175 protein-coding genes, 2 tRNA genes and 1 pseudogene (1 of these 178 cut by a window edge) are annotated in these 210,156 nt (G+C 50.6%); 101 read left to right on the top strand and 77 right to left on the bottom strand.

What is annotated here, in order from left to right:
* Positions 1–238: 238 nt before the first annotated feature.
* On the top strand, positions 239–1,474 hold the full coding sequence (locus ACYU8Y_RS01865) for a PQQ-dependent sugar dehydrogenase (protein ID WP_460933597.1): 1,236 nt from the start codon (positions 239–241) through the stop codon (positions 1,472–1,474).
* A gap of 55 nt (positions 1,475–1,529) precedes the next feature.
* Here ACYU8Y_RS01865 and ACYU8Y_RS01860 read toward each other — a convergent pair.
* A tRNA-Glu gene (locus ACYU8Y_RS01860) sits at positions 1,530–1,601 on the bottom strand.
* 183 nt (positions 1,602–1,784) lie between these two features.
* Between ACYU8Y_RS01860 and ACYU8Y_RS01855 the strand changes: the two genes are divergently transcribed.
* The 3 genes from ACYU8Y_RS01855 to ACYU8Y_RS01845 all read left to right on the top strand — a co-directional run bounded on the left by ACYU8Y_RS01855 (position 1,785) and on the right by ACYU8Y_RS01845 (position 7,023).
* Positions 1,785–4,361: a M14 family metallopeptidase gene (locus tag ACYU8Y_RS01855; RefSeq protein WP_460933595.1), complete on the top strand. Its 2,577-nt coding sequence runs from the start codon at positions 1,785–1,787 to the stop codon at positions 4,359–4,361.
* Between the two features lie 128 nt (positions 4,362–4,489).
* On the top strand, positions 4,490–6,730 hold the full coding sequence (locus ACYU8Y_RS01850) for a carbohydrate binding family 9 domain-containing protein (RefSeq protein ID WP_460933593.1): 2,241 nt from the start codon (positions 4,490–4,492) through the stop codon (positions 6,728–6,730).
* Positions 6,731–6,828: 98 nt separating this feature from the next.
* On the top strand, positions 6,829–7,023 hold the full coding sequence (locus ACYU8Y_RS01845) for a hypothetical protein (RefSeq protein ID WP_460933591.1): 195 nt from the start codon (positions 6,829–6,831) through the stop codon (positions 7,021–7,023).
* Positions 7,024–7,120: 97 nt separating this feature from the next.
* On the opposite strand, the gene dapA is transcribed toward ACYU8Y_RS01845, so the two are convergent.
* From dapA to ligA, 3 genes are all read right to left on the bottom strand, one after another.
* Complete coding sequence (gene dapA / locus ACYU8Y_RS01840) at positions 7,121–8,032, bottom strand: 4-hydroxy-tetrahydrodipicolinate synthase (RefSeq protein WP_460933589.1); 912 nt, start codon at positions 8,030–8,032, stop codon at positions 7,121–7,123.
* A 64-nt stretch (positions 8,033–8,096) separates the two neighbouring features.
* The gene (locus ACYU8Y_RS01835) at positions 8,097–8,645 is read right to left on the bottom strand and encodes a hypothetical protein (RefSeq protein WP_460933587.1); all 549 of its coding nucleotides are present in this window, start codon (positions 8,643–8,645) and stop codon (positions 8,097–8,099) included.
* A 53-nt stretch (positions 8,646–8,698) separates the two neighbouring features.
* The gene (gene ligA / locus ACYU8Y_RS01830; RefSeq protein WP_460933585.1) at positions 8,699–10,744 is read right to left on the bottom strand and encodes an NAD-dependent DNA ligase LigA; all 2,046 of its coding nucleotides are present in this window, start codon (positions 10,742–10,744) and stop codon (positions 8,699–8,701) included.
* 295 nt (positions 10,745–11,039) lie between these two features.
* Between ligA and rpe the strand changes: the two genes are divergently transcribed.
* From rpe to ACYU8Y_RS01785, 9 genes are all read left to right on the top strand, one after another.
* Positions 11,040–11,711: a ribulose-phosphate 3-epimerase gene (rpe, locus tag ACYU8Y_RS01825; RefSeq protein WP_460933583.1), complete on the top strand. Its 672-nt coding sequence runs from the start codon at positions 11,040–11,042 to the stop codon at positions 11,709–11,711.
* Between the two features lie 43 nt (positions 11,712–11,754).
* Positions 11,755–13,158: an alpha-amylase family glycosyl hydrolase gene (locus tag ACYU8Y_RS01820; RefSeq protein WP_460933581.1), complete on the top strand. Its 1,404-nt coding sequence runs from the start codon at positions 11,755–11,757 to the stop codon at positions 13,156–13,158.
* A gap of 198 nt (positions 13,159–13,356) precedes the next feature.
* Positions 13,357–15,423: an OmpA family protein gene (locus tag ACYU8Y_RS01815; RefSeq protein ID WP_460933579.1), complete on the top strand. Its 2,067-nt coding sequence runs from the start codon at positions 13,357–13,359 to the stop codon at positions 15,421–15,423.
* 33 nt (positions 15,424–15,456) lie between these two features.
* Complete coding sequence (locus ACYU8Y_RS01810) at positions 15,457–17,280, top strand: glycosyltransferase family 39 protein (RefSeq protein ID WP_460933577.1); 1,824 nt, start codon at positions 15,457–15,459, stop codon at positions 17,278–17,280.
* A gap of 2 nt (positions 17,281–17,282) precedes the next feature.
* Positions 17,283–19,082, top strand: a complete 1,800-nt coding sequence (locus ACYU8Y_RS01805; protein ID WP_460933575.1) for a hypothetical protein — start codon at positions 17,283–17,285, stop codon at positions 19,080–19,082.
* 89 nt (positions 19,083–19,171) lie between these two features.
* Positions 19,172–20,314, top strand: a complete 1,143-nt coding sequence (locus tag ACYU8Y_RS01800; protein ID WP_460933616.1) for an acyltransferase family protein — start codon at positions 19,172–19,174, stop codon at positions 20,312–20,314.
* Positions 20,315–20,549: 235 nt separating this feature from the next.
* Positions 20,550–21,311, top strand: a complete 762-nt coding sequence (locus ACYU8Y_RS01795; protein WP_460933573.1) for a glycosyltransferase family 2 protein — start codon at positions 20,550–20,552, stop codon at positions 21,309–21,311.
* 107 nt (positions 21,312–21,418) lie between these two features.
* A complete protein-coding gene (locus ACYU8Y_RS01790; protein ID WP_460933571.1) occupies positions 21,419–24,136 on the top strand; it encodes a hypothetical protein in 2,718 nt (905 codons plus the stop codon).
* A 47-nt stretch (positions 24,137–24,183) separates the two neighbouring features.
* Positions 24,184–25,185 carry a hypothetical protein gene (locus ACYU8Y_RS01785; RefSeq protein WP_460933570.1) on the top strand — a complete coding sequence of 334 codons (1,002 nt, stop codon included), beginning with the start codon at positions 24,184–24,186 and terminating at the stop codon, positions 25,183–25,185.
* On the opposite strand, the gene ACYU8Y_RS01780 is transcribed toward ACYU8Y_RS01785, so the two are convergent.
* On the bottom strand, positions 25,182–25,415 hold the full coding sequence (locus tag ACYU8Y_RS01780; protein ID WP_460933568.1) for a hypothetical protein: 234 nt from the start codon (positions 25,413–25,415) through the stop codon (positions 25,182–25,184). The genes ACYU8Y_RS01785 and ACYU8Y_RS01780 overlap by 4 nt on opposite strands.
* A gap of 181 nt (positions 25,416–25,596) precedes the next feature.
* The gene (locus tag ACYU8Y_RS01775; RefSeq protein WP_460933566.1) at positions 25,597–26,697 is read right to left on the bottom strand and encodes a Gfo/Idh/MocA family protein; all 1,101 of its coding nucleotides are present in this window, start codon (positions 26,695–26,697) and stop codon (positions 25,597–25,599) included.
* A gap of 192 nt (positions 26,698–26,889) precedes the next feature.
* Here ACYU8Y_RS01775 and ACYU8Y_RS01770 point away from each other — a divergent pair, with 192 nt between their 5' ends.
* The 4 genes from ACYU8Y_RS01770 (at position 26,890) to ACYU8Y_RS01755 (ending at position 31,167) form a co-directional block, all read left to right on the top strand.
* Positions 26,890–27,765, top strand: coding sequence for a carbon-nitrogen hydrolase (locus ACYU8Y_RS01770; RefSeq protein ID WP_460933564.1), 876 nt, complete (start codon positions 26,890–26,892; stop codon positions 27,763–27,765).
* Between the two features lie 118 nt (positions 27,766–27,883).
* Positions 27,884–29,512: a hypothetical protein gene (locus ACYU8Y_RS01765; protein ID WP_460933562.1), complete on the top strand. Its 1,629-nt coding sequence runs from the start codon at positions 27,884–27,886 to the stop codon at positions 29,510–29,512.
* 67 nt (positions 29,513–29,579) lie between these two features.
* Positions 29,580–30,536, top strand: a complete 957-nt coding sequence (locus tag ACYU8Y_RS01760; RefSeq protein ID WP_460933560.1) for an ROK family protein — start codon at positions 29,580–29,582, stop codon at positions 30,534–30,536.
* Between the two features lie 73 nt (positions 30,537–30,609).
* A complete protein-coding gene (locus ACYU8Y_RS01755) occupies positions 30,610–31,167 on the top strand; it encodes a D-sedoheptulose-7-phosphate isomerase (RefSeq protein WP_460933558.1) in 558 nt (185 codons plus the stop codon).
* A gap of 83 nt (positions 31,168–31,250) precedes the next feature.
* Here ACYU8Y_RS01755 and ACYU8Y_RS01750 read toward each other — a convergent pair whose 3' ends face one another.
* The 3 genes from ACYU8Y_RS01750 to ACYU8Y_RS01740 form a co-directional block, all read right to left on the bottom strand.
* Positions 31,251–31,976, bottom strand: coding sequence for a sulfite oxidase-like oxidoreductase (locus ACYU8Y_RS01750; protein WP_460933556.1), 726 nt, complete (start codon positions 31,974–31,976; stop codon positions 31,251–31,253).
* 42 nt (positions 31,977–32,018) lie between these two features.
* Positions 32,019–33,092 carry a prephenate dehydratase gene (pheA, locus tag ACYU8Y_RS01745; protein ID WP_460933554.1) on the bottom strand — a complete coding sequence of 358 codons (1,074 nt, stop codon included), beginning with the start codon at positions 33,090–33,092 and terminating at the stop codon, positions 32,019–32,021.
* A gap of 109 nt (positions 33,093–33,201) precedes the next feature.
* Positions 33,202–35,100 (bottom strand): DNA topoisomerase IV subunit B, encoded by a 1,899-nt coding sequence (locus tag ACYU8Y_RS01740; RefSeq protein ID WP_460933552.1) that lies wholly within the window; start codon positions 35,098–35,100, stop codon positions 33,202–33,204.
* A gap of 246 nt (positions 35,101–35,346) precedes the next feature.
* Between ACYU8Y_RS01740 and ACYU8Y_RS01735 the strand changes: the two genes are divergently transcribed.
* The 18 genes from ACYU8Y_RS01735 (at position 35,347) to ACYU8Y_RS01650 (ending at position 57,172) form a co-directional block, all read left to right on the top strand.
* Positions 35,347–37,965: a polysaccharide biosynthesis/export family protein gene (locus tag ACYU8Y_RS01735; protein ID WP_460933551.1), complete on the top strand. Its 2,619-nt coding sequence runs from the start codon at positions 35,347–35,349 to the stop codon at positions 37,963–37,965.
* 18 nt (positions 37,966–37,983) lie between these two features.
* Positions 37,984–39,102, top strand: coding sequence for a hypothetical protein (locus ACYU8Y_RS01730; RefSeq protein ID WP_460933549.1), 1,119 nt, complete (start codon positions 37,984–37,986; stop codon positions 39,100–39,102).
* Between the two features lie 42 nt (positions 39,103–39,144).
* On the top strand, positions 39,145–39,984 hold the full coding sequence (locus ACYU8Y_RS01725) for an ABC transporter permease (RefSeq protein WP_460933547.1): 840 nt from the start codon (positions 39,145–39,147) through the stop codon (positions 39,982–39,984).
* Between the two features lie 56 nt (positions 39,985–40,040).
* Positions 40,041–41,300: an ABC transporter ATP-binding protein gene (locus ACYU8Y_RS01720; protein ID WP_460933545.1), complete on the top strand. Its 1,260-nt coding sequence runs from the start codon at positions 40,041–40,043 to the stop codon at positions 41,298–41,300.
* 77 nt (positions 41,301–41,377) lie between these two features.
* Complete coding sequence (locus tag ACYU8Y_RS01715; protein WP_460933543.1) at positions 41,378–42,487, top strand: DegT/DnrJ/EryC1/StrS family aminotransferase; 1,110 nt, start codon at positions 41,378–41,380, stop codon at positions 42,485–42,487.
* 101 nt (positions 42,488–42,588) lie between these two features.
* Positions 42,589–44,655 carry an ArnT family glycosyltransferase gene (locus tag ACYU8Y_RS01710; protein ID WP_460933541.1) on the top strand — a complete coding sequence of 689 codons (2,067 nt, stop codon included), beginning with the start codon at positions 42,589–42,591 and terminating at the stop codon, positions 44,653–44,655.
* Positions 44,656–44,666: 11 nt separating this feature from the next.
* Positions 44,667–45,368, top strand: coding sequence for a WbqC family protein (locus ACYU8Y_RS01705; RefSeq protein ID WP_460933539.1), 702 nt, complete (start codon positions 44,667–44,669; stop codon positions 45,366–45,368).
* 73 nt (positions 45,369–45,441) lie between these two features.
* A complete protein-coding gene (locus tag ACYU8Y_RS01700; RefSeq protein ID WP_460933537.1) occupies positions 45,442–46,095 on the top strand; it encodes an acetyltransferase in 654 nt (217 codons plus the stop codon).
* 114 nt (positions 46,096–46,209) lie between these two features.
* The gene (locus tag ACYU8Y_RS01695) at positions 46,210–47,337 is read left to right on the top strand and encodes a glycosyltransferase family 4 protein (protein WP_460933535.1); all 1,128 of its coding nucleotides are present in this window, start codon (positions 46,210–46,212) and stop codon (positions 47,335–47,337) included.
* Positions 47,338–47,380: 43 nt separating this feature from the next.
* Complete coding sequence (locus tag ACYU8Y_RS01690) at positions 47,381–48,445, top strand: glycosyltransferase family protein (protein WP_460933533.1); 1,065 nt, start codon at positions 47,381–47,383, stop codon at positions 48,443–48,445.
* 2 nt (positions 48,446–48,447) lie between these two features.
* Entirely contained in the window at positions 48,448–49,482 is a 1,035-nt protein-coding gene (locus tag ACYU8Y_RS01685) for a glycosyltransferase family 9 protein (protein WP_460933531.1), read from the top strand.
* A complete protein-coding gene (locus ACYU8Y_RS01680) occupies positions 49,479–50,306 on the top strand; it encodes a DUF5672 family protein (RefSeq protein WP_460933529.1) in 828 nt (275 codons plus the stop codon). Before ACYU8Y_RS01685 ends, ACYU8Y_RS01680 begins: the two co-directional genes overlap by 4 nt.
* Positions 50,307–50,314: 8 nt before the next feature.
* Positions 50,315–51,340, top strand: coding sequence for a glycosyltransferase (locus ACYU8Y_RS01675; RefSeq protein ID WP_460933527.1), 1,026 nt, complete (start codon positions 50,315–50,317; stop codon positions 51,338–51,340).
* 18 nt (positions 51,341–51,358) lie between these two features.
* On the top strand, positions 51,359–52,372 hold the full coding sequence (locus ACYU8Y_RS01670) for a hypothetical protein (protein ID WP_460933525.1): 1,014 nt from the start codon (positions 51,359–51,361) through the stop codon (positions 52,370–52,372).
* A gap of 113 nt (positions 52,373–52,485) precedes the next feature.
* Positions 52,486–53,595 carry a glycosyltransferase family 4 protein gene (locus ACYU8Y_RS01665; protein WP_460933523.1) on the top strand — a complete coding sequence of 370 codons (1,110 nt, stop codon included), beginning with the start codon at positions 52,486–52,488 and terminating at the stop codon, positions 53,593–53,595.
* An 8-nt stretch (positions 53,596–53,603) separates the two neighbouring features.
* Positions 53,604–54,500, top strand: coding sequence for a glycosyltransferase family 2 protein (locus ACYU8Y_RS01660; RefSeq protein WP_460933521.1), 897 nt, complete (start codon positions 53,604–53,606; stop codon positions 54,498–54,500).
* Positions 54,501–54,572: 72 nt separating this feature from the next.
* The gene (locus tag ACYU8Y_RS01655) at positions 54,573–55,955 is read left to right on the top strand and encodes a hypothetical protein (RefSeq protein ID WP_460933519.1); all 1,383 of its coding nucleotides are present in this window, start codon (positions 54,573–54,575) and stop codon (positions 55,953–55,955) included.
* Between the two features lie 62 nt (positions 55,956–56,017).
* Entirely contained in the window at positions 56,018–57,172 is a 1,155-nt protein-coding gene (locus tag ACYU8Y_RS01650; protein ID WP_460933517.1) for a glycosyltransferase, read from the top strand.
* 1 nt (position 57,173) lies between these two features.
* On the opposite strand, the gene ACYU8Y_RS01645 is transcribed toward ACYU8Y_RS01650, so the two are convergent.
* The 3 genes from ACYU8Y_RS01645 to ACYU8Y_RS01635 form a co-directional block, all read right to left on the bottom strand.
* A complete protein-coding gene (locus ACYU8Y_RS01645; RefSeq protein WP_460933515.1) occupies positions 57,174–58,028 on the bottom strand; it encodes a polysaccharide deacetylase family protein in 855 nt (284 codons plus the stop codon).
* Positions 58,029–58,262: 234 nt separating this feature from the next.
* Positions 58,263–59,027 carry a methionyl-tRNA formyltransferase gene (locus tag ACYU8Y_RS01640; RefSeq protein ID WP_460933513.1) on the bottom strand — a complete coding sequence of 255 codons (765 nt, stop codon included), beginning with the start codon at positions 59,025–59,027 and terminating at the stop codon, positions 58,263–58,265.
* A gap of 65 nt (positions 59,028–59,092) precedes the next feature.
* The gene (locus tag ACYU8Y_RS01635; protein ID WP_460933511.1) at positions 59,093–61,078 is read right to left on the bottom strand and encodes a sialate O-acetylesterase; all 1,986 of its coding nucleotides are present in this window, start codon (positions 61,076–61,078) and stop codon (positions 59,093–59,095) included.
* A gap of 134 nt (positions 61,079–61,212) precedes the next feature.
* Here ACYU8Y_RS01635 and ACYU8Y_RS01630 point away from each other — a divergent pair, with 134 nt between their 5' ends.
* From ACYU8Y_RS01630 to ACYU8Y_RS01615, 4 genes are all read left to right on the top strand, one after another.
* Complete coding sequence (locus tag ACYU8Y_RS01630) at positions 61,213–62,145, top strand: glycosyltransferase family 2 protein (protein WP_460933509.1); 933 nt, start codon at positions 61,213–61,215, stop codon at positions 62,143–62,145.
* Positions 62,096–62,710: a WcaF family extracellular polysaccharide biosynthesis acetyltransferase gene (locus ACYU8Y_RS01625; RefSeq protein WP_460933507.1), complete on the top strand. Its 615-nt coding sequence runs from the start codon at positions 62,096–62,098 to the stop codon at positions 62,708–62,710. Before ACYU8Y_RS01630 ends, ACYU8Y_RS01625 begins: the two co-directional genes overlap by 50 nt.
* Complete coding sequence (locus ACYU8Y_RS01620; RefSeq protein ID WP_460933505.1) at positions 62,707–63,477, top strand: glycosyltransferase family 2 protein; 771 nt, start codon at positions 62,707–62,709, stop codon at positions 63,475–63,477. Before ACYU8Y_RS01625 ends, ACYU8Y_RS01620 begins: the two co-directional genes overlap by 4 nt.
* A 161-nt stretch (positions 63,478–63,638) precedes the next feature.
* Entirely contained in the window at positions 63,639–64,847 is a 1,209-nt protein-coding gene (locus tag ACYU8Y_RS01615; RefSeq protein WP_460933503.1) for a glycosyltransferase family 4 protein, read from the top strand.
* A 66-nt stretch (positions 64,848–64,913) separates the two neighbouring features.
* On the opposite strand, the gene tkt is transcribed toward ACYU8Y_RS01615, so the two are convergent.
* The 7 genes from tkt to ACYU8Y_RS01580 all read right to left on the bottom strand — a co-directional run bounded on the left by tkt (position 64,914) and on the right by ACYU8Y_RS01580 (position 72,528).
* Positions 64,914–66,959, bottom strand: coding sequence for a transketolase (gene tkt, locus ACYU8Y_RS01610; protein WP_460933502.1), 2,046 nt, complete (start codon positions 66,957–66,959; stop codon positions 64,914–64,916).
* Between the two features lie 241 nt (positions 66,960–67,200).
* Positions 67,201–68,253 (bottom strand): S1C family serine protease, encoded by a 1,053-nt coding sequence (locus ACYU8Y_RS01605; RefSeq protein ID WP_460933500.1) that lies wholly within the window; start codon positions 68,251–68,253, stop codon positions 67,201–67,203.
* 219 nt (positions 68,254–68,472) lie between these two features.
* Positions 68,473–69,210: an SDR family oxidoreductase gene (locus tag ACYU8Y_RS01600; RefSeq protein ID WP_460933498.1), complete on the bottom strand. Its 738-nt coding sequence runs from the start codon at positions 69,208–69,210 to the stop codon at positions 68,473–68,475.
* 66 nt (positions 69,211–69,276) lie between these two features.
* Positions 69,277–70,170: a helix-turn-helix transcriptional regulator gene (locus tag ACYU8Y_RS01595; RefSeq protein ID WP_460933497.1), complete on the bottom strand. Its 894-nt coding sequence runs from the start codon at positions 70,168–70,170 to the stop codon at positions 69,277–69,279.
* A 165-nt stretch (positions 70,171–70,335) separates the two neighbouring features.
* On the bottom strand, positions 70,336–71,163 hold the full coding sequence (locus ACYU8Y_RS01590; RefSeq protein ID WP_460933495.1) for a lysophospholipase: 828 nt from the start codon (positions 71,161–71,163) through the stop codon (positions 70,336–70,338).
* A 174-nt stretch (positions 71,164–71,337) separates the two neighbouring features.
* Positions 71,338–71,820, bottom strand: coding sequence for a hypothetical protein (locus ACYU8Y_RS01585; RefSeq protein ID WP_460933493.1), 483 nt, complete (start codon positions 71,818–71,820; stop codon positions 71,338–71,340).
* 141 nt (positions 71,821–71,961) lie between these two features.
* A complete protein-coding gene (locus ACYU8Y_RS01580; protein WP_460933491.1) occupies positions 71,962–72,528 on the bottom strand; it encodes a GIY-YIG nuclease family protein in 567 nt (188 codons plus the stop codon).
* 67 nt (positions 72,529–72,595) lie between these two features.
* Between ACYU8Y_RS01580 and ACYU8Y_RS01575 the strand changes: the two genes are divergently transcribed.
* Positions 72,596–72,844, top strand: a complete 249-nt coding sequence (locus ACYU8Y_RS01575; RefSeq protein WP_460933489.1) for a helix-turn-helix domain-containing protein — start codon at positions 72,596–72,598, stop codon at positions 72,842–72,844.
* Positions 72,845–73,005: 161 nt separating this feature from the next.
* Here the strand turns inward: ACYU8Y_RS01575 and amaB are convergent, their stop codons facing one another.
* The gene (gene amaB, locus ACYU8Y_RS01570; protein ID WP_460933487.1) at positions 73,006–74,550 is read right to left on the bottom strand and encodes an L-piperidine-6-carboxylate dehydrogenase; all 1,545 of its coding nucleotides are present in this window, start codon (positions 74,548–74,550) and stop codon (positions 73,006–73,008) included.
* A gap of 140 nt (positions 74,551–74,690) precedes the next feature.
* Here amaB and ACYU8Y_RS01565 point away from each other — a divergent pair, with 140 nt between their 5' ends.
* The 6 genes from ACYU8Y_RS01565 (at position 74,691) to ACYU8Y_RS01540 (ending at position 82,027) form a co-directional block, all read left to right on the top strand.
* Positions 74,691–75,716 (top strand): fasciclin domain-containing protein, encoded by a 1,026-nt coding sequence (locus ACYU8Y_RS01565; protein WP_460933485.1) that lies wholly within the window; start codon positions 74,691–74,693, stop codon positions 75,714–75,716.
* 189 nt (positions 75,717–75,905) lie between these two features.
* Entirely contained in the window at positions 75,906–76,460 is a 555-nt protein-coding gene (locus ACYU8Y_RS01560) for an RNA polymerase sigma factor (protein ID WP_460933483.1), read from the top strand.
* The gene (locus ACYU8Y_RS01555; RefSeq protein ID WP_460933481.1) at positions 76,457–77,278 is read left to right on the top strand and encodes an anti-sigma factor; all 822 of its coding nucleotides are present in this window, start codon (positions 76,457–76,459) and stop codon (positions 77,276–77,278) included. Before ACYU8Y_RS01560 ends, ACYU8Y_RS01555 begins: the two co-directional genes overlap by 4 nt.
* Positions 77,279–77,468: 190 nt before the next feature.
* Positions 77,469–77,936 (top strand): peptide-methionine (R)-S-oxide reductase MsrB, encoded by a 468-nt coding sequence (msrB, locus tag ACYU8Y_RS01550; protein WP_460933479.1) that lies wholly within the window; start codon positions 77,469–77,471, stop codon positions 77,934–77,936.
* A gap of 284 nt (positions 77,937–78,220) precedes the next feature.
* Complete coding sequence (locus tag ACYU8Y_RS01545) at positions 78,221–80,782, top strand: penicillin-binding protein 1A (protein WP_460933477.1); 2,562 nt, start codon at positions 78,221–78,223, stop codon at positions 80,780–80,782.
* Positions 80,783–81,058: 276 nt separating this feature from the next.
* Positions 81,059–82,027 carry an alpha/beta fold hydrolase gene (locus ACYU8Y_RS01540; RefSeq protein WP_460933475.1) on the top strand — a complete coding sequence of 323 codons (969 nt, stop codon included), beginning with the start codon at positions 81,059–81,061 and terminating at the stop codon, positions 82,025–82,027.
* On the opposite strand, the gene ACYU8Y_RS01535 is transcribed toward ACYU8Y_RS01540, so the two are convergent.
* Entirely contained in the window at positions 82,024–82,416 is a 393-nt protein-coding gene (locus ACYU8Y_RS01535; RefSeq protein WP_460933473.1) for a VOC family protein, read from the bottom strand. The genes ACYU8Y_RS01540 and ACYU8Y_RS01535 overlap by 4 nt on opposite strands.
* Before the next feature lie 217 nt (positions 82,417–82,633).
* On the opposite strand from ACYU8Y_RS01535, the gene ACYU8Y_RS01530 reads away from it, so the two are divergent.
* From ACYU8Y_RS01530 to ACYU8Y_RS01510, 5 genes are read left to right on the top strand one after another with little or no spacing between them, the layout of a single operon-like run.
* Positions 82,634–83,644, top strand: coding sequence for a Gfo/Idh/MocA family protein (locus ACYU8Y_RS01530; protein ID WP_460933471.1), 1,011 nt, complete (start codon positions 82,634–82,636; stop codon positions 83,642–83,644).
* 48 nt (positions 83,645–83,692) lie between these two features.
* On the top strand, positions 83,693–85,060 hold the full coding sequence (locus ACYU8Y_RS01525; RefSeq protein WP_460933469.1) for a Gfo/Idh/MocA family protein: 1,368 nt from the start codon (positions 83,693–83,695) through the stop codon (positions 85,058–85,060).
* 36 nt (positions 85,061–85,096) lie between these two features.
* Positions 85,097–86,413: a sugar MFS transporter gene (locus ACYU8Y_RS01520; RefSeq protein WP_460933467.1), complete on the top strand. Its 1,317-nt coding sequence runs from the start codon at positions 85,097–85,099 to the stop codon at positions 86,411–86,413.
* Positions 86,401–87,597, top strand: coding sequence for an N-acetylglucosamine-6-phosphate deacetylase (gene nagA / locus ACYU8Y_RS01515; RefSeq protein WP_460933465.1), 1,197 nt, complete (start codon positions 86,401–86,403; stop codon positions 87,595–87,597). Before ACYU8Y_RS01520 ends, nagA begins: the two co-directional genes overlap by 13 nt.
* The gene (locus ACYU8Y_RS01510; RefSeq protein ID WP_460933463.1) at positions 87,594–88,400 is read left to right on the top strand and encodes a glucosamine-6-phosphate deaminase; all 807 of its coding nucleotides are present in this window, start codon (positions 87,594–87,596) and stop codon (positions 88,398–88,400) included. Before nagA ends, ACYU8Y_RS01510 begins: the two co-directional genes overlap by 4 nt.
* 25 nt (positions 88,401–88,425) lie before the next feature.
* On the opposite strand, the gene ACYU8Y_RS01505 is transcribed toward ACYU8Y_RS01510, so the two are convergent.
* From ACYU8Y_RS01505 to tsaD, 3 genes are all read right to left on the bottom strand, one after another.
* Entirely contained in the window at positions 88,426–89,196 is a 771-nt protein-coding gene (locus ACYU8Y_RS01505; RefSeq protein WP_460933461.1) for a hypothetical protein, read from the bottom strand.
* A gap of 192 nt (positions 89,197–89,388) precedes the next feature.
* Positions 89,389–90,252, bottom strand: a complete 864-nt coding sequence (locus tag ACYU8Y_RS01500; protein ID WP_460933459.1) for an MOSC domain-containing protein — start codon at positions 90,250–90,252, stop codon at positions 89,389–89,391.
* Positions 90,253–90,279: 27 nt separating this feature from the next.
* Positions 90,280–91,278 carry a tRNA (adenosine(37)-N6)-threonylcarbamoyltransferase complex transferase subunit TsaD gene (tsaD, locus tag ACYU8Y_RS01495; RefSeq protein WP_460933457.1) on the bottom strand — a complete coding sequence of 333 codons (999 nt, stop codon included), beginning with the start codon at positions 91,276–91,278 and terminating at the stop codon, positions 90,280–90,282.
* A 132-nt stretch (positions 91,279–91,410) separates the two neighbouring features.
* On the opposite strand from tsaD, the gene ACYU8Y_RS01490 reads away from it, so the two are divergent.
* From ACYU8Y_RS01490 to ACYU8Y_RS01475, 4 genes are all read left to right on the top strand, one after another.
* Positions 91,411–96,096, top strand: a complete 4,686-nt coding sequence (locus ACYU8Y_RS01490; RefSeq protein ID WP_460933455.1) for a translocation/assembly module TamB domain-containing protein — start codon at positions 91,411–91,413, stop codon at positions 96,094–96,096.
* Positions 96,097–96,201: 105 nt separating this feature from the next.
* Entirely contained in the window at positions 96,202–97,263 is a 1,062-nt protein-coding gene (locus ACYU8Y_RS01485; protein WP_460933453.1) for a glycoside hydrolase family 43 protein, read from the top strand.
* Between the two features lie 58 nt (positions 97,264–97,321).
* A complete protein-coding gene (locus ACYU8Y_RS01480) occupies positions 97,322–98,470 on the top strand; it encodes a glycoside hydrolase 5 family protein (RefSeq protein WP_460933451.1) in 1,149 nt (382 codons plus the stop codon).
* A 186-nt stretch (positions 98,471–98,656) separates the two neighbouring features.
* Positions 98,657–98,733, top strand: a tRNA-Asp gene (locus ACYU8Y_RS01475).
* 112 nt (positions 98,734–98,845) lie between these two features.
* On the opposite strand, the gene ACYU8Y_RS01470 is transcribed toward ACYU8Y_RS01475, so the two are convergent.
* The 4 genes from ACYU8Y_RS01470 to ACYU8Y_RS01455 form a co-directional block, all read right to left on the bottom strand.
* Positions 98,846–99,562, bottom strand: coding sequence for a helix-turn-helix domain-containing protein (locus ACYU8Y_RS01470; protein ID WP_460933449.1), 717 nt, complete (start codon positions 99,560–99,562; stop codon positions 98,846–98,848).
* A gap of 107 nt (positions 99,563–99,669) precedes the next feature.
* Entirely contained in the window at positions 99,670–100,632 is a 963-nt protein-coding gene (locus ACYU8Y_RS01465; protein WP_460933447.1) for an SDR family oxidoreductase, read from the bottom strand.
* Between the two features lie 251 nt (positions 100,633–100,883).
* A complete protein-coding gene (gene adhP, locus ACYU8Y_RS01460; protein WP_460933445.1) occupies positions 100,884–101,903 on the bottom strand; it encodes an alcohol dehydrogenase AdhP in 1,020 nt (339 codons plus the stop codon).
* 55 nt (positions 101,904–101,958) lie between these two features.
* Entirely contained in the window at positions 101,959–102,777 is an 819-nt protein-coding gene (locus ACYU8Y_RS01455; protein ID WP_460933443.1) for a universal stress protein, read from the bottom strand.
* A 233-nt stretch (positions 102,778–103,010) separates the two neighbouring features.
* On the opposite strand from ACYU8Y_RS01455, the gene ACYU8Y_RS01450 reads away from it, so the two are divergent.
* From ACYU8Y_RS01450 to ACYU8Y_RS01435, 4 genes are all read left to right on the top strand, one after another.
* Entirely contained in the window at positions 103,011–103,430 is a 420-nt protein-coding gene (locus ACYU8Y_RS01450) for a pyridoxamine 5'-phosphate oxidase family protein (protein WP_460933441.1), read from the top strand.
* 251 nt (positions 103,431–103,681) lie between these two features.
* Positions 103,682–103,789 carry a phosphoketolase family protein gene (locus ACYU8Y_RS01445; protein ID WP_460933439.1) on the top strand — a complete coding sequence of 36 codons (108 nt, stop codon included), beginning with the start codon at positions 103,682–103,684 and terminating at the stop codon, positions 103,787–103,789.
* An 86-nt stretch (positions 103,790–103,875) separates the two neighbouring features.
* Positions 103,876–105,972 (top strand): phosphate acetyltransferase, encoded by a 2,097-nt coding sequence (gene pta, locus ACYU8Y_RS01440; protein ID WP_460933437.1) that lies wholly within the window; start codon positions 103,876–103,878, stop codon positions 105,970–105,972.
* 20 nt (positions 105,973–105,992) lie between these two features.
* Positions 105,993–107,231, top strand: a complete 1,239-nt coding sequence (locus ACYU8Y_RS01435) for an acetate/propionate family kinase (RefSeq protein WP_460933435.1) — start codon at positions 105,993–105,995, stop codon at positions 107,229–107,231.
* A 146-nt stretch (positions 107,232–107,377) separates the two neighbouring features.
* Here ACYU8Y_RS01435 and ACYU8Y_RS01430 read toward each other — a convergent pair whose 3' ends face one another.
* The 7 genes from ACYU8Y_RS01430 to ACYU8Y_RS01400 form a co-directional block, all read right to left on the bottom strand.
* Positions 107,378–108,286, bottom strand: coding sequence for a manganese catalase family protein (locus ACYU8Y_RS01430; protein ID WP_460933433.1), 909 nt, complete (start codon positions 108,284–108,286; stop codon positions 107,378–107,380).
* Positions 108,287–108,465: 179 nt separating this feature from the next.
* Complete coding sequence (locus ACYU8Y_RS01425; protein ID WP_460933614.1) at positions 108,466–109,359, bottom strand: YihY/virulence factor BrkB family protein; 894 nt, start codon at positions 109,357–109,359, stop codon at positions 108,466–108,468.
* 302 nt (positions 109,360–109,661) lie between these two features.
* The gene (locus tag ACYU8Y_RS01420) at positions 109,662–110,384 is read right to left on the bottom strand and encodes a response regulator (protein WP_460933431.1); all 723 of its coding nucleotides are present in this window, start codon (positions 110,382–110,384) and stop codon (positions 109,662–109,664) included.
* Between the two features lie 313 nt (positions 110,385–110,697).
* Complete coding sequence (locus ACYU8Y_RS01415) at positions 110,698–112,803, bottom strand: outer membrane protein assembly factor BamB family protein (RefSeq protein WP_460933429.1); 2,106 nt, start codon at positions 112,801–112,803, stop codon at positions 110,698–110,700.
* A gap of 435 nt (positions 112,804–113,238) precedes the next feature.
* Positions 113,239–113,604, bottom strand: coding sequence for a hypothetical protein (locus ACYU8Y_RS01410; RefSeq protein ID WP_460933427.1), 366 nt, complete (start codon positions 113,602–113,604; stop codon positions 113,239–113,241).
* A 586-nt stretch (positions 113,605–114,190) separates the two neighbouring features.
* Positions 114,191–114,592: a LytR/AlgR family response regulator transcription factor gene (locus ACYU8Y_RS01405; RefSeq protein ID WP_460933426.1), complete on the bottom strand. Its 402-nt coding sequence runs from the start codon at positions 114,590–114,592 to the stop codon at positions 114,191–114,193.
* Between the two features lie 152 nt (positions 114,593–114,744).
* On the bottom strand, positions 114,745–115,146 hold the full coding sequence (locus ACYU8Y_RS01400) for a hypothetical protein (RefSeq protein WP_460933424.1): 402 nt from the start codon (positions 115,144–115,146) through the stop codon (positions 114,745–114,747).
* 626 nt (positions 115,147–115,772) lie between these two features.
* Here ACYU8Y_RS01400 and ACYU8Y_RS01395 point away from each other — a divergent pair.
* From ACYU8Y_RS01395 to ACYU8Y_RS01360, 8 genes are all read left to right on the top strand, one after another.
* Positions 115,773–118,202 carry a TonB-dependent siderophore receptor gene (locus ACYU8Y_RS01395; protein ID WP_460933422.1) on the top strand — a complete coding sequence of 810 codons (2,430 nt, stop codon included), beginning with the start codon at positions 115,773–115,775 and terminating at the stop codon, positions 118,200–118,202.
* Positions 118,203–118,301: 99 nt separating this feature from the next.
* Entirely contained in the window at positions 118,302–119,402 is a 1,101-nt protein-coding gene (locus ACYU8Y_RS01390; protein ID WP_460933420.1) for a Nif3-like dinuclear metal center hexameric protein, read from the top strand.
* Positions 119,403–119,419: 17 nt separating this feature from the next.
* Entirely contained in the window at positions 119,420–120,175 is a 756-nt protein-coding gene (locus ACYU8Y_RS01385) for a zinc ribbon domain-containing protein (RefSeq protein WP_460933418.1), read from the top strand.
* Positions 120,176–120,206: 31 nt separating this feature from the next.
* A complete protein-coding gene (locus tag ACYU8Y_RS01380) occupies positions 120,207–121,697 on the top strand; it encodes a tetratricopeptide repeat protein (protein ID WP_460933416.1) in 1,491 nt (496 codons plus the stop codon).
* 96 nt (positions 121,698–121,793) lie between these two features.
* Positions 121,794–122,270 (top strand): MarR family winged helix-turn-helix transcriptional regulator, encoded by a 477-nt coding sequence (locus ACYU8Y_RS01375; protein ID WP_460933415.1) that lies wholly within the window; start codon positions 121,794–121,796, stop codon positions 122,268–122,270.
* Between the two features lie 54 nt (positions 122,271–122,324).
* The gene (locus ACYU8Y_RS01370; protein WP_460933413.1) at positions 122,325–123,680 is read left to right on the top strand and encodes a TolC family protein; all 1,356 of its coding nucleotides are present in this window, start codon (positions 122,325–122,327) and stop codon (positions 123,678–123,680) included.
* Between the two features lie 23 nt (positions 123,681–123,703).
* Entirely contained in the window at positions 123,704–124,759 is a 1,056-nt protein-coding gene (locus tag ACYU8Y_RS01365) for an efflux RND transporter periplasmic adaptor subunit (RefSeq protein WP_460933411.1), read from the top strand.
* Between the two features lie 12 nt (positions 124,760–124,771).
* The gene (locus tag ACYU8Y_RS01360) at positions 124,772–127,903 is read left to right on the top strand and encodes an efflux RND transporter permease subunit (protein WP_460933409.1); all 3,132 of its coding nucleotides are present in this window, start codon (positions 124,772–124,774) and stop codon (positions 127,901–127,903) included.
* A 116-nt stretch (positions 127,904–128,019) separates the two neighbouring features.
* On the opposite strand, the gene ACYU8Y_RS01355 is transcribed toward ACYU8Y_RS01360, so the two are convergent.
* From ACYU8Y_RS01355 to ACYU8Y_RS01335, 5 genes are all read right to left on the bottom strand, one after another.
* Positions 128,020–129,210, bottom strand: a complete 1,191-nt coding sequence (locus ACYU8Y_RS01355) for a phosphoglycerate kinase (RefSeq protein ID WP_460933407.1) — start codon at positions 129,208–129,210, stop codon at positions 128,020–128,022.
* Positions 129,211–129,294: 84 nt separating this feature from the next.
* Positions 129,295–129,666, bottom strand: a complete 372-nt coding sequence (gene vapC / locus ACYU8Y_RS01350; RefSeq protein ID WP_460933405.1) for a type II toxin-antitoxin system VapC family toxin — start codon at positions 129,664–129,666, stop codon at positions 129,295–129,297.
* 60 nt (positions 129,667–129,726) lie between these two features.
* Entirely contained in the window at positions 129,727–129,897 is a 171-nt protein-coding gene (locus ACYU8Y_RS01345; RefSeq protein WP_460933403.1) for a type II toxin-antitoxin system VapB family antitoxin, read from the bottom strand.
* A 43-nt stretch (positions 129,898–129,940) separates the two neighbouring features.
* Entirely contained in the window at positions 129,941–131,131 is a 1,191-nt protein-coding gene (locus ACYU8Y_RS01340; protein ID WP_460933402.1) for a hypothetical protein, read from the bottom strand.
* Positions 131,118–132,125 carry a DUF2157 domain-containing protein gene (locus tag ACYU8Y_RS01335; protein ID WP_460933400.1) on the bottom strand — a complete coding sequence of 336 codons (1,008 nt, stop codon included), beginning with the start codon at positions 132,123–132,125 and terminating at the stop codon, positions 131,118–131,120. Before ACYU8Y_RS01335 ends, ACYU8Y_RS01340 begins: the two co-directional genes overlap by 14 nt.
* Before the next feature lie 105 nt (positions 132,126–132,230).
* Between ACYU8Y_RS01335 and ACYU8Y_RS01330 the strand changes: the two genes are divergently transcribed.
* Positions 132,231–133,919: a VRR-NUC domain-containing protein gene (locus ACYU8Y_RS01330; RefSeq protein WP_460933398.1), complete on the top strand. Its 1,689-nt coding sequence runs from the start codon at positions 132,231–132,233 to the stop codon at positions 133,917–133,919.
* On the opposite strand, the gene ACYU8Y_RS01325 is transcribed toward ACYU8Y_RS01330, so the two are convergent.
* The gene (locus ACYU8Y_RS01325) at positions 133,914–134,654 is read right to left on the bottom strand and encodes a class I SAM-dependent methyltransferase (protein ID WP_460933396.1); all 741 of its coding nucleotides are present in this window, start codon (positions 134,652–134,654) and stop codon (positions 133,914–133,916) included. The genes ACYU8Y_RS01330 and ACYU8Y_RS01325 overlap by 6 nt on opposite strands.
* A gap of 174 nt (positions 134,655–134,828) precedes the next feature.
* Between ACYU8Y_RS01325 and ACYU8Y_RS01320 the strand changes: the two genes are divergently transcribed.
* Positions 134,829–135,218, top strand: coding sequence for a c-type cytochrome (locus ACYU8Y_RS01320; protein WP_460933394.1), 390 nt, complete (start codon positions 134,829–134,831; stop codon positions 135,216–135,218).
* A gap of 57 nt (positions 135,219–135,275) precedes the next feature.
* Here ACYU8Y_RS01320 and rlmB read toward each other — a convergent pair whose 3' ends face one another.
* A complete protein-coding gene (gene rlmB / locus ACYU8Y_RS01315; protein WP_460933392.1) occupies positions 135,276–136,124 on the bottom strand; it encodes a 23S rRNA (guanosine(2251)-2'-O)-methyltransferase RlmB in 849 nt (282 codons plus the stop codon).
* A complete protein-coding gene (locus ACYU8Y_RS01310; protein WP_460933391.1) occupies positions 136,097–137,599 on the bottom strand; it encodes a GWxTD domain-containing protein in 1,503 nt (500 codons plus the stop codon). Before ACYU8Y_RS01310 ends, rlmB begins: the two co-directional genes overlap by 28 nt.
* A 189-nt stretch (positions 137,600–137,788) precedes the next feature.
* Here ACYU8Y_RS01310 and ACYU8Y_RS01305 point away from each other — a divergent pair, with 189 nt between their 5' ends.
* Positions 137,789–138,556, top strand: a complete 768-nt coding sequence (locus ACYU8Y_RS01305) for a class I SAM-dependent methyltransferase (RefSeq protein WP_460933389.1) — start codon at positions 137,789–137,791, stop codon at positions 138,554–138,556.
* A 24-nt stretch (positions 138,557–138,580) separates the two neighbouring features.
* Here the strand turns inward: ACYU8Y_RS01305 and ACYU8Y_RS01300 are convergent, their stop codons facing one another.
* The 6 genes and pseudogenes from ACYU8Y_RS01300 to treZ form a co-directional block, all read right to left on the bottom strand.
* Positions 138,581–138,817, bottom strand: coding sequence for an ATP-binding protein (locus ACYU8Y_RS01300; protein WP_460933387.1), 237 nt, complete (start codon positions 138,815–138,817; stop codon positions 138,581–138,583).
* 31 nt (positions 138,818–138,848) lie between these two features.
* Positions 138,849–139,064, bottom strand: coding sequence for a hypothetical protein (locus tag ACYU8Y_RS01295; RefSeq protein WP_460933386.1), 216 nt, complete (start codon positions 139,062–139,064; stop codon positions 138,849–138,851).
* Positions 139,065–139,174: 110 nt separating this feature from the next.
* Positions 139,175–139,546: a hypothetical protein gene (locus tag ACYU8Y_RS01290; RefSeq protein ID WP_460933384.1), complete on the bottom strand. Its 372-nt coding sequence runs from the start codon at positions 139,544–139,546 to the stop codon at positions 139,175–139,177.
* 98 nt (positions 139,547–139,644) lie between these two features.
* A pseudogene (locus ACYU8Y_RS01285) lies at positions 139,645–140,628 on the bottom strand (TIGR03885 family FMN-dependent LLM class oxidoreductase).
* Positions 140,629–140,644: 16 nt separating this feature from the next.
* A complete protein-coding gene (treY, locus tag ACYU8Y_RS01280; protein ID WP_460933382.1) occupies positions 140,645–144,901 on the bottom strand; it encodes a malto-oligosyltrehalose synthase in 4,257 nt (1,418 codons plus the stop codon).
* The gene (treZ, locus tag ACYU8Y_RS01275) at positions 144,831–146,756 is read right to left on the bottom strand and encodes a malto-oligosyltrehalose trehalohydrolase (protein ID WP_460933380.1); all 1,926 of its coding nucleotides are present in this window, start codon (positions 146,754–146,756) and stop codon (positions 144,831–144,833) included. Before treZ ends, treY begins: the two co-directional genes overlap by 71 nt.
* 418 nt (positions 146,757–147,174) lie before the next feature.
* On the opposite strand from treZ, the gene glf reads away from it, so the two are divergent.
* From glf to ACYU8Y_RS01235, 8 genes are all read left to right on the top strand, one after another.
* Positions 147,175–148,296: a UDP-galactopyranose mutase gene (glf, locus tag ACYU8Y_RS01270; protein ID WP_460933378.1), complete on the top strand. Its 1,122-nt coding sequence runs from the start codon at positions 147,175–147,177 to the stop codon at positions 148,294–148,296.
* A 182-nt stretch (positions 148,297–148,478) separates the two neighbouring features.
* Positions 148,479–149,138 (top strand): DUF6766 family protein, encoded by a 660-nt coding sequence (locus ACYU8Y_RS01265; RefSeq protein ID WP_460933376.1) that lies wholly within the window; start codon positions 148,479–148,481, stop codon positions 149,136–149,138.
* A gap of 50 nt (positions 149,139–149,188) precedes the next feature.
* Positions 149,189–149,905: a hypothetical protein gene (locus ACYU8Y_RS01260; protein WP_460933374.1), complete on the top strand. Its 717-nt coding sequence runs from the start codon at positions 149,189–149,191 to the stop codon at positions 149,903–149,905.
* A gap of 122 nt (positions 149,906–150,027) precedes the next feature.
* The gene (locus ACYU8Y_RS01255; RefSeq protein WP_460933372.1) at positions 150,028–150,414 is read left to right on the top strand and encodes a hypothetical protein; all 387 of its coding nucleotides are present in this window, start codon (positions 150,028–150,030) and stop codon (positions 150,412–150,414) included.
* A gap of 33 nt (positions 150,415–150,447) precedes the next feature.
* Positions 150,448–151,602 carry a zinc-dependent alcohol dehydrogenase gene (locus ACYU8Y_RS01250; protein WP_460933370.1) on the top strand — a complete coding sequence of 385 codons (1,155 nt, stop codon included), beginning with the start codon at positions 150,448–150,450 and terminating at the stop codon, positions 151,600–151,602.
* 16 nt (positions 151,603–151,618) lie between these two features.
* On the top strand, positions 151,619–152,149 hold the full coding sequence (locus tag ACYU8Y_RS01245; protein WP_460933368.1) for a hypothetical protein: 531 nt from the start codon (positions 151,619–151,621) through the stop codon (positions 152,147–152,149).
* A 39-nt stretch (positions 152,150–152,188) separates the two neighbouring features.
* A complete protein-coding gene (locus ACYU8Y_RS01240) occupies positions 152,189–152,431 on the top strand; it encodes a hypothetical protein (protein ID WP_460933367.1) in 243 nt (80 codons plus the stop codon).
* Positions 152,428–153,168 (top strand): succinate dehydrogenase/fumarate reductase iron-sulfur subunit, encoded by a 741-nt coding sequence (locus tag ACYU8Y_RS01235; RefSeq protein ID WP_460933365.1) that lies wholly within the window; start codon positions 152,428–152,430, stop codon positions 153,166–153,168. Before ACYU8Y_RS01240 ends, ACYU8Y_RS01235 begins: the two co-directional genes overlap by 4 nt.
* Positions 153,169–153,255: 87 nt before the next feature.
* Here the strand turns inward: ACYU8Y_RS01235 and ACYU8Y_RS01230 are convergent, their stop codons facing one another.
* The 3 genes from ACYU8Y_RS01230 to ACYU8Y_RS01220 all read right to left on the bottom strand — a co-directional run bounded on the left by ACYU8Y_RS01230 (position 153,256) and on the right by ACYU8Y_RS01220 (position 155,658).
* Positions 153,256–153,645, bottom strand: a complete 390-nt coding sequence (locus tag ACYU8Y_RS01230) for a DoxX family protein (RefSeq protein ID WP_460933363.1) — start codon at positions 153,643–153,645, stop codon at positions 153,256–153,258.
* 276 nt (positions 153,646–153,921) lie between these two features.
* Positions 153,922–154,203 carry a hypothetical protein gene (locus tag ACYU8Y_RS01225; protein ID WP_460933361.1) on the bottom strand — a complete coding sequence of 94 codons (282 nt, stop codon included), beginning with the start codon at positions 154,201–154,203 and terminating at the stop codon, positions 153,922–153,924.
* Positions 154,204–154,584: 381 nt separating this feature from the next.
* Complete coding sequence (locus ACYU8Y_RS01220; RefSeq protein ID WP_460933359.1) at positions 154,585–155,658, bottom strand: App1 family protein; 1,074 nt, start codon at positions 155,656–155,658, stop codon at positions 154,585–154,587.
* A gap of 49 nt (positions 155,659–155,707) precedes the next feature.
* Between ACYU8Y_RS01220 and ACYU8Y_RS01215 the strand changes: the two genes are divergently transcribed.
* Positions 155,708–156,589 (top strand): diacylglycerol/lipid kinase family protein, encoded by an 882-nt coding sequence (locus tag ACYU8Y_RS01215; RefSeq protein WP_460933357.1) that lies wholly within the window; start codon positions 155,708–155,710, stop codon positions 156,587–156,589.
* Between the two features lie 164 nt (positions 156,590–156,753).
* On the opposite strand, the gene ACYU8Y_RS01210 is transcribed toward ACYU8Y_RS01215, so the two are convergent.
* From ACYU8Y_RS01210 to ACYU8Y_RS01200, 3 genes are all read right to left on the bottom strand, one after another.
* Positions 156,754–157,194, bottom strand: a complete 441-nt coding sequence (locus tag ACYU8Y_RS01210; protein WP_460933356.1) for a hypothetical protein — start codon at positions 157,192–157,194, stop codon at positions 156,754–156,756.
* Between the two features lie 240 nt (positions 157,195–157,434).
* Positions 157,435–157,995 (bottom strand): aminoacyl-tRNA hydrolase, encoded by a 561-nt coding sequence (gene pth / locus ACYU8Y_RS01205; protein WP_460933354.1) that lies wholly within the window; start codon positions 157,993–157,995, stop codon positions 157,435–157,437.
* Positions 157,886–158,386 carry a T9SS type B sorting domain-containing protein gene (locus ACYU8Y_RS01200; RefSeq protein ID WP_460933352.1) on the bottom strand — a complete coding sequence of 167 codons (501 nt, stop codon included), beginning with the start codon at positions 158,384–158,386 and terminating at the stop codon, positions 157,886–157,888. Before ACYU8Y_RS01200 ends, pth begins: the two co-directional genes overlap by 110 nt.
* Between ACYU8Y_RS01200 and pyrR the strand changes: the two genes are divergently transcribed.
* The 8 genes from pyrR (at position 158,353) to ACYU8Y_RS01160 (ending at position 168,712) form a co-directional block, all read left to right on the top strand.
* On the top strand, positions 158,353–158,892 hold the full coding sequence (gene pyrR / locus ACYU8Y_RS01195) for a bifunctional pyr operon transcriptional regulator/uracil phosphoribosyltransferase PyrR (protein ID WP_460933350.1): 540 nt from the start codon (positions 158,353–158,355) through the stop codon (positions 158,890–158,892). The genes ACYU8Y_RS01200 and pyrR overlap by 34 nt on opposite strands.
* 209 nt (positions 158,893–159,101) lie before the next feature.
* Complete coding sequence (locus ACYU8Y_RS01190) at positions 159,102–161,672, top strand: DUF5686 and carboxypeptidase-like regulatory domain-containing protein (protein WP_460933348.1); 2,571 nt, start codon at positions 159,102–159,104, stop codon at positions 161,670–161,672.
* Positions 161,673–161,746: 74 nt separating this feature from the next.
* Complete coding sequence (fdhD, locus tag ACYU8Y_RS01185; RefSeq protein WP_460933346.1) at positions 161,747–162,592, top strand: formate dehydrogenase accessory sulfurtransferase FdhD; 846 nt, start codon at positions 161,747–161,749, stop codon at positions 162,590–162,592.
* A gap of 141 nt (positions 162,593–162,733) precedes the next feature.
* Positions 162,734–163,315, top strand: a complete 582-nt coding sequence (locus ACYU8Y_RS01180; RefSeq protein ID WP_460933344.1) for a DUF3859 domain-containing protein — start codon at positions 162,734–162,736, stop codon at positions 163,313–163,315.
* Between the two features lie 576 nt (positions 163,316–163,891).
* Positions 163,892–164,500, top strand: coding sequence for an outer membrane beta-barrel protein (locus ACYU8Y_RS01175; RefSeq protein ID WP_460933342.1), 609 nt, complete (start codon positions 163,892–163,894; stop codon positions 164,498–164,500).
* 272 nt (positions 164,501–164,772) lie between these two features.
* Complete coding sequence (locus ACYU8Y_RS01170; protein ID WP_460933340.1) at positions 164,773–165,942, top strand: glycoside hydrolase family 43 protein; 1,170 nt, start codon at positions 164,773–164,775, stop codon at positions 165,940–165,942.
* Between the two features lie 161 nt (positions 165,943–166,103).
* On the top strand, positions 166,104–168,320 hold the full coding sequence (locus ACYU8Y_RS01165; protein ID WP_460933338.1) for a bifunctional alpha,alpha-trehalose-phosphate synthase (UDP-forming)/trehalose-phosphatase: 2,217 nt from the start codon (positions 166,104–166,106) through the stop codon (positions 168,318–168,320).
* A 38-nt stretch (positions 168,321–168,358) separates the two neighbouring features.
* Positions 168,359–168,712 carry a response regulator gene (locus ACYU8Y_RS01160; protein ID WP_460933336.1) on the top strand — a complete coding sequence of 118 codons (354 nt, stop codon included), beginning with the start codon at positions 168,359–168,361 and terminating at the stop codon, positions 168,710–168,712.
* Here ACYU8Y_RS01160 and ACYU8Y_RS01155 read toward each other — a convergent pair.
* Positions 168,664–169,146, bottom strand: coding sequence for a response regulator (locus ACYU8Y_RS01155; protein WP_460933334.1), 483 nt, complete (start codon positions 169,144–169,146; stop codon positions 168,664–168,666). The genes ACYU8Y_RS01160 and ACYU8Y_RS01155 overlap by 49 nt on opposite strands.
* 409 nt (positions 169,147–169,555) lie before the next feature.
* Positions 169,556–169,798, bottom strand: a complete 243-nt coding sequence (locus ACYU8Y_RS01150; protein ID WP_460933332.1) for a hypothetical protein — start codon at positions 169,796–169,798, stop codon at positions 169,556–169,558.
* Positions 169,799–170,234: 436 nt separating this feature from the next.
* Between ACYU8Y_RS01150 and ACYU8Y_RS01145 the strand changes: the two genes are divergently transcribed.
* A complete protein-coding gene (locus ACYU8Y_RS01145) occupies positions 170,235–170,864 on the top strand; it encodes a DUF4142 domain-containing protein (RefSeq protein WP_460933330.1) in 630 nt (209 codons plus the stop codon).
* Positions 170,865–170,984: 120 nt separating this feature from the next.
* On the opposite strand, the gene ACYU8Y_RS01140 is transcribed toward ACYU8Y_RS01145, so the two are convergent.
* Positions 170,985–172,343 (bottom strand): family 1 glycosylhydrolase, encoded by a 1,359-nt coding sequence (locus ACYU8Y_RS01140; RefSeq protein ID WP_460933328.1) that lies wholly within the window; start codon positions 172,341–172,343, stop codon positions 170,985–170,987.
* 285 nt (positions 172,344–172,628) lie between these two features.
* On the opposite strand from ACYU8Y_RS01140, the gene ACYU8Y_RS01135 reads away from it, so the two are divergent.
* Together ACYU8Y_RS01135 and ACYU8Y_RS01130 are read left to right on the top strand one after the other, a co-directional pair.
* Positions 172,629–172,991 (top strand): SPW repeat domain-containing protein, encoded by a 363-nt coding sequence (locus ACYU8Y_RS01135; protein ID WP_460933326.1) that lies wholly within the window; start codon positions 172,629–172,631, stop codon positions 172,989–172,991.
* A gap of 145 nt (positions 172,992–173,136) precedes the next feature.
* A complete protein-coding gene (locus tag ACYU8Y_RS01130; protein ID WP_460933324.1) occupies positions 173,137–174,000 on the top strand; it encodes a manganese catalase family protein in 864 nt (287 codons plus the stop codon).
* A gap of 97 nt (positions 174,001–174,097) precedes the next feature.
* Here ACYU8Y_RS01130 and ACYU8Y_RS01125 read toward each other — a convergent pair whose 3' ends face one another.
* Together ACYU8Y_RS01125 and ACYU8Y_RS01120 are read right to left on the bottom strand one after the other, a co-directional pair.
* On the bottom strand, positions 174,098–174,238 hold the full coding sequence (locus tag ACYU8Y_RS01125; RefSeq protein WP_460933322.1) for a hypothetical protein: 141 nt from the start codon (positions 174,236–174,238) through the stop codon (positions 174,098–174,100).
* A 387-nt stretch (positions 174,239–174,625) separates the two neighbouring features.
* Complete coding sequence (locus ACYU8Y_RS01120) at positions 174,626–175,762, bottom strand: PAS domain-containing protein (protein WP_460933320.1); 1,137 nt, start codon at positions 175,760–175,762, stop codon at positions 174,626–174,628.
* 334 nt (positions 175,763–176,096) lie between these two features.
* Here ACYU8Y_RS01120 and ACYU8Y_RS01115 point away from each other — a divergent pair, with 334 nt between their 5' ends.
* The 5 genes from ACYU8Y_RS01115 (at position 176,097) to ACYU8Y_RS01095 (ending at position 185,575) form a co-directional block, all read left to right on the top strand.
* Positions 176,097–176,822, top strand: coding sequence for a hypothetical protein (locus tag ACYU8Y_RS01115; protein WP_460933318.1), 726 nt, complete (start codon positions 176,097–176,099; stop codon positions 176,820–176,822).
* Positions 176,823–176,824: 2 nt separating this feature from the next.
* Positions 176,825–179,587 carry a TonB-dependent receptor gene (locus ACYU8Y_RS01110; protein ID WP_460933316.1) on the top strand — a complete coding sequence of 921 codons (2,763 nt, stop codon included), beginning with the start codon at positions 176,825–176,827 and terminating at the stop codon, positions 179,585–179,587.
* 33 nt (positions 179,588–179,620) lie between these two features.
* Positions 179,621–180,736, top strand: coding sequence for a DUF4249 domain-containing protein (locus ACYU8Y_RS01105; RefSeq protein ID WP_460933314.1), 1,116 nt, complete (start codon positions 179,621–179,623; stop codon positions 180,734–180,736).
* 26 nt (positions 180,737–180,762) lie between these two features.
* Positions 180,763–183,174: a hypothetical protein gene (locus ACYU8Y_RS01100; RefSeq protein ID WP_460933312.1), complete on the top strand. Its 2,412-nt coding sequence runs from the start codon at positions 180,763–180,765 to the stop codon at positions 183,172–183,174.
* A 133-nt stretch (positions 183,175–183,307) separates the two neighbouring features.
* On the top strand, positions 183,308–185,575 hold the full coding sequence (locus tag ACYU8Y_RS01095; protein ID WP_460933612.1) for a TonB-dependent receptor: 2,268 nt from the start codon (positions 183,308–183,310) through the stop codon (positions 185,573–185,575).
* Here the strand turns inward: ACYU8Y_RS01095 and ACYU8Y_RS01090 are convergent, their stop codons facing one another.
* From ACYU8Y_RS01090 to ACYU8Y_RS01070, 5 genes are all read right to left on the bottom strand, one after another.
* The gene (locus tag ACYU8Y_RS01090) at positions 185,576–187,672 is read right to left on the bottom strand and encodes a BatA domain-containing protein (protein WP_460933310.1); all 2,097 of its coding nucleotides are present in this window, start codon (positions 187,670–187,672) and stop codon (positions 185,576–185,578) included.
* 75 nt (positions 187,673–187,747) lie between these two features.
* Positions 187,748–188,452, bottom strand: a complete 705-nt coding sequence (locus ACYU8Y_RS01085) for a metallophosphoesterase family protein (protein WP_460933308.1) — start codon at positions 188,450–188,452, stop codon at positions 187,748–187,750.
* 87 nt (positions 188,453–188,539) lie between these two features.
* Complete coding sequence (gene infB / locus ACYU8Y_RS01080) at positions 188,540–191,947, bottom strand: translation initiation factor IF-2 (RefSeq protein WP_460933306.1); 3,408 nt, start codon at positions 191,945–191,947, stop codon at positions 188,540–188,542.
* A gap of 165 nt (positions 191,948–192,112) precedes the next feature.
* On the bottom strand, positions 192,113–193,357 hold the full coding sequence (gene nusA / locus ACYU8Y_RS01075) for a transcription termination factor NusA (protein ID WP_460933304.1): 1,245 nt from the start codon (positions 193,355–193,357) through the stop codon (positions 192,113–192,115).
* A gap of 112 nt (positions 193,358–193,469) precedes the next feature.
* Positions 193,470–193,982, bottom strand: coding sequence for a ribosome maturation factor RimP (locus tag ACYU8Y_RS01070; protein ID WP_460933302.1), 513 nt, complete (start codon positions 193,980–193,982; stop codon positions 193,470–193,472).
* A 189-nt stretch (positions 193,983–194,171) separates the two neighbouring features.
* Between ACYU8Y_RS01070 and ACYU8Y_RS01065 the strand changes: the two genes are divergently transcribed.
* On the top strand, positions 194,172–195,290 hold the full coding sequence (locus ACYU8Y_RS01065; RefSeq protein WP_460933610.1) for an endonuclease/exonuclease/phosphatase family protein: 1,119 nt from the start codon (positions 194,172–194,174) through the stop codon (positions 195,288–195,290).
* Between the two features lie 42 nt (positions 195,291–195,332).
* Here the strand turns inward: ACYU8Y_RS01065 and ACYU8Y_RS01060 are convergent, their stop codons facing one another.
* From ACYU8Y_RS01060 to ACYU8Y_RS01020, 9 genes are all read right to left on the bottom strand, one after another.
* Positions 195,333–195,743, bottom strand: coding sequence for a molybdenum cofactor biosynthesis protein MoaE (locus ACYU8Y_RS01060; RefSeq protein ID WP_460933300.1), 411 nt, complete (start codon positions 195,741–195,743; stop codon positions 195,333–195,335).
* A gap of 18 nt (positions 195,744–195,761) precedes the next feature.
* Positions 195,762–196,010: a MoaD/ThiS family protein gene (locus ACYU8Y_RS01055; RefSeq protein ID WP_460933298.1), complete on the bottom strand. Its 249-nt coding sequence runs from the start codon at positions 196,008–196,010 to the stop codon at positions 195,762–195,764.
* Positions 196,011–196,149: 139 nt separating this feature from the next.
* Positions 196,150–196,431: a hypothetical protein gene (locus ACYU8Y_RS01050; RefSeq protein ID WP_460933296.1), complete on the bottom strand. Its 282-nt coding sequence runs from the start codon at positions 196,429–196,431 to the stop codon at positions 196,150–196,152.
* A gap of 106 nt (positions 196,432–196,537) precedes the next feature.
* Entirely contained in the window at positions 196,538–197,545 is a 1,008-nt protein-coding gene (locus ACYU8Y_RS01045; protein ID WP_460933294.1) for a S1C family serine protease, read from the bottom strand.
* A gap of 86 nt (positions 197,546–197,631) precedes the next feature.
* Positions 197,632–198,219, bottom strand: a complete 588-nt coding sequence (locus ACYU8Y_RS01040; RefSeq protein ID WP_460933292.1) for an RNA polymerase sigma factor — start codon at positions 198,217–198,219, stop codon at positions 197,632–197,634.
* 108 nt (positions 198,220–198,327) lie between these two features.
* The gene (locus ACYU8Y_RS01035) at positions 198,328–198,582 is read right to left on the bottom strand and encodes a hypothetical protein (RefSeq protein WP_460933290.1); all 255 of its coding nucleotides are present in this window, start codon (positions 198,580–198,582) and stop codon (positions 198,328–198,330) included.
* Positions 198,583–198,651: 69 nt separating this feature from the next.
* The gene (locus tag ACYU8Y_RS01030; protein ID WP_460933288.1) at positions 198,652–199,656 is read right to left on the bottom strand and encodes an NAD(P)H-dependent glycerol-3-phosphate dehydrogenase; all 1,005 of its coding nucleotides are present in this window, start codon (positions 199,654–199,656) and stop codon (positions 198,652–198,654) included.
* 150 nt (positions 199,657–199,806) lie between these two features.
* Positions 199,807–201,222 carry an efflux RND transporter periplasmic adaptor subunit gene (locus ACYU8Y_RS01025; protein ID WP_460933286.1) on the bottom strand — a complete coding sequence of 472 codons (1,416 nt, stop codon included), beginning with the start codon at positions 201,220–201,222 and terminating at the stop codon, positions 199,807–199,809.
* A 72-nt stretch (positions 201,223–201,294) separates the two neighbouring features.
* Positions 201,295–202,797 carry a TolC family protein gene (locus ACYU8Y_RS01020; RefSeq protein ID WP_460933284.1) on the bottom strand — a complete coding sequence of 501 codons (1,503 nt, stop codon included), beginning with the start codon at positions 202,795–202,797 and terminating at the stop codon, positions 201,295–201,297.
* Positions 202,798–202,872: 75 nt separating this feature from the next.
* On the opposite strand from ACYU8Y_RS01020, the gene ACYU8Y_RS01015 reads away from it, so the two are divergent.
* On the top strand, positions 202,873–203,706 hold the full coding sequence (locus tag ACYU8Y_RS01015; RefSeq protein WP_460933282.1) for an aminotransferase class IV: 834 nt from the start codon (positions 202,873–202,875) through the stop codon (positions 203,704–203,706).
* Here ACYU8Y_RS01015 and ACYU8Y_RS01010 read toward each other — a convergent pair.
* Positions 203,683–204,369: an ABC transporter ATP-binding protein gene (locus ACYU8Y_RS01010; RefSeq protein ID WP_460933280.1), complete on the bottom strand. Its 687-nt coding sequence runs from the start codon at positions 204,367–204,369 to the stop codon at positions 203,683–203,685. The genes ACYU8Y_RS01015 and ACYU8Y_RS01010 overlap by 24 nt on opposite strands.
* 361 nt (positions 204,370–204,730) lie before the next feature.
* Between ACYU8Y_RS01010 and ACYU8Y_RS01005 the strand changes: the two genes are divergently transcribed.
* Together ACYU8Y_RS01005 and ACYU8Y_RS01000 are read left to right on the top strand one after the other, a co-directional pair.
* Entirely contained in the window at positions 204,731–205,429 is a 699-nt protein-coding gene (locus tag ACYU8Y_RS01005) for a head GIN domain-containing protein (RefSeq protein ID WP_460933278.1), read from the top strand.
* Positions 205,430–205,537: 108 nt separating this feature from the next.
* A complete protein-coding gene (locus ACYU8Y_RS01000; protein WP_460933276.1) occupies positions 205,538–206,677 on the top strand; it encodes a 5-(carboxyamino)imidazole ribonucleotide synthase in 1,140 nt (379 codons plus the stop codon).
* 102 nt (positions 206,678–206,779) lie between these two features.
* Here the strand turns inward: ACYU8Y_RS01000 and ACYU8Y_RS00995 are convergent, their stop codons facing one another.
* The gene (locus tag ACYU8Y_RS00995) at positions 206,780–207,616 is read right to left on the bottom strand and encodes a fumarylacetoacetate hydrolase family protein (protein ID WP_460933274.1); all 837 of its coding nucleotides are present in this window, start codon (positions 207,614–207,616) and stop codon (positions 206,780–206,782) included.
* Between the two features lie 88 nt (positions 207,617–207,704).
* On the opposite strand from ACYU8Y_RS00995, the gene recO reads away from it, so the two are divergent.
* Complete coding sequence (gene recO / locus ACYU8Y_RS00990; RefSeq protein ID WP_460933272.1) at positions 207,705–208,397, top strand: DNA repair protein RecO; 693 nt, start codon at positions 207,705–207,707, stop codon at positions 208,395–208,397.
* Between the two features lie 33 nt (positions 208,398–208,430).
* Here the strand turns inward: recO and lptB are convergent, their stop codons facing one another.
* Complete coding sequence (gene lptB, locus ACYU8Y_RS00985; RefSeq protein ID WP_046376351.1) at positions 208,431–209,162, bottom strand: LPS export ABC transporter ATP-binding protein; 732 nt, start codon at positions 209,160–209,162, stop codon at positions 208,431–208,433.
* A gap of 125 nt (positions 209,163–209,287) precedes the next feature.
* On the opposite strand from lptB, the gene ACYU8Y_RS00980 reads away from it, so the two are divergent.
* Positions 209,288–210,156, top strand: the 5' portion of a protein-coding gene (locus ACYU8Y_RS00980; RefSeq protein WP_460933270.1) for a DUF2252 domain-containing protein. It continues 346 nt past the right edge of the window; 869 of the gene's 1,215 nt are visible here — the first part of the coding sequence; its start codon is at positions 209,288–209,290; its stop codon lies beyond the right edge, outside the window.

The following is a 210,156-nucleotide window of genomic DNA, read 5'->3' as shown; positions in this document are numbered from 1 at the left end:
CGCTGAGCAATTGCACGGACTACGGTAAGTAAGATGGATTCGACACCCAATCAACTTCTGTGGTCCGTTTTGCATTCGATCAGCCCATAACTTTAGACAACTTCTTTTACATGAAAGCTTGAACATGACTGGGTTTTCCATGTTCTGAGAATATTAATTGCTTTTTAATGAATGGTGACTTTCCATCAATCATCAACAAACAACGCAAATCTCAATGTTATAGATAACCAAAGAACAGATGAAAAACGTAGTCAAACCAATGATGCTGTGGAGTATAGTTGCCACGTCGTTACTAATCTCCTGCAGTAAAGATGAGGTGTTCAACACTCAGATTCCGGAAACGAACCAACAGCCCACCACGGCCCAGGTACAGGGGAATGTTTTCGAGCCCGCCCTGGTGCAGGCCACCGATGCCCGCATAGCGCAACTTAAGCTACCAACCGGTTTTAGCATCGCCAAATTCGCCGATCAGCTTGGCAAACCACGGATGTTGACCGTTAGTGAAACCGGAAATGTGTATGTAACGAGCCGTGAAGCGGGGACCGTTACCTTACTTCGCGACACCAATAACGACGGGCAGGCCGATCAGAAACAAGTAGTCGCAACGATCAAAGATGTGCATGGCCTGACGATTTACTCGGGTAAAATGTATCTGGTCGCGATTCATGAGGTATTCTCGGCCACCATTAATGCCGACGGTACGCTGGGCACCCCTCAACAATTGATTGGCAATTTGCCCGACGCCGGACAACACCCCAACCGAACGATCGCCTTCGGACCGGATGGCTTTATGTACATTACGGTAGGAAGCACCTGCAATGCCTGTGCCGATTCAAACCCGGAAAATGCGACCATCTTACGGGCTAATCCAGATGGAACAGGCCGTCGAATTTTTGCTAAAGGGTTGCGCAATACCATCGGCTTCGGCTGGCATCCAGAAACGAAAGAGCTTTACGGTTTCGACCACGGTATTGACTGGCTGGGCGATGAGCAACAGAAAGAAGAATTGAATGTCATTAAAGACGGGGCTTTTTATGGCTGGCCTTACATCTACGGCGATGGCAACTATAATCCGCATCCCAGACCGATGGGTGATACGACCTATGCGCAGATCTTAGCGAAAACTACGCTACCCGTTCTACAATACGATGCCCACGCGGCTCCACTGGGGATGGTCTTCTATACAGCAAGTGCCAGTGCCACGAGTGGTTTTCCGGCTGAATACCAGAATGATGCCATCGCTACGATGCGCGGCTCCTGGAATCGGAGCCAGCCTTCGGGTTACAATGTTGTGCGGGTGCATTTCGAGGGTGGTAAACCTGTCCGGATCGATAATCTGGTGACTGGTTTTGTGGTCGATAACAACCAGGCTCAGTTTGGCCGTCCGGTAGGCATAGCCACGATGCCCGACGGCTCCCTCCTGTTTTCGGACGATAACAATGGCGTTATCTACCGAGTGAGTTATAAAAAGTAAGGTTTGACCATAAAAAAAGCCCACCTTTCAGGTGGGCTTTTTAGTCATTGGACAGTGACCGATACGGGAATCGAACCCGTGTTACCGCCGTGAAAGGGCGATGTCCTAACCGCTAGACGAATCGGCCGTCTTGTTTAAAAGACCCAACCTTTTGGCTTGCTGCCGCTGTGTTGGCGAATCGTGGTGCAAAGGTAAGGTGATGTTTTTAAAATGCAATAGCTGCTACTAAAATTTTTTCAAAAAAAGGGTTCCTGAGTGTTTTAGTGCTATTTTTGAGGTGGTTAGCATTTAATTTTTTTTCATCACCTACATGAAACACGTTTTGCTGCTTGCGGTGCTGACAGTCGCATCATTGATTAGTCAGTCCGAGTCGGCTTCTGCCCAGTCAACTTCCTCTACTCCGGTCGATTCACCCGCTAAATTCCTTGGCTATCAGATTGGTGAACGGTTTACTCCTCACTACCGCGTTCTGGCTTATGCCGAACAGGTAGCCCGCCAACTTCCAAAACGCATCAAACTTATTCCGTATGGCACCACTTACGAAGGTCGCCAGTTAATGGTTGTTGCGATTGGGTCGGAAGAAAATATGAACCGGCTGGAAGAAATCCGGACCAACAACCTGAAGCGCATTGGCCTGATGGATGGGAATCCGACAGCCGCGGCCCAACCGCCTATTGCCTGGCTGAGTTATAATGTTCACGGCAACGAAGCCGTCAGCTCCGAAACGTTCTTGGACGTACTGTATCGACTGCTTAGCTCGTCAGACGCGGTATCGCAGAAAATCATGAACACAACCGTGGTTATTCTCGATCCAGGTTTAAATCCCGACGGGCATGATCGGTACGTAAACTGGTACAACCAGATGGTGGGTCGCACACCCGACCCAACGCCCTCCGCCCGCGAACACAACGAACCCTGGCCAGGTGGTCGGTATACCCATTACCTGTTTGACCCTAACCGCGACTGGGCCTGGCAAACGCAGGAAATCACGCAGCAGCGCATGGCCCTGTACCAGCAGTGGATGCCCCATTTGCACGGTGACTTCCACGAAATGGGCGTGGAAAGTCCTTATTATTTTGCGCCATCGGCCAAGCCGTACCACGAAGATATTACGCCTTTCCAGCGGAAGTTTCAGCAAACCATTGGTGATTATTGCAGCCGCTACTTCGATAAAAATGGCTGGCTCTATTACACCCGCGAACGTTTTGATCTATTTTACCCCAGCTATGGCGACACTTACCCAACCTACAACGGGGCCATTGGTATGACCTTTGAGCAAGGCGGCAGTGGCCGGGCAGGTTTGGCTATCGAAAAAGCCGATGGGGATACCCTGACCCTGCGCCAGCGCATCGACCACCACGTAGCATCCAGCATAGCCACGTTGGAATCGGTGGCCGACCGGCCCGCCGAGATCGTGAAGGAGTTTGGGCAGTTTTTTGATAAATCGCGCAATACACCCATTGGGGCATACAAAAGCTACGTTATTAAATCCAATGGCGATGCCGGCCGCCTGAAAGCATTACAGCAACTCCTGGAGCGGAACAAAATTAGTTACGGCTACTCGGGAAAAGCCCAGACGGTGGCAAGTGGATTTAACTACACCACTCAGAAAAACGACAAGAACGTATCGGTTGCGGCCGATGACATCGTGATCAGTGCCTATCAGCCTAAATCGACGCTGCTAAAAATTCTGTTTGAACAAAACTCGGCCCTGGAAGACTCGGCGACCTACGACATCACGGCCTGGTCGTTGCCTTATGCGTTCGGACTGCAAACCTACGGTCTGACGACACGGATTAACCCAGGAAATGCGCAGTCATCTACCGGTAGTAGTTCAGCCACAACGACCACTACATCCCGGCCTTATGCGTATCTCGTACGTTGGCAGTCATTACCAGCGGTGCAAATGCTGGCGGGATTGCTGAAGCAAAAAATCAGGGTTCGGGCAGCCGAAAAGCCTTTTGATGTTGAAAACAAGACTTATCCATCAGGCACCCTTATTGTCACCAGAGCTGGCAATGAACGCTTTGGCGAACGCTTCGACGCACTCGTTCGGGCTGAAGCAACAAAAACAGGCGCTGACCTGACGCCGGTTCAAACGGGCTTCGTGAGCAAAGGATCGGATTTTGGTTCAGACTTCGTGACCGGTTTGAAGGCCCCCCGGGTTGGTGTCGTTCTTGGCGAAGGCACCCCTCCGCCATCAGCGGGCGAAGTGTGGCATTTCTTCGATCAGGAATTGAATTACCCCGTTGCCCTGATCGATATCAACACACTTGGAAACGTGCAGTGGAACAAACTGGACGTGCTGATTCTGCCGACAAACTACAACTACGGGCGCTACCTGACCGAGAAAAATTTAGCCTCCATCAAGGAATGGGTACGGGCAGGAGGCAAACTGATTGCTATGGAGCGGGCCGCAGCCTTCCTGGCCGGGAAAGATGGGTTTGACTTGAAAGAGAAGGACGGTAAGGATAAAGACAAAGGCAAAGATAAAGGCAGTATGCTGGACTCCCTGAAGCTGTACATTGACCGCGAACGGACAGCCATAGCCGACGACATTCCGGGAAGTATTTACCGGGTCGATGTCGACACGTCGCACCCGCTCGGCTTTGGTCTGTCGGGTGGCTACTACTCGCTGGTGCAGAATGCCTATAATTTTGACTTCCTGAAAGATGGCTGGAATGTGGGCTACTTCAAAACGAACAATTACGTGGCCGGTTTTTCCGGTAAAAACGCCAAAGAGAAGTTGAAAAACACGTTGGTGATGGGCGTTCAGGAGCTGGGTCGGGGTAGTGTCGTTTACCTAGCCGACGACCCCTTGTTCCGGGGCTTCTGGTACAATGGCAAGCTCCTGTTTGGCAACGCCGTGTTTATGGTTGGCAATTAAAGTTGGTTTCTTTCCTAAAACGTAGAGACGCAACGATGAACGTATCGTTGCGTCTTTATTTTGACCTCATGTGGGGTAAAATCAATACGTATGTCCCTTTTGTCATCGACCTATAACGCAATTGCTTGGTGAGACGTTTACTGCTTCTTTCAACTTTACTATCGTTTCTTGGGGTTGCCCCGCTGCTGGCCCAGAAGAAAAATGAACAATATCAGTTACACATCAGCCGGGCAACATCGCCCATTGTTATCGATGGAACCGTTGATGAACCCGCCTGGCAGGCTGCCGAAGTAGCGTCTGATTTTTGGATGGTATTGCCTATGGATACGAGTCGTGCTAAGGTTCGAACCGATGTTCGGATGGCCTACGACGACCACCATATTTATCTAAGCGCCGTTTGTTATCATGGCAACGTGGCAGGTCCCTACATTGTGGAATCGCTGCGTCGTGACTGGGCCTTTGGCAAGAATGATAACTTCATCTTCTTCATGGACACCTTTGATGACCAGACAAATGGGTTTACGTTTGGCACCAATGCGGCTGGAGCGCAGTGGGATGGTTTACTCTACGAAGGGGGCAAAGCAAACCTAAGCTGGGATAACAAATGGACCTCTTCCGTCAAGAACTACGCCGATCGGTATGTACTCGAACTGGCCATTCCCTTCAAGACAATCCGCTACAAACGAGGCATCTCTCGCTGGGGAATTAACTTTAGTCGGCAGGATTTAAAAACAACCGAAAAGTCGTCCTGGACGCCTATCCAGCGCCAGTTTCCAACGGCTTCGCTGGCCCTGACGGGTGTTCTGGTCTGGGATCAGCCACCACCACAGCCCGGCCCTAACATTTCTCTCATTCCGTATGCCCTAAGCGCTATAAACCGCGACTATCAGAATGGCGTACCGACCCAGAACCGCTTCGATGCGGGGCTGGATGCCAAAGTCGCCGTTACGTCTTCCCTGAATCTAGACCTAACCGTTAACCCGGATTTTTCGCAGGTGGATGTCGATCAGCAGGTGACGAACCTGGATCGATATGAGCTATTTTTTCCCGAAAAGCGGCAGTTCTTCCTTGAAAATGGCGACCAGTTCACCAACTTCGGGTATTCGACCATTCGTCCTTTTTTCAGCCGCCGGATTGGCCTCGGTGGAGTCCCTATCCGTTTCGGAGCCCGGTTGAGCGGTAAACTCAATAAAGACTGGCGCATTGGCATCATGGACATGCAAACGGGAAGCGTCGATTATTCGGGTACTGGTGTAGAGTCGCTGCCAGCCCAGAACTTCGCCGTTGTGGCCCTGCAACGACGCATATTCGCCCGGTCGAACATAGGCATGATGTTCGTCAATAAAGAATCTCTCGCATACAACCCAACGACCGACAAGCCAGCGTATACCCGCTACAACCGGAATATCGGGCTGGAATACAACCTAGCCTCGGCGAATAATTTTTGGTCGGGTAAGGCTCTGTATGTTAAGTCGTTCAGCCCGGAGGTGAGCGGTACAGACCAATCCGGCAGCGACGCCGTTTATGCCGCTAACTTGCAGTATAATACCCGACGGTGGCTCATTGGCGGACAGGTAGAGTCGGTTGGAAAGAACTACACCGCCGAAGCGGGTTACGTGCCTCGCCGGGGGTACGAGCGGGTAACAGGCACTCTTGGCTATACATTTCTTCCAACGGCCAGCGGTGTGCTAAGCCACGGCCCGACCGCCGTATCGACCTATTTCTTCGACCCGGCCGGCCGGCAAAGCGACAACGAAACGATGCTTAGTTACGTCGTTACGTTTCGGAGCAAAAGTGTCTTTACGGGTTGGGTCGCAACCGACTATGTGCGCTTACTACAACCCTTCGACCCTACCAATACCGGACGGCAAACGCTGGCGACCGGCACGCAACACAACTGGACAGCCTGGGGAACGGATTTTGACTCGAAGCCACAGAGCGTATTCACGTACGGCTTTTCATCCCGTTACGGAGGCTATTACGACAATGGTACCCGGCTGAACCTGACGGCCGACCTGGGCTATCGGTTCCAGCCCTACGTGAGTCTGGCGGCCAGTGCCAGTTACAACGACATTCGGTTGCCCCAGCCCTGGGGCCAAACGACGTTCTGGCTGGTTGGCCCCCGATTTGACGTAACGCTGACCAATACGCTTTACCTGACCACCTTTGTGCAGTACAATGAACAACAAAAGAATATGAACGTCAATGCCCGCGTGCAGTGGCGTTATAAGCCTGCCTCCGACTTTTTCCTGGTTTATACGGATAACTATTTGCCCAACTCAGCCCAGATCGGTCAGGATGTACCGGGGTTCTTTTCGGTAAAGAACCGGGCGCTGGTGCTGAAGTGGACATATTGGTGGAATCTCTAACGCATTGGGTTTTAAACAAACTGTGTTTGTGCCTGTTTAATTGACAATTCGCCGATTGGCGAGTGGCTGTTAACTACACTATAACTAGTCAACGTTTTATGAAAACTCTTCTGCGTTTTTTTCCATCAGCTCTCGTAGCCGTCTTGCTGACCTTGTTTCTAACCAGCTGTGAAGCTATTGGCGATATATTTAAAGCCGGTGCCTACACGGGTATTATTGGCGTCATTGTGGTTCTTGGCATTGTCATTTGGCTTATATCGAAGCTCTTTGGCGGTGGCGGCCGAAATTCGTAACAGCTTATTTACGTATAAAGCAACATGACGATTCCAGGCCTGGAATCGTCATGTTGCTTTATACGGGGTAAGTTTAACCGAAATTTAATAAAACGCCTTAAGCTACCAGTTCCAGCAAGTTATCGCGCTGAAGTACGGCACGCTGGCGCTCACTCAAGTCGTCCGATGCTTTCATCAGCGGCAGGCGGACCTCCGCCGATATGAGACCCATTAGCTCAAGAATATTTTTTACGCCCACTGGATTGCCTTCTTCGTACAGCAGTGGATCGATGCGCAGGAAATGGCCAAGCTCCTTCCGGGCGAAGGTAAAATCGCCCTGCAACGCGGCTTCGATCAAGCCCGTAAATTTGGCGGGGAACGCGTTGGCGATAACAGACATCACGCCTATGCCACCAATACTGATAATGGGCACGGCCTGCACATCATCGCCCGATATAAGCAGAAAATCATCGGGTTTGTCGCGGGCAATCTCCATGCACTGCTCGATCACGCAGGAGGCTTCTTTGACCCCGATAATATTCGGGTGCTGAGCCAACTCGCAAATGGTTTCGGCACTCATATTGATGCCCGTTCGAAACGGAATGTTATACAGAATAACCGGTACAGGACTGGCGTCGGCGACACGGGTAAAATGCTCGATGACACCGCGTTTTCCAGGTTTATTGTAATACGGGCAAACAGACAGTATTGCGTCGACTCCATTGAAGTCAATATCCTTCATGCCCGCCACAACATCGGCCGTAACATTACCGCCTACCCCGAAAACGATGGGCAGGTTCTTGGGGTTGTTTTCCTTCAGGTATTGCAATAGCTGTTTCTTCTCCTGCTTAGTCACCGTTGGCGATTCGCCGGTTGTGCCCTGCAGGACGATATAACGAACGCCCCCATCGGAGATGTGCCGGACGATGCGGCCAAAGCCGTCGAAATCAATTGAATAATCGGCATTGAAGGGCGTCACAATGGCGACGCCTACGCCGTGAAATTTACCGTATTGGCTACGAGTATCCATTAGTTAACTGGAAACAGGAATTTATTATCGCAAAGTTACGTGAATTTAGGCGGGAGTCACGCGTTTAAGCCGTCATTGTCAGCGAGAAATCTCTGGGCACGAAGTAAGCGGGTGTTTTTAACTCGAATACCTCGTCGTGGATAGACGCTACGTATAAACCGGAAGCCATTGCCTTATCCCTGACCTCTTTGGACCCTTGCACACAAGCCAGAATACCGAACAGTTTTTTATGAGCATACTCCGGGTGAAACCGCCTGAAACGGTCGAGGCTTTTCAATAGCTGGTCAATATCCCGGTCTTTAAGATGACTTTTCACTTCCACCAGCACAACCGCATTTACGTCACCATTTGCCATACCCAATACATCAACTTCCAGCGTATCCGAACCATATTCGGTTTTGTAATTGGTAGTAATGGTCGTCATCCCGAACTGCTTCCGCAATACTTTTTCCATCGAAGGAAACGCCATGCCTTCAGTAAAGCTGCCGAACTTGTTACCAATGTCACCTACAATCTTGGTAACCCGGCTTATTTCTCGTTCATTGTTTCGTTGTTGTTCTGCGATTTCTTTAAGAATAACGCGGATGTCGTCAAAGTTGGTTGTGGCTTCCATAGTTCGGTGGGTTTGTCGGTCTACAAAGATAACGCATTCAGTACCAATCCCGTTTACACGGTCAGCATGGCCATAAACTCATCTTCACCAATCATCGGTACGTTTAATTTTCGGGCTTTCTCGACTTTGGATGGTCCTGCATTTTCACCCACAATCAGGTAATTCAGCTTCTTGGAAATCCCGCTGAGCAGTCGGCCACCGTTGGCTTCAATGCGGGATTCGAGTTCTTCACGGCTGAAATTTTCGAAGGTCCCCGTATACAGAAACGTTTTCCCGGCCAGCGAGTCTCCCTCCTGCTCCACCACTTTCTTCTCGCCAACGAATTGCAATCCGGCCGCCCGAAGATTCTCCACATACGCCCGGTTATCCGAATCGGCAAACCACGCCACCACGCTCTCCGCAATACGTGGGCCAGTGTCGGGGACGGCCAGCAGCGCTTCCGAACTGGCGTTCATGATGACATCCATCGACCCAAAATAATCCGTTAGTTTCTCTGCGGTCGTGTTGCCCACGTACCGTATACCCAGTGCAAACAGAACATTGGGCAGGGGCTGCGCTTTCGAGCGTTCGATGGCCGTCAGGATATTGTCGACCGTTTTCTCCCGGAAACTGACAATTCGCTTTTTACCCGTTTCTTCATCGAGAAATGTTTTCTCAATACCCAATAAATCACCAGCGGTCAGTTTATAAAGATCGGCCGGTGTTTGCACCAGGCCCCGGTCTATGAGCAGCTCGATTTTCCCTTCGCCCAGGCTCTCGATATTCATGGCTCTGCGCTGGATAAAGTGCTCGAACCGGGCCTGCCGCTGGGGTGGGCAGCCGCGTTCGTTAGGACAATAAAAATGCGCTTCGCCTTCTTTCCGGATCAGAGCCGTTCCGCAAGCTGGGCAGGTTGTTGGGTAGACGATGGGCTCACTTTTTTCGGTACGCCGGTTCAAATCGACGCCCGTAATTTTCGGAATGATCTCTCCCCCTTTTTCCACAAAAACAGTATCGTGAAGCCTGACCCCCAGCCGCTCAATTTCGTTTGAATTGTGGAGCGAAGCCCGCTTAACAACGGTTCCAGCCAGCAACACGGGCGTTAGCAAGGCAACGGGCGTCACGGCCCCGGTTCGCCCGACCTGGTACTGAATTCCGTTCAGGGTCGTGCTGGCAGCCAGGGCTTTGTATTTGAAGGCAATGGCCCAGCGCGGACTTTTGGCGGTGTAGCCCAGATCCCGCTGCTGATCGTAGCGATTCACTTTAATAACGATACCGTCCGTATTGAGCGGAAGCTCAAATCGCTTCGTATCCCATTCGTTGATGTACAGCATCACTTCCCGGATATCCGCGCATTTACGCCAGGTTTGGGACACGTTGAAGCCCCACTCTTTCAGCGCAACCAAGCTTTCTTCGTGCGTGTGAAAAACATCAACGTCCGACAGAAACGAGTATAAGAAACAGTCCAGCCGCCGTTTGGCAACCGCCGTTGAGTCCTGCTGTTTAAAGGTACCCGACGCAGCATTGCGCGGATTGGCCAGTAAGGCTTCGCCAATATCTTCCCGCTCTTTATTGATCCGATCAAACTCAGCCAACGGCATGAACCCCTCGCCCCGAACCTCAAACAAGGCTGGCACATCCGTTTTGTGAATCCGTAGCGGCACCGTGCGAATTGTCCGGATATTGTTGGTGATATCATCGCCCCGGACACCATCGCCCCGCGTGGCTCCCTGCACGAGCACCCCGTTTTCATAGGTCATGCTCAGCGCCACACCGTCGAATTTTAATTCACAGATGTATTCGTAGGCTTGTCCATTCAGTCCTTTCTGAACCCGTTTGTCGAATTCGACAAGGTCTTCTTCGGAATAGGTATTGCCCAGGGAAAGCATCGGAAACCGGTGGTACACGGTCTTGAACTCCTTGCTTATGGTACCGCCTACACGGGCTGTGGGCGAATCAGGCTGACGAAGCTCGGGATACTGCTTCTCAAGAGACGCCAATTCGGCTAATAGTTTATCGAACGTAAAGTCATCTACTTCCGAAACACTATTCTGGTAGTATTGGTGGTTGTAATAGTTTAGTCGATCAGTCAGTTGGGCAATGCGTTCCTGGGGATTCATAGGCTTAATAAATGGTAAATGAGTCCATCGTGAGGTATAAGTGGGCGCTCCGAAAGCAACATCCATGTCGGTCCGTCACGCATGACTTATCCTACTTATCACTTATCACCTATCGACTACTCATAATTCTAAACGGGCAACATTGGTTTTGTTTCTTCGTTCATCCAAAAAAAGGTACTTTTACGGGATAAAAAAAGTGGCGTATCCTTGGTAATCCTTTTGTCGTGAATCGTTTTCGCGATCAATCGGACGCACAACGTTTACCCAACCCCTGACGACGATTTCCTTATAGTCTATGACACAGCCTCTCATTGCTCCTTCGCTGCTTGCGGCCGACTTTGCCAATCTTCAACGCGATTTGGAACTGGTTAACGGAAGTGAGGCTGATTATCTTCATTTTGATGTCATGGACGGTGTATTTGTGCCCAACATCTCCTTTGGCTTTCCACTGCTCGATGCCGTTCGCAAGCACTGCACAAAACCGGTTGACGTGCATTTGATGATTACGGACCCGGACCGTTACTTGGATGCGTTCGCGGATGGCGGGGCCTCGGTGATTCACGTTCACTATGAAGCCTGTCCGCACCTGCATCGCACCCTGACCCGCATTCGGGAACTGGGCTGCAAGGCTGGCGTGGCTCTCAATCCGCACACGCCCATCAGTGGTCTGGTCGATGTGCTCGAGCAAATCGACGTCATTTTGATTATGTCTGTCAATCCAGGCTTTGGCGGACAATCGTTCATACCCCACACGCTTCGAAAAGTTGCGGACCTGAAACAGGTGTTAATAGCGAACCAATGTCCCGCCCTTATTGAGGTAGACGGCGGTGTGAGTCTGGCCAATGCAGACGCGTTGCTTCGTGCCGGTACGGATATGCTGGTCGCCGGTAATTCTATTTTTGGTGCCAAAGATCCCGTAAGTGCCATTCGCCAATTGAAGCATAGCCGCCAGCCACTGGTAGCCTGATCATTTTCCGTAACGCCTAATCTAATTGACGGGAATCAATTCCATGAAGAAATCATACCTGACTGTCTTGCTAAGTGCGTTGTTGCTGACAACTGCCTGCCGCAATACTCAATCAAGCCAAGAAGAGAATCCAGATACCGATACGACCACCCTGGGGGCACCGCCCGCCCCCGACTGGGCCAAAAATGCGACCATTTACGAAGTCAACACGCGCCAGTTCTCCCGTGAAGGAAACTTCAAAGCCATCGAAGCACAATTGCCCCGCCTGAAAGAACTGGGTGTGGATATTCTCTGGCTAATGCCTATTTACCCCATCAGTCAGAAAAATAAGAAAGGCACCCTGGGTAGCCCTTATGCCGTTGCCGATTACAAAAGCGTAAACCCCGACTACGGTACCCTGGACGATTTCAAATCGCTGGTGAACCGGGCACACACGCTGGGACTACGGATCGTGCTGGACTGGGTACCCAATCATACCGGATGGGACCATGTCTGGATAACCGAGCACCCGGACTGGTACACGAAGATACGCGGCAAAATGACAACGCCAGTGGACCCCAAAACCGGTAAGCCAACCGACTGGACCGATGTTGCGGATTTAAATTATGATAATCCGGACATGCGGAAAGGCATGATCGACGCCATGCAATACTGGGTCAAAGAATGCAGTATCGATGGGTATCGCTGCGACGTAGCCGGTTTTGTTCCGAATGACTTCTGGGCTGAAGTACGCCCGCAGCTAGACAAGATCAAGACGGTGTTTATGCTGGCGGAATGGGAAGATGAGCCCGACCAGTTCAAGAGCTGCTTTAACATGAACTACGGCTGGAGTATGCACACCATGATGAAAGCCGTTGCCAAAGGGGCTCGCACGGCGGATAAGATCGACTCCCTGCGCGAAGCCAATCAGAAACGTTTTCCAAAATGGTACTACCAGATGCTGTTTACGCAAAACCATGACGAAAACACACAAAACGGCACCCTGGACGAATCCTTCGGTCCATCAGCCGATGCTTTTTTTGTCTTGAGCAGCACCCTGGAAGGAATGCCCCTGGTTTACAACGGGATGGAAGCGAACCTTAACAAGCGACTGGCCTTTTTTGAGAAAGACACGATCGTGTGGGGAAGCTATGCGAAAAGTGATTTTTTCAAAACCTTACTGACCCTAAAGCACCGCAACCGCGCGCTCTGGAATGGACTTGCGGGGGGGAAACTGATAAAAATACCGACTGATCACGACGATAAGGTTTATGCATTTTACCGGCAACGTGATAATGACCGCGTCACGGTTGTTCTGAATCTGGGCGATAAACCGCAGACGATACGACTGGGCGGGGATGGTTATACGGGCACTTACACCGACGTTTTTAGCCATCAGCCCGTTGAACTGAAGCCGGAAATGACGGTAACGATGAAGCCCTGGGAATACCGGGTGATGACAAATTAGTCAGTTGTCATAACCCGAGATGCTGCGCATCGCCTGCCCTCATTCGGTTATGGCCACTTATCAAGTATGTTTTTTTTCAATAGGATTTGCTGCTTATATTGGAGCTTATAGCGCGCTTTTTTTATGCATCCGCAACGTAACCTTTTCTTTTGCAGCCTTTTACTAATCTCCTTTGCAGGGCTCGCGCAACAAAGCGGGATGCGCCCGACTGAACGCAGCCTGGACGAACGCAGCCCGACGGAGCCAAAATCATCGGAGGTTAAGGGAGAGTCCCAACGGCAAACGCTTAGTTCAATACAATGGGCAAGCAGGGTTATTGGCGTCTCATCGGAGAAAAAAGGAGAAAATTACGGCGAACAGTATAAAGCCATTCAGGCGCTGGGGCGCCCCAACAAACTACCCGATATGGGCGAAAGTCCATGCGCCTGGGCACCTTTTTATGCCGATGGTACTGCCGACGAATGGATTCAGGTAGGCTTTGCGAAACCCATGCGGGCCCGGCAGATTGCTGTCGCTGAAAATGTAAACGCTGGCTCCATTGTAAAAGTAATTGCTATCGACGAAAAAGGAGCCGAGCATATCGTCTACGCAGCCACCAGCATTCAGCCCCGCACAGACCCGATCCTGCGTATCTTCCCTAAAGATTCAGCCCTAGTGTGCCAGCAGGTAAAGGTGATAATCAATGGGGCAGCCCTGAAAGGCCCGAATCAGATTGATGGAATCGGTATTTCCGACGAACTGAAACCCATTACGGTCAACATCATTGTCGCCAAAGACATACCGAAAGAGATCAAGAAAGAGAACCTGGGTAAAACGGTCAATTCCGTGGGGCAGGAAGTAGCACCGGTCATCTCGCCCGATGGCCGAACGCTTTATTTCACCCGAAACTTCAATAAGGCTAACATTGGCGCGTCTGACCGGCAGGATGTCTGGTTCTCAACGCTTGAGTCAGGCGTTGGCGGAAACCCGGCGGGCTGGAGCGAGGCCGTGAACATTGGCTCGCCGATCAACAACGCAGGCGACAATGCCATCAGCGGTATGTCTGCCGATGGGCGAACCGCTTACCTCATTAATGTATACCGCCCGGATGGGAGCATGATCTTCGGCATATCGAAATCGACGCGTACCAAGGCAGGCTGGTCAAGACCCGTTGAGTGCCAAATTGCCAAAAACTACAACCTGCACGAAAAGAATCAACTTGAGTTTTGCGTCTCGCCCGATGGCCGGGCCATTATTCTGGCCGTTCAGCGAAAAGATACCCGTGGCGACCGCGATCTTTACGTTTCGTTGAAAAAGACGGATACGACCTGGTCGGAGCCGGTATCGTTGGGCAACGTCATCAATTCGGCCGACTTTGAAAGCTCGCCGTTTCTGGCGGCCGACGGCCGGACGCTTTACTTTACATCGGCCGGGCATCCGGGTTTGGGCAATGGCGACATCTTTGTCTCTCGTCGACTCGATGACTCCTGGGGGAACTGGAGTGAACCGGAAAACCTCGGTCCAGGCATAAACACGAATGAATGGGACGGGTATTTTACCATTCCGGCCTCGGGCGACTATGCCTACCTGAGTTCCCGAAGCGGGTCGCTGGGCGAAGACGATATTTTTCGGCTTAAGCTGTATCCCGCCATCAAACCTGAGCCGGTCGCCATTATCACCGGAACGGTGCTTGATTCGAAAAGCAAAAAACCCGTTCCGTCACAAATCGTGTCGAATGTAGTCGGCGATCAGAAAGGACTGGACAAAGTTGATTACAACCCAGAGTCCGGTGAGTTTAAACTTATCCTGCCTACGCAGAAAGCCTATACGCTTACCGCTAGCCGGGAAGGCTACTTCCCGACGACCGAAACCATCGACCTGAGCAGAGACAAACGCTTCCGCGATATTAGAAAGAGTATTTTGCTGGTTAAGATCGAAGCCGGTCAGAAGATAACGATGCGCGAAGTCCTGTTCCAGCAGAGCCAGTTTGCGTTGCTACCCGGCGCCGATACGGAGCTGGATCGCGTGGTGGATATGTTGGAAAAGTACCCCGACATGGAGTTGCTCGTTGAAGGGCATACCGACAATCAGGGCGATTGGGAGCCAAATATGAAGCTTGCCGAAGACCGGGTACGGGTCGTGAAGGAGTATCTGCTAACCAAGGGAATTCCTCCTGCTCGTATCCAGACGAAGGCCTGGGGACCCAGCAAACCCATAGCCAGTAACGAAACCGAAGAGAAGCGCAAACTGAACCGACGAGTAGAATTCACGATCCTGAAATTGTAAAACCAGCAGGTAGTGACTTACCTTTGCGCCCAAATGCCGCATTCACTCACTACTGACCGCATGATGAACGACAGTCGTTCCGGTTTATTTGCCCAGTTAAGTTCTCCACGCTTACTGCTTGTTCTGATACTAGTTCTTGCGCTGGGGCTTCGACTCTACAAATCCAGCGTTCATGGGCTCTATCTGGATGAGAAGTTCACCCTGATCAATATCGCCGGGGTATCGCTGGAGGGTTTTAACCAGCACGACGTATTCTTTACGCCCGGCAAGACCTACTTCACCCCCAAGGAGTTCTGGAAAGAAAAACACCTCCACGACTACATTCGGGCCATCATTCAGAATGACATCGGTAACAGTGCCTCGCACTATGCCCTGCTGTGGGCGTGGGTTCAGTTTTTCGGCATGAGCGACCTGTCTATCCGAATGCCCTCCATTATTTTCAGCACCCTCATTGTCGGTCTGACCTATTTATTAACGAAACGCTATTTTCGGTCGGAGTCGTTAGCCCTCCTCTGTGCTTTTCTGTCGGCCATCGAACCGTTTTTCATTGCATACAGCCACATGGCCCGCAATTATTGCATGACCATTTTCATCACCATGCTGGGTACGTATCTCTTTCTGCGCATCCTCGACCGGCGCGCCGAAGGGAAAAATCCCGTTGGGATGTATATCGGCTATGGGCTGTCGTTTGCACTGGCGGTACTGGGTCATTACCTGGCCGTTACAGTATTCATGTGCCACGGTATCTACCTGTTTCTGTTCAACCGCAATTTGAAAACTTATATCGGGTTGGGGTTAAGCGTTATCAGTGGTACGGTAGGGCTGATTCTTCCGTGGTTTATTTTCGGTGGGGGAAAATATACGCTCCAGACCTTGGCATATCAGGCCCAGCTTTACCGGGGACTTGCGTATACGAATCCGTACAACAACGGTTTCAATATTATTTTACCTGCTACCATTCCGAACGTCGTCAAGAAGTCGATTCCGCTCTGGTCCGATCTGATGATGTTTTCCAACGGGCTTTCGTCCGAAACGCTGGCATTCCGAAATCTGATCATTGCCTTTGCGCTCGGCTGCGTGGCCGTCTTTATCATTCACCGATTTGGCCGGGGGCGTACTGTTCCCACCTGGGTGAGCATTGCCGTTCCGGTATTGCTGGTGGCGGGTTTTGCCCTCTACACGATTCCATCGCTCCGATTACTGGCGGCAGCGGCTACCCCCGTGTTCTACTATATGCTGTATCAGGCAGCGGCTGACTACACAAATCGATCCGATCGGCGCCTGATTTTTTTTCTTGTTTTACTGAGTACGTTTCCGACCCTGTTCATCATTGCCATCGCGTTCCGCAACGACCATACGTATGGCCTGATGCAACGGTATTCGGGTTTTTCGTTTCCGTATAGTGTGATTTTGGTCGGTCTGATTATCCGCCAGGTATTTCGGCAGCCAACGTATCTGCGCCTGACACTGGTAGCCGTGCTGCTGGTTCAGAGCTATTACCTGGTCGAACTGTTATACCGGATTTATGAAGACCAGGCACCCAAATACACCTATTACGGGCGTTATCGGATAGCAAATCCGTACAATACGGCGGCTGACCGGATAAAGGAGCTGTATGCACCAGGCGATACCGTTCTGTATCCATCTGCTCGAACGGCCCCCCGCGATGAAGTCGAAAATACGTATACCACCCACTCGATTATCGACGCGCAGTACACGAACTTGTACCTGCCCAAGGATGCAACCTATTACCAGCGCATGGATACGACCCAGACCGACCGGATTATTCTGGTGAAAGGAAACTCGGGGAAGCGTATTACTATTTTTGACTTTGAAGGCACCAAATACCGGTATTGATTGTGACAACAGAACAGCCCGCAACGAACAACGCCTATCGCTCCGGCAAGCCGTCGATACTCCAACGGTGGTTGCCCGGATTGGGCTGGGCGTTGCTTGGACTGCCGATTCTGGTTTTTGGGTTAATCTGGCAACAGTATGCAGTGAATATTCCAAAGTGGGATGATCATGCCTTACGGGCTTTCCTGTTCAACTTCGACCAGGACCCAACGTTGACCGGCAAAATTTACCAGCTTTTCAAACAGCACAACGAACACCGGATTGTTTATGACCGGCTCGTTTCCCTACTCGACTATCAGTTGTCCGGCAAACTGGATTACGTTCACCTGATGCTGGTGGGCAACCTGAGTCTGGTTGGTTTACTGTGGGTTTTTACGGCAGCACTGCGTCGCTCCCGGCCCGATTTATCCGGCCAATCAGCGCTTTATGCGGTGCCCATCGCCTGGCTTCTCTTTAATCTGTCGCAGTGGGAGAATATGTTCTGGGGCATGGCCGCTCTGCAAAACTTCTCGGTTGTCTTGTGGGTGATTGCTGCGTTCTATTTCCTGAGCTACACAACCCACTGGCGACTGGCGTTTGTGGCAGGTGTGCTGGCCACCATAACGAGCGGCAACGGCCTGATGGTTTGGCCCCTGGGCTTTCTGATTCTGATACTAAGGCTACCAGCTTTTATCGGCGCTACGACTCGTAAATCGTTAGCTCCTATTGTTGGCTGGCTGGTTGGTGCAGCTGTCGTGGTGGCCCTTTACTTTGCTGGCTTCGAAAAACCGGATGGCGTGAAGTATGTCAAACCAGGCGTGATTGAGTTAAGCAAAGGCTGGTTTGCCGTTATTGGTGCGGCTGCGGAAGCATTACCAACCCATTCTCCGCTCCGGACCTGTATCCTGCTCGGTGGCCTGATGACCCTGTTGATGATAGGTAGCACAGGGTGGAGTGTATGGACGAGTCGACTGGCGCTGGTTGAGCTATTCCGCCGTTTGCTGGCGCCGAAGCTCGTTGGCAATAAACCCGCTCATTCTCTCCCGCCAATCACTGCGTTTTTCTGGACTTGTGCGGCATTTATTCTGGGCACTTCGGCCGTTGTTGCCTGGGCTCGTACCGGAGCGGGAATCGACTTGCTCATCACCAGCCGCTATAAAATGTATTCGCTTACGTGCCTGGCGCTACTGTATTTGTATGGTGCAGTCGCATTGCCTAAGCCAGCCGCACGCTGGTGGCTGTTTGGTGGCTTGGTCAGTAGTGTACTTTTCGCGGTACTCTCCTATTTTTCCTTTCTGAACGAAACTATCTGGTGGCGGCACTGGCTCACCACGAACCAATTCAACTGGACGCATTCATCCAGCAATGCGACGTTCTCGTTAGATTCTGTTTCGCAACGATATACGCCACCAACACCAGCGTTCTACGATAAGGCGCTGCCGGTCATCTACGGAGCGGGGCAACAAACGGCTTTAGTCGTTCGCCTAACCAAATTACCTGGTGGCTTTACCATAACCAATACAACTGTAGCCGCCCAGGGACTCGGTGATGCGGGTGCTTATTTAGTAGCCCGTTCGCCCAGACGAACATATTTATTTCCCGTCTGGCAAAACCAGCAGTCGATACTGAAAGCTCGTTTTATACCGGTCCATTTATTTACCAACGGTTTTGAGAGCACGGTTCAGTCAGCCGAAATGGATGCAGGCACCTATCAGTTATTTGTGCTGATTGTTTCCGGCGCAGACACCTACGAACTTCGCCCGACAAACCAAACCATCGTATCATCCGGTCCGCCTACAACAGTAGAAGCCAAAAACTGGTAAACCCTGAAAGTCAAATCGTTATTCGTTAATCAAATTTTCCGTTGATTCCCAATCAAAGTCATTCGCCCGATTCGTCCAGTCAATCACCCATGCCAACAACGACAACCGCTCGCCCAACGCTAAATCACTTCCGGCAGTTGGATGGCATCCGGTTTCTGGCCGTTGGAATGGTTTTATTCGATCACTGGATGGTGGGTCGGGTCGATGGGTTGCCATTAGGTGCCCTGGGCGTTACTATTTTCTTTGTCCTGAGCGGTTTTCTAATCACCCGTATTCTGCTGTCGAGCAAAGACAAACTAAGCAATCAGCCGCAGGGTGGCCTGGGGAAGTACCTGAAGACGTTCTACATCCGCCGAACGCTTCGTATTTTCCCGATTTACTACATTACGCTGTTCGTTCTTTACCTGATCAATGAGCCGCCCGTCCGCCGGACCATCGGCTGGCTGGCCCTGTACGGCACCAACATTTACATCGCCATCAACCAAACCTGGATGGGTACCGTCGATCACCTATGGTCACTGGCCGTTGAAGAGCAGGTCTATCTCATTTTCCCCCTATTACTCTTTTTCGTTCCCCGCCGGTTCATACCTGCACTGTCAATTCTGATGATTATTGGCAGCGTTGCCTTACGCTATGTGCTGTATAGACTTCGGCTACCCTGGTTTATCGAATATGTCTCGACGCCGACTTGTCTGGACTCATTTGGTTTGGGGGCCATCATGGCTTATGGGTGGTTATACCGGCGCGACTGGCTCGTTCGGGTTTTCACCCCGTCTATCGGCGTCTGGCTCAGTATACTCGTTTTTGCCGCTGTCGTTTATCTCAATAACTGGATATCCCTAGATTCGCCAAGAGGCTATCACAACATTGTGTCGGAGGTTTGGGAACGCCTGTTTGCATCACTAATCGGTTTCTTCCTGATCGGTCACGCCATCATTGGTTTTAAGGGACCTATGAAATGGCTGCTCGAACACCCGGTTAGTCAATACATGGGCCGCATCAGCTACGGCTTGTATTTGTTCCACAACTTTATTTTCAATGTATTTCATACGCAGCCAACGCACTTTACGCTACGTGCCTGGCGCCGGCTGTCCGACATAATGCCCTTTTTGAATAGTTCGTATTTCTTCCCGTTTTCTTTTTATCTGTCCCTTACGATTATTCTGGCAACCCTCTCCTGGTATTTGATCGAAAAACCAATTAATGATCTGAAGGATCGTTATTCGTACTGATATGATGGTGAGCCAGACTCGATTAATAACCATTTCTGGCCCGACCACTCACTAAGGTACTGCCCGGATAGGGCATTTAGCCATCAACAATTTCATATATTTGCGTTTATTTAGTAAATGTACAAGCCAGAACACGGGATACTGCGCCTGTAAGAAATGAGTTGATAGCTCCTTTCTGGTTTATCTGATGCCCGCATCTGTTGTACATTAATCTGTTTTCACTAGTCAAGCAAGTATGAGTCTCCTGCTGTCAATTGTAATGCCGGCTTACAACGAAGAAGAAGTTATCGAAGCTGTTGTCAAGCAGTGGACTGATTTGTTGATCCGCCAGTTCCCTACCGAAAATACCCGTTTAATTGTCGTCAATGACGGCTCCCGCGATAAAACAGGGGCTATCTTAGATCAAATAAAAGACCGTTACCCTAAGCTCATGGTCGTGCATCAACCAAACGGTGGACATGGTAACGCGGTCGTCAATGGATACCGGCAGGCAGTTGCGCTGGATTCGGAATATATTTTCCAGACGGATAGCGACGATCAGTTTATTACCGACGATTTCGGCAAGCTATGGGCCAGACGGAACGAGTCACCGTTTATCCTGGGCTATCGTGAAGAACGGTATGATGCCCCGGCCCGGTTAATTATCACGCGTATTCTCCGGCTGAGCATTGCGTTTATTTACGGAACGTATATCATGGACAGCAATATTCCATTCCGGCTGATTCGGGGTACATTCCTGCGTAAACTGCTGGCTCAACTTCCCGACCCAACGCCGTTCGCACCCAATATTTTCCTGGCGGTCATGGCGAAAAAAGCAGGCTACAACACGTTCGATATTCCGATTACGCACAAAGAGCGGCTAACGGGAACGGTTTCCATTTTGAAGTGGAAACTGCTCAAAGTGTGTATCCAGAGTTTTAAGGAACTCGCCCAGTTCCGGCTTGACCTGAGCAGCAAGGTAAAAGCGTTGAAAAAACCTGAGCCTGTAACGGCCTGAACACGTTACGGTGTCTATCGTTAGTTTTCGGTAAGCTGATGCGTGGGCTAGTCTATGCTGGTCAACCGAAACGTGTAAGGCGGCTTATAATTCCTCTTCAGTATTAAATGAAACGAAGTCTCTGGATTGCTGTCGGTGCCGTACTGCTGCTTGTTGGTGGCTGGCTGGGGTACCGACAGTTTTTTCCGGCAAGTCGGACCGTGGGTTCACTGGTGCCACCCGGTGCTCTACTGGTCTTGGCCAGCGACCGGCTCCAGGACACGGTTTCGGCCCGCGTCCTGCGTACCCAGCTTTCGCTCCGGCAACTGCCCGTCTTTGACGAAGCCCGTCAGAAACTAGACCGGTTTCTTTATGCGACGGCCGATACCGCCACGGTACTCAAGTTCGTTTCCGGGCGGAACATCCGGTACTCGCTGCACTCGATTTCCAAGACAACGCTCGATTTCATTTTCTACGTCCCGATAACGGCTCAGGACCAGGCATTTCTGAACCGCCTTACCAATCCGGATCCCCGGCAATATCGGGTCCTTAATCACATGTTTGCCGGTGAAAAAATCCTTGATTTGGTTGCCAGGGGCAATGAACCCGTTGGTTCTTTCATTCTGACTGATGGTTTTCTGGTGGGTAGTGAATCAGGTATTCTAATCGAGAATGTGGCCAAACGGATGCACCAGTCGCTGAAACTGACCGCTGCCGAGCCAGACTTCCGGATCGATGGTGACCACCTGGCGGGGCTATCCGTACGACCCGAAGTGCTTCAGTCGTTGTTTAGCAACGTCGGTTCGCTGGTCAGGCTCTTTCTACCGGAGGAACTAAATCTTCAATTTCGGCAATCAGCTTCACGTTCTCACCTGATTGGATACGCCGTTGACCAGATTGGTAACCGGCAGGATGTAGCGGCTTTGTTTGCGCGTCAAACGCCCCGGCGTATCCAATACGCCCATCTGATTCCACAAACAACGGCTACTTTATATCATATCGGCATCAGCGATGCGCCCCAGTTTGGAAAATCACTTAGTAACCTGTTAAGCTCAGCGTCCAGCGATTTTCTGCGGGATCGGTTCAAGCAGATAGCCCCCGAAACCAAATCACTGTATCAGTCACTGGGACCCGATATCATGCTGTGCCGCCTGGAATCGCCGACGGGTGCCTTGCGTCAAGTGTTGATTTTGACCGCTCAGGATGGCAAAAAACTGGCGAATGCCTATCAACAGGTAGCACTTCGGTCGGGGGCAAAAATAGCGACAGACCCGAAAAGCTATCTGGGCCATAAAATCCTGTTGCTCAATATCCCGGAATTGCCCGCGTCGCTCTTTAGCAGCTTATTTTCGGGCTTCACCCAAAGCTGGATCACCCAGCATGGTACCTCGCTGATCGTGGCCAATAGCGAAGATGCGTTGCAGGATTACCTGCAACAAGTACAGCGGGGCGCCGTCTGGACGGCCGACGCCCGTCAGGCCGAGTTATTGAACTCAACCCTGCGTCCAGCCAATTTCACGGCTTTTGCCCGACTAAATCGGGGTCAGCGAAGCGTACTTGCCAGTTGGCCCCTGGGCTGGCAAAACCTGCTCGATCAGGTGGATCCAGCAACGGGTACATCGGCGCTGGCCAATCTGGAAAACATGGCATATCAGGCTAGCTACGGAAATGAAAATATTCAATCGACGGTCATACTGGGCCGCACGACCCGCCCAGCCAGCCGGGCGGTCCTCAATAAGGTTCTTCTTCAGAAGAAGACCGAGTTCAACGCGCCACTCATTTCGGCCCCTATCGTAACGGGCAACCTGAGCGACAGTTCGGCTCAGTTTTATGCCCAGAACAATGCCAATCAGTTTGTACTGGTAACCCCCGATGGCGATAAGCTGGTGCAGAACAATACCGATGGCCCCATTCGCAGCAATGCTCTGGGCGTAGACTTTCTGAACAACGGCCGGTTGCAGTACCTGTTCATGACGGACCGGACCCTGTATGTGGCCGACCCCGTTCGCATCAGTAAACAGGTGGCCCTACAGGCGATCCCCCTGCCGAAGGGTATTGACCCCACTTTTCTGGCCCGGCCACGGGGCAGCCAGCAGCGGAATATGGTTGCTTTGGCCGCCCACGAAGATGGCCATATTTACGCCCTCGACCGACAGCGCCGAACTTTTGTACGGCTCATGACGGCTCCTCATAAAGGCGTCCTGCAGCTTCCATTTCAGGTGCTGGTGACGCCATCGGGCATGGATATCCTCGCGATGCAGGCGGATGGTACTCTGAACCACTGGCGGGAAAACGGAACGCAGTATCCGCACTTCCCCACCAAAATTGAGCGGACGAATGAAGAAGAGCCCGAAATCCGGTTTGTTGGCCCGGCACTCCTGCCACCCGGACAAACGCAGATTCGGTCCATTACCGACGAAGGGCAACTGTTAACGATCAATGCAAATGGCCTGATCGCAAAGCGAATTCAGTTGTATCGGCCCATTCGGCGGGGCTATTTCCGGTTATTCCCGGATGAAGACCAAACGAACTGGTTACTCCTCCGCACAACCGATACCGAAATTGCGGTGCTGGATCAGCAGGGACAGCGCCGGTTCGATGTCCGTGCCCTGCAATCCGGCCGCAACAACATCCGGTACCACCGGCTTGGGGCTGGGGTCGAGTTGGTTAGCGTTAAATCGGGCGGTTTCACGATGCTTTACGATCTGAATGGCCGAATTTTAAACGATCGACCGATTCCAAGCGATTTTCCCGTTGCGCTGCAATTCGATGAACGCACCAATGAATTATATATTCTAAGTGGTGCCCAGCAGGCAGTTCAATTATTCAGTATTCGATTAAGGTAAAATTAAGTCGGGAATAAAGGTCATACGATGGCCTCCCTCCTTCAGTCATGCGCGTTTTACGCTATACCCTTTTAGTAGTTGCCCTCGTTCTCTGGAGTGGTGGCCTGTCGAGTACCGTCTTGCACGGACTCTACAAGGTCGGCATTGTGGTGGACGATTACCGCTTTGGCGACCTGTACCGGCTTTCGGCGCTGCCTCAGTTTAAAGAGCCCAAACCCGTTTGTGCATCGGTCAACCGGTCAAGTGATACGGCTTCGACTCATCTCTATATTATTGGCGATAGCTTTTCCGAACCGGAACGACTCAGCCAGTCCGACTTTCGGGTGAGTCACTTTCAGCGCGTAGCGTGGGACTTTCAGCAACGGGTACAGCTTGACCCCACCAAGCAGAATGTGCTGCTGATGGAATCGGTAGAACGGCATATCCGCGATCACTTCCGCCGACCCATCAACGAGTTCGTTGTTCAGACCGATACCGCCAAAACGCCCACTCCGAAGCTCCCGCTGCGCCAGCGACTCAGTAACGAGTTTCACCGCAGTGATATGGAAGAACGGCTTGAATCGACCCTATTCAGTCGTGACTGGGCTTTTTGGTTCAAAGAGCTGAAAGCAAGCTTAACGCTGAACTGGTTCAATCGGGAAAGTTCGAGCGTTAGTTTATCGAAAGACCACAGAAACATATTTCTGCGGAGTGATACCGATACGTCCAAGACACTGAATTCCTCATTCGCCCATGTATCGGATCAGGACGTTACGGTTTTGGTCGACAGCATCAACTCCGTTGCGGAACGGTACAAACGGCTTGGCTTCGATGCCGTGTACTTCTCAATGATTCCAAACAAAGCCAGTATTGTAGAAGCGAATCGCGGGGCGTACAACCACCTGATCGAACGGATTCAGCAACACCCCAACCTGCGGGTGCCAACGATCAATATATACGAAGCATTCAAGGCAAGCCCACAATCGCCTTACCTAAAGAGCGATACGCACTGGACGTGTGAAGGCCGGGAACAGTGGCTTAATTTGGTACGCCAGAAAATCAGGATCTAAAGAGACAGATACGGCAGGTAAGGTTCTAACTTGCCCATATCCCGAAACGCCGTCACCTGATGCAGGTTGTTGTTATAGGCGTCGTAGCGCAGTTCAACGTAGAAATCGCGCAGATTGTAGAGCAGGAATACATTTTCGCCTTCGTAGCGATTGGCGAGAATGTCACCCGTAAAATAAAGGGTATCGAGTTGCTGGTCGGCGGAAAGGCTGGTGAAATCGGCAGGTTGCATGAGCATACGGGGTTGACAAGCGAAATAAACGAAAAGCGGGCGGCTCACCAAATGAGCCGCCCGACTTTATATACCACAACAAAAACAGCCATACAATACAACTAAAACACCATACCGGATAACACGCTACAATACAGTGTACTTGTCTAATCGGACGATTTGAGTTTAATTATAAATATTGTCAACTAATCTTCACCTGCTTGCCCGTTCGGGCAGCTTCGTAGATGGCCTCTACGATTTTTATATCACGTAGCCCTTCTTCACCCGGCACCAGCATCGGCTTTTTATTCATGATGGCTTCGGCATCGTCGTCCATTTGTTTGGTCTGCTGCCAGGGTACTTCGTAAGGGTGCTCGATTTTGCCACTATTGCCACTCCATACCCCTTTCTGACCATTGTAAGCAGAGTAGGGCTCCATACGCAGCGTACCTTTGCTACCCGTCACATCCAGAAAGTTCATATTCATCCCATAACTGGACTGAACGGCCGCGCGCGCGCCACTCGGAAACACTAGCTGGGCCATTGTCGTCTCATCGAGCCCATTTTTATAGATGTCGGGTCGGGTCGTGTATTGCTGCGCCGTTACGGCAATCGGCTCCTCCCCCGTTGCCAGCCGGGCTCCCTGCAACACATACACGCCCATGTCGTACATGACACCGCCCCCCATTTCTTTCTTCTGCTTCCAGTGATCGGTACGGTTGTCCTGATAGCCTGCAGAGCAACTGACCATCTGGATTTTGCCAATCTTACCATCCCGCAGTGCCTTCACATACTCCTGCGTATTGGGCTCGTGGTGAAGTCGGTAGCCAACGGCCAGCGATACGTTGTTCTTCTTACAGGCGTCAATCATGTTCTGACACTCCCTGGCCGTAACCGCCATTGGCTTTTCCACCCAGACGTGTTTTCCTGCTTTAGCCGCCCGGACTACGTATTCCTCGTGCATAGACGGCGGCAAAACCACGTAGATAACATCAATGTCGGGGTTGTTGGCAATCTGGCCGAAGGTCTGGTATGAATAAATGTTTTTGTCGGGGATGTTGTACTGTTTTTTCCATTTTTCGGCTTTGGCGGGCGTACCCGTTACGATGCCGGCCAGGTAGCAATTTTTCGTTTTCTGCAACGCCGGAGCCAGCAGATCGGTACTGTAGTAGCCCAGGCCAACCAGGGCCACGCCCAATTTATCCTTGGCGGGTTTGGTGCTCGCCCAAAGTGCATTGGGTGCTATGGCTGCGGCAACGCCGGTAAGTGCCGTTTGATGCAGGAAGGTTCTGCGAGAGGTCATAACTATGTTGTTTTTAGGTTCCGGATGGTCGTCTGACGCGTCGGTCGTTCGAACGAGGTTTAGTAGTGCAAACTACGAACCCCAAACCAGAAACGTTAGCGCCAGCTTTCAAAATCTTTCCCACCGAACCCGTCCGATAAGCTTTTTGTTGAAAGTTGGGGCTATCCGTGAAGAACCCCCTACTTTTGTACCATGTCCAAGAACGTTAATATCGGTTTAGTGCAGATGAGTTGCTCGGCAGATGTCGAGGCCAATATTCAGAAAGCCATCGACGGCATTCGCGAAGCCGCTCAGAAAGGCGCCCAAATCGTTTGCCTGCAGGAGTTATTTACGTCGCTGTACTTCTGCGATGTCGAAGACCATCATAATTTTGGTTTGGCCGAAGCCATCCCCGGACCCACCACCGACCGGCTGGCGCAGTTGGCCGGTGAGTTAGGTGTTGTTATTATTGCGTCGCTGTTCGAGAAACGGGCGCAGGGTTTGTACCACAACACGACTGCCGTTCTGGATGCTGACGGAACCTATCTAGGCAAATACCGGAAGATGCATATCCCGGACGATCCTGGCTATTACGAGAAATTTTACTTTACGCCCGGCGATCTGGGGTATAAAGTGTTCGATACCAAGTTTGCCCGGATTGGCGTCCTGATCTGCTGGGACCAGTGGTATCCCGAAGCAGCCCGCATCACCGCCCTGATGGGTGCTGAAATTCTTTTCTACCCCACCGCTATCGGCTGGGATACCAACGAACCGGATTCAGCTCAGAACACCGAACAATACAATGCCTGGCAGACCATTCAGCGGAGCCATGCGATTGCAAATGGTGTGCATGTTGTTGCCGTGAACCGCGTTGGTCGTGAGGCCGATCAGCAGTTTTGGGGTGGCTCGTTCGTGTCCAATCCTTTTGGGTCATTGCTTTACCTGGCTCCTCATGACCAGGAGCTTGTTCATGTTCAGTCGGTTGACCTGGCTCTTTCGGAGAAATACCGTACCACCTGGCCCTATTTCCGCGATCGCCGTATTGATTCGTATCAACCCATCACGAAGCGGTATATCGATCAGGAATAAATCAACGTACGACGGATGATCACGACGGGGCAATTTCGGTTGCCCCTCGTCTTACTGGTACGGGTACGGTGTAACGTAGTTACCGTCCATTACAACCCCAACCATCTTGAAGTCACTTATGAAATTACTTGCCCTGGGTTTAGCGATTAGTTTAGCGGGTACGGGCTACTGGTACTGGCAATCGAACGAATCGGCTCCGGTAGAGGCCGTTCGCCTGCAGGGTCCGCTGCCCGCGCAAACAGCCCTGGCGCCTACTCCCCGATCCCGCTTTACACCCACTCCCAGCACCCGTAAAGGATTTTATAGCCTGGACATTGTTAGCGACTTTACGTTACCCGCCACCAAAACAATTACTTTTTGCGGGGCTGGTCGTAACCTCCACGTACAGCAGGATCGAACAAAGATTTTCCGGCGCGGTTTCTCCGCCGTCGACCAAACCCGCATGGTGCCCGGCGTCGAATTATGGAAAGATGGTTTCCCGGCAAAAGGCTGGAAAAGCGCACTGCAGCTAAGCCAGCGCGCCTGGATCGTTTACCGGGGCTACTTCAGGGACGCCTTTGGGCTGTCTTGGGCCGAAAACAGTGAGAAAGCGGGCGAAACACTCTATCGAGCAGCCCCCGCAGCGCCCGGCGCCCGACCAGGGCCGCTGAACCGAAATACTTTGTTTCAGGCATCCACCGAACTTAGCGGAGGTTGCTTTGGCTTTGGTGACTGCCCACCCGGTGGTATGAAAAATACGTACGGATTCATTTTTCTGGATATCGAGAATGACAATACCAGTGTAGGCAATCGGCAGGAGCAGGCCAATCTGTATACCTACATGATCAAAACGATCAAGGAGAACGTCAGCCCGCAAACGCTGGTAGGCTCCATTGCACCGGTTTTACACAACAGTGTTGGCTATTCGAGAGCGGAAGACTATAAAGCTACGCCCGAATGGCTCTGGACGATGCCTGCCCGCCATACGAACAACAGCCGCCAGCGCGGAATGCCCGACGATATTGTGGGTAAATCATTTGGCGACTATGCTGATTTTCAGATGCCGGGCACCTATTATGTGTACCCTGACTTTGATTACTCGATTCGGCATACCGGCGATAATGATCGCCACTGGCTGGCCGCTCTTCTGGGCGAGCAGGAAGTCAACATGAAACTATCACCCAAGAAGCGGATTGCCTGGCAATGGCTGTTCAATACGCAAAGTGAGCTGCCCAATAGTCGTAAAGCGGAACATGCCGCTCCGCCTGCCGTAGCCGAAGGAATGGGAATTTTCTATTGGTTTACAGGGGCTTACGGGGCTTTATTCTGGGATGATCATACCGATTTAGTACCTGATCAACCTTCTCCAAGCGATCCAGAACAGAAAGGTGTTGGTAACGATCGAAATTATACCTGTTACGAACATTATGTTCATGGCCTGTGGCGCCTTTTTAAGCACCATGGTGATTTGTTCAACGGGCGGGAAACTTACCTGAATGAAGCGACCGAATGTTCCTACGACGGGGGTCAGACATGGTACAAATACAATGCAAATCAGCTCAAAACCCACGATGTTCCGTTTGTGCGGGCCATTGTGAATGGTAATCAGATCTTGATAGCCGCCAGCAAAGCCTATGCTCAGCCGAATCAAACCAATAAGGTCATGATGCGCTATGTTCAGAATGGGTATTCGTTTTACACGACCATCACGCTGAAAGGCGATGAGATTTACCTCGGTCGGGCCTCGATGGGCCGGAGCAGTAAGTAGTTAATGAGCAGCGTAATAATCTCTTCCCAAACTTCCCGTTAACCAGTAAAAAAATTACCCATCCTCTATGAATCTTGGTATTGAAATTGGCGGAACAAAATTGCAGCTAGTAACCGGTGACAGTCATGGGAAGATTGCTCAGCGGTTCCGTTACGCCATTGATCCGGAACAGGGTGCCGACGGAATCCGGAAGCAGATTGCCCTGACCATTGGCCAATTGACCGAACCACCCCTGGCAGTTGGCGTTGGTTTCGGCGGTCCGGTCGATTGGCAAACGGGGCGGATTGCGACCTCCCACCAGATTGGTGGCTGGGCGGATGTTGATCTGGCGGGCTGGCTTAGAGACCTTTTACCGAACGCTTCGATACAGGTCGAGAACGACGCCAATGTGGCGGCCCTGGGCGAAGCCCGGTACGGTGTAGCCACGGGTTTTAGTCGTGTATTTTACGTTACGCTTGGTAGTGGCGTTGGGGGCGGAATGGTGATTAACAAGACGGTATACCACGGAGCTATGCCGGGCGAAGCTGAGATCGGCCATTTATGGCTCGTGCCGCCCAGCGAAAGTGCGGATGGGAAACCATTGCCGGGTCAAACCATCGAGCAGACGGTGTCGGGCTGGGCAGTAGATCAGCAGATAAGAGACCTGCTTCCGCAACTGCCCGACGATTCGGCGTTGAAGCTGGCGGTTCAGCAGGCACATGCGTCGGGCTCTGTTGGCAAAGAAGCCCGGTTTTTACATCCGGCTTACGAAGCCAGTGATCCCGTTGCCCGGATGCTGATTGAACAGATCGGTTCGGTTCTAGCGTTGGGACTTTCCCACGTGACGCATTTGTTTCACCCGGACGCTATTGTGTTGGGTGGTGGCTTGTCGCTCATTGGCGAACCCCTCCGGGCGGCCGTTCGGCAAACGCTTCCCCGTTTTGTCATGAAATCATTTCAGCCACCTCCTGTTGTGCTATTAGCCAAGTTGGGCGAAGATGCTGTACCGGTGGGTGCGTTAATGTTGGCGAAGCGTTATGAATGATGCGTTGAGCCTATGCTAAAAAAGAACCTCTCTATTCTTTACTCTTCATTCACGACTCGTTATTCCTAAAACCATGAACCAAACCTATTTTAAACAGTATATCGACCGGCAGAAACAGGCTTACGATGCCATTCCAATCGAAAAGGTCGAGCATATCATAGAACTTATCAAAAAATGCTGGGCAGAGGATCGGCAGCTTTTCGCTTTTGGCAATGGAGGAAGCGCGTCGAATGTATCGCACTTCATCACCGACCTCGGCAAAAGCGCATCGGACAGGATGGGACGTCGTTTCCGATGCCTGTCGCTTAATGAGAATGTATCCTGGATTACGGCCCTGGGCAACGATTACGCTTACGAAGATGTGTATGTGCGGCAGCTCCACAACTACGCCCGCCCCGGCGATCTGGTCTTGACACTGAGCGTAAGCGGTAACTCGCCCAACGTAGTCAAGGCAGTTCAATGGGCAAATGACAATGAGCTGACAACCATTGCGCTCGTTGGGGGAAAAGGCGGACGCCTGGCCGACCTTGCTCACGAGTCCATCATTATTCAGGATGAACATTATGGCCGCGTAGAAGACGCCCAAATGACCATCTGCCACATGCTGTGCTACGGTTTTATTGAATCATAACCTTGTAGAAACGCGTATTCGCGTCTCTACTTAATAATGGCTGACGCATCGGAGGAGAGACGCAAGTATACGTCTCTACAGGGTTAACTGTATCGGTCGTTCCGCCAGGGATAGGCGGTGTTTGAATAGCCTCGTTCCTCCCAGAAGCCAAGCTGGTTTTTGTCGAGAAACTCAATGCGCTTGATCCATTTGGACCCCTTCCAGGCGTATAACTGGGGTGTAATCATGCGGAGTGGCCCGCCATGTTCCTGCGTCAACGGTTTTCCGTCGGCAGTATGTACGAGCAGTACGTCGGGTTTGAGGGCTTCTTCCAGCGAAACATTCGTTGAATAACCATCATAGCCGTAACACATCACATGCGTAGCCGTACCTTTTGGATCGACCAGCGCGGCCAGATCCATAAAGCGTACTCCTACCCAGGGAACGTTCAGGCGCGACCAGGTCGTCACACAATGAAAATCGCTGATATCTTCCACCTGTGGCAGCGCCATCAAATCGTCCCATTTGAGTCGGACGGGATGATTGACTTCTCCGTCGATGTTTAGCTGCCACTTATCGAGCGGAATCCCCGGCTGGTAACCCAGATCAAGCACAGGCCACTTCGTCGTAACGGTTTGCCCGATTGGCACAGTAGGCATGCCATGCCGATTGAGCGGGCCGGAACCCCGTGGTTTTTCGGGTCCATCCATCCGATCGGCCACGGAGGGCGTCTGAGCCATTTTATCCTCAAACCGACGTTTGAGTTTCATCCGGGCTTCGACAATGCGATCGAGCTTTTCAGGGTTTTCAGATGATGGGTTGGCTTCCATTGGTGTAAGGTTTTTTATAAAACGAATAACGGCTACCCCTGTTTAACTTACCCGAACGTAACTCCCCAGCAGCTTCACTTCGGCGGAGTGGTGGTTCAAGATCTCGTGCAAATCCGGATCGGTGGCGTGGCCTTCGCATTCGAGCAAAAACCAATACCGGAACGTAGCACCATCCCGCAGTGGGCGACTCTCAATTTTAGTCAGGTTGATATTTCGGGCGTTGAATTCCTGCAGGAAATCAGCCAGTACACCGGGCGACTGGGTGTTGGGCAAACGGGCAATCAACGTCGTTTTATCGTGGCCACTTGGCTGATTGACGAAGTCTTTAGCCAGAATCAGGAAACGCGTCCGGTTGAGATCACTGTCTTCAATGTTATCGAACAACACCGGCACATCGAACAATTTAGCCGCAATGTGCGAACAGATAGCCGCCGTGTTGGGCTGTTGTGTAGCCAGTTTAGCCGCTTTAGACGTCGATTCTACCGGCACAAGTTCGGCCTTCAACTCATCGAAGTAGTCATTCAGAAAACGGCTGCATTGCCGGAAGGCGATGTCTTTGGAATAAATGTGCGTAATGTCCGCTAAATTCTCTGCTTTGGTTGCAAAAGTAAAATGGACCGGAATTTGCACTTCAGCGGCAATACGCAGATCCTTCTCCAGCAGCAAATCGATGGCTTCCTCAACAACACCTTCCTGGTTGTTTTCAATGGGCACCACTCCAAACCGAACCCGACCCGTTTCGACGCTCTCAAACACGGAGCGTATGGTTGGCAGAGCCATGTACGCACTCATCGCTCCGAAACGGCTTTCGGCGGCCTGATGCGTGAAACTGCCTTCCGGACCCAGATAGGCTACCCGCTCCGGTAGTTCAAGATTACGGGATACGGCAAAGATTTCCAGAAAGATAGCCTCGATGGCTGGTCGGTTCAGGAGGCCATTATTTTGCTCATCCAACCGATCTAAAATCTGTTTTTCCCGTTCAGGCCGGTAGATAACGGTGTTCGTTGAGCGTTTGAGTTCGCCTACTTTACGGACCAGTTCCATGCGCTTGTTCAGCAGCGTCAGAAGTTGATCGTCGAGGGCGTCAATGTCATTACGGAGGGACTCTAAAGTCATAAAAAAAAGCGTAAGTCGTAGGTCTTGCCGTGATAAGTAGTTGTTCACTACCTCCAGTTGACAAACTTACGACTTACGACTTATGACTGCTAGACCTGACCGCTAAAACTTATACTAAAGCGACCTCATCGACATCTTTTTCAATGCGCAGATTGTCGATAATAAAGCGTTGACGGTCGGGCGTGTTTTTGCCCATGTAATAGCTTAGTAATTTGGGAACGGAAGTTTCCATTTCCATAATGACGGGTTCGAGACGCATGTTTTCGCCGATGAACAAGCCAAATTCGTCCGGTGAAATCTCCCCCAATCCTTTGAACCGGGTTATTTCTACTTTTTTCCCGCCTTTGGTCAGCTTGTCGATACCCGCCTGTTTTTCTTCTTCCGAATAACAGTAGGTTGTTTCCTTATGGTTTTTCGGATTTCGTACGCGGAACAACGGGGTTTCCAGAATATATAAATGGCCGTTTCGCACCAGATCCGGAAAAAACTGGAGAAAGAACGTCAACATCAGCAAGCGAATGTGCATCCCGTCTACGTCGGCATCGGTTGCGATGACAATACGATTATATCGCAATCCTTCCAAACCTTCCTCAATATCCAAAGCGTGCTGAAGCAGGTTGAATTCTTCGTTTTCATAAACCACTTTCTTGGTCAGGCCAAAGCAATTGAGTGGTTTACCCCGCAGGCTAAAGACGGCCTGAGACTGCACATTCCGTGATTTCGTGATCGATCCGCTGGCCGAGTCGCCCTCGGTAATAAACAGCGTTGACTGATAGCGATCCTCCGCTTTCAGGTCGGGCAGGTGGTTACGGCAATCGCGCAGCTTTTTGTTGTGCAGACTTGCCTTTTTGGCACGATCATTGGCCAGTTTCTTGATACCGGCGAGTTCTTTACGTTCCCGTTCCGACTGTTCGATTCGCTTCTTGAGCGCTTCCCGAACGGCAGGATTTTGGTGCAGAAAGTTGTCCAGCCGTTCTTTAACGAACTCTTTGACAAATGAACTGACCGACTGCGCGTTTTGCTCGGGAGACATATTCTGCGACCCAAGCTTTGTTTTCGTCTGTGATTCGAAGACGGGCTCCTGAACCCGAATACTGATGGCCGCGATGATGGATGAACGGATATCCGATACCTCGTAGTTTTTGTCGAAGTGACGCCGAACCGTTTCAACAACTGCTTCTTTGAGTGCGTTCAGGTGAGTTCCGCCCTGGGTTGTATACTGACCATTGACAAACGAATAATACTCTTCGCCATACTGGTTGCCGTGTGTCATGGCAATTTCCAGGTCATTGCCTTTCAGGTGGATGATCGGGTAACGCAGTGATTCTTCGTCTTTTTTGGTCTTGTCGCGCAGCAGATCGAGTAACCCGTTTTGCGATATGTACTTCTGCTTGTTGAACGATATCGTAAGGCCTGCATTCAGATAGCAATAATTCCAGATCATATTTTCCAGAAACTGGGGAATGAAATGAAAATGCTTAAACACAGAATCGTCCGGTTCGAAGCAGATGAGCGTTCCGTTACGCTCATTCGTCACGTCTTCGCCCCGCTGTTTGAGCTCACCCCGTTCAAATTCGGCCCAGACCGTGCGCCCGTCCCGAAAAGCCTGAACCCGGAAATAAGTCGACAGAGCATTGACGGCTTTGGTCCCTACACCGTTGAGGCCAACCGATTTCTGGAAAGCTCCGGAATCGTATTTACCGCCCGTATTAATCTTGGAAACGACTTCTACCACCTTACCCAGTGGAATACCGCGGCCATAGTCGCGCACTTCCACCCGATGGTCTGTTACGCGCACATCAATGATTTTACCAAAGCCCATCACATGCTCATCAATGCAATTGTCGATGGTTTCTTTTATAAGAACATAGATCCCGTCATCGGCTGCCGACCCGTCGCCGAGCTTACCAATATACATACCGGGGCGCAGGCGGATGTGTTCGCGCCAATCCAGGGATCGGATGCTATCTTCATTGTACTGAACAGACTGATTGAGCAATTCTGCCATATGAACTAGTTAACTAAAGACGAAAAGGGGCTGTAAGGCGTAGGAGCCATTTTAACCAAACATTAGAAAAATTATACCTGTCTTACGGAAGGATAAAAAATCACCGCACAATATGAAACTGTTTACAATCCAACAAAAGTTCGCTTACTTTGCCGACTGAACTGCACTGTGTACTACTCAAGCTGATTATTCGTTAGATAATGGCTTCATCTTTACTGTAGCCGAGCCGTTCGACATCTTAAAAATATGCAAAATCTAAGAATTTTCCACGTCTTATCGCCAAAATTTTTTCTTTTTGTTGTCACTTTCGCTCAACGCCGGTTCAGTGGTCGTGTAGCTATTCTATTCCTATCAGCAATTGGGATAACGGCACAGGCACAAGTTGTTGTTCCGTCAGCAGCGGGCACAACAACGTCTCCTGGTATGGCTCGTCCGGGAGCACAATCCGGTTTGCCAGCAGGAACAGCCCTGCCTCAGGGCGTTAATACCAATAACCTTCCCGCCAACGTTCAGCAACAACTAAAAGCGCGTTCCGGTCAGGGGCAAGGCCAGGGCCAGGGACAAGGTCAGACACAGACACAACAAGGCGTTAAAGGACGTGTGTCGCCATCAGCGCAGCCAAGGCAGGGGGCCGGACAGACTTCGTTAGCCGATACGACCGATCAGGGTCCGCAAACCAACGAGGAGTTAATCGAAGCCGGTGCCGAACGGGCGCAACGTCGCGAAGCGGAAGAAAAGCGTCGAAAAACGTTCGGGTATTCGCTCTTCAACGATCCCGCTATGCAGAAGACGTTCGAACCGAATATGAATATAGCAACGCCCCGAAATTATGTTGTTGGCCCTGGCGATCAGCTAAATATTCAAATGTACGGTTATTCGGAAGCCGACTTTAGCCAAACCGTTTCGCCCGATGGCAATGTTTATTTTGCGCAGGCGACAGGTATTGGCCCCGTTTCGGTATCCGGTCTGACTGTCGAGCAAATGAAAGCGCGGATTATCTCCCGGCTCTCAAAGCGGTTTGTCGGGCTGCGTACCTCGTCCTATGGCCCACAAAATACATTTCTGGAAGTCTCTCTGGGCGGAACGATCCGTAGTATACGTGTAACGGTTACCGGCGATGCCGTACGCCCCGGCACCTACACGCTCTCATCTTTGTCGACCGTTATGAATGCCATTTACCAGGCAGGCGGCCCCAACGATATAGGCTCATACCGCAAGGTTCAGCTCATTCGTAATAATAAAATAGTAGCTACGCTTGACCTGTATGATTATCTGCTGAATGGTATCCAACGCAACGACTTTCGTCTGCAGGACAACGACAACATCCGGTTTACGACCTTTCTTGAAAAAGTAGAAATTACGGGCACGGTAAAACGGGCTAATATTTTTGAGATGATTCCCGGTGAAACACTGGAACGTCTCCTTTTCTACGCGGGTGATTTTGCGGCCCAGGCTTACAAAAACCGCCTGAAGGTAACCCGGCTTACCGATCGCGAGATAAAAGTGATCGATGTGACGACGCCGGAATTTAAGACGTTCGTCATGCAGGATGGTGATATTGTTAACGTTGAGCGGTTACTTGACCGTTTCGAAAACCAGGTTACCATTGAAGGCGCTGTCTTCCGAACAGGGCAATACTCGCTTGATAACAACCGTACCCTCAAGCAACTCATCAATACGGCCGAGGGACTTAAAGGCGATGCGTTTACCGGACGCATTACGATTGTTCGGACGCGGGAAGATCTGGCCATTGAAAACTTGTCGATCAATCTGGCAAATGTATTGGCCGGTACCGATCCCGATGTTCCGTTGCAACGTGAAGATCAGGTTATTATTCCATCGCGCTTTGACCTGGCACAGCAGGCAACGGTGTCAATACTTGGCGAAGTAAATTTGCCCGATCCGGGAATGCCCTACATGGCCAACATGACCCTGAACGATATCCTGCTACGGGCTGGTGGTCTGAAAGAGTCGGCAGCGGCATCAATGGTCGAGGTTATCCGCCGGAAAAAAGACGCGGATCCCCGTTCCCCATCGGCCCAGATTGCAGAGACATTTCGCTTCAATGTGAACCGTGATCTGTCCATCAGTACCGATAGCAACCGAGATTTCATTCTGGAACCCTTCGATCAGATCATTGTGCGCCGGTCGCCAAACTACGCCGTTCAGACCTACGCGTTTGTGGCGGGTGAGGTAATCATTCCCGGATCGTACCCTATTCGATCAAAAGATCAGAAGATTTCCGATCTCGTTACTCAGGCAGGCGGTCTGACGCCACAGGCTTACGTAGAAGGGGCAACACTTATCCGCCCCATCAGGCTGAGCAATGAGGAGCTGAGGAGAAGACAAAAAGCCATTGAAGAAGTTGCCGACAATGCGACCAAAACGGTTGTTGAAACCGAAGTGATTTCACCCAGCACCTCCGAAGCCATTGGCATTAACCTGAAGAAAATTCTGGAAAAACCGGGTTCTTCTGAAGATATTCTCCTTCAGGAAGGCGATACACTGCGTATCCCGAAATTACTTGAAACGGTACGTATACAGGGCGAAGTACAACTACCCAATACCGTTAAATTCAGAAACGGGCAGACCTTCCAGGATTACATTTCACAAACAGGCGGTTTCACCTCTAAGTCGCAACGCAAACGGGCCTTCGTTATTTATGCCAATGGCTCCGTTGACCGGACGCGCAAGTTTATGTTCTTCAATGTGTATCCACGGGTTGAGCCAGGCTCTGAAATTGTCATTCCAAAGCGGACAGCAGTTCCGCTGACGGCTCAGCAAATATTAGGGTCGACCGTTGGCATAGCCGGTTCGTTGTTAACCCTCGTCACTACCCTTCTCCTGATCACCCGAGTTCAATAAACAGGCATTTTTCCGTGTATGGCTTCTATAAACGAAAACGATACAGTTAATACGAACCAACTGGCGGCCTCCCGTCCGCTGCCTCCTGACCAGATTTCGCCGAAGTCTGTGGTATTGCGTATTGCCCAACTAAAGTACGTCTTTCAGCGTAACTGGAAATTACTGCTCATACTGGTCGCCATTGGTGGGACTATTGGCTTCATCTACGATCTGGCCCATAAGACGAAAATTACCTACACAGGTACCATTATGTTTAACCTGGGTGGGGGTTCATCGGGCGGTGGCTTCGGGGGAGAACTAGGGCAGTTAGCCGGTGCTTTCGGGTTAAGTTCAGGCGCACCCGATGCCAATATTTTTGTGGGTGACAACTTTCTGATTTATGCCAAGTCTAGGCCAGTCGTTGAGAAAACACTCATGCAGACCGATACGATCAACGGGAAAGATACACTGCTGGTCAATTATTATATACGCCATAGTGGCATACGGGATAAGGAATGGGAAGACAACGATTCCCTTCGCGCTTTTTATTTTAAGCGGGCTAAACTCCCGAACGAATACACGAAACTGGAACAGCTTGCCATGTCGGATATTTATACCCGCATTGGAACGGAAATGGCCGTGAAACAACCGGAACGGAAATCGTCCTTTATGGAGCTAAGTAGCTTTATGGAGGATGAACGGCTGGCCGCTACTTTTCTGACCAATCACCTGAAAACGATTGAGGCTGATTACCAGAAAAAACAAACAAAGAAGACCCGTGAGATGTATGACCTTCTTACCTCACGAGCCGACTCCCTGGCCAAACGCATTTCGGGTACGGAGAATTCGCTGGCCGAGTACATGGATCAGAATCAGCAGCTTATCGTGGCCCAGGCTCGAATCAGAGAAAGCAAACTGACCCGCAACTCCAGCTTCCTGACAACGTTGTATTACCAGGCGCTTACACAAGCCGATAACATGCGCTTATCGCTTATTCGGGAGACACCGCTCTTCACCATTATCAAGCCTGTTTATTATCCCTTGTATCGGGAGATTATTAAAACAGCGGGTATGCAGATCGGTATTGTTTTAGGCCTTGTTCTGTCGCTTATCGTTATTTTTCTTCGGGAGACGTACCGCTCCGTAATGAAAGATTAACCCTACTCGTTTTATTTCCTGATTTTCTCATTACCACCAATTTTGAAAACCCACGAAGTTATCATTCAACCTGGTCGCTCTGAGCGGCATTACTGGCGGGATCTCTGGAGAAACCGCGAGCTGATGTTCATTCTGTCGATGCGGGATGTATCCGTACGATACAAGCAAACCGCCCTGGGCACTGCCTGGGGGCTAATTCGCCCGCTGATCACCATGATGATCATGGTGTTCGTTTTCAGCAAGATTGCGAAACTCCCCGCCGATCCGGGTATTCCTTATCCGTTGATGGTGCTCGGTGGTATCACCGTCTGGACGTTCTTCTCGACCGCTTTTACGCAGATCAGTAACAGCGTCACCATGAACTCCAACCTCGTTACCAAGGTATATTTTCCCCGGCTTATCATGCCCATCAGCTCGGTAGCCGTTAGTTTCATCGACTTTCTGGTATCATTGGGGTTGTTTATCGTACTGGCCATCTGGTACCGCTTTATACCCGACTGGCACCTGCTCCTGCTGCCCGCGTTCATTGCGCTGGCACTGCTGGCTTCGTTTGCTTTCGGTCTTTTCTTTGCCGCCGTAAACGTAAAATTCAGGGATATAGGCCAGCTTATTCCGTTTATTGTTCAGGTCGGCTTTTACATCTGTCCAATTGCCTACAGTAGCCGCCTTGTCGAAGGAAAATCGAATGAATTCTGGTATCCGTTTTACTGGATGAACCCCTTGGTTGGTATAATCGATGGCTTTCGCTGGTCTTTGCTTGGCGAAAAAGCGTACTTTAATCCACAAAGTCTGCTCATATCGGTTAGTATCGTGGGCGTCTGCTTATTTTTGTCGCTTTACTTTTTTCGTAAACGCGAAAATACTTTTGTTGATGATATTTAATGTATTACGTTTTATCTGTGCGAGCGTACAGGGTAGCGCGTAAATGAGACCAACTTATGTCTGTTATTACTGTCGAAAATATAAGCAAGCAATACATCATTGACCACCAGAAGGGCAAGGGTGCCAACACGCTGCGTGATGTGATTGCGGAAAACTTCCGGACCATGTTCGGCAGTAAGAAAGACCAGAATGCCGTTACGCATGAAGAATTCTGGGCCTTACGGGATGTCAACTTTGCCATCGAACAGGGCGACCGAGTCGGGATTGTTGGGCACAATGGGGCGGGCAAATCGACCATCCTCAAAATCCTGAGTAAAATTATCGAACCGACTACCGGCACGGTACGCATCAAGGGGCGGGTAGCCAGTTTGCTTGAAGTGGGTACGGGTTTTCACCCGGAGTTAACCGGACGGGAGAATATCTACCTGAACGGATCGCTGCTTGGCATGAGCCGCAGTGAAATTCGGAAGCAGTTCGACGAAATTGTGGCCTTCGCGGGTGTCGAAAAGTTTCTGGATACGCCCGTAAAACGGTATTCGTCCGGCATGTATGTCCGGCTGGGTTTTGCCATCTCCGCCCACCTGGACCCCGAAATTATGATTGTCGATGAGGTACTGGCCGTAGGCGATGCCGAATTCCAGAAAAAAAGCCTCGGCAAAATGCGGGACAATTCGGCCAGCGGCCGGACAATCATCTTCGTGAGCCACAACCTCACCGCCGTGCAGGCACTGTGTAACAAGACGCTCTACTTCGAAAAAGGACGGCTTATTGAACAGGGCGAAACCAACCAGGTTATTGCCTCTTACCTGAGCAAAGTATCGAAAACGCGGCTTGTCCGTGAATGGGCTACGCCCGAAGAAGCCCCCGGCAATGACCTGGTTCGTGTTCGGCGCATTGAACTTGTGCCCGATTATGTGGACGAACTCACCCATATTGATGTTCGGACATCGATGAAGTTTCGATTTGAATTCTGGAACTTGATGGACCACGCCAATCTGAACTTAAGCCTGCACCTCAACTCAATGACGGGGGAGTGTATCTTTAATATCGGAACGCTTTCGCAGCCATATGGCAAAGGGCTTATTGTCGGCGAATGCACGATTCCGGGATATTTCCTGAACGATGGCTCTTATACAATCTCGATGATGATCGTTAAGGATACCGTAACTCCTCTCTACGTTATGGAAGAAGGTATTACCTTTGATGTGGAAGATTACCGGGAAGGAATTGCCTGGTATGGCAAATGGCCGGGTTATGTGCGCCCCCAGTTTCCCTTCCACACGAAAATGCTGGAACCTGTCACGAGTGAACAGTAAATAAAGTTGTGTTGACCGTTTACAAAGAATTGTTAACGCCTTTTCTTATGTGTTGACTCTTATCCCATTATTGATTGATGATCAACGTCACTAAATCATATCTGCCAGATCTCGACGAGTATACTACGTACTTGAAAGGGATTTGGGAGCGTGTTCATTTAACCAACGACGGCCCCCTTGTCCGAAAGCTGGAGGATGAACTAAAGGAGTTTCTGGGTGTAAAATACCTGAAGTTCTGTACCAACGGAACCATTGTTCTGCAACTGGCCTTAAAGGCGCTGGATATTAAGAAAGAAGTCATCACGACGCCTTTTTCGTATGTCGCCACAACCAATGCCCTGCTGTGGGAAGGTTGTACCCCCATTTTTGCAGACATAAGTCCCGACGATTATAACATCGATCCCGATAAAATTGAGTCGCTCATCACGGAAAACACACAGGCCATCATGGCTACGCATGTGTATGGTAATGCCTGCCGTATTGACGAGATTCAGGCCATTGCGACCAAGTACAACTTAAAAGTTATTTACGACGCAGCCCACACATTTGGGGCTCGTTATAAGGGTCAGTCCATTTTAAGTTATGGTGATCTAAGCACCTGTAGTTTTCACGCCACCAAAGTTTTTCACACGGTCGAAGGCGGTTGCATTGTGACCAACGACGGTGAGATGGCCGAAAAGCTGCATCATTTCCGTTCGTTCGGCCACCAGAACGATACGTATTTCGGCGTGGGAATCAACGCCAAAAACTCGGAGTTACATGCCGCCATGGGGCTATGCGTCCTGCCGAAAGTTCCGGAATTGATTGCGGCCCGAAAAGAACGGTTTGGGTTTTACGACAGTCGACTGGATTTCAGTAAAATCACCCGGCCCTCGTTACTGCCTGGCGTGGAGTATAATTATGCCTATTACCCGGTTGTCTTTGAGTCGGAAGAAGTACTGCTGCGGGTGATGGATGCCTTGAAAGCCGATGAAGTAATGCCCCGGCGGTATTTTTACCCGTCGCTCAACACGCTGGACTTTACGTTTGCTCCCGGCTCCGATACCGCTCAGCCCTGCCCTGTGTCGGAGGATGTAGCGCTTCGGGTGCTCTGCCTGCCCATGTATCCCGATTTAGCCGAATCTGATATCGACCGAATTGCTTCTATCGTTAATCTGGTCGTTGCTACTGTACCCGAAAGTGTATAGCAACAACTGGTTGATACCTGCTTACTGACCGGCTCGCTGCCAGGTGCATTTTCAGGCGTATTTTTCTGACAGGGTTAACCCTGTCAGAAACAGCAGTCATTATGAGTATTCTCTATTTTCTTTCGCTCGTACTGTTTGTCATTTATGTCGGTCGGTTATCGTCGCGTGTGTGTCGGCGATCCCTAACCGAATGGTGGTTAACGACCTTCTTACTGGGCGCCGGGAGCGTTATTCTGACCGGCTTTATTCTGTCGGCACTTTATCAAACAGCCAGTTCAGTCGTTTGGGCTGGTTCGGTATTCATTACCGCAACAGTACTAGGAACCCTCATAACGTTCCTAATTCCCCGTCAGGAACGGTTTTCGGTCAGGCAGCTTCTTCAGGAACGCTGGCAAACCGGCCGGACCTGGTTTGGTGGATTATCGTCCTATCCCCGGTTTCTCTTCTCCATTCTGTTCGTAACACTGGCTATTATTGCCGTGACCAATTTGTTGCTGGTGCTGTTTACCGTACCGAACGAATGGGACAGCATGACGGGCCATCTGAACCGAGTCATGCAATATGTGCAACGGGGTACGATGCGGCACTTCGGGGGGACCAACTGGAACATCGATACCTACCCAAAAAGTGTGTGTACGCTTCAGATATACACATTTTTGATGACCGGTCATTTTGAAAACGGCTTCAAATTTATTCATCATCTGAGTTATTGGACAGCCATTGTGGCCGTATTCGGCATTGTCCAGCGCATCGGTCAGAATCGGTTATCGGCCAGTTTTTTCTGCGCTTTAGCCTACGCCCTGCTGCCCGATTTTCTCATGCAGGCCATTACCACCGAAACGGATATCGTGCTGACGGCTTATCTGAGCGTTCTGCTGTACATGCTGTTTACGTATCGGAGCACGGCAGCGCAGCAGACGGCCGATTATCGCTATCTGTACCTGGCCGGTATGGCGTTTGGCATTGCGTTTGGGCACAAGATCACCTTCGCCCTGCTGCTTCCCTCCGTGTTCGTCATCATGATCTATACGGTTTTCCTGTCGCGTTCGCTGGCCATCACCTTCGGCAGAACCTGGCGGCTGGCAGGGGCCATCATCGTGGGTGTGTGCTTATGGACATTGCCAACGGGTTATCTCAAAAACATCGAGGTATTCGGGCATCCCATTGGTCCGCCAACGGCACTCAAACATCAGTCGGTAGAGCGAGCCGGATCATTGGGCAATTTGCTGGAACAGGGAAGCCGGAATCTGGTTCGGTATGGTTTCGATCATATTAATCTGGATGGCATTCGAAATGTTAAAGCAGGGGCTACCCTCAACCATGCCATGCGCCAGCCCCTGGTACTGGTCGAAGATAAACTGCACATGCGGCTGGACGAAGAAACCGACTTCTCTATTCAGCCCTTTGCGTTCGACCGTAAGTTTGTCTTTTATAATGCCAATCCGTACTGGGGTATTTTTGGTTTTGGCCTGATACTTCCTCTAGTAGTGCTGGTACTGGTTGGCTTTGTTCGGTCAACGCCCCACCTGTATCTGGGGATAGCTTTGCTGCTTCATTTCGCGGCTCTCTCCTACTCGGCTCCTTATGATCCATTCAAAGGACGTTACTTCATTGAAACCGGCTTATTCGGCGTCACATTTTTAGCCTTGATTTTCCTGCATCCTCGTACATCCGTCGATGTGTCTAAGCGAACTGTCTGGAAAGCTTATGTCGGTCTTGTTACGGGGCTGGGTTGTCTGTCGGCGCTGATGTGCGTTTTCCTGAATACCCGTGCTCTGCCGTTTGCCTGGACAGCTCCCGATGGAATCACGTTCCCATCGGCCTTTCAGGCTGACCGCATTCGCCAGATGACGATTGGACGCCCGGATACCTACATTCCCTACAAACGCTTCGATGAACTGGTACCGGCCAACGCAACCGTGGCTCTGGCCACCATCAACGATGATTACGAATATCCGCTTTATGGTCCTGAGCTATCCCGCCGACTAATTGCCATTCACCCGTTCGAACAGGGGTTGAAGCCAATTCCCAAAAATGCGGATTATCTTTTCTTCGACAAAAGTGTGATAACACCGCAGCCCGGCGATATACGCTTAGGGACAGATACCACCATGCGTGCCCTGATGATTGTACCGGGCGAAGATTATTACTTACGAAAACTGCACTAATTGATACGCCGATGACGCTTGCCATCATGCAGCCTTATTTCCTGCCTTACATCGGCTACATGCAACTGATGAATGCTGTCGATACGTTCGTTCTGTACGATGACGTATCGTTCATCAACCGGGGTTGGATAAACCGTAACCGCTTGCTGATCAACGGGCAGGAGCACCTGTTTACCGTACCCCTCAAAGATGCCAGCCAGAACAAACGTATCAACGAAGTACACTTGGCCGACGATCCGAAGTGGCGCAGTAAACTGCTGAAAACCATTGAGCAGGGATACCGAAAAGCCCCCTGTTACCAGCAGGTTATGCCGATCACCGAAAAAATAATCAATTTTACCACCGATTCCATTGCCGACTTAGTCTACTTTAGTCTCGTCGAACTTAATCAATACCTGGGCATTACAACCCGGTTGGTTGCCTCTTCGTCGATTTATTCAAATGCAGACTTGAAAGCACAGGAGCGCATACTGGATATTTGTCGGCAGGAGAACGCCACCCGGTACATCAATCCAATTGGGGGCATCGAACTATACGATAAGCCAACTTTCGAAGAAAGCGGCATCAGCTTATATTTCATAAAGGCCAAACCGGTACAGTACCCACAGTTTGGCCGCAGTGATTTTGTGCCCTGGCTCTCGATTCTGGACGTCCTGATGTTTAACGACATCGACAGCGTTCGGGTGTTGTTGGGGGAATACGAGCTTGTTTAATTATGAATCATAGAGTGAGTGAATGCGCCAGCTATTCAATCATTCTATGATTCACTCATTCAATCATTCACTCATGGCAAAGGTTATTATTTTCGGGGTAATGGATACGGCTGAGCTGGCCCACTTTTACCTGACAAACGACTCGGAACACGATGTAGCGGCTTTCACCGTTAGCCGTGAATACATGACCGGAACCGAATTCCAGGGATTACCGTTGGTCGCGTTTGAAGATGTAGAAACGCTGTTTCCACCCCAGGAATACAAGTTTTTCGCGCCCATGACCGGGCGGAATATGAACCGTAACCGCGAACGGATCTACCTCGAAGCCAAAGCAAAAGGCTACGAGTTTATTTCCTACATCAGTTCGAAGGCGACGTTGTTTGGCAACCAGATCGGCGAAAACTGCTTCATTCTGGAAGACAACACCATTCAGCCCTTTACTACTATTGGCAACAACGTTGTGCTCTGGAGCGGTAACCACATTGGGCACCATGGCCAGATAAAAGACCATGTTTTCTTCACGTCACATGTAGTCATGTCCGGGCATTGCGTTATCGAACCATATTGCTTTTTTGGGGTAAACAGCACCATCCGGGATTTTCTTCATATCGGCACGGGTACGCTTGTGGGCATGGCTTCGGCTGTTTATAAAGACACCGACGAGTGGGGCCTCTATCTTGGCAACCCCGCCAAAAAGCTGCCCAAACCCAGTTACGAAGCGTACTAAGTTTACGGGTTACCGTATATCAAAAAACCGTAAACCAACCTCTATACCCTGAAAACTCTTCTCATCGGCCACGATGCCAACCGGGCTGGAGCACAGCTTGTCTTACTGAACCTGATGCGTTTACTCAAGGCAGAAGGCCTGTCGATGCATTTGCTTTTGGGCGAAGGCGGTCCGCTGCTGGACGAATACAGAGCTATTTGTCCGGTCACACTATGGCCTGCCCCTGACCGCTTCGTAGTCAATGACCTGGCGGATAAAGTCTTGGGAAAGCTGGGACTCTGGGAGCAGTTTTATGAACGGAAGCAAAAGGCCCGGCAGCGCGAAATCGGAGCGGAGCTGGCGCTGGATACGTTTGACCTGGTCCTGGTTAACACCGTAACGAGCAGCCGTTGGTTTGGCCAGTTGGATATTCCGGAAAAGACGCCGGTCGTTACCTTCGTGCACGAGCTGGACATGTCGGTGCGGATATACACCCGCCCCAATGAACTGGCTTATCTGTTGAGTCGGACTACTCAGTTGCTGTCCGTATCGAAAGCGACGGCCGCTTATTACGCGGACGAACACGGTTTCGACCCCGCCCGCATTATCCTTTATACGCTGATCGATACGCCTTCGCTGGAACGAAACGTACAGAAAGCCCTTGAACAACCCAGCCTTTATCCGTCGGTAGGCCTACCCGACGACGCACTCATTGTGGGCGGCTGCGGAAATGCCGAATGGCGAAAAGGCAATGACCTCTTCGTTACGCTGGCTCGACAGGTCATTGGCCGGGAAACCAATGCCAGCCAACCGATTCATTTTGTGTGGGTGGGTGTCCCTGAAGGTACGCTGCGTGATGATCTACTGGTCGATATTCGCAAGGCGGGTCTGGCAGACCGAGTGCATTTGATTCAGCCCACACCGGATGTGCTGCGGTATATGAGCCGATTCGACGTTTTCGTGCTTTGCTCCCGCGAAGACCCCTACCCGCTCGTCGTATTTGAGGCTGGTTTATGTCATGTGCCCGTTGTGTGTTTCGACAAGGCCGGTGGCTCGCCCGAACTGATCGAGACCGATGGTGGATTCGTTGTTCCTTATCTCGATCTCGATGCCATGAGTAGTCGGGTCCTTGAGCTACTCCACACCCCCGAATTGCGCCAGGCAATGGGCAAACGGCTGGGTCAGAAAATTCTGGAACGACATCCGGCGCAACAAAGCATCGAAACTCTTGTAACTTTGTTTACTAAACTGACCCGGCACTAAGCAACGGCTTACCCCAATCTGTCTGCTCTGCCGTGCCTGCTCTATGACCATTGCGTTTACAATCTGCTCCATAAATTATCTGGCCCAGGCCCGGACCCTGGGCGATTCGCTGCGGGAAACTAATCCCGATTACCTGTATCTGATCGGCCTGGTTGATAAGCTAAGTGACGCCAGGTTACCCGATGCACTGATACCCGATTACCCGATGGTCGAAGTGCATACCATCGGGATTCCTGCTTTCGCGGCTATGTGCGACCGGTATGATATAACGGAGCTGAACACGGCGGTGAAGCCTTTTTACATCGATTACCTTTACAAAACGTATCCCGATGCCAGCCAGGTCATTTATTTTGACCCGGACATTATCGTGTTTCAGCCGCTGCGCGAACTAAACGACGCACTGACCAAGTACAGCCTCGTACTGACCCCGCATACATTATCGCCCATTCCCGACTGGGAGCTGCCGAATGAACAGCACCACCTCAATACGGGCATTTACAATCTTGGCTTTATTGGACTGAGTAACAACGCTACCGCCCGCCAATTCGTTGATTGGTGGAAAGACCGATTGGTGTACGAATGCCGGATTGACCTCTGTGCCGGTCTTTTTGTTGATCAACATTGGGTGAACTTCGCTCCGGTTTATCACGAAAACGTTCTTATTGATCATCATTTGGGCTACAATATGGCTTACTGGAATCTGCACGAACGGTATAGCAGTCAGAACGATCAGGGCGAGTGGCTGGTAAGCAACAGCCGGGAACGTGATTCAGCAGAAACAGCAGAATTGTTGCAATTTTTCCATTTCAGCGGCTACAACCCCAATAAGCCGGACGATATTTCCAAGCACCAGACGCGCTTTGGTTTTGCAAGTCCTGGTACAACTGCGACGGCGGCTCGTTACCTCGACCGGCCAGAGCAGCAGCGGCCCGATGTTAGACCCTTGTTTGATTTATATCGGACCCGGTTACTGGCCAATCACAATGAATTGTACCGGGCCTACCCCTGCGTTTACATAAAGCCGCCTACGGTAGCGCGTTACGTACGGGTCCGGAAACTGCTGAAGATGCCGTTCACCAAAGTCATCGCGCTCTTAGAATCTCGCTAGCTATGACTGAAGGACCGCGCTTTAAAGATCTTTGGATACATCGCTACCACAAGATCACCCACATCATTGGGAAATTCTGGTCGGTTGCGATGAAATACATTCGGCTGCGTTTGCTCAAGGCACGGCTGGGCGATCGCCCGTTGGTGGCTATCATCCTGTCGGAACAAATGGGCGACATCATTGCCTGTGAACCGGTAGCCAGAGAAGTACGTCGACTTCACCCCAACGGCTACATCATCTGGGTCGTCCGTGAGCCTTTTGTTGACTTGGTTAAATATAACCCGAATCTCGACGGTTTTCTGCTGGAGAAATGCCCCGGCGAACGGGTGCAGTTATTGCGGTCGGGCATTTACGACCAGGTGTATAACATGCATATTTCGCACCGCAAGTGTAAATATTGTCCGGAAGATCCCGTTAACCCAACCGCCGACAACATCGGGTTAACATTCGACAACTACCTGGATCGGGGGGATTTGTTGTCTACGTTTTCGCAGGCGGCTGGTCTGCCCGCTCTGACCGGTGAGCCGAAAATGTATATTCCAGACGCCATACGGCAAGCCGTAAAAGCCCGGAATTTACCCGATCACGCCATTGTCATTCATTGCCAGTCGAGCCATATTTTAAAAGACTGGCCTGCCGCCAACTGGAACAAACTGGTCAGGTGGCTGCTGGACACTTACCCGTACCCGGTCATTGAAGTTGGGCAAGCAACCACGATTACCATAGATGATCCGCGTAGTATCAGCCTTTGTGGCAAACTTCGCTTACTGGAAACAGCCGAAGTAATTCGGGGAGCCGACCTGTTTATTGGTATTGACAGTGGTCCGGCCCATATGGCGAACGCCATGAATACCGAAGCCATTATTCTGTTGGGTCAGTTGTTCGACTTTGTTGATTATCTTCCCTACTCTGGCCGATACAAACGGGGTGAAGGCATCACGGTCTTGAATGATTTCGGCCATCCGTGTGCTGATCTGCCTTACACCTGGGTGCAGGAAGCTACGCAAAGACAACTGGGCCAGTCCAAACTTGTATGAAGCAGCCACCATCCGCGCGCGTAAATGTCGTTTTACCGGTCTATAAACCTCAACTCACTAACTACGAGCAGATCGCGCTGACCCAATGTGTTCGGGTATTAGGCAATTACCCGATCCTGCTGGCGGCTCCGCATTCGCTCGATGTTTCGGCTTACCGCCAGATTGCGCCTTCGCTGCAGGTTCGAACGTTCGATGCTAGTTACTTCACTAGTATCGACGGCTATAATCGGCTAATGCTTTCCGAGGAGTTTTACGAAGCGTTTTCCGACCAGGAGTATTTGCTTATTCACCAACTGGATGCCTTCGTTTTTCAGGATGATCTGACTTATTGGTGCCAGCAGCAGTATGACTACATCGGTGCGCCCTGGTTGCGCGATCGGGATTTTACGGGCTGGCTCGATCAACTCGACTTTACGCTTCGGAAGCGCGTGGCCACCTGGCTCAACCTCAAAAAAACCGACGGCATAACGCCCCGCGAAATCATTAACCTGAACGGCGTTGGCAATGGAGGCCTGACCCTCCGGCGCGTACCGGCCATGCTGAAGCAACTAAAGCGATTCGAGCGGAAAATTGCGGAGTACAACCAGATCGCCATGCACCAGTACCATGAGGATGTTTTCTGGAGCATTGAAGTAAATCGCTATTGGCCGCATCTTCGGATACCTTCTTATCGGAAAGCCCTGCATTTTTCCATTGAGTTTTATCCCGAATGGGCGATAGAACACTATAATCAGGGTAAGTTACCCTTTGGCTGCCATGCCTGGGACATTCACGGGACTGACTACTGGCGTCCTATTTTTGCCAGATATGGCTATCAAATCTGATCGTTTACATGACCCACTCCATCCGTCCGTCTATTTCTATTGCCCTCTGCACGTACAACGGTACGGCTTATTTGCCGACCCAATGGCAGAGTTTGCTGGAGCAGGACCTGTTGCCCGATGAAGTTGTCATCAGCGATGATCAGTCAACCGATGGCACGACAGACTTCATCGCCAGGTTGGCGGCAAAGGCTCCCTTTTCCGTGCGCATTCTTGATAATCCGGCGCGGCTGGGATCGAACAAAAATTTTGAACGGGCCTTATCCGCCTGCACCGGTGATCTGATTTTTATCTGTGATCAGGACGATTTCTGGCTACCCGAGAAAATAGCGACAATAACGCAGTACATGGTCGATAACCCCGACATACAGGTGGCTTTCTGTGACGCCTGGGTTACGGATGAACACCTGCAAAACAAGCAGGGCCGAATGTGGGAAGTTGTTCGATTCGACTCAACGGCTCAGGAACGCTGGCAATCGGGCGAGTCGATGGAAGTCTTACTTGACGGCAATCGAATGATGGGCTGTGCGTCGGTTGTCAGGAAATCGTTCCTTAGTTACGTGTTACCCATCCCAACCGATCTGCCCGGCGATTACATTTACGACGGCTGGATTGCCCTGGTCGCTGCGGCCAGCAACCGGATTGCGTACATCAACAAACCGCTGCAACTGTACCGAACACATGTTCAGCAGCAAATAGGCGTACGCGCCCAGGAAGCCCCGGAGACCGTACTGGTTCGGAAGCGGGTTACCCGACAACGAACCCAGAAACTGGCCCCATTGCAGTTGAAACAGGCGCAGCTAACCAAACTAAACCAACTGTTGATCAGCCGGTTACCAGCCAATGCACCTGGTTTTTCGCAACTCTACCGACGGCTGGCTCATTTTACCATGCGCGGTAACCTGCCCAACAATCGACTGAAGCGACTAGCGCCCGTTCTGGGCAGTGTCAGACTCGGAAATTATCGACGCTATGCCGATGCGTCGGCCAACTGGTATGCGCCCTACCTGGCTATTTTGGGCGATATACTCGAATGATGTAGTTTTGTACCCACTGTGCTACTAACGATCTGTACTATCCGTCAACTGCCCCAGGCGCTCGCGCTGGGCGACAGTTTCAGTCATCATTCGACACCATCAACCGATAAACCGCTGGTTTTGATTGGCCTGGTCGACGACCCGGCCCAGTTGCCCCCTGGCTTTATCTCCCCGTATCCACTGCTGGCTATACAGGAACTGCTCACACCCACAGACCTGGAAGCTCTGTCCGCCAGGTATACCCCTACTGAGTTTGCGGCTGCCTGCAAGCCCCTGTTCATCAGAGAAGCGTTCAAGCGCTTCCCTCAGGAAAATGAACTGGTATATGCCGACCCGGCTATTTTATTTTTGGGATCGCTAGTGCCTGTCTGGGAACAACTCGCCACATCGACAGCGCTGATCACGCCCTTCATCACAAAAAGCCCCGGTGATTCCTGCTGGCCAGATGAAAAGTTTTTCCAGAACGTGGGGTTATACAGCGCTGACTTTCTGGCTTTTCGCCGATCAGCGGAAACCGACCGCTTGTTGGCCTGGTGGGATGACCGGGTGCGGGAGCGGGCCTTTATTGACTTCTGTGCCGGTCAGTGTCTGGATCAGCTTTGGTTGATGCACGTACCCGTTTTTTTTCGGGATGTGCGCCTTATCCGAAATCCGGGATGGCATGTTGCTCTGTGGAATCTCCCCGAACGCACCATCCGAAAAGAAGGCAGCACCTGGCGGGTCTCTGGTCCCGGAGGAGATAATCAGCCCTTACAGTTCGTTAATTTCAAAGGCCTGGAAAATCCTGACGAAGGTTTTTTTCCTCACCAGAACCGGCTTCAGCTTCCCCAGCAACTGGCGGTCGAATCCTTGTTAGCTAGCTATCGTCAACGTTTAAAAGAACACCAGGCACTGGCCGTTGGCTCGATAAAACCCGCCTATGGACAGCAGCCGGAACCGGTCGTATTACGCGGCTGGCGATACACTGCCCGAGAATCCCTGCGACGCCTGAATCGTTTTATTGATCGCGTATACCTTCCTGTCATAAACTGAAGCCGTTCACGGAATAATAACCGACAGCTAAGGTTTTATCAATCAATAAGACTATTTTTGCCAGTAAATCATCTCAGAAAAATACAACCCGACTGGCTTGTAGATTTCCCTTCATGAAAGTACTCTACGACCATCAATCGTTTACGGGGGTATCCTACGGGGGCGTTTCCCGTTATTTTTTCGAATTGATGCGTTCTTTTGCTAAACGATCCGACATTGATTTTGAACTGTCGCTTCGGTTATCCAATAACGAATACCTCGATCAAACGTCGTTCAGTCGCCATCTTCGCTATCGGAGTCTGGCGCGGGTCCGGAACGCCCACCGAATTGCCTCCGTGCTGAACCGGCTGTATAGCCTTCAACGAATCAAGGCGGGCAAATTTGACATTTTCCACCCCACTTATTACCATAAGTACTTTTTGAATGCCCTGGGTACCAAGCCGTTTGTGCTCACGTTTCACGACGCCACCAGCGAACGCTATGGCAAGCAGTATCCAGAAGTAGGCGAAGGATTGTACGAACTCAAAAAGCAGTTAATGCGCCGGGCCGATTGCATCATTTCGGTTTCCGAATTCTCCAAGCAGGAAATTCTGCGTTTTTTTCCCGTGGAGCCAGAAAAGATAAAAGTGATTCATCTGGGCACAACCCTGGGGGAGTCGCTACCAGCCTCCGAAACGCTTGCCGCCCCGCTGGCAGCGCCCTATCTGCTTTACGTGGGCAAACGTGGACTGTACAAAAACTTCGATGGCTTCTTTCGGGCCATTCAACCTGTCTTGCATCGCCATCCCGATTTGCACCTTATTTGTGCGGGCGGAGGGGCCTTCAATCAGGCTGAACAAGCTTTGTTTTACGCATCCGGGCTTGCGAACCGGGTACACTATCGCCCCGCTAACGATACCAGCCTAATTGCGCTTTATCGACACGCCCGGGCGTTTGTGTTTCCATCGCTCAACGAAGGCTTCGGCATCCCGGTTCTGGAAGCTTACAGCAGTGGTTGCCCGGTGGTGTTGAGCGATCGAAGTTCACTACCCGAAGTGGGGGGCGATGCCGCCTTGTATTTCGATCCGGAAGACGATGATTCCATGGCCGACGCGGTTGAACGCGTACTGACGGATGATACCCTTCATGCCGAATTAAGCCAGAAAGGCAGGGAGCGGTTGCGCAATTTTTCGTGTGACAAAACGGCCCAGCAGACATTAGAGGTCTATAAATCTCTCTCTTAATCGACGGTATGAGCCAGGTATCCCAATCACTTCATTCGTTTGTAACGCAACCCTACCACCCGCAGGCTAAACCAGCAAACGCACAGGCGTACCCGAAATTAACGATCGTCACGCCTTCCTATAATCAGGCACCGTATCTGGAACGCACCATTTTAAGCGTGCTCAATCAGCACTACCCAAATCTGGAGTATTTTATCATGGATGGCGGGTCTACGGATGGTAGCCTGGACATCATAAAAAAATACGAGCCGTATCTGGCGGGCTGGGTCAGCGAGAAAGACAAAGGCCAGACGGATGCAATCAACAAAGGCTTCCGGCGGGCAACGGGTGATTATGTCGCCTTTCAGAATTCGGATGATGTGTTTGCGCCAAACGCTCTGTTTTGCGTAGCCGATGCCTGGCGTAAAGCACCGGATACCGATGTTTTTTTCGGCGACATGTACATTACGGATGAAGAAGACGTTATTCTGGAAGAGATGCGGGCACCGGACTTTTCGATCGAATGCCACATTTACGAAGGTATGCAGGTGTTCAATCAATCCCTGTTTATCCGCCGTGAGCGGCTTATTCAGTATGGTATGCTCGATGAAAGCCTTCGGTTCGTGATCGATTACGAAATTGTGGCTCGGCTGGGCGTTCAGCCGGGTATGCGCTTCCGGCACGTAAACGGCTTCTGGGGTGGATTTCGGGTGCAGCCCGACGCTAAATCGTCGACCATAGCGGCTACCGTCGGGCTACAGGAGCACCAGATAGTACGGGACAGATACCAGCCGATGCTAACCTCGGGCCTGAGCGCGTCTTTCTGGCAACGGTACAGCCGGTTACGTAAACTACTGACGTTTGTCCTAAAAGGTGAGTTTAGATACGTTCAGCATCGGCTACGCTTGAGCCGGTCCAGGCAGTAGAGTAGCCCGGCGCTTCTTTGCCGCCATTAGTTTAAAAACGACACAGTACAACTTATAAACCAGTAAGCTTACATGAACAATTTCATTCGCTTTGTGCAGAAACTCAACTATATGCGAATGGTTGTTGGTATCTGTATTATTGTGGATGGTTACCCGCTTATTTTCTTTTTTCGGGAAACCATGAAACTGGCTCCGGCGAGCACAACCTTTACGGCGGTTGCCCTGGCGGGCGGTCTGGTACTAATGGTGCCGTTTACTATATTTCGTCGGCTGTATCGACCGAATACAACCACCTTCTGGCTGGGAATTACCTTTCTGCTGCTCATTATCTTCTACATGTTCTTCTTTAACGGAGTGCCTGGCTTTGAGGATTATGACAAGGATATGATCTACTTCGCCTATATACTGATTTTTCTGTTTCTGCTGATCAATATTCCCAACGACATCATTCCGGTCTTTATCCCGATTGTTGTTCTGTTTACCCTGGTATCAAATCTGGGGCTTATTTACGCCCTGATAACCGACCCTACGTGGGCCATTGGGCAACGGGCAACCATTACCCTCAACAACGGGGACGAAGGCTCTGGTAACCCGCACGTATTTTCCCGAAATGCGTTCATCGGTATCATTGCCTGCGGTATTGGTTTGTTCCAAACGAAATCCAACGCTATTCTCAAACTGCTTTGTTTCTTTGCCGGGGCCGTCAACCTGGCCGTACTGGTGCTAACCCAAACCCGATCGGCCATCGTGGCGCTGATTCTGGCCGTCATTTTATTCATGTATTTCAACGTTCGGCCCACGCAGATTCGCTCAGCCGTCCGTAGTCTTGTCAAACCCATACCCATCCTGATTATGGTCGTTGGCTTTATGGGCATCATTTACTTTTTTCAGCGGTATTACACGATTTACCTCGTCCTGTACGATTATGTGTCAGGCTTCCTGGCGAAAAACCTGGATAACGTATATGCGCTGCTGGGTATGAAGGCGCAGGGAGCTGATTACCAGGCCGTTCTTGATGATTCGGCGGCTAACCGATCGGTGAGTGGTATATTTCTGAGCAACTCGTTGTCCGGCGATCACATCCACATGCTCATTCTCGGTTATGGCTACAAGTATACGTATCTGGATGTACCTATTATTGAAGCGTTTACCAATCACGGCATACTGGGCTTGATTTTGTTCGGCAGCATCAATGGATTGATTTTCTACGATGCTATACGGATCATGCGTACTAACCCAAATGACTTAAGCACCTTTCTGGCTTACTTCTACCTGCTTCTGTTCGTTCAGTTGTTTACCAATGGGCGCCCCAACGAAATATCGTTCTGGTTTCCGCTATCTCTTATGATCCGGTTTGTTGGCGTCGAGCATTTATTTCCGGCCTATTTATCGAACAAACCACCCGTCAATAAACACGAAGAGTTCGCTGTTGTCCCAACGGCACAATCCATCTGATACGCAGCCTTCGCTGTAGTCTTTCGTAAAATCAAGAACAAACCGGTTATTTCGCGGTATATATGCGAATTTTAAATATTTGTGCTTACACCTGGCAAGCGGGTGGTCCCCCCAAGATCATCTTCGATCATACAGAAGTCGTACTCCGGTATGGGCATCAGGTAGATATTCTTAGTCCAATTTCTCCCGGCGAAAAACCTTATCCGCTGCCCGATGGGGCCCGGCTAATTCTGTGCCAGCGAACACCGGTTGTCAGTCGTTTTTTTCGTGAATTTTCACTCGAACTATATCAATTCCTGAAGCAGCATGCGCACGAATATGATCTGATTCATTGCCATGGGTTATGGCACTTTGGTGTACTGGCACCTTTCATGATTGACAAATCCGTTGCCAAAGTGATCACCATTCATGGTGTACTGGACCGTTGGGTGTATGCGCACAACAACTGGAAGAAACAGATTATGGATACGCTGGCGCAAAAAGCCTATTTGCAGCGCGCGGATCTGGTTCAGATAAACAATATCGACGAGGAGGCCGATGTAATACGCTACCTCGGACATGCGCATCCCAACATCGTTATCATTCCCAACGGGGTAAAGATGAGCGATTTCACGGCGCTTCCACCAAAAGGTAGTTTCCGCCAGAAATTTGGCCTGCCCATGGACAAGAAATTAGTCTTGTTCATGAGCCGTCTGAACGCCAAGAAAGGGCTTGATTTGCTGTTACCTGGCTTCCGGGAGTATGTCCAGCATCATCCGGATACCGTACTGGCCCTGGCGGGCTCCGACGATGGGTATGAAGCAACAGCCCGTCAATTCATCGATCAGCATAACCTGGGCGATTTTATCCGAATGGTTGGTATGCTAACGGGCGATGACAAGAAAGCCGCCCTGGCCGATGCTGACTTATTCACGCTTCCCTCCTATTCGGAAGGTTTTTCGATGGCTGTGCTCGAAGCAATGGCAGCCGGAACCCCCACCCTGGTGTCGGACCGGGTCGGCTTTGGCGAAACGATCCGAGCCCACGAAGCGGCCGGGCTGCTAACCAGTTTAACGCCAGAAGCCGTCCGGGACGGGCTGGAAAAGCTTCTGAGCAACGATCAGCTGCGCTTGCAGGTTAGTAAGAACGCGACGGCTTTACTGAAGGCTAAATACGATATTGATATTGTTGCCAAGCAGTTGCTGGACGAATACACCAAGGTCGTAAAGAAGAAGTAAGCTACTTTTTCACATCCCGACGGATCACATTGGCCCAGTCGACCTGTTTCTCCGCTTCGGATAAATCGACGAAAGGAAACTCCAGCAATAGTTTCTTAAGCTTGGGCAGACAGTTTTCCAGCCCATAATACGACTTGAACTGCCGGGCTCGGCTCAGGCCCGGAATCATGGGTTGCCCGGCATCGAAGTCGCGGGGATGAAAGTAGGTCATCACATAATCGGAGCGTCGCATAAAGCCTTTGATGACCCGGTACGGAAAGAGTCTGAAGTACCCTCCGCCCGAAAAGATCAAGTCTTGCCCCAGTACAGCGGCCGTATTGATCGGAAATTCTTTCAATAACGTACCCTCTACGTTCAGGTAACCCGGTTCAAACATATTCAGCGATGCGTCGCCCCCGTGCGAACGCCGGGCCGAGAATACCGAGCAGTCGATCTCAATACCCTGCTCCAGCAGAATGGGAAATACCCAGCGGTTAAATTCTTTGATCGAGAAACCCGGTGCCCGATACGAACGGACTTTTTTCCCGGTTAAATCCTGCAAATGTTTGATAGAGCGCTCCAGATCGGCCTGAAATTCAGCCGGTGTTTGTTCATAAGCTAACTGGTGTGCGTAGGAGTGTGTCGCGATTTCGTAGCCAGCCGCATCGATTCTCCGGATTACATCGGGATGTTTATCGGCCACCCAACCCAGGCAAAAGAAAGTCGCCCGACTGTTGGTGTCTTCTAAAAGCTGGAAAATGCGATCCATATTCTGGTAAATCCGCGTCTCGTACCGGCTCCATTCAGCTTCCGTACGGGTCGATGCATTATCGAGAATATGAAACCACTCTTCAATATCAAACGTCAGTATATTCATGAATTGTACAATGTAGTACCTGAGTAAACTGCTCACTAATAACAGCAGCCAACTATTAGCCCGTGACCTAAAATAGGTTCTTTCTTAATATACTATAAGTTTAGTTTTTGTCATTCCGACGATAGGAGGAATCTTAAATTATCCTTACTTGAGCGTCAGTTAATCTTAAGATTCCTCCTATCGTCGGAATGACAAAAAGCTAAACTTACAATGTATTTAACTTATCGGTTTTGATCAATAAAACCGTTTTCCAGCTGCCAGAAAGGCTTTGACATCATCGCGGGTGGGGAACGTGAAATAAGTCATCTGAGACGCGTCGTTCTCGATCAACTCATACTTGCCCGTGTGCACTTTATCGATGGCTTCAAGGATAGCATCCATCCCCATCTTCTTCGTCACATCGATTAACTCGGCCTGGCTCATGTTCCCGATAGCGAGTTTAGTCTGCACCAGAATCGGACCATTATCAATGCCTTCGTCAACGAAAAATACCGAAACGCCCGTATGTGTCTCGCCGTTTTTGAGAACCCAGAAGGATGGCATCAACCCCCGATATTTGGGTAACAGTGCGGTGTGTAAGTTAATACAGCCATGCGTGGCTACATCCAGTAGTTTGCGTTTAAAAATCTGATTCCCGGCAATCGAAACGAACAGATCGGGCTTATACTCTCTGAGTTTGTCCAGGTTTTCGTCTTTATTGATATTCCCCTCTATATGAATCAGCGGGATATTCCTGTCAGACAGCACTTTGCGAACATTGTTTCGGCTATCCAGCTTGGAGGCAACGAATTTGAAGCCGTACCGCAAGAAGAAGGGTAAGCCAAAAATATCGTACGTTTTCTTTATTTTTTCGCTGAAACTTTCCCGCTTACCGAAGGGCGATACGTCGAACACGACCGTTGCTACAACTTCGGCATACGGTGGCAATTTTTTGAGTAGATAATCAATATTACGAGCGAGGTAGAACGGGTCATCCTGCGTAAGAATCACAAGGCGCATAAACGGTCAGATAGTATTGGAGACACAAAACTACATATTCCGACCAGAAAGCCAGTATTCGTTTATCAACGAACCACCACTTTCCGGCGGAGCGGTTGCCCATCGGCCGTTTGGAGCTCGACCAGATAAACACCCGCTTCTAGCTCATTTAGAGCGATTGACAGGTTTTTTCGGGCTGACCCATGCCAGCGCTTCACGGCCTGGCCAAGTACATCCCGCACAATGATATCCGTGATCGTAACCAGATCCGTCTGCACATAGAGCGTACGGTCGGTCGCTACCGGGTTCGGATACAGTTGCACCACGGGCTCCGTTGGTTCAACACCCAGCACCAGTGGCCGTGCGCTGATCACGTTGCTGTAAGTCGATTCGGAGACCGCACTGAGCGCACGCAACCGGTAATAGTATGTACCAAACATGTTGGCGATATTAGTATCGGTGAAGGTATTCGTCGTGCCGTTCAGCGTGGCAATTAGATTGAACGTTGTCGGCGTGTCATCGGCCCGCTCCAGAAACTGCGTCTGTGATCCGGCAGACGCTGTCCAGTTCAATTGAATCTGTTTTTCCGAAATAGGCCTTGCTGCCAGGGTTGTCACAGGGGCGATGGCGTCGGCAATGGAGACGGCATCGAATGAAAATGCCCGCATACCCCGCGTATTCCGGAGGGTAGGCCCGTCATAGAATGGAGAGGCCGTGTCGGAGAAAAAAGCGGGTAGATACCGAAGCTTCTTAGCCGTAGCGGGTTGCTTCAGGCTAAGGGTAACCCGGTTACCTTTGGCCGAGCCATCCGTAACCAGGCCCGACTGTCCATCCAGGTAAAAAAAATCTTTCTGTTGTCGGTAGGCGATCTGCGCCCCAGTGGCAAAATTATAAAAGGTGGTGTCCTTCTTCCAGACCATCTGCATCTGATCATCAAACACCAGCGTAATGGAATCTTTCCGGTTGTTATAAAACGTTTTCTTTATATCGGGCGAGTTGATCTGTACCGTATCCTTCGAGCCATAAATGTCTCGGGCGATAAGCCGAAACTGCTCGTAGGCCAGTCGCTGGTGAGCCACCCCGCTATAGTGAACCCCGTCGTAACCCGGCGTTCCTACGGTAGCGATGGTTTCCAGGTTCGCAAAGAGGTATTTTGTACGTCGCTGAAAATCGCGAAGAGCGGCTGCACTATCCGTAGGATTGGCTAGTATGTTGATCTGCCCAACGTAAATTCGGGCGTTCCCATAGTCTTCCCGGAACTGATTATAGAGCTTGGCAAACTTCGCGGGATAACCGGGAAGCGCACTGCCAGCATCTTCCTCGCCCTGCTTCCAGATAATGGCTTTTGTCTGTTTCGCGACACCCGCCCACCTTGCCCGGTTCAGCAGGTCGCCATAAGGCGTAATCGGATTAGCGTGATTAATCGGGTCCCGATCCGTCAACGTGACAATATCCGTACCGCCTTTCCCTCCGTTCATTATGCAGGTTGGGATGCCAAAATTTTCGAGAATCAGCCGCTGCAGGGTAAGGCCATAGCCTCCTACACTGCCGAATGGCTGCTTGGCCGGATACCAGCTCATCTGGGTTGGGGAGCCCAGATACGGATAGGTTACATTGCGCAGGTATTTATCATTGAAATTGAAGGAATATAAGGCATCAAGATCCGTAAGGGCTAGCACATTAGACTGTCCGTCCAGTATGTACACATCTCCGCAAACTACCCGACTCGCGCTGGCCACCAGAGTCGAATCGGAATTTTTATAGATAAATACGCGAAACGCGTATTCAGCCGGTTCGGCTTTGATAACAGGCGAGAACGCAAAGGCAGTAGCACTATCCGTGGGCACCAGCGCCCGACTGATTACGTTTAGCAGTGAATCTTCCCGGAATACCTGTACGCCTATTTTGCTGTAACCACGGGCATTCATCGTACCACTTATCGTCACAACAGCCTGGTTACTGGTATCGCGGGGGTAGAGTTGGAGTTCACGGGGTAGTTGCTGAAAATTAACCTGACCTGAGGCTGAGAAATAGTACAAAAACAATATGACACCTATGTAAAGTCTATTCATTAGCTTTGCGGACTATAAAAAAAGTTATAATATTGCATAATTTCTCGGTCGGTAAAAGACGAGTAAAAATAAAGCCTTTACACCAAAACTGTATCAGAAAAAGCCATTTTTTCGCTTCGATGGTAACATAGAGTATGACCGACGTATCCGTCATTATTCTGACACACAACGAGGAAAAACACATTACTCGCTGTCTACAGAGCTTGCTTCCGTTTACGAATAAAATATTTATAGTCGACTCATTTTCAACCGATAGAACGGTCGAGATCGCTCGGTCGCTGGGCGCTACGGTCGTTCAGAACGCCTGGGTTAACTACGCGACTCAATTCAATTACGGGATTGAGCATACCCCTTTTGAGACCGCCTGGCTGATGCGGATGGATGCCGATGAGTACGTGATGCCCGAATTAGCCGGGGAGATTAATCAACGACTTGCCGGATTGCCCACGAATGTAGGCGGAGTTTACGTGAAACGGCGCGTGTTTTTTCTGAATCGCTGGATGCGTCACGGTGGGTTTTATCCTATTTGGCTGCTTCGGCTGTGGCGACGGGGCGATGGGTTCTGTGAGCAGGTTTGGCACGATGAGCACATTAAACTCACTAAAGGCGAGTCGATCCAGTTTTCGCACGATATCGTCGACCATAACCTCAACAATTTGACCTGGTGGACCCAAAAGCATAATCATTACACCATTCTGGAAATGATCAATCTGCTTAATTACCGGTACCAGTTCGATCAGGCCGAGACGGTTGAGGCCAATTTATTTGGCACCCAGGATCAACGCATGCGCTTTCTAAAGGAAAAATATGCGTCGCTCCCCCTATTTACACGGCCAATTCTATACTTCATCTACCGGTATTTTATTCGAATGGGGTTCCTGGACGGGCGGCCCGGCTTTGTCTGGTGTTCCCTTCAGGCACTCTGGTATCGTTTTCTTGTCGATGCCAAACTGCTGGAAGTAAGCATTCGGGTTGGTACCGATAAAGACGCAATCATCAATTATTTCCTGACGGAATATGGCAAAGACCTTCGACCAAACCGACCCGAGCGGGTTGGCCAGTCATAAACCAGACCAGCAAAATGGGAAAACGGATCTATCCCGATTCAATATCAGTTGGTACAATCCTGGTCCACGCTGGAAAATAATTCTCTGGTTTATCACCAATTCAATTTTTATTAATACCTACCTGCCACTGCCTATTTCCCTTAAACTAGCCATTCTACGCCTATTCGGTGCCAAAATTGGCAACAAGGTCGTGGTGAAGCCCGGTGTAAATATTAAATATCCCTGGTTACTTCATGTAGGAAACGAAGTCTGGATTGGTGAGCAGGTCTGGATTGACAACCTGAGCGAGGTGCACATTGGCAACAATGTCTGTCTATCGCAGGGTGCCTTATTACTGACCGGCAACCACGATTACAGCCGGTCAACGTTCGATTTGACGACCCGGCCCATTACGTTGGCTGATGGCGTCTGGATCGGGGCCAGATCGGTCGTTTGTGCCGGTGTTCGCTGCGAATCACATGCGGTGCTGTCCGTTAACTCGGTTGCTACCCGTTCGCTGGAAGCGTATGGTATTTATCAGGGGAATCCGGCCGTTTGGGTCCGGCAACGAAACATCAAGGCGTGAAAGTATCGATCATAACTGTTGTGTACAATGGGGCTGAATTTGTTCGGGATTGTATCGAATCAATTCTGACCCAAACCTACACGGACATCGAGTATATTATAGTAGACGGAAAATCGACCGACGGTACGGTAGACATCGTAAAATCATACGGCACGAAAGTTGCCAGATTTATTTCGGAACCGGATAAGGGCCTGTATGATGCGATGAACAAAGGGATCCGGCTGGCAACGGGAGAGGTCATCGGTTTATTAAATGCCGACGACTTTTACCGACATAATCGCGTCATTGAGAACATGGTTGCCACGTTTGAGAAAACGGGCAGCGATGCCGTCTATGGGGATATGCTTTACGTAGACCGGAATGATACCCGAAAGCTGAAACGCTACTGGCGGTCAGGCTGGTACAGCGAAAATGCCTTTTTATGGGGATGGATGCCAGGACACTTATCATTTTTTGCCAAGCGCCGGTTGTATGAACAATACGGCCTGTTTCGGCTCGATATGAAGAGTGCTGCCGATTACGAATTGATGCTACGCTTCATCCACAAGAATAAAGCAAGTCTGGCTTACATGAATGAAGTGACCATTGTCATGCGGGTAGGAGGAATCAGCAACAGTAGTTTACAGAACCGACTTCGGGCCAACCGCGAAGATCAGCTAGCCTGGCAACTCAATGATCTAAAACCTTATTTTTTTACGTTTTGGCTTAAGCCCTTACGCAAGCTCAAACAATATGTGAGCAAACCGCCCGAAATGTTTGACAGTTAACGAATGCCGTTCAATCAGATTTTACTAGTTTAACTAAATAATACAATAAACTTTACGCTCCTTAGGACCCCAATTGGGTGTTCCGTTTTGTGTTGGGTAGCGTTCCTTGCCAGATCACCAGTACGATTTTGCGAGAATTAAGTTTCTAAACGTCCCGCCTTATGAATATAGACTTGTTGATTGCGTTCTTACAAAATAAATTCGGTGACGAGCATTTTACGTTCGGGCTGTATCAATGCGTGCTATCTTTCCTGGTAGCGTGCTTTGTTGCCGTTGTTGCCATACCCGTTATCATCAAGATTTCTGAATTGAAATCGCTGATGGAAAATCCCGGCGCCCGCCGGTCGCACTCAACGCCAACGCCCACATTTGGGGGCATCGCGATCTTTGCGGCCATACTGATTGCCTATTTCCTGTGGCCCAGCATCGACCAAACCGACATTTACACCACGAATTTGTCCATTGCCGGAATGACGATCCTCTTCTTCATCGGCATCAAGGATGATCTGGTAGGCATCGACCCAGCCAAGAAACTCATGTTTCAGGTCCTGGCGGCCATGATTCTCATCTTGTTCGGTGATCTCCGGGTCGATTATATGTATGGCATTATGGGATTTCACCACATTGAACCCGTAATCAGTATTTTTCTAACCTGCTTCATTTTCATCACCCTTATCAATGCCATCAACCTCATCGACGGTATCGATGGTCTGGCAGGAGGTATTTCAACCATTGCCAGTGGTACGTTCGGTGCCTGGTTTTTGTTGACGAATCATTTTACGATGGCCTGCATGGCTTTCACCTTAGCGGGTGGATTGCTGGGTTTCCTGCGGTTCAATTTTTCAAAAACCAGTAAGATTTTCATGGGCAATACCGGCTCCCTGATCATCGGTTTCATGCTGGCGTTCTTTGCCGTCCGCTTCGTTAACTTAAACGCAGCCTATCGGTACGAGCCAACCGCTTTTTTCAATGCGCCAATCATTGCTATTGTCATTTTAATTGTACCCATTTTTGATACCTTGCGGGTCTTTCTGGTCAGGATTTTGGCAGGCCGCTCGCCCTTTTCAGCCGACCGGAATCACATGCACCACATTCTGCTGGATAACGGTCTGTCGCACGTGGCAGCAACGGCTGTTCTGTGCGGAATCTCCTTGCTTAACACGGTTATGTTTCTGCTCCTGCACCGTAATATCTCAAACACCCTGTCCTTAATAATCCTGGGCTGTTTGTTTGGGTTATACATGCTGGTCAGCTTTACGCTCAAAATGCGGGTTATGGTCCTGTCGACCCATCCGCGCCGTCGTAAGGCGGTCTTGCGCAGAGAGCTGCAAAACGGCATTGTTGGCCGTCGAATTATTGACTACTTGTAAGACAAATGATATGTATAAAAAAAGCCCTCCAACGCGCTGGAGGGCTTTTTTTATGTCAGCCTTGCATCAGGATAGGATCTCTTTTTTTTCTATTCCTTCGGGGCGCCCTTCCAGAACGGCTTTCGCCACGTTTACGACATTCTCCGTCGTGAAGCCAAAGTAGGCCATCACTTCTTCGCCCGGCCCCGATAAGCCAAACCGATTCATACTAATTGTCGTGCCTTCATCCGTGACGTATTTATGCCACCCAATGGGCGAGCCCATTTCCACGGCCAGCCGCTTGCGAATTGATGGCGGCAGCACCTCATGGTGATACGCCTGGTCCTGCTGTTCAAACAATTCCCAGGATGGCATGCTCACTACTCGTGCCTCGATACCCTGTTTTTTCAATTCTGCCTGCGCATTCATAACCAGGGATACTTCAGAACCGGTCGCAATCAGAATCAGTTGGGGGGTTCCTTCCGCTTCACTTAGAATGTAAGCTCCCTTTTCAAGTCCCCGTGCCGATCCGTACTTGCCTTGATCAATGACGGGTAACTTCTGCCGGGAAAGAATCAGCACAACCGGACTTTTGGGCTGCTGCATGGCCACACGCCAGGCTTCGACGGTTTCGTTGGCGTCGGCAGGGCGAATCACGACGATATTCGGAATTGTCCGTAACGAAACGAACTGCTCTACAGGCTGGTGCGTTGGGCCATCTTCGCCCAAACCGATGCTGTCGTGCGTAAACACAAACGTAGCCGACGATTCGGCCAGGGCAGTGAGTCGAATAGCGCCCCGCATGTAATCAGAGAAGTTCAGGAAGGTGCCGCCATACGGGTGTACGCCCCCATGCTGAGCCATACCGTTGAGGGCCGCCCCCATCGCATGCTCCCGCACGCCGAACCAGATATTCGAATTTTCGTAATGTCCCGGCTGAAAACTAACATCGCCTTTCGTTGGCATATCGTTCGAAGAAGCCAGATCGGCCGAACCGCCAAACAGATAAGGAACCCGTTTCTTCAGCGCTTCCAGGGCTTTGCCTGAAGCCTGCCGGGTTGCCAGCGGACCATCGGCGGGAGCAAACAAAGGCAGATCGGCCTCCCAATCCTGAGGGAGTTTACCCGCAAAGGAAATGGTAAACGTTTCGGCTTCTTGCGGAAACTGACTTTGGTAAGCATCAAACCGCTTCTGCCAATCGGCCTGTAAATCGGCACCCCGTTTTCCGGCTTCCAGCAAATGAGGTTTTACCTCGTCTGGAATAAAAAACGTTTTGTCTGGGTCCCAGCCATAAAACTCTTTCGTTTTACGCACATTTTCTTCACCCAGTGGGCTACCGTGTACTTTACTGGTCCCCTCCTGCGGACTCCCGAAACCGATGATGGTGCGTACGGCAATAATGGACGGGCGATCGGTTTCGGCCTGAGCGGCCCGAATGGCCTGATCAATAGCTTCTACATCATTCCCATCCGCTACATGCTGAATGTGCCAGCCGTAAGCCGCAAAACGCGCCATTCGATCCTCCGTAAAGGCCAGATTAGTAGGCCCGTCCAGAGAAATCAGATTGTCGTCGTATAAATAAATCAACTTTCCCAATTTCAGGTGGCCGGCCAGCGAAGCCGCTTCGGAGGCAATCCCTTCCATCAAATCACCATCACTAACGATGGAATAGGTGTAGTGATCCATAATCGAATGGCCTTCCTGATTGTAATTTGCTGCCAGAAAGGCTTCGGCCATAGCCATGCCTACTCCGTTGGCAAACCCCTGGCCCAGCGGACCGGTAGTTACCTCAACGCCCGGCGTCAAATTCGATTCAGGATGCCCCGGTGTCCGCGAGTGAAGCTGCCGAAAATTCTTCACATCATCCAACGAAAGGTCATACCCATAGAGGTGAAGCAAACTATATAACAAGGCCGAACCATGTCCTGCCGACAAGACGAACCGGTCGCGATCGGGCCAGTGAGGATCTTGCGGGTTAAACCGCAAAAAGCGCGACCAGAGCACATACGCCATGGGGGCCGCACCAAGTGGCAGACCAGGGTGGCCTGAATTCGCTTTCTGAACAGCATCAATCGACAGGAGTCGGATGGTATCAATACTGAGTTGGTCGAGATCAACCGATTTGTTAGCCATAGTGAAAAAAGCAAACGTTGAAAATACCTTTCTTCCGCCGACTTACACGAGCGTAAGTAGCAGCGTTTATAGACTAACCATCAAACGCGAAAGAAGATTGAAAAAAATTAGTTTGGTGGCTTAACAAAGCAGATGATCAGCCGCCGATTGGCGGAGCTGTCGAAAACAAGGGCATTACAAACGAGGAAGAAATCGTGTATCTCATCCAGCAAATCAGCCTGGACAAAATACACGGCTCTCCTTAATTCAACTCACCCGGAATCACATAAAGGCTGATTTGTCGGTTTTCCCGTAATACCGATACTGGAATACGGTTACCGATCGTCTCGTCTGTAAGCAGTCGGTGCAGGTCGTCCATCGTAGCGATGGGCTGGCCATTGAACCCAACAATAATATCGCCCTGATGCAACTGGCTGTTTCCCGCAACGCCATCGGCCTCAACACTGGCCACGATAACCCCCGTTTTTGCTGTCAGCTGATTGTAGAGTTTGATGCGCTCGGTTAGGTTGATGAGTTGACCGGCAATGCCCAGATACCCCCGGCGAACCCGTCCGTGCATAATGAGCTTGCCCGCCACAAACGCAGCCAGGTTCGACGAAACGGCAAAGCAAAGCCCCTGAGCAGGCAGTATAACGGCAGTATTGACCCCAATGACATCGCCATTGGCATCCACCAGAGGCCCCCCGGAATTACCGGGATTGAGCGCAGCATCCGTCTGAATAACATCATCAATGAGCCGCCCGGATTCAGACCGCAGTGTTCGGCCAAGGGCACTTACGACACCAGCCGTCAACGAATACTGAAATCCATAGGGATTACCAATGGCAATGGCGATCTGGCCAACCTGCACCTGTTTCGAATCTGCGAAGCGAATTGCTTTCAGACCATCCGCGTAGATTTTAATAACGGCAATATCGGTGGCGGGGTCGCGCCCGATAAGCGTAGCCTCATAATCGCGGCTAGGTTCATCGGCACGAGCGGCTACGGCCACCACGATCTTATTAGCCCCGGCCACTACATGGTTATTGGTGATGATATAGCCATCGGTCGAAATAATAAATCCCGATCCTGTACCCCCATCGGTATTGTCCCGATCGGGACGGCCTCGTTTAAGGTCAATTTCGGTTCGGTTCGTAGCCCGACCACTAACTTTTATCTGAACAACGGATGGGCTAACTTTTTTGGCTACCGTAACCACAGTAGTTGAATAGGCATCCAGCAGAGCGGAATCCTGTTCTGCCCTCCCACCGGGCTGCGAGGCCTGGTCGGCAAACGTTACAAAGTTCGTTTCCATTATCTTGTTGGTTTACGTGTAAACCACAGGCTGATCATGAACTGTTCCAAGGCCCTGTTCACCCGTCGACAGCTCAGATAATCCGACAATCTGTCACCTAACCCCAACAGAATAAACTATATAATCAGCCATAAGAGGAATGGGCGGGCGCTTCTGAGTCATTAGCGGTTAAAATGGCAGAATCGCCCGGCCCTGATTGGTCTTGCTGTATCTCCCCAATTACCAGGGGCTAATCCCGGTTTCTGGTACGTTATCGTCGCTAAAGAATTGGCCTGTCGGACCATCGGGCCCTAGCATAGCGGCTTTGACTACTCTGGCAGCCGCATCGGGCACGGTTCCGGGCCCGGAGTGATTGTTAAAATCTGTAGCGGTATAGCCTGGGTCAACAGCATTTACCTTGAACGATGTGTTGCGCAGGTCGTAGGCCAGCACAAGGGTATATGCGTTGAGAGCCGCTTTCGACGTAACGTAACTAGCGGGCTTAACCGCATAATATTTCCATGCGGGATCACTATGCAGGGTAAGCGAACCCAGACCCGAGGTAACGTTAACGATCCGTGGTTCGGGTGACTGCTTCAGCAGATCAATAAACGTCTGTGTCACGTCGATGACGCCAAAAAAATTCGTTTCGAATACCTGCCTGAATACACGGGCATCCGCTTCCGGTGTCGTCTGGGCCATGGCCCCATGGATACCGGCATTGTTGATTAGTACATCCAATGTCTGCGTTTTCTGGCCAAGCACTTCGCGGGCCGCTTTTATGGACTCAACGTTATCGACATCGATTTCAATGGCTTCTACCTGGGTTAAGCCTTCTGATTGTAGCTGGCTAACCGCCTGCTGCCCTTTTTGCCCATCCCGGCTGCCCAGGTAGACAAAATAGCCCTGTTGCAGTAATTGTCTGGCCGTTTCAAAGCCAATGCTTTTGTTTGCTCCTGTTATCAGTGCTGTTTTCATGTTTCATTTGTTTATAGGGCAAAACTACGGCAGCCCCTGTCAACAGTTGAAACACATTTATCGGTATTACTGGTACATTTCACGGATGCTGGTCCGATACTCCGCCGGGGTTACGTCTGTCTCGCGCTTAAAGAAACGGGTAAAGTAAGACGCGTCCGAAAAACCGAGATCAAAGGCGATTTCCTTGAGCGAATGCTGCGTATGAAACAGTAAACGCCGGGCTTCCAATACCAGGCGCTCATGAATGTGCGTAATGGCCGGTTTGCCACTTTGGGCCTTTACCACCTCACTTAAATACCCGGCAGATACATTGAGCAAGGATGCATACTCACTTACCTGATGCAGATCGCGAAAGTGCTCGTCAATCTGAGCGTGGTATTTCTTCAGCAAAAGCTTGTCGGCCGAAAACGGATTGCCCGCAAACTGCTCTGTATAGAGTCGGCTCAAATACGTCAGCAGCACCGTCAGGTAGGCAGTCAGCATGCGTTGCTGCCATTCGCCGGGCTGCCGATACTCGCCATTGATCTTGGTCAGCATGTCCTCCACGACGTTCACATCAGCCTCCGTCAGCCGTAATTCATGGCCGTTCTGAGGATTTTGCAGAATAGGCAGCTTGCTCAGCGAAGCATTTTCCTGAAAAGACAGAAACTCCTTCGTAAACGCAATACCCGTACTCCATAGCTGATTAAATCCTTCTTTTACAATGATTTGATTGGGACCCGTAAAGTAAACGCTGTTGTCCTGAATTGTATAGGGTGCCATGTCTATCCACTGGCGGGTGGAACCCGCCCGCCGGATAAAAACGAGTAAATAATGATCCTTTCGATGCGGTATGAGAAGATCGGACTGACTGGGCAGGCTGCCGTCAAAGTTGTATACTCTAAACTGCTTATTAGCCCCTATATCGTCTGGCTCTAACGAATAAAGCGGTATGTGTTGATTGTCGTTCAGTATATGCATTACCCAAAGCTATGCTTTTTTCCAGCGACAAACGCCTATTGGGCAGACTTTGCCTGAACGTTCGCTTCCCATTGGAAAACCTGAACCGACTTCTGTTATAACCGGTCAGTTACTACTTACCTGATGCACAAAAGATGAGTTGCCATACTTGCGCGTTCGCCTTTTTTAACTTCGGGTTTTCACCCACTCGACAATGTCATTCATGACAATTTCCTTGTCTAAGTCGTTTAATAAATCGTGATAATGCCCTTCATAAAGTTTAAGGGTTTTGTCTGTCGACCCTACATTATCGTAAAAAAATTGGCTACCACCTGGCTTGGTAGCTTTGTCATCCGTTCCGTGTAAAATAAAAACCGGGAAGGTAATTTTGGAAAACTCTTGCTCTAACCTTTCATCGGCTTTTACCAATTGTTCCATTGTTTTACTCGGCTGAGATTCGTCCGCAATCAGTGGGTCATTATTCATGAAGGCTACCACGTCAGGATTTCTCGAAAAATCTTCATTTTTGAGTTTTATGGTATGCAAATGCGGTGCAATATGACTTATACCTTTCAAAACAGCCAAAGCAAAATCTGGCGCAGGTACTTTAAAGGCAAAGCTTTCACAAATCAGCCCGTTTAATTTCTCCTGGTGTTCCAACGTGTAAAGACATGCCAAAACACCACCGGCACTGTGCCCCAATATAAACACCGGTAAATTGGGCTGTTCTTTTTTAGCCAGGTCAACTATATAATCTACGTCAGCAACGGCATCGTAAATATTGTCAGTATAAAATCGTTCTCCTTCGGATTGCCCGCGACCTTGTTGGTCCAGTGAATAGACGGCATAATTCTGGGCAGTAAATTGTTCGGCTGTCCATTGGTAGTAGCCGCTATGCGAATTTAAGCCATGCGTAATTACGATTATTCCACGAGCATTTTCATCAGGTAGCCAGGTCCTTGTAAAAATCTTAACACCTGCCTGGTTTTTGAAATTTGACGTTTGTGTTTGCATACCGTTTTTTAGCTAATTAGTAATGATACATCGTTTAATGTGGCAACTAACAACCTTACAAACTGATAGCGAGCAAGTTAACAAAAAAGTAATTGAATCTTTACTGATTCATTCAGGCAGCACACTTTCTGTTGGAATGACCATTCTGTCGATGGGAAGCGACCTATTTTGTCTTTACAGGTTAATGGGATTGGTGTTGATTCGTAAGTTTTCTAAACTCCAATCAATCCCCCGCAAAATAGTGTTCTGATTAGCCTGCATAGCAAAATCGTTGTCAACTTCCCATCTTTTACTTTTCAACTCCGAGAGACTTGTACTTTTATCCACTGACCAGCCAGAAAGATCTTCCGTATACTCTTTGGTTAGTCTTACGTACTGCCTCCCCTTGAAATCAAACTTTTTTAAATGAAAAGCTGAAATGTATTGATCGGATAAATCATATATCAGAAATACCTCCTCTGGATCTTCGTTTACAAGAGACTTCCAGTAATTCAGTAAATCTTCAAAAATGTCCTTGATGGATGGTTTAAATTCAGCATTTTCATTTTTCTCAATTTCGAGAAAATCGGCTACAAAGTAGATTTCTACTTTTTGAATTGAGTTACCCGCAATAATGATAATATCGGCTGTCGGGAGATCAAGTAAAAACCTTATCATTTTTAATTAAAGTTGCTCAGTAGCTCATCCATACTATTTGCTGCCGACCAGAATCGTTGCCGATGGAGCTTCGGTAAAGGAAACGGTCAGTGAACCGGCGTCTTCCCCGTCTTGGCGACTGGTGATCACCAACAATGCATGTCACTGCTTCGTGTAAAGCTGAATTTGTTTGGTTCGGGTGCTGATCCCGACTGCCAGATAGGTAGGCTTGGCCTGTAGCACATGCCTGCCCGATAACACCAACCCCTTAAATCGCCGAACCCAGGCTTCCACATGTTCGGGTTTATAATACTTCACATTCCCAAACGAACTGGTCGCATGCAGCCCAAACGATTCCCGAAGCCGTTCGAAGGCGATGGGCGTAATGTTATACTTCAGGCAAATCAACTGCTTGCTCAGATTCCCCGATGTCGATTTGGTTTTCTGCGGTTTGTTGAGCACAGGGTTGAGCCGGGCAATAGCGCCCTGTTGCAGTCGATCCAGATCACACTCTTCGCATTCAAAGAACCGAAATCGGACGAAGTTCAGGCCCGCCACCTTGTGTTCCCGTAGCCGGGCTTCCAGGTTTATCGTCTGCCCTATGTACACAACTTCATTCCTGGCATCAATCAAATAATAGATGCATGGCTGGGGCGTAAAGGGCGTTGAGCTATCCATAAGTTGCCCTAAATCGAGGTAATTTTTGTCTGTTTTTTCGGCGTTTTTCATGTATTAAATATACTACAAACAATACTCATATACAACAAAAAATACATATATTTTTTACCTTTGTTTTATGGCGGGACGACGAGAAAAAAAGACCAACATTCAGGGAAAATGGCTCAAAGAAGCATTGGCCGCACAGGAGGTATCGGTCTACCGCCTGGCGAAGGAGATGGGGTATAGCCGGGAAAAATTCTACCGGCACATCGGCAATAAAACCTATCTCAGCAGCGAGTCACTCGCCGAAATAGCCACTAAATTCCCAACGATGAATATGCGGTACGTGCTTACTGGCGAAGGAACGCCAGTGATGGTGAAATGAGGTGTTTACTCCTTTAGGGAAAGATCGTCCTTTATGCTGTCGGTTACTTATAACCGACAGAAGAGGTTTCTCAAAACCTCGTTTACTTAATTCGGTTTTGAGAAACCTCTCTTGTCAGTTTTTAGAAACTGACACCACGTAACCTTGTGGAAGCGCCTGCTCTACAGTTCAAACGTTATTCCCTGGGCCAGCGGCATGGTGGTTCCGTAGTTGATGGTGTTGGTTTGTCGACGCATGTAGGCTTTCCAGGCGTCGGAGCCCGATTCGCGGCCGCCCCCCGTTTCCTTTTCGCCCCCGAAAGCCCCACCAATTTCGGCACCCGATGTACCGATATTCACATTGGCAATACCGCAATCCGACCCGGTAACGGCCAGAAACTGTTCGGCTTCGCGCATGTTCAGGGTAAAAATGGCGGACGATAAGCCCTGGGGTACGCTGTTTTGCTGCCTGATGGCGTCATCGAGCGTTGTGTATTTCAGCATATACAGAATGGGGGCGAAGGTTTCCCGCTGCACAACCGGCCATTGGTTTTCCGCTTCAGCTACGCACGGACGGACGTAACAGCCTGATTCAAAGCCCAATCCTTCGATAAGCCCCGGCTCGACCACAAACGTTCCGCCCGACGCAAGAATTTCCTGAACAGCCAGTTGGTAACTGTGTACGGCTGCCTGATCAATAACCGGGCCCACATGAAAGGATTCATCTAACGGACTTCCTATACGCAGTTGAGCATATGCATTCCGGAGTCGGTTTTTTACGTCGTCATAAATGCGCTCCTGCACAATGATCCGCCGGGTGCTGGTACACCGTTGTCCGGCCGTGCCAACGGCGCCAAACACAATGGCCGGAATCGCCAGATCAAGATCGGCATGCTCCGACACGATGATTGCGTTGTTGCCGCCCAATTCGAGCAGGCTTTTGCCCAACCGTCCGGCTACCGCTTCGGCAACGGCCTTTCCCATGCGGGTGCTGCCCGTTGCCGACACCAGCGCTACCCGCGGGTCACGGGCCAGCCATTCGCCAGCGTCACGTCCGCCGGTAATCAGACAGGACACGCCTTCGGGAACATCGTTGTTTCGTAACACGTCGCCAATAATCTGCTGACAGGCCAGGGCGGTGAGTGGCGTTTTTTCGGATGGTTTCCAGATGCAGACATCGCCACAAATCCAGGCCAGCATGGCATTCCAGGACCAGACGGCGACGGGAAAATTAAACGCAGAAATAATGCCGACAACCCCCAAAGGATGCCACTGTTCCAGCATTCGGTGAGCCGGCCGTTCGGAGTGCATCGATAGGCCATACAACTGCCGCGACTGTCCAACGGCAAAATCGCAGATATCGATAATTTCCTGTACCTCGCCTAATCCCTCCTGCAGGGATTTTCCCATTTCATAGCTCACCAGGGTGCCGAGTTCCCGTTTATAGCGCCGAAACTGTTCCCCCATTTGCCGAACGATCTCGCCCCGTCGGGGTGCCGGAACCAATCGCCATTCGGCAAAAGCAGCCTGGGCGGTTTCAACCACCTGGTCATAATCAATCCGGGTCGATGTGGTCACGCGGGCAATCAGTTGGCCATCGGCCGGTGAGTAGGAGTCGATTGTTTTTCTGGATTGATCCGTGGCGGCATCAGTCGTGTGCCAGAAGTATTGTCCGGTGCTGGTGCCGGGCTTAATAGGTTGGGTGGGCGCGGGAAGAATGGACTGCATAAATCAAGTTTTGTGGTTTGCTGTGATGCGGGCAAATCTACCCGCCTTTAGGCAAACAATAGATACAAATTCACAAACTTTTTGCCCCTAACTCGGTTCCAGTAGGATGAATCCTGTATTCATTTTGACTAGACAACGTTATGAAAATCAACCAACCTTTAAGCCTCCTAGCGTTAGGAACTGCGCTACTGGCAACGCCCAGTTGGGCCCAGACAACGCCCACGGGAGCGGCCACTTCGACCACGTATCCGCAGGGAGCCATCACAACCGATTCCCTGTCGGCCAAACCATCCCGTGAACAAAAACGAGCCATGAAGCGCAACCGGAAGCTGACCAATCAGGCGTCGACCAATGCAGGCACCACAAATACATCGTCACAGGACGCCGATTATCGGAAAAGTTCGGCCAGCGAAGGCACGGCGGTCAACAGCAGTAACACGACGAATTACAATAGCAATAACGTAACGAACGCCCCAACCGGTGCCGGGAGCAATCCAAACACAATGACGGCGCCTACTCCCGCCGATCAAGTGAGCAATGGACAGACTAATAGCGCGGTCCGAAGCTCATCGGGTAGCACAGGCGGTGCCTATTCTCCCAATACGGGGGCAACTGATTCGAACGCAGGTGCAGCCGAAGCGGTATCAGGCATGAAAAATAGTAAGGAGCCCGCCGTAAAGTCGGGGAGCACCGTTCGTAATACGAGCATCGGCGATTTTATTTCCTCGTCGCCAAATTACGTAACCCTGCAAAACGCCTTGCAATCGGCCGATATGTGGGAAACGTTGAAAGGCAGTGGCCCCTATACACTCTTTGCTCCAACGAATGACGCGTTTAAAAAACTTTCGTCGACCGCTCAGGGCGCTTTGTTGGACGGCAGTAACCGGGCAGCCTTGAAACAATTGCTAGCCTATCATGTGGTGAGCGGTACATTAAGCACCGATGAACTCAGCAAGCAAATCAAATCCGGTAACGGTAAAGCCCAGTTAAAAACCCTGTCAGGGGCTACTTTAACGGTCCAGGAGTCGAATGGGCGCATGACAATTACGGATGATCAGGGCAACACCGCCACCGTCGACGGGATGGATCATGGTCAGTCGAACGGTGTTGTGTACGGCATCTCTACCGTGTTGAAGCCTAAATCAGGCGTGGAGGCTTTTCGATGAGCCTAAACGAAGCCGTAGTAATCAAGTAAAATTTAGGGCATAATGCATTTTGTTCATGCGTTATGCCCTAAACTTTGTATAGTCAATAGTAGAAACAAATTCCCTTTCGCAAGCATTTTACTTTATCAGGCTTGAAACAGTTCATTTTTTGAAATTCTCTATATATTTGGCTCCTTTAACACCCACCTCGTGAAACGCCAGTCTTCTCTAGTTTCAGAAAGTGTCCTGATTGATAAGCTCACCCAGCGTGATCAGCAGGCATTTCAATGGCTCTACGATCAATATTCGCCTGCTCTGTACGGCGTTGTGCTACGCATTGTGCGCGACGACGATCAGGCAGCCGATCTCCTGCAGGACATCTTCATTAAAATCTGGAAAAACCTGGATGCGTACGACGCCAGTAAGGGCCGTCTATTCACCTGGATGCTGAATGTAGCCAGAAATACGGCTATTGATTCGCTGCGCTCCCGCAAAACACAACCCTTTGCCGCAATCCGAACCGACGAGGAGAACGTACATATTGTTGACCGGCAACACAATACGGAACAGCCCAACCCCGATCATATTGGTATCAAGGAAGTTGTCAACCAGTTAAGGCCCGACCGAAAACAGTTGATCGATCTGGTTTATTTTGGGGGATATACCCACGAAGAAGCCGCCGAAGAACTGAATCTGCCCCTGGGAACCGTCAAAACCCGGGTCAGGGCTGCGTTGCAGGAACTAAAGCAATTATTTAAATCATGAACGTCACGGAGTATATAGCATCTGGTATCTTAGAGTCTTACGTCATGGGTGCGGTGAGCGACCAGGAGCGACGCGAGGTCGAGTGCCTGTCGTCTATTTATCCTGACATACGCCAAGAGCTCGATCAGCTCTCAGAAGTTCTTGAGAGTTACGCGCTTATGCACAGCGTTGAGCCCCCCGAATCGGTTAAGGCGAAACTGATGGCCCAGCTCGATTTCGAAAAGCCTGTGCGTGAGACGATTGTTCGGCCAATGCCGGTCGATACGACGACTAACTCATCCCCTACCTTTCGGGTTACCTGGATCGTAGCCGCATCGATGGGTCTGTTATTGCTTTTGTTCTCCTTCTTCCTGCTGTCGCAATTACGGACAAACCAGAAAACACTGGCTGATTTCCGTTCCGACAATAACAAAATGCAGGCCGAAGTCCGCCAGTTACGCGATCAGAAAATGCAGGCCGATCAGGCACTGGCCGTTCTGCGCCAGCCGGGCACCCGAACGCTGGAACTGAAAGGAAACGATAAGGCTCCGCAGGGATCTATGCTTGTTTTCTGGAACAGCCAAACCCATCAGGTTGCTGTACAGGTTCAGTCACTGCCGCCTTTGCCAGCCGACAAGCAATATCAGCTCTGGTACATGGTCGGTGGCAAACCCGTTGACGCCGGCGTGTTCGATGTGTTACCGTCTTCTGATCTGATTCAGCGGCTGAATCGCTCTGTTGGTCAGGCCGAGGCCTTCGCCGTAACAGTGGAAAAACGGGGAGGTAGCCCAACACCTACCCTCTCGACGCTGCTTGCAATGGCCCCGGTAAAGGCCTGAACGGAACCCGCATCTTTCCTGTTTTACCTGCATAGGGCTTTGCTCGGTGCGTCTATTTTCTGAACAGCGTCATGGCATCAACGTTCTGAAGCGGTGGTACATTACGGGAGAGGAAATCCTCTTCAATTAAAGAGCAGTTTCAGTTCCGTATAGCAAGTCAAAAGAATAACTACAAAACAACAAAGACAATATGAAGCTTCTCCTGTCACTGGTTCTATCGGCCTGCCTGTTCTCGGCACTGGCGTTTACAACAAATGATACCCCACCCCGTCGTGTCGTGAAGACTGAAGCCGAGTGGAAGAAATTGTTAACACCCAGTCAGTTTTCGGTCCTGCGTGAGCACGGCACCGAACGGGCATTCACCAGTCCGCTCAACGACATTCACGACCACGGCACCTTCTACTGTGCCGGTTGTCACAGCCCGCTATTCTCTTCAGACACTAAGTTTGACTCCGGAACGGGCTGGCCCAGCTTTTATATGCCGATAAGCAAAACGGCGGTCAAAGAAACGACGGATAAGACCTATGGTATGGTGCGTACAGAAGTTATGTGCTCCGTGTGTGGCGGGCATCTGGGCCACGTGTTTAATGATGGACCGAAACCTACGGGTCTTCGTTATTGCATGAATGGCGTTGCCATGACTTTCGAGAAGAAATAGACCAATTGAATCGGGAAACGATCCAATCATTCTTCTCCAATATTATTTTTCTGGTTTCGGCTAAAATAACCAGGTCAAAATCAGCCGGGTCGTGCAAGCGGCCCGGCTTTCGTATATCACATCGGTCGAAAATACGTTATATTTGAGGCCCGGCCTGGATTGGCCCGGTCTGGTTGGACCCGAAATGTGTTTTCGACGGTCACCGATTCGGTGCTACCGGGACGTTGGCATCGTTATCCCAAGCCAACACTGAATTAATTAGGTTATTCTTCGACTATTAACGCATGAGTCAATACAGGGAGCGATTCCGCGCTGTTCGGCACGCTTTTGGCGAATTTAGACGACGTCAAAAATTAGCAGGCAATGTCAGGCGTAGAGTTGGCCATCACCTAGTGCGCGTCGCGGGTGAAGAGCGCGTCAATGCCTGGGTCAGTACCTACCGTGGCTACCGCAATCAGTTTCGTTCGTTTGTTCATCGGTACATCGATCCCGATTCCTGGTATTACCCTGTTCTCAAAAACGGCACGAAAGGCGCGCTCTGGATTTCATTGCTCCTGGGGCTTTATGTGTTTGTCCTCAACTACAACTTTCTGTATCTAACGGGAGCAATGCCCAGCGTTGAAGAGCTGAAGAACCCCAAGCTCAACCAATCATCCGAAATCTATTCACAGGATGGGGTAATGATCGGCAAATTCTACGCCGAAAACCGGACGCCCATTAAGTACGAAAACATTCCAAAGCAACTGATCAATGCATTGATCGCCACCGAAGATGTCAGGTTTTACGACCATAGTGGTGTCGACCCCCGCGCTATTGGCCGGGCGGTGGTTAGCTTTGGCCGCGATGGTGGTGGCTCGACCATCACCCAGCAACTGGCGAAAAACCTTTTCAAGACCCGCCGAAAAACCAGCACAGGTTTATTGACGCGCATTCCATTTATTCGAAAAGTTATTTACAAATCGAAGGAGTGGCTGATGGCGCTCAAGCTGGAGCGGAATTTTTCGAAAGATGAAATCATCACCTATTATTTTAATACGGTTGATTTTGGCAGCAATGCATTTGGCCTGAAAACAGCGGCCCGTACGTTTTTCAACAAAGCCCCCGACAGTCTGAACGTGCAGGAAGGAGCCGTACTGGTGGGGCTGCAAAAAGCGACAACGAATTACAACCCACTCAAAAATCCGCAGCGTTCCCGCGAACGTCGGAACATCGTGCTGGGGCAAATGGCAAAGTATAAATTTCTGACCAAAGCCCAGGCCGACTCCATCAGCGCCTTGCCCCTGGTAACCGAGTTTACACCCGAAAACCCCTACTCCGGCCCCGCCAGCTACCTGAAAAACGTGGTGCAGGATTACGTAAAAAAGTGGGGCGAAGAAAACGGTTATGACCTGTATACGGATGGCCTGCGCATCATAACCACCATCGACTCGCGGATGCAGACCTATGCCGAAGAAGCGACCAGCGAGAAAATGAAGCAGCTCCAGCGTTCGTTCGATAACCACTGGCGGGATCGAAAGCCCTGGACAAACGAAGATGGGGACGAAATTCCGGGCTTCATCGACTCCGTTGCCCGCCGAACCGAACGCTATAAATCCCTCAGTCGACGGTTTATGCCCCTGTATCCGGACTCCATCATGTACTATATGAAGAATGTGAAGTACAAGATGCGGGTGTTTAGCTGGAGTAACAAACGGGGCTACGACTCTGTCGAGATGACGCCCTACGATTCCATTGCTTATTACAAACGTTTTCTGCAATCGGGAATGGTGGCTATGGACCCGCGTACGGGCTACATCCGGGCCTGGGTTGGTGGTTTGGATTACGATTATTTCAAATATGACCACGTCAAGCAGGGCAAACGACAACCCGGCTCGACCTTCAAACCATTCGTTTATACCACCGCGATTGATGATACCCTCATCAACCTGAGTCCCTGCGACCGGATACAGGACAGGCCATTCCGAAAGGAATACCGCGAAAATGGCGAGGATAAGGTGTGGGAGCCCAAGAATTCGACCGGCTATTACTCGTACTCGAACATGACTTTACGCCGGGCTATGGCCCGATCGGTCAACTCCATCACGGCCCAGTTGACCGACCGAGTTACTCCCGAACGTGTCGCTCAGTATGCACACCGGATGGGCATTAAAAGCCGCCTGGAAGCCGTGCCCTCTATCGGCCTGGGCTCATCCGATGTTTCTCTTTATGAACTGGTTGCCGCCTATTGTACATTCGTAAACGATGGCGAATCGACCGAACCGATCATTGTTCAGCGAATCGAAGACCGGGATGGTAACGTTATCGAGACGTTTACGAGCCAGCATAAACGAGCAATCAGTTCCGAAACAGCTTTTCTTATGCGCTACATGCTGCAGGGAGGCCTGCAGGAATCGGGGGGTACATCGCAGAATCTGTGGTCGTTCGACCTGTTTAAAAACCATAATGAAATGGGGGGCAAAACGGGAACAACCTCCAACAACTCCGACGGCTGGTTTGTGGGGGTATCCAATAATCTGATCGTTGGTGCGTGGGTCGGTGGCGATGACCGAAGTATCCACTTCCGTTCCACAGATCTGGGCGAAGGAGCCAAAACAGCTTTGCCGCTCGTTGGCAGTTTTCTGGAAAAGGTCTACCGTGATCCTAAGTTCAAGAACCTACAGGGCCCGTTTCCGAAAGCAGAAGGCATTACAAAAGAATACCTGAACTGTGGCTATTCTGACGACGAAGAAACAACGTCAGAATCTGACTCTACCGACACATCGAGTGACGTGAGTGACTCAACGTTTGTACCCGTTGCGCCTGCTCCAGATCCGACCACTCCGCCCGATACGACAAGAAATCAGTAACCAATTCATTAAAAGACCGGCTTTTTCAGTCAATAGGTCTGCATGAGTAAGGAATTTTCCTCACTACATGCAGACCTATTGACTTTCAGCATCTTCGATCGTCTACAATAGTCTACCGGCTATTTCAAAAAGCCCCATTTGAGGCATCAATGGGTCTGGTCCTTGCCTTTTTTCCTGAAAAATGAATGTACCAGTAAATAATCTCAAACGGAATGGGCAATAATTTGCTAAACTTTTAGCCGGGTATTGAGAGTTATTCATATACACAATGAAGTTATGAAACTATTCACACGGGTTTTTCGCTGGGCAATCCTTACGATACTTATTCTGGCTGTTGGCGTACTGGTTGTCGCCTGGTTTGTCGACTCCCGGCAAACAGATCAGGAGCTGGCGGAGGAGTTTAAAGAACAGCCTATTCGTCCAGTTGTCCATTACTATCAGGTTACCGATCCCGGCTCACAGACTCCCAGAACCATTCGGTTTATGGAAACGCCTGCTCCGGCCGCCGATTCTGCTTTGCCCGTTGTGTTATTTGTGCACGGAGCCCCCAGTTCGTTGTCTTTCTTCAATGAATTTTTCAAAGATACAACGCTTCTGAGTCGTGCCCGTTTGGTAGCGGTTGACCGGCCGGGGTATGGATATTCCGATTTTGGTCGGGTCGAAACGTCGATCATCCGTCAGGCAGAATTCTTGCAGCCACTCATTAATCGCTACAAGAATGCGCCATATCTAATGATTGTTGGCTCATCGTATGGCGGCTCCGTAACGGCCCGCCTGGCGATGAACAACCCGGATCGTGTCGATCACGTTGTGTTCGTTTCGTCGGCGCTGGGGCCAGGCCTGGAGCGAACGTACCCCATCAGTTATTTTGCCGACAGTCCGCTTATTCATTGGGGAGTTCCACCCCTGCTTCGGCTGGCCAACGATGAAAAGCTGGCCCATCGGCACGCGCTGGAAGCCATCTTGCCGGACTGGCCAAAAATTCGGGCGAGGATCACGATGCTGCACGGACAGCGCGACGAGCTGGTTTATCCTACCAACGTTTCATTTGCTCAACATCATTTGGTCAATGCAGAAGTGAAGCAGTTTATTCTTCCCGAAAACCGCCACGACATTGTATTCAACAAACGGGAATATATGACCGACATCATTCTGGACATCCTGACGCAACGCGATGTAAAAGAAACGGTGAAGGCCAAGCCGATAGCTGTGAAAGCCCTGGCAGACGAAACAACCAGCCTCTAGGCAGTTATTTCGATTCGATTTTCTTCGGGGTCAAGAACAACACTCTCGTAATAGCCATCGCCCGTATGCCGGGGCTCTCCGACAATAGTATACCCATCCGTCCTGAGCCGATGGGTCAGCGCATCAACGGCATCTTTGCTGCCCACGGAAATGGCAAAATGAATGAGGCCCATGAATTGCAGAAGGGCCTCATTTTTCGTATCCGGTATACCCGGCATCTGCATGATTTCCAGCCGTGAACCGCCATCCGGAAACGTCAGAAAATACGACGAAAACCCTTTTCTGACGTTCGTGTAGATCTTATTGGCGGTAGCCCCAAAATACGTTTCGTAGAAGGTTCGCATCGGGTTAAGGTCGCGAACCCATAAGGCAATGTGGTCGATATGCATCCAGCAAAGGTCAATTTAATTCGGCAGCAAAAATAGCCATGACAGCTCCTGGACAAAAGAGGCTCTGTTGACCAAAGTCGGTTTTGTATTACCCGGTTTTAGTCGGCAGTTTTGAGGTTATTACCCTGACAAACTAATTGTTTCTGGAGATTTACGGGCGCGCACCCGTAAATCTCGTGCTGTTATGTCTTTTTAGTAAGAATTAGCCCCTGCTCGCATGAAAACCCGGCCGTACGCCCGAAGAACATTTTTGAAAAATATGGCGCTGGGAAGCGTATCGATCAGCATGCCTGCATCGATCTGGGCAAACAACCAGGCAGTTGAGAAAGGGAAACGGGTTGGTATTATTGGGCTGGACACGTCTCATAGTACAGCGTTCACGAAAGTGCTGAATGCCCCGGAAGCGAATCCAGCGTATGCAGGGTATAAAGTTGTAGCGGCTTATCCATACGGCAGTAAAGACATCGAAAGCAGCACAACACGCATTCCGGCCTACACGGACGAAGTGAAGAAACTACATGTCGAGATCGTTGATTCCATCGATGCTCTCTTACGAAAAGTCGATGTTGTTCTGCTCGAAACAAACGACGGGCGGTTGCATCGTGAGCAGGCGATCCAGGTATTGAAAGCCGGCAAACGCGTGTTTATTGACAAACCCATCGCAGCCTCGCTTGCCGATGTAGTGGCTATTTTTGCGGCTTCCAAAACCTACGGAATACCCGTCTTCTCGGCCTCATCCCTTCGCTACATCACAGGCATTGAGACTATTGACAGAAGCCAGGTACTGGGAGCCGACACATTTAGTCCGGCGGTGCTGGAGAAAACACATCCCGATTTTTTCTGGTACGGCGTTCATGGTGTCGAAACACTTTATACGGTGATGGGTACCGGTTGTCGGGAGGTAATTCGGGTGCATACCAACGATACAGACATCGTTGTGGGAACCTGGGCCGATGGACGCCTTGGAACGTTTCGAGGTACGCGAACGGGCAAGCACGACTACGGTGGCACGGTCTACACCCGAAATGGAAATGTTCGGCTGGGACCCTACGGAGGCTACGAACCGTTGCTCAAAGAAATCATTGCTTATTTCGAAACAGGGAAAGTCCCGGTTTCACCGGAGGAAACCACCGAAATTTTTGCGTTTATGGAAGCGGCTGATGAAAGTAAACGCCGGGGCGGAACGCCCGTTACGCTGGCCAGCGTGATGGCCAACCTGAAGCCGTAATCCTTTTCCTTTTTAACGAAACCCGACCTGTTTTTTACGAATACAACTATGAAAACTACGGAACCCATCACGCCTACCGATTCCCGCAGAGATTTTATCCGAAAAAGCCTACTCTCTACCGCAGCCTTGTCGGTGGGGGGTGTTTTACCTGGTTTCAGTCCCCAAAGTTACGCCCGTATTCTGGGGGCCAACGAAAAAGTGCGGGTGGGCATGATGGGTGTTAACAGCCGTGGGCTGGCACTGGCAGAAAATTTTGCGCTCCAGCCGAATTGTGAGGTCATCGCTGTATCGGATGTCGATACGCGGGCCGCCGACAAATGCATAACGGTTGTTGAAGGAGCACAAAAACGGAAACCAAAGAATCAGCCTGATTTCCGAAAGGCGCTGGACGATAAAGACATAGACGCGCTGGTCGTAGCCGCTCCCGATCACTGGCACGCGCCCGCAGCCATTCTGGCTTCTAAAGCGGGTAAACACGTCTATCTGGAAAAGCCGTGCAGTCATAATCCGCACGAGGGCGAACTGCTGCTGGCAGCCGCGAAGAAATACAAGAATGTCATTCAAATGGGTAACCAGCGCCGGTCATGGCCCAACGTGGCTCAGGCCATTGGGGCGGTACAGACCGGCGTCATTGGGCGACCTTATTTTGCCAAAGGGTGGTATACCAATAATCGGGCATCGATTGGTGTCGGCAAAGCGGTAGCTGTTCCTGCCTGGCTAGACTACGATCTGTGGCAGGGGCCAGCGCCCAGAAAAGCGTACAAAGACAACCTCATTCACTACAACTGGCACTGGCTATGGCACTGGGGCACGGGTGAAGCGTTGAATAATGGTACGCACATGGTTGACCTGATGCGCTGGGGTATGGGCGTAACATTCCCGACAAAAGTGACCTCTTCCGGTGGCCGCTATCGCTATAAAGACGACTGGGAAGCGCCGGATACGCAGGTCATTACGCTGGAATTTCCCAACAATACGGCCATAACCTGGGAGGGGCGAAGCTGCAACGGACGAACCGTCGAAGGTACTAGCGTAGGCGTTATGTTCTACGGAGATACCGGTTCGCTCCTGATCGAATCAGGCAACTCCTACAAGATTTTCGATCTGGAGAACAAGCTGGTGAAAGAAGTAAAAAATGACCTTCCCATTGATCCCCGCAACAAGATGAATCCGTCGCAGGCGCTGGATGCCATTCACCTTCAGAACTTTTTCGATAGCATACGAAAAGGAACGGCGCTGGCCTCGGATATTGTCGGTGGTCACCAGAGCACGTTGCTTTGCCAGTTAGGGAATATTGCCTTACGGTCGGGCGGGATGCTCACCACCGACCCCGCCAACGGGCATATTATCAATAACAAAGAAGCCGAAAAACTTTGGCGACGAGACTACCAGAAAGGTTGGGAGCCGACCGTCTGATGGGTACTCATCATTACTCGTTACTCTATAACCGACATGAACTCCCTGGCCATTGACGACCACAGGCTTAACAAACGCGGGACCACCATTTCCATGCTGCTCGTTGGGCTGATGTTTTTTATTTTTGGATTCGTTTCCTGGGTAAACTCCATCCTGATTCCTTATTTCAAGATTGCCTGTGAGCTAACAAGTTTCCAGGCTTATCTGGTGGCTTTTGCTTTCTACATTGCCTACTTCATTATGTCCATTCCGGCCTCCTACCTGTTGAAAGCCGTTGGTTTTAAAAAAGGCATGATGATCGGCTTCTGGGCAATGGCCCTGGGTGCATTCATTTTCATCCCCGCTGCCCAGACCCGTACGTACGAAATCTTTCTGATGGGTCTGTTTACGATTGGCATCGGTCTGGCCATTCTGCAAACGGCGGCCAATCCTTATGTGACCATGCTCGGCCCAACGGAGCGGGCAGCGCAACGAATCAGCATAATGGGCATTTGCAACAAAGCCGCGGGTATTTTATCGCCCCTCGTTTTTGCCGCGGTCATTCTGCGTCCTACGGATACGGACCTCTTCGCTCAGCTAAGCACAATGGGCGTTGCCCAACGGGGGGCGGCTCTGGATGAGCTTGTCCGGCGGGTAATTCCGCCCTATACCGTACTGGGAATTTTCCTGTTTGTGCTGGGCTATCTGGTTTACCGCTCTCCCCTCCCCGAGCTGAACACCGAACAGGAAAGCCCGGACGTAGCGACTGCCAACGCGGGGAAAACCAGCATTTTGCAATTTCCTCACCTGATTCTGGGTGCGTTGGCTATTTTCCTGCACGTAGGCACCCAGGTCATTGCCATTGATACCATTATTGGCTACGCTGGTTCAATGGGTATTAGTTTGCTGGAAGCCAAGGTATTTCCCTCGTACACCCTTTTCTGTACCATTTGCGGGTATGTGATCGGAATTATTGCCATTCCCCGATTTATCAGCCAGGTAAACGCCCTGCGAATATGCACCCTGCTGGGCACCGGCTTTACGTTACTCATCATTTTTACCAGAGGAGCCTTCTCCTTTTTAGGGCATCAAACGGATGTGTCGATCTGGTTCGTGGTCTTGCTGGGGCTGGCCAATTCGCTGATCTGGGCGGGCATCTGGCCACTGGCGCTGGATGGATTGGGGCGGTTCACGAAGTTGGGCGCGTCCATCTTGATTATGGGTCTTTGCGGAAATGCGATCATGCCTCTCTTCTACGGCTATTTTGCCGATCGGTTCGATCTGCGTACTGCCTATTGGGTACTGTTTCCCTGTTACCTTTACCTGGTTTTTTACGCCCAAAAAGGGCATCAGCCACGCAAATGGGACTTTTAAAAATTAGCAACGGCACCCTGGTTACGCCCTATCGCTATATCCGGGGCGGAACCCTCGTTCTGGAGGATGGCCTCATTCAGGGCATTCATGAGCGCGATGTAGACGTGCCCGAGGCAACTGAACTGGATGCCCGAGGCAATTATGTGGCGCCTGGTTTCATTGATATTCACGTACATGGTGGGGGCGGACACGACTTCATGGATGGTACGGAAGAAGCGTTTCTCAACATTGCGAACCTTCACGCCCGCTACGGCACTACGTCGCTGGTGCCAACTACGCTGACGGCCGAGAAAGATGACCTCCTGCAAACCCTGGATGTATATGAGCGCGCTAATCGAGCCAATCACCAGGGGGCTGGTTTTCTGGGTATTCATCTGGAAGGCCCCTACTTTGCGTTGAGTCAACGGGGGGCGCAGGACCCGCGTTACATCCGTAACCCTGATCCACGGGAATACGAAGAAATTCTGGCGTATTCCTCCTCCATTGTTCGCTGGAGTGCTGCACCCGAGCTACAGGGTGCCATTCCCTTTGGCCGTCGCCTGCGCGAAAAAGGCATTATTGCCGCGGTGGCCCATACCGATGCGATCTACGAGGACGTTCTGGCGGCCTACGAGAGTGGCTATACGCTGGCTACCCATCTCTACTCAGCCATGTCGGGCGTAACGCGCCGGAATGCCTTTCGGTATGCCGGTGTTATTGAAAGCGCTTATCTACTCGATATGGATGTTGAGATCATTGCGGATGGCGTCCATTTGCCCCCGCCTTTGCTCAAGCTGGTGTATAAGATCAAAGGAGCCGACCGAACAGCGCTGATTACCGATGCCATGCGGGCCGCCGGTATGCCCGAAGGTGAAAGTGTACTGGGTTCGCTGAAAGATGGCCTGAAGGTCATTGTCGAAGACGGCGTGGCCAAACTGCCCGACCGCAGTTCGTTTGCCGGGAGCGTTGCCACGACCAATCAGCTCGTTCGGCAGATGGTCCGGCTGGCGGATGTGCCGCTTCTGGAAGCTGTTCGAATGGCCAGCACCACGCCCGCGCGTATCATGGGCGTTGACGCACGTAAAGGATCGCTGATGGTTGGTAAAGACGCGGATCTGGTCATTTTCGACGACAATCTGACTGTCGCAGCAACGCTTGTCAACGGAAAAATTATCTATTCAACTAACTCAACACGAACCAAATGACCTTTTTATCCAAGCAGGCCAGCCGCACGTTCACCGTTGACCAGCTTCAGGTCAACTTATTCACGAACCGACAACAACTTGGCCAACAGGCTGCTCAGGCCGTTGCCACCCAAATCAGAGAGTTGCACTTATCACAGGATTTCGTCAACATCATTTTTGCCTCTGCCCCTTCACAAAATGAATTTTTGACCGCCTTGACACAGGAGGCCGACTTGGACTGGAGCCGAATCCGGGGGTTCCACATGGATGAATACATGGGTTTGCCAGCGGATGCTCCGCAACGTTTTGGGGCGTACCTGAAAGAGCAGCTTTTTGATAAAGTGCCCATAAAAGAGGTGTATTACCTGGATGGCAACGCTGTGGATTCACAACAGGAATGCCTGCGTTATAGCGCCCTGCTCGAACAATACCCGACGGATATTGTCTGCATGGGCATTGGGGAGAACTGCCACATTGCATTCAACGATCCGCACGTAGCCGACTTTAACGACCCGGACCTGGTTAAAAAAGTCCAGTTGGATTTGACCAGCCGGCAGCAACAGGTTCATGATGCCTGCTTTGTTTCCCTGGAGCAGGTCCCGGAATACGCGCTTACGTTAACCATTCCGGCGCTGGTACGCGCCCGGTATCTGTTTTGCATGGTACCAGCCAGCCACAAAGCCGAAGCCATCAACCATACGCTATCCGACCCTATTTCGGAGACATATCCGGCAACTATTTTACGGTCACACCCAAACGCCACCCTATTCATCGATCAGGATAGCGGAGCGCACTATCTGAAAGAAACGGCATTCGTTGACTAAACAGTGTCCTGTCCGATCCAACTCGTTATAGCACCAGCATGGGCATCCAGAACACGCCATCGCCTAGCCAGCGATACCGTTCATTTTTGAGAAAGTAGTCAGGATATCGCTGAATGCCGTATAAAGTTACGCTCATCAACGAGAGCATCAGTCCTGACCGCTGGGCAAATCGGTCAGCGGTCAGGAAACAGAGGGCAAAACCCGTCAGCACAATGACCAGTGCCAGCCAGCGCAGAATTAAATCGCAACGACCTAATCCCCAGGCCGTTGCCAGCGAAAAGGTTGGTTGCTCAGGTATTTCAAGTTGCTCCATAACGGCAAACAACAGTAGGTTTTGCAATGCGATACCCGCAAACATGGCCCCCTGAACAACTTCGATGGTACTCACCGAAGGCCGTTGCACCCAGACACTTCCCCACACACCAGCCGTATACAATAGAGCCACCAGAGGCTCCTTCAGTAATAGCGCCGGATGACGGGCCGGAAGCCGAAACACCATGACCACATAAGCCACACAAATTCCGCCCAGCACAAGGCCAAATTTGATGACACTCGCTGGCAGAAAAAACAGGAGTATAAACGTTCCGATAGCCGCCCCGATCACTACCCGCCAAAGCAAAGCAGCGTGCGTACGATGAAACCGATGACGGGCCGTGAGCGGTTGGCTGCCCGGATCGACACTGTGCTTTCGGACATCGAGCAGACGATCAACGGTGTAGATAATAAACACAACCAGGGCCAGCACGATGGGTGTAGCCCAATGCACCGGATCGACGTCGGACAGACGTGTAGCCATGCGATTGGATAATACAGCTCCCATAACGACGGGAAAGCTCAGGTAGTAAACGGTACGTAAATAATTGAGCAAAGGATGTAATTTGTCATGAAGCGGAGTCGACACGACAGGCCCCGCTACGTTTTGTTTGTAAATAACACAGACACAAGCCCGGACTTTTGTTGCTGTCTGCGAATCAGTAACCCGGCGGAGTTAAAACGGTTCAGGTGGAGTTAGCCAGGGCTCCTGCCGGTTAAGTACCTCAATGGCCTGCCCCACCCGTAACGTTCCCAGAGTGAGTTCGCCGGTTGGTTTGGCCAGCACATTTTGACCAAACAAAATTTTGTGTTTCCACTGGCGATACGTTGCCAGCGTCCGCAACGGCTCCCTACCCTTCTGCCCCGTTTCGGGATCAATGGTCGTTAAGACGCAACGGGCGCAGGGCTTAACCCCAAAGAAATCCACATCGCCAATTCGAAAGTGCTGCCAGGCATCTTCTTCGTTTGGCAAACTCCCGGCAACCACAATGTTCGGCCGGAAACGCAGCATCGTAATTGGTTCCTCCAGCCGCCGATTCAGGTGATCGAGCGATGCCTGGCCAATGAGCAGATAAGGATATCCATCGGCAAAGCTTACGGCATCATTCTCGCGGGCATAATAGGGGTCCACATCGCGATGGGTCGTTTCGGGCATGTAGACCAGGCGGCAGGGTTTTTCAAGAACGCGGCTGAACCACTGGTCGGCTTCAGGGCTGACCACCAGCGCAGGCACGTTGCTGCTATCCCAAATGTTAACCCCTATTGTTTCACCCTCGGCTTCTATCGGTAAGGCCAGCGGAAGCGTCAGCACATCGTCTGGGCGATGGCGGTGCCAGACACGTAACCCGACGGTACCATCCATAGCCACAGCCAGCAGGGCCATCTGGTGATGGGTACGCTGGGTCATAAAATCGCCATGGGGATCAACCAGCATAAATCGCCGGTCGTAGCGAAATCCTTTCCCCTCAACGACCGTCTCGGTTACAGAAATAGCACCCAGTGACTTGATCGGATAGATTAAGAGTTCAGAAATAATCATCACAGTTTGTGGTTTTGCGTCCATTTCTCACATACTCATTCGTGGCATGGGGCTAACGGTTTGCGCCGTGAATTCGCCCAGTTCGTATTTGAACTGGGCGGCCATAGCGATCATAGCGGCATTGTCCGTACAGTACTCAAACCGAGGAATATATATGTTCCAGCCCTGCGCCTGACCGAGCTGTGTAAGGGCCGTTCGCAATCCGCTGTTGGCCGATACGCCCCCGGCAATGGCAATGTCCCGAATGCCCGTTTCCCGAGCCGCCCGCTTCAGTTTCGTTAGCAACATCTGGACCAGCGTATACTGAATACTCGCGCAAATATCGGGTAGATTCTGGGCAATGAACTCCGTGTTGGTTTTCATATTATCCCGCAAAAAATACAGGATGGCAGTTTTAATACCACTAAACGAAAAATCAAGATTGGCCATTTCGCTCATGGGAAACCTGAACGCAAGCGGGTTACCTTCTTTGGCATACTTATCAATCAGTGGGCCACCGGGATAAGGCAGGCCGAGCAACTTGGCCGATTTATCGAACGCTTCGCCCACGGCATCATCCAGAGTCTGCCCCAAAACGGCCATGTTCAGTGGCCCATCGACGCGCACGATCTGGGTGTGCCCTCCGCTTACGGTCAAGCACAGAAATGGAAAGGCCGGCCGGGGCGCTTCAATGAAGTGCGCCAACACATGCGCCTGCATATGGTTTACTTCAATAAGCGGGATATTCAGGCCCAGGGCCATTGCTTTGGCGAAGGAAGTTCCCACCAGCAACGATCCCAGCAAACCGGGCCCACGCGTAAAAGCAATGGCCGATAGCTCATTTTTAGGTAACTTTGCGTCGGCTAATGCCCGCTCAACCACGGGCAGAATATGCTGCTGGTGAGCCCTTGAGGCCAGCTCCGGCACAACGCCACCGTATTGTTCATGAATTAACTGAGTAGCAATTACGTTCGACAAAAGATGCCCGTTGGCTAAAACTGCCGCCGACGTCTCGTCGCAGGAAGACTCAATGGCTAAAATGTTCACCGTACAAAACTAATGGATAATGATTTCTATACTACAACAATGGAAGTTGTGATTAAACCGTTCACTCGTTTATACAGTCAAAGGTGTGCTCATTTCCCGTTATTTGTTGTAGATTAGGCATTTCCACCCCGGATGCGTCAGTTTTTCGCCATATTTCTTAAAACACTGCTTTACCTGGTCCTCACGGTGATCGGTTTGGCTTTGGGCATTCTACTGAGTCTCCAGCTTCCGGCCGTACAAACCCGGCTTGCTCAAAAAGGTGCCGAATGGTTGTCGGCCAAACTTCTCTTTCCGGTTGACATTGAGGGCGTTTCCATCAAGTGGTTCGATTCATTAACGCTCGAAGGCGTTCGGATCAAAGACCGCCAGGGACGGCCAATGATTACAGTGAAGCGGCTCGATGCCGATTACAACCTCAAAAATCTGCTGGATTCATCGGCTCACAATATCCATCTGGATGAGGTGGTTTTATACAAGCCCGATGTCAGGATGATCAAAAATCCAAAAAACGGCGACACCAACCTGGATGATTTCATTGCGCGCATTGAAGAGCTAACGTCCGATCCAACCAAACCCAGCATACCCAACCAGAACGTTCCGTTTACCATTGGTCACATTCATTTGGTTGAGGGTGCCTACACCCTCGAAGACCCACGTGAACCGTTCCTGCACAACCGGGCCAGCTTCGATTACAATCACTTTACGCTTCAGCACCTTACCGCTGAGGTGAGCGATTTCTTAGTACTGGGCGACACCATTGCGTTCGATGCCAAGGGGTTATCCGGCATTGACCGCGACTCCCGAATAAAAATCCGGCAGTTGGATACGCGCTTTCTGTACTGCAATACCAAAATGGAGTTGGGGCGGCTGTACGCCCACATTGGCAACTCGATCATTCGCAACGAACTGACGTTTTTTTACGACAAGCCTTCCGCTTTTGGTGATTTTAACAGCCGGGTACTGCTGAAAGCCAACTTCCGCAACAGCAAAGTAGAGTCGAAAGATCTGGGGTTCTTTTCGGATTACCTGCGCGGACTGAACGAAACCTGGTTGCTCAGCGGCATCTTTATTGGCACCGTCAACGACTTTCAGCTTCGGCGTACCGATCTCCGGTTTGGCCCCGGTGGCCGCAGCCAGCTGACAGGCGATCTGGCCTGGAAGGGCTTGCCCGACATGGATAAGACAACAGTTGATTTCGCGTTTACGCCCTCCACCGTCAACATGGCCGATATTCGGCAGTATTACCCCGACTCATCCTTTAACCGGACCATTCAGAAGTTAGGCTTGGTTACCTTCAATGCCACGTTTGCAGGTGCTTTCGATGATTTCAAAACCAAAGGAACGGTTAAAACCAGCATTGGTAACGTAACGGGTGACCTTGTTCTGAAACTAGCCGATACGCCTGATCTGACGACCTATACAGCCAATCTGAAAGGCGAGCGTGTGGACCTTGGCCAGTTGCTGAACCAGCCCGATGAATTTGGCAAACTTGACGGCGAAGGCCGCATTACCGGACACGGAACGGATTTAAAACGAGCCCGTATTGATTTCGACGGGCAGCTTGGTCAGTTTGGCTGGCAGGGTTACGCTTACCGCAATGTGGTGACGCATGGCAATTTGCAGAACGGCCTTTTCCAGGGAAATCTTACGGTCAACGACCCGAATCTGGCCGTCAATCTGGATGGCGAGTTCAAGTTGAGTGCAGCCAAAAACCGCTACGATCTGCGGGGTATGATCGACCATGCCGATCTGCGTGAACTGGGCTACCTGCGCGATTCGCTGGTGGTTAAAACAAAGCTGGATGTTCAGCTGGAAGGTAGCAAACTGGATGATATTGTAGGCAGCGCGGTGTTTACCCAGGCGACTTTGACCCTGAATCGGCCCGAGCGCCATCTGGCGGTCGATAAGCTTACCCTTGCCTCTACCATCGAACGGCCGACCGGCACCTCACCCGATTCCAGTGGTACTCAACGTTATTTTGACCTTGACTCCGATTTCCTGACCACTCGGTTGCAGGGCACTTTTCAGCCACAGCGCACCATCGACGATTTGACCAAACTGGCGAAAGAGTACCAGCTTTACTTTGCGGGCGATGCGGCTGGTATGAAAGCGTATTATGAGCAGAAACAGCGCCAGGCCAGCCGGAAGTCAGCCGGTACCCCTCAGCGTTACGGCGTCGATTATCAGTTAATCACCAAGAATAGTGCCCCCTTGCTCGACTTTTTGAAGTCAACGGTTTACATCGCTCCGGCCACCCGGCTCGAAGGCCGTTTTACGGTCGACAATACGTCGTTTCTGACGGCGACCGTGAAAACGGATTCGGTGCGATTCGGAAAAATTGGCTTTGGCCAGAGTGATCTCGACCTGACGACGTCTAAGTTTACGTATGGACAGGAGGTGCTGGCCTCGGCCATTATTTCTTCGAAACGGCAGATGTTTAGCTCCCTCCTGCCGACGCGTAATCTTCAGGCAGAAGCTTCGTGGGCCGTCGACCATATTGATTTCACGAGTCGCATCGAGCAGGCCGACAGCGTAGGCCGATATGTGAACCGGGCTGACCTCAACGGCGAATTGAGCTTTAAAGGCGATGCGATTGACCTGACCTTTCGCCAGTCAAAACTGCGCGTACTGGATGGCGACTGGACCTTAAACCCGCAAAGTCTGATCAGGAAAGTCGGCAGTGAATACACCATTCGGGATCTCTCGCTGCTAAACGAAAATCAGTTGGTTCAGGCATCGGGTAAAATCTCGGCCGACACTGCCGAACACTTGGCCGTAGAGGCACAGAACTTCCTGCTGGCTTCGCTCAATTCCGTCCTGAATACAACACTTGGCGGTACGTTGAACGGCTCCATGGCCATCCGAAACGTGTATGACACGCCCATTCTGGAAAGCGCCTTATCGGTCAGAGAGCTCTCGTATGGCAACGCGCTCATTGGCGACATCCGTGCGCAGGGCGAGTGGGACCAGGAGGCACAGCGCCTGAATGTAGACGCCCGCGTCAATCTCAATGGGTCCGACGTGGTAACCCTGACCGGGAACTATACGCCCCAACAAAAAGCGAATCCCCTGGCCTTGAACGCCAGAGTCAACAATGCCAGTCTATCCCTGCTGGAACCGTTTACGAAGGGGTTGTTTTCTAATCTAGGAGGCATTGCCACGGGTGTTGTAGCCGTTAGCGGCAAGCCAGCCGCACCGGTGCTGAAAGGTGACGTGACGGTACAGGGCGGCCGGGGTCGATTCGATTACCTCAAGGCCGACTTTACCTTCGACGATAAGATTTATTTTGGGGAGAGTGAGATCATCACCCGCCAGCTTACCCTGCGTGATCCGCAAGGCAATACAGCGTTGTTGAGAGGTGGAGTTTACCACGATGGATTCCGGTATTTTACGCTGGGCTTTGATGCGGATCTGAAGAACTTCAAGATTATGAATACGCTGGCCGCCGACAACGATGCCTTCTATGGACAGGCTGTTGTAACGGGTCGGGCTGAACTGTATGGCCCCTTAAACAACCTGACTGTCCGGGCCAACGTGACCAGTAATAAAGGTACCCGGATTTACATTCCGCTCGACGGAGCAACATCCGTAGCGGCCGACGACCAGATCCGGTTTGTGAGCCATATTCCCAGCGGAACACCTGGAAAGCCGACCAGTCAAACCACCACCAAGGCGGATGGAGAACTCGATCTGTCGAGGATTCAGATGGATTTTAATTTCGATATCACCCCCGATGCCTATTGTGAAATTCAACTGGATCGCCAAACGGGCGATATCATCAGTGCCTACGGACAGGGCCGGGTAGCCATGAAAGTCGATACGAAAGGCGATTTCACGATGACGGGTAATTATGAAATTCAGAAGGGAGAGTACACCTTCACCTTCCAGAATATCATTAACAAACGATTCCAGATCCGACCCAATAGCCGCATTACCTGGACTGGCGATCCTTACGGGGCTTTGCTCGACGTAACAGCGGCTTACACGCAATATACTTCCCTGGCCCCGCTCCTGGCTACGAGCGGCACCACAACGAACACCCGAGCGGATCAGAGCCGCCGGTATCCGGTCGACCTGGTTATTAAATTAAACGGCGAACTCGGCGCACCCGCCATCAGCTATGACCTGGACATTAAAGAGTACCCATCCTCATCCGATTTCCGGCAGGCGGTCACTGCGTTTGAGTCGCGGCTTCAGAGCAACGATCAGGAACTGACGCGTCAGGTAAGCAGTGTTCTCCTGTTCAACCAGCTTCTTTCCGAAGGAACCAACCTGTTCGACCAGGGCCAGGTAAACTCCGGTGTGGCCAACAGTGTCAGTGAACTGCTCTCCAACCAGATCAGTCGGCTGGCGTCGAATCTGAATGAGAAACTGGACGTGGGTGTGTCGTTTGGTGGATTCACCGGTGGTACGCAGACGGACAACCTGCTCAACAACCTGCAGCTCCGTTTCTCTTACCGGCTCCTCAACGACCGACTGCGTATTAGCCGCGATGGCGGGTTTACGTATGGGCAGAGTCAGTACAATGCAGCCAGCCTGCTCGGCGAATGGACACTGGAATACTTTGTAACCCCCGACGGTCACCTGCGGGCAAAAGTGTATAACCGAAACCAGCAAAGCATTCTTAGCCAGACCAGCTTCAACAGCACAATTACCACCGGTGGCGGCATCAGCTTGCTTTACACCCGCTCGTTTAACCGGCTCTTCGGCAGCAAACGGAATACGCCCGGATTGGCCCCAGCCAAGCCAGCCGATGAGCCAGCGGCTACTCCTACTACTTCTACCCTTTCTGCAACCGGGCGGGAAATTTTCAGGTAGAGGCTCTAACAACCAGTACGACAGCGTCGCCGGAAATATCTTACGCCCTGAAGGGTTAAAAAATCGGCTTTTCCCCTTTATCTTCTTGTACTATTCTCCCACTCTATGAAGTTCTGTCAACGGTTATGCCTCGTTGTGTCTCTTGTGGCAATGAGCTACCCGCTCCTGGCTCAGCGCACCTTTACCAACCCTATTAAAAATTCCGGGCCAGACCCCTGGGTACTGCAGAAAGATGGCTGGTACTACTACATGAATACCACCGGCCGCAACTTAACCCTCTGGAAAACCAGGAATGTAGCGGACCTGGCTTCGGCTGAGCATAAAGTTATTTACACCCCACCCAAAGGCCAGCCGTACTCGCGGGATTTATGGGCGCCCGAAATTCATTCCTTTCGGGATGAACAGGGCAAAGACCGCTGGTACATTTATGTCTCGGCCGATTCAGTCAATAACGTCTCGCACCGGGTTTGGGTGCTAGAGAATCCGTCACCCGACCCGATGCAGGGCGAATGGACCATGAAAGGGAAACTGGGCGATAAAGACGACCATTGGGAAATCGATATGTCCGTTATCGAATACAAAGGAAAACTCTATGCAGCCTGGTCGGGTTGGGAAGGCCCTACGAATGGCCGACAGGATATATTCATTGCCCGACTCAAAAATCCCTGGACGATGGATGGGAAACGGGTGAAAATTTCACAACCCGATCAACCGTGGGAACGCCACGGCGATGTACCGCAGGCCTGGCAAAACAACGGCGAAGTTCCCAAAATATACGTCAATGAAGGACCGGAGTTTCTGCCTCATAATGACCGATTGTTTATTGTGTATTCGGCCAACGCCTGCTGGCTCGATTACTGCCTGGGCCTGCTCACGCACGACGGAAAAGGCGACCTGTTGGACCCCAAAAGCTGGTCAAAAAGCACAGGCCCCGTCTTCGCTCAGGCACCCGAAAACGGCGTTTGGGCACCCGGTCACGGTGGTTTTTTTCGCTCCGCCGATGGCAAACAGGATTGGATGATTTACCACGCGAATGCATCGGCAGATGATGGCTGCGGTGACAAACGGGCACCTTATATTCAGCCCTTCACCTGGAACCCCGACGGCTCGCCTAATTTTGGCAGGCCCGCTCCCAGAACACCCATGCCCGTGCCAGCCGAAAACTAACAGGCCAATCCATTCAATTCCCGCTAAGCCACTTTCCAATAACCTTAATTACTTATTTATGAACCGCTTAACCATCTTTTTTCTTTTTTTCGTTTCCACCCTTTCGCTGGCGCAGCCAAACACCGATACAGGCCGATGGTCGTCATCAAAAGCAAACGCCTGGTATGCGAAAGAACCGTTTCTGGTCGGTTCAAATTATGCCCCGGCCAACGCCATCAACGAGTTGGAAATGTTTCAGGCAGACACGTTCGACCCAGTTACGATCGACAAAGAACTCGGTATGGCCGAACAGATTGGCATGAATACCATGCGTGTCTTTCTGCACGACTTACTTTGGGAAGACCCCGCCGGGTTCACCAAACGGCTTGACCAGTTTTTAGCTATTTGTGCCAAGCACAAGATCCGCCCAATGCTTGTCTTATTCGATTCCTGCTGGGACCCCAATCCAAAGCTGGGCAAGCAACATGAGCCAACACCGGGCATCCATAATTCGGGTTGGGTACAAAGTCCGGGGGCCGATGCGCTCAGTGATGTTTCACAGTACCCTCGCCTGGAAGCGTATGTGAAGGGGGTTGTCGGTGCATTCAAAAAGGACAAGCGTATTCTGGCCTGGGATGTCTGGAATGAACCCGACAACACGAATGACAACAGTTACGGACAAAACCATACGATCAAAACGGAACTGTCGAAACCCCGAAAAATAGCCATTGTAACGCGACTGTTGCCGCATGTTTTTCAATGGGCCCGTGCCGCAGGCGCTACGCAACCGCTAACCTCGGGGGTGTGGGTTTTCAGGACTTCCGAAGAATGGAAAAATCCGGCTAAATGGACGCCCATGGAAAAAGTACAGATGGAGAACTCAGACATTATTACGTTTCATCAATACTCAAATCCCGAAGCCCTGGAAGAGACCATTAAGGCGCTGCTTACGTTTGGCCGTCCGGTTGTCTGCACAGAATACATGGCGCGGGGCGTCAACAGCAAGTTCCAGTCTCACCTGCCCATTGCCAAGCGAGCGAAAGTTGGGATGATTAACTGGGGGTTCGTGGCGGGTAAAACCCAGACCTTCATGCCCTGGGATAGCTGGCAAAAGCCTTATGTAAATGGTCGCGAGCCCTCAATCTGGTTTCATGAAGTCTTCAAACAGGATGGAACTCCTTACGATCCGGCTGAAGTAGCGGCTATCAAACAGGCTACGGGTAAGTAAAATCCTGTTTGGTGCCCGACCGAAAAAAATTTTAAAAGACGAACCGACTGATTTCCAACGTATAGGCTAAAGCTGATAAATTTTATCACATTTTTTTTTGAAGAGTCCTTGCACTGAATAGCCTAAACGCCTACTTTTGTGCCACGATAAAGGAAGACGGCAACGTTAACCGGACGTCAAAAAGTTGGTTCGGTAGTTCAGTTGGTTAGAATACCTGCCTGTCACGCAGGGGGTCGCGGGTTCGAGCCCCGTCCGGACCGCCACTGAAAATCAAGCACTTACCATTTCTGGTAAGTGCTTTTTTCGTTTGTCGCTACGCCACAGCTATCTTCCTAACTTTCACGGGGATGACCTGATTTACATTGTCCTGGTGGTTTACGACCTGCCTGTCGCCACTTCCGAAGGTGTTTTGCCAAATGCTTTCTTAAATACAAACGAAAAATGGGACAAGTCTTCAAAACCTACTTCCAGATAGACCGTGCTTGGTTTCTGGTGTTGACTGCTGAGTTGAAAATAAGCTTCGTCCAATCGTTTCTTCATGAGCCAGCTTCCAGGTGGCATGCCAAAGGTTTTTTTGAAATCACGTTTGAACGATGATACGCTTCGTCCGGTCAGGAATGCAAATCGCTCCAGACTAACATTGAAGCGAAAATTTTGCTGCATGTACGCTTCCAAATCAATTTTATCGGGAATACCAAAATTGAAAAAGATACTGGCCAACTCGGGTTGGGACCTTAACAAAATCAGCAATAGCTCTTCCCGTTTAAGATCGGCAAAGGTTTCATCCAGCGCTGAATCGCTGGAGTAATACGGCTCCAGCGATTGAATATACTGCTTAATGAATGGGTTCTCGTTGACAAACAGAAACGAATCGCCATAGATTGAGGGCGTTATCGGATAAGTATGCCGCTCGGTAAAGCGTCTTAAGAAGGGTTCATCCAAGGTGATGATGATCTTGACAAACTGGTCATTTTCTTTGAATTTGGTATAACGAATCAAATGATTTTTCCGGGCGATGAAGCAATTCCCGGACTGCATACCATAGTGTTTTCTGCCGTCATACGCCTTCATCGATCCCTTCAGCAGGAACATAAAGTAATGGTCGGAGATAAATTGTTCCGGCGAAAGTTCGGGGCCTAAATGGCAGGAATGGATCTGGTTGTTTATCAATTTTTTGAAGGCTGAAGGTGCGCACAAATTTACGCCGTAAACTCACTGTCCAGGCTGGCCAGAATCGCTTCTTCTTTGCTTCGTGGATGCCAATCCAAAATGTCGCGCGATTTTTGATTCGACATCTGAATGTAATATGTCGGATCAATAGGGTTGATTTCAGCCATCTTACCAGCTTTTTCCGGTCGTTCTTTTTTGATAAGCTGGGCTACGTCATAAAAGCTAACCACACCATCTGACGTAGCCAAAAAGCGTTGGCCTTTGGCTTCCGGATGCACCATCGCTCTGATGTGAATATCGGCCACATCCCGCACATCAACTACCCCAAACGTAAATTGGGGGCTTTCGGTAACCGTACCGTCAACGAGCGCTTTGATCACACCCTCATACGAAGCCGGATAAATCCATCCAATAACGGGGCCAAAAATGCCTACCGGATTGATAACGGCTAGTTCCAAACCCGCTCCCTGCTGCGCAATAAACTCCCAGGCCGCTTTCTCGGCAATTGTTTTGGATTTGATGTAGGGTTGAACCGGGGCATTTTCGTCGGTCCAATCGCTCTCCGTAAAAATGTGCCCGTTCGGGTCGGTACTGTAGCCAATCGCAGCGAATGAAGAGGTCAGCACAACCCGCTTTACACCCGCTTTTTGGGCCGCTTTCAAGACCCTCAACGAGCCGTCGCGAGCCGGTATAATGAGTTCGTTCTCGTCGTCAGGTTGCACCAAGGGAAACGGGGAGGCTACGTGCAAGACATACGTACATCCTTCGGCCGCATCCTCCCAACCCATATCGGAGGTTAGGTCAGCTTCAACGTAGGACAGCCTGTCAAAATCGACCATGCCGGCTTCTGTCAGGGCCTGAACGATTTGATCTTTCTTAGCTAGAGAGCGTAGGGTCGTTTTAACGGTGTACCCTTTTTGAAGCAGGCTCAAAATCGTGTAAATCCCCACAAAACCCGTTCCCCCGGTTACCAATACGGTTTGATTATTCATTGTTTCTTGGTTTGAATACAAGCCCAAAATTGGGGAATAAACCAGAGGGGAGTTTTGTTGTGAGGGTCAAGTTTTGTTTGTTGTGGAGGTCAACTGTCCGAAAGGACGAACGAAGAAAACTTTCGATTGGGGACTGGCAACTCCTGGCCGGAACCCACGCCACCCAATAACGTAAAGCAGGTAAGACTTCCTGGGAAGTCTTACCTGTTCCATACAGTTCACACGCATTTCATTCTCAACCAGCTTCAGAGCTAATCGTTGGCAACTTCCAGTACCACCCGTCCGTTGATCTGCCCGTCGGCCAAGTCGGCGAGTACCTGATTGATGTTCTCCAGCCGATCGGTATGGTAGTGTACGTTTACTTTCCCGTCGGCGGCAAACGCCAGACTTTCTGACAAATCCAGGCGGGTACCGACTATGGATCCGCGAACGGTTTTACGAGCCAGCACCACATCGAAAATATTCAGATCAAAATCGCCTGGGGGCAGGCCGACCAGCGACAATGTGCCATGCCGACGTAGCATTCCCACGCCCTGCGCAAAGGCCGGGCGTGAAACCGCCGTTACCAGCACACCATGAGCGCCGTGAATTTCTCGCTGAATTCGAGCCACCGGGTCTTCCACAGTTGCGTTGATGGTTAACTCAGCCCCCACCGATTGGGCCAGCGCCAGCTTGTCATCACTAATATCCACAGCAGCTACGTGCAGACCCATGGCTTTAGCATATTGCACGGCTAAATGACCCAGCCCTCCAATTCCGGAAATAACCACCCATTCACCCGGTTTCGTATCCGTTTCCTTCAGTCCTTTGTAGACGGTGACGCCTGCGCAGAGAATGGGAGCAGCCTCAACAAAGGACAAGTTATCAGGGAGATGGCCTACGTAATTCGGGTCAGCCAGTACATATTCGGCGTAGCTACCCTGCACCGAATAGCCCGTATTTTGCTGGTTTTCGCAGAGGGTTTCCCAGCCCGAAAAACAGTGTTCGCAGTGGCCGCAGGCCGTATATAACCAGGGGACGCCGACGCGATCACCTTCTTTCACGTTGGTTACACCAGCGCCGACAGCGACAACCGTACCGACGCCTTCGTGACCGGGAATCAGGGGCAGTGTAGCCTTAACGGGCCAGTCGCCGTTGATGGCGTGTAGATCGGTATGACATACGCCACAGGCCGCGACTTTGACCAGAATGCGGCCAGGAATAACCGCAGGAACGGGAACCTGTTCGAGTTGTAGTGGTTGGCCATAGGCATGAGCTACGGCCGCTTTCATTGTAGTAGGTAACATAAAGTGAGTACTTGATCGTGAGCGATGTTTATATTAAATGTTAAACGATGGCCAGTAACGGGATATCGGTTAAACGGGCCATTCGTTGGGTTTCGCCCTCCTCCAGCCATTTCCAGAACCAGCTTCGGATTTGGGGCATCATTATTATCAGGTCCGTTTTGTTGGCGTGCGCAAACGTCAGAATCGTATCATAAAGCTCTCCTCCGGTTTCGATGGTGAGCGTATGCGGTTGCTGAGCCAGCAGCCGACGCAGGTGTTCAGCCCGCTCATGTATGTTGACCCAGCCGGGTTTGTCGTTGATGCACAATACGTTCAGCACGCAGCCAACCGATTTGGCAAATTGCAACGCCTGATCGAAGGTCACGGCATTAGGTGGCTCAGTCAGGTCAATGCACAGCACGGCGTTTTTTAAACCTGCGTAGCTAATCCCCGGCGGAATAAGCAGCAGTGGCACGTCCGTTTCGGCAACCATACCCGTGGCAATACTCCCAAATCGTTGCGTGCTCTGCGGTGCGGTCCCTACCGTCGACATAATCAGCAGATCAGCCTGCTCGGTTTTCGTCACCAAACGGATGGCGTTCATGGTATGGCCTTCCTGCGCGTGGCACCGGATGGCGACGGTTGGCCCTAGTAGGTTGCGAAGTTCACCCGCCAGCTTATGTAATTTCGTTTCGCTGCTATCGTGCATGGCTTTTATGGATAGCGGGAAATCACCCGTTTTGGCTGGATTGTCCGGCCAGAGGTGATAGGCGTGGACTAAAACCAGGGTAGCTTTCAGGTCATAGGCTAACTGACCCGCAAATCGAGCAGCTCGGTGCGAATTGGCGGAAAAATCGGTCGCAAAAACAAGGGTTTTCATGGTGGGTGAGTCTATGATCGAATTTGCCCACAAGGTAGGCGGACAACTGGGGTTGTTCCCTGACAATCATCAACGCAACAGCTGACCCTACTCAGACCCCAGCCCACCCTCACCCTTTATCTTTGCTTAAACGGTGGCAGCCTATACGGGACATGCGTGTATAGATAGATCTGCTTTTTATAAACCGCTATCGTATCTGGTAATCTATGCTTGGCTATTTAACCGATGACCTAATGCAGCACCTGTTGACGAGTCAGTGGTTTGGCCGGTTAGCTTGTGCCGCAACCAATGAAATTTCGCTGGTTCCGGTCACCTACCTGTATGATGGTCAGTTCGTGTATATTCACACACGTGAGGGGACTAAAACACGCTTAATTCGCCAAAATCCGACTGTATGCTTCGAGGTAGATGAATTGGTATCACCCACGCTATGGCGGAGTGTCGTGATTCAGGGAGTCGCCAAAGAGCTGACTGGCGATGAACGGCTGTGGGCACTACACCAATTGGGTGTTCGTCAGCCTCCACTTTTTAATGATGAATTACCCTCAATCGAGTGGCCCCCCTCAGAAACGCCCGAGCCGTCTACCCCGCCCCCGACCGTATTATATCGGATTCACATTCTATCGAGAACCGGTCGGTCTATTCAGTTCTAAGTAACGCCTTCAAAAACAACTCTTTTTCTCTACCAACGCGATGTCAGTCAATTAACCCGAGCCATTCCCTAACCTTTCTACCGAAACGTTACAAGCTATCGAGGCCTACTGGCGGGCGGCCAACTACCCATCGGCCAGTGAGCACCCGTGTGGTCTGGACGATACGGCCTTTGACTTACTTTTTACTGAAAATAAACCCGTTTTTTTGCTTTTCACGGTTATCCGTGGTTGATTCACCGGCTGACTTACAAATGAACCAACCATCGCAACATCTATGTCGGGGCTATAAAGAGGAAGGTACCATCACCAGCCCGTTTGACATGACTGTGCTCAATGAGCTGGACCTGGGAAACAGATGAAGCTTTCGACAGGGCGGACAAGATTTGGAACTAGTGTATAGCCTGTTCATCTTGCCAATCCTGTCGAAAAAGGTTAAAAGCATATTATGACGAAATCCATATTTATCGCGTCGGTAGAGCCCTATACTGGCAAATCGCTACTGGCACTGGGGTTAGTAAACAGGCTGCTGGGAAAAATGCAGAAAGTGGGCTATTTCAAACCGATTATTACCCAGCCAATTCCGGGTCAGAAGGAGATCCACATCGAAGCCATTCTGGACTACTTTACTTTACCCATTGCCTACGAAGATACATACGCGTTTACCCGCCAGGAGGCTCTGCAACACATGGAGTCGGAAGGGCGGGGCGAGATGCTCAATACCATCATCAGCAAGTACAAGAAACTGGAAGAAACCTGTGACTTTACGGTTATTGAAGGCAGCGATTTTCTAGGCGAAGGCATCGCCTTCGAGTTTGAATCCAATGCCGCCATCGCCAAAAACCTGGGAGCACCCGTTCTCATTATTATTACTGGGGAAGGGAAATCCACGGCCCAGATCGTCAGTTCGGCACTAAGTGCTCTGCAGGGATTCGAAAGCCGGGAGGTACAGGTGCTGGGAATGGTTGCCAATCGAGTAAAGCCGGAGCAGGTTGAGGACGTTCGGGAACTGCTTCGCATGCAACTCCCCGCCGACATGATGCTCACGGTCATTCCGTGGGAAAAACAGTTGCAAAGTCCGACCATGAAGGAAATACGGGATGCACTGGGAGCCAAAGTACTCGTGGGCGAAAGCCTGTTGTCCAATCAGGTCGACAATTTTGTGACGGGAGCCATGATGTTGCCCAACTTCCTGAACTACATTAAAGAAAACGTGCTGATCGTAACGCCGGGCGACCGGGGCGACATCATCATCGGGGCGTTGCAGGCCAATCTGTCGGCCAATTATCCCAAAGTCGCAGGCATTGTGCTGACCGCCGATACGGTGCCCGACGAGCCCGTTACCCGCCTGATTGCGGGGCTTCAGACGGTTATTCCCATCCTGACGGTGCAGCAGGGCACCTTTGGCACAACGACGGCCATAGGAGCCATTCACTCCCGCATCACGGCCGACAACCGGAGGAAAATCGAACTGGCGATCACTGTATTCGAGACCTACGTAGACACCAAAGCGCTGGACGAGCGACTGGTCACGTTTCATTCGGACGCCATCACTCCGCACATGTTCCAGTATCAGCTCGTCAAAGCGGCCCGGAGTCAGAAAAAACACATTGTTTTACCGGAAGGCAACGACGACCGGATTCTGAAAGCAGCGGTTCGGCTGGTGGCCCAGAACATCGTTGACCTGACTATTCTGGGCAACGAGGGCGAAATTATGGCCTCCGCCAAACGACTGGGCTTAACGCTTGACACCAGTGTGGTCAACATCATTGACCCGGCCACCTCGGAAAACTATGATGCCTACGCGACAACGCTGTACGAACTGCGGAAAGCCAAAAACGTGAACCTCGATATGGCCAGGGATATGATGCTGGATGTGTCGTATTTCGGCACGATGATGGTTTACCTGGGCCATGCGGATGGCATGGTATCGGGTGCGGTTCACACGACCCAGCACACCATCCGGCCAGCGCTGCAATTTATCAAGACCAAACCGGGCGTGTCGCTGGTGTCGTCGGTCTTTTTCATGTGTCTATCCGACCGCGTATCGGTTTTTGGCGACTGTGCCGTTAATCCAAACCCGACGGCCGCTCAATTGGCCGAAATTGCCATCTCCTCGGCCGAAAGCAGCGTCCGTTTTGGCATCGAGCCGCGCGTTGCCATGCTGTCGTACTCGTCGGGCACGTCGGGCGAAGGCGAAGATGTAGAGAAAGTCCGGCAGGCTACGGCCATTGTTCGGCAAAAACGCCCCGATCTTAAAATAGAAGGCCCTATCCAGTACGACGCGGCTGTGGACCCCCTGGTAGGTAACCAGAAACTACCCAACTCCGACGTAGCTGGTCGGGCCAGTGTATTGATTTTCCCGGATTTGAATACGGGCAATAATACCTATAAGGCCGTTCAACGCGAAACGGGGGCGCTGGCGATTGGCCCCATGCTACAGGGGCTCAATAAACCCATTAACGACCTGAGCCGGGGCTGCACGGTAGATGACGTGTTCAATACCGTGGTCATTACGGCCATTCAGTGCCAGGATAGCCAATAACTCCACTGCTTTTCCATTCTATGTATACGTTAGTCATCAACGCGGGCAGTAGTTCTTTAAAATACCAGCTCTTCGCCATGCCCGCTGACACCCCGCTTTGTTCAGGGCTCATTGAACGAATTGGCACCGACGAGGCTTTCATCCGCCATAAAATTCTGACTACAGAGCCAGCTCAAACCATTGAGCACAAAGCCGCCATCGCTGACCATGCCGCCGGGCTTCAGCAGATGCTACAGTTGTTATCAGATGCCCGGATTGGCTTAATTCACTCGGCCGATGAGATTCAGGTGGTTGGCCACCGGGTCGTGCATGGGGGCGAACGCTTTGCCGACGCCACGTTAATTACACCTGCCGTTAAAGAAGCGATAAAGGCGCTGTTTCCGTTGGCTCCGCTTCATAACCCCGTCAACTATCAATGCATCGAAATTGCCGAGAGAACGTTTCCGAAGGCAAGTCAGATCGCTGTTTTCGACACGGCTTTCCACCAGACCATGCCAGCCTACGCGTTTCGATATGCCCTTCCCGAAGCACTGTACGTAAACGAGCGAATCCGGGTTTATGGGTTTCATGGTACCAGCCATAAATATGTAAGTGCGAAAGCCACGGCCTGGTTAGGAAAACCCGATGCTAAACTCATCAGTATCCATTTGGGGAATGGGTGTAGCATTACCGCTGTACGGGCAGGTCAGTCGATCGACACCAGCATGGGCTTTAGTCCACTGGCGGGTCTGGTTATGGGAACCCGTTCAGGCGATATCGACCCCGCCGTCATTTTCCACCTGCTTTCGCAAGGCTACAGCGCTGATGAGGTGAATACGTTGCTCAATAAGGAGTCGGGTATGCAGGGAATGACGGGTATGAGTGATATGCGTGATGTTGGTAAAGCGCTGGCAGCAGGAGATCGGGCGGCTGAACTGGCGCTGGAGATTTACGCTTACCGAATCCGAAAATACATTGGCGCGTACACCGCCGTTCTGAACGGATTGGACGCGTTGATTTTTACCGCAGGCGTCGGCGAAAACGACAGCGCCATGCGCCAGCGGATCTGTACTGGTCTGGACTTTCTGAACATTCACCTCGATTCGGAGAAAAACAGCGCGCCTTCCGGGGCAATTCGGGACATTAGTCGAGCCGACGCAGCGGTTAAAATTTTAGTGATCCCAACCAACGAAGAGTTGGAAATTGCTGGTCAGAGTTATGCCCTGTTGCGGGCAACTAATTCCGAATCGAGGAATTACCCAACAGAGACGAGCTTGTAGAATGCCCAATACCCACCGTCGCAAACGTAACGAAAGCCGCTGCCGTCAGTCAATTGACTGACGGTAGCGGCTTTCGTTGAAACCTATAAATGCTGAAGCGAATCAATCATTGGTACCAGAGCGAGACCCGTGTTTTCAGGCTCTATCTAGTACTCATATTTGAGCCCCATTTTCTTGGCAATGTCAGCGAACATTTGCGGATCGAAGTCATCGGCACCCGGTGCATTTAACTGAGGCTCTTCCTCCAGATCAGGAACCGCATAGCCCGGCATGGCTCCTTCAATAACCACGCATTCCTGACCATCATCGGGGTGGGGACCATTCCAGATCAGGCCCGCCTGCTTATAATCTTCCTGACTAAAGGTGTAAAGTTGCAAATGAAGCTTCTGCTCCATAAACTTCTTGGCTTCCGGGAAAGCATCATTGCTCAGAGGAGGAATGGGTAACAACTTGGTTACTTCCACACCAGTCAGTTTCTCCAGAGCTTTGGCATAGGCTACTACGTGTAGCCCGCCCCGCACAAGCAGGTAGCCCACCATTGTACGGGCAGTTGGATCGGAGACCATCTCGTAGGCGCGTATCTTATTGGCTCGGGCACCGCACTCGAGAAAGAAGTTATGCAGTAAATCCAGCTTCAGATTACCACTACTGAAGACGTTCTCCCCCGTCCAGAAGCGACCCATCGAGTCGAGCGGTAAGGCACCTTGTCCACTAGCGATGAAGTGACTCGTATTGCGGAAGTTGGTCGCATCGGCCAGCGGAGCAGGTACCGGATCATGCCCCCGTTTCGTCGTTCCTGTCAGCAGCAGATTGATGGCGTAGGAAACGACTTCGATGTGGCCATATTCCTCCCCGGCAATACTGGCGATAACATCGTAAAAGGGGCGTATTTTCTTACGTCCCCGGAAGTTGAACGATTGAAAGGTGTAGTTCATCAGCGTAGACATCTCGCCGAATTTACCACCTAACAGTTCTTGAATTGCGGCTGCATCGTTGGCCGAAGGGTTTTTGGGAGTGGGCAACTCAATGGGAAGCCGATCCATCTTTAAGATCATATCTATTTTGGTTAGTTAATTCGTAAGCGAAAGCCTATTGATTACCTAACCAATTCTATAGACATTGGTTGTTAATTTTTTTAATAAATGAGAATTAAGTCCTTTTACCGTTCGCCCGTGTCGTTACGCTTATCGTTCAGAGAGGGTATAGGAAGTTTGCTTGCCGTGTTGACAACGTTTTATTGCCTGCTCTGGGCTACCTTCTGTTCGGTTGGAATGGTTTTAACTTCTCGCTCCCGTTCCGTTTGTTCAATGAAGACCGCGTGTTTGGCAGGCTCAATCTTGATACCGAAATGGTTGGCGTAAGCCAACGTAAACTCAGCCCCGAAATAAAGAATAGCCGCGGTATAATAAATCCAGGTTAAGATAACGATCAACGAGCCCGCAGCCCCGTAGGCTGAACTGGTGGCGGTTGTATCGATATAAAGGCCGATAGCATACCGGCCAATCATAAATAGGCCAGCGGTAAACAGAGCCCCCCAGCGAACATCTTTCCAGGCAATTTGGGCATCAGGAAGGACTTTGAAAATGACCGCGAACAAAACCGTAATGACGGCCGTACTGATCAGAAAATTTAGCCCACTGATCAGATACACGCTTAGGCCAGGCAGGAATCGGGTTAAGTGATCACTCAAGGCCAGTACCAGCCCATTAATTATCAGGGAGACCATTAACAGAAAGCCTAAACTAACAATAAGCGAAGACGATAATAGCCGATCCTGGATCAGCTTGAGCCAGCCCTTCTCGGGCTTGGCTTTGACGCGCCAGATCAGATTGACTGAATCCTGAATTTCGCCAAAGAGGCCGGTTGCGCCGATCAGCAAGGTAACAATGCCAATGACCAGGGCCGAATTGGTTTTGCCCGACAGACTAACATTTTTGATCATGTCCTGAATCTGTTTGGCCGCTTCATTGCCGACCAGCCCGTTGATCTGGCCAAAAATCTGACCTTGAGCCGCTTCCTGACCCAGAAACACACTCACCAGGGAGATGACCAGTACGAGTAGAGGAGCCAGGGAAAAAATGGTGTAATAAGCCAGGGCGGCACTTAATTTCAAACCCCGATCATTCATAAAGCCATTGAATGAGTCGCTTAGTATAGTCTTCGTGCTAGCCAGGAAGCTCTTGTCCGCCTGCACCGCGATCGGCCCTTCAGAAGACGGTAATGGCGGGATAGATTTGGCAAATAAACGGTTGTAGAAACGGGCCAGTGAATTGCTCATGAACGTGAAATTTGAAGACGTAAAACAACTGACATCGGCTTGATGAGCAGTTATTCAGACCAACAAGTAGTTGCACTCATGAGTATAACAGAGATAGCGGTAAGTTGTTACCTTTTTATCTAAGGCGGTCTGGTACAGGCCTGCTTGATCAATCACACGAGCCTGGACCGGTTCAAGTACACATCCAGCAAGGATAATTCGGACAGCCAGTCCCGATAATTGCCGGGCTTGACCAGATAAGCATCCGCCGAACAATTGAATGCATTGGCGATATCCTCTGCGTCACTTGACCAGCTCAGCATAACGGCCGGTACACGGCAGCACACGGGATGCGACTTCACCCGTTGCAGGACGTTCAACCCTTCCCTGGCATCTGGTAAATACAAATCGACCAGGATCAGTTGCGGTAATTCTTGTTCCTGTTGCAGGCAGGACTCCAGGTAAGGCATCACCCTGGTGGCCTCAGAAAGCCAAACGATCTCCGCATTCGAAAACCGTTGAAGCAAGGCCCAGCGTGTTAGAAACAATTGATCCTCATTATCTTCAATAACCAGGATGATGGGTTTGTTTTCAGACAACTGACCATCCACATAAGACTTCATCTTCCCAAATCGGTTATTCTCCTCGATCTTGCAGGCTTCGTAAACACGAGCCCGATACTGCGCCAGGCAACGGGCAAATGTGATTAAGGGCTGCTCTCCAGGCTGACTTGACTGATTTTCAGGTACCATGGGATAGTTTGGTTGGGATAGCACAAGATTTACGTCGTTGGGCGAAGGTTTCAGTAGCAAAGGAGAGCCTGCCAGGGCACCCGAACCGGCAACCGTAGCGTGTCGAATAAACTGTCGTCGGGAAGACTTATTAAGGTTGTTCATACTTGCGGCTTTGGTTTGTGAGTACTACACGCCGAATGGATACCGTTCTAAGGTTTGCGACAATACTGCTGTAAGATTCAATCGAGCTACTTACCTTAACTTATGTAACTGCGGGACTTCTGGACGAGTGATTGGATAATGAGAATTCGGAGCCTTATCCGCCCATTCGAAGTCAGTAGCCTAATTTTCATTCATCGCTGACAATCAGTCGCATTGTCCTTGCACGGGCGATTCAATACCAGAGCTACGATGCATTAGGCGGGACATGAGCGAGCGATGTGCGTTACCCACCGTGCTCCCACTGTCCCCACAACTACGGCAACGCAAACGCCACGTATCGATCTCCCGACTTTGTTTTGAGTTTACCGCCCCCGCAGGCAATCACCACGTATTGCTTACCATTGACAGCGTACGTACTTGGCGAAGCATACCCGGCAGCGGGCAGTTTGGCGCGCCAGAGTTCACGGCCCGATTGGCGGTCGAAAGCCCGAATCAGTTCGTCGCGGGAGGACGCGATGAACAGCAACCCACCCGCCGTGACGGCCGGAGCACCATAGTTGTCGGTGCCCGTCGGGGGCAGGCCCTTCGCCACCAGTTCGGGGTACTCGCCCAGCGGCACTTGCCAACGGTGCTCGCCCGTATTCAGGTCGATCGCCGTCAGCGTACCCCAGGGTGGGCGGCTCACAGGATACCCGGCCCGGTCGTACCAGCGGGTAAACCCGGTATGGTGATAGGGCGCAGTGTTCAGCCCCGCCTTGCTGGCGACAGACGTCGTCCTGCCGAACAAATAATCCACAATGGCCTTCCGCTCGGTTTCCTTCAGGTGGGTGAAAGCAGGCATCATACCCTGCCCTTTGGCCAGAACCTGGGCTACGGACGTCTCGTTGCGTTTTTGGGAAATGCTGGTCAGGGCCGGATAGGTGCCATCGTGACTGCCTTCGCGGTTTTGGCCGTGGCAGGCAGCACAGTGGGTTTGGTAAAGTTGGCTACCGGTACGATCAACGGGCGGTGCTGACAACGAACTAGCTTGCGTCGGAACCAGCGCCATCGTGACCGGAATTTGCTTGGCCGGAACGTACATAATACCGGCTTCGTCTACCGCGGCCCCACCCCACTGTGCGCCACCATCGGTACCGGGAAAAAACACGGTCCGGTTGGGACTCAGTGGCAGGGGAATAAACTCCTTACCTGTTTGCCAGCGCCGGAGCTGGGCCACGATCGTGTCGCGGTCGGTGACAAAATCGTTAATATCGCTTTCCAAAAACGATTGCCGGGTAAACGGCGCGGGTTTCAGGGGAATCGGTTGAGTGGGCCAGGCTTTTTCTCCCGGAACGCTGGAAGCGGGCATAGGACGTTCTTCGATCGGAAACAGCGGTTTACCCGTGACCCGGTCGAAAACAAACAGGAAGCCTTGTTTTGATAGAACCGAAACGGCATCCACCTTTTTGCCGCCATGAATGACGGTGAATAAATTAGGCGGAGCCGGAATATCGCGATCCCATATGTCGTGGTGGATTGTCTGGAAATGCCAAAGCCGCTTGCCCGTGGCCGCATCGAGAGCGATAAGGCTGTTGCCGAACAGGTTCTGGCCAGGCCGAGTACTGCCGTATAAATCGAATGCCGCCGTCCCAGTAGGCACGTAAACAATGCCGCGCTGGCGGTCGATGGCCATGCCCATCCAGTTGTTGGCTCCACCGAAGTTACGGTAGCCGTCTTTAGGCCAGGTATCGGCTCCGTACTCACCGGAGTGTGGAATGGTGTGGAACGTCCAGACGAGCCGCCCCGTATGCAGATCATAGGCGCGCACGTCGCCGGGCAGGGCCGGGGCAATCTCCGACACCCGGTGGCCCATGATGAGCAGATTTTTATACACTACGCCGGGCGTATTGCTCACCACGTACTCGTCGGCTCCGGGCCGGGCGAGGCCCTCTTTTAAGTTGATTTTCCCGCCCTTGCCAAAACTGGCTACTGGTTTTCCCGTTCGGGCGTCGAGGGCGTAAAGCAGCGACCCATAGGCAAAAAAAATGCGGGCCTCCCGCCCATCAGTCCAGTAGGTAACGCCCCGGCTATTCATGGCAAAGGTATCGTCGGTGAAGGCCGTTTTCCAGAGCTCTTTGCCCGTGGCCGCGTCGAGGGCAAAGGCCTGCGACCCCGCTGAAACCCCGTATAGGACGCCGTCGATGATAAGCGGGTTGCACTGAATCTGGGTGTTGTTTTTCAGCGTATCGACTCCGCCCGACGCATATTCCCAGGCGACCTGTAAACCTGCCACGTTGCCGGAATTTAGCTGCGTAAGGGGCGAAAAATGGTTACGATCAGGACCGCCGTTGTATTCAGGCCAGTCAGTATTGACGGGTTGATGAGTGAGGCTGAGCAGGCCAACGGTCAGGAGCAAGGCGGGGTAGGTGAACTGTTTCATGAGCAAGGGTAGCGGAATAGACAGATAGACACAAAATGACTGAACGTTGCGGTAACCAGGGGGTTTCCAGGGTAAACCTCCCCTGTTGTTAGGTTCGCTATGCCCTGTATCGAGTCTATAAACAAGAAGTTCAGCGCTGACTTGGGCCGCCTGTTAAAAAGGCCAATTGGCTAATTTCTACCTTTCTGGTGTTCAACGGTCCGACCAAGGCGGAACCATAAGACTCAATTTTTACTTGCTGATTCTTGTAATCTGACGCAATGGATAGTTTAGCCCCAATCGATCAACAAAAAACGCTGGCCTCAAAGAGACCAGCGTTTGGTTATTTCCACATGATGTTCAACATTACCTATTGTCCATATAAAGATAGACCTACAAGGGAACGGCCATGTTAAGATCAGATTATAATAAATAACCTATCGTAATACACCCGGTTTATTCCGGAAGCATTGCTTTATCGAATGCCCCACCCGCTATGGGGTCGAAGAAAGGCCACAAGGCAACTGTTGTCAGATAGATGAGCCGTATGGGTATGACTTGATCTTCTTTTTCCGGATGCGGCATCTGCCGAATATAAGGTGGCATAGCTACGACATAGTAACTGGGCTCGTCGTCGATCTCACTAAAAAGTAGCTTGTGTTTCGTGCCGTAGTCATACGTATCGTCGAATATTGTTGCCCGGTCAACCCAGGTGTCATGCCCGACCTGGGTAGCACGCCGTCGATTAACATCAGTATAGAGCATATAGCGAATTATGGCCTTGGGCTCGATAGGGTCTACTTCACTTTCTATATTTGACATTTGCTATTTATATATTTCATTTAAAATATAAAGATAACTGAAAAAACAATATTTTTTTCTCAATACTCAAATTAAATAAATATAAATTAACAACGTCAGCTATTTGTCTATCAGATGTTTAGTAATTTTCTTGACAAGAACTTAAACGCCTTGTTTAAGTAGTTAATTGAACCGGAAGGTGTCATTTATAGCTTTTCGAAAAAAAGTTTGATTGGAATAAATCCGCCTTCCCCAATGCCCCGTATATATGTGCGGATAAAAAGAGGAAGGTTTTCACCGGCCTGCGCTTAGTAGGCCGGCTGATTTTTTTGCTTCTGTCGGCCCGCTTCTTCTCTGGTTCCCCACTGGCCTTTCTCTAACAACCCTTCTTACCTGTGTCCGCCACTTACACCCCTGGCGCTTTGGACAAATTCCTTTCCAGTTATTGATGCCAACGTCAAGTGATCGCCAGCTGTACGCTGTATTTATGTACTTAGTGCTAGTATGCACTTTACACACAAAAAACCCTAGCGATGCCAGGGTTTTACAACGAACGGGATATCCTATTGACTACAAACCTTGTAGAATATCCCAATCAACAAGGCACTCAATAATTCAGTCGTCTTTTTGAACAGCCTATTTGCTGGTATACCAGGGGCCATTTACGACGTGATATTGGGCATTTCATCCCAGTCGTCAAATAGACCGATATACCTTCCAAGTCATTATCTACGCGCTCTATAAACCGGCGATTGACCAGATATCGCCGGTGCAGGCGAACAAACCAGTTGGTTGGTAATTTAGCTTCAAATGATTTTAACGTGTAAGGAACCAACAGACGACGTCCATCCGCCCAATGCAGCCATGTGTAGCTTGTTTCACCCTCCAAATGCACCAAATCAGCTATAGGTATCCATTGAGTGCCCGCATTCGCGGTATATACCCGCAAAGGTGGCCAGGAAAGTAGATCAGCAGCAATCGCTGGTTCAGAATCAGCATAAAAAGCCATATAGAGTAGTAGTTATACCAGGTGTGGGAAAGCTTTTATTAATAAAACAACCTATAATTACCCATCCATCAGTGTTGCCCGACTATGCCTATATACGCTAGTCGGATCAATACCTGAACTTCAGGGCGGCAAAGACAACTTCTTTCGTATCGTTACCTTGGTAGCCGAATTTTCCTGCTCAAATAATGAGGTACCTGAACTGGCCAATACGCTGGAACTTCGCCATCCAACTGCGGTTTTACGAAGCGAAAAACCGGCTCTACAGACTCGACCCGGCCTTTGTAGTCAATGTGGGGCAAAAAGGAGTAGCTCGTTAATTCGATAGAATCGACCTTGTCCAGATGAAAAATTTCCCATCTACTGGGCGTCGTGTAGTTCGGAACAGTATCCCGGCAATAGCCATACAGGACCGGTCCCTGCGTAACCCGGTGAAGGCCCATTAGGTAGGGCTCTACGGTGCGCCATGTATTTTCTAGCCTGATCTGAACAACTTGCTGCCCCCTAATAGCCGCATCGAGGGTTTTGGAAACAATGTCGTCTTCTGGAATATCCATAATCAGAGAGGTATGAGTTGTGGGAGAAGCAGGAAAAAAGCAATCAATTCGTTGCATAATCTGTGCCAATTATAACAATTTATATCAATATGTTAATTTATCGACAAAATTTTACACGTACTCCAATGTACTAGCGCAAAATAGGCTATCCCACAGGCGTGGTAACGACCTGATTACTACAAAAAGAAATGTATAGTATACCGTTTTTCAATCCCGAAAGCATAACCATATACGCAAGAGCAAGTAGCCTAGATTGTAACCAACAGCTATCCGTTGCCAACCATCTCGCTGACCGTCCACATACTTGTACTAGACAAGTATAATCATATATACGTAGTAGGCTTCTGACGCGATTGACCGATTAATCAATAAATGATAAGATTTTGTTTTACTGAATTCAGCTAAAATGCCCCTCATAGTGGCTATTCAATGAATCGGCCTGTGCTCCTCCGAAAATTAACCGTAACGACTTATCTGCAGACTAGCTCGTCTTTCATTCTGATGAGTTTCACATTTGCCGGAAAAAATATAACTCTACTGATCTTATAAAGAATTATTCTAAATAACTCTTGGTCGTACATGACAGGAACTTTATATTTGAAGCTACTTATAATTAATCTAAATAAATGAGACTTCGTTATACTCTCTACTTTTGTTTACTAGCGTTATTGGTCATTCCGGGCACTCCTCTATTTGCTCAAAATCATGGATCCATTACAGGTGTTGTTAAAACCAGCGATGGAACAGCTGCTTCATTCGTTAACGTTGGCTTTAAAGAGATCCGTAAAGGCACGGTTACAGCCGAAGACGGATCTTTCCGTTTGACGGGTATCAATAAGGGTATTTACACGTTACGCGTAACGTTCGTGGGCCTGCAAACGCAAGAGAAAACGATTTCCGTACAAGCAGGAGAAACAACTAACGTTGATTTCACATTGGCAGAAAACACGGATCAACTCAATGAAGTCGAGGTTACGGCTACCAACAAAGCCGTAACCATGGGTAAAGCCAACCTGTCTCCACTAGACATGCCCCAGATGACGGGCGTTGTTAGCAGCGTTGTCATCGAAGATCAACAGATATCGCGCCTTGGCGATGCCCTCAAAAATGTGAGTGGCGTTTCGTTAACGCAGCAGCGGGGCGGTGTGGCTGAAACATTCTCGGCCCGTGGGTACAGCATCGGAATCGCTGGTGCAGGCGGTAACATTTTCAAAAACGGGGTCATCACCAACACAATGGGTTTCCCCGAGGCCAGTACGCTGGAGTCGGTAGAGGTCCTGAAAGGCAGTTCATCCCTTTTATACGGTAACGTGTCTGGCGGCCTGATCGTAAACATGGTTACCAAAAAACCAAAATTTAATTTTGGCGGTGAGGTGTCCATGCGTGCGGGCAGCTATAGCCTATACAAACCCGTCGTCGATGTATATGGTCCGCTGGCGAAAAATCTGGCATTTCGGGTTGTTGGCACCTATGAGGATGCCAAAAGCTACCGGGATGTCGTGAAAACCAACCGCGTTTATGTCAATCCGTCTCTGCTCTACAAGCTTGGCCAGAAGACAACGATTCTGCTGCAGGGCGATTACCTGAAATCGAATCTAACGCCCGACAACGGCATCGGCTCTCTGAATCTCAATCAGGATGCTCTAATTCCGGATGTTCCCCGTTCTCGGTTTATCAACACAACCTGGGCCTATAATAATCTGAAACAAACCACGGGATCACTCAACCTCGATCATGCGTTCAACAACAACTGGAAACTGACCTTCATTGCTTCCGCACAAGGCACGAAGGTAACGGCTTACGGAGCGGGCGTACCCAACAACAATGTAGCGGCCAATGGCGACTGGAGTCGTTCGCTGAGCCGGACACAAACGGCAGAAAACGACTACACGGGCCAGGCTAACCTCAATGGTCGGTTTACGACGGGCTCGATTGGCCACCAACTTTTGGTAGGTTCTGACCTGGTTGGTATTGTTAGCGAAACCAATACGTTTACCATCACCAGCAATGGCGTTGCGGTAACGACCTACGATAAGATCAATATTCTTGACCCAACTAAGTTCGAAACTCGTTCCGACATTCCGGACGCAAGGGCTATCTCCCGGACAACGTCGCCGTCAACCCGATTGGGTTTTTATGCCCAGGATCTGGTTAGTCTGACCGAAAAAGTCAAGGTATTGGTTGGCCTACGCTGGTCACAACAAAGAACCATTCAGACGACCATTCTTAATCTGAACACGCAAGTTGAGACGAGAGGAACGGCCGAAACAAAAACCGATGCGGCTCTGTCGCCAAAGGTGGCGCTGATCTACCAGCCCACCAAAACAACATCATTCTTTGGTAGTTACGCCAATAATTTCACCATCAATTCGGGAGTTGATATCACGGGACAGCTACTGAAACCATCGATTGTTGACCAGTATGAAGTGGGCGTGAAGAATGAGTTTTTGGGCGGACGGCTCACGGCCAATGTTGGGCTCTACCACATCGTCAACAGCGATCTGGCGCAAATGGCGTTGTTTAAAGCGGATGGTTCCTCAAATACGGACGCAAACGTGAAAGAGTTTACGGGACAGACAACCAGTGATGGTCTGGAAGTTGATTTGACCGGTACCCTGTCGAAAAACCTATACTTCATTACGGGCTACGGCTACAATTACATGCGGTATACGAAAACATCGCAGGCAAGGGGGTCATTCATTGAAGGCGAACGCCTGACCAATAACCCGGCGCATACGGGCAATTTCACTCTTTTCTACACCGTCGATCGGTCGGTATTACGGGGCCTTAAACTGGGGGCGTCAGCTTTCTATACCGGTGCCCGATACGGGGGCAACAACAACACCTATGGCCAAACACCGGAATTTAGCCGCCTGATTCCATTAACTGGCTTTGCTACCTTTGACCTGTCGGCGGGATACACGTATCAGAAAATTTCATTGCTGACGAAAGTTTCGAACATCACCAATGAATTGAATTACCTGATTCACGACCGTTATAGCATTATGCCGATTCCACCCCGGCAATTCGTGGCAACACTTTCCTATCGTTTCTAAACCAGGTCGCTCGAGTCGACTAGTGCTCTAGAACGCACTGAAATCGAAAAAGCCGTGACTCCCGAACAGGATCACGGCTTTTTCACGTTCTTTGTCCGTATGTTTCAAATCCGTCATCTGGCTGCTCACATCGAAGCACTGGCCCCCCTCGCCTATCAGGAATCTTATGATAATGTCGGCCTGCTGGTCGGTGATCCCAACACGATCATTACGGGTGTTCTGGTGACGCTGGATGTGACTGAGGCCGTGGTCGACGAAGCCATTGCTAAAGGCTGTAATGTCATTGTCGCGCACCACCCGGTCGTGTTTAGAGGCCTGAAAAAACTGACCGGTAAAACCTACGTAGAACGGACTGTCATTAAAGCAATTAAACACGATATTGCCCTTTACGCGGCCCACACCAACCTCGATAATGTAGCCGGGGGCGTTAATTTTAAAATTGCCGAGACGTTGACCCTACAAAATGTCAGGATACTGTCTCCCAAAAGCCAGGTCCTGACCAAGCTGGTAACGTTTGTTCCTGTAGCGGCTACCCAGACTGTACTGGATGCTCTTTATGAAGCCGGGGCCGGGCAAGTGGGCGAGTATAAAAACTGCAGTTTTCGTGTTTCGGGGACCGGCACCTTTCAAGCCTCCGAAAAGGCCCGGCCCACCGTTGGCCATGCAGGCGAATACCACGAAGAAGCCGAAAATCGTGTTGAAGTGATTGTTCCTACCCATCAGCAGGGACAGTTACTCACGGCCTTACGCCGGGCGCATCCGTATGAAGAAGTAGCGTATTACCTCACTGGCCTCGATAACCAGCATCAGGAAGTGGGCTCAGGCGCTGTGGGTGATCTGCCCGAGCCACTGGAGGGAAACGCGTGGCTTTCTTATTTGAAAGAGCACATGCGCCTGAACATGATTCGGTATACGCTCCTCCCCGACCGACCCATCAGCCGCATAGCGGTATGTGGTGGCGTGGGAAGTTTCCTGTTACCCGACGCCATACGAGCAGGAGCCGATGTTTTTGTGACGGCCGATTATAAATATCACGAATTTTTTGATGCCGAAAACCGCATCAGCATATGCGATATTGGCCATTACGAAAGCGAAGTCTTCACCAAAGACTTAATTAGCGGGCATTTAGCAAAAAAATTCACTACTTTTGCGGTAATTTTATCGGAAACGGACACGAATCCGGTTCGATACTTCATATAGCACTAACTACATTCCGAATGGAACTGACGATTGCGCAAAAATTAGACGCTCTTCTGAAACTGCAATCCCTTGATTCTCAATTAGACGAACTCATCAAAATTCGTGGTGGCCTGCCCGAAGAAGTCCGTGATCTTGAAGACGATATCGCTGGCTTTGAAACCCGGATTGGCAAGTTTCAGAGTGAAATCAAGACCCTGGAAGAAGAAATTGAACGCAATCGCGTGGCAAAAAAAGACGCTGAAAAACTGATCACCAAGTACAAGGATCAGCAGATGAACGTCCGAAACAACCGCGAATTCGACGCCATTTCTAAAGAAATCGAACTCCAGTCGCTTGAGATCGAGTTGGTTGAAAAACGGGCCAACGAAGCTCAATTTCGGGTTCGGGGTAAAGAAGAAGAAATCAAAACGACCCAGGCAGCTCTCAACGAACGGAAAGAAGACCTGAAAGCCAAACGGCAGGAACTTGACCAGATCACTTCGGAAAGCCAGGAAGAAGAAAAGGACATCATCAGACAACGCGATGAGCAGGCGACGACCATCGAACCGCGTCTGTTGAATTCCTACAAGAAAATTCGCGGTAATGCCCTCAACGGCTTAGCGGTGGTCATGGTGAAACGCGGTGCCTGTGGCGGTTGCTTCAATGTAGTACCTCCCCAGCGCCAGGCAGACATTAAAGACAAAAAGAAAATCATCGTCTGCGAACACTGCGGCCGGATTTTCGCCGATGTCGAAGGTGTCCCCGAACCAGCGCCAACAGGCCGTGGCCGGTAGAGAAGCGCTGACCAACACGTCGTGTAGTCTTATGAAACATTTTTTTGCAACGGCACCGGGTTTTTACCCGGTGTTTTTGTTTTTATTCCTGCCGATGCTGGCTGGTGCTCAGGACTTTAACTGGACGCCCGGCCTGCAGCGCGCCTATGCCGATCTGCAAAAACTCGACGTTCAGTCCGTCCAGACTTTATTAGCTTCGGAGTCGCCGGGGAATGGCGTTCGTATTTTTGTTGATGATTACGCAGACATGCTTCGGCTCGTCACCTCTGACGATGAGCAATTGTATTCAGCCATCAGTGACCGGGAAAATGAGCGGCTTGATGCGCTGAAGACGTTAGACGCTAATTCGCCCTGGCAGCGGATATTGCAGGCTGAAGTTCGGCTTCACTGGGCGTTCATTAAGTTAAAGTTTGGCAAGGAAGTGAGCGCCAGTTGGGATGTGATTCGAGCCTATAAGTTACTGGCTGATAACCAAAAACGCTTTCCGGCTTTTCTGCCCACCTACAAATCGCTCGGAACGTTGCATGTCATGATTGGCTCTGTACCCGATAATTATACCTGGGTTGCCAGCCTGTTGGGGTTACACGGCAACGTTCGGCAGGGACAGCAGGAATTAGTACGGGCTCAGCAAGACATGACTTTTGGCCTCGAAGCCCGACTGATCGATCTGATGGTCCGCGCTTATGTGCTGAACTTCAATAGTGCAGACGGTCAAACGTTGAAGCAGTTGGTAAACGACCACCCCAATAACCTGTTGCTTCATTTTTTTGGGGCTACGATCGAGCAGAAGAACGGCCACAGCGAACAGGCGCTGGCTTATTTATCAGCCCGGCCAGTCGGAAAAAATTACCTGCCGCTCCCAATCATTGACAATATTATGGGGGACATTTTCCTACAGAAAGGTGATTATTCAACCGCAACGTCTCATTTTCAGCACTTTCTGACAATGTACAAAGGGCGCAATTTCCTGAAGGACTCATACTACAAACTGTTTCTGTGCGCCTGGTTAGCCAATAAGGCCGAAGCCATTACTCTTCCCCTGCTGAGAAAAGTGACGACGGTTGGTCGCACAACGGTTGAGTCGGATAAAGCCGCGCAAACGTTCGCGGAAGCGTATTTGCAGAAAGGTGGTACTGTAAATCAGAAAATACTGATGCGCGCTCGCCTGGCCTCTGATGGCGGTTTTACGGATAGTGCGCTGGCCTATTTACGCCCTTATACCGAAGCCGCTTTTCCACTGACGGTCGAAAAAGCAGAGTACAATTATCGGATGGGGCGCATTTTTCAACGCCGGAACGATAACGATGCGGCTATCCCCTATTTGAACCGGGCCCTCGTCCTGAGCGAACCGGACCAGCTTTCTTTCGGAGCAACAGCGGCTTTACAACTGGGCTATATTTACCAACACAAAAACGACCGCGCCCAAGCACGGTCATTTTTTCAGAAAGCCCTGCGTTTCAAACGCCATGAGTATAAGAACAGCATAGACAATAAGGCGCGGGCCGCGCTGAGCCAGCTATAATGAGACTTGATGCCAAAGCCATTCCATTATTATCAATCAAGCGAAACCTTTTTCAAACCAAACTAGTTGATATAACAACGTAATTTATAGCACACGATGACGTTCGTAAAAGAACAAGAACTTCAGGCTAGGTTTGCTGAACGAATGGGCACCCAGGCTATTTTTATGGTTAGCCATGTGAGTCATTTACTGGCACGTAAGGCAAATCGGGAACTGGCCCGATTGGGTTTTACTCTACAGATCGAACAGTTTCCGATTTTGTTTATAGCGTACTTTTCGGGCGAAGATCTTTTGTCACAGCAGGAGATCGCTAACTTTTTGCAGAAGGATAAATCGGGCATACAACGCTCGATCCGCACATTAGAACGGGATGGCTACCTCCGGATAGTTCCTGATAGTGATGATCGGCGCAAAAATCTGGTTCGCTTGACACCCGCTGGAAAAATGATTATTGAACAGGCTTTGAATACAACGGAGACAATAGATCATGAGGTAATGAGTCAACTGACTACCGACGAACGCGAGACATTCGCCAGAATAACCCGGAAGATTGCAGGTTTATTAGAAAAATAATTTTTTATTTTATTAGTTGATATATCTACAGTAGACAGATCAACGATTGGATTTATGAAACGATTAATTGCACTTGGCTTAGTTTTCACGCTGGCATCAGCAGGTTTAGGGTGGGCACAGGCGCAGCCTCAGGTGCCAGCCCCGGCAAACTTTCGGCTGAAAGATTGCATTGATTACGGGCTCAAAAATTTTGGCAGCATCCGCATTGCTCAATATCAGATCGAAACCGCTGACCAACAAGCCCGTCAGGCACTGGGTCAATATTTACCGCAGGTGAGCGCCACGGGAACGTCGACCAATAATATCAAACTCCAGCAGAGTGTTATTCCGGCCGGGGTATTTGGTCCCGAGCCACAAGTATTCATTATCGGCCAAAAGTTCCAGACGAACCTAACTGCTCAGGCTACGCAGACGATCTTCGACCGATCTCTGCTGATCGGCATCAAGGCGAATAAACCCAACCAGCAGTTGGCGGCCCTGAATACCCGCCAAACGCAGGAGGATGTTATTTATAATATTGCCACTAACTATTACCAGGTTTTTGTGGCCCAGCAGCAGATCGGTTTGCTGCGCGACAACCTCGAGCGGACCCAGCAGGTCTTGAACATCTTGAAACTACAGCGCGACAATGGTGTTATTCAGCCCGTCGATTATACACGTACGGAAGTCAGTTACAACAGTACCCAGTCGCAGTTAACGCTGGCTGAGAACGACCTGAACCTGGCTATGAATCGGTTGAAATACCAGATGGGTATGCCGCAGGAACAGACGCTGGTCCTGTCCGACTCGACGTTACTAACGCAATTGCCTTCGCTGGAACAGGGCGAATTTTCGGCGGCCAATCTGGTTTCGTTCCAACAGGCCGAAACCAATATTCAGTTACAGGATTTACAGTTGCAACGCATTCGGGCGGGTTACCTACCTGCGCTAAGTTTGACCGCTAACTACGGTACGGTAAACCTGGGAGCGCAAACTATCGATAAACTGTTTACCAACTTCGTGGGTTTCGGTAGTTTTGGCCTCCGGCTGAACGTCCCCATTTTCGACGGGTTTCAGCGCGACGCTCAGATAAAGCAACAACGGCTGACGCTGTTAACTCAGAAAGAGCAGCAGAAATTAAACGTGTCGGCCTACCGGCTTCAGTTCAACAATGCTCAGTCGCAGATTCAGCGGGCACAAATCAGCGTGCAGAACGATGATCGCAATGTGAAGCTGGCGCAGGAAGTGTACAACATCACAACGCTACAGTACAAGCAGGGAACCAAGCTGTTATCTGACGTCATCAACGCAGACAACTCCTACCGGGAAGCCCGGACCAATTACATCAATTCCCTCATCAATCTGTACCAGGCACGGCTAGACCTCGAACAATCGCAGGGTAAACTGCTTGCTTTCTACAACCAACTTTGATCAATACAACCGACCAATAGATCATGAAAAAGACAACGCTAATCGTCGTCGCAGCCTTAGTAGCCATTACCGCTTTGATTGGCTTCCGCCTGTCATCGAACAAGAAAAAGATCGATGAGCAGAAGAAGCCCGTCGTTCAAACCAACGTGGCGATTCCGGTAACCGTTGCCCCTGTCGAAGAAGGCACCGTCAGCCAGCAGCTCGTCAAAACGGGAAATCTGATTCCTTACAAGGAGGCCGACATTATTGCGACAACAGCGGGTAAAGTAACGAAAGTCAATTTTAACCTGGGTTCGTCGGTCAGGCAGGGATCTACGCTGGTTGAACTGGACAACCGGCTTAAAGAACTGTCGCTGGAAGCCACGCAGCTTTCCATTGACCGACTGAAGAAAGATGTAACGCGGTATAACACGCTTCTGGCCGGTAATGCCACAACGGAAATCCAGGTAAATGAAACCAAGTACAACTACGAAAACGCCGTCAATCAGGCTGAGCAAATCAGAAAGCAAATAGCCGATGCAAACGTGAAAGCCCCTATTGGCGGACGGATCGTGCAGAAAGACATTGAGCCGGGCGAGTACATTACCGTCGGTAAAGTATTAGGGCAGGTACTGGATGTTGATCGGTTGAAAGTACAGGTCCCCGTCAATGAAAGTGACGTGTACGGACTGCGCGAAGGCCAGACGGTTAAGGTGTCGGCGGATGTATTTCCGGGCCGGACGTTCAACGGACGGGTGTCTTACATTGCACCCCAGGGCAGCGATGAACACAACTATCCGGTTGAGATCACCATCGACAAAGCCAATGGGCTGAAAGCGGGTACGTTCGTCAACGTCGATTTCTCGCAGAAATCCAACCAGAAAGCCCTTCAGATTCCCCGTTCGGCCCTGGTAGAAAGCATCAAAAATCCCTACGTATTCGTCGTGAATAACAACGTAGCCGTTCGTCGTACCATAACGATAGGCCGGGACTTTGGCGATTCGATTGAAGTACTCGGCGGCCTGAAGGCTGGTGATCAGGTGGTTACCACCGGTCAATTGAACCTGAGTGACGGAAAACCGGTACAAATCACAAAATAATTACCCGAAACCATGTCTATATCTGAAATAGCGGTTAAGCGGCCATTGCTGGTAACGACCATTTTTACCGTCCTGATCTTGTTCGGGGCGCTCAGTTATCAACAACTGTCTTACAACCTGTTGCCTAAATTTGAGGCCAACGTCATCAGCGTGGTGACGACCTACCGGGGCGCTTCGGCCGATGAGGTTGAAACGAACGTAACCAAGCGCATTGAGGAAGCGCTTTCGTCGCTGGAAGGACTGGACCGGATGACCTCTACCTCGCAGGAGGGCGCATCGAGCGTGGTTATCCAGTTGAAAAACGGGGTGAACACGACGCTGGCGCAACAGGATGCCCAGCGCAAAATTGAGCAGATCATTAACCTACTGCCCGACCAGGCTGACCGCCCTATTCTGAATAAGTTCTCGACCGACGAGATTCCGGTCCTGCGGATGGGCGTCACCGCCAACATGTCGCCAACGGCGCTGTATGACCTGATCGACAATGACATCAAACCTCAATTGTCGAACGTGTCCGGCGTGGGGCAGGTAAATATCGTCGGCGGCAACGAGCGGGAGATTCAGGTAAACGTCAATACGGAAAAACTACGCGGTTACGGCATTTCTATTGGCCAGGTATCACAGGCCATCAATGCGGCCAACGCCAGCTACCCGGCCGGTCAGTTGGAAACGCGGCAAGCGCAGTATTCGATTCGGTTCGATGCGTCCGTGCAGACCGTGAAGCGGTTGCGGGATTTGATCGTGGCCCGTCGTACCGACGGCAGTCAGGTATTGCTAAAAGATGTAGCCGAAGTCGTCGACGCGTCGACCAAGCCAACGGCCATTAACCACATCAACGCACAACCGTCCATTGGTCTGCAGATTCAGAAACAGTCCGACGCCAATGCCGTATCGGTGAGCCAGGGCGCACAGGTCAAAATCAAACAGTTGGAGAAGCAGTACAGCAGGATTGGCCTGAAATTCAACATTGCCTCCGACCAGTCGATTTACACCCTGGCCTCGGCCCACGCGGTGGTCGAAGATATGGGGCTGGCTGTTCTGATCGTGTCGCTGGTCATGCTGCTGTTCCTGCACAGCTTCCGGTCGGCTCTGTTTGTGCTGGTTGCGTTGCCATCGTCCATGATTCCAACCTTCGCGCTGATGTACCTGATGGGTTTCTCGTTGAACCTGATGACATTAATGGCCCTGTCATTGGTCGTCGGTATTCTGGTCGATGACTCGATTGTGGTCCTGGAAAACATCAACCGACACCTGGAAATGGGCAAAGATCGACGGCAGGCCGCTCTGGATGGACGGAGTGAAATCGGATTTACAGCCCTCGCCATCACCCTGGTCGACGTCGTGGTATTCGTACCGCTGGCCATGACGGGCGGATTGATCGGGAACATTCTGCGTGAGTTTGCACTGGTCGTCGTCTTCTCGACGCTGATGAGCTTACTGGTATCGTTCACGCTGACTCCCCTGCTGGCTTCGCGTTTCGGTAAGATCGAAGTGTTGAATCCAAAGTCATTGTGGGGTAGCCTGAACCTTGGGTTCGAGCGTTTCCTGGATCGGTTGACCAACGCTTACGGCCAGATTCTGGTCTGGGTGCTGGGTCACAAACGCTATATTTTCCTCGCGGTTATTGCTTTGCTGGTGGGTTCCATTGCCCTGGTACCGGCTGGTTTCATCGGCGGTGCCTTCATGCCGCAAAGTGATCAGGGCGAGATGAGCATTCAGGTCGAGCTGGCCCCAACGGCGTCTATTTACCAGACTAACACCATCGCGCAACGGGCGGAGCAAATCATTATGAAGCATCCCGAAGTAACGAACGTCTTCACGAACGTCGGGTATAGCAGTAACGGATTGGCAACGTCCTCGAACAGCAACCTGGCCGATATTAACGTCAAGCTGATTGACAAGAAAGAGCGGAAACTATCGACGGAAGAATTTGGTCAGGTGTTAAAGCAGGAGGTCGGACGCATTCCGGGGGTGAAAGTAACCGTTAGTCCGGTCGGCATTGTTGGCGCTTCACAAGCACCCATCATGATTGCGGTGAAGGGCACGAACCTAACCGACATTCGGAAGGCAGCCGCCATTGTTAAGCAGGTAACCGAATCGGTGCCCGGTACCCAGGACGTAAAGTATTCGGTGAAAGATCCCAAACCCGAAGTAACCGTGAGTTTGAATCGGGAACGGATGGCGCAGTTGGGCATCAGCGCATCAGACGTAGGGATAGCCCTGCAAAATGCCTTCCGTGGTAATGACCAGTCGAAGTTCAAGCAAAACGGCAATGAATACGACATTCTGGTTAGCCTGGATCAGTTCGACCGTACACAGCCGCAGGACGTTAGTCGCCTGACGTTCGTTAACAACCAGGGGAAAACCTTTGAGCTTTCGCAGTTCGCTACGGTGCAGGAGCAGGTTGGAGAAAGCGTGCTGGAACGGATCGACCGGCTCTCGTCGATCACGATCAATGCCCAGGTAGTGGGTCGCCCGGTAGGTACCGTGGGTACCGATATCCAAACCAAAATGGCGCAGCAGAAACTTCCGGAAGGGGTTAATATCCAATACCTCGGCCAGTTGCAACAGCAGTCTGATGCCTTTGGTAGCCTGGGGCTGGCGCTGATGATCGCTATTCTGCTGGTGTATTTCATCATGGTGGCCCTCTACGAGAGCGTCGTGTATCCGTTCGTCGTCTTGTTCTCCATTCCAGTAGCCTTGGTTGGTGCCTTGTTGGCCCTTGCGCTGACGATGGAAAGTCTGACCGTCTTCTCGATCGTGGGGATGATCATGCTGCTCGGTCTGGTAGCTAAAAACGCGATCCTGATCGTGGACTTTACCAACCAGCTGAAAGCCGAAGGACACGATGTGGTCGATGCGCTGATTGAAGCGGGTAAAGAACGGTTACGGCCTATTCTGATGACGACACTGGCTATGATTCTGGGTATGCTGCCCATTGCGTTGGCCAGCGGTGCCGGTGCCGAAACCAAGAACGGTATGGCCTGGGTTATCATCGGTGGTCTGACCTCGTCGCTCCTATTAACGCTGTTAGTAGTTCCATCGATGTATCTGGTCGTGGATCGGATCATTGCCCGGTTCACAAAGAAGAAAGTCACTCCGAAAAAGCCACAGGAACTGGAAGTCGCGAAAGCGATGGATTAAGCCAATACGTGTATAAAACGGCCGCTGGCTGTTTGAGTAAAGAGTTCTGACCAGGTCAGTCTTTGCCTCAAACAGCCAGCGGCCGTTTCGTATTCTGTCGTTTCTGAAATACTTGGTTAGTCTTCCAGTGCAGCAACGCCCGGTAAGGTTTTCCCTTCCATATACTCCAGCAAGGCACCACCACCCGTCGATACATAACTGACGCGGTCGCCATAACCAGCCTGGTTGATGGCCGAAGCCGAATCACCACCGCCGATCAGCGAGAACGCGCCGTTTTCTTCCGTTGCCTTCACAACGGCTTCAGCAATGGCGTTGGTGCCATGGGCGAAGTTTTCAAATTCGAATACACCCATTGGGCCGTTCCAGAGAATCGTCTTCGATTTTGACACGACGTCTTTGAACAGTTCAATAGTTTTAGGACCAATGTCGAGACCTTCCCAGCCGTCCGGAATCTGGCCGGTTTCAACAATCTGCCGATTCGCATCGTTGGAGAAATCATCGGCACAAACGTTATCCAATGGCATGTAAATAGTTACGCCTTTGGCCTTGGCTTTTTCGAGCAATTCCAACGCCAAATCCTGTTTATCGGCTTCGAGCAGTGATTTACCGATGTTGCCACCCTGTGCTTTGGTGAACGTATAGGTCATTCCACCGCCAATGATCAGGTTATCAACCTTATCGAGCAGTTTTTCAATAATCAGGATCTTATCGGAGATTTTGGCTCCGCCCATGATAGCCGTAAATGGCCGCTCGGCTTCTTCCAGAATCTTTTTGGCGTTAACCAGTTCAGCTTCCATCACGTAGCCCGCCACGCGATCGGTAAAGAACTGCCCCATGACCGCCGTCGATGCATGGGCCCGGTGTGCTGTTCCGAAAGCGTCGTTGACCCAAACATCGCCGAGTTTCGATAGTTTTTCGGCAAACGCGACGTCGCCCTTCTCTTCTTCTTTATAGAAACGCAGGTTTTCGAGCAGCAGGATTTCGCCCGGTTGCAAGCTGGCGGCCAGATCAGTAGCTGATTGACCAATGCAGTCGTCGGCGAATTTCACTTCGCGACCAAAGGCTGCTTCCAGAGCAGGCAACAAATGTTTGAGGGAGTATTTCTCTTCAGGGCCTCCTTTCGGCCGACCAAGGTGCGACATCAGAATAGCCGAACCACCATCGTTTACGATTTTCAGAACGGTTGGAATGGTCGCCTTGATGCGCGTATCGTCTGTAATGTTAAACGCTTTGTCGAGCGGCACGTTGAAGTCGACCCGAACCAGGGCTTTCTTACCGGCAAAATTGTAGGAATCTAAAGTTTTCATGCGACTGCGTATGGTCGTTTGTTTTCGAGGCCAAACTTAGCAGTTTTTAGGCAGACGCAAGCGGGAAGTTTAGTGTAGAGGCCATTAAACGACTAGGCGAAGGGCCGTATGACGCGCAATCTGGTCGAAGTCAACGTCATTGTGCAGAATGGGAATATCGTAAAAGATGGCATAATGGGCAATCAAACAGTCGTTTGGCTTACGAATCGTTACCCCTTTTTTGCGCAATGACCGATACAGATCAGCCGCCCCAATAGCCGCTTCAACGGGATCGAGCTTTAACAGCGATTGGGCCAGCATACCTTCTTTCACAACGGCGTATCGATCATCCGTTCGTACCCCTTGAAGAACTTCCTGTATGATCGTCGGCGTCACATAGATTTGTCGATCGGCTACGGTATACTCTACGACTAAGGCTGTTTGTTTGCTGCGAACTTCCCGAAAAGCATCTCCCAAACCGACGTATCAACAATCATTGATCCCAATCGTTAGGCGTCGAATCGGTGCGCATCTGGTTCAAATCACCGCCCATTCAACTTTACCAAATAAAGAAAGCAACCGCTGACGAGCCTGCCGATCAATATATTCCTGGAGAGCCAATTCAACGACAGCCTTTTTCGTCTTTAAATGACTTATTTCCAGCGCCTTCTGGATCAATTGATCATTTATATCAATGTTCGTTCGCATACGTCTACGTCTACATACACAAATATAAGCGTTTTTATACACATCAGTACTTCCCCTCGCTGCCGCCCCCGCCAAAGTCGCCCCCACCGTATCGTAGGTTATCTTTAGGTGCGTGCGACACATGACCAGTAGCCTGAGCAGCCGCCATACTGGCCGCATTAAGAAAGAGCTCATTTGGCGAATCATCGTCCGGCGCGTCGGTAAAGCCATGTTTGGGACTTGCCAGATAGCGTATGCCAAACACAGCAAGCCCGATCAGGGCCAGGCCACCCAGCGTTAGGGCGACATTGAGTGGCACAAATCCAGTGTACTCATGAAATGTCATGACGGCCGCAATCAACCCCAGCATTCCCAGAATGTTCAACATACGGTTGCGCTTCATCAACCCCTGCCACAGGTAAATGGCCGGAATGATGAATGTCAACGCCCAAAATAAGCCAGATAACCCAATTTCAGGCGCTTCGGTAGGGCTGGTTATGCCTGGCCCGGACTTAAGTAAAAGGCCATTCAGTTCACGAACAACGAAATAATTACCGCTGGCCGCCAGCACAATGAGCGATAACCACTGCGCCAGATTCAGTGGATCGGCATAATAGACCTGCCTTGTATTCCGATTGACAAACTGACGGACGATTACATAAAGCGCGAGCGAAACCGCCATCATCACAAACGGCAAGGCATCTTTTCCCCAACTTACTTTTAGCAGGCTGTTAAAAATTGCGGTGTAAAACGTGGCAATGGTAAAGAAAGCAATGAGCGTATCGCCATAGTACCAGAGTATAACCAGCAGGAGTGGTAACGTAAACAGACAATGGGTGGCCAACGACAGTCCATTTGGCAAAAACTGGTTAAAACCGAACGCCAGAAAACCCGTCAGGGTAACCACAAAGGCATTGTCAATACCATTTCGGTACAGGAGTCGCCGATTGATCAGGAGACCACCGACAAGACCAACTCCGATACCAAACGCTATGTTGAAGATACCATACGCTTTGGGGTTGTCGAGCATAGTCGAAAAAATACTGGCAGGCAGCAGGTAACAGGCCAGGATAGCAACGGTCGTAAACAGAAACAACCCAATTTCGATAAAGCCGTTTGTTTGCCGAAACGACACTGGGTATGCTTTGCGAACGGCATTGATCTGCTCGTCAGTCATCAGTTCCTGCCGATGCCAGCGTTCCGCCTGCGCCAGTACGTCGCGGTTATAAATCCATTGTTCGTTATAGGCTCTCATTGGTGCGGTTGCCCTTTGGCAGTTGGGTCATCAGGTAATACACTAAGGCAATGCCGGTCAGGATAAAATACCAATAATACGCATCGTCGCCCTGCGGGCGCACGTAATGAAAAAACAGGTAAGTAACCCCGATGTAGCCATATACGGTACTCATCAGCAAGAACAGAAACGAGCCGTTGCCCCCCTCAGTCAACGGCAACCGGCGACCGCGTCTGGAGTATTGATCAAATACGATACAGGCCGCAGCTAATCCCAGCGCAAACCACAGCCGAATGCCCTCGAAGTTGAACAAGCCCCCCAGCAACGCCACCATCAACAGGTTTCCGGCAATGGTCAGGTAGGTATACGTAAAATGAGGTTTAATTTTCCTTCGCTCCAGACCAATGGCTACGGCAATCAGGACTAAAGCCAGACCTATGGCAGAGAAGACCGTTTTCTGGTCAAAAAAATTGGTTTTAAAGTAGAATTCCAATGGCCGGACCGTAACGCCTACCCACGAGATCAGGGCCGTCAGGGCCATGCCCAAAACACCCCGGTGGTCGAACCGGTAGGCCAGCGGCACAAACAGCAGGGCGGGCAATAGGGTTACTAGCCCGTAGCGCGAACCAAACACATTGTAGGCATATTGGGCATACCCTTCGAGGGTCAGAAAAAGGAGGCAGGCCAGAATCAGGGCGTAATCGCCAAAGGTTGACCGACTCCGGGTCTGAGCCGGTGTCCATTCGGGGCGAAATCGCCACGCGAAGTAAAAACAGCTTACACAGGCAACCGCGATTCCCGTTAGCAGGGCACCCTGACCAATCTGATCGAAGTTGTCATAGATCAACAGGCCGAGTCCCGAACTAAGGAGTAAAATACCGATGTAGAGCATGGAGCGGAATTCCCAATGGAGCGAAAAAGGTCTCTGGTGCTCTATTTCACTAAGTTTAGTCTGCTGCTCAGGCGGCAAAATACCTTGTTTACCCAACTCATTCAGAACATCGACTGGGGACATAAATGCTTGTTTTTTTGTTCTTACTGTACGTTGTTGTGCCTACGGGCTTAGGTTTCATACCATGTTGTATACGGCCTGAAATCCGCAGTACACGCTAGTTATTCTATGATCGGACGACAGAAGATTATCCTCACACCCCGGTATTATCTCGACAACTTTCGCTACGTGCTGGACTTTGTCAAACGGCTTTACGGCAACCTGTTAAACGATGCCGAGTGGGACTTTATCCACCGCTTCGAAGCCTTGAGCCTCGATGCGCAATGTCTCTACGTCCGGTTCAGCAACCGCAAAGGACTCTTTTTTCGGGTCAACAAACTACAATATAACGAAATTACCGACCTACCGGCGGCTGTCGGTGAATTGCTCATGGCTGGATTTGCCGAGCGGCTGTCGGCTCATCACGAGTCTATGGGCGAGCTGGCCCTCAGCGTTTTTACGAAGCCGGAGTTGGTAAATCTCCTCCCGCTGGAGCCGGAAGAAAGCCGTCCGCTGGCCAAAGAAAAAAAGGAGTATGTTGTTCGCTACGCTCTTCATGAACTTGATTTTGCCGAAGTTGTTACGAGCCTCACCACCCACGAGACAGTGATCCGAATGAACTTCGAGGCCGAAGGGATGATGGTCAAATACCTGTTTTTTGGCAATCGGGGCAGCAACATGACAGAATTCGTGGTGCGCGACCTTGGCATGGTCAATTTTGAGCGCTACGATGAAAGTAAACTAACGGCCCGTTTTCGAAGCCGTAAGGAAGTAGAAGACAAACTGTTGATCTCGCTGACGAATGAAGAATTTTATGACCTCAAAGAAGCCGAAACACCCGCCGACGATATCTATAACTGGTTTCTGAACTGGAACGAAACCCGCCCCGAATTAACCGAAATCGCGATTCCGGGCTATCAGAAGTTGGTGTGCCGGGTGGGTGCTTTTCTGGAAAAACAAAAGCTGCCCGAACAGGCACTCAGCGTTTACGAATTATCGGATCGGGTACCCGCCCGCGAACGACGCGTTCGCCTGCTGTTTAAAAATGGATCGATCGAAGAAGCCCTTGCTCTCTGTGATGAAATTGCCGTTAATCCGTTGAATGCCGAGGAACGCTATTTTGCCACCGATTTCCGGGAGAAGATTCTGGGTTTGAGCGAGAAAAAACGCACCCGCAAAGCCACAACACGTTTCCTGTCCGACGCAGAGAGTGTCAATATCCCGGCGGCTTACCGCCACCATGTCGAAGCGGGGGTGATGAACTATTACCTGGAACACGACTTCGACGCAGCTTTTACGGAAAACTACCCCTGGCGCGGCTTGTTTGGGCTGGTTTTCTGGGATATTATTTACGACGCCAATGTATCGGCCATTCACCACCCCCTCCAAAGGGCTCCATCGGACTTTTACCTGCCTGATTTTTATACAAAGCGGGAAGACTTGTTGAAAAAACGTCTGCTCGAACTGGACACCAAAGATGACTGGCGCAAGCATGTCGGCCGTATGTTCAACGCTAAATACGGAATTACCAACGTACTGGTCGACTGGTCAGATGAATTACTCACGCTGGTTCAGCGTATGATTGAGCTGCTGGACGTGGTCCAATTGCGTCTGATTCTGCTCGAAATGGCCCGTAACGTTCGCGAACACACGCGTGGCTTCCCCGACTTGCTGGTCTGGAATGAAAACGGCGAATATGACTTCGTGGAAGTCAAATCACCTACTGACCACCTTGGCCCCCAGCAACTCCACTGGCTGGAATTTTTCCAAACGATTGGTGTACGCGGAAAAGTCGTTCGGGTCATTTGGGAGTTATAAAATCCGGCCAACCCGTAGAAAAACAGGAAATTGTACGTCGCGCTCATCATCACCCCAAAGCGGCTTTAGCTCCTCCCCCAGCCCGGTGACAGGATCTTCCTCATTTTCGAGGATGTACTGCCGCACGGCCGACCAGGTCCGCAGGTAATTCAGGAAGCGGTCCAGCGACCAGGTTCGACGGGCGATAAAATCGGCTTGCTGGACATCGGCAAATGGAAAGGGTAAGTTTGCATACGCATTGTCAATATGCTTCCGCTGGGGGTCCCAGTAGGGGCCAATCCGATTCCGGTAAAAATCGAGCAGGATAGCGTCAAGACCAGCACCAAGCTGCACCAGGCCGTAGCCCCACTCGGCGATAACTGCTCCGGGTTTACCCACACGCCGTACTTCCTCATGAAAAGCGTTCACATCGAACCAGTGCAAGGCCTGCGCTACCGTAATCAGGTCGAAGGTGTGATCAGCAAAGGGCGTTTGCTCAGCCCGGCTGATCTGGTAGTGAATAGTAGGCTTTTTGGTAGCGAGTAAGAGCTGCGTTTCGCTGATGTCGGTAGCCTCAACCCGATCGAACCGATCGGCCAGCGCACCGGCAACCTGTCCGTTTCCCGTAGCACAATCCCAGGCAGCTTGATGGTCGCTGGCGAAGGATAGAATAAACTCATATAGGTCGGCGGGGTAGTCGATTCTGTATTGAGCATACAGATTGGCGTGGCCCGAAAAGCGGTCGAGAGGTTGCATAATTTTTATTTTCAACAATAATTAAACGTTTTTCAGGAACAAGTGTCTAATCTTTGGTTTAATAGGAAAAACCGAATTCAAAATTGGGTTATCATCCCAAAGCATCTATTTTTGCGCGGTTAACTTATTGAGCTCAATCAATCTGTTCGTTCATTTATCGTTTACCCGATTCTCATGAAAAAATTAGTCGGCATTTTTATCGCTTCGGCTTCGCTGGCCCTGGCCGCTATCGACGCTAACGCACAGGCTCCATCCGATATTCCAGAGGAGATGAATACCCTGATGACGAAATACACCTGTATTGCCTGTCACCGGCCGAACCAACGGCTGGTAGGTCCGGCCTATGCAGACGTAGCCAAGAAGAAATATTCTAACGAGGAAATCGTCAACCTTATTTATAACCCAATTCCAGCACACTGGCCTGGTTATCCACCAATGGCCGCTATGAAGCAGGTACCAAAGGAAGATGCCATGAAATTAGCCGTTTGGATCAACTCGCTCGATGGCAGCCCAGCCAAAAAAGGGGGAGCCACCAAAGCGAAACCAAAAGGTAAAAAAGCGTAATGAAAAAGCACCGGTTTTAATGCCGGTGCTTTTTTTATGTGGTGGTGATGGTCAAAACTAACTTTCCTTCTCCGCAGTACCCATCAGGCTTCGTTGCCGTACGGCTTCGTACAGGACCACGCCCGTTGCCACCGATACGTTCAATGAACCAACAGCCCCCAGCAGTGGAATCTTGACGTGGGTATCGACCATCCGGAGTAGCTCGGGCGATATGCCGTCTTCCTCCGATCCCATAATGATTGCCATAGGACCCGTCAAATCAGTGCTGCGCTCGTATAGGTCGCGGCTCGATTTTTCGGTACAGGCCACCACCGTTATGCCTGACTCCTGCAAATATTTGACGGTTTCCGTCAGGTCTGGCTCGCGGCAGACCGAAATATGGTTCAATGCGCCCGATGAGGTTTTCATAGCATCGGAATTGATCGCAGCAGCACCCCGACCCGGAATAACGATGCACTGGATACCTGTGCACTCCGCCGTACGGGCGATAGCGCCGAAGTTCCGGACGTCGGTAATACGGTCCAGGAGCAGAAAGAAGGGCGTTTCACCCCGCTCAAACACGTCGGCGATAACATTCGAGAGCTTGACGTACTGCACCTGCGCCACCAGACAAACCACACCCTGGTGATTTTTGCGGGTCAGGCGATCCAGTTTCTCGACCGGCACGCGCTGGATAGTAACGCGATTCTGAAACGCTAAATTCTGGATGTCGGGATTGCTCATCCCTTTCTCCATGTATAATTTATCGATCTGCTGCTCTGACTTGAGCGTTTCAATAACTGACTGAATACCAAACACCATCTCGTCGGGCTGCGGACGAAACTGTGGTCTTGACCCACCGGGCCGATGCCCTCCAGGACGGGAGTTAGTGGGGCGGTTTACTCGCGAATTGTTCCGGTTCTCCATGCTTCGACAATCGGGTACCAGACCGGCTGATACTCAATAAAGCGCACCAGTTCGTAATGATCCTCGACAAATTGATTCGGTTTTTTTGTAAAGGTAAAGTTTACTTCCGAGACATTGGCCCGGCGATTATAAACCCACACTTCGCGTTCGCGGTTCCGTTGGACCCGGTCGGGTGCGCCGAGCACAATGTAAATCATGCCTTTATCCGTTTTCCAGCCCTCTTTGTAACTCGTAAACAACCGGTTGGCTTCTTCGACCCGGTCGAAATACGCCTTCAGGGTTTTGCGGGCCACTTCTTCATTGCCCGACATTAAACTCAGCCAATACCGGTCAAACGCTTTCTTGGTATCCTGCGCCTGATTCAGTTCGCCGATCTCCGAACTGGTACTCATGTACAAAACGGGCTTGATCAGTTTTTCGGGGCGGGTGAGCTTTGGAAACCGCTTGTCGGCCACTACCAGACCAATACCAGACGCATCGGTCGTATCCTCTACAAAATAATAAAGTCCTTCACGCGGAATAACGAAGGGTTTGTTGGTGGAAATAGTCAGGGTCGAATCCTCGGTCAGCGATTTGGCTGCCGGACGAGGTGAGGTATTCATCGGCGATGAGGCCGCTTCGAAATCGTGCCGATAGCGAAACCCATACAACGGTTTGCTGGTGCCATTTACGTCCCGAATGATAACGGTATCACCGACATTGACATAGCTACGCAGGTGGGGCAGTTTCCCCGCTTTGTCAAACAACGTGAAGCGATCGCTTAGTTTGGTGGCTTTGAACCGGAGCGACAGATCGTTACGGGCTTTTGTTCCATTTGTCGTTTCGGTGATCTCCGTGAGCAGAACGGCACTGGCGGCTTCCTTAGGCCGTTTTACATCAAACGTCAGGGTTAAGTGATCGCCCTGGGCGCTCACATTCTGGGTCGTTAGGGGGACCGTGCCATACCCCAGCCGTTCCCGGTTATTGTAGTCGGGATACATCACATAGGCAATCAAAAAATGCTCTACAAAGGCCGCAGGGTCGAGCACCGGGTCGCCCGTTGGCGACTTCGCCGTTATGTCCATATACACCCGAACGCTGGTCGTATCGGTTGCCAAAAATTTCCCCTTGATCGACGTAACCATCCATTCACCGGCAGATTTACCCGATATCGCTGGCGTTGTGCCCAGGGCCGGGCCATCCGTCATTACTTTGACGGGTGCCGGATTCTGGCTCACTGTTCCCGTAGGCCGAGAATCATCACGGGCTATACCAGCGTTGCCTCGCTGAGTTTCTTCGGAACGCGGAGTTGCCGGGCGATTATCCTGACCCAGTCCGGCCTGGCGTGGCTCGGCCTGACGCGGCCCGACCTGGTGTCGCTGCGCTTCTGTGCGGGCGTCATAGGCCGCATTGGCGCGGGCCTGCTGCGTTTTTTTGCTGGATGAACAGGCTCCTGACAGGAAAAAAATAAAGAGTAAAGCAGATAGAATACGCATAAACAATGTTGTAATCTCTAAAGCTTTTAGACCCCTAAGGTCACTAAAACCGCAACGGCGGCCCGGCTCATGGGTCTGATGAAGGAATGTCCAGTAATAACGAAAAAAGTGCCCATTTTGGGTTACCGAAGCGGTTCATTTTTCTTTACTTATACAAAAGAGTAATTTTGCCCACTGAATTGCAAACGCATGTACAAGACAACTGAAATTACCTCTGCCGAAATCGCATCGGACAATCCGGTTCACCAACGGCTCCTGTTCCCCTATGTCGAAGCAGCCGCTACTGTACGCGGTAAGGTGCTGGAAATTGGGTGTGGCTGGGGACGGGGGCTGGAATTGCTGACGAAAGCGGCCGATCACTATACGGGCATTGATAAAAATGAGGAATTAATTGCCGCCCTCAGCGCCGAGTACCCGAGTTCGACATTTATTGCCGCCAACATTCCCCCGCTGCGTAGCCTACCCGACAACACCTTCGATTATATCGTGACCTTTCAGGTAATTGAGCATATCGAAAACGACGATTTATTCATAAAGGAAGCGCATCGTGTTCTGAAACCAGGTGGAAAATTACTGCTGACAACGGTTAATAAAACCTTCTCCCTCACCCGCAATCCCTGGCACGTTCGGGAGTATTATGCGGATGGATTAAAGGCGCTGATGGCGAAGTACTTCCCAGCGGTAGAAACGCGCGGTATTCATGGCAATGAGAAAGTGATGACGTACTATGAGCAGAATAAAGAATCGGTTAAAAAACTGACGCGCTTCGATATTTTTAACTTACAGTACCGCCTGCCCCGCCGACTTTTGCAGGTCCCCTACGATCTGATGAATCGCCTGAACCGAAACCGGCTGCTGCAAGCCGACGGACTGGCCGCCCAGATCAACTACACCGATTATGTAGTGAGTAAAGATCCCGCCGGAAGCCTGGATTTCTTTTATGTAGCAACGAAGTAAGGTAGTTTGTAGCGGAGGAAAAGGCTATACGGGCGGTTGCATCAGCATTCGAATACGCACGAGCGTACCCCGTCCGGATATGCGTTCAATGTCAACGCTCGCTCCCACCGACTCACTCAGTCGTTTGACAATCTGTAAACCTGCTCCTTCGCCATGCATTTCGGCTGGCCTGGCCGACTCTTCCGGCCAAGGATTAGGGGGCAGCTCCTGACTAGGGCTGGGTAGTGACTTAACGGGTTGAACTTCCTCGGGAGCCAGCACACTAGTTGGTTCGACAGTCGGCCTGAGTTGCTTATGAACTAGTGGCCGCCAATATCGGATCTGTCTGGATAGGTTGGTCCAACGACTGCTGCTCCAGCGACTCAAGAATGACCGAAATCAGATTATTGAACTCTGCGCGCGTCAGCGTGGAAATCTTTTTGAGGGATGCATCCGCTCCATAGGCCGTTTGCCAATTAGTCAACAGCGTTTCCCAGCGATTGAACAAAAACGTAATCAGATCGGTCACTCACAGTGGATTGTTCGATGAAAAAGAAGCCATACTGAATCGGACGTTAAACTGATTGTCGACCCGTAGCGAACGTGCTGTTCCCCGTGGCTTACGCCCCGCTTACTCGGTTACTGTTGCTGACTTAGAAAAATCTTGGCCGAATCAGACTTGAGCGTAAATCCCTGATCCTGTTGCTTAATCGTATAGGGTTTGTTATCGATGAACAGGCTATCGCCCTGTACTTTCCAGGTGAAGGGCGTGTCTTTCGACAACATACCCATCTGAATATGATTCGTCCCTTTGCCATCTTCGCTGAAGCTGTAGATGGCTTTCGAGCCACTCAGTGTCGCCAGGTTCGTGCTATCAATTCCCTTCGTCGAGTCGACGTTAAACGTGGCCACAAACTGCTTGTTCATGAAATCAAGGTCACGAACACCAGATTGACAACCGGCCAGCAAAGCGAGCGAAAGCCCGCAGATGCTCCTTGCCCAATGCGTCATAAAAGAAGTTGTTTATACGTTGTTGAGTGAAAACTGATTTGTGGGTAAGACGGGCAAAAGCTGACCGCTATAGTGACCGTAGCGATACGACCTTGTTCCTATGCCTGTACTACGGTAGCGGGCTTGAGTAAATCGGGCAGTACGTACTGCCCGAAATCATTGATAAAGCGCTCGTGCTCCAGATTGACATTATGCAGATAGAGCTGCTCGAACCCCAGGGCTATGTCTTCCTGTAACCACGCAAGGTGCTGGCTGGTATCGGCCGAAATACGCACCATTTTGTCAACCTCATTTAGGTTAACCAGGTCGCCGGCCATATCAAACTGCTCCGGCCGACGCAGGTCGGTGAGCATACCGTTTGGAAAAATATTGCCCCGCCATTGATCGTAAGCACCCTGCTGGGCAGCGGCCTGGGTATCGGCATAAGACAGTTGTACCTTCAAATGCATCGGTTTTCAGGCACCGCCCCCGCGCCGGAACGCATCGACCACCTCCCGCAGTTGGTCGGCAGGCTGCGATATGGTCAGCAGGCCATCCGCCCAACTGCCAACCCATTCGGCTGTTTTGCTGGTTACGGCCGCCCCAAAAATTAACGGTTTTATGGCAGGACGGCTGTATAACGTTGCCTCTTCAACCGTCACCAGCCCCTTGTGGGTAACGGTTTGTCCATCCCACAAGGCCCGGATAATATCGACACATTCTTTCAACCGGGCATTCCGGTCGGCTTTGGCAGGCCACTTCTCTCCCGTAATGGCTTCGTTGAGAGCTTGGCCGGTACCAACGGCCATCCAGAACCGCTCGGGAAACATGTCGGCCAGCGTAGCGGCTGCCTGAGCAATGATGGCCGGATGATACCGCTGTCCTGGCGCGTTGACGACGCCAAACGAAAGTGAAGTAGCCTGCAAAGCCGCGCCTAGCCAGGACCAGGCAAAGCCACTTTCGCCCTGCCGGTTGCTCCAGGGGTGAAAATGGTCGGATGAGGAGCAGGCCGTGAAGCCCGCCTGCTGCGCCAGTTGTACATAGTGCAACAACGTACTGGGCTTAAATTGCTCGTGGGATGCGTGATAGCCAATTTTTAGCATAAGATTATTTGTTTGTCTACCGGTCATACACCGTCGTCAATTCGCGAAGGCGCTGTTCAATAGCGGGTGTTAATTGTTCAGGAAGCAGCCGCCAGGTCCAGTTGCTGGCGGTGGAAGCTGGCGTATTCAACCGGGCAGATTCGTCCAGCCCCAGTACATCGGCCAAGGGCAGAATGGCAAGATTGGCCACCGATGCATACGCGAGTCGGGCCAGCACCAAATGCACGTCCTCTTCCGAAACCGGGTGACCCACGTAGCGCTCCAATTGGCTGCGGTTTTCTTTATTCGCATTCTGCCGATACCAACCTATACTGGTGTTGTTGTCGTGGGTACCGGTATACGCGATGGAGTTCGGCGTATGGTGGTGCATGCTATTGACCGTTTCGGGCATATCCTCGCCAAAAGCAAATTGAATGACTTTCATGCCGGGTAATCCGAATTCATCCCGCAGTGCATACACAGCCTCGTCGATCTTGCCCAGGTCTTCGGCCACAAACGGCAGATCGCCCAGTTCCTGCTGCAACAGCCTGAAAAAGTCGGCGCCGGGACCGGGTTTCCACTCGCCGTGGATGGCCGTCGGCTCATCGGCGGGTACTTCCCAATAGCTGGCAAACGCCCGAAAATGATCCAGTCGCAGCAAATCATAGCGCTCCATATTTTTGCGGAGCCGATTAACCCACCACCCGTAGTTCTGTTTTTTCAGCACATCCCACCGAAAGATAGGCATGCCCCAGCGCTGCCCGTCGGCGTTGAAATAATCGGGAGGTACACCGGCCACGCTGGTCATATTGCCTTCTTTATCGAGGCAAAACAAGTCGGGGTTGGCCCATACATCTGCCGAATCGTAGCTTACGTAGAAAGGCAGGTCACCGAACAGTTGAATCCCGATGGTGTTGCAATAATTTTTCAGTGCTTTCCACTGGCTATCGAAGACAAACTGGAGCCATTTTGCTTGGTTGATGGCCTCCGCCTGTTCGTTGCGAAACGTTGCCAGCGCCTGTTGCTCCCGAAATTTGTAGGCTGTCGGCCACTCATGCCAGGGTTTGTCCTCATGCTGCTCTTTCAGGACTGCATAGAGGGCAAAATCGTCCAGCCAGTAAGCTTCCTGCTCGCAGAACTGACAGAACGCAAACTCCTGACTAGTCGACTGGTCGCGTTGAGCCGTTTGGTAAGCGTTCACCAGCAACTCTTTTTTGCGCTGGCTGACCGCCTTGTAATCAAGGTGATTTGTAACGGGCTGATGATAACCCGGCAAATCGGCTTCGCCCAGAAATCCCTCCTGCGCCAGCAAGACTGGACTGAGCAACAGTGGATTTCCGGCCATACTCGATACAGCACTGTAAGGCGAATACCCACAGTCGGCACCCACTGGATTGAGGGGTAAAACCTGCCAATAGGTTTGCTGACTACGGCTGAGAAAATCGGCAAAAGCCGTCGCTTCCGGCCCAAAATCACCAATGCCGAATGGTGAAGGCAGCGAAGGGATGGGCATCAAAATACCCGCCTTGCGCTCACTGGGGCGCTTTTCCAGCTTGAGCACGGCCAGTGGCAAACCGGCAAACAAGTCGGCAACGGCGATTCCATCGTTGACTTTACCTTCCGCTTTTTGCAAACAATGCCGCCACTTGTCGGGAGCTTCAACAGGTAGGAGGATGCGGGTGTTCTGCCAGTCTAACCCAAAAACATCGTCCTGTTTGCCGCATAACTGAGCCACACCCAACGGCACAGCAACGACGTACCAGGTTTGTTCATACCGCCGGGCAAAGGCCAGCACGTGCTTTTTATAACGGCCTTCCACCTGCAAGGGAATGTAGTGACCATTGGCAAATAGCTCGGCATGTCGATTCCGCTCGGTGAGGAGGGTATGCACCAGCCAGAGCTTGATGCGGGCATCGTAGCGATTTTCCCACAGATCCGCCCATATCGTCTCCGGATCGGCCGACATCAGGTCATCCAGCCACTGCTGACGGGACGCAAAATCAACGGGGCGCCGGTTATCGGGGTCCACCATGCTCAGGTCCCAGCCGTCGCAGCCCTGGTAAATGTCGGGTACGCCGGGGCAGGTACATTTAAGGACGACCTGAGCCAGGGAGTTAATGATACCAAAATCACTTATCCGGCGGTGAAAAGCCTGAAAGTTCTTCCAGAAAGGCCGTTTCTGGTCCAGTAGCTGTAGGGCAAACGTTTTCGTCGCTTCTTCGTAAGCTAGGTTTGGTTCACTGTACGTCGAGTTACGTTTGGCCTCCCGCATCGCTTTTTGCAGGTATTCCGTCAGGCGATTGGGGAAATCATCCTCATGCTGATTCGGCATCGGGTAAGCGCCCACCAGCGTTTGATAAATAAAGTACTCACCATTGGGGTCCGGAGCCCCTTCGGCGGGTATGGCCTCATTGTCGGGATCATTCAGTTTAAGGTCCTGGTTGAGCTGCTGCCATTCCTGAGCCGTAGCGATCCACTCGTCGGTCAGGTCGGTGAGCACATTCAGGCGGCTCCGTACATCCTCGCCCCGTTTGGTATCGTGCGTTGAGGTGGCGTTGAGCGCCAGCGGCCAGTGCGTTTGCCGATCAAGCATCTTCTGATGAAAATCCTCGACGGTCAGCCCAAAATATTCCGGCGAATCACCGACCTCGTCGTGGCCAATGAAGCGGTTATACGTATACATCAGCGTATCTTCCACCCCCTTGGCCGTCAGCGGACCCGTAAATTGCATACACCGCTGGTAAAACCGAAGTGCCCGCTCGTTGTAGTCATCCCCTGCCGTCTGTGGTTTCTGCACGATGGCTTCTTCCAGCACATCGACGGCGGGACTGAGTTCGGGGTTACGCTTCCTGACTCGATTCATGATTGCCTGCACCTCATCGCTCTCTTCAGGATTCAGCGGCATCTGATTGCCGTAATACCGATACACAGGACACTGAATCAAAAATTCTCCGATAGCGGCTTTTAACTGCTCGGGGGCTATGCCCGACAGCTTGTCCTGATCACCTAGGTCCAGCAACCGGAAAAGCCCGTGCAGATTGTCCAGCTCCCCATTCATGTTCTCGTGCAGGATGTACGATTTCTTGTCATACAGCTCCTGACGAACGGCCATTTTCTCGCCCAGCAACTTATGGTAGAAACGGGTAAAACTAGCCTCGCTGGTGGTGCGGGTGAACAGGTTGTTGACCATCGACAGGTACGCATACCCCGTGGCTCCCTGAATGGGCCAGTGAAGGGGAAGCTGTTCGTCGTTTTGCAGGATTTTTTCGACAACGATATACGCTTCCTGACCAGCCATCGCCCGCAGTCGCTCCAGGTATCGGCTGGGGTCGTACAGTCCATCGATATGGTCGACGCGCAGACCGTGAAAGATGCCGGCTTCGAGCAGTCGTTTGGGCAATTCATGAACGGCCTCGAAAACGACGGGATCCTGAATGTTGAGACAGATCAGGGCGTTGACCGTAAAAAAACGTCGGTAGTTGATCTGCCGATCGGTTTCGGCATGGTAACAGAGCCGGTACGGCTGTTCGTCGGTAATCTGCCTGACGAGTTCAGGCGACTTGTTCACCGTAGTTAGGCACTGTTTAAGGTACGCCTGGCTGGTGGCATCGCTCTTTAACCCGGCAAGCAGTTCCTGGCAGTCGGCACTTTGCTGCGCGTAGGCATCCGGATCGCTGACCGTCAAAAGCTGATCGAGCTGGGTCAGCAAGGCGGCAATGGCTTTGCCTGGTTTTTCGTTACCCGCCCGCAAAATCGTCGCGTAAGAGCGGGCGTGCAGCGGATACGTCGTATCGAAATAAGTGACCCGAAACGTGCCGGCCTTGTGCGTAATTTTTAAGTCGCCCTGCTCGATAACCTCGTCCAGCGGACTTCCCAGAAAGGGCACCATCAGACGGCCTTCGTGCACCGGACTTTGCCAGTCTATATCAAAAAAGCGGGCATAGCGGGACAGTTGACCTTTCTCCAGCACATCCATCAGCCAAGTGTTATGCGGATGGAAAGCCATGTGATTGGGAACAATGTCCTGAATCCAGCGCATGCCCCGGCGAGTAAGCTCTTTGCTTATGACGCGGAGCTGCGCTTCAGTCCCGATTTCGGGATTTATCCGATGAGGATTTACGGAATCGTAGCCATGCATGCTGCCCGGTGCAGCTTCGAATATTGGTGATGCATAAACGGTCTGGACACCCAGCTTGTCCAGATAAGGAATGACGCGCTCAAAATCACGAAAGGTAAAGCCGCTGTGAAATTGGATCCGGTAGGTGGAAACGGGATTTTTTATGATGTTGTGCATATATAATAATCGACTCGGGTTTTATCTGAATTGTTTCAGAAACCGCTACAGTTTCGGGCGCTGAACTGGCCTCCGCCTGGGATTGGGGTTGCCAGAAGGCGTCGGCAGAGTCGAGCAATTTGTTCCAGGCTACGCCAGCCTCTCCGGCTTCTGGCAGGGATATGGGTTGTGGTTGATCCGAAAAATTCATCAGGCAAAGCACGTGCTGGTCCTCGTGCCACCGGTGCAGAATCAGGGTTTCTTTCTCCTCGTCGGCACTGACATCGAGCTGGTTCCGTTCCAGGTGGGCCAGGGCCGGTAGCTGCTGGCGCAGGGCAATCAGGGTCTGATAGTAGCGCAGTAAAAGCTGGTGCGATTCCTGCTCCAGCAAATTCCACTGTAGTTTGGCCCGTTCGTAGGTTTCATCACTTTCCGGATCGGGCACCTCCCCCTCCGAGTGAAAGGCGGCAAATTCTTCTTTACGGCCTTTCCGAACGGCATCCACCAATTCGGGTTCGGAATGACTTACGAAGTAGAAGAACGGATCGGTATCGCCCCATTCTTCGCCCATAAATAGCAGGGGAATGTACGGACTGACGAATACGGCACCAGCCATTAGCTTGAGGCTCTCATAACTGTACAGTTGGCTCGACCGCTCACCCAGTTTTCGGTTGCCCACCTGGTCATGGTTCTGCGAAAAGACGATGAACTGCTGGCCTGAATTCGTGTCGGCCGCCTGGCCAAAGAGTTTGTGGCGCACCTCCGAGAACTGACCGGTGTATACATAGGAATCCTGATACGCTTTAGCCAGGTGACCGATGCCCTCAAAATCACTATAGTAACCCATTGGCTCCTCGCCAATAGAAACCCGCAGGGCATGGTGAAATTCGTCGTTCCACTGGGAATCCATGCCGTATCCATTCTCAGACACGGGTTTAATAAAGCGAGGGTCGTTCAGATCATTCTCAACGATCAGATAGTGCCGACGACCCGTTTTTGCCATGAGTTTATCGACCTCTTCCCGCAGTTCCTGAAGGATGTGTTTCGGGCTGAAATCCTTGATGGCGTGAACGGCATCCAGCCGCAGGGCGTCTACGTGAAAATCCCGAAGCCACATGAGCGCATTTTCAATGACGTACCGACGGACACCATCGCACCAGGCGTCATCAAAATTAACGGCCTTTCCCCAAGGTGTGCAATATCTGTCGGTCAGGTACGGACCAAACTCACCTACGTAATTGCCTTCAGGACCGAAGTGGTTGTAAACTACGTCCAGCACCACGGCGATGCCTTTGTAATGGCAGGCGTTGATAAGGTGCTGCAATCCGGCGGCTCCGCCGTAGGAACTCTGAACGGCATAGGTGTATACCCCATCATAGCCCCAGTTGCGGGAATCGGAGAACTGAGCCACGGGCATGATTTCAATGGCATTTACGCCCAGGGCTTTCAAATAATCCAGCTTACTCTCCAATGACTGAAAGGTTCCTTCCTGGGTGAATGTGCCCGTATGTATTTCGTAAAGGACATAGCTGTCCAGAGAAGGGTTTACCCAGCAATCGTCTTCCCAGTGAAACGTTTTCGTATCGACCGCCTGCGAGGGACCATGCACGCCCTGCGGCTGGCTTAGGGAAGTAGGATCGGGGAATTCCCGATGGCCATCAAGAATATAGGTGTAAAGGTCGCCGGGTTTGAGCTGGCTGGTTGCTAAATGCCAGTACCCCAGTTCTTCTTTCTTTAGCGGAATTGCCGCCTGATCGCCATAAATTTTAATAGCCACGTGTTTGGCAAGCGGTGCCCACAACACGATATTTGCCTGATTTTCGGCCGGGAAGGTTACCCCTAGCGAGCGTTGATCGCTATTAGTGAGGTGTATCATATTCGCAAAAAATTATATCTACAGTGTTTCAGGCAGGTTTTATGCCGTCAGCCTGACGGGTCTTACCCAAGGTGGGTCTACCCCATTCGAACAGGTCTGCCTGACGTCCAAGTCTAACAGCCCGTTAGCGGGAGTTGCTGACAAAATGAGGAAACGGGTCAGGAAGAAATCCGTAAAACAGATAAACTGGACCGTAGCCTAACAGAGTTGACAATCGTAAAGACTATTTGGCTATATTATGAGTTGTATAGGGTAGCGGAGAGTATTCCTTTCATTTATCCTCTCGCAGCTACCGATGGCTACTTGCTTTGTGTCTGTACCTGCGCAATACGTTTTAATCAGATTAGCCCGCAATGTGAACGAAATTAGCCTCGCGTTGCAGAACCTATAAATCAGTTACCAATTCAATTTCGTTTCTATGCATTACGATTATGCCATTGTTGGCGCCGGGTTTGCCGGTAGTGTGTTGGCCGAGCGCTTAGCCAGTCAGGCCGGAAAAACAGTTCTACTCATCGACAAACGTCATCATATTGGCGGAAACGCCTATGACTGCCCCAACGAAGACGGCATTTTGATTCACCTCTACGGGCCGCATATTTTCCACACCAATTCGCCCGACGTGTTTTCGTACCTGTCGCAGTTCACCGAATGGCGTCCTTACGAACACCGGGTGCTGGCATCGGTCGATGGCAAACTGCTCCCCATTCCCATTAACCTCGATACTGTTAATAAACTATACGGCTATAACTTCACCTCCGAAGAACTGGCAGAATACTTTAAAACCGTTGGCGAAAAGGTTGATGACATCCGCACATCCGAAGATGTCGTTGTCAGTCAGGTCGGTCGTGATCTATACGAGAAATTTTTCCGGGGCTACACGCGCAAGCAGTGGGGCGTTGACCCGTCGGAGCTCGACAAGATGGTGACCTCCCGGATTCCAACCCGTACCAACCAGGATGACCGCTATTTTACGGACGAGTTTCAGTACATGCCGCTCCACGGGTATACGAAGATGTTCGAAAAAATGGTCGATCATCCCAACATCCACCAGATGCTGAGCACCGACTTCAAGCAGGTGAAAGACCAATTGTCGTTTGATGAACTGATCTATACGGGTCCGGTCGACGAGTACTTCGACTTCTGCTTTGGCAAACTCCCCTACCGGTCACTCCGCTTCGATCACCAGACACTCGATACGCCTGATTACCAACCTGTTTCGGTGGTCAACTATCCAAACGATCACGCGTATACGCGTATTACCGAGTATAAGAAATTAACCGGGCAGGAACACCCCAAAACCAGCCTTACGTTCGAGTATCCACAGGACGAAGGCGATCCGTATTATCCGGTTCCACGCCCTGAAAATGCGGCTTTGTACCGTCAGTACAAAGAACTGGCCGACGAACAGACCGGCGTTCACTTTGTAGGCCGTCTGGGTACGTATCGTTATTACAACATGGATCAGGTAGTCGCTCAGGCTCTGACTCTGTATAAAAAACTGGTGGGCGCCGAGTCGCTCCATGAGGTAGCCAAAGGGTAACGGATTACACCGAGTTTCCTGATTGATTCATTCGTGACGAAGCCCCGACCATTCGGGGCTTCGTTGTATAATCAAGTTTGAGATTCGAGTAAAAACAAAGGAAAATGGATTCGGTTACTCTAGTTGGTCGGCTTCGTTTCGCCCTTGCCTGCTGCTCTCATCCATTCGTACCGCTCATTCACATGAAAAAGTTTCTATATGAAAATGGCCTTTCCATACTGCTGCTCGTCATTACGATCTTAACGTTACTGGGCCAACTCGTTGTCGGCTGGCATGAGTTCAATAATGAGCTGAGCGATTACGGACGGTCTCCCCTTACGTTTGGTGCTTATCTGACCAGCGGCCACTGCATTGAGGCTGTTTTCGAAAACTGGGAGAGTGAGTTTTTGCAAATGGGGTTGTATGTAATTCTGACCGTATCGCTTCGGCAGAAAGGCTCCTCGGAATCAAAAAGTCTGGATTCAGAAGAAGAAGTCGACCGGGAGCCGTCGCCTACCCGGAAGGGCGCTCCCTGGCCCGTTCGGAAGGGCGGCTGGATACTGGCCTTATACAAGAATTCGCTCAGCATTGCCTTTTTTCTTCTCTTCGGCCTGTCTTTTGTCCTGCATGCTATGGGCGGGGTAAAGCAGTACAATGCAGAGCAGGTCCTGATGGGAAAATCCGAACAACTGTCGTTCTGGCAGTTTCTGGGGACGAGTGAGTTCTGGTTCCAGTCGCTGCAAAACTGGCAGAGCGAATTTTTATCCGTACTGTCCGTTGTCGTATTGTCTATTTTTCTGCGGCAGAAAGGGTCACCCCAATCCAAACCTGTCGACGCCCCCCATTCGGAAACGGGCGAATAAAGGCTACACCGGGGTTAGCTCCGTGTAACACCTCCTTTGTTTATCTCAACATGAAAAAACTTTTTCTTCTCGGAGCTTTCGTAAGCTGGAGTCTGTCGGCCCTCGCTCAGCAAACCATTTTCAGCGTACCCTCGTCAGACATAACGCCAACGCATAAGATTATGGCGCAGCAGCAGTTTGATATCAATGGCGAGCAGGTTCGGTCGTCGACAACGGTTAATTTTGGTCTGGGCCGAAACTGGGAAGTTGGGTTGAACGTGTACAACCTCGACTATTCGCCCGAGCAGCATAGCTGGCAACGCAACGATACGACACTACAGATGCCTTACGGTCCTTTACTACTCTTTAACGCCCAGCGAACGATTGACCTGACCGAAACCCTGCATCTTGGCCTTGGCGGGCAAACGGGTCTCAATCTGTTCCCGACAAAAAACAGCAGCGCCTGGGAAGGCTGGGGCTACGCGAATCTGGGCGCCAGCTTTGATCAGGATCATTACCAGGCCGTTATCGGGGCCTATGCCGGCAATCACCGCTACCTGGCCGAAGGCTCAACCGTTGGGATGCACTTGGGTATCGATGCGGGTGTCTGGTACGAGAAAGTTCATTTTCTGGGCGACTGGGCCACCGGCACCCACGAATATGGCCAGTTGGTACTAGGCGTGGAAGTCTACTTAAAAAAGCATCTTCCGCTGGCACTGGGCTGGCGTCGCTCCAATCAGGATGGTAATCAGGGTCTTGTCGTTCAGCTTACCTATACGCCTAAATAATACTGACAGGCGGCTGAACTCGCCAAGACCGTTACCTTACTCTCTCACCTTTAATTACCCCATGGTCTGACAGCGTTGGTTTTATGAGGACGTGGCTCTCACGTTCTTAAACCGACGAATGTATGAAAAAAGCAGGCATCGTACTCACCATGGCCCTGTTGCTGGGGTCACTGAGCGTATGGGCTCAGGCCGGTGGCAACACAGGCAGTAACAACAAAGGAAGCACGCGAGGCACCCAGAGTTCATCCCCGCAAAATAACGCCCGTCAGGCCAATACCAGCCAGACAACGGGCAAAGGTGTGCCGTATAACAAAGACGCGGAGCAGAAAGCAAGCTCAAAAGGAACAGGCTCGGCGTCGGCCAGCGTATCTGCCAACTCAGGCTCATCGCCTTCGCCAAAGGGAAAAAGTACGACGGGCAGCAAATCGGGTGGTAAAAACGCCGGACAAAGTAGTCAGCAAGGCAGCAAAACAGGCGGCACCTCGTCAGGAAGCTCCGGGAATCAGTAGTCCTAAGAAATTCATAACCTAACAATCTGACGTATGCTCGCCATGAACTACAGAGGTCCGTTTCGCGTACGGGCCGCTCAGAAACCCATTCCTGAAATTTTACACCCCAACGATGCCATTGTTCGGGTAACCCGCTCCTGCATTTGCGGGTCTGATTTACACCTTTACCATGGCCTGGTTCCCGACACACGGGTAGGCATGACCTTCGGACACGAATTTATCGGGGTCGTCGACGAGATCGGCCCGTCTGTTCAGAACCTGAAAGTCGGCGACAATGTCATTGTGCCTTTCAATGTAGCCTGCGGAAAGTGTGCCTTTTGTAAACAGGGGCTCTTCGGCAATTGCCATGAATCCAATCCTGAAGCGACGGCCGTTGGTGGCATATTTGGCTATTCGCATACGGCTGGTGGCTACGATGGTGGACAGGCCGAATTTGTTCGGGTACCCTATGCCGATGTAGGACCGACCATTATTCCCGACTGGATGGATCACGATGATGCCGTTCTGTTGACCGACGTGGTACCAACGGGCTATCAGGCGGCCGAAATGGGGGGTATCAAACAAGGCGATACGGTTGTCGTTTTCGGTGCTGGCCCCGTGGGCATTCTGGCGGCCAAGTGTGCGTGGCTGTTTGGCGCGGGACGTGTCATCGTTATCGACCACCTCGACTACCGCCTTGACTTCGTTCGTAAATACGCGCAATGCGAAGCCTATAATTTTCGGTCGATGAAAGACCCGGTGCTGTTTATCAAGCAAACCACCGATTGGTTCGGAGCGGATGTCTGTATCGATGCTGTGGGGGGCGATGCATCCGGCAGCCCACTTCAAACCATCACCGGTAAGAAATTACTTCTGCAGGCTGGCTCGGCGACGGCGCTTCACTGGGCCATCAATTCCGTCAAAAAGGGCGGTATTGTCTCCATCGTAGGTGTCTACGGCCCTACGGACAACCTAGTCCCTATTGGTAACGTCGTTAATAAAGGCATCACGATTCGGGCCAACCAGGCATCGGTCAAACGCCTGCTGCCCAGACTCATCGATCACATTCAGGCGGGCCGGTTGAATCCCAAAGAAATTATTACGCATCGGGTACCGCTGGAAGAAGTGGCTGACGCTTATCACATTTTTTCGGCCAAACTGGACGACTGCATCAAACCAATTCTGATTCCCCCCTCCGCCAGAAAATAAAACAGATCAACGTAGTATGGAACCAACTCCGATAGCAGAACAAACACCTGGCGATTATTCGCACATAAACGGCTGGGGAATAGATGCCGACCCGCGCAACGAGCCGACCTACCCCATAAAAAATTATACCGGTGACGACCATCAGCGGATAAACTGGGAACGGCCACCGCTGCAACCAGCGACGGTAGAGGTGCTTCATTCCAACGAGCGCCCTTCGCTGACGGCCGTATTTGGCACCTCATCGCCACCGGCGGGCCTGAGCGGGGCAATCCGCCGGTATGCGTTTACGTTCAGTGAATCTGAATACGGCCACTGGCTCCCCTTGCTTCTTGCCGACCGGATCAACGTGGTGGAGGGAATCGTAGATGATCTGAAGCGGGGGCATATTCCTAACATTTTCGCCGAAAAGGGCTGGAAGGCCGACTGGAAATATAACCGAAAAGGACTCGTGCAGAATGTACTGGTTGGGGTTGTGGTGACCACCGCCGTAATCGCTTTGCTGAGCCGCAAGAAGAAGCCGACCGGCGTTCGCAAACGATTCGTATAAGCGAACCGATTCCTTCTGTCAGGCATACATTCATTACTCATGAAGATAGGCGAACGGCTGCTCAAGCACTTCAACAAAAAGTACGAACCATCCAAGATGATTGCCTTCCGGTTTGGCCGATACGACGTAGCGACAAAGACTGATGAGCGAGGCATTATCAAAGGCGATCGGTTTGCTCGCCGATTACTGAAAAACGCCAATGGGGTTGTCATCAAAGACCACCGCGTCGGCGGGCCGATGGGATTACAAAGGAACGGTATAGATAATAGTCGTTTCGCATGAATGTCACGCTAAAAATCTGGCGGCAGAAAAATGCCAGCACACCCGGTAAGTTAGTAGAGTATAAAATGGCTGACATTGACCCGGATATGTCTTTTCTGGAGATGTTCGACACGCTCAACGGCCAATTAACGCATAAGGGTGAGCAGATCATTGCCTTCGATCACGATTGCCGCGAGGGCATTTGTGGCTCCTGCTCAATGTACGTCAATGGGCGGCCACACGGTCCTCAAACCGGAGCGGCTGTCTGTCAATTATACATGCGTAGCTTCAATGACGGCGATACCATTGTGGTTGAGCCCTGGCGGGCACGGGGATTCCCCATCGTCAAGGATCTGTCCACCGACCGATCGGCCTTCGACCGGATCGTGCAGGCAGGAGGCTACATTTCGGTCAACACAGGATCGGCACCCGAAGCTAATGAGATTCTGGTTTCCCGCGAAACGCAGGAGACAACCATGGACGCGGCCGCCTGCATTGCCTGTGGGGCCTGCGTAGCGGCCTGCAAGAATGCATCGGCTATGTTGTTTGTGGGCGCTCAGGTATCCCGTTTTGCGTTGCTTCCGCAAGGACAGGCAGAACGTCGGCAGCGCGCCGAACGCATGGTTGCCCAAATGGATTCGGAAGGGTTTGGCGCCTGTTCGTTCACGGGTGCCTGCGCGGTCGAGTGTCCCGCTTCCGTATCGCTGGAAAACATAGCCCGGCTGAATCGGGAATATCTGGGCGCCAAGATCAAGTAAACAAGAAGAAGACGTTTGATTGAGCAAGCATGATTTCTGCGAACAGGTCATACTGGCTTGTCAAACGTCTTCTTCGTTATGTACAGCCTAAACAGCCTCCATCACCCTGGACTGTAGCTGACTCTTTTTGTGGTAGAAATTATAGGAACCAGCCCCAATCAAGAGTAATACCAGCATGGGTATCCAGTCGCCGACTGGTTTACCGACACTGTAGACGGAGTAGGCGGCCCCCAGCAAATCGAAGCACAAACCGGCATACGCCCATTCCTTAAGCCGTGGAAAACCAGGAACGAGTATAGCAATGACGCCCAGGAGCTTGGCAACGCCCAGAAACGGAATTAGATAGGTCGGATAACCTATTTCCTTAAACCCCTGCACGGCCATCGGAACTACCATAATATCAGGTATGGCCGAACCTAGCATGGCGAAGGCGAATAAGCCCGTAAAAACCCAGTAAACAATATTTGTTTTTTTCATAGCCCCTGCTGTTCGTTAGATCACCAGCTATTGAGAGGAATAGCTCATCAATATAACATTAATCTACGGCAGAGACAACACAGACAGGCGTTGCTGAATGGCAGAATAGATTAGGGCCAGTAAGGGCTATTGAAAGCCATTCAGGGGTGAGTTTGCGACATGTTGTGTATCGGCTGCCTGATCCTGATTTTATCGGCCAGCCGAAACTTCATGTTCCAGCAGCCGATACTCAGCCTGGAAAATGGGTTAAAAACTGTGTGGAACGAAGCCGCTCTGTCAAGGCATGATATCCGCCAGACTAATTTGGTCTACATAGGGCAACAATTGAGCCGAACAGCCCGATCCGTTGACAAAGGTATTTACCCGAAGGGGTTCCCAATTGGCTCCTTTACGTCGCGATGCAGGCCAACGGTAGTAAATCTCTAAAAAAATAGTATCCCAGTGATAGAGCTTAACCAGTTGACTTTTGACTTGACGTTCAGCAACAAAGCGCCCTTTAATAGGAATTAAAACTACCTGTTCGGAAAGGGTTAATTGATTAAACTGATCCGTATTCATGGCGCTAGAAGATAATCAACTGATTACCAATCAAAAGGATAGATAAAATTATAATTTTAGTACAGAACTAAGCCCTGGTAAGCTCCCCACTGAGTGAAGACGGAAATTTCATAAAACAGCTACACAGCTCAGTTATGCCCTTGAATGCCTAAAAATAACAATTAACTTAAATCTATTAAATTTTTATGAAAATAAACTATAAATACACCATATATCTCTATTATATATTTAAAACAGACATAAATACCGGTTAAAAATATACACTCAGAACAATAAATATATATATGATTTACATTATTATGTTTTTATTTACTAATACTAACGTCACTTAACCACTTAAATCCGTTTACAATCGGGTATATATCATTCTATACATGGGCATTATGGGGTAGTTAGGCCGATTTCCAGAGAATGTTTCCGGGCATCGGCGCTATGAACAAAGTAACACGAAGCAACGCCCTTAGCCTCGATACTCGCCATCAATTCTATTGTCCTGGCTTTATGCTTAGCGTGTATCTGCCGAATATAAACGCAGCGAATTTGATGCGTGTAACGCTGAACCACAGACTCATAAATGATCGGATCCTGTTGAGAGTCATCGCCAAGTAAAACAAATTGCTGGTCAGGGTATGTTTGCAGAATCTGTGCAATCCGATCAAACTTCGTATGGTGTTTTCCCTTGCCGGTTTTCAATACCTGCGACAATCGTTTAAGCGGACTTAGGCGATATACACCCTCAGGCAAGCCATTTTTCCGTGAAAACTCCAGAATGTAATCGTACAGATTCCATTCACTGCTTGATACGTAAAAAAATGGATTGGCTGCAAGGGTATCCCTATTTACGCCGGCAAGTAACTGGTAATGAGACACAACGCCATCGAATGGCATCCGGCTATGAGCATTCTCGGTCAACAACACCAGCAACCGTTTTGCAATGGTAGCCGAATGGGAAATCAGAAACGTATCGTCGATATCGGAAATGCACATAAACCGGGATGGGTGCGGAATCAGCACCTGCCCCTCTCCCTCGGCGAGTATAGTTTCGGGCGTTAACGTCTGAGAAACGAGTTGGGCCCGAACAGCATGCCAGCCGGGAGGTAGCGGTGCTGACAGTGGAATTTCGGCCTGAAAACACCCATCCGCATCTGCTGTAACCTGCACAATCTGGTTTTCTATCTGTAGCCGAACCAGCGTATGCGGATAGGGTCGCACTAGAAATAACCGCAAGACAGCCAGAAGGTTAATAAAATCAATATCCCGGTATTTTTGACGCGGCAGAGCGCTTTGCCGAAAGACATGGCCGCAGATTGTAAGGGAGTTATCGTTCCCAAAACCTCGATACACTTTCACAACCGGCTGATCTGTCAACCGGAGTAATGTTAAGAAATAGCGTTTTACTCGACCCTTCAGGCTTATTTTTTGTTTATACTCGAAAGGAGATTGCGCAGTGTTCATAAGGTTCAATCGGTATCAGCCCTTTTATAACCTATAATCTGTTTAGAAGTTGACATTTTTATTTGCAATCAACCCGGTATCGGGTGGAACAGACAAAACCGTTTGGGAGGATGGCATTGGTAATTTTTTTGCCGACTTACCGCATACCTGCCATCAATTCTACCTGAACGGAGAAACGGATGAGGCCACCATTCGCCAGCAAATCGATCAGCACAAGCCCGACTGTGTGGTGGCGGTTGGGGGCGACGGCACGATAAAAATCGTAGCCACCGTTCTGCTGGGAACGGATATTCCTCTGGGCGTATTACCGGCCGGATCGGCCAACGGAATGGCCCGCGAATTAGGTATTCCACCCGACATCAACGGTAGCCTCGCTCTGCTAATCAACGGAGTGCCCAGAGCAACCGACATTATTAAGGTCAACGAAAATGATCCCTGCTTACACCTAAGCGATATTGGCCTGAATGCACAACTCGTTCGCTATTATGAAAAAAATAACCTGCGGGGCAAGCTGGGTTACCTGCGGGGGGTCGTGAGGGTACTGCAAAAACGGCGATTATTGCGGGTTTCGATTACAGTTGGTGAGGAGTGTATTCAGCGGGCAGCCTTCATGGTGGTGCTGGCCAATGCCCGGATGTACGGCACGGGGGCTATTATTAACCCCGAAGGAAATCCTTTCGATGGGCACTTCGAGGTAGTTATCTTCCGCCGATTATCCTTTTGGGAAATTATCAAACTTTTCTGGCGTTACCGCCCCTTCGATCCTAGAAAAATAGAAATCCACCCAGCTACTTCTGTGGAGATCGAAACCCAGCGAAAGGCCTACTTTCAGGTCGATGGCGAATACCGAGGGCGTGTGACTACGATTAAAGCCGAAATCAATCCTGGAGCGTTGCGGGTAATCGTACCCAAAGAGGAACTTAGCCAGTAGCGCGTATCGGACCGCTACAACGGCCCTAAAAAAAGATAAGGTTCCCCGATCGAAGCGGAGAACCTTATACTGACTATTCCTAAACCCTTAACCTTTTCTACATGAAAAACTAACTTTTACTCTTTTCTGTTCCAAATCCCAAAGAAATCAGGATTTGATTTATCTTACTGAATGTCAGCGGCTTCAACAGCAGATTGATTGGCATTCCAAAGGAAATTAATCATGCGTGTTGTGTGATCGGCCTGGTGCATCCACAGACTAGCGTTCGCATCTTTTTGCTTGGCCAGTGTATTCGTTACTTGAGCGGCTGCTTCGTTAAACTTAGCGCGGTCGGCAGCACTGATATTCAGAACGGCCGCTGGGCTTTGGTTATACAAAGAGACAACACTCATAAAGTTTGTCCAATTGGTAGTTTGCGCAAACTTGCCAACGTTTTGTCCCATGTATGCAGCAAACTGCATTTGTGAACCATTGACAAGCATAGCACTTGCCGGCTTGGTGGCTGCCGGGCTATCATCAGTGTTGGTGGTGGTAGCCGCGTTTGCCTGAGTGATCACTAATCCTAATCCAAGAACTACTGATGCAAAGATAACACGCGATTTCATTGATTTGTTCTATTTTGTTTTCGATTAGATAACGCACAAAGGTCTATAGAAAGTTTGAAAGTACAAGTACCCATTATGGCCTTTACAAAATTTTCTTCCGAATTTTATGCCGCCTTCTTGCTAATAATCACTTACCGCTAAAACAAAATGACAACAAACCAAATAAAATTTTAATATTAATATCAGTTACTATGTATTTATACTATTCAGGAAAAATGCAATTTTCTTTAAAAAGTTATATCATTGGTTGTAATTATTCATGGCCATTTGTATCCCCATAGTGCAAAAAGCGAGCGTTGCACTCCCGGCCCGGTCCAAATAGTCGGGTAATTGAATCATTTCATCTTCCGGAAACTCCCCCAGCACGAAATCAACCTGCCGTCCTTTCGAGAAATTATTACCAATGCCAACCCGGAGTCGGGCGTACTCCTGCGTACCCAGTAATTCGTCGATACTGCGCAGGCCGTTGTGCCCACCCGGCGACCCTTTGGGCTTCAGGCGCAGTTTGCCAAATGGCAAATCCTTATCGTCCGTGATAATCAGCACATTCTCGACCGGAATATTCTCCTGTTTCATATAATACAGCACAGCCTTCCCACTGAGGTTCATAAACGTGGTGGGCTTGATAAAGAAAAGCTGCTTGCCTTTATGCTGCCATTTGGCCGTGTAAGCCAGCCGAGTCATCGTGAAACTAAAACCATGCTGAGCCGCCAACCGGTCGAGAACCATAAAACCAGCATTGTGGCGGGTAAGCGCGTACTCTGGACCAATATTGCCCAGACCAACAATCAGAAATTTCATAAAACAATCTGTATAAAAGGGCTACCGACTGGCGATACGTCACGGGTGTTCCATCAGGAAACGGGCAATCGAGCCGGTAAACGTACATACCGGCCGGACCATTTCGTTGACTATCCCAGAGCGACTCTCCACTGGAGAGCACAAAATTAGCATGATTATACAGGAGTGCACCCCAGCGGTCATAAACAATGAAGGCAGAACTGATAATGGTTGGAAACGCGAAATAAATAGTCAGGGCATCGTTTACAAAGTCGTGATCAGGCCAACAAGCCGTTAGCAGGTGAATGACGGACTTGTCTTTATATGATTTTATGAGTTTTAACCAGTATCTGACCGTCTTACTCCTATTTTTACCCCATGAATCAACAGCGCTTAATTTTATCCAGTCCATTGCTGGAAATTGTTGTGAGCCGACTCGCCCAGCAGCTCATTGAAAACTACCAGAACTTCGATGATACCGTCATTCTGGGCTTACAGCCACGGGGCATCTATTTCGCCGAACGCGTAGCCCGCGAACTGAACCGGGCGCTGGGACACGATGTGCCTTTTGGCTACCTGGACGCTACCTTTTATCGGGACGATTTCCGTCGACGCGATACGCCCCTGCGCCCCAACGCAACCCATGTTCCGTTCATCATTGAAAACAAACGCGTCATTCTTGTTGATGATGTACTGGCTACGGGCCGGATGGTGCGGGCAGCCCTCGATGCGATGACCGCGTTTGGACGTCCTCGAAAAGTGGAGTTGCTTGTCCTGATCGACCGGCGTTACAACCGCGACCTACCCATCAAACCAGATTATACCGGCAAACGGGTCAATACCCTGGAGTCGCAACAGGTACTGGTAGAGTGGACCGAACAGGGAGCCGAAGCGGATCGAATCTGGTTAGTTGGCTAATACTAAAATCTGGTTTACAAAAATCTACGTTAGTAAAAACTACTTACTCCCTACGAATAATAAATAAACGGTTATCCCAATACAGTCCATAGAGGAGTTTCAACAGTTCGTCGTCTTTTAATGGGAATTCATCACATGTAACCGCAGGTAACTATCTGTATTTATGTTATCTTCGCCATGCTAATCGAAACATCAAGACGACAAAACGCTTGAAGACACAGTTACCTTCTTTATTAATCTTATTGTGGTTAGTACTTAGTGGAGCGGCAACCGCTACTCAGGCGCAAACAGTGTATACGGTGACCGGGCTGGTTACGGATGCACACACAGGTGACCCTATACCGTTTGCCAGCGTCTCGCTGGTAGGGCGACGCAGCGGAGCCTTAACGGATGAAAAAGGCCGTTACACGCTGGTGGCCAAAATCCTGACGGATTCGATAGCGGTTAGCTCCATGGGCTACAAAGTGAGCCGGCGGGCTATTGACCCGGAACGGACGAGTCAGGCCGTTGACATCAAGCTGGAATCGGGCGGCAATTCCTTACAGGAAGTTACTGTCAAGGCCGGCGAAAACCCGGCCTGGCGCGTGTTGCGGCAGCTTCGCAAAAACCGCTCGATCAACGATCGCAAGCGACTTTCGGCCTACGAATACGACAGCTACGTAAAAACGGACATTGCTCTAAGCCACGTTTCGGATCGCATGCGGAAGAATCCGCTTATTAAGCGGATCAACGAAGCCATGAGTAAACATGACTCGATCATTGATAAAGAGGGTCATCGGCTGTTGCCGTTGCTGGCCTCCGAGTCGGTGTCGCGCTACTATTTCAAAGCTAACCCGCAACACAAGCGGGAAGACATTCTGAAAACACGGATCAAAGGTGTTGCCGTTGACGACGCCGGTCTAAGCTCGCAACTGTTGGGAGGCACCAACCTTGTCAATCAGAATTTCTACGATAATTACATTCCCATTTTAGGAAAGGATTTTGCCTCGCCCATCGGCGATAACTGGAAAAACTGGTATGACTTTTTTCTGGCAGACACAACCCAGATTGGCGACCACGTTTGCTACGAAATTCAGTTTGACCCCAAGCGTCCGGAAGACCTGGCCTTTGTTGGAAAAGCCTGGATTGATACCACCTCGTTTGCGCTGTGCCAGATTGAAACCCGCGTTGGCTCCGGTGCCAACCTGAACTATGTACGTGAGATTATCATCGAGCAGGAACTCGAAACGACGACCGATTCGTCGGGTTCATCAACTACGGCGGGCTGGTTGCCCGTCAGCATTCGTCTCAAAGCTGATTTGACCGGCGTTGGCAAGCAATCACTGGGGCTAAGGGCACAGGTTACCCTACGAAACAGTAACATTATCGTCAACCGTCCGCACCCGGCAACGTTCTACGAACAACCGATCGAGCCCAGCGATACGGTTTCAACCGCAAATGAAGCCTACTGGCATACCGTCCAGAGTACATTGGCCGGATCGGATTCACTCAATAAAGACGATCAGAAAACCCGCCAGGTCATCGAAAAATTACGCGCTGTTCCGGCCGTCAAAATGGCCGAAGCGGTGGGGCAAGTAGCCGTAACGGGTTTTTATAAAGTGGGTGGGTTCGACATCGGCCCTTACCCTTATTTATTTGCGGTAAACAGTGTAGAAGGCTTGCGAACCCGCATCGGGTTCCGGACCAATGAGCAGTTCAGCCGCAACTGGGTGCTTCGCGGGTATGTCGCTTACGGAACACTGGATAAGGCGTTCAAGTACGGGGGTGAAATAAATTACCTGTTCTCACGCCAGCACTGGACCATTCTGGGCGTGCGGGTAGCCAATGACCTCGAACGACTTGGCTTAACCCCCGAGCTGATTGGCGGTAACCGAATATTTTACGCCCTGAGCCGGTTTGGCCGCTTCCGCGGTGGGTATCAAAGCTACCAGAAAGAAGTTTTCTTCAAAACGGAGCCCGTCAGAGGCATCTTGCTGACGGCCACCCTGGGCAGCCGCACCTTTGACCCACTCTTTCCATTCCATTATCGGACCGAGCCTGAACTGGGTGATCAGTCGGCACTGCGATCCGACATTTTTGATGCCTACTGGTCCGTTGAGGCACGGCTGGCTCGCAAAGAAAAATACCTGATGGATGGCAACGACCGAATTACCCTGGGCACCAAACGGGCGCCTGTTCTGACCATTCGGTATACGCACGGGGCCAAATCGCTGGGGGGCGAGTACAATTATGACCGGCTGACCCTGCGTGCCCAGCAATCCTTACGGCTTGGCGCCCTTGGCCGGATGACCTACCTCCTTTCGGCCGGGTACACACCTTCTACATTACCCGCGCCCCTGCTGTTTCCGCACATTGGCAACCCAACTCCGCTGCTGACGACCAACACCTTCAACCGAATGCAGTTTTACGAATTTGTCAGCGACCGCTTTGTGGCTGTTCATATTCAGCACCGGTTTGAAGGGCTGCTGTTTAACCGGATTCCAGGCATTCGGAAACTGAACTGGCGGCTGGTCGCTAACGTCGATGCCCTGTGGGGCTCGCAAACCAAAGCTAACCAGGATGTAGAATCATTCAAACCACTACCGGGCGGAACAAGACCCGTTTACTTTGGTACGCTGGACGGCCAGAAGCCTTACATGGAAGTTGGCTACGGCATCGATAATATCTTCAAGATAATCCGGGTTCAGGCCATTCACCGGCTCAATTACCTGGACGACGGCCCGAATGGTATCCCGTTGAATTCGTTTGCGCTGAAAGCATCGGCTTCATTTAGTTTTTAAATCTCCCCGCAATCATTTAGCCTCGTATAGAGTTACTACCAGTACTTGTTTTCCAGTAATTCTATACGCTGCTCATGTCTCTCGTTGCGCCAATCATCGTTCATAAAATTTCCGGCGAAGGTCTTGTCGAGTCGCCCGACTTGCTGGCGGTTGAAGAGCCTCTGGAAATCAGGCTGGGGTTCGGGCCAGTCACCGACCGGCAGCAACGCCCCGTATCGGTGACCATGCGCACGCCCGGCCACGATGAAGAACTGGCCATGGGCTTTTTATTTACCGAAGGGGTTATTCAGAAACCGACCGATATTGTTTCGTGTCGGCACTGTGTTCAGGACGCTCATAAGGAGGGTAACGTACTGCGGGTTGAACTGCATCCCGACGTTGTGGTAGACTGGTCGCGGCTGGAACGCAATACGTTTACCTCATCGAGTTGCGGCCTCTGCGGCAAAGCAACCATCGACGCCGTGATGGCCCTTACGCCTGGACCGCTTGCAAGTGACATTTCGATCGATCCTGCCATACTGCATGCTCTACCCGACCGTGTTCGCCAGACACAGCGGGCGTTTGCCCATACAGGCGGTATTCATGCATCGGCGCTGTTCGATGCCAATGGTAAGTTGCTTATCGTTCGGGAAGACATTGGCCGCCACAATGCCCTGGACAAACTCATCGGGGCTGCTTTCTGGCAAAACTGGCTGCCGCTGAGCCAGTTCGGCATTTTTCTGAGTGGCCGGATCGGCGTCGAACTCGTCCAGAAAAGCTGGCTGGCGGGTGTGCCCATGCTGGCGGCTGTCGGTGCCCCGTCGAGTCTGGCGGTTCAAATGGCCAAAGAAGCGCACATGACTCTGGCGGGTTTCGTCCGCGACAACCGCTTCAACCTATACAGCGAACCAGCCCGGGTGTTGGTAGGACTTTCTCAATAGTAAGAAACAGGCAAACATAAAACGTTGTCATTTCCCTATAGATCATTGGTTAATTCGGCAACCCGTCTTTTGCCTGCCAACTGACTAGCTTATACGCATATACCCGTTAACGGTATATGATAGCCGTAGCCTAACACAAAAATGGTGGCTGTTGCAAAAGTCGGTATTAGCCTTGATCTCCCATTACTGACTCTTATTTTCAAATTAGAAATGAATGGGTGGAATCAAGCCTCTCGTGACTTTTGCAACAGCCACGGCACTTATACAAGAGACCTCCTAACCAGCGCCAAAGGAGCCATGATAACCGATATCATTTTGAATGACTTTGGCATTTGTGAAGTAACTAGTGAAGCCTCAGAACCTAGTCAAGCTAGCATTACAGGCTACTTTCTTGAAAGCGACACGATCGCATTTTTGCTTAAAACAGATACCATTCAACTACAGAAAGGACTACGGTTTGGTATGGAATACTCTTTAAGAGGTATAGAAGAGGAAAACGCCGAAGTATTTGATGTTCAGATTAGCTATCCGTTGCTGATAAATCCTACTACTGGCGAATCATCGGTCGAAGTGATAGAAACAAAGGCGGGTTGTATTGGTGAATCTAATTTTGACTATTTTTACTTTGAACATGGATGGGAAATGCAGCCTGGTAAGTGGTGTTTTCAGGTAATTCAATCCGGCAGGCTGCTGGTAGAGAAAGAATTCAGCTTATACCTTTAAAAAGACTAGGTTAACATAACGGCAGTGGCTGTTGCAAAAGTCGATATGGTGGCAACCTGGCTGGTGAACCAAGCAGTTTTTAGCCTTCAGTCGGGCCCGAATGGGCTTTGGTTTTATACCTGTTTTATTCGGTCCTGACTTTTGCAACAGCCACGTTGATTATACAACAAATTTATCCACCTTCCTTTTATGAAGATTACAAGAACTGTTCGCCTTGTATTAGCCTTGATAATCGTATTTTTTGGAGTAATACTGTTCGTAATAACCCATGCTAATCCGTCAGGTAGCCATGTCATAAACATAGTTGTATCTTACTCAGGTGCCATAATTGCTTTTTTAGGAGTAAGCTGGCTTAGAAAGATAGTTAAGTCAAAAGGTTAACATAACGGCAGTGGCTGTTGCAAAAGTCTGAAACGGGTGTAATGGCCTTAAATAAGTTGCTAATTTCACCCCATTTAAAGAACAAAACCTGCTTACCTGATAGGGCTTTTCGTAATCCTATTGACTTTTGCAACAGCCACGGCACTTATATAACAGTTTGTAAGAAACCATACATTTTAGCTTTTGACTTATCGTATGAAATCTCTACTATTTTTTCTAGCAGTATTTAGTGCATCTATTCCAGACCTATCCGCTCAAAGCCGAATCTCTATTGCACCTACGTACTGGTTTATTGATAATGCCTATTCCTATCATGCCAATGTGACGTTCTTTGGCTCGAATAGTATAATCAATGTTGATGAGCATAATCAAACTTCTTCGCTCGGGTTGACCGCCCATTACCAGTTTGCTCCTAAATGGGACGTATCCATAGGGGTACTTTACTATCGGGGAAAAGCAAATTTGATTGTATTGAGCGGTCAAGGGGAGCGTATTCCTTATACCCAAGAGGGGTGGCAAGCACCCGTTTTAGTGAACTACCAGATGATTAAGAGTCGTTTGTCTCCCTATTTTTCAATTGGCACTCTTCTAGCTAAGACTGCTAAGATGGATAGTAAGTCAATCAGAATAAGCGGCCTATTTGGTGTTGGCTTAAACTACCGCTTCACTTCAGCCTTATCGCTCTTATTACAGCCTACAGTTAGTTATTCATTTAAAAGACCTATTAGTAATTCTGTAATACAATTTACCAATTATACTAACCATACTCTAGGTGTACAAACTCAATTAAATTGGCACTTTTAATATGTTTCTTTTCTTAATCCCTTGACATAATCCTAGTGGCTGTTGCAAAAGTCACGAGAGGATCGATTTGGCCCAATTTGGGGGTTTGATTCCACCCATTTTTTATTTGAAAATAAGAGTCAGTAATGGGCCCAACGCCAGACCCACGACGTAGGACAGAATAGTAAGAACAATAGACGCTGTTTGTAGGTACTGAAAAGACTGGCTCATGGCTAACCTTCTGCATAAGTTCGGTAAGGACAATTTACCTACTTTTGTTACTCAACGAGTCGATGGCTATCATGAACCCTTTCCTGTCACTATTACTCTTTTTCGCGGCTCTGGCCTGGTTTCCCGCCGGGGCACAATCCACCCAGCACCCGGCCAACAATAATGTTACCTTTTCGAATCCCCTACCCGTTCAGTTCGGCGATCCATTTGTGCTGTTTACGAAAGGCAAATACTATATGTATGGCACAGGGGGCGCCGACAAGGGCTTTGCCGCTTATTCGTCTACGGACATGGTCAATTGGAAAAAAGAAGGACAGGTGTACTTTCATGATAACAAAAATGGCTGGAGCGATCCAAAAGCCAGTTGGGAAGGTGCTTACTGGGCCCCTGAAGTGTATGAAGTACAAGGGAAATATTACCTGTTTTACAGTGCCCAGTGGAACGTGAACCCAACGCACGAAAAGGAAAATTTCCGCATTGGGGTGGCCGTTGCCGACAAACCAACCGGCCCCTTTGTTGACCTGACCAACCGGCCCGTCTTCGATCCGGGCTATCCGATCATCGATGCCAATGTCTTTTTTGATACCAACGGCAAAGCCTATTTATACTACTCGCGCTGCTGCTACAAGCACCCCGTCAAGAGCGACGTTTCTGAATGGGCTCGCCAGAAAGGGTGGTACAACGAGATTGAAGAAAGCTGGGTATATGGCGTCGAACTTAAGCCTGATTTTTCCGGCGTCATCGGCCAGCCGGTTTTATTGTTGCGGCCACCCGTTAAGCTCAGCGACAAACAGGCTCAATGGGAAAGCCTGTCCGTAACAGCCCATGAAGCAAACCGTCGTTGGACAGAGGGTTCGGTTCTGTTCAAAAAAGACAACATCTATTACATGATGTATTCGGCCAATCACTTTGGCGGCCAGCATTATGCCATTGGCTACGCTACGGCCGCATCGCCTTTGGGTCCGTTTAAAAAATCGGCCGACAACCCGATCCTGGCCAAGAACATCAATGAAGGAGGGGTCGTGACCGGTACAGGACACAACAGCATCGCTTATTCGCCGGATGGCAAAGAGATGTTCTGCGTTTACCACGGCCGGACTGCCAAAACGGGAGACGAGCGGGTCGTGTTTATTGATCGCATGCAGGTAAAAAACGGCAAAATAACCATCGCTGGCCCTACAACTTCCCCTCAGAAGCTTCCTTCGGGCGCAGCCACGTCAGGTGGTGAATAAGCAGGGCGAGGACGCGTAGGCGTTATCAAAGGGACCACTACCTTTCTTTGTGAGGTAGTCTGGGCGATTGCTCCAATTCCTTTTGTCTTAGTAAATCCTTTCATTGGCGACAACGGTTTATTCCCTTAACCAATGCCGTGAAATGCCTGATTTAAGACACTATGAAGAACAATCGCCTTGTTATTATCTCCTATCGGTTACCCTTTTCGATCAAAACAAAAAATAGAACAACAACGGTTACGTCGTCGTCGGGGGGGCTGGTAACGGCCATCAAATCGCTGGAGTTAGGAACGGCTTCGCAAAAACCACTCTGGATCGGATGCGCTGACTTCACCCAGCGGATGTGGGAAAATCACAAACACGAAGTCAATGACGATTTCGAGTACGTCCCCGTATTTCTGGACAAAGCCACGAACAAAGGCTTTTACAACGGCTTTTCAAACTCGGTACTTTGGCCGCTGTTTCACTATTTTCCGTCTTTCGTAGATTATCACGATGAGACGTTCAAAGCTTATCAGGCTGCGAATCAAACCGTTTGCGAGAAAGTCGTTGAACTACTACAACCCAACGACATGGTCTGGGTACATGATTATCACTTTCTGGCCTTGCCCCAACTGATTCGCGAACGGGCACCTGGGGCAACCATTGGCTTTTTTCTGCATATTCCGTTCCCGTCCAATGAGCTACTGCGACTGTTGACCCGGCGATGCCGAACCTATTTGCTGACGGGTCTTCTGGGGGCCGACCTGATCGGTTTCCACACCAACGATTACCTGGTTCATTTTCTGGAATCCATCCAGTTGAACCTCGGCCTATCGCACAGTCTGGCAAAAATCCCCCATCAGGATCGGTTTGTGCAGGGCCAGGCCTTTCCAATCGGCATCAACTACGACCTGTATCACGATGCCTTCGACCAGCCCGATGTGGTTACCGAACGCACTGAACTGAAAGCAACCTATTCGGGCAAGATCATCTTTTCGGTAGATCGACTGGATTATACCAAAGGCGTAATGCAGCGTCTGGACGCTCTGGAGGCATTTCTGGGGACGCACCCGGACTGGAAAGGAAATCTGGTGTTCATACTGGTCGTCATTCCGTCACGGGATGAGATACAGACCTACGGTGAGCGTAAGCAGATGATCGAACAGGCCGTTGGGCGGATCAACGGAAAATTCGCTACCTTAACCTGGGTGCCCATCGTATACCGGTATGCATCGCTCCGTTTTTCGCAGTTGCTGGCGCTCTATACGGCCTGCGACGTTGCCATGATTACCCCGCTTCGAGACGGGATGAACCTGGTGGCGAAAGAATTTATTGCATCGCGTCAGGACGAGCAGGGCGTCCTGCTGCTTAGCGAGTTGACGGGGGCAGCCAATGAACTGGGAGAAGCCCTGCTGGTGAATCCGCTGGACGAATATGAAGTAGCCGAACAGATGCTGGTTGCCCTCACGATGCCGCCCGAAGAACAACGGCGTCGGATGAGGGTTATGCAGCAACGCGTTCAGGACTACGACGTTAAGCGGTGGGCCAATGACTTTTTCGACCGGTTGCTCGCCACACGACAAGGCAAGCAGTTGGGCCATAGCCGCAACCTGCGGGGGAGCCATAAACATAAACTGCTGGAGGCTTACGACAAAGCCCAGTCGCGGCTGCTCCTGCTGGACTACGACGGTACACTCACCGAATTCACCGACAAACCCGAACAGGCTGCGCCGTCGGCAACTCTCCTCAACTTACTAAGCGAATTGGCGACCCTTCCCAACAATAAGGTTGTGATTACCAGCGGACGGGCGCACGATACCCTCGACCGCTGGCTGGATGGTCTGCCCATCGACATCGTGGCCGAACACGGCACGTACCTCCGGCAGGAAGGTGTCTGGCGTAGTTCGGTACTGGATGACGATGCCTGGAAGGATACGGTGCGGCCCTTTATGGCTGATTTCTGCAGCCGCTGCGCAGGTTCATTCGTCGAAGAAAAGAGCCACTCGCTGGTGTGGCACTACCGAAATGTCGGCGAAGAAATTGGCTTCGACCGTTCACGGGAAATGATCGCCACGCTCGATGTACTCCTGCCCTACCAACTCCGCGTCATCGACGGCAATAAAGTGGTGGAAGTCAAAAATGCGGATACCGACAAAGGCCTAATGGCCAGACAGTTGGCCCTGGCTTACCCCTACGAATTTGTCTTGGCGGTTGGCGATGACCGCACCGACGAGGACATGTTTTCAGCCCTTCAGGGTCCGGAGCACCACACGATCAAGGTTGGTCCCGGCGCAACCTCCGCCCTGTACCGACTCGAATCGGTGCCACAGGTACTGGCGCTGCTGCAGGAGTTTGTCAACCATCACCAGCTGAAAAAGGCCGCTGACTTGTCGTAAGTTCAATTCGTAGTTCGTGTAAGGAGTAGCCACCCTTTATGAAAACGCAATCACAACGGGTTAACTGTCCGATCATATCTATTGCCGACGACGACCAGTATCTATACCGACAGGCATTCGGCGAAGCCTGCCTAACGGCCGTTATCTATTTCTTTACGCAAAAATCGCAACTACTCGATGCCCTGCATGGTGACGTTTATCCCGATCCATCATTGCTGATCATGGACTGGCCTATGGCCCTCCGAAAAGGCTACGCAGCACTGACCGTATTGGCGCATACACCCGCCTGGCAAGCCATTCCGGTGGTCATAATTACCACAGATGCAGACGGGCTAATTATTGGCTATAAACTAAACTGTAAGGGCGGCAAACTGACCGTTTCCCACCAGTAGTTTCGCAGTTCCTGGAAGTAGGATATCCATTCTTCATAACTGCCTGGCTTCGTTACATACGAGGAAACGCCGAGCTTGTAGGCATCCATAATATCGTGGTTACTCGTAGAGGAGCTAAGCATGAGAATGGGGATCTGATTCAACGGGGCAGGCATCTCTTTTATAGCCCTGAGCAACGCCCAGCCATTTTCCCGCTCCGGCATATACAAATCCTGCACGATCAGCTTGGGTAATTCCCACTCTTGGGTCTGCCACTCCTGGAGCCAGTCAAGCGCCTGTTCGGCAGTAGCGGCCCGAACGGCCGTCACTTCAGAAAGACATACCTGCATGGCTTTTCTAATCAGGATCCAGTGGTCATCACTGTCGTCGATGACCAGCACTTTGGCCTGGCTGAAGTTAGCCTTAATTCTGGCTTGATCGCTTTTACTTTTCATATAGTTGAAGGGAGATATTAGTCGGTTACAGGTAGAACTAATCTACTTGTCTAATGGATTATAAATTTATTCATTCTTACCGAACAATCACGATCTATTTACTATTTCTCCTGCTAGTTTAGCATCGAACGTCGCTGTAGATAAGCGACGTCGTCTTCTGGCACCCAGCGTAATTATACTAGCCAAAACAGCGGTTTTATTAGGTAATGGATCCGTGTCGATTTACCAGCAGGATGTATTGGTCAGAAGCCTCGATCGCCAGAGAATAACCCTAAAATTAGGTAACGGTCCCCAGGTGCCTGATTCGGTAAGCAGCGCCAAAAAGTTTAGCCCCCGGTAACCGAGAAGGCGCTCCCAACTGGGAACGCCTTCTCGGTTACCGGGGGCTAACGCACCACAGCCTTATTCGTTAACTATAAGGAGGCTTGCCAATGTCGACTTTCCCGTCGCGATTTCGATTTGGATGGGTTGTCGTTGCCTCATCGTCATCCAGTTCATCGTCTGATGGTGAGGTATCCATACCGCTAAGCGGGGTGTCTTCAGGCGTATCATTACCGGGTAATGTGGTTGATTTGTCGGAGCGATCGCCCAACCCTGCGGGCGAAACGGCCTGTTTGGCCCGAATGATGGCTTCTTTATCTTCGTCTTCCATGTTTATACGGGTTGAGTCTAATGTGTCAATTTCACTGTGTCTAACCAATCAGATTGAAGAAGGTTTTGTCAATTACCTCCTCGGGGAATGCTTACCGGAAGGTTGACCAATGAGTAAAAATGACTACTACCCTAGATAATCTAGATCCTAATTTTATTTTTTACCTATATCTGACATTTCCTATAACGAAATGGGAATGGCTTGACTGTAACGACTGATTTCATCACTATTGGTGAAATGCCGTCACCTTGCCCGAACCGCCCTGAAGGTCAATGGACACCGCAAAGTAGACGTATATTCTGTGCCTGGTTTTGCTGTAATTTAGTTGATAAAGACCCATTTCCTTACTCTTTCAGGTATTGACAAACAGGAGGAGGAAACAGGACGTTGCTCAGAAGTAATCATTAATTATTCCAGAGCAAAGACTCAAAACGTTATGAAAACCAAAGTAATGGCAGTTGGCCTGCTAATGACCCTGTCGCTTGGAAGCGCTTCGTTTGCGCAACAGGCCAACGCAACGATGAACGCGGGCTCAACCACCACAGTGGGCAAAGAAAGTACGTCGTCGTTCGACAACCAGAACAAGAAAGGAGCGGCCGCTGTAGCCGCCGTGAAGGCTACCCCCGCAAAACTCTCCGGGACTGATCAGGATCTCATGCTCCAGGTAGCCAAAGGGGGCGTTATGCAATTGGAAGCCAGCAAGCTGGCCGTACAACAAGCCACTAGCCCCGAAATCAAGCTTCTGGCACAGGCCGAAGTAGAGGAACAAACCGGTTTGTCGGCTAAGCTCCAGGAAATTGCTACGGCAAAAGGGATGACCCTGCCTACGGGACCGGACGCAGAAACGCAGACCATGCTGAGTAAATTGCAGAGTACGACGGGAATGTCTTTTGACCGCCTGTACCTAACCGAGAGTGGCGTAAAAGGCCACGAAAAACTCGATGCGGTCATGTCAACGGTTGAGTCGAATGCATCGGACGCAAGCCTGAAAGGGGTTGCTAAAGCGGCTCATCCACTCATCAAAACTCACTTAAAAGTGGCTCGGCAGATCGTCGATAAATTATAGTCTTCCTCAACGAGAAACGCTGGTTCGACCCTATCGACGGGTCGAACCAGCGTTTTTATGCCTTGTAACCAGATGAGTTGCTCGTCAGCAAAAGCTGGTTTGTAAACGTTTCTTTCATGTTTACGAACAGGGTTGTAAAGCGCTGGTGAATGATGATCCCAAACGTGACAACCGGGGCTCTACCTGCCACCAACCCAGACCCGGCGGTACCAGTGACTCAACAGGCTTTCCGGTCGCCAGCCCCTGGAGCATAGACACCAGCGCCGTTGGTTCAGGCTGACCACTGCTTACATTAAACACGCCCGGCTCGTGAATATTCTCCCGACGGGTAAGCAGGCAATGCCAGTCGTATAATCCCATCAGAGCCCAACTCGTAACTGCCCGAACATCGACACCAACGGCTTTCGCCTGCTGCGCCTGTTGCCAGATTTCACCCAGCCACCGCATCTGTTCCTCTTCCCTGTCGCCCAGGTGCGCTTCGGTAACGACCATTGGCAGACCATAACGTTGCCAGGCCTCGACCAATAACCCACCTAGGCCTGTTCGCTGGTTGGGCGCTCCGCGCACCACTTCCGTATCGATATAACGGTGGCGACCGTTTCCCCCGCACATGTGCGGAGGGTACTTATGCACCCGATGGTCCAGGTAGCGTTCACTGGTCACGTAATGATTGACGCCGATCAAAGAAGGCGGACAGGAATTTTCGGCCAGAAACCACAGATCGCGCTCACTCGCCCCCGATCGACGCAGGTAGTCCCATAAGGGATGGTCAGGCGTTACCCGACCACAGAGCAAATCCCAGCTCAGCCACCGGCGTTCGTTTTCCAGTTCTGCCTGATACCCAAGCAGCGCCGTACTGTGCGTCTTGCCTAAATCGTCAGTTTGAATCAGTTGCGCATCGGGCCTGACCTTTCTGATCTCCGCCATAGCCAGAACGGTAGCCCGGCACTCATTCAGCAGCAACTCGACAAATACCCGGTTGGAACGCCCATGCGGATACCAATGACCATACAGCCCACCGAAGCGAGCGGTTGTTAGTGGCTCATTAACGGGTGTATAGGCATTTATCCAGGGGTATCGCTCCGCAACACGCCCCGCATACCGGGCCAGTTCGCTGGCAAAGGCAGGTTTGTCGTACGTAGCATAACGTGGACCGCAGCCGTGGTGCACCAGGCCCACTATCGGCTCGATACCCAACTCCTGCAAGCGGTTCAGCCGTTCATCGGACCAGCGCCAGTCCAGTTCATCAGGGTGGTTGGGCGCTGTTCGTTCCCATAAAACGGGGTAGCGCAGCGCACAAATACCCAGGCTGGCAATCAGGTCTAAATCCTGCGGACGCTGATGATGACCGCTTCGAATCACTTGGTCCTGGTACTCATCACCGACTCGGTTTACGGTGCACTCCAGGCCGCCCCACAAGGCCAGCTCGGTTTGCTGAACCCTGTTTTGCGGCCATCGACTTATCGTACGGTTGCTCATTGTACTGGTTGCCCGGCTGAAGCCTGTTCAGGCTAAGAGTCCGATCATTGGTTAGGTATGGTCAACACGGGTCTACTCGGGTACGTCTGTCCGGTCGTACCCTAGTGAGGCAATGGCCCTGGTCGCTTGTCAGCCAGGCTTATCAGGATCCGTTTCCAAAAAAAGGAATGGACCGATGACCGTTACCTTATTAGCAAACTCTCCGGTGGTACAGACCGGAAAGCATCCGGTTATGACGGGTACGTAGTCAGAGAAATCTCTCTGAATTATAAACCAGATAACCTTATGAAACCGATTCCAACCAAAGTCCATGGTTTGCTGGACTATACGACGGGTGTCCTCTTTATGGCATCACCCTGGCTGTTTGACTTTGCCGACAATGATAAAGCTCGTCAGGTGGCGCTTGGCACGGGCGCTGCCGTACTGGGCTTATCGGCTTTTACGGACTACGAAGCCGGGGTCGTAAAAAAAGTACCGATGTCGACACACCTAACCGTCGATACCCTGAGCGGCATCCTGGTTGCGGCTTCGCCCTGGTTGCTGGGTTTCGCCAAACGCATCGTCTGGCCACATCTTGCGTTTGGTCTTCTGGAGGTGGGAGCGGGTTTGCTGACGCAGCCTGAACCTACATCCGGGCCACCAATGTAGGCTTATAGGAAAGTGACCACTACCTCATTTCCACGCCAATTTATCGGCCTCGGCTGTGCTGCCAGGGTTCACCTGCTAGTGTTCGGCTGTCTGTATCCGACCAATTAAATAAACTATTAACCAATAGACCCCTTACTCAAACATTATGTTCTATCACGACAAGAAACTACAATATAAGGTACGGGTTGACAAACCCAACCCACAGTTTGCCCGCTTACTTCAGCAGGCCATTGGCGGTATTGAAGGGGAAATCCGGGTGTGTTTACAGTACCTTTTCCAGGCGTGGAATTCGCGCGGTCCCGTGCGTTACCGCGATATGCTGCTGGACACAGGCACCGAGGAGATTTCCCATATCGAGATGCTGGTTACGGCGGTATCCCTCAATCTGGAAGGTGCATCGAGTAGCGTGATTGACACAATTGTTGGAAACGACCCGATTATGGAAAAAATCGTTGGTGGTGGCGACCCCCGGCAATTTTTATCGGGTGGCCTGGGTGCTCTGGCAGCGGATGCCAACGGCGTTCCTTTCAATGGTTCCTGGGTGGTGAGTTCGGGAAATATTGCGGCCGATATGTACGCCAACGTTATGGCCGAAGCGACTGGCCGAACGCTGGCGACACGCCTGTACGAATTAACGGATGATGCTGGCATGAAAGACATGCTGTCATTTCTGATTGCCCGCGACACCATGCACCAGCAACAATGGCTGGCCGTTCTGGAGGAATTAGGTAACGGCGATGCCCGTAATGTGCTGCCCATTCCGAACAGCTTCCCGCAAAGTCTGGAGAACCAGGAATTCAATTATGCCTTTGTGAATACAAATATTGATCCTGCCGAGCCAACTGTTGGGGCCAATCGGCGGTGGACCCACGGGCCATCGCTGGATGGCCGGGGTGAGTTCCGGGAGGTGAAAGCGCAGCCCATGGGTGACGAACCCATGTTAGGGCCGCCAATACCCGAGGGCCATGCCCAGACGGAACAAATGACAGGAGCCGGCGAAAAAAGCTAACCTGTTTGCTTCTTGAACCAGCACCGGGTCCACTCGTTCGCCATAAGGCCTACCGAGTGGACCCGGTGCTGGTTTAGTGGGTTGCCCCTGGCGAACATTAAACAAACGTACCAAAGCCGTCGGTCGCCGAACCACTCTTGAGCGTTAGCTTTTTAGCATTCCCCAGTAATTTAATGCTGGGTGTCTGGTATGTTTTTTTGGGTAATGAGTTTACGGAGGGTACAGTTTTTCCAGCCATTTGCCGCACAATTAAAGGGTATCAGATTATTTCCTCGCTGTTAACGTATAGAACGATCAGGTAAAGCAAACCCGCTCCAGGCTTGTCATACAGACAAGCTTGAACAAGTTTATCTTTGGCTCTACAGGTCCAATTATACTATAATTATTTCACATTATATACTTTAAACACCAGAATGCATACTAGGTTATAACAGTCATACTAATCATGAGCGGAGCAGATGGGTATATTCGGATCAGTAAGTTATGGCGAATGGAAATAGAGCGGCTGTGTAGCGTACGGCCGAGATCACTGTATATAGAACAAACGTGATGAGTAGGCCACTACGAATCCTGTCCGGAGCGACTGATGCACGCAGTAAGAAACGAACAGACGAAAAGAAATCAATCAGTTTGCTTCGGTGAATGATAAAAGTAGCTGATCGCCCGTCGCCCTTGCCGAAACTCGATACGGCTGCTGATTCACTATCATGTCGAACGTCTGCGTAACCTCTTTTCCAAGGCTTTCTGTACAGTAACGAAGTAAGGTTGCCGCATGGGTACACGCAAACGTAGTGGTTATAGGCTGACCCACTACCTCGGATATAGGGCGATCGATAATATATCCCAGCGTCGAATTAGCCTTAACAATCTGAAAGTCTACTATACATTCAGATTCTCCCCTATCCGGCCAAACAGGCTCGACCACGGCTACTCCCGCCGGAATATGCTCCAGCGCGACATCCAGAAGCTGAGCCTGCTGGTTAACCTTTTCCTGTGCCTTCCTGACGGCTGTCGTATCATTGTAGGTAACCATGATGCCCGCTACAGTAGGGACAATTTTCCCCTCGCGCCAGATGTCGTACTCAGGATAGTAATGTTCTACGTGAATGATCTGGTTTGTTTCGCAGGCCTGCACATATTGCTTGAAAAGACCATTGATACTCGTTGCCGGGTACATTTCCCACATGGTACGGCCCACCACATCGTCGCGTTGATAGCCTGTCATTTTCAATCCGGCTTCATTCACCATGATCAGTTTGAAATCGCTGACCTGCCCATATTCGTCGCGGATGGCTTCAAAAACAGATATTCCGTTGACCGACTCCTCGAAGGCAAGTCGCATCGTATCGGCCATGGCTCCCTCATCAACATCTGTTTTTGCATCGGTACTATCCGTAAACGTGATCAGAATATTTTTCTCTAGTCGCACCGCAGATACGGCTAACCAGCTAGGCTTCGCCTGTCCGGGGCGAAAGTAATGAACCTCGAACTGAGCCGATTGGCCCGTATCCAATACATTCCGATACCGTTGCAGCAAGTTTTTTTCCGCTAAATGGGGGAAGGCCTGAACGAACGACTGACCCAATGCTTCAACAGCCGGGCAATCCAACTCCCGTTCAGCGACAGCGTTTATCATCGTCATGTACAGATCGATTAAGCTGCCATCGGCACTCCGGATAGCCTGAAGAACCAGTACGCCATTGGGCGATGCCATCAATACATTTTGTACTAACTCGGTTGAAGGCAAAGTTATCTGGTTCATTGGGCTGGGGCAAAGTTCTGTCTCCTAATTGGTAAATATAATCATTGCCAGTGATTTCCTATCTTCCGGGCAAAACGCTAACAAGCTACTCATCAGACGATTAAATACTCGCACCCCTAAAGGAGGTGGTCATATAACGGCCGATAAGGGATGCTATCTGCCTGTGTAAATGATACAACAACGCTTGCTAAGCAGATTATGTTGACAGCTCTACTCATCGGGAAAGAAATTAATTAGTTTGTCCATCAGCAGATAATACCTCCTTAAAGAGTAGTATTTGCCTAGTTTACGCTACTTTTAGAAAGTCATCTACCGCATGACCTCCTGAATGCCCATGCCCTATACGTTTATCCTTCTCTTTCTTCTGTACCTGACCACAACCGCTGCCGGACAACGCACCCCGCCGGATACCTCGTTTGGGCAGGTAGCCCGAAATCAGGCCATAGCGGCCTACGAACGAACACTCTACGAGCAGGCTCATATTTACGAAGGCAACGAGTACATTGCGCACGATTACCGCATAAAAATTCACCCCTTTTATCGAATAGATAGTCTTCAGCTAGGCACAGTTCTATATAATGGTGTGCAGTATAAGGAGGTGCAAATGCTGTATGATATCGTTCGGGACGAACTAGTCGTTCAGCCACCGGGCGGTGGGTATCGGTTGCGGGTACGCAATGACTACGTAGCTGCCTTTACGCTGGGAACCCATCAGTTTTCGCGCATCGTTGGTGATAGCGCAACGGGCCTGCCAACAGGCTATTACGAAGTGCTGTCCCCTGGCAAGACCAAAGCCCTGTCGCATCGGGTAAAAACCGTTCATGAAGATATTTCGAGTGGCTCCTATCGGGCAGAGTATGTCCCCAAAGACCGCTTTTACGTCCTGAAAGAAGGAGTGTATCACGAAGTAAAAAGTAAGCGTTCGCTGCTTAACCTGTTTCCCGACCAGGCCAAAAACCTACGTAAATACATACGGGCTAACAAACTGAAATTTACCGACGACCAGCGAGAACTAGCGGTTACGCAGTTGACAAAACGGTATGAAGAATTAACCAAGTAATTATGGCTCAACTTTACCGCGCCTGTTTCCTCTTTCTCGGACTACTTTGCTGCCTGACAACCGTTTCCGGACAGGCAGTGTCTGACAAACCCATTCGTGGTGATTTTTCAAACCTGCGCTTCGGCCAGTTTGTTGAGCGGATTGAGGCCCAGACACCCTACCGTTTTTTTTACAATCCGGCTGATACCGATAGCATTGCCGTGGATATGCGGATCGAAAACCAACCTATCCGCTCTGTACTCCAGCAACTTTTCAAGGACACTAAATACTCGTTTGCCATTGATAATCAGCAACGCGTTTACATCACCACGACCCGCCCTATCAGCACCGAATTACCTATTGGCTTCTTCGTCCGGGGGCGCTCGGATTCGGGCGTCGATTCGACGTACCTGACGGAGAGCCAGCCAAAACGGGTAGAGCCTGAAACAAAAGTATACGAGATCGGTAAACGCACCAATCCAATCAGGCCGGGCCGCTCAACACTCTCGGGCTATGTGCGAAATACCTCCTCCGGCGAGCCCGTCGTGGGGGCAGCCGTTTATCTGGACAACCCTCGTATTGGCACCATTTCGGATCAATTTGGCTTTTACGCCATCACGTTGCCCCGCGGGCGTCATGACCTTAAACTGCGAAGTATAGGCCTCAAGGATACCCGTCGCCGAATTATCCTGTATGCCGATGGTAAGTTTGATATCGACATGGAAGACGATGTCATTGCCCTCAAAGAAGTGATCATCGAGGCCGAAAAAGACAAAAACATCTCCGGCCTTCAGATGGGGCAGGAACGGGTCGATATCAAGAGTATCAAGCAGGTACCGACGGCCCTGGGTGAAGCCGATCTACTGCGGGTTATTCAGACGTTGCCCGGCGTAAAAACCGTGGGCGAAAGCTCGACCGGGCTCAATGTGCGCGGGGGCGCTACCGACCAAAACCTGATTTTGTATAACGACGCGACCATCTACAACTCATCGCACCTGTTCGGCTTTTTCTCGGCCTTCAACCCCGACATGATCAAGAGTGCCGAACTCTATAAAAGTGCTATTCCGTCTCGTTTCGGCGGGCGGCTATCGTCGGTGCTGGATGTTCAGACACGGGATGGCAATAAAAAGAAATTTGTTGGATCGGGGGGAATTGGCCTGCTCACCGGCCGCCTAACGCTGGAGGGTCCCCTACTCAAAGACAAAACGTCATTCATTGCGGGGGTTCGTTCTTCCTATTCCGACTGGTTGCTGAAACAACTGCAAAACGCGTCTTTCCAGAAAAGCCAGGCGCAGTTTTACGACGTCAACCTCCACATCACCCATGATTTTAACGAGAAGAATACGGTCTACCTGACGGGCTATTTAAGTCAGGACCGGTTCAAGCTCAACAGCGATACCGCCTACCGCTATCAAAACCAGACCGCAACCCTGAAATGGAAACACATTATAACCAATAAACTGTACAGTGTATTCACGGGCAGCTACAGCGGATATACATACGATGTGTCGAGCGAAAAGAATCCGGTTAATGCGTACAAGCTGGCCTTCTCCATCAAGCAGTCGCAATTGAAAGCGGATTTCAATTATTACCCCACCAATCAACATGCCCTTGATTTCGGGATCAGTGGCACCCATTACAAAATATCGCCGGGCAATTTCGGCCCCAGCGGTGGTGAGTCGTTGATTTTACCCGATGTGGTTCCCACGGAACAGGGGCTGGAAAGTGCCGTATACATCGGCGACCGCTTCGACATTAGCCCAAAGCTGTCGATCAGTGCAGGCCTGCGCTATTCCTTCTATTCGTATTTGGGACCGGGATCGGTCTACCAATATGCACCGGGCTTTCCAAAGTCGGTAAATACCATTGTCGACACCCTTTCCTACAACGCCAACAAAGCCATTTCCACGTATCACGGACCAGAATATCGGCTGGCCATCCGGTACGCCCTGTCGAACACGGCTTCCGTAAAAGCGAGCTTTAACCGAACCCGACAGTATATTCAGATGCTATCGAACACGACCGTCATTTCGCCGACTGACATCTGGAAACTCAGCGATCCGAACATCAAGCCGCAGGTAGGCGATCAATACGCGGTGGGCATTTATAAAAACAACCGCAATAACACCATTGAGCTATCGGTCGAAGCGTATTATAAAACCCTTCAAAACCTGCTCGACTACCGGAGTGGCGCTAGCCTGATTCTGAATCACCACATCGAAACGGACGTTGTGCAGGCCGAGGGCAAAGCCTACGGAATCGAGTTTCTGCTCAAGAAAACGACGGGCAAACTGAACGGCTGGCTTAGTTACACCTATGCCCGGACGCTGCTGCGTACCAACGGCCCCATGAACAGCGAAACCATCAATCAGGGAAATTTTTACCCCAGTAGCTACGACAAGCCGCACGATTTTACGATGATCAGCAATTACAAATTAAGCCGCCGGTTTAGTGTGTCGCTGAATTTCACCTACAGCACCGGGCGGCCTATTACCCTGCCGGTTGGCAAATATATACTCGACAATTCAGCCCGTTTGCTTTATTCAGAACGCAATCAGTATCGAATTCCAGACTATTACCGCGCCGATATCGCCATGAACATTGAGGGCAATCATAAAGTAAAAAAGCTGGCGCACAGTTCCTGGACCATTTCGGTCTATAACCTATTGGGCCGGCATAACGCGTATTCGGTGTACTTTAAAGCCGAGAATGGGCGCATCAACGGCTATCAGCTGTCGATCTTTGGTAACCCAATACCATCCGTCACGTATAATTTCCGATTTTAAGCCGAACAAGTAGTGATACCGCGCTTTACGTTTATGAGAAATACATGCCTAAACATTCTCACCTGGTTGCTTATCCTGCTCGTTGGCGGGTGCGTAGATCCCTACCGGCCGCCCGAAATTACATCGCCGGGTAGTTATCTGGTCGTAAATGGATTTTTCGACAGTGCACCGGGCGCTACATCGACGATTCAGCTAACCCGCTCACAGAACCTGACGGACACCAAAGCCCCAACCGTGGAAACGAAGGCTACCGTGACAATCGAAAGCCAGAGCAAAGCCACGTTTCCCTTGATAGAAGGCACCGCAGGCACCTATACGCTGTCGGGTGCAACGCCGATATCGGGTGAAACGTACCGCCTGCACGTGCGGACGGCAACGGGTGTCGAGTACTACTCGGACTATGTGCCGGTGATTCAGACACCACCCATTGACAGCGTTAGCTGGCGGGTCGAAGACAATGGCGTCCAGATCAATGTGAACACCCATGATCCGAAGAACAGCACGCGGTATTACCGCTGGGAGTACGACGAAACCTGGGAGTACTTTACGCCTTTTTATTCAACGCTGGAATTGAAGAATAACCAAATCGTTGACCGCCCGTTCAGCGTCAATCAATGCTGGCGCAGCAACAGCTCCACCAACATCATGACCACCTCCACAACGCGGCTTAGCCAGGATGTTGTGAGCCAGTTCCCGCTGGTCTTTGTCTCAGGTAATTCGAACAAGCTGAGCGTCAAATACAGCCTTCTTGTCAGGCAGTTTGCCCTGAGCCAGCCGGGCTTCGACTATTATGATCAACTGGCTAAGATAACGCAGAACATTGGCTCTATTTTCGATCCTCAGCCCTCGCAGATTACGGGAAACCTACACTGCACCACCAACCCGAACGAACTGGCGCTGGGCTTCTTCCGGGTAGGAACGGTGGAAACCAAACGAATTTTTATTACTTATGCTGACGTGCCATTCCGTCCGATCACGGGCTACGACGGCTGCGTGATCGATACATTTTCGCAGGCTGATATCATAAAATTTCAGTCTGCCCCAATCAAAAAATATGGTGAGACCGGTAGATACCTGGTCTCCTCGGAGTTTTGCGTGGATTGCCGCTTACTGGGCGGTGTACTGACGAGGCCCAGTTTCTGGAAGTAATTACTCTCTGCCGAACAAGCTTTCTTATGCCGATTTCTCTACAGCGTGTATTTTTTAGCCTGCTGCTTGCCAGCGGTTTGCGGTCCTTTGGCCAGGCACCGCCACCGGCCAGTGCCCTGATGCAGTCATTTGACACCTACCGGCGGCAATCGCTTCAGGAAAAGCTGTTTGTGCATACCGACCAGGCCTTTTACCTCACCGGCGAGACGATGTGGTTTAAGGTGTATTATGTCGATGGGACGCGCCACCAGCCCCTCGATGTAAGCAAAGTAACGTACGTCGAATTACTCGACAAGGAGCATAAGTCTGTTCTGCAAACGAAAGTGCCCCTCAGCACAGACGGCGGTAAGGGCACGCTGTTTTTGCCCTCTTCGCTCCATTCGGGAACGTACCTGCTGCGCGCTTACACGAACTGGATGAAGAATTTTAGCCCTGGATTTTTCTTCGAAAAGACCCTGACCGTTGTCAATCCATTTAAGCCGCTAGGGCTTCCCTTGCTTCGGGAAACACCCGATTACCATATTCAATTTTTTCCCGAAGGCGGGAATCTGGTCCAGGGGCTTCCGGGCAATGTAGCGTTTAAGGTGGCCGATGCCTCGGGTCATGGCGTGGCGGTTCGCGGGTGGCTGCTGAATGAGCGGAATGATACCCTGGCGAAATTCGCCCCGCACAAGTTTGGTATCGGTAAATTTTCCTTCACGCCACTGGCCAATACGCGTTACCGGGTCATGATAGCCGACGAGAAAGGGCGAATGACTACCCAGGTTCTCCCAACGGTATACGCTCAGGGCTATACCCTGCGCCTTGAGGAAGCGGCCAACGGTCAGGTGAAAATAACGGTCAACACCAATCTGGATGGAGCCTCGTCGGTGTATCTGTTTGCTCATACCCGAAACGAAATTAAAGTTGCCGAACAGCGGCCAATTGAGCGAGAAACTACATTTCTGATTGATAAAAAAGCGTTGGGAGAAGGCATCTCCCACCTGACCATTTTCGACGCCGACCGTAAGCCCGTTTGTGAGCGTTTGTATTTCAAACGCCCCACGACGCCACTGACGATTGATCTCAAACCTGACCAGAAACAATATGCCTCCCGCACCAAAGTAACGCTGGATGCCCTTGTCGAAGCGGCTGCAGCACAGCCAAAACAGGCCGCGTTGTCGGTATCAGTTTATCGGCTCGATTCACTGGCCGACATGGGTTCGGGCAACCTGCTGAGTTATTTATGGATGACATCTGATTTGCAGGGGCAGATCGAATCGCCCAGCTATTATTTACAACCCGAAAACGCTGACCTGGCCCTGGCCACCGACAACCTGATGCTTACCCACGGCTGGCGTCGGTTTCGGTGGAGCGATATTCTGGGCAATCAGACAACAACCACATCCCAGACGCCCAAAAAACGATTTATTCCCGAACATAACGGAATGCTTATTGAGGGTACCGTAACAGACCCCGCATCGGGCAAACCCATGCCGAACATCATTACCTATCTGTCATCACCCGGCAAACCCGTTCGGCTGTATGTATCCAGAAGCAATGCTAGCGGACAAATTCGGTTTGAAATGCAGGATTTCTACGGACCCAAACCTGTCATTGTGCAAACCAATCCGCAGGATAGTCTCCTGAAACTAACGATAACCGATCCGTTTTCGAGTTCCTTGTCCGCCACACGTTTGCCCGACCTAGCCGTTTCCGAGTCGCAGGCCGATCAGCTCCTGAATCGCAGTGTGGCCATGCAGGTACAGGCCACGTACTGGGGCGATCAGGCCATCCAGTATCGATACCCATCAGTAGATAGCTCTGCTTTTTATGGAACGCCCAAAGAATCCTATGCCCTGGACGCGTATACGCGTTTTCCCAGAATGGAAGAGGTCCTGCGGGAATATGTGCTGGGCGTAATGCCCCGCAAAAAACAGGGGCATTTCCGGCTCTATGTTCTAAACGAACCATACCGGACTATTTTCGAAGACCCATCGCTGGTGCTCCTGGATGGCGTTCCTATTTTCGACATGGACAAAATCATCGATTTCAGCCCACTGAAAATCAAGCAGATCGACGTGATTACAAATAACTATCTTATTGGTCAGGGTTTGTTTCCGGGGCTTGTTAGTTTCCTATCGTACAAAGGCGACATGGCTGGCTTCCCGCTAAGCCCCAGTGCGCTCAGGCTGGATTACGACGGGTTGCAGCTACAGCGGGAATTCTATTCGCCCCGCTACGAGACAGACAGACAATTTAGTAGCCGACTGCCGGACGCCCGGACGTTGTTGTACTGGAATCCGGATCTTAAAACCGACGCACAGGGCAAGAGCCGTGTTCAGTTTTACACCTCCGATCAGGCCGGAACGTATGTTGTGGAAGTAAATGGCTTAACCATGGATGGTCAGGCCGGTAGCCAGCGGGTACTGTTTAACGTAAAAAACAGCCCAAAGTAGCCGAGTCTAGATCATCAGGGGCATTCACATCATCCCGAATCTTCCGGAGAAAGTTTTACGACATCAACATGGGCGACATTCTTTATTTTTGTGGTGCATTGCAAACTCCGGCCGACGTTTGCGTACTCTATACATGGAGCGACTGATTTACTCAACCATATTGCTGGTATTAAGCTTTCTTCCCGTTTATGCTCATTTAGGCAACATAGCCGGAACCGTATACGACCAAACGACCAACCAGCCCTTACGGGGGGCTACAGTGCAACTGACGGGATTGGGTAAAGCAGCCTTAACCAATGAGCTAGGGCAATTCCGCTTCGATGGACTGGTGGAAGCTCCGTATAAGCTTGAGATTTCACACATCGGGTTTCAAACACAGATCGTTGCGGTCGTCGTACCCGATGATCAGACCACATTTGTTAAAGTAAGTCTGGCTAGCGCCCCAATCGAACTGCAGCAGGTTCAGGTATCCGGGCAGCGACCGCATGATCAGCAACTCATCAGCAGTCTGGACATTAAACTCCGCCCCATCACGAACTCGCAGGAAATTCTGCGGTTGGTACCGGGTTTGTTTATCGGCCAGCATGCCGGGGGCGGCAAGGCCGAACAGATTTTTCTGCGTGGTTTTGATCTTGACCACGGAACGGATATTCGCCTGACAGTAGACGGCATGCCGGTCAATATGGTGTCGCACGCCCATGGACAAGGCTATGCAGATCTGCACTTTGTCATACCTGAGCTCGTGGAAGGTGCTGACTTCAAGAAAGGTCCATACCAGACCGATAAGGGCAATCTGGCAACGGCAGGCTGGGTAGATTTTCGCACGCGAACCGCTCTCGACCATTCATTCGTTAAACTCGAAACGGGGCAGTACGATACGTATCGAGCCGTGGCCGCACTGGACTTACTGGGCCAGAAAGGCCGGGCGAAGAATCAATCCGCTTACCTGGCATCAGAATATTCGTATACGAACTCTTACTTCGACAATCCCCAACATTTTAAGCGGTTCAACATTCTCGGGAAATACCACGGTCACCTATCGGCCAACACAAATCTGACGCTCACCGGCTCGACTTTCTGGAGCAAATGGAATCACTCGGGTCAAATTCCGGACCGGGCCGTTGACGCAGGATTGATCGGATTTTTTGGCTCCATCGACCCCTCGGAAGGGGGCGAAACCAGCCGCACGAACGTTAATGTGCAACTGGTTACGGTTACCCCCCGCAACCACATTATCAAAAATCAGTTCTTCTACAGCAACTATACTTTTGAACTGTATTCCAACTTCACATTTTTTAAGGAAGATTCTATCAATGGCGATCAAATCCGGCAGAAAGAGCAGCGCAACCTGTTCGGCTATAACGGTAGTTTTTCGCGAACAGGCTACCTGGGAAGCGCCCGACTTACAACAACCGCGGGACTACAGTATCGGCAGGATCTAACGCACCACACGGAACTGTCGCACACCAAAGACCGCCAGGAAACACTGGAACAGAAACAATTCGGCAACATTAATGAGCTTAACGCAGCCGCTTATCTGGACGAATCCATTCAGTTTTCGGATCGGGTTACGGCTATTGCGGGGGTTCGTGTCGATTATTTCCGGAATCAATACGAAGATTTACTACTAAGCCCAATTAGCATCAGGCACGCCCAGGAAGCCATCGTTTCTCCCAAGCTGAACGTTTATTACACCGCCAGCCCACGCCTGCAGCTGTACCTGAATACCGGCAAAGGATTTCACTCCAACGACACCCGTGTAGTCGTGGCCCAGCAGGGACGCCAGATTTTACCAGCCGCTTACGGCTCCGATTTAGGCGTCATCGTAAAACCCCTCCCCAAACTGATCATCAATGCGGCCGCCTGGTATTTGTGGATGCAGCAGGAGTTCGTTTACGTAGGCGACGAAGGCGTTGTCGAACCAAGTGGCCGATCACGGCGAATGGGGATAGATGTATCGGCCCGGTATCAGTTAACCAAGCACCTCTTTGCCGATGTTGACCTCAATACCGCTCGTCCGCGCGCCATCGACGCCGAACCCCAACAAAACTACCTGCCTTTGGCGCCTACATGTACATCGACGGGCGGCTTTTCCCTGCAAACCAACTCAGGCATCAGCGGTTCTCTTCGGTACCGGTACATGGGCGACCGCCCCGCCAATGAAGACAATTCGATTGTGGCCAGGGGCTATTTCGTAACCGACATGCAGGTAAACTACAGCCGTCGCCAGTACATGCTGGGGCTGTCTGTTCAGAACCTGCTGAACACCCGCTGGAAAGAAACACAATTTGATACCGAGAGTCGGTTAAAAGGCGAAGCGACACCCGTAGAGGAAATTCACTTCACGCCCGGAACGCCCTTTTTTGCACGCCTGAGCTTAACTTATTTTCTGGGGAAATAATCAGCCTTTCATGAAGCGTACAAGTATGACTTCGAGTAACATAAACGCCAGAGCAGCGATCAGAAAGTATTTCCATAGGCTTTTCCCCAGATTTTCCTGCTCTAATACCTGCACGAAATCGCCGTCCTGAATGCTGTCGAATACCTCTACATTCGGCTGATTGACGAAAATCTTGCGCAATTCATCAGCCGAGTAGAAATTCATGGCCGACTCCTGGTTCCCGTGGTTAAAGGCCAGTAGACGCTCGGTTTTATCATTCAGACGTAACTCGTAATAACCAGCTTCGACCTCCTGCCCGGCGGTCAGTTCGTTACTTTTTGGCATTTCGAGCTGAAGCTGATTGCCAACAATCCGCTGTACAGGAATAATTTCCAGCTTATCATGCTTCAGCTTGTACACCGCCCGCTCCGATGGATTACTAACGGGAATGGTTATCAGGTTGTCATCGAACGAATAGGCTGTGCGCTGCGCCCGAACACTGAGAGCCGCCATCTTGTACATAATTGGAACAAACAAAGCATGCTCGGCCAGATTACCAAAGGCCGATGCCAGCGGACTGGCCAGTACATAAACGTTTCCCTGCGCCGTACCGCCAATGACCTTTGACTGAGTCAGCAAAGGATTCCCGTCACGCAGACTCAGCAGTCGTTCGCCGGCACTCCACCGCCACACAGGTGCGGCAGCGGGCATATTGAGCGGTTCCGATTGATAGCTCTGCTGAAAGACATCGCGGAAGAACGGATTTCGCCGGTCGGGGTCAGCTACGGGCAACGGCGTTGGTGCCGTACCCAGTGCGGTTGTACCCTGCACACCTCCAACGCCTAATGTCTGTAAGAAAGGACCATACGAGCTGACATTTGGGTTTGCTGGCGGGATGATGGCTAAACTCCCCCCCTGCCGAACGAACCGTTCCAGTTCTGTACGAAGTGTGCCGCTCACGTCTGTAACGCCCTCCATAACGACCAGATCCGTTTCTTTCAGCTGGCCTACATCGAAATTTTGTATACTAAAACTCCGCCGAACAAACAGGCTATCGTTGGAATAAACGGCATCAACATAATCGGCTGCCCGATCTGATGGACCCGACTTTTGTTCATACAGATGCAGAATCCGAACCGCCGGAGATGCTTCAATGACGAAGAAATACTGGTTGTCGAACGTGATGGGATAATCTTCGAAAACGATGCGCCCCCGGTGGTATCCCTTTGTCGTTACGTTGAAGTTGAGCGCAACCGTGGCCGTACCATCGGGGGCTATCGTGGCCGAAGCGGTTGATGTTTGGGTATCGTCCAGGTATAACCGTACGGCCAGATTCTTGACATTCTCCCGACCCGCATTAGTCAACTTCACGTTCAGGCTGTTATTCTGCATCTCGCGAATGAACGGCGTAGAAAGCCATACAGAATCGACGTAGACATTTTTTGTCGATTGAGCATCGAGAGGTACGATAAACAACCGATCGGTTGTATCAATCGTAAGCCGTGACAAGTCGCCCGCGGTACTTTTCTGAAAATCAGAGAACCAGAAAAGTTGATTTCGACCACCGGGATTTAAGGAACTAAGCAAATTTCGCTGCCGACGGTAAACGGTTTCGAGGGTACGGGGCGTGTGCGCAAATCGAATAGACGTTACGCGATCACGAACCGATTCGGCCGTTCCGGCCTGCTGCTCGGCCACCGAAAAATCGTTGGTTAACAACTGAAGCGAAGTCGCGTTACGAAACAACGTCAGCAACTCATCCAGTTTACTGATGGCGATATCGAGATACCGTTTGGTGTTCCGCTCGTTCTGCATACTGAACGAGTTATCGACATACAGACTTGTTACACCTTGCCGAGACAGACCAAGTTTATTTTTGCTGGGAATAAATGGCTGAGCAAATGCCAGTACCAAAAACGCCAGAAACAAACAACGACAGGCCAGAATGAGCCAGTGCTTTAGTCTGCGAAACGATTTAGTTTCGGTTTGTACCGTCCGGAGCAAGGCTACATTGGTAAAAAAGACCCGCCGAGTTCGCCGAAAATTAAACAGGTGAATGGCAATCGGAACCGATATAGCCAGCAGACCAAACAGAAAAGAAGGATAGAGGAAATTCATTCAGGGTATTTTCGGCAAATACAGTTTTTAATACTAACGACTGGCTATAAGTCTTTCGTTTCTTTAGTCCCTAAGTTAATCAGGGATTATGATTTCATAAAATGCCGTTTTGGTTTGTAACACATCTGTATAAGTAATAGAACCCATTTCATTACCTGTCGTCATAAAGTCGCTTACTGGTGTGTGACCGACAACCTGCTGAAAGCCAGTCAGGAAATCAGTTCTTGTTTCGGAACGGTCCGCCCATATGGGTCCGCCGAAGGGATCAGATCCACCCCGCCTGGGGCCAACATCGAACAGATGATCCCGAACACGTCCCGGCTGCTGATGAGCTTCATTCAATAATCCGGCCAGATTGGTTTCCGACGTAAGCCAGCTTACATTATAAGCCGTTTCTGACAGGAAGCGAGTCAGCCAGTTGTTCGTCACTCCGGCATGCGTGAAGAGAAAATCACGCTGTTGATGGGCAATCTGAAATAAGGTCTTGTAGTCTTCAAACAACGCACTCAGGGCGGGTTGCGCCCACTCGCGAAAGCCTGAACATCGGTAGTGGGGATAATGCAGGTATTGCGCATCATGATTACCAATGAGCAACACAAACTTGTCAGGTTGCTCCTGTTTGCGCTGGATGATGGTCTCTAGATTCGTATAAATCGTTTCATCATCAAAAACCCGACTGTCGGTATAATCGCCGAGAAAAATAATGAGATCATATGCCTCGGCATTGACTCCCTTCCAGACAGTCCGTCCGTGTAGGTCACTAATGGTCAGAACGTTCATAGCATTGAGATAAACCCACATGATACAAAAAAGCCCCGGTAAGAAAACCTACCGGGGCTGATTTCTGGACCGCCTGCGCGGTTGTGATTAAAGTGTCCGTTTCACTTCTTTCAGTTCGAAGCTTTCGATTACATCACCGACTTCGATATCATTGAAGTTCCGAACGCTCAGCCCACATTCGTAGCCGAACTTCACTTCGCTAACATCCTCTTTGAAGCGTTTCAGGGCGCTGATTTCACCCGTATGCACCACAATGAAGTCCCGAATGATCCGAATTTTGTTATTCCGTTTGATCGTTCCTTCGGTAACGTAACAACCAGCCACGGTACCAATCTTACTGATCTTGAAGACATCACGTACCTCGATATTCCCAACGATGACTTCTTCCACGGTTGGCGCTAACAGCCCTTCCATAGCATCTTTCACCTCATTGATCGCATCGTAGATAATCGAATACAGACGTATTTCAATCTGCTCCTGTTCGGATAGTTTCCGGGCACTGGCCGAGGGTCGAACCTGGAAGCCAACAATGACCGCATCTGAAGCCGAGGCCAACAGTACGTCCGACTCAGAAATCTGGCCAACTGCTTTGTGGATAATATTTACCTGAACCTCTGCGGTAGACAGTTGCAGGAGTGAATCCGAAAGCGCTTCGACCGATCCGTCCACGTCACCTTTCACGATCACATTCAACTCTTTGAATGTACCGATCGCTTTCCGGCGACCAATCTCTTCCAGTGTAATGTGTTTACGAGTACGCAAGGTTTGCTCACGTAACAGTTGCTCACGCTTATTCGCAATTTCACGGGCTTCACGATCAGTTTCCATCACGTTGAATTTATCGCCCGCCTGCGGAGCACCCGGCAGACCGAGAATCTGAACGGGCTGCGATGGGCCCGCTTCTTTAATCCGCTCGCCCCGGTCATTTGTCATGGCCCGGATACGACCATAGTGGGCTCCAACCAGCATAATATCGCCCTGGTGAAGCGTACCGTTTTCAACCAGAACGGTCGAAACGTAACCACGCCCTTTATCAAGCGAGGCTTCAATGACGGTACCTAATGCCCGACGCGATGGATTAGCTTTCAGTTCGAGCAACTCGGCTTCGAGCAACACTTTCTCCAGCAGATCGTCAACACCCAGACCGGATTTCGACGAGATTTCCTGCGCCTGGTATTTACCACCCCACTCTTCGACAAGCATGTTCATGGCTGCCAGCTCGGTCCGGATCTTCTCCGTGTCAGCACCCGGTTTGTCTACTTTCGAGAAAGCAAATACAATTGGGACACCCGCTACCTGAGCGTGGTTGATGGCCTCACGTGTCTGTGGCATGATGCTGTCATCGGCCGCAATCACAATAATAACGACGTCTGTTACTTTAGCACCCCGTGCACGCATGGCCGTAAAGGCTTCGTGACCCGGTGTATCAAGGAACGTGATCATCCGGTCGCCATCGTGTTTCACACTATAAGCACCAATGTGCTGTGTTATACCACCGGCTTCGCCAGCCGCAACTTTAGCGCGACGGATATAGTCAAGCAAAGACGTCTTACCGTGGTCAACGTGACCCATGATGGTCACGATTGGGGCACGTGGTGTTAACTCGTCTGGTTCATCGGCTTCAACATCGATACCAGCTTCGGTTTCGTCTTCAGCGGAGATAAACTGCACGTCGTATCCAAATTCATCGGCAATAACGGTTATCGCTTCTGCATCCAACCGTTGGTTGATCGATACGAACATACCCAGGTTTAAGCAAACCGAGATAACTTCATTGATCGACACATCCATCAGCGACGCCAGATCGTTGGCCGATACGAACTCAGTAACCTTCAGCGTTTTTGCTTCCAGTTCCTCCTGTTCGTTCAGTAGGCGACGATCTTCTTCGCGCTGGCTACGGCGATCACGACGGCGGTCGGCCCCACGGTTTGGCGTGTTACCGCGCATCCGTGCGTTCGTTTGCTGAATCGACTTCTGCACGTCGGCTTGCGTTGGTGCTTCCCGACGACCGGTTCCTCCCCGGTTAGCGTTGTTGCCCGTTCCACCCCGGTTGGCATTGTTGCCGCCCCGGTTAGCGTTATTACCCGTTCCACCGCCCGAGCGATTGGTGTTGTTTGTGTTGGTATTGTTACCCGCGCCACCCCGGTTGGCAGTATTGCCACCCTGATTCTGACCAGTACCACCAGCACGATTGGCCGGCGCTGCGGTACGATCACCCTGGCCTTGCTGACGGTTACCATCACGCGGTGCTGCGTCCCGTTGGCCGGTTGCCGGAGCGCGATCGCCTTGTGGACGATCACCTTGGGTACGGTTGGCCGGGCCACGATCACCCTCGCGGGGAGGGCGGTTGCCGCCCTGTCCTTGTGGCTGGCTGCCACCCTGGTTCGGCTGATTGGGATTACTGCCCCCTTCACGGCCACCACGAATGCGTTTGCGCTTTCCTTTCTTATCGATGTTATTGCCGCCACCACCCTGACGAGGGTTATTGACGGGCAACTCGATTTTACCAAGAATTTTCAATCCACCTAGCTGGTGACTACCGGCCGCCCGAATCGTCTCGGTTGCGGCTTCCGGTTCATCAGCAGAGACCACTTTAGCAGCTGGCTGAGTTTCTGGCTTTGGCTGGCTGGTAGCCGCTGGTCGATTCTCTCTTTGTTTTTCCTGCACGGCTGGCTTAGCCTCCTCCTGCCGAACTTGCGCAGGGACCACTGGCTGTTCTGCAGCCACTTTTGGCGGAGCAGGAACAGGTGTTGATTCAACGGCTACTGGCTTAGGCGTCTCTTTGAGCGCGGTCTCAGCTTTGGCCACATTGGTTTGTGGTTCGGCAGCAACTGGCGCAGAAATGGATGGTGCAGGAGCAGGTTCAACAGGTTGTACTGGCGCTGGCTTGGGCGTTTCGGCAACAACCGGTGGTGCTACTGGAGCAGGTGGGGTTGGTGCGGGTGCGGCCACAGGCTTGGGCGCTTCTACAGCCAAGGCTGGCGCGGGCGGTGCAACAGCGGGTGTCACCACAGCCGACTTTACTTCCTGTGGTACGGGCGCTTTCGCTTGCGGAGCAGGTTGTGAATAAGCAGGCTTGGCATTCAAATCAATTTTACCCAATACTTTCAGCCCTGGCAAACCGGTCTGAGCGGTTTGTGGTGCTGGCTTCTGCTCTTCTGGAGCTGGTTTAGGTAAATCAGCCGGAGCTGAGTCTGGTTTGTTTTCACCATTTGGACGTCTCGCGTCATCACGACGGTACAAAACGACATCCTCCTCCTGACGACGCGGTGGCTCGGCGGCTGCAACCGGCGGTTCAGCCCGGCGAGTTCCGTTCAGGAGTTCCGTAGATTTATACTCCTTCGCTAACACCTCCAACTGTTCTGTGTTGATTTTGGTGTTAGGATTAATTTCAACCTTAAACCCTTTGGCAGACAGACTACTCGCAACAGAGGATAGTCCTTTGTTGAGAATTTTTGCCACTTGGCTCAGGCGCATTGACTTTTCTTCTGCCATACTTCGGTTTATATTCGGCAAATTTAATAGTTGTTGGTAAGGTATGAACACCAGTTCCAACAATAAAAATCCCTTGGCGTCAATATTGACGCGTTTAGGGTGTAATTAACGTGTGAAAAGAGGAATAAATGCTAAACAAGTATTCCTCTTTTACAATCGGTGCGTTTATTCAAATTCCTGTTTGAGGATATTCAGTATCTCCTCAACGGTGTCTTCTTCCAGATCCGTTCTCCGAACGAGTTCTTCTCTGTTCAATGCCAGCACACTTTTGGCCGTATCAAGACCAACTTTGCGCAGCTCCTGAATCATCCACTCGTCGATTTCATCGGAGAATTCCATCAAGTCAACGTCTTCATCATCTTCCTGGCCTTCGTTGTCGCGGAACACATCAATTTCCATGTCAACCAACCGGCCAGCCAGCTTAATGTTCTGACCACCTTTACCAATAGCCAGCGACACCTGATCGGGTTTCAGAAAAACAGACACGCGCTTTGTTTCCCGGTCGATCTGCATCGAACTTATTTTGGCCGGGCTAAGTGCCCGACTGATAAGCAGTTCAAGGTTTTCGGTATAATTGATCACGTCGATGTTCTCGTTGCCGAGTTCACGCACAATACCGTGTATCCGGGATCCTTTCATACCAACACAGGCTCCAACGGGATCAATACGGTCGTCGTACGATTCAACCGCTACTTTGGCCCGCTCGCCCGGTTCCCGAACGATCTTACGAATCGAAATCAGGCCATCGTAAATTTCCGGCACTTCAATTTCAAAAAGACGCTCTAAAAATACCGGCGATGTACGCGACAGGATAATTTTGGGTGTCCCATTCAGCATATCAACCCGACTGATCACGGCTTTCACTGCTTCTCCTTTCCGATAACGATCTTTAGGGATCTGTTCCGTACGGGGCAGGCTTAACTCGTTACTCTCGCTGTCGACCAGGATAATTTCGTGCTTCAGTAACTGGTACACTTCAGCACTAACCAGGTCGCCAACCTGATCTTTATATTTTTGATAAAGGAGTTCTTTTTCCATGTCCTTTATCTTCTGAATGAGTGTCTGGCGAGCCGTTTGCACAACCCGACGGCCAAAGTCATCCAGCTTTACTTCTTCGGCAACCTGTTCGCCTACTTCAAAGTCATCCTGAATTTTACGCGCTTCGGCGAGGGGGATTTTATCATAATCCCAAATATCCTCCGAATCATCGTCAACAATTTCGCGCGTCCTCCACATTTCCAGATCTCCGCTTTCGGCGTTGATAATAACATCGAAATTTTCGTCTGTTCCGTATTTTTTACGAATCATCGTCCGGAAGACATCTTCCAGAATAGTGATCATGGTAGGCCGGTCAATGTTCTTCGACCGGGCAAAATCAGCAAACGATTCTATTAATAGTCCACTGGTCATAGTAGTAAAACAGTCTGTAAGTCTTAAGTCTGTAAATCAAGAGTAGTAAGCTGTGCGGCAGTAGTGAACTGGTGGCAACGGTTTAAAACGTATCGACTTACTCCTTACTACTCTATTTAAATGATACTTCTACGTGCGCTTTTTTTATCTGCTCGAACGGAATCGGCGTCAGGCCAACCGGCGGAACGTCAGCAGCTAAATCGGCGTCTTTTTTCTTTTTACTCTTCGATTGCTTCTCAGCCTCTATATCCAGCACAATATAATCGTCGGCTACAGAATCCAGCCATCCCTTTCTCATTTTTCCATCCGTAAGCGTGACCGTTAACTGTCGGCCTACGTTTCGCGTAAACTGCCGGGGGAACGTCAGCGGATAATCGACTCCGGGTGATGAAATTTCGAGCGTAAAGGCTGAATCGCCAAAAAAATTCATCTCATCCATCTGCCCGCCCAGCCTACGGCTAATATCGGCGCAGTCATCGATTTTGATGCCGGCGTCACTATCCAATAAAATAGTGACCTTTAAACGGCCACCCTGCCTCCCAGCAACCTGAATATCAACGATATAAAATTCGTCATTGTTCAGATAGGGTTGCAGTAGTTCGGTGATTTTTGCTTTGTCGTCCATAAGGTAAGGCTAACAAAAAAGGGAGTGCGACTCCCTTTTTTAATCAATGCCATATGGTTTTTGTGCCACAAAGGTAATACGTTTATGCTTGCATCGCAAGCCCCCCTACAGGAGCAATTGCAGGCATTCCGAGCATTATGCCTTATTTTTGGCTTTCTCAAGGTATTAGTCTCGCTCAATAACGACGATATGACGCTCAGAATGCGAGTTGGACAGTTCATCGCCTATTTTTTTCGGTCGTTGCTGTGGTCAATTAATTTACTACTGGTCTTATATACTTGCCTGGCCTACTGGTTGCTGTATAGTTTGCAGATAGAACACTGGTCGGCCAGCATGATCATGATTACCTTGCCAGTGGCCTGGGTACTTAATTTTATCGTCGTTTGCTTATGGCTGACGGCCAGGCCCTGGCGTAGCTGGCTCTCAGGGGTTACCTTAATCATCGGGCTGCTTTTGTTCGGCTCCAGAACATTTGTGTGGCATAGCCCAACCGAGTTTTCGGGCAAAGGCCAACCCCTGAACGTGTTCAGTTACAATGTTCAATCGTTCGACTTAACTGCTTCCTACGACCTTTACCAAAGTTCGCCACGGGCCCGCCGAACGATGAACTATGTATTGCGTTATGATGCGCCCATTAAGTGCTTCCAGGAGTTTTATAATTCGACAACTATACCCGACTATAATCTTGTCAAACGATTTCGGGAGGCTGGTTATAGGGATACAGCATTTCTATTTCCGGAAATGGCGCAGGCAACCGATGGCGATATCGGTGTCGCTATCTTTTCTAAATTCCCCATTGTAGCGTCTGGACGTGAGGCATTTGGCACCCAAAATGGCCTTGTATGGGCCAATATTAAACTAGGTAGCGATACCATCCGAATCATTAATGTGCACCTTCATTCGATGGGCATCCGGGTTGGCAAAGTACTGAAGCAAAAAGAAATGAAAGGCGTTCAGCGCGAAACGCGGGGTGTGTTGAGCGCGCTGCACAATGGATTCACCGACCGCCGGGAGGAAGTTATAAAAGTTGAACGATACATTCGCGAGAGCCCCTATCCGGTTATTGTTACCGGCGACCATAACGATACCCCCTATAGTGTCGTCTACGAACGGTTGCGCCGAACCTTACCGAATAGTTTTGAAGATGCCGGTCGAGGGTTCGGATTTACGTATAACCATCTACCGGGATTTATTCGAATCGACCATCAATTCCACGATCCGAAATTTACGGTGCTGAACTTTGAAACCATTAACTACATCAAGTATTCCGACCATTACCCTATCGTAGGCACCTACCTTCTTAAGTAATGCATGGGGTAGCAGGGATGCTACAGGGGTCGATTGCCTTCTTCACGGGTGTGCGTTTACCCATGATTCGCCATCGGTAAACACTTCCTTTTTCCAGATGGGGACCGTTTGTTTGATCGTGTCGATAATATACCGGCAAGCTTCGAAAGCAGCCGCCCGGTGGGCAGTAGCTACACCGATCAATACCGCGATTTCACCAATTTGCAAGGTCCCTTTACGATGAATAATCGTGTACCGTAAGATGGGCCACTGTTGCCGAGCATCATCCGCAATTTTCTGCATCTCAGTAAGCGCCATACGGTCATACGCTTCGTATTCGAGCCGGTCTACCGGACGTTCCTGCGTATTGTCTCGAACAACACCGAGGAAAAAGTCAATGGCCCCGGCTTGTTCCGACTGCAGGTAAGTTAAGGCTGCGGCAACATCAATGGGGTCAGAAGTAAGAGCAATCATAATGAGTTTAAGCAGCGATCAGCCTCCGCTGACAGGTGGAATAAGGGCAATTTCGTCGTGGTGAGCAAGTAGCTGTTCAGGTTCGGCATATTCGCCGTTAACCGCTACCAATAGCGAACGAATACCGGCCAGAGCTGGGTAGTCCTGGTGTAGTTGACTAAGCAGGTCGCCAACACAAGCGCCTTCACTGAGCGGTACAGCAACCGCTGACTGGCCGGTAAGATCACGAGTGATACCAAATAAAAGCACCGAAACAGATTGGGTCATGAGTCCTGATAGGCCGTTTGATAAAGCAGTAAGTTGCCAGCAGAACGCAGCAACGACCTGGGGAAGTTCGCTTGGTATCAACAAAAAACTGTGCCACTGCTTTGGGTAGTGGCACAGTTTTTTGTTGATATCAGATTACTTATTTCGAGTTATCCATCTTCCGCTCGGCTTTCTTCATCTTGCGATCCGCCTTGTTGAGGGTTTTGTTGGTCCCGTCTTTGATATCTTCTTTTGTATTTTTAGCAGCGTCGGACACTTTATCGCCTGCCTTGTCGGCCGCGCGCCCTACTTTTCTACCGGCTGCTTTCGTGGTTTCTTTAGCCTGATGGGCCGTTTCTTTGGCATTTTGCTTTGTGTCCTGAGCAGATACCAGGGCAACTGAAACGAAAAGTGCAGCCGCCAGCATTGTTAACTTTTTCATAGGAGTTGAGTTGATTTGTCCTCAAAACAACTCAACAAACGAACAATTGTTCAGGCTGGATTCTGCTTTTTCTATCCTTCCAGATAGCCAGAATACACACGGCTTGCTAATCTTTATGCTTAAACACTTTAACCTGATACACGTAATCCTGCATGCGCTTGATCTGCTGTTTGCGAGATAAATGCGACAGTGCATTCTTTTTATTCAGCCGAAGTGGCTGGCCTTTGAGCGAATCGGTCGGAATATTATTGAGCGCTTCGATCATGTAATTCGTCTTCACCGCAAAACTGACTCCTTCCGACGTCGTTTGTTTACCACTGATAATACCAATTACATTCCCTTTCTCATCTAATAACGGACCACCCGAGTTACCAGGGTTCACGCCAATGGCGACCTGATAAGCCGTGGAATCGCCCCGGTAGCCGGTACCTGAGCTAAGGTAGCCTTCGCCGTAAACAATTTCTTCACGCGGGTAGCCCAGTGTGTATACCCGTTCGCCAAGGTCCGACGGGTGAGCATCGAAACTATACGGAACGGATGGCATTGACCGGAACGCGCTGTCATCACAAAGCTGCAGAAAGGCCAGGTCATGCGCTTTATCGGCATAGACGACCCGGGCTTTATACACCTCGCCTTTCGCACTTTGAACGTATACCGAATCGGCATCCCGAACGATATGATTGTTGGTAACGAAATAGCCATCACCGGTAATCAAAAAGCCAGAACCTGCCACTTGCGCCGGGTTCGTACTCAAGCGTCGTCCGCGGCCATTGTAATCGTTCAGCAACTTACGTTGCGAGGATTTAACCGCCTGAATCTCTTTGCTCAACAGGCTATACTGCTGTTCCTGCTTGTGGCTCTGCTGGTACGAGCGGTAAAGAAAAATAGAGCTGAACGTGGTAATAATAGCTGCCGAAGCAGCCACCGCCAGGGTGGTCCGGTAGGTTTTCCAGAGAGAACGTACCTGCCCCTCAGATTCGGATCGGTAATGGGCAGCGTCCTGACGGATGCTGTCCATTACCATACGCGCTTGAATAGCGTTCAGTTTTTGCCGGAACTGAACTCGTTCACCATACACATGCAGCGCATTCTCAATGTCTTTTTCTTCGTCCATCGCAAAAAAGAGTTATCAAGTTGTCAGACAAAAAGGCAGGCAGGTAAGCTACGGTAAACCGGTATACCTCATTAACCTGACAACGTTTACTGTTTGTATTCCGAAAAGAACAGCCGCTTGAGCCGCATCAGACACTTATATTTCTGCGTTTTGGCATTATCGGCATTGGTATAGCCAAACTTTTCGGTAATCTCCTGCATACTCAGATGCTGAATGTAAAAATCATCTAGCAACGTTCGACATGGTTCGCCGAGCCGGGAGAGTGAATCGGCCATCAGATCGAACTGGCGATCCCGTTCTTCGTGGTCAGTTAGATCGTCGTCAATCTGCCCGGTCACAAATTCATCCGTCGCGGGTCTTTCCACATCGCGCACCATGTATCGGCTTCGCTGGGCTAACTGCTTAAGCCACAACCGCCGGCCGACCGAGTAAAGATATGTTTTCAACTGGCAATGTAATTCCAGCGAACCACTCCTCACTTTTTCATACAGCACAATCAAGGCTTCCTGATAAATATCCTTGGCGTCATCTTCATTCCCGCTGTTGCTGGTAACGAAGTGAAGGACCATCGGAAAATATCGTCGGTACAATTGCGTCAATGCGTCGTCCGAGCCATTGGCCAAACCCATAAGCAATTCTTCATCGGTGAATATGGGCGACCTACTTTCCTTCATTGAGTTGAGTCATTACTTAATACGGAAACGATTGAGACGTAACCCATAAAAAAATTAAAAAAAAGTTGGGTTACCTTTCTCCTTAAAGGGTATTAACACTGACATTAATTAGTAATCACTAAACAAAAACATCCTCAAAAATATGAAAGCAATCACGAAATCCGCCTTCTTTTTCATGGCTATGATCGCCCTGGCTACGTCTTGCAGCTCGAAGAAGACCGAAAGCACCGAAACGACCACCACGACGACTGCAGATTCTGCTTCGACGATGGCTACCGATTCGACGATGGCTACGGATTCTGCTTCGACGATGTCTGCTGATAGCGCGAAGTAATTTTTGCTAAGGCACAACTGCCGGTACATCTTACCGACATCGCTATAAACGGTTGAAAGCCCCCTGACTCGTCAGGGGGCTTTTTATTGTCAAGACTATTAGGCTAACACGCCCGTCAACAAATTCATTTCAGTCGTGGGCGCGGTCCGTTCGTAAAGGATAGCATAAACAGCGTTTGTAATCGGCATATCGACGCCGAATTGCTGATTTACTTCATAAATACTTTTGACGGCATAGTATCCTTCAGCAATCATGTTCATCTCTGCCTGCGCCGATTGTATGGTGTATCCCCGGCCAATAAGCGTACCGAATGTGCGGTTTCGACTAAAGGGAGAGTAAGCCGTTACCAGCAGATCACCCAGATAAGCGGAACCGCTCAGATCACGGTGTTTAGGGTATACGGCGTCAACGAACCGCCTGATTTCCTGCATGGCATTGGATACCAGCACGGCCTGAAAATTATCCCCATAACCCAGCCCGCGGGTAATACCGCACGCCAGAGCGATGATATTTTTCATAACGGCACTGTATTCAATGCCGTAGATGTCATCGACCGGCGTCGTTTGTACAAAACGACACCGGAGCAAGTCGGCTACGGCTGCGGCACAAGTCGGGTTTTGAGAAGCGATGGTGAGGTATGATTTTTTTTCAAGGGCAACCTCTTCAGCATGGCAGGGACCGGCAATAACCGACATCCGCTCCACCGGAACGCCATATTGCTCGCTGACCCAATCGGTTACTAGCTGATTTGCTCCCGGAATCATGCCTTTGATTGCCGACACGACCGATTTGCCAATAAAATCGGCTGGTTTCAAGCCGGTCAATGCGTCGCTGATGAACGCAGCCGGAACGGCCAGAATAATATAGTCACTATCCTTGACGGACTCTCTAATTTTTGTGCAGACTTTCACTTTGCGGGTGTTAATCTGCACATCGCTCAGGTAGCTTGGGTTATGTCCGAATTTTTTGATGTGATCGGCATCGGATTTCTTACGAAGCCACCATTTAACACTGACATTGTTTTCGGAGAGGATCTTGACGAGTGCAGTTGCCCAGCTTCCTCCACCTACCATTGTCAGCCGAATCGGTTGATTTACTTTCATGGGGTAAAGAAAAGAAGAAAGCAGTCGCAGGGCAAATCCGGCCAATGCAGCCCGATTCTAATTAGATTCCATTAGCCATATGATAATTCTACCTAAAGCAAATGGGTAAGACCTTCCAGCCTTACCCATTTGCTTTAGGGGCGAGTCATATTATTCTTCTTTCCCGTCCTCTTTTTTCTTGTTCTTGTTTGGATCACGCTTTACCACCAGCTCGCCATTTTTGAGTTTTTTCGACACGGCGATGAACGGGCCGGATATGATTTGCTCGCCAGCTTTCAGGCCCGATACAATCTCAATATTTTCGAAGTCACTGATACCCGTTTTTACTTCCCGCTGCATAGCTTTACCACCCACGTTCACAAAGACAATTTCTTTAGGTCGGTCTTTCTTCTCGACAACATCGGCGGGTTTCTCATCAACGGTACCATTCGATCGTTCCTTGGTTTCGGCTGTATCGATAGCCGATGAGTCGGCAGCACGGGTTGTTACGGCCGCAATCGGCACGGCCAGCACACCCGGTTTACGATCCGTAATGATCTCGACCGAAGCCGTCATTCCGGGTTTGAAAGGATAGCCTTTTTTATCTTTTAAGGCCAGCAGATCGGCGTATGACGTATTCAGAATTTTAACTTTTATCTCGAATTCCGTGACGGCGTCGGCCGATAAGGAAGCAGCCGCCCCCGATGAACTCGTCAAGCCGTTGGCCGTATTGGCAATCTCATAAACAACTCCTTTAAACTTACGTCCGGCGGTCGTGTAAGAATCTACTTCAATATCAGCCGTATCACCAAGATTTACCCGTACAATATCATTCTCGTTGACATTGACCCGGACTTCCATATTCTGCAAATTGGCTATCCGCATAATTTCGGTACCTGCCATTTGAGAGGTCCCTACGACGCGTTCACCCAACTCGATATTGAGCTTGGAAACAGTGCCATTAACCGGACAATAGATGGACGTTTTACGCAGGTTTTCGTTGGCATCGCGCAGGCTGGCTTCAGCGCTCTGAATGTTGAACTGAGAAGCCCTTACGTTGGCATTGGCCGCTTCAACCTCCTGTCTAGCAACGTTATAATTAGCCTCACTGGTTTCTAAATCAGCGGATGAAATTACTTTATCCGCAAACAGTTTACGATTCCGCTCATAATCGGCTTTGGCCCGAATCAGCCGGGCACTCGACTGAGCTACAGATGCTTTCGACTGTTCCAACTGCGCCCGGCTCTGATTAACGGCCGCCCGCGCCCGCGCCAGCAGTGATTCGTAGTTGTCGGGGCGGATGCGGCACAGCAGCTGACCAGCCTTAACGGGATCGCCCTCGTTGACATACAGGCCAATGATTTCGCCCGATACATCGGGGCTAATTTTCACTTCAACCTGGGGCTGAACCCGGCCGGAGGCACTAACATGTTCGGTAATATCGAGACGCCTGACCGATGCAAAGTCAACTTCCGTTGATTTTGGTTTGCCCAGCATACCCGCCTGTTTTGCAGCTACCAATCCTCCCACGAGTAGGACCAGCAGTCCACCCAATATCCACCAAATGCGACTTGACTTCTTTTTCATGATTAGGGAATTAGTGAAAGAGCAACAGAATGAACGTGTGGTATAGATTCACTCAATCACTAATTCACTAACTTAATTAAAACTGAGCGGTTTGTTCTGATAGTAATCTAAAATTTTTGTTCGGAATACGTAGTCGTATTTGGCCTGCACCAGGCTATTCCGGGCACGATCCAGATTCGTTTTGGCAATGCTATAGTCGGTAGCGTTGATAGCGCCAGCGTTCAGGCGGCTTTCAGCTACCTGAAACGCCTTCTCCAGCGACGCTACCTGCACCTGAGTAGCCCGGTATTTGTTGGCACCCGCCCGCATGCTCGTGTAGGCTGTTTCAATCTGCTGACGCAAGGTCAGCCTCGTATTAAGGGCTGTCAATTCAGCATTTTGTTGCTGAATTTTAGCCGTCGTAATCCGGTTACGGGATAGATTCCCCTGGAAAATGGGAACCCGTAAAAATAATGAAGCTGACTGGCTAAAGTTATTACTTAACTGTGTTGCGTATGAAATACCACTACGATCATAGCCGGGAATAGGCGAGGTGACCGGAATCTGAGTTCCTGTTACAGGATCGGTTATATAGCCGACCGTAGCCTGGCCGACTACTTGCCCATTTGGCGTGGATATATTGGCCGCACTGGAATAAATCGTGCTCAGGTTTCCGTTCAGGGATAAGGTTGGATAAAGTCCTCCTTTTGCTACCTGAACGCCTAATATGGCGCTCTTGACCCGCAAGTCAGCTCCCTTAACTTCCGGTAAATTCGTAGAAGCAACATCGTAAAGCTGTTGTACAGATGCCGTGTAAGGATCCAAGCCCGGATCAGGAACTACGATCGATTCGACATCGAAATCCTGATTAATCGGCACATTCATGGCCTGTAACAAGGCAACTTTAGCCAGATCGAGCGTATTTTGAGCCGTAACGATATCTAACTCATTGCTGGCCAAGGTAGCCCGTAGTTCATATAAATTAGCTTCCGGTGCCGAACCGGCATCGACCAGGCGTTGTGTACGCTCCAACTGTGCGCGCGTGACTTCAGCCTGTCGCTGGGCTACCGCCAATTGCTCCTTACCAACCAGTACATTCAGATAATTCTGAGCAACCGTTAACGAAACATTATTTTGGGTGGCATTCAATTCCTGTTGACCAGCCTGTAGCGCTACCTCGTTTTGTTTGACTGTACTACGCAGAACACCACCGTTATATAAAGTAGCGGACGTATTTAACTGAAAGCTACTGGAATTAATGGTTTGCTGGACGAATTCGTTGGACTGCGGGTTGATGCTACGTCCTCCATTTATGGACTGATTTCCCTGAAAAACGGCGGTGGGGAGCATGTTGAGTCGTGCCTGCCGTAACTGTAAATCGCTGTTAGCGATGGTCAAACGCCCCTGCCGAATCTGAATATTGTTTTGCTGAGCAACATCAATACACTGCTGTAAATTCAGCCGATTCGCTGCAGTTACTCCACTACCGGGCGATACAGCCGAAACTGTATTCTGTGCGTACGTTGCCGACAAACCTGTCGTTAACAATAGGGTCATTACAACCTGCACCTGTTTCCACGCCACTTGCATACTCATAGTATTTGATGGTTCAATGATACAAACTTACCTTCGGCGCGGCTATCGTTTTGGGATAAACGGCGCAAACTAAGCATGTTTCTGGTTTATAATTCGGATATACTTTCTGAAGGCGACTTTCGCCTGTTAATAAATGACCGCGCTTTTCAATACGGCGACGGCCTCTTCGAAACCATTCGCTACGAAGCGAATCGAGTCTGGTTCTGGCCCGATCACTATGCCCGCCTATCGGCAGGTATGACGGCCTTACAGCTTACACAACCCAAAAACTTGACGTCCGAAACCGTTCACGCGGCTATTTTACACCTTCTCAGGGTCAATGACCTCACCCGTCAGCCCGCCCGAATCAAAATCCAGGTTTGGCGGCAAGCTGGTGGTTTATACACACCTGCCACGAATGAAGCCAACCTACTTATCACGGTGCGGCCCGGAAATGCCTTTTCAATCACAGAAAAAGCCCAAACAGGGATTTATGACGCCTTTCGGTTATCGCCATCTCCCGTTTCGGCTTTTAAAACCCTGAATGCCCTTCCCTACGTGCTGGCGGGTGTGTATAAAGAACAACATAAACTCGATGACGTCATCTTGCTCGATACCGATGGTCATCTTGCCGAATGCCTGGCCTCCACCCTATTCTGGTACGCCCACGGAACCTTATACACGCCCTCTTTGCAAACCGGCTGCATCAACGGCATTGTCCGGCAGCAATGTTTACGTACAGCCCCAGCGTTGGGTATTTCCGTGCAGGAGGGCCTTTACAAACCTGAACTACTGAGCGAAACCGAAGCCGTATTCTGCGCAAACGTAATGGGCATTCAATGGCTGACTCAGGTAAATACTATCAGTATACGTCCGTCAGGCGAGGCAGCAGAACGGCTTAAGGCACTATGGCGTCACATTCAACGCTGAAGGTTCCAGCCAGCCATCTTTCAGGCGGATAATCCGTGACCCATATTCCGCATTTGATTCGGAGTGCGTTACCTGAACGATGGTTACGCCATCTTTCTGATTTAGCTCCCGAAATATATCCATAATGTCACGGGCCTGATCGGAGTGAAGATTGCCCGTCGGCTCATCCGCAAAAATGACGGATGGGTGTGCCGCCAGCGCCCGGGCAATGCCCACCAGTTGCTGCTGGCCACCCGATAATTGGGCGGGAAATAAATCTTTTCGGGCCACAATATTGAATCGGTCGAGCAGTTCGGCTACACGACTTTTGCGTTCGGAGCCGCTCAATCCTTTGTAAAGTAGAGGGGTTTCAATGTTTTCGTAAACAGTTAACTCATCAATCAGGTGATAGGCCTGAAATACGAATCCGATTTGTGTCCGATGGAGTTCGGTACGTCTTTTCTCGGATAATTTCTGCACCGGCTGGTCGTCGAGCAGGTACTCTCCTTCGGATGGCTCTTCCAGTAGACCCAGGATGTGCAGTAGCGTGGACTTACCCGACCCCGACGGTCCCATGATCGAGACGAACTCGCCCTGGGCAATATCGAGGGAGATATTACGCAGCACATAGGTCCGTCCGAAGCCAGCCGGGTAGTATTTAGAGACGTTGTGGAGTTGAATCATAATTGGTTACTTTTGAAAAGGTTTTTGCGTAGGTTAAGGCTATGTGAGTTTCTGATGTTAATGGCATTCCTGCCGATATAAAACCCGAATTCGATATAAGTATCCGAAGGTGAACGTAGGCTGACCGAACAGTCATCGTTATCAATGGTTCTACAGTTGAAATAAAATTCTTTTCTTTAGCGGTTCAAGCGTCGTGCCAGAATCATAAAACTCTAATTGACAGAATTTTACCCACTATACCCGTATCAGCAGCGTCCGCTTACGGACAAATATACCGTTGAAATCGGACACCTTTGGGGTTCATCATGCAACGTAACCTGCTTTTTCGTCATCTATTAATAAAGCTAAAACCATCTACACAATGAAAGCAATTGCTCTAGTACTTTTCATGCTGGTAGCGGGTTCGCATACGGCCAGCAGCCAATGGAAAAAAGACCGGACGGTTTCCGGTTTTACGGGCCTGAGCGTGACCAGTGGTATAGACGTATACCTGACACAGGGCAATTCGGAAAAATTGACCCTAGACGTAAGAGGGCTGGAAGAAGACCAGATCGTTTCGCGCGTCAGAAATGGAGTTCTTGAGCTGTACGTCGATCGAAAAGGCATGAACTGGAATTTTAACCAGGGCAACTCTGTAAAAGCCTATATTACCTTCAAGCAATTAACCAATCTGCAGGCCAATGGCGGCTCCGATGTATTTGGCCAGGGGACCCTGTCATTTAATGACCTGAACGTGGACGCTTCAGGAGGATCTGACGTAAAATTAGACCTCAGAGCGGAGCGATTAAATGTGTCGGCATCGGGTGGAGCCGATGCGATTCTGCAGGGCTCAGCCCGGACACTCAATGCCAGTGGTTCGGGAGGTTCCGACCTCGACGCCCGTAAACTCATCGCTGAGACGTGTAATGCCAGCTCATCAGGGGGCTCTGACGTGTATGTCAATGCCAGCAAGGAAATGAGCTTAAAAGCCTCAGGGGGCTCTGACATCTATTACTACGGTCACGGAAAAGTGCTGGCAAGTAGTAAATCTGGTGGCTCAGATATTAAGCGGAAAGATTAACGTTTGTAGTTTGTCGTTTGAAGTCCGTAGTTTGTAGTTTGAACAGGAACACCCGGCAGTTCTATAAAGCGAACGGGTAAACGTTCAACCCTCAAACGACAAACTGATTTGACACCTACTATCGGAATTCTCGGCGGGGGCCAGCTTGGCCTCATGCTTTTGCAAGCTTCTATTGACTGGAACCTCCGCGTTCATGTACTCGATGCCGACGCCGAAGCTCCCTGTCGGCACCTTTGCACTCAGTTTACGCAGGGCTCCCTAACGGATTATGACACGGTTTACCAGTTTGGTCAGGCGGTTGATGTCCTGACCATCGAAATTGAACGCGTCAATGTAGATGCGCTCGAAGCCCTCGAGCGGGAAGGAAAACGGGTTTTCCCACAACCCTCTGTCATTCGCATCATTCAGGACAAGCGATTACAAAAGCAATTTTATCGCGACCATAACCTGCCAACGGCTGATTTCATTTTAACCGACACTCGGGCCGATGTAGCCCTGCTCGAGATTCAACAGCCCGATTTCCTGCCTGCTTTTCATAAGCTCGGCCGCGATGGCTATGACGGTCGTGGTGTTCAACGGATTGCGTCGGTGGCCGATGTCGGGAAAGCGTTCGATGCTCCCGGCGTACTCGAAAAAGCGGTTGACTTTGAGAAAGAGCTGGCCGTAATCGTGGCCCGTAATGAGCGGGGCGAGATGCAGACATTTCCAACGGTAGAGATGGTGTTTCACCCCGAATTGAATCTAGTGGAGTACCTGTTTGCTCCGGCGGAAATCTCGGCAACAATCAATCAACAAGCGCAGGACATCGCCCGACGAACTACGGAAGCCTTTGGCATCGTAGGGCTGCTGGCTGTGGAATTATTTCTGGATAAACACGGCAACGTATTGATCAACGAAGTTGCTCCGCGTCCGCACAACAGCGGCCACCATACAATGCGCGCCAACGTTACCTCTCAGTTTGAGCAGCATTGGCGCGCAATCTTGAACTACCCACTCGGCGACACCACGGCCTATCAGCCAGCCGCCATGGTCAACCTGCTTGGCGAAGAGGGTCATACAGGGCCTGCCGTTTACGAAGGCCTGCAACATCTATTAGCCATGCCGGGCGTCTTCCCTTTTTTCTACGGAAAAGCCATTACCAAACCTTTCCGCAAAATGGGCCACGTAACCGTCATGGACCACTCCCTGGATAGTCTGCGGGAAAAAGTAAATGACGTCAAAAAAGGAATTCGGGTAATTTCCACGTAGAGACGCATACTTGCGTCTCATTCGCGTCAGCAATGTGGAGAGACGAAACGAAACACATATTACTGACGTGCCTGAGTGAGACGCAAATATGCGTCTCTACATTTACGCAACTGTATTTTCCAGCGTTCCAATCCCATCGATGGTGATCCGAATCTGGTCACCCGACCGAAGGGTGAAATTATCAGGGGGAACAATACCCGTCCCCGTCATCAGGAAGCAACCGTACGAAAAAGAGCACTCCCGGTAGAGAAACGAGACAAGTTCGGTATGCTGCCGCTTCATCTGACTGATGGCGATGCTATTGGTAAAGGCAGCCTGATCATCCCGGATAATTTCCAGTTGGATTTGTGTATCAGCCGCAATGGGTGCATTGGGAACGTACAGGCATGGGCCCAGGGCCGCAGCTCCATCGTAACTTTTGGCCTGGGGTAGATAAAGTGGATTTTCGCCTTCGATACTCCGCGAACTCATGTCGTTGCCGCAGGTATACGCTACAATTTTGCCCGACGACGTCACGAATAACGTTAATTCCGGTTCTGGCACATTCCAGTTCGAATCGGCCCGAATGCGAACCGCTGCGCCCGGCCCGACTACGCGTTCGGATGTCGACTTAAAGAATAATTCGGGCCGCTCAGCATCATAAACCCGATCGTAGAAGTTATCTCCTCCTGACTTTTTCGACTCCTCCATACGAGCATCCCGGCTCCGTAGGTACGTTACGCCGGATGCCCATACTTCCTGACGGCCAATGGGTGCGAGCAATCCGGATGACGTTGCCGCCCGGTATTCATCCGATGGCTCAGCAACCGCAGTCAGGGTGTTTAAGAATTCATGCAAATCATCTCGGTTGATCAATTCGTCCCAATCTGCGCCAGGAATGGAATAAAATTGATTTTGCGATTCAGCGATGATGCCGGTACGAGTTTTGTAAAGTTTCATAAGTGACAAACTAAGCGGTAATTGGCCAACAAACAGACCAATTTATCCCTAAAAGGTGTTATATTGTATAGTTTACTGTCAACCCGAGATGCTGCAAAAAACACGGGGTATTGCCCTCAGTTATATTCGCTACCGCGAAACCTCCATCATTGCCCGCGTATACACGGAAGAGTTTGGCTTGCAAAGTTACATTGTCAATAGTGTCCGAACGGCCAAGAGCAAAAATAACCGCATTGCGCTTTTTCAGCCGTTAACGTTGCTGGAAATGGTGGTTTACTTCAAAAGTGACCGTGATCTGACCCGGCTTTCGGAGGTCAAAACTAATTTTCCGTTCCAGAGCTTGCCCTTCGAAGTGGGCAAGTCTACCATTGCCATGTTCGTGACAGAGATGCTCAACAAAGTGCTGAAAGAAGAAACGGGCAGTCCGATACTTTTCCGTTTCCTGGTCGATTCGGTAGTTTTTCTGGAAGAAGCGAAGTCAAATTATGAAAATTTTCACCTCGTGTTTCTGTTCAAGCTTTCGTTTTTTTTGGGATTCGGGCCCGAGAGTGCGCGTGAGTTCGAGAGTCAGCTCCGCGAAAACTCATATCCTTTCTTACCCGACGAGGAGATGGATACCGCGTTGAATACGATGCTGCGCCAGCCCTTCGGCACGCCAATCAAGCTGGACCGATCTGCCCGGAATGAGCTGGCCGACGCCCTGGTCACGTACTACCACATTCATATTGACTCCCTAGGCGAAGTAAAGTCGCTGCCGGTGCTGCGCGAGGTGTTGGGATAAGGCGTGCTTCTTATACCGGAAATGACGGACAGATTATACTTTGCGTTTGAGTTCGAAATGTTGTCCAAGGTACACCCGCCGTACCTGTTCATCGTTGGCTAATTCCTCGGCAGTTCCCTGCTTTAGAATTTTCCCCTCGAATAACAGATAGGCCCGGTCGGTGATGGACAGCGTTTCATTCACATTGTGGTCAGTAATCAGGATGCCAATATTCCGGTGTTTCAATTTGGCAACAATACTCTGAATATCCTCAACGGCAATTGGATCGACGCCAGCAAAGGGTTCATCGAGCAGAATAAATTTAGGGTCAACGGCCAGCGCACGGGCAATCTCCGTCCGTCGGCGCTCCCCTCCGGAAAGCACCTTTCCTTTGCTTTTCCGAACGTGCGTCAGACTAAATTCTTCAAGCAGTTCCTCTACCTTTTCCTTCTGCTTTGCTTTGGGCAAATCGGTCATTTCCAGAACGGCCAGTACATTTTCTTCAACCGATAGATCGCGGAATACGGAGGCTTCCTGCGCCAGGTAACCCAGGCCAAGACGGGCCCGTTTGTACATGGGCAAATCGGTCACATCCATATCGTCGATAAAAACTTTCCCGCTATTGGGTTTCACCAGGCCAACAGCCATGTAGAACGACGTTGTTTTACCGGCTCCGTTTGGCCCCAGCAGCCCTACAATTTCGCCCGTTTCAACCTGATAGGATACGTTGTTGTTCACCAACCGCGATCCGTATTTTTTAATCAAATTTTCAGTTCTGAGAATCATTCTTATACGTTCTTGCTACACGCTGGTACGCTGTCAACCGGTACCACAAAGGTCGGGCTAATAGCAACGACTGGCAACTATATTTAAGTTGCTGTCCCGCTATTCCCCGTTAATTAACAAATATTATGGCTGAATCTTCCACTCCCTGGCGTATCCGTTTATTCAACGCTGACCGAAATCCCGTGTTGATGAGACGAAAATATGCGGCTATGCGCGAAAGTCCCTTCCGATTTTTTCGGGGAACCAGTCACCTGTTCAATCAGGATATCCCGGTCGATTCATTCCTTTGGAATGCTCCGCGAACATGGAATGTCGGCGACCTCCACATGGAGAATTTCGGGTCGTTTAAAGCGGACAATCGGGTCACCTATTTTGACCTGAATGACTTTGATGAGTGCATTCTAGCCCCTAATCTGACCGATCTGGCCCGCCTGACGTGTAGCCTGTTCGTGGCCGCCGATGACTTGAACCTACACGCGGATGAACTAGATCATCTGGTCAAAACCTTCACCGATTCGTATGCACTTGCGCTGGCTCGTGGCTACGTCCGGCAACTGGAACAGGATACCGCCACGGGAATTATTCGCACGCTGCTTCGTTCGGTGGAGTGCCGGAAACGGCATTTGTTTCTCGAAAGCCGGGTTGCATACAAAAAGCGGCATACCCTCTTTCGAAAGCGGATGTTGTTTACGCCTAAAATTGATCAGGCCACAAAAACCCATATTACCAACGTAATAAACGGCTGGGCGGAAAGCCAGCCCGATCCTCGTTTTTTTTCTGTGCTGGATGTAGCTCATCGTGTGGCCGGAACGGGCAGTCTGGGCATTGAACGATTTATGATTCTGGTTCGGGGGTCAGGACGCCCCGGCAGGGAGTACCTGCTGGATTTAAAGCGAGCCCGACAGTCAACGCTTCAAATTCGTCTGGCCGATCAGCAGCCGTTTTGGTTCAGCGAAGCCGAACGGATTGTTGAAGTTCAGAAACGAATTCAGGC

Source organism: Spirosoma humi (genome assembly GCF_054776575.1).
Note: the sequence above shows the minus strand (reverse complement) of the source record. Positions and strands in the feature narration are given on the sequence as shown.

What these genes read in the sequence shown, in the direction of transcription:
- ACYU8Y_RS01865 (WP_460933597.1), top strand. Translation starts at nt 239, where the DNA reads ATGAAAAACGTAGTCAAACCAATGATGCTGTGGAGTATAGTTGCCACG.
- ACYU8Y_RS01855 (WP_460933595.1), top strand. Translation starts at nt 1,785, where the DNA reads ATGAAACACGTTTTGCTGCTTGCGGTGCTGACAGTCGCATCATTGATT.
- ACYU8Y_RS01845 (WP_460933591.1), top strand. Translation starts at nt 6,829, where the DNA reads ATGAAAACTCTTCTGCGTTTTTTTCCATCAGCTCTCGTAGCCGTCTTG.
- dapA (WP_460933589.1), bottom strand. Translation starts at nt 8,032, where the DNA reads ATGGATACTCGTAGCCAATACGGTAAATTTCACGGCGTAGGCGTCGCC.
- ACYU8Y_RS01835 (WP_460933587.1), bottom strand. Translation starts at nt 8,645, where the DNA reads ATGGAAGCCACAACCAACTTTGACGACATCCGCGTTATTCTTAAAGAA.
- ligA (WP_460933585.1), bottom strand. Translation starts at nt 10,744, where the DNA reads ATGAATCCCCAGGAACGCATTGCCCAACTGACTGATCGACTAAACTAT.
- rpe (WP_460933583.1), top strand. Translation starts at nt 11,040, where the DNA reads ATGACACAGCCTCTCATTGCTCCTTCGCTGCTTGCGGCCGACTTTGCC.
- ACYU8Y_RS01820 (WP_460933581.1), top strand. Translation starts at nt 11,755, where the DNA reads ATGAAGAAATCATACCTGACTGTCTTGCTAAGTGCGTTGTTGCTGACA.
- ACYU8Y_RS01815 (WP_460933579.1), top strand. Translation starts at nt 13,357, where the DNA reads ATGCGCCCGACTGAACGCAGCCTGGACGAACGCAGCCCGACGGAGCCA.
- ACYU8Y_RS01810 (WP_460933577.1), top strand. Translation starts at nt 15,457, where the DNA reads ATGCCGCATTCACTCACTACTGACCGCATGATGAACGACAGTCGTTCC.
- ACYU8Y_RS01800 (WP_460933616.1), top strand. Translation starts at nt 19,172, where the DNA reads ATGCCAACAACGACAACCGCTCGCCCAACGCTAAATCACTTCCGGCAG.
- ACYU8Y_RS01795 (WP_460933573.1), top strand. Translation starts at nt 20,550, where the DNA reads ATGAGTCTCCTGCTGTCAATTGTAATGCCGGCTTACAACGAAGAAGAA.
- ACYU8Y_RS01790 (WP_460933571.1), top strand. Translation starts at nt 21,419, where the DNA reads ATGAAACGAAGTCTCTGGATTGCTGTCGGTGCCGTACTGCTGCTTGTT.
- ACYU8Y_RS01785 (WP_460933570.1), top strand. Translation starts at nt 24,184, where the DNA reads ATGCGCGTTTTACGCTATACCCTTTTAGTAGTTGCCCTCGTTCTCTGG.
- ACYU8Y_RS01780 (WP_460933568.1), bottom strand. Translation starts at nt 25,415, where the DNA reads ATGCAACCTGCCGATTTCACCAGCCTTTCCGCCGACCAGCAACTCGAT.
- ACYU8Y_RS01775 (WP_460933566.1), bottom strand. Translation starts at nt 26,697, where the DNA reads ATGACCTCTCGCAGAACCTTCCTGCATCAAACGGCACTTACCGGCGTT.
- ACYU8Y_RS01770 (WP_460933564.1), top strand. Translation starts at nt 26,890, where the DNA reads ATGTCCAAGAACGTTAATATCGGTTTAGTGCAGATGAGTTGCTCGGCA.
- ACYU8Y_RS01765 (WP_460933562.1), top strand. Translation starts at nt 27,884, where the DNA reads ATGAAATTACTTGCCCTGGGTTTAGCGATTAGTTTAGCGGGTACGGGC.
- ACYU8Y_RS01760 (WP_460933560.1), top strand. Translation starts at nt 29,580, where the DNA reads ATGAATCTTGGTATTGAAATTGGCGGAACAAAATTGCAGCTAGTAACC.
- ACYU8Y_RS01755 (WP_460933558.1), top strand. Translation starts at nt 30,610, where the DNA reads ATGAACCAAACCTATTTTAAACAGTATATCGACCGGCAGAAACAGGCT.
- ACYU8Y_RS01750 (WP_460933556.1), bottom strand. Translation starts at nt 31,976, where the DNA reads ATGGAAGCCAACCCATCATCTGAAAACCCTGAAAAGCTCGATCGCATT.
- pheA (WP_460933554.1), bottom strand. Translation starts at nt 33,092, where the DNA reads ATGACTTTAGAGTCCCTCCGTAATGACATTGACGCCCTCGACGATCAA.
- ACYU8Y_RS01740 (WP_460933552.1), bottom strand. Translation starts at nt 35,100, where the DNA reads ATGGCAGAATTGCTCAATCAGTCTGTTCAGTACAATGAAGATAGCATC.
- ACYU8Y_RS01735 (WP_460933551.1), top strand. Translation starts at nt 35,347, where the DNA reads ATGCAAAATCTAAGAATTTTCCACGTCTTATCGCCAAAATTTTTTCTT.
- ACYU8Y_RS01730 (WP_460933549.1), top strand. Translation starts at nt 37,984, where the DNA reads ATGGCTTCTATAAACGAAAACGATACAGTTAATACGAACCAACTGGCG.
- ACYU8Y_RS01720 (WP_460933545.1), top strand. Translation starts at nt 40,041, where the DNA reads ATGTCTGTTATTACTGTCGAAAATATAAGCAAGCAATACATCATTGAC.
- ACYU8Y_RS01715 (WP_460933543.1), top strand. Translation starts at nt 41,378, where the DNA reads ATGATCAACGTCACTAAATCATATCTGCCAGATCTCGACGAGTATACT.
- ACYU8Y_RS01710 (WP_460933541.1), top strand. Translation starts at nt 42,589, where the DNA reads ATGAGTATTCTCTATTTTCTTTCGCTCGTACTGTTTGTCATTTATGTC.
- ACYU8Y_RS01705 (WP_460933539.1), top strand. Translation starts at nt 44,667, where the DNA reads ATGACGCTTGCCATCATGCAGCCTTATTTCCTGCCTTACATCGGCTAC.
- ACYU8Y_RS01700 (WP_460933537.1), top strand. Translation starts at nt 45,442, where the DNA reads ATGGCAAAGGTTATTATTTTCGGGGTAATGGATACGGCTGAGCTGGCC.
- ACYU8Y_RS01695 (WP_460933535.1), top strand. Translation starts at nt 46,210, where the DNA reads ATGCGTTTACTCAAGGCAGAAGGCCTGTCGATGCATTTGCTTTTGGGC.
- ACYU8Y_RS01690 (WP_460933533.1), top strand. Translation starts at nt 47,381, where the DNA reads ATGACCATTGCGTTTACAATCTGCTCCATAAATTATCTGGCCCAGGCC.
- ACYU8Y_RS01685 (WP_460933531.1), top strand. Translation starts at nt 48,448, where the DNA reads ATGACTGAAGGACCGCGCTTTAAAGATCTTTGGATACATCGCTACCAC.
- ACYU8Y_RS01680 (WP_460933529.1), top strand. Translation starts at nt 49,479, where the DNA reads ATGAAGCAGCCACCATCCGCGCGCGTAAATGTCGTTTTACCGGTCTAT.
- ACYU8Y_RS01675 (WP_460933527.1), top strand. Translation starts at nt 50,315, where the DNA reads ATGACCCACTCCATCCGTCCGTCTATTTCTATTGCCCTCTGCACGTAC.
- ACYU8Y_RS01665 (WP_460933523.1), top strand. Translation starts at nt 52,486, where the DNA reads ATGAAAGTACTCTACGACCATCAATCGTTTACGGGGGTATCCTACGGG.
- ACYU8Y_RS01660 (WP_460933521.1), top strand. Translation starts at nt 53,604, where the DNA reads ATGAGCCAGGTATCCCAATCACTTCATTCGTTTGTAACGCAACCCTAC.
- ACYU8Y_RS01655 (WP_460933519.1), top strand. Translation starts at nt 54,573, where the DNA reads ATGAACAATTTCATTCGCTTTGTGCAGAAACTCAACTATATGCGAATG.
- ACYU8Y_RS01650 (WP_460933517.1), top strand. Translation starts at nt 56,018, where the DNA reads ATGCGAATTTTAAATATTTGTGCTTACACCTGGCAAGCGGGTGGTCCC.
- ACYU8Y_RS01645 (WP_460933515.1), bottom strand. Translation starts at nt 58,028, where the DNA reads ATGAATATACTGACGTTTGATATTGAAGAGTGGTTTCATATTCTCGAT.
- ACYU8Y_RS01640 (WP_460933513.1), bottom strand. Translation starts at nt 59,027, where the DNA reads ATGCGCCTTGTGATTCTTACGCAGGATGACCCGTTCTACCTCGCTCGT.
- ACYU8Y_RS01635 (WP_460933511.1), bottom strand. Translation starts at nt 61,078, where the DNA reads ATGAATAGACTTTACATAGGTGTCATATTGTTTTTGTACTATTTCTCA.
- ACYU8Y_RS01630 (WP_460933509.1), top strand. Translation starts at nt 61,213, where the DNA reads ATGACCGACGTATCCGTCATTATTCTGACACACAACGAGGAAAAACAC.
- ACYU8Y_RS01625 (WP_460933507.1), top strand. Translation starts at nt 62,096, where the DNA reads ATGGCAAAGACCTTCGACCAAACCGACCCGAGCGGGTTGGCCAGTCAT.
- ACYU8Y_RS01615 (WP_460933503.1), top strand. Translation starts at nt 63,639, where the DNA reads ATGAATATAGACTTGTTGATTGCGTTCTTACAAAATAAATTCGGTGAC.
- tkt (WP_460933502.1), bottom strand. Translation starts at nt 66,959, where the DNA reads ATGGCTAACAAATCGGTTGATCTCGACCAACTCAGTATTGATACCATC.
- ACYU8Y_RS01605 (WP_460933500.1), bottom strand. Translation starts at nt 68,253, where the DNA reads ATGGAAACGAACTTTGTAACGTTTGCCGACCAGGCCTCGCAGCCCGGT.
- ACYU8Y_RS01600 (WP_460933498.1), bottom strand. Translation starts at nt 69,210, where the DNA reads ATGAAAACAGCACTGATAACAGGAGCAAACAAAAGCATTGGCTTTGAA.
- ACYU8Y_RS01595 (WP_460933497.1), bottom strand. Translation starts at nt 70,170, where the DNA reads ATGCATATACTGAACGACAATCAACACATACCGCTTTATTCGTTAGAG.
- ACYU8Y_RS01590 (WP_460933495.1), bottom strand. Translation starts at nt 71,163, where the DNA reads ATGCAAACACAAACGTCAAATTTCAAAAACCAGGCAGGTGTTAAGATT.
- ACYU8Y_RS01585 (WP_460933493.1), bottom strand. Translation starts at nt 71,820, where the DNA reads ATGATAAGGTTTTTACTTGATCTCCCGACAGCCGATATTATCATTATT.
- ACYU8Y_RS01580 (WP_460933491.1), bottom strand. Translation starts at nt 72,528, where the DNA reads ATGAAAAACGCCGAAAAAACAGACAAAAATTACCTCGATTTAGGGCAA.
- ACYU8Y_RS01575 (WP_460933489.1), top strand. Translation starts at nt 72,596, where the DNA reads ATGGCGGGACGACGAGAAAAAAAGACCAACATTCAGGGAAAATGGCTC.
- amaB (WP_460933487.1), bottom strand. Translation starts at nt 74,550, where the DNA reads ATGCAGTCCATTCTTCCCGCGCCCACCCAACCTATTAAGCCCGGCACC.
- ACYU8Y_RS01565 (WP_460933485.1), top strand. Translation starts at nt 74,691, where the DNA reads ATGAAAATCAACCAACCTTTAAGCCTCCTAGCGTTAGGAACTGCGCTA.
- ACYU8Y_RS01555 (WP_460933481.1), top strand. Translation starts at nt 76,457, where the DNA reads ATGAACGTCACGGAGTATATAGCATCTGGTATCTTAGAGTCTTACGTC.
- msrB (WP_460933479.1), top strand. Translation starts at nt 77,469, where the DNA reads ATGAAGCTTCTCCTGTCACTGGTTCTATCGGCCTGCCTGTTCTCGGCA.
- ACYU8Y_RS01545 (WP_460933477.1), top strand. Translation starts at nt 78,221, where the DNA reads ATGAGTCAATACAGGGAGCGATTCCGCGCTGTTCGGCACGCTTTTGGC.
- ACYU8Y_RS01540 (WP_460933475.1), top strand. Translation starts at nt 81,059, where the DNA reads ATGAAACTATTCACACGGGTTTTTCGCTGGGCAATCCTTACGATACTT.
- ACYU8Y_RS01535 (WP_460933473.1), bottom strand. Translation starts at nt 82,416, where the DNA reads ATGCATATCGACCACATTGCCTTATGGGTTCGCGACCTTAACCCGATG.
- ACYU8Y_RS01530 (WP_460933471.1), top strand. Translation starts at nt 82,634, where the DNA reads ATGAAAACCCGGCCGTACGCCCGAAGAACATTTTTGAAAAATATGGCG.
- ACYU8Y_RS01525 (WP_460933469.1), top strand. Translation starts at nt 83,693, where the DNA reads ATGAAAACTACGGAACCCATCACGCCTACCGATTCCCGCAGAGATTTT.
- ACYU8Y_RS01520 (WP_460933467.1), top strand. Translation starts at nt 85,097, where the DNA reads ATGAACTCCCTGGCCATTGACGACCACAGGCTTAACAAACGCGGGACC.
- nagA (WP_460933465.1), top strand. Translation starts at nt 86,401, where the DNA reads ATGGGACTTTTAAAAATTAGCAACGGCACCCTGGTTACGCCCTATCGC.
- ACYU8Y_RS01510 (WP_460933463.1), top strand. Translation starts at nt 87,594, where the DNA reads ATGACCTTTTTATCCAAGCAGGCCAGCCGCACGTTCACCGTTGACCAG.
- ACYU8Y_RS01505 (WP_460933461.1), bottom strand. Translation starts at nt 89,196, where the DNA reads ATGGCTACACGTCTGTCCGACGTCGATCCGGTGCATTGGGCTACACCC.
- ACYU8Y_RS01500 (WP_460933459.1), bottom strand. Translation starts at nt 90,252, where the DNA reads ATGATTATTTCTGAACTCTTAATCTATCCGATCAAGTCACTGGGTGCT.
- ACYU8Y_RS01490 (WP_460933455.1), top strand. Translation starts at nt 91,411, where the DNA reads ATGCGTCAGTTTTTCGCCATATTTCTTAAAACACTGCTTTACCTGGTC.
- ACYU8Y_RS01485 (WP_460933453.1), top strand. Translation starts at nt 96,202, where the DNA reads ATGAAGTTCTGTCAACGGTTATGCCTCGTTGTGTCTCTTGTGGCAATG.
- ACYU8Y_RS01480 (WP_460933451.1), top strand. Translation starts at nt 97,322, where the DNA reads ATGAACCGCTTAACCATCTTTTTTCTTTTTTTCGTTTCCACCCTTTCG.
- ACYU8Y_RS01470 (WP_460933449.1), bottom strand. Translation starts at nt 99,562, where the DNA reads ATGTTCCTGCTGAAGGGATCGATGAAGGCGTATGACGGCAGAAAACAC.
- ACYU8Y_RS01465 (WP_460933447.1), bottom strand. Translation starts at nt 100,632, where the DNA reads ATGAATAATCAAACCGTATTGGTAACCGGGGGAACGGGTTTTGTGGGG.
- adhP (WP_460933445.1), bottom strand. Translation starts at nt 101,903, where the DNA reads ATGAAAGCGGCCGTAGCTCATGCCTATGGCCAACCACTACAACTCGAA.
- ACYU8Y_RS01455 (WP_460933443.1), bottom strand. Translation starts at nt 102,777, where the DNA reads ATGAAAACCCTTGTTTTTGCGACCGATTTTTCCGCCAATTCGCACCGA.
- ACYU8Y_RS01450 (WP_460933441.1), top strand. Translation starts at nt 103,011, where the DNA reads ATGCAGCACCTGTTGACGAGTCAGTGGTTTGGCCGGTTAGCTTGTGCC.
- ACYU8Y_RS01445 (WP_460933439.1), top strand. Translation starts at nt 103,682, where the DNA reads ATGAACCAACCATCGCAACATCTATGTCGGGGCTATAAAGAGGAAGGT.
- pta (WP_460933437.1), top strand. Translation starts at nt 103,876, where the DNA reads ATGACGAAATCCATATTTATCGCGTCGGTAGAGCCCTATACTGGCAAA.
- ACYU8Y_RS01435 (WP_460933435.1), top strand. Translation starts at nt 105,993, where the DNA reads ATGTATACGTTAGTCATCAACGCGGGCAGTAGTTCTTTAAAATACCAG.
- ACYU8Y_RS01430 (WP_460933433.1), bottom strand. Translation starts at nt 108,286, where the DNA reads ATGATCTTAAAGATGGATCGGCTTCCCATTGAGTTGCCCACTCCCAAA.
- ACYU8Y_RS01425 (WP_460933614.1), bottom strand. Translation starts at nt 109,359, where the DNA reads ATGAATGATCGGGGTTTGAAATTAAGTGCCGCCCTGGCTTATTACACC.
- ACYU8Y_RS01420 (WP_460933431.1), bottom strand. Translation starts at nt 110,384, where the DNA reads ATGAACAACCTTAATAAGTCTTCCCGACGACAGTTTATTCGACACGCT.
- ACYU8Y_RS01415 (WP_460933429.1), bottom strand. Translation starts at nt 112,803, where the DNA reads ATGAAACAGTTCACCTACCCCGCCTTGCTCCTGACCGTTGGCCTGCTC.
- ACYU8Y_RS01410 (WP_460933427.1), bottom strand. Translation starts at nt 113,604, where the DNA reads ATGTCAAATATAGAAAGTGAAGTAGACCCTATCGAGCCCAAGGCCATA.
- ACYU8Y_RS01405 (WP_460933426.1), bottom strand. Translation starts at nt 114,592, where the DNA reads ATGGCTTTTTATGCTGATTCTGAACCAGCGATTGCTGCTGATCTACTT.
- ACYU8Y_RS01400 (WP_460933424.1), bottom strand. Translation starts at nt 115,146, where the DNA reads ATGGATATTCCAGAAGACGACATTGTTTCCAAAACCCTCGATGCGGCT.
- ACYU8Y_RS01395 (WP_460933422.1), top strand. Translation starts at nt 115,773, where the DNA reads ATGAGACTTCGTTATACTCTCTACTTTTGTTTACTAGCGTTATTGGTC.
- ACYU8Y_RS01390 (WP_460933420.1), top strand. Translation starts at nt 118,302, where the DNA reads ATGTTTCAAATCCGTCATCTGGCTGCTCACATCGAAGCACTGGCCCCC.
- ACYU8Y_RS01385 (WP_460933418.1), top strand. Translation starts at nt 119,420, where the DNA reads ATGGAACTGACGATTGCGCAAAAATTAGACGCTCTTCTGAAACTGCAA.
- ACYU8Y_RS01380 (WP_460933416.1), top strand. Translation starts at nt 120,207, where the DNA reads ATGAAACATTTTTTTGCAACGGCACCGGGTTTTTACCCGGTGTTTTTG.
- ACYU8Y_RS01375 (WP_460933415.1), top strand. Translation starts at nt 121,794, where the DNA reads ATGACGTTCGTAAAAGAACAAGAACTTCAGGCTAGGTTTGCTGAACGA.
- ACYU8Y_RS01370 (WP_460933413.1), top strand. Translation starts at nt 122,325, where the DNA reads ATGAAACGATTAATTGCACTTGGCTTAGTTTTCACGCTGGCATCAGCA.
- ACYU8Y_RS01365 (WP_460933411.1), top strand. Translation starts at nt 123,704, where the DNA reads ATGAAAAAGACAACGCTAATCGTCGTCGCAGCCTTAGTAGCCATTACC.
- ACYU8Y_RS01360 (WP_460933409.1), top strand. Translation starts at nt 124,772, where the DNA reads ATGTCTATATCTGAAATAGCGGTTAAGCGGCCATTGCTGGTAACGACC.
- ACYU8Y_RS01355 (WP_460933407.1), bottom strand. Translation starts at nt 129,210, where the DNA reads ATGAAAACTTTAGATTCCTACAATTTTGCCGGTAAGAAAGCCCTGGTT.
- ACYU8Y_RS01345 (WP_460933403.1), bottom strand. Translation starts at nt 129,897, where the DNA reads ATGCGAACGAACATTGATATAAATGATCAATTGATCCAGAAGGCGCTG.
- ACYU8Y_RS01340 (WP_460933402.1), bottom strand. Translation starts at nt 131,131, where the DNA reads ATGAGAGCCTATAACGAACAATGGATTTATAACCGCGACGTACTGGCG.
- ACYU8Y_RS01335 (WP_460933400.1), bottom strand. Translation starts at nt 132,125, where the DNA reads ATGTCCCCAGTCGATGTTCTGAATGAGTTGGGTAAACAAGGTATTTTG.
- ACYU8Y_RS01330 (WP_460933398.1), top strand. Translation starts at nt 132,231, where the DNA reads ATGATCGGACGACAGAAGATTATCCTCACACCCCGGTATTATCTCGAC.
- ACYU8Y_RS01325 (WP_460933396.1), bottom strand. Translation starts at nt 134,654, where the DNA reads ATGCAACCTCTCGACCGCTTTTCGGGCCACGCCAATCTGTATGCTCAA.
- ACYU8Y_RS01320 (WP_460933394.1), top strand. Translation starts at nt 134,829, where the DNA reads ATGAAAAAATTAGTCGGCATTTTTATCGCTTCGGCTTCGCTGGCCCTG.
- rlmB (WP_460933392.1), bottom strand. Translation starts at nt 136,124, where the DNA reads ATGGAGAACCGGAACAATTCGCGAGTAAACCGCCCCACTAACTCCCGT.
- ACYU8Y_RS01310 (WP_460933391.1), bottom strand. Translation starts at nt 137,599, where the DNA reads ATGCGTATTCTATCTGCTTTACTCTTTATTTTTTTCCTGTCAGGAGCC.
- ACYU8Y_RS01305 (WP_460933389.1), top strand. Translation starts at nt 137,789, where the DNA reads ATGTACAAGACAACTGAAATTACCTCTGCCGAAATCGCATCGGACAAT.
- ACYU8Y_RS01290 (WP_460933384.1), bottom strand. Translation starts at nt 139,546, where the DNA reads ATGACGCATTGGGCAAGGAGCATCTGCGGGCTTTCGCTCGCTTTGCTG.
- treY (WP_460933382.1), bottom strand. Translation starts at nt 144,901, where the DNA reads ATGCACAACATCATAAAAAATCCCGTTTCCACCTACCGGATCCAATTT.
- treZ (WP_460933380.1), bottom strand. Translation starts at nt 146,756, where the DNA reads ATGATACACCTCACTAATAGCGATCAACGCTCGCTAGGGGTAACCTTC.
- glf (WP_460933378.1), top strand. Translation starts at nt 147,175, where the DNA reads ATGCATTACGATTATGCCATTGTTGGCGCCGGGTTTGCCGGTAGTGTG.
- ACYU8Y_RS01265 (WP_460933376.1), top strand. Translation starts at nt 148,479, where the DNA reads ATGAAAAAGTTTCTATATGAAAATGGCCTTTCCATACTGCTGCTCGTC.
- ACYU8Y_RS01260 (WP_460933374.1), top strand. Translation starts at nt 149,189, where the DNA reads ATGAAAAAACTTTTTCTTCTCGGAGCTTTCGTAAGCTGGAGTCTGTCG.
- ACYU8Y_RS01255 (WP_460933372.1), top strand. Translation starts at nt 150,028, where the DNA reads ATGAAAAAAGCAGGCATCGTACTCACCATGGCCCTGTTGCTGGGGTCA.
- ACYU8Y_RS01250 (WP_460933370.1), top strand. Translation starts at nt 150,448, where the DNA reads ATGCTCGCCATGAACTACAGAGGTCCGTTTCGCGTACGGGCCGCTCAG.
- ACYU8Y_RS01245 (WP_460933368.1), top strand. Translation starts at nt 151,619, where the DNA reads ATGGAACCAACTCCGATAGCAGAACAAACACCTGGCGATTATTCGCAC.
- ACYU8Y_RS01240 (WP_460933367.1), top strand. Translation starts at nt 152,189, where the DNA reads ATGAAGATAGGCGAACGGCTGCTCAAGCACTTCAACAAAAAGTACGAA.
- ACYU8Y_RS01235 (WP_460933365.1), top strand. Translation starts at nt 152,428, where the DNA reads ATGAATGTCACGCTAAAAATCTGGCGGCAGAAAAATGCCAGCACACCC.
- ACYU8Y_RS01230 (WP_460933363.1), bottom strand. Translation starts at nt 153,645, where the DNA reads ATGAAAAAAACAAATATTGTTTACTGGGTTTTTACGGGCTTATTCGCC.
- ACYU8Y_RS01225 (WP_460933361.1), bottom strand. Translation starts at nt 154,203, where the DNA reads ATGAATACGGATCAGTTTAATCAATTAACCCTTTCCGAACAGGTAGTT.
- ACYU8Y_RS01220 (WP_460933359.1), bottom strand. Translation starts at nt 155,658, where the DNA reads ATGAACACTGCGCAATCTCCTTTCGAGTATAAACAAAAAATAAGCCTG.
- ACYU8Y_RS01210 (WP_460933356.1), bottom strand. Translation starts at nt 157,194, where the DNA reads ATGAAATCGCGTGTTATCTTTGCATCAGTAGTTCTTGGATTAGGATTA.
- pth (WP_460933354.1), bottom strand. Translation starts at nt 157,995, where the DNA reads ATGAAATTTCTGATTGTTGGTCTGGGCAATATTGGTCCAGAGTACGCG.
- pyrR (WP_460933350.1), top strand. Translation starts at nt 158,353, where the DNA reads ATGAATCAACAGCGCTTAATTTTATCCAGTCCATTGCTGGAAATTGTT.
- ACYU8Y_RS01200 (WP_460933352.1), bottom strand. Translation starts at nt 158,386, where the DNA reads ATGGACTGGATAAAATTAAGCGCTGTTGATTCATGGGGTAAAAATAGG.
- fdhD (WP_460933346.1), top strand. Translation starts at nt 161,747, where the DNA reads ATGTCTCTCGTTGCGCCAATCATCGTTCATAAAATTTCCGGCGAAGGT.
- ACYU8Y_RS01180 (WP_460933344.1), top strand. Translation starts at nt 162,734, where the DNA reads ATGGTGGCTGTTGCAAAAGTCGGTATTAGCCTTGATCTCCCATTACTG.
- ACYU8Y_RS01175 (WP_460933342.1), top strand. Translation starts at nt 163,892, where the DNA reads ATGAAATCTCTACTATTTTTTCTAGCAGTATTTAGTGCATCTATTCCA.
- ACYU8Y_RS01170 (WP_460933340.1), top strand. Translation starts at nt 164,773, where the DNA reads ATGGCTATCATGAACCCTTTCCTGTCACTATTACTCTTTTTCGCGGCT.
- ACYU8Y_RS01165 (WP_460933338.1), top strand. Translation starts at nt 166,104, where the DNA reads ATGAAGAACAATCGCCTTGTTATTATCTCCTATCGGTTACCCTTTTCG.
- ACYU8Y_RS01160 (WP_460933336.1), top strand. Translation starts at nt 168,359, where the DNA reads ATGAAAACGCAATCACAACGGGTTAACTGTCCGATCATATCTATTGCC.
- ACYU8Y_RS01155 (WP_460933334.1), bottom strand. Translation starts at nt 169,146, where the DNA reads ATGAAAAGTAAAAGCGATCAAGCCAGAATTAAGGCTAACTTCAGCCAG.
- ACYU8Y_RS01150 (WP_460933332.1), bottom strand. Translation starts at nt 169,798, where the DNA reads ATGGAAGACGAAGATAAAGAAGCCATCATTCGGGCCAAACAGGCCGTT.
- ACYU8Y_RS01145 (WP_460933330.1), top strand. Translation starts at nt 170,235, where the DNA reads ATGAAAACCAAAGTAATGGCAGTTGGCCTGCTAATGACCCTGTCGCTT.
- ACYU8Y_RS01140 (WP_460933328.1), bottom strand. Translation starts at nt 172,343, where the DNA reads ATGAGCAACCGTACGATAAGTCGATGGCCGCAAAACAGGGTTCAGCAA.
- ACYU8Y_RS01135 (WP_460933326.1), top strand. Translation starts at nt 172,629, where the DNA reads ATGAAACCGATTCCAACCAAAGTCCATGGTTTGCTGGACTATACGACG.
- ACYU8Y_RS01130 (WP_460933324.1), top strand. Translation starts at nt 173,137, where the DNA reads ATGTTCTATCACGACAAGAAACTACAATATAAGGTACGGGTTGACAAA.
- ACYU8Y_RS01125 (WP_460933322.1), bottom strand. Translation starts at nt 174,238, where the DNA reads ATGGCTGGAAAAACTGTACCCTCCGTAAACTCATTACCCAAAAAAACA.
- ACYU8Y_RS01120 (WP_460933320.1), bottom strand. Translation starts at nt 175,762, where the DNA reads ATGAACCAGATAACTTTGCCTTCAACCGAGTTAGTACAAAATGTATTG.
- ACYU8Y_RS01115 (WP_460933318.1), top strand. Translation starts at nt 176,097, where the DNA reads ATGCCCTATACGTTTATCCTTCTCTTTCTTCTGTACCTGACCACAACC.
- ACYU8Y_RS01110 (WP_460933316.1), top strand. Translation starts at nt 176,825, where the DNA reads ATGGCTCAACTTTACCGCGCCTGTTTCCTCTTTCTCGGACTACTTTGC.
- ACYU8Y_RS01105 (WP_460933314.1), top strand. Translation starts at nt 179,621, where the DNA reads ATGAGAAATACATGCCTAAACATTCTCACCTGGTTGCTTATCCTGCTC.
- ACYU8Y_RS01100 (WP_460933312.1), top strand. Translation starts at nt 180,763, where the DNA reads ATGCCGATTTCTCTACAGCGTGTATTTTTTAGCCTGCTGCTTGCCAGC.
- ACYU8Y_RS01095 (WP_460933612.1), top strand. Translation starts at nt 183,308, where the DNA reads ATGGAGCGACTGATTTACTCAACCATATTGCTGGTATTAAGCTTTCTT.
- ACYU8Y_RS01090 (WP_460933310.1), bottom strand. Translation starts at nt 187,672, where the DNA reads ATGAATTTCCTCTATCCTTCTTTTCTGTTTGGTCTGCTGGCTATATCG.
- ACYU8Y_RS01085 (WP_460933308.1), bottom strand. Translation starts at nt 188,452, where the DNA reads ATGAACGTTCTGACCATTAGTGACCTACACGGACGGACTGTCTGGAAG.
- infB (WP_460933306.1), bottom strand. Translation starts at nt 191,947, where the DNA reads ATGGCAGAAGAAAAGTCAATGCGCCTGAGCCAAGTGGCAAAAATTCTC.
- nusA (WP_460933304.1), bottom strand. Translation starts at nt 193,357, where the DNA reads ATGACCAGTGGACTATTAATAGAATCGTTTGCTGATTTTGCCCGGTCG.
- ACYU8Y_RS01070 (WP_460933302.1), bottom strand. Translation starts at nt 193,982, where the DNA reads ATGGACGACAAAGCAAAAATCACCGAACTACTGCAACCCTATCTGAAC.
- ACYU8Y_RS01065 (WP_460933610.1), top strand. Translation starts at nt 194,172, where the DNA reads ATGACGCTCAGAATGCGAGTTGGACAGTTCATCGCCTATTTTTTTCGG.
- ACYU8Y_RS01060 (WP_460933300.1), bottom strand. Translation starts at nt 195,743, where the DNA reads ATGATTGCTCTTACTTCTGACCCCATTGATGTTGCCGCAGCCTTAACT.
- ACYU8Y_RS01055 (WP_460933298.1), bottom strand. Translation starts at nt 196,010, where the DNA reads ATGACCCAATCTGTTTCGGTGCTTTTATTTGGTATCACTCGTGATCTT.
- ACYU8Y_RS01050 (WP_460933296.1), bottom strand. Translation starts at nt 196,431, where the DNA reads ATGAAAAAGTTAACAATGCTGGCGGCTGCACTTTTCGTTTCAGTTGCC.
- ACYU8Y_RS01045 (WP_460933294.1), bottom strand. Translation starts at nt 197,545, where the DNA reads ATGGACGAAGAAAAAGACATTGAGAATGCGCTGCATGTGTATGGTGAA.
- ACYU8Y_RS01040 (WP_460933292.1), bottom strand. Translation starts at nt 198,219, where the DNA reads ATGAAGGAAAGTAGGTCGCCCATATTCACCGATGAAGAATTGCTTATG.
- ACYU8Y_RS01035 (WP_460933290.1), bottom strand. Translation starts at nt 198,582, where the DNA reads ATGTACCGGCAGTTGTGCCTTAGCAAAAATTACTTCGCGCTATCAGCA.
- ACYU8Y_RS01030 (WP_460933288.1), bottom strand. Translation starts at nt 199,656, where the DNA reads ATGAAAGTAAATCAACCGATTCGGCTGACAATGGTAGGTGGAGGAAGC.
- ACYU8Y_RS01025 (WP_460933286.1), bottom strand. Translation starts at nt 201,222, where the DNA reads ATGAAAAAGAAGTCAAGTCGCATTTGGTGGATATTGGGTGGACTGCTG.
- ACYU8Y_RS01020 (WP_460933284.1), bottom strand. Translation starts at nt 202,797, where the DNA reads ATGAGTATGCAAGTGGCGTGGAAACAGGTGCAGGTTGTAATGACCCTA.
- ACYU8Y_RS01015 (WP_460933282.1), top strand. Translation starts at nt 202,873, where the DNA reads ATGTTTCTGGTTTATAATTCGGATATACTTTCTGAAGGCGACTTTCGC.
- ACYU8Y_RS01010 (WP_460933280.1), bottom strand. Translation starts at nt 204,369, where the DNA reads ATGATTCAACTCCACAACGTCTCTAAATACTACCCGGCTGGCTTCGGA.
- ACYU8Y_RS01005 (WP_460933278.1), top strand. Translation starts at nt 204,731, where the DNA reads ATGAAAGCAATTGCTCTAGTACTTTTCATGCTGGTAGCGGGTTCGCAT.
- ACYU8Y_RS00995 (WP_460933274.1), bottom strand. Translation starts at nt 207,616, where the DNA reads ATGAAACTTTACAAAACTCGTACCGGCATCATCGCTGAATCGCAAAAT.
- recO (WP_460933272.1), top strand. Translation starts at nt 207,705, where the DNA reads ATGCTGCAAAAAACACGGGGTATTGCCCTCAGTTATATTCGCTACCGC.
- lptB (WP_046376351.1), bottom strand. Translation starts at nt 209,162, where the DNA reads ATGATTCTCAGAACTGAAAATTTGATTAAAAAATACGGATCGCGGTTG.